The sequence below is a fragment of the Pseudoalteromonas sp. SCSIO 43210 genome, assembly GCF_054133285.1.
Window position 1 is genome coordinate 2,825,903 of record NZ_CP087225.1, and the last position, 230,686, is coordinate 3,056,588.

Sequence of the window (230,686 nt, forward strand, 5' to 3'; positions counted from 1 at the left end):
CTAAACACAAGTTCATCTGAGTTTGAAAGCTTTGCAATATCGAATGGGTCGACTTGTTCAGAAAGCCCTGTTTTTGCAAGCTTAGGCCCAGGAAGCTGCCAAAAGGCGGGCATTTTTGGTAAAAAAAGCAGTAAAAATATAGCTAAAGGAAGTGCTAAGAGTAGTAATTTACCACTTTGCTTAGAGGCGATTTTTAAATTATGTTTGGACTCGAGTAAGCCAAGTACTGCAAAGTTTAATATGTATAAACTACTTACAGTTAAAGTCGTTAAAATGCTTTGGTTAAATAAATACACCGATGAGAGTGAAAAAAACGTAAGCGTTGTAATTACGTGATAGTGTTTTTTGGTTTTAGCCTGCAGCAGCTTAAATAAACTAGCAAGTAGCAGCATGGCCACAAATAAAATAACCGTATCCGACATGCCTACTGTGTAGAGCATTAAACCTAATGACACACCTGCGAGTATATTTGCCAGCCAAGCATTTGGCTTTGGTTTATTACTCAGCGTTATGTAAAAATTCCAGGCACAAATAAGTGAAAGTACACCAACAAAAACAAGCGGTAAATGTGATACAAAAAATACAATCAAACATGCATATATAAAAGACAGCGAATAATTTATTACTTTTTCGTTTTTAAGTATGTCCATTACACATCACCATTAAATGAGCATAATAATTCTAAGCATTGCTGCTTATGCTGCTGTCCGGTATTTGTATTTATTGTTTTATTCGGTAGTTTTAACATAAAAGGGGTGTTTTTGTCGGTTGCTTCACACACTAAAAAGCATAACTGGCTTAAGCGCTGCTCTGTATCTCCATTCATTAACGTAAAATCGAAGAGCGCATTCGCTGTTTTAAAGTCTACAAATTCTTTAACTAACAACTGCTGTGTTTTTGCGTAATGCTTCCACGACACTCTTTGCAAGCCCATTTCTGGTAAGTGTGGGATAAGAGACTCAAACTCTTCGCTACCGGATTGTGTAGAAATACCTTTATCGGCTTGCTCATCAAGCATAGAAACATTCGCATCACTGTGTACTTGTTCAAGCGACGGATATACAAATACATCTTCTTGTAATTGAATGTAGCTCCAAACAGTTATTAAGCCAAAGGGATAGTTACTCGCTATTTTAATACGTTGCACTGAGTACTTACCGCGTGAGCTGTAGGGTAAGTTGAGTGTAAGTAACTGAGGTTTACTATCAACTTGGCCGGTATGTTTGTGAGTTTGCTCACTACCTTGATATGTTAAATTAATAGATTGGGTAACAGAAGGGCTTTGTAATTCAAATACAATACTCGGTTTTTGAGGAGCGTAGCTGTTAAATGCATCTTTAAATTTAACCGTTAAGCCTTTAGCGTTACTGTAGCCCATTAATACAGCAATAATCATCACCACAAACATAAGATAAGACATTATTAAAATTAAATTATTTTGATAGTTAATGCCCATCACAAAGTTTAAAATAGCCACAATTACAAAGTACCAACCTAGGGACGATGGCAGTACATAAATTGTTCTGTGTTCAAGTGTAATTGAGTTTTTTAAATGTTTATTTCTTAATAACTTATTAAATACACTTTGCTTAAATGACTTAAATAAAGAAGGGCGCTTAGCTGTTTTTTTTGGCATAAAAATTTATACCGGAACTAAAACGTTTTTTAAAATATCGTTTACTTGCGCTTCACCTGACTCATTATGCAAACCTAATCGATGCTGACACACACTTGCAAATACGGCTTGAACATCTTCTGGCATTACAAAATCACGACCATCAATAAAGGCCCACGACCTAGCCGCTTTAGCCAGAGCCATACTGGCTCGAGGTGATAACGATGCAGCAAAAGCGTTGCTTGTGCGTGTGTAATTAACAAGCTCTATAATGTAGTCAATAACCGGGCTACTTAAAGTGATTTGGTTTATTTGGCTTTGAATTGCCGCTAACTCTTGTTGGTTAATACGCTTAGGTAATTGGCTGTAATCTCGTTTTTGCATATTCAAAATTAAGCGTTTTTCGGCTTCTTTAGGTGGAAAACCTAAGCTAATGCGCATTAAAAATCGGTCTAATTGCGACTCAGGTAACGGGTAGGTACCTGATTGATAAAGCGGGTTTTGTGTTGCTATCACAAAAAATGGATTTGGCAGCGAGTATTTTTTACCATCGACTGTTACTTGTTGCTCTTCCATTGCTTCAAGCAACGCACTTTGTGTTTTAGGTCCCGCGCGGTTTATTTCATCAGCTAAAACAACTTGGCTAAAAATAGGGCCTTTATGAAACGTAAAACTGTGCTCGGTAGAGTTAAATACATTAGTACCCAGAATATCAGCAGGCAGAAGATCACTGGTAAATTGTATACGCTGATACGATAAACCTAACACAGCTGACAATGCATGAGAAAGAGTGGTTTTTCCCATGCCAGGCAAATCTTCAATGAGTAAATGCCCTTCGCTAAATAAGCATGTAAGTGCCAGTTTTATTTGTTGTTGTTTACCAAATATAACACTCGAAAGATCTTCTATAATCGCAGTAACAGTACTTTGCATGCTAACCTTATTATTATTCTATTAGTTCGAGGCGCTTCATTACGGTGTCTACTTTTTTTGCATTAAATGGTTTCGCAATAAACCCTTTAGCACCTAGCTCCCACGTGTTTTGCACATTTTCAAAACTGTTATGACCAGAGCACATTACAACGTGTGCGTGAGGGTAGGTAATATTAATAAACTCTAGGATATCTGTGCCATCAGAGTCAGGTAAATCTACATCTAAAAATATTACGTTAGGCGATTTTTCATCAATAACCGGTTTAGCTGAACTAAAGTCTACACTTTCTAAAATATCTTCATAACCTAGTTCGGTTAAAATCTGGTTTAGGTAATCACGTATTTCTTTAACATCGTCAATGATGAGGATGGGCTCTAGCGGGCGAACAAATTCCATATGTAGGTTACTTCTATTTTGAATACATCTAAGTGCTTTAATACTAAGCTAAGCCCTTCATAAGCTCAAGAACGTTACTTAAAAAACACTAATAAATAAACAGTTTATAGGTCTGACCAACAGCCTATTTTAAAAGGATCACCTGCTTTTATATCTTCTACTAACTTATGTTTACATGAATTGTATTGAGCAATAATGATGTATCTACAACAAATTCCTTAATCCAGAACCTTATTTCCTCAAAATTTGATGTAACAAATTTGCTACTTAACTTATTGATTCAAAAATATTTACATATAGATTCGATTTTTTGTAAACGTTTTGTAATAAAAAATCGTTGACCTTCTAAATTCATTCTGTGATTATGCTCACAAGATGGGCTTATGCTCACAAGTGCGATTTCATTAACTATTTAATGTTTTGCTCAATTGGCCTCATCTATACACACTGAATTAATACCAATTTCATTAAATGAATATGCAATTTAATAAAGTTGGCATCACACACCACACTCAATAAAGAGCTTATTATGTTGAATAATAAAAAGACTAAATTTGCAATTCCTCTCATAGCGGCAGCTATGGCTACATCGGCTCCAGCACAGGCTGATATTTCTGAATATTTAGATCGCGTTGACGTAGACTTTTTACTAATGCAAAACTTTCAGTCAATTCAGGCTAAAGACGGCGCATTTCGTCCAGAAGATGAAGAACAAGAATCAGGTTTTGGCCGTATTAGAGCAAATCTAATGCTTAAATTTCATATTAACGAGTTCATCACTGCCGATATAGATATTGCAGAAGAGCCTAATGACTTTGGTGGTGAAGATCGTGACTTTTCATTTCACAACGATTTTGCAGGTGTTGAATTTGACTTACTAGGCCTTTATGGCACACCAAAAGAAAACGCAAATTTAACACTGCGTTTAGGTAACATTGGTGGATCGCCTTTTCAATTTAAAGGTTTTCAAGACGGCGCAGATAACCAAAGTAATGCTCTTATTGGTAATGGTATTACCGATTACGCAACCGCAGAAAACGGTGCACAGCTAAGTTACAGCGAAACTTTCGATAGTGGTGTAGTACGTGCGTATAATGTTACAGGTCACATTACGACTTCAAGTTTCGGTGAAGCATTTCAAGAAGACAGAGGTTATAACTACCGACTTCAAGGTACTTTAGAATTTGAAGGTGGCTTTAAAGCAGGTTTAAACTTATTAAAAGCGAATCAAGGCGACCAGTTACGTTTTGAAAATGGCGTAGCAAGTCTTGATGGTGTAACCACAACAAACTATCGCTTTGGCGATGGTGAAAACTATAATTTCTCAGCGTCACCTTCGAATGAGCGTGACACTCACGTTGGTGCAATGCCAGGGCTTGAGCAATCAATCATCCAGCTTAACTTAGCTTATCAACCATCTGACGAAACTAGCTTAATTTTTATGGTTGGTAAATCATCTGATGACTACACATTTGCAGATGCCGCTGGTAATGCAGTTGCCGGTATTACCTACTTTGGTACAAACGGCATAGCTGATGAAAATGGCACTACTTTTGATTCAAACAGTGTAATAGAAGGCGACTCATCGGTTGAGTACTTCGTGTTTGAAGCACAACAATATCTAATCCCTAAAAAACTATATGTAGCGGCTCGTTATGCAGAAGCCGAAAACACTTCCGACTTAATTGAACAAACAGACAACACAGTAGAGCGTATTCAAGTAGCCGCAGGTTACTGGTTTAACGATAAAACGCTTTTAAAAGTTGAGTATGTTAACCAAGAAGAAGGTGTTAATTCGGGCGGCCAAATCGGTAAAGGATTTGACGGCTTCACTTCTGAAATATCTGTTAAATTTTAAATCATTATCCAAACTAGTCTAACTATTTAAACAAAGGACCTAAAAAGGCACTTTGCGGGCAGTTTTATGCGTTAAAACTGCCATAAATAGAATTGGTAATAGATTGCAATTTAATAGCATTTGTTAAAACATAACGTGTATGGGGAATACCCGATGAAAAATAAATTAATTATGCTCGCGTGTGGCTTTATAAGCATGGGCGCTGCGGCAAAAGAAACAATTACAATAGCGACTGTTAACAATGGTGACATGATCACCATGAAAGAATTAAGCAGTGACTTTACCAGCCAAAACCCTGATATAGATCTAAAATGGGTCACTCTAGAGGAAAACATTCTTCGCCAGCGTGTCACTACCGATGTTGCAACAAAGGGCGGCCAATACGATGTTATGACCATAGGTACTTATGAAGTACCAATTTGGGGCAAGCAAAATTGGCTAAAAGAGCTGGATAATTTAGGTGAAAACTACGATTTAGACGATTTAATTCCGGCAATTCGAAGCGGTTTAACGATTAATGACAAACTTTATGCTGCGCCATTTTATGGCGAAAGCTCAATGGTTATGTACCGCACTGACTTAATGGAAAAAGCAGGGCTGACAATGCCTAAAGCCCCAACATGGGACTTTATACGCAAAGCTGCTAAAGCGATGACAGATAAAAAAGAAGGTGTTTATGGCCTTTGTCTACGTGGTAAAGCAGGTTGGGGCGAAAACGTTGCGCTTATAACATCAATGGCTAATTCGTTTGGTGCGCGTTGGTTTGATGAAAATTGGAAGCCACAGTTTAATACCCCAGAGTGGGAAAATACCCTTCAGTATTATGTCGATGTGATGAAAGAATCTGGTCCTGCTGGTTCATCTGCAAACGGTTTTAATGAAAACCTTGCACTATTCCAAACCGGAAAATGTGGTATTTGGATTGATGCAACCGTTGCAGGCGCATTTGTTACTAACAAAAAAGACTCAGAAGTTGCCGATAAAGTAGGGTTTGCACTTGCACCAGATAACGGTCTAGGTAAACGCGGTAACTGGTTATGGTCTTGGACTTTAGCCGTACCGGCAAGCAGCAAAAAACCAGATGCCGCAATGAAATTTATTAGCTGGGCAACATCTAAAGAATACACTCAACTTGTAGCCGACAAGAAAGGTTGGGCAAAAGTACCGCCAGGTACACGTAAATCACTTTACAGTAATCAAAAGTACATGGACGCAGCACCGTTTGCGCAAATTACCTTAGATTCTATTCAATCTGCAGATCCTAAAAATCCAACCGTTAAACCGGTGCCTTATGTAGGTATTCAGTTTGTTGCTATTCCTGAGTTTCAAGGAATTGGTACAGCTGTTGGGCAACAATTCTCAGCAGCATTAACTGGCCAAATGACCGTTAAGCAAGCGCTTAGTACGTCTCAGCAACTTGTTGAGCGAACAATGCGTAGAGCTCGCTATCCTAAATAGCATGTAATGGGCGGGTAAGTACTCAAACTTACCCAATATTTTATGTCAATTCTATTTACTTGTTAGTTATAAACACTATCAAGGGTTTCTGATTTTCACTTGATAGTTAACAAGTAAATAGAATTGGCTTTTTTAAGGTCACCTTTATGGCAACAACTAACTCGCGCACGCTTGCTCGGTTTATGCTTCTTCCTAGTGTAATTTTATTACTTGCTTGGATGATAGTTCCGCTGTGTATGACACTGTATTTCTCATTTATTGATTACAACTTACTCGTTCCTGGGGATAAAGAGTTTGTAGGCTTTTTAAACTATGAATTTTTCCTAACTGATCCGGCTTTTTTTGAATCATTTTTTAACACGCTTTACCTAGTAACTGGGGTTTTACTTATCACTATATGTGGTGGTATTGGCTTAGCTATTTTACTAGACCAAGCAATATGGGGACGAAATTACGTTCGCATTATGGTACTAGCCCCATTTTTTGTAATGCCAACTGTGTCGGCATTGGTATGGAAAAACATGCTAATGAACCCAGTTAATGGCTTATTTGCACATTTCGCGATTTGGCTTGGCTTTGAACCTATCGACTTTTTTGCTCAAATGCCGTTATTTTCAATCATCATAATTGTGTCTTGGCAGTGGTTACCGTTTGCAGCATTGATACTACTAACAGCAATACAGTCATTAGATCGTGAACAATTAGAAGCGGCTGATTTAGACGGAGCTGGGCCATTTAGTAAGTTTTTTTACATCGTTTTGCCGCACTTATCGCGCGCTGTAACCGCTGTTATTTTAATCGAAACTATATTTTTACTGTCAATCTTTGCTGAAATATTAGTTACAACCAGCGGTGGTCCTGGTTATTCGTCGACCAATATAACGTACTTAATTTACACGCAATCACTACTTCAATTTGATGTAGGTGGCGGTTCGGCAGGGGGCATAGTTGCAGTTATTATTGCAAATATAGTCGCTATATTTTTAATGCGCTTAATTGGCAAAAACTTGGAGGGTTAATTATGACTATAAAAGATAGCCGTCGTTCCAAACTAATTTATACCATTGCTGCATGGACAATAAGCGGCATGATTTTCTTTCCAATTTTATGGACGTTAATCACCAGCTTTAAAACGGAAGCAGAAGCAATTTCAGCAAGCCCAAGCTTATATGCGTTTGATTGGACGCTCGAAAATTACCGCGATGTACTGTCACGTTCGCCATACTTTAACCATTTTTGGAACTCTGTGGTTATATCGTTAGGTTCAAGTTTGCTGGGTTTATTAATTGCTGTACCTGCTGCTTGGTCTATGGCTTTTGTACAAACTAAAAAAACAAAGCATTTATTAATGTGGATGCTTTCAACCAAAATGTTACCGCCAGTAGGGGTACTTATTCCGATTTATTTATTGTTTCGAGACTTTGCGCTACTCGATACAAAATTAGGTTTAGTGATTGTAATGACACTCATTAACTTACCAATAATGGTATGGATGCTGTACACCTACTTTAGAGAAATACCAAACGAAATACTTGAAGCTTCACGTATGGATGGCGCAACAATTGGTGAAGAAATATTCCATGTTTTATTACCAATAGCCTTACCGGGTATAGCCTCAACGCTATTGTTAAATGTAATTTTGTCGTGGAACGAAGCTTTTTGGACACTTATTTTAACCGCTGCAAATGCTGCACCTTTAACGGCATTTATTGCCAGTTACTCAAGCCCTGAGGGGTTATTTTACGCCAAGTTATCGGCAGCATCTGCCATGGCCATTGTGCCAATTTTAATACTTGGTTGGTTTAGTCAAAAACAATTAGTGCGTGGATTAAGTTTCGGCGCAGTAAAATAGGAGAATACACATGGGCAGCATCACACTAAAACAAGTCACTAAAAACTTTGATGAAGTTAACGTAATTAAACCACTCGATCTAGAAATAAAAGACGGTGAGTTCATCGTTTTTGTTGGTCCGTCGGGCTGTGGTAAATCGACATTACTTCGTATGATAGCAGGGCTTGAAGATACCACCAGTGGTAATATAGAAATTGACGGCATTGACGCTACAAAAACACCGCCTGCAAAAAGAGGCTTAGCAATGGTGTTTCAATCCTACGCGTTGTATCCGCATATGACAGTGCGTAACAATATTGCTTTTCCTTTAAAAAGAGCCAAAGTTAGCCCTGCAGAAATCGAAAGTAAAATTGCTAACGCCGCTAAAATTCTTAATTTGACCGATTATTTAGACCGAAAGCCTGGGCAATTATCGGGCGGTCAGCGCCAGCGTGTAGCGATAGGGCGCGCAATTGTTCGTCAGCCTTCGGCATTTTTATTTGATGAACCGCTTTCAAATCTTGATGCGTCACTACGTGTAAATATGCGTTTAGAAATATCTGAATTACATAAAAGTTTAGCTACAACAATGATTTATGTTACGCACGATCAGGTTGAAGCTATGACAATGGCAGATAGAATCGCGGTATTTAATGCCGGTATTATTGAACAGGTAGGCACACCTTTAGAGCTTTATAAAAAACCAGTAAACAAATTTGTAGCTGGTTTTATTGGCTCTCCAAAAATGAATTTTATAGATGCTCCACAAAATGAAGATACGAATGTTAGTTGTATTGGTATACGACCAGAGCATATAACACTCTCTACTGAGCAAGGAACGTGGGCTGGTACTGTCGGTGTAATTGAGCATTTAGGATCGGAGAGCTTTTTACATATAAATATTGAAGGCAAAGGGACCGTAACAGTAAAAGCAGATGGTGATTGTCCGTTAAAATATGGCGACAGTATTTACCTAAGCGCACCGGCTGATAAAGTATTAAAGTTTGATAATAACGGTTTAACAATTCGCTAGAGCCAATCTTTAATTACCTTAAATAGCACCTTTATAAGGGTGCTATTAACTAAATTCTAATTACATAATCCTATGAAACCTAGGTATTTTTTATTAAGGAATGGTATATTTACAACTATAAATAACAAAAACGTTATTAATAAATAGATACTCCAAAATTAATAAAATAATTTATATAGCAGCACATATAATTGAAATTATGTAATGAAAATAAGGACTTAGTTTTCCTTCTATTTTAAGAGGTTTACGTGGTAAAGCTATCAAATACAGAAATTAGAAAGCTAGATGATGCAGCCAGAGCAGGGTGGTTATATTATGTTGGCGGTAACACACAAGATGAAATTGCTAAAAAGCTAAATATATCTCGTCAATCTGCACAAAGAATGGTCGCATTATCTGTGAGCCAAGGATTAATTAAAGTTAGACTTGACCACCCGATTGCCAAATGTATGGATTTGGCCGAAAAATTAAAAAGCCGTTTTGGGTTAGATTCGTGTGAAGTTGTACCGAGTGATCCGTCTGAACCTTCATCTACACTAGGTTTGGCTCAAGCTGGCGCGGCTGAAATAGAACGTCATTTAAAATCAGAACAACCCAAAGTACTTGCTATGGGAACAGGTCGAGTTTTACGTTCATGTGTAGATGAGCTAAGAACTGTTGATTGTCCGCAACATAAAATTGTAGCAATGCTAGGTAATATGGCTTTGGATGGATCGGCTTCACCTTATGATGTTGTAGTAAGAATGGCCGAACACACCAATGCAAAACATTATCCAATGCCATTGCCAGTTTTACCAAGAAGCATTGAAGAAAAAGAACAATTACACGCACAACAAAATATTACCGGTAATTTAAAACTCGCTAAAGATGCCGATGTAACATTTGTGGGTATTGGTAGCTTAGGTGAAAAGTCGCCATTACATATAGATGGTTTTATTGATGCGCAAGAACTTAAAGAGCTACAAGATCTTGGTGCTGTTGGTGAAATGATTAGTTGGGTGTTTGATAAAAACGGTAAGCTTTTAGATTGCACAGTTAATCAGCGTGTAGCAAGTACGCCATTAAAAACAAATGCTAACAAACAGATTTATGCGATAGCTGCTGGTGAAGAAAAAGTGTTAGCCATTTTGGGCGCAGTAAGGTCAAACATGATCAGTGGATTAATCACTAACGAATATACAGCTGAGCGTTTATTAAGTATTGATTAAACAAATTGAGAAATAAAGTATCTGTATTAGTAATACCTGTTATTGTAATAAAACCACTTAATGTCCGATACCGTCTAGTATTGGACATAGCAAGGGCGCATTTAAGCGCTCTTTCTATGTATACATTAACTACCTATAATTTATATTATGTTAAATAAGGTAAATAAATACAAACCTAAATTACTCACCTTCATTAATTAACGTATAAACGCGATATTTTGACTGTTTAATAAGCATTAACCTACTTATCTTAATAGTTAGTGCCTTACCCATTTACGGTATTAGCTTCTTGAACATATAAAAATACCGCTTGGTTATTAATATTATCAAGCGGTATAAACAATGATTACCTAATAGCTACCTTACCTAATTAAATCTAAGTCATTGAAAATAATGGCTTTTAAATTATCCTACTAATTTACTAGAATGTTTTATCATTCATAAATTCACTAATAAGCTCAGACACTTTATCTGGATGTTCATCAATAACCCAGTGTGCGGCTTTATCTATCCAAACCAATGACGAATTTGGAATTGCTTCTTCTAACATTGGTGCATACTTTGGCTTTTGAAACTTGTCTTCTTTACCCCATATTATGAGTGTTTCATGAGGTAAGCTTTTAAGATCGCCTGTAATAGCTTCGGTATATTCTTTATTGAGCCTACGCATGTTACTAAATAAAGCGGCTTTTCCTTTTTCATTACTCCATGGTGTTAAGTATATTTTCATCAACTCTTCAGTCATCACGCTTGAGTCATAAACGCCTTTGGGCATGAAATCTCTTAATGTATCCACAAATTCGGCTACCGTTGCTTTTTCTTCCACACCTGGTTCTAGCAAAGGTTCAAATTTTGGTATTGGCCAAGAATCAAAACATACACTATCAATTAAAACCAACCCGTTTACTTTTTCCGGATGATTTACAGCAATTAATTGAGCAACACCACCACCAATATCATGTGCAGCAATATTAACTTTAGAAATACCGAGTTCTTCCATAAACTTACACATTATTCTACATTGCGCATTTATAGAAACATCGGTGTTAATTGGCATATCAGATTCACCAAAGTTTAGTAAATCAGGCGCTATTACTCGATATTTTGATGCAAGTTTTGGCATCACATTTCGCCATAAAAATTTATTGGTTGGTATTCCGTGTATCAATAATAAAGGTGTTCCTTGTCCCATTTCTTGATAAGCAATTTGATGACCTTCTACTGTAACGTACTGTGTTTTGCTCATGCTTGTGCCTCGTTAATTTAAAAAATTATAATGTTTATTAAACTATAAAATTGGAATATAGCCTTATAAAGCAAATTCCATCCCAAGATGAGCATTTATTAGTTATTAAAAAATTATAATAATTTAAAGTCAAACCCTTGCGATACCTGGGCTTAAGGCTAAGTAAGTTTATTTGTTTTTATTATTATAGAGTTTGATAATTGTGATTGTTAAACCACTTTAAGAAGTGTGAAACGTTTGCTCTTATATTTGCAACAATTACAAAAGCGAAGTTGCTAATACTTTGAAGGAATAATTTGAAGTAATTATTGTTATTAAAGGATTTTTACAAGTTTAAATAAATTAAAGGTTTAATATACACAAAAGCGCTAAATAAATATTAGCGCTTTGAAAATTAAAATTTAAGTTTTTAGTAAGCTATAGATAAAAACAGTGAACCGCCCTACTGTTTTTTATAAATCAGTCCAATAAGGATTTAATATTTTCAATAAGCACATTTTTTTTAACTGGTTTTAATAATTGGCCATCAAAACCTAAATTAATATATTTATTTTCACTAAAAGTATGTGCAATAATTTTTGTTGTGGTTTTATCAATGTGCTTTCTTATTTTTAGCATCGCATCTGTGCCCGTAAATTCAGGCATAATTATATCCATTAAAATAATGTCATAATTATTTTGTGAAACCATAATAAGTGCTTCTGCCGCACTTGAAGCAAAATCAACGTTAAAACATTCATCTTCAAGCATTTTTTTTATAACAATCTCAATTAAAAGATCGTCATCTACCAACAATACATTGATAAGTTTATTTTGGCTTTGTGTTATGGAGGAAATGTTATTCGGCATCGCCTTATTAGCTGGCTTTGGTTTTACAAACTCTTTAACATTACTTTCTGATGACATTGATATTACTCTATTGGCTAATACTAGTGGTTCTTTACTTGATGATTTAAAATATTTAATGGCAGCGATAATTTACTCCTAGTATTTTTTGAGTTTGTAACTTATATAAAATTAATTACTTACTATGTAGGTATATATCGGCAGCTTGAAGAATTTACTTAATAATATATAACCACTGTTCTTTATATAAAGCAATTATTGGCCCAAGTAATTTATGTTTAAAATTAGTAACTTATTTACTGCTCAATAAGATTTTTAATTGTGATTAGCAAATTGCGATGCAAAATTAATTTTATTAAGCTGTTATCCGTGAGGTTCAGAAAGGCGGGTGTTTTTACTGTATAGGAAGTAAAACACAGACTTGATTATCTATGTTTTAAAGTTTAACTAAAATAGTTTTAATGCAGTGCTGCCGTGAACGGGATGCTTTCACAGATTTTTGCTTCAGCTATAAGCAATTCTTCTAAACGTATATCCACTTCCTCTTTTTCGAAGTACTCGTAAGCAAGTTCAACAAAAAGATTTTTATGCTTTTCTTCTGATTTAGCGATAGCAACATAAAAGTCTTTTTCTTTACCCTCAGGAAGTGCTTGTGCAACTAAAGAAAAACGCTCGTGCCCTCTTGCTTCAATTACACCGCCAACCAGTAATCGGTCCATTAAAAAACCATCACGACCATGTCTAAACAGTGCACGAATTTGTTTTATATACGGATCTTTTTTGTCATCGCCTAAGTTTACATCACGCTCTAAAAGTAATTTAAGTACTTGTTTAAAATGTATTAATTCTTCTAGCGCTAAGTCGGTCATAGCTTTTACTAATTTACGTTTGTCTGGGTAATGCGAAAGCATAGACATAGCCATACCCGATGCTTTTTTTTCTGCAGCGGCGTGATCTTGTAAAAAAGTATTAAAGTCATCAAGGACAACTTCGGTCCATTCAAATGGGGTGTGATATTTTAATTCAAACATGTTCTGTACAACTTAAATAATAATGCGGGGGATTTTAACGTATTTGATTTAAAAAATCTTGTAAGGCAGTAATTTATCTATGCGCCCTTTAGCCGTAGATTCAACTTTTAACTGGTGTTTAATATCGTTCCATGCGGTGACTTTACCGCCCATATTCATTTTTTCAAAATCAGTTTTATCACTTTTTAATGCTAAAAAGTTGCATAACTTTTTGTAGCTTTCTGGTTTTGCTATATCAATGGATAAAAAATCGTTGTCGCGGTTATTAAAGTACGTTTGAGCGTCATTAAAATGTGTTTTATAGCAGTGAGTTAAGTAACTATCGTCGCTAATATTATTAAGCGAAAGCTCACTAAATGTGTTTAAATAACAGCGTTTTATATGAATATTAAAGCCCCCGTCGCCGCGCGTTAAATTAGTGTGCATACGCGTTAAAAGCTGCTTTATTGATGCAAGCCACGCACTCAATTCGCGCTCTAAATAAATAAACTTAGAGTTTGGATAATGAATATCAAGCGCTTTAAAATCGTTAAATATGGGAGTGTCGGCAATTGCGCTGGCATTTTCAAAGCAAGCATTAGTATACGCGGTATGCGCCGTTGTAATACCAAGCTCTAAAAATGCGTGGCACACACTGGTTGTGCCGGTACGCGGTAAACCTATTATAAATATTTTGCTCATTAACTTTTCTTTAATTAGCCACGTGTCACTAGCAATACAAAGGCGCTAACAATAATCACTAAAAATGTTGCAATAGTACCAATTTGGCGATATTTCAGGCTTTTTTCTACTATGCCCAAATTTTGAAACACACGCCCTATTAATAACGCACCACCTAATATATGACAGTAATGGCTAGCAAGCCCTTGGTATTCTGCCAAAAAAAGTAAAATTAACGCAATTGGCACGTACTCCATAAAGTTAGCATGGGCACGCACAGCACGTTGCAGCGTTGCGTTACCGTTATCACCAAGTGATATCTGCTCCGCGCGGCGCACTTTTATTACGTTAAAGCTCAAATAAATGTAAAACAATGCAAGTAATGCAGCATAAGTTGAAATGATCATGGCGTTTTCCTGTTATTTTATCGCATAAGCATGCGCTTTATTATTGTGGGCGTGATAATAACATATAAATTTGAGCAGCATTATCAGAAGTTTAATAAATGCCTATGCTAAGCTAAGGGTATTAAGTAAGTAGAAAATTACATAAGGATTTTATGTTTGTACCTCGCAAAGTAGCCGACAGTTACCGTGAAATGATTAACAGTATTGGCTTTTACCCTTCTATGCTTTCAGTGGGCTTTTTAGTATTTGCCATTATAACTATGTCGGTTGAATATTTAGCCCCTATTGAGCAGCTAAAATCGTTTATATCGGTTGTACTTGTTGATAGCGCCGAAAACGCGCGTACTATTTTAAGCACTTTAGCAGGCAGTATTATTTCGCTTACCGTGTTTAGTTTTTCGATGGTAATGGTTGTTTTAAATTCGGCCAGTGCGAGTTTATCGCCTCGCGTAGTGCCAGGGCTTATTACGCGTAAATCACACCAAATGGTTTTGGGTTTTTATTTAGGCAGCATAATTTACTCAATTATTATGCTTATAAATATTAATAAGCTTGATGGTGGCAGTACGGCAATTCCTTCAATTGGTGTGTTGTTCGCACTTATTTTTGGCTTGATTTCATTAGGTTTATTTGTATTTTTTATACATTCAATCTCTCGTGCTATTCAGGTTGATAATGTGTTAAATGGCTTATTTAGCCAAACTAAAAACGAAATTAAAACAATAATACAAAGGCAATCAGATAACCCCGTTGAAGACTTTCCAGACTTTAGCAAGTGGCACTCTGTTGTCAGTAAAACAGAGGGATATTATAAAGGCGTACATACCGATAAGCTGTGTGCTATTTTGGCAGAGCAAGATATAAAGGTATATATCTCTGTTAACCAAGGTTATTTTACCGTTAAAGGTTACCCGTTTTTAAAATGTAATAAAGATATAGCAAACGATGAAGCGCTGATAAATAAAATTCTCAACTGCTTTATTTTTTATATAGAAGAATACATTAGCGATCATTATCGTTATGGGTTGACGCAAATATCAGAAATTGCGGTTAAAGCAATGAGCCCAGGCATAAACGATCCAGGTACTGCGGTTAAATCAATTGATATGCTGAGCATTTTACTTATTCAAAGGCTTTCAATTAACGATATTAACTACTCGTTTAAGCACAGTGACAATGCCCCATTGCTATACCTTCATGAAACAAGCTTTGACGAATTATTACACGACAACTTTACACCACTGCGTAATTACGCAAAAGGCGATGCATACGTAATGACAAACGTGCTTGAGGCGTTTAAAAACATTTTGTTTATTGCACACAAAGACACTGATGCACGAACCAGCTTGTTTAATTATTTAAATGCGATTGTTGATGACATCAATGAACATGTCACAAATGAATACGACAGGAGAGAAATAACTAATATGCTCAATGCAATTGCCCGCATTAGCGAAGAGCAAGGTGAGAAGTTGGTGGCACGTTTTGAGCACCACCAAAAATAAAGTTTAATCTATGTAGTAAACAGCGTAGCTTGAAGCTGTTACTTTAATCTCTCCAGCATGGTAGGCATCAGGTACATAATTACTTGGTGCGCTATCAGCCATCATTACTTTTTCTGCACGCATATAAGGCTGTGATTGCACATTGAGTGGACTTAGTGATGCGCTATACAAACCTTTTAAATCAACGCCATAATCTTCACTAAACTCTTTTGCTGCATCGCGTGCATCTTTTATTGCTAATTTTTGCGCTTTTTTATGTAGTTCGTTGTAGTTACTTGCTAAAAACTGCGTTTGGTTAATTTCGTTAATTCCGTTGTTAACTAAGCTTTGTAGTAACTCTGGGTATTTGTTTATATCGCTGAGTTTTACTGTTAATGTGCGAGAAACTTTGAAGCCTTTAAAGTCTTGATTACCGGTTGTGCGGTTATATTGACTATCACGGTTTATTGAAATTTGCCCAGCATTTATATCACCTTCTCTAACCCCTACTTCTTTTACGAGCTTAATTGCTTTAGCGATGGTTAAATCGGTTTTATTTTTAGCTGCAATTAAGTCCTTATCAACTTCGGTAATACCTACACTAAGCTGTACGTAATCCGGCATTGTGGTAAGAGTGGCTTCGCCCTTTACGTAAATATGAGGGGCATCTGGAGTAGCTGCAGCAAGTGCATCAAAGCTAAGTACATTTAAAGCCAGCGCGCTACCTAAAACAAGGGTAAGAGTTTTCATTAAGTCGATCCTTTAATTTTGTTAAACCCAGTAAACACCGTACGCGGTTAATTAAATATGAACAAGCACAAAAAAACAGGCATTTGCCTGTTTTTTGTTAAGCATTGTAACTGTGCCTACAACGTTATTTATTTTTAATTATGTATAAACCTAATTAAACACTACAACGCTTATAGTTACGGTATTTTGGTAACCAGTAATTTTTGTCTATTGCGGCCCATAAAGCATCATCAGTGATCTCAAGTGCAACACCTTCTTCAATCGCTTTTTTAGCAATAGCAAATGCAATACGTTTACTTAGCGTTTCAATTTCAGTAAGCGCAGGTAACAAACTACCTTTACCTGTATTGGCACGCGGCGACGACTCTGCAAGCATTTCACTAGACACACTTAACATTGCATCCGTAATACGCGTTGCTTTAGCGGCAATAACCCCTAAGCCAATACCTGGGAATATATAACTGTTGTTACATTGTGGAATTGGGAACGTTTCGCCATTGTACTCAACGGGTGCAAATGGGCTACCGGTTGCAACAAGCGCTTTACCATCAGTCCATTTAATTACATCTTCTGGGTATGCTTCTACCTGCTTAGATGGGTTACTCAATGGGAAAATAATAGGTTGCTCACAACCTGCGTGCATTGCACGAATTACCTGCTCGGTAAATAAACCTGGTTGGCCTGAAACACCAATTAAAATATCAGGTTCTGCACAGTGCATCACATCAAGAAGTGATGCGTATTCACCGCTGTAAGTCCAATCACTTAACGAGCCTTTAGGTTGTGCAAGTACTTGTTGGAAGTCGCGTAAGCCTTCCATACCTTCACTAAGCAAGCCAAAACGGTCAACCATAAATACTTGGCTACGCGCTTGTGCTTCTGTAATGCCTTCAAAAACCATTTGGCTAATAATTTGCTCAGCAATACCACAACCAGCAGAACCAGCACCAACAAATACCACTTTTTGCTGGCTCAGTGTTGAATTTTTAACGCGACACGCAGCAAGTAAAGAACCAACCGTTACAGCCGCCGTACCTTGAATATCATCATTAAAGCTACAAATTTCATTGCGGTAGCGCTTAAGTAATGGCATTGCATTTGGCTGTGCAAAATCCTCAAACTGCAGCAATACATTTGGCCAGCGACGTTTAACCGCTTTAATGAATAAATCTAAAAACTCATCGTATTCGTCTTGAGCAATACGCTTATGGCGTGCGCCCATATACATAGGATCGTTCAAAAGCTTTTCGTTATTAGTACCTACATCAAGCATTACAGGTAATGTGTATGCTGGGCTTATACCACCACACGCTGTGTAAAGTGACAATTTACCAATTGGGATACCCATGCCACCAATACCCTGATCGCCTAGGCCTAAAATACGTTCGCCATCGGTAACAACAATAACTTTTACTTTACCTTTGGTAGCGTTGCGTAAAATGTCATCAATTTGAAAACGGTCTTCGTACGAAATAAATAAGCCACGTGCACTGCGATAAATGTCTGAAAACTTTTCACAAGCGTCGCCAACTGTAGGCGTGTAAATAATAGGCATCATCTCTTCAAGATGGTCACGCACTAAACGGTAGTACAGTGTTTCGTTGTTATCTTGGATTGCACGCAGGTAAATGTGCTTATTCAAATTTTCGGTAAAGCTAGAATACTGCTGATAACAACGCTCCACTTGCTCTTCAATTGTTTCAAAGCGTGGAGGAAGTAAACCAGCAAGATTGAAATTTTCGCGTTCTTTTTTACTAAAGGCACTGCCTTTGTTTAATAGCGGCGTTTCAATTAGGCCAGGGCCAGAATGATGAATATATAAGTAGTTAGGATCAGTATTTGTTGTCATATTTCCAAGCTTTAACGGAGTCTTAAGTTATGATCTGTCATTATCATTGTTAGAAGTTTAATTGCAATGACAATTAAGTTGGTCAGACCATTGAGAAAAACACTTGCAAGCCGCACTGCCTGCAACTGTATTATACATAAATTAAAATTTGATAGTGACGTGATTATCAGTTAAATCAGATAATGCAACACCTTCACGGCGCGGATCGGCGCCGCCATACAATTTGTTATTTTTAATTTCAACGGCATGTAAGCCTGAGTTCAAATCGAGAACACGTACATTGTGTCCGCGTTTAGCAAGCAAAGGTGCAATAGCTTCAAGCGTTGTGCCTTTTTCAAGGCTGGTGTAATCGTTACGATTTGTTGTACGTGGTAAGTTTATAGCGTCTTGCGCTGATAAGTTCCAGTCAATAACGCCAACAACCACTTGCGCAACATAATCAATAATGCGACTACCACCAGGAGAACCCACAACTAAACGTAAGCTGCCATCTTTGTTAAATACCATTACTGGTGACATAGAGCTACGCGGGCGTTTACCAGCCTCTACACGGTTTGCTACAAGCTTGCCGTTTTTACGTGGCGAAAGCGAAAAGTCAGTTAGTTGGTTATTTAAAATAAAACCATTAACCATAACCGTAGAGCCAAACGCCATTTCAATTGAACTGGTCATCGAAACGGCATTGCCTTTACTATCTACAACAGATACGTGTGAGGTAGAAGGTAATTCGTATGAATCATCCATTGCATAACTTAAGTACCCTACAGGATTACCAGCTATGGCTTTTTGATCTGTTTCTGTAATTAATTTAGCGCGCGAGGCAATGTAATCTTTGTTTAGTAGCTCTTTTGTAGGTACTTGGGTGAAATCGGGATCGCCCATGTACATATCGCGATCGGCAAATGCTATGCGCGAAGCTTGGCTAAAGTAATGAATCGCCTTTTCGCCGTTTGGCTTAAGTGCGCTCATATCTTTATGTTCAAGTAAGCCTAGCATTTGCAGTACCGCAACACCGCCACTGCTTGGTGGCGCCATAGAACACACGTTATAGGCACGGTATTGTATACATACCGCATCGCGTTCTTTGCTTTTGTAATCTGCTAAGTCTTGTACGCTTAATTTGCCTGGGGCAATTTTAGAGCGCTGTACAGCATTAACCATTTGTTTAGCGTTTTCGCCTTTGTAAAATGCATCAATGCCTTGCTTTGCAATGTCTTTGTATAAATCTGCAAGCGGTTGATTCTTTTTAATTGTGCCCGCTTCAATCAGTTTACCATTTGGGTAAAAGTATTCGTTGATTATCGGCATGCTCATTACACCGGGGTTTAACTGGCGGGCTAATAAGCCATGTAAACGCGGCGAAACTACAAAGCCTTGCTCAGCAAGTTCAATAGCGGGTTTAAAAAGCGCTTCCCATGGCAATATACCGTATTGTTTATGCGCACTTGCAAAGGCATGCAAAATACCGGGTACACCAACAGAGCGTCCGCCTACAACGGCTTCAATCCATTTAACGGCTTTACCGTGTTTATCTAAAAACAGCGTTTCATCTGCATTTGCAGGTGCGGTTTCGCGGCCATCAAAACTAGTCAATTTATTGTTAGCTTTGTTGTAATACATCATAAATGTACCACCGCCAATACCAGAGGATTGCGGTTCAACTAAAGTAAGCACTAGTTGAGTTGCTATTGCAGCGTCAACGGCACTGCCGCCTTGGGCTAAAATTTGTTGACCGGCTCTTGAAGCATACGGATTTGCCGCTGCAACCATGTACTTGTCACCTACCACAACTTGCTTGTGACTAAGGCCCGTTGCTGCTTCTGGTTCGCGAGTTTCTATCGGTTGCTGTGCAAAAGAAGGCAATGTTATTGCGCACAGTCCAATAGCAAATAATGAGTTAAGTTTAAAATGCATAAAAAGTCTAAAAACACTTAATAACGATAAGGTAATTGGCATCTTAAAGTTAAACGGGCACAATATGCAAAAATTTATACTAAAAAATTACAATAAAATGCTTAATTTACCTATTCAACCTCGTTATATATTACCGCCTATTATTCTGCTGCTTTTTAGTACCATTTTTGCTGCATTTGATTTAAATAATTTACTTGAATTTAACCGAGAGCTAATTAATCAAGGCGAACTGTGGCGAATTTTTTCTAGCCAATTTGTTCATGCTAATTGGGCTCATATGGGATTAAATGCCAGTGGTGTTTTATTAATTTGGTTACTGCATGGCGAATACACATCACCTACTCGTTACGCCGTTAATATAAGTGCGCTGGCACTGTGGTGTGGACTTGGCGTGTATTGGTTTTGCCCAAGCATACATATTTATACCGGATTAAGTGCTCTGCTGCATGGCGTAATTATTTGGGGGGCAGTTAAAGATATAACTGTAGGGCTTAAGTCGGGGTATTTATTATTTATAGGCGTATGGATTAAAATAGCGTTTGAGCAATTTAGCGGCCCTAATGCTGATATAGGAAAGCTTATTAACTCAACTGTAGCTATTGATGCACATTTAATTGGTGTTATTGGCGGGACTCTGCTTGCCATACCACTGATTATAGAGCTCTTTAAAAAGAACTTTAAAAATAAAAAATAAAGTTAGATTTTGTTCAATCCAATAAAAACGCCGCATTAGTTTAGTCAACCAATGCGGCGTTTTTGTTTTTACAATTTAAGCGTAAAAATTAAAGCGTTTCTTTAAATAACTTATAAATACGGCGGTATTCGTCTAACCAACTTGAAGGCTGTACAAAACCATGTGGTTCAACAGGAAATATAGCTGTTTCAAAGTTTTGTTTTTCAAGCTCTATTAAGCGCTGTACTAAACGCACTGAGTCTTGAAAAAACACATTATCGTCAACCATGGGGGCATTAATGAGTAAACGCTTGTTTAAACCCTCAGCGTAATAAATTGGCGAGCTGCGCTCATACGCAATCGGGTCAACATCAGGATGGTTTAGTATATTAGCCGTGTAACCCGTGTTGTAATGTGCCCAATCGGTAACAGGGCGTAGTGCTGCACCTGATTGAAATAACTCAGGCGCAGTAAACAATGCCATAAAGGTCATAAAGCCGCCATAAGAGCCACCATAAGTACCGACTGCTTTGGTATCAACGTTGACATTTTGCGCCATCCATTTAACGCCATCGGCTAAATCTTGTGTTTCAGGTGTGCCCATTTGACGATAAATCGCAGTACGCCAATCACGCCCGTAGCCTTTAGATGCGCGGTAATCCATATCCATTACTATATAACCTTCATCAGCGAGCAATGAATGAAACATAAATTCACGAAAATAAACCGAAAACCCCATATGTGAGTTTTGCAAGTAACCCGCGCCGTGGTTAAAAATAACCGCTTTGCGATTTTTACCTACTTCACCTTCAACGTAATCAGCTGGGTAGTATACTTTTGCGTATATAGGTTGTTCAGTATGGCTCGATGGCACGGCAACAATTTTAGGTGCAGTTAGTTTTTTAGCTAAAAACTCATCCGACACTGTGTGCGTTAAGCGCGTTGCTTTTGCATTGGCTTGTGCGTCTGCTACATAAAGCTCATTAGGCATCGTAATAGTAGAGTGCTTAAGGAGTAACTTGGTTTCATCTGGGCTTAACGTGTAGTCAGTCATGCCGTTTAAATCAGTAACTTGCTCACTCTTACCTGTTTGTGGGTTAACACGGTAAATTTCGTACAGGCCTGGGTGTTCAACATTCGCTTTGTAATAAATTGCGCTGTCGTCGCTGGTAAGTGTTAAGTTAGAAACCTCAAATTGGCCTTGTGTAAGCGCAGTTGCACTACCATTGACTGGCTTTTTATAAAGCTGGCTGTAACCAGATTCTTCTGAAAGGTAATAAAGCGTGTTTGAGTTATGTAACCAACCAAAGTCGTTAAATGCGTAAGCAATCCATGCATCGTCATGTAGGCGGTGTTGCGACACAAGTTTGTTGTTTTCAAAATCAACGTTCGCAAGCCAGCGATCTTTGTTGTCCCACGCTTCAAGCATGACAGCCACTTGTGAGCCGTCGTCGTTCCATACTATTGGGCTTTGCTCAAAACCCCAGTCCATAATAAGGTTAATGCCACGAGGCGCCTTTTTAGACTTATATGTTTTACCATCACGTGCATAATTTTCTTTTTTAACTGCGGCTAAAACATCTTCATCAAAACCTGGTAAGGTATTAAAGCTAAGTGATGTTTGCTCTTTGTTAGTTAAATTGATGTAGACAAGCTGTGAGGTTTCTTCTTTAGCATCTGCAACACGGCGGCGTGCTTTTTTAGGCTCAATAGTTGCGTCATTAGTGATGTAATTTGGCATAATATCGCCATCTGCGCGCCAATCAGTTTTTTCTTTAACTACGACTAATAACGCATCACCATTTGGCGAAAGCTGTGCCTCTGCAACTTTATTACCGTTACCTAAGTAGTAAGCCGTGTTAGCAATTGAATCATTTTGTTCATTAATTTGCTCATTGCGTGCTTGCTTATCTTTTTTATTTTTTTGTTGAAGCGCCACAAATTTAATCAGTTTATGCTGCTCTTTAGCAATATACGTGCTTGGCTCTTCAATCCCTTTAGGCTTATCAGTAAGTTTTAAGTTAGCAAGTTCATTGGTTAAGCCTGTTTTTAAATCAACTTTAAAAAACACATTACCTTGGCGGTAAACTAAATCACCATTGTTTAAAAATTGTGGTTTAGACTCACTTGTTGATGTCGCTGTAATTTGTTTAAGTTCACCTGTTTTTAGGTTTTTAACAAATACATTGCCTTTAAACGTGTAGGCCGCCATTGTTTTATTTTTAGAATAAACAGCTTTATTTGAACCCACAGTATGAAGTTTATTAAGTGCTACCTGCTCTGCTGTTTGGCTGTTAACAGATTGGCTAAATAAATTGCGTAATGTATTACCTTGCTCTTTTTGAGCATAAATAATAGTAGCTGAATCGCTTGCCCAATAAGCGCTCTCTGGCTGATTACCCATCCAATCGGGATCGGCCATTGCTTGTTCTAGCGTTATTTTTTGTGAGCCGATATCGGCTGGTGTGTTTACAACCGCAGCAACCTTGGTTGCTGGTAAAGCACTTTGCTGTGTTGAAGAGGTGTTAGCGGTAGCGCTACAACCTGCAAGCATGATACTTGAGGCAACGGCTAAGGCCACTAATGTTTTAGATGAAGAAAAATTAAAAATCATAGTGCTTCTATACGGTTATTATAATTAGGCCGTATTTAAGCAGAAGCACTCAAGTTATTGCAATTATTTAAGATAAATAGCCATTAAACAGGGTAAAGCTCAGTTTACTAATTGTAATAGACGTTATTCAATTACTAAATCAAGCCACACCAGTCGATGATCGCTTGATGCGTTTCTGTCTTTAATTAAACGGTATTCATTACTGGTTTTAGTTGGCCAAAACACCCCACCGTCCTTAATTTTTAAACCATAGTTTGACGGTAAAACGTAATCAACACGGGCTTGCCAATTAGCACTGTAATTTTGTGCATAAGGCACATCATACTGCTCTTTAGCACCTTCACTTTTTGGAACAAAGTGAGCATTTATTAATGGGTTTTTAAGTAATTGGTCGGTGGTATTTGTACGGGCTTTATCGCCCTCTGGGGCTGCGTTTAAATCGCCTAAAATAACAAAACGAGAGCGAGCTTTTAAACCGCCTTTTTCGCCTTTATCGTCGTAAATATACTTAGCATTTGAAACGTAATCGGCTATTAACCTTACTTCATCGTGGTTACGTTTGCCGTTTCTGTCCTCTTCACCGTCAAATACAGGCGGTGTTGGGTGAGATGCAATAACATGAATGGTTTTATCGTTTACGCTAATAGGTAAATCCCAAAACGATTTAGAGCTGAGTCTTAACGCTTGCCATTCTTGTGCGTTATACCAGTTTTCGCCTGTTTTAGGCATTACAGGCATTTGAGCATTTGGCATGTCTTTATATTTAAAAGTTTGAAGGGTTCTTACTTTATCAAAATCGATTGGGTATTTTGACAAAATAGCCATACCATAATGCCCTTCAAAAAAGCCAAAGCCTTGTGCATCGCCCATCACGCCATTTTTTTTGCCATCATTATCTAAATCAAACTCGGTGGCTAGGCCTGTATTAACTGGGGCTATATAAGAGTAAGGATAGTTAATAGCGGCTTGTTTTTGCTGACCTACATTTAAATAATGTTTATTAAAGTATTCAATGCCCTGCTCTTTTGGGATGTAATCAAATTCGTTAAGTAAAATAATATCAGGGCGAACACGCTGAATAATTTCCGCTATGTTCTTAATTTGCTGGTGGTTTGCTTTAAGTGAGTTAACTAAGGCATCACTTTTAACTTGCTCGCCTTTAGGTGTGTGATTAGTTGCATCCATACTTACATTAAAAGTAGCAACACGAAGAGAGTCTGATGCAAATGTATTTAAGCTAAATAATGCAGTAATGGCTAGCACGCCAGATATTGTTTTTAGTTTCATTGTTTTACTTCACAAATTTAAAATTAGACTTTAACAGTATTACATATTCAAAGCCCATTTTTATGACAAAAAAATACCGGCTTAAGCCGGTATTTATATAAAGGTATGATAACTATTCACTGAGTACTAAATTGGCAGCTGCTTTTAAAATACCAGGGTACTCTTGTTCAGGTAGGTATTCTGAAAGTTCGCCAAGCTTATCGGCGAGTTCATTTATATTTGTAGCCGATACATTTATATGGCCCATTTTACGCCCTGGCTTTGCTGTTTTTCCGTACCAATGACTTGTAACATTCGCTATATGTAAAATTTCACTCGGTATACTTGATTGTCCTAATACATTAATCATTGCTGTAACGTGTTTAAGTTCTGTATTACCAAGCGGTAAACCTGCAACAGCACGCATGTGGTTTTCAAACTGGGAGCAATGGCAACCTTGTTGCGTCCAGTGGCCAGAGTTATGTACGCGCGGTGCAATTTCGTTAACGAGTAATGTGCCTTGAACATCAAAAAACTCTATAGCCAATACGCCAACGTAGTTAAGCTCGTTTGCTATTTTTGTAAATGCATTGTTTGCTTGAGCTTCAACATTTTGATTATTTTTACCGGCAATAGAGAGCGTCAATACACCATTGGTGTGCTCGTTTTCTGTTAGCGGATAAATAGCAACATTACCGTGTTTGTCGCGCGCACCAATAATAGATACTTCACGATCAAACGGGATCATTTTTTCAGCAATTATCGTATGTGGCGCAAGCTGCGTGCCTGATGCAATAAAATCAGCCATTTGTGACCAAATTTCGTCTATTTGATCATCCGATTTTAAACGCCATTGGCCTTTTCCATCGTAACCCGCTTGGCATGTTTTAATTACAAGTGGTTTACCTAGGGTTTTAACGGCAAGCTCTAAATGCGCTTTTTCAGTAATTAATTGGTACGGCGCACAAGTTACGTTTGTTTTATCAAGCAATGCTTTTTCAAGCGAGCGATCGCCACCGGTTTTAATTGCAGCTTTACCTGGGTAAAACTTATTGCTGTTACAGCAAAGTGTTAGTACGTCATCAGGAATATGCTCAAACTCGGCAGTAATGGCATCAGCGTTTGATATAGCTTGCTCAAGCGACGTGCTATAAACATCGCCTGTTAGTGGGTGCTTAATTTGCTTGCTGCCTACATCGTACGCCACAACGTTTAAATTAAGCGGCGCGCCGGCAAGGCTCATCATACGTGCAAGTTGCCCTGCACCTAATATTAAAATATTCATTATTACTCTGCAGGGTTTGGATTAGCTAATATAGTGTCGGTTTGCGCTTTACGAAACGCTTCAATTTTTGCAAAAATTTCTGGATTTTGACATCCTAAAATTTGTGCAGCTAATAACCCCGCGTTTGCTGCGCCCGGCTCACCAATTGCTAGCGTACCTACTGCAACGCCTTTAGGCATTTGGCAAATAGATAAAAGTGAATCAACACCATTTAATGCTTTTGATTTTACAGGCACGCCAAGTACAGGAAGCGACGTAAAAGCAGCTGCCATACCTGGTAAATGCGCTGCGCCGCCAGCGCCAGCAATAATAACTTTAATACCACGTTCTGCGGCTGAACTTGCGTAATCAGCAAGTAATTGAGGAGTGCGGTGTGCAGACACGACTTTGGTTTCGTACTTAATACCAAAATGCTCTAGCATAAGTGCTGCATGTTCCATGGTTGGCCAATCTGATTTAGAACCCATAATAATGCCAACAGTCATAAATACTCCTCAGTAATGTATTTTAAAAATAGCGGACTTATGTCCGGTTTTAGGCGGGTATTATACCCAAACCAAGTTTAATTGCGACTCACAAAAACAAAAAAAGCCATGTTTAAACATGGCTTTTTAGAGTTAACGGGTAAATAGCTAATTAAGCTTCTTTACTCGCTAGGTATTCTGCGTAGTTGCCTCTAAAGTCGATAACTTTACCGTCTTTAACTTCCCAAATTCGGGTCGCAACCGATGATACAAACTGACGGTCGTGCGAGACAAACATCAATGTACCTTCATAAGCTTCAAGGGCTAAGTTAAGCGCTTCAATAGATTCCATATCCATGTGGTTGGTTGGCTCATCCATTAGCAATATGTTTGGTTTATGCATCATAATTTTACCAAACAACATGCGGCCTTGCTCACCACCTGAAATTACTTTAACTGATTTTTTAATATCGTTTTGAGAGAATAACATACGGCCTAAGAAGCTACGAACCACTTGCTCGTCGTCGCCTTCTTGTTGCCATTGCTCCATCCACTGAAACAAGTTCATGTCGGTTGCAAACTCATCAGCGTGATCTTGCGCGTAGTAACCAATATTCGCGTTTTCAGAAAACTTAAACTCACCAGCTTTAGGTGCTAAGCGCCCTGCTAATGTATTAAGTAATGTTGTTTTACCAACACCATTTTCACCAATAATAGCAATACGTTCGCCAACTTCTACTAAACCTTCAAGTCCAGAAAACAACGTATTGTCGTCAAAACCTTGTGTTAAGTTTGTCATTTCAAGTGCGTTTCTGAATAACTGCTTTTCTTGATCAAAACGAATAAACGGCGTTTGGCGTGAAGATGCTTTAACTTCGTCTAATTGGATTTTGTCGATACGTTTAGCACGCGATGTTGCCTGCTTAGCTTTAGATGCGTTAGCAGAGAAGCGAGAAACAAACTGTTGAAGTTCAGCAATTTGGTTTTTCTTTTTCGCGTTTTCGCTAAGTAGCTGCTCACGTGCTTGCGTTGCTGCAAACATGTATTCGTCGTAGTTACCTGAGTAAATCCGTAGCTCACCGTAGTCAATATCGGCCATGTGAGTACACACAGAGTTTAAAAAGTGACGGTCATGCGAGATGATTATCATGGTACAGTCGCGTTGGTTTAACACGTCTTCTAACCACTTGATGGTGTAAATATCCAAGTTATTGGTAGGCTCATCAAGTAGCATTATATCTGGGTCTGAAAACAACACCTGTGCAAGTAGCACGCGAAGTTTAAAACCAGGTGCAATTTCTGACATAGGGCCAAAATGTTGGTCAGTGCCAATACCTACGCCTAACAGAAGCTCGCCTGCTTTAGATTCAGCAGAGTAACCATCCATTTCAGCAAACTCAGTTTCAAGATCGGCTACTTTCATACCGTCTTCTTCACTCATTTCTGGTAAAGAGTAAATACGGTCACGTTCTTGTTTTATTTTCCACAGCTCTTTGTGACCCATGATCACAGTATCAATTACTGAGTATTCTTCGTAGGCAAACTGGTCTTGGTTTAGTTTAGCAACACGTTCATTTGGATCAGTACTTACATTACCTGAAGACGCTTCGAGCTCACCACTTAGAATCTTCATAAATGTTGATTTACCACAACCATTTGCACCGATTAAACCGTAACGGTTACCATCGCCAAATTTTGCTGAGATATTTTCAAATAATGGTTTAGCACCAAATTGCATGGTGACATTAGCTGTACTAATAATAGCGCTACCCTCCAAAGGAGTAATGATGTATTTAAATTGCGCGCAGTTTAAACCAAAATGGCCTGTTTTTCTATGAAAGTTTAAAGGCAGACCACTACGTTTTAGCCATTTATTATGACTATGTAGTTGGTAGCTAAAATAACGGATTAGATTTAATGGTTTCGTTAATTTTTATGCAAATTAAAATCCAAAAATTATTTTTTATAAACAGGCATGAGGGGTTAGAAATAGTTATACAGATTAGAGTAAAAGCACTTTTAACGTGTTTGTGTGTTTACTTAACTCATTTTGCTGCAACCTATAAGAATAAAAAGTTATATTTATGAAAATAAAGCGATTTTAGAGCTTTTGCACTAGTTAATATTTTTTAACCAAGATGAAATTAATTCAAATTATAATTTTAACACACCACTTATTACCAATCCTTTTTCCCTACAAAACAACTAAAAAAACAAACCTCAGCAACACTTGAAAAACAAAATTAACCTTTAGTGAATATCTATTAAGTTTAACGCTTAATTTTAGTGAGTATTTTTCACTTTTGAGCTGTTTATTGCTTTGTTAACCTTTGAATCTGAATTTTTACCTACGTAAAAAACTGACCAATTTACACAGGGCAACACACAAGATGAGCAAAAAATTAGCAACACTTATTAGCGCAAGTATTGTATTCGCACCCGCTGTTTCGGCAGTAGAGTTATACAAAGATGATAAAAACACTGTTGAAGTGGGTGGATATCTTGATGTACGTGTAATTAATACACAAAACGAAACCGAAGTTGTTAACGGTACTTCGCGCATCAACTTTGGATTTACCCGAAAGCTTAAGAAAGACTGGACTGCCCTTGCACTCGTGGAATGGGGTGTAAACCCTGTTGGCAGCAGTGATATTATTTATAACAATCGTTTTGAGTCTATTCAGGACGAGTTTTTGTATAACCGTTTAGGTTACGCAGGCCTTTCGCACGAAAAGTACGGGCAACTAACTATTGGTAAACAATGGGGTGCATGGTATGACGTGGTTTACGGCACAAATAATAGCTTTGTATGGGATGGTAATGCGGCTGGTGTTTACACCTATAACAAAGACGATGGCGCTGTTAATGGCACTGGCCGTGGAGATAAATTAGTGCAGTACCGCAATCGCTATAACGATTTTAGTTTTGCAGTACAAGCGCAGCTTAAGAACAGCGAATTCTATACCTGTGACGTAACCGACATTTCAGAAGAAGAATGTGAAGCGCTATGGAACTCTGGCGATAGTGCAGCCCAAGAAGTTGAATTTAATTACACATTTGGTGCGTCTGTAACTTATACCCCAACTAACATGCTAACACTTACAGCAGGTGTTAACCGTGGTGAGTTTGATTTAACGTTTGGCGATGGTTCTACTCGTAATGTTGAAGATTTAATTTATGGTGCAGGTATTATGTGGGGCAACATTGATGAGCCCGGCCTATACGTTGCAGCCAACGTAAATAAAAACAAAAACCACGACACAGATAACATTGGTCGCTTAATTAAAGACGCAATCGGTGTAGAAACATTTGCATCATACCGCTTTGATAACGATTTTCGCCCTTTTATTGCCTACAACGTGTTTGATGCCGGTGATGATTACGTAATTCAGCCAAACTTTAACGCCGACCCAGACGATATATTTAAACGTCAGTTTGCTGTTATTGGCCTTCACTACTTAATTGACGAAGACACTATTGCCTACGTAGAAGCGCGTAAAGACTTTAGCGACTTTGAAAGCGATAACGACGATCAACAAGCACAAATGGAGCAGTCGGAAGATGACGGTATAGCATTTGGATTTAGATATAAGTTTTAAATATAAGTTTAAAAAAAGACTATAACTTCCCTAAGCACAACCCTTTTAGCCCTTTTAACTTTTTTAACTGGGCTTTTTTTATTCAGCCATACTTTTTTCAATACTGAATTTTGCATTTAAGGCTATTTCAACAAATACATTAACAGCCGCATTGCTATCAGATTTTTAATTTGTAATAGCACCATTCACGATGCCCCTATTTTTTACGTTTACCGTTTTGCTGCTCATTACAATGAGCGAAGAAAACTTTAATTAATCACTCATAGTCCACACTCGGCATTTATATTTTTAGTGGATGTAGTTACCGCAGGCTTTATTATTTTGACTACTTCTTTGATTACTTTTTATAATTTAACTTTATTGCTAAGTTTAGAGTTAAAATAATACTTAGTATGATGTGTTCTTTTACTATAAAGCCACCAGCCAACTTATATTAACTGCATTAAGAGTATAAAAAGATGCTGAAACTATATTGAACTTGCAAAGTACTTACACTGCTTATTGCTGATCACAAAGGCGAAAGGCTGATTAAAAGCAGTAACAAATAGATGTGTATATGCTCATAGGTACTGACTGCATTCTAACTCAACAGTCATGCACTGTATATAAACACAGTTCGCGTATTTCCTGACAAAAATAATTTAAATCAGCTTAATTTTGTAAGCCGTTGATAATATTAAACTAAGTAAAGTACTATAAAGCTAATTAAGCATTCTAAATACACAGAACAGCGTTAACTGTATATGCATACAGTTAACGTTTTAAATCAATCTAACCTACTTTTTAATAAACGTACTATACCAGCTAATGCCTTAGCTACACTAAGTGGTGGATTATCTGAGTGCTCAGCACCTTCATTTACAGCGCTTTGCCACACAAGGTTATTATTAGGGTTGGCTGTTAAAGCAGTCTCTAAATTACTAAACGCTTTTAACATTAACGGATGCTCTGCCCCACCCACCGAAAGATATAAATAAGTAGACGATTTAACTTTGTTATCTTGAGCACTTAAAAACGCTTCTAAATTATTAACTACGGTCATATCGTCATACCAAGCCGCTGGGCTAAAAGCAAAATAGCCATTAAACAATTCAGGCTTTGTATGCAGTGTATAAAGCACAAAGCTACCACCTGCCGAAAAACCACTTAATACACGGTTATTACTAAGCTTATATTTTGCTGATAAATAAGGGAGTAACTCAGTTTCAATAAACGCTAAAAACTTGTCGGCTTCACCATTTGGTTCAATAAGTGTTTCATGCTCTGGACGCGCTTGTGTATTTACATCTTGGCGAGCATAAGGGGGCACTAAATCGCGATTACGTGTATCTGTAAAAAACAAATTAGGAATAGACACCAATATAGCCTTATCCCCTTTTTCGCTCTTAGCTTGTTTTGTAAGTGCTTTATCCCATGTATCTAAATTAAAGTTACCATCGGTTTTAATAATTAACGGATACGCTTTTTTAGGATTGTAATTAGCGGGCAATCTTATAAACACTTTGCGCGACTCATTAAGCACGCTTGAGTTAATTGTTACATCTGTATAGGCCGATACATAATGGTTATAATAACGTATAGCTAAAATACCAATAGCAAAAATGACTACGGCTAAACTTAAATTAATAAAAGAGTGTTTTGTTATTTTTATTGCCATACGGCATTCCTTTCAATGTTTAGGAGTTATTTAATCGAGCTTAACCCATTGCTTTATTTCCAGCGCGGTCATAATAAGCTCAACCGAAAACGCGGCTAAAATCATCCCCATCACACGCGTTAAAATAGACGCGCCGCCAGTACCAATTAGCTTAATAATTTTACCCGAAAGCAGCAACAGTATTAAGGTAATACCCAACACACCAAGTGTAACAAGCGCTGTGCCTATTTGAGTAGTAATTGGGTGTATGTGGTTATCGGTAAGTAGTATTACCGCCAAAATAGCGCCAGGAGTCGCCGTTGCAGGTATAGCAAGCGGAAACACGGCTATATCGTGATCGGGGTCTTGTTTGGCTTTGTTAGAATCGTTTCCAAAAATCATTTGCAGGCCAAACAAAAACAATATAATTCCGCCCCCTAACTGAAACGACACCAACCTAATTCCCATCGCATTAAGTATTAGTTGCCCTATTAAAATAGAACCCAATAATACGCCCCCGGCATAAAGTACCGTTTTAAATGCAGTTTTACGGCGTTGTTGATCAGTTAAATGAGAAGTAAGCGCAGCAAACAGCGCCATAGTGCCTATTGGGTCAATGGTCGCCCAAATTACAAGCGCATCTTGAGAGAGTTTTTCTAGCATATAAAATCCTTGTTAAGCGTAAATGTTTAATAAAACACGGGTAACAAATTCATTTGCTTACGCTTAACTATAATAGAAAGCCGCTATTTTTTGTATTTTATTTACTGAGCTTTAAGGATTGAGGATTGAAAAAAGGTAAGCACTTATAATTGCCGTCTTGAGTTAAAGTGATTTATGCCAAATAGAATTTTCTCTTAAGCTAAAACCTAACTTAATAAGTAAATTATGGGAACGTGCATTGTGTGCACTCACCTCAGCCGACAAATGTTTAAGCGCAATATCCTTAACTAGGGTTTCAATAAAACCGCTCACTACTTCAAACATTATGCCTTTATCCCAAAAGTCGGGGTGCAGCTCAAACCCTATAAAGGCACTACTTTTACACGGCGTTAAATTATAAAGCCCACAAGTACCCATTAACTTCCCTGATGTATTATGTTCAATTGCGACTCTAATCACTTCGCTTTCGTAGTAGGCACTAATATCATCTTGTATTAATTGTTTGATTTGTGTTTTGCTAAGCGGTGTTTCGTAGTCGTTAAATTCTGACACATCCGGGTGGTTTAAAATATTAAATAAACACGCAGCGTGTTTGTGGGTAATTAAACGCAGCGTAACGCGTTCAAGCTTTGTGGTATTAAACATTTTATTTAAGTGGTTAGTTAAATTAGCTCTTTATGGGCACGCATTATTAACTTACCATACCCCATTAACAAGCATTATCTTTAAGCAAAAAGAGTGGATAACGTAATGAGTGACGATTTTAAAGTAATACAACCCACTACCACAGTATATTGCCCAAAGCGCGGCGAAGGCTGGACCTTAACAGGCATTACTAATATTAACGAGTTTACCTCAGTAATGTTTGACGGCACACGCTATACACTTCCAGCACGCGAAATAGTAGAAGAACTTCTCCCTAACCAATTAGCGCGTGAGCAAAATAGCTAACCATACACATACACAGTAAAAAGGCTGCAATTTTGCAGCCTACTATCTAATTAACGAGTTAAAATGCATCGTCTTCGCTGTAAACATTAACGTTTAGTTCGTCATCATTTTCAAATACCACAAACGAAATAGGCTTACAGCATACTTGGCAGTCTTCTATGTATTGCTCATCAATATCTGCTGCATCAAGTAATACTTCTATACTTTCTCCACAATAAGGGCAGCTTATTGAAGTTTCTGTTAACTGGTTCATTTATCACCTGCTAATTTATATCACGAATGTTGTCACTTTAATGAACACGTAAACATAATTCAACACCCCATTAAATAACGCATACTTGGCTAACCCAATTAAACCATGCTACTAACTTAAATAGTGATCTTGTTGCTAGCCTTATCCCTATAAAACTTGTCAAAGCACAATATTTTTCACCATAGATAAGTTGGCCAGCCCTCTACAATGAAATTGTATTAGCACTTAGCGGGTCTAACTTTATAAGTATTTATAAACTCACAGTACAGATGGATAATTTTATGAAAAAATCACTCGCATTAGCATTAACATCTGCCGTTATTTTGTTTAGTACATTTACTCATGCAGCTAAAACCGAAAAAGCCGTTCTAGCTGGAGGTTGTTTTTGGTGTATGGAAAGTGATTTTGAAAAGCTAGAAGGTGTAACCGATGTAATTTCGGGGTTTACTGGCGGTAAACTTAAAAACCCGACATACAATGGTAATCATAAAGGCCATTACGAGGCCGTAGAAATTACTTACGATCCGGCCATAGTAAGCTATCAAGGTATACTTGATCATTACTGGGTAAATATTGATCCTTTTGATGCAAGAGGCCAATTTTGCGATAAAGGCCCTAGTTACTTAAGCGCTATATTTGTACAAAACGACGAACAACGTAAATTAGCTGAAAAAACAAAAGCAGCTGTTGTAGCCGAGTTTCCTAATCAAACTGTGGTTACACCTATACTAAACGCAAGTACCTTTTACCCTATTAAAGGTAGGGAAAGCTTTCATCAAGATTATTACAAAAACAACCCAATCAGATACAACACTTATCGTTGGCGTTGTGGTCGCGACAGCCGCCTAGAAGAAATTTGGGGCGACAGAGCAACTCACTAGTATTTATTAAGCAACTTAAATTACACCAACAAAAGGCTGCATATTGTGCAGCCTTTTACTTATCTACAAAACTAGCTTTCTCTGTTTCAAATAAGTATACAAACCTTCATTATCAATAAATAGTATATTCTGTTTCCCAAAGCAGGCTGTTTATCTACTAAATCAAATGCAATAAATTGCACTCCTAGATTGATATAAACAAAATTAAACAACTGGAGTGACACAAAATGTTTGCCAACCAATTACAGCTAGCGCGTGCTCTAGAATTACCAACACGACAAGCCATGCTTTACCGTGAACAATCAGTACAACACTTTTGGAATAGCAACACCGACCTAATTACAAACGCGTGGATCGAATGGGAAACAACATCAATAGATAGCTCAACGTTTACGCTTGACGACACACTACTTGATAAAAACCTACGTGAAGCAGTAAAACAAGCATGGGACGATCCATCAAAAGAGCTGGCCGTAAAAGCGTTATTACACGAAGTTGCGCCTGATGTGTTTCAATTTCAATTTTTTGATCCTGAGCGCCTAGCAGTATTACGCGGATATTTAGAACAAGTATGGAATTCGCAAATTCCTATGCGCCCGCCATACGGCATAGTGTTAAATCGCCGTGGTGCCATGCTTGATAGCCGATCAGAAGGTTATTTAGCCGCGCCAAGCTTTCAGGCATTTTATAACGAAATACTAAACACTTATATGCGCCCTATTTCGCGCTTATTGTTTCCTGAAATAATTGGCTACGATACACAAACATTTGGTTTTTCTATTTATTATGAGCCAAGTACAGATGCGTCAATTCGCCCACATACCGACGCATCAGCTGTAACGCTTAACATTAACTTAAATTTACCAAGTGAAGAGTTTACAGGGTCAGAAGTTGACTTTTATCACCCGTACACAGGTGACATTAAATCACTTACGTTTAAGCCAGGTACTGCCATGTTACATCGTGGCAATATTGCACACACAGCTAAACCTATTACCAGTGGTGAGCGAACTAACTTTGTATTGTGGCTGTATGGAGAGCGCGGTCGATTACCAGCACAAGGGGCACCACGGATTCCTATTGATGCTAAACAGCGCTGGATTAACCCTAAAAAAACTAACGATGGGTATGCACCGTTTTAATCGAGTTTTTAACTAAGTAAAAGGCTGCTTAATTTAAGCAGCCTTTTTGTTAATATCGTTTTAGTTTACGTTTAAAATTTATACGTTGCAGATAGCCTTACACTTCTGGGGGTGCCCGGTTGAACCCACGCATCAGCAAATGAGTTAGTGTAATAGGTTTCATCAAACAGGTTATCTACCTCTGCACGCAAGCCAATTGCTTTGGTTACATCAACATCTATAAATGTACGTGCTGTTGAATAGCTTGGTAGCTCAAAATCGGTACCAAAAAAGCCGTTTCGAGAGTCTACATAAACTAAACCTGCGCCAAACTTAATTGCTTTGCCATATAACTCGGCTGATTTAACAAGCTGTAAACTAAGTTGATGCTTAGGAATATTTAATAAAGAACTACCCGCTTCAACGGTATAGCCAAAGTTAGCATCAAAAAATGAGTTTTCAATAGTTGCATCAACATACGCATACGATAGCCATAGGCTTACATCATCCGTTAGCTCACCGTTTATATCAATTTCTATGCCTTTGCTTTTTGCTTCGCCGATTGCGGCAAAAGTAAAGGCAGTAGGATCGTCAACCACCAGCATGTTGTCTTGTTCCACTTTAAACATCGCAATGGTGCCAAATAAAGCGCCATCGTTTAAAGTAAATTTAACCCCCAACTCTGTTGAAGTAGATTGATTTGGTTCAAACCCATCGCCATTTGTATCAGTGCCCGATAAAGGCCTAAAGTTTTCGCCATAAGCAGCATAAACAGATACAAACTCGCTCGCCTCATACACAACACCCAACTGGGGGCTAACACGTGACTCATTTTGTTTTGATTGCGTATCAGCTAAACGATTATTGAGTGTTTGTTCGTAATCATCAAAACGTACACCAACGCGAATATCAAGCTTATCGGTTAGGCTTATTTGGTCTTGTATAAATACACCTAACGACTCTTGAACTTCTAACTTATCGGTATTGGCCGTCGGCGTAGGTAACTCATACGCCCCATATACAGGATTAAAAACATTTATATACTGATCGCCACGAACACGAAGAACAAATTGATCATTTTCGAACTTATCAGAATCAACACCTACTATTAAGCGGTGTTCTAATCCTGCAACCTCTAAATTACCCGTCACTTCTGCTCTAAACACCTGATATTTTGCATCGTAATCACGGAAACGTCTAAAGCGATTTACCTCTGCATCAACTACACCCGCAAAACCGGTTTCGGTAGCAAACCCTTCAAGCGACGTATCACGGTAGTTAGCGCCCAGTAATACGCTCCAATTATCATTAAAGTCATGAATAAACTCCAATTGATGACCCAGTACGTCAGCCTCTATTGGACCATCACCTGGCTCACCTAAAAAGCGACTTTCAGGAATAAGCCCAAGCTCGCCATCTATTGCTAATACGCCTCTATCAAAAGGAACTTCTTGGTCGCTGTATTCAAGCTCATATATTAATTGGCTGTTGTCATTAATGTTCCATGTAATTGAAGGGCTAAAGCCCTTTTTTGTTGTTTCTATCGTATCTCGAAAACTTTTGGCATCTTCATAAAAACCAACCAGCCTAATTGCTACGTCGTCATTAAGGGGGGTTGTGTAATCTACATCAGCGCGGTAGGTATCAAAGCTTCCTACGCTTAGCTTTAGCTCGCCGCTCGTATCAAACGTTGGGCGTTTAGTTACTAAGTTTACCGTACCGCCAGGTTCACCACGGCCAAATAAAGCAGCACGTGGACCTTTTAACACCTCAACCGATTCAATACCCGACAAATCACGTGAGCCACCAAAGCCACGCCCGGCATTAAACCCATTAACAAGGTAGTTACTTGGTAAGTTTTCATCGCCGACAAAGCCACGTAGCGCAAAGCTATTCCAAAGTCCGCCAAAGTTATTTTGACGCGCTACCGACGCCGATAAATCAAGCGCTTGATTTAAATTTATCGCACCCGCGTTTTCAAGTGCTTCTAAATCTATTTTTAATTCTGACTGCGGCGTTTCTAAAGGGCTAAAATTTCCTTGATAAGCTTGGCGTGTTCCAGTAACAGCAAGCCTTTCAATAACACTCATATTTACACTATCAACTTGCTCACTTTTATCAGCTGCTATTACCTGACTGCTAAATAAACTCACTAAACATGTGCTTAAATAAGTAAGTTTCAGCCCTTTTTTATTAGTATTCATTATAAACCTTGTTAATTAGTTGACTCATAAATTTTATTTTAACTGAACGCCTATGACCTCAGGCTCATCCTTTTCATTCAGTATTGTTTTACTAAAACTAGGCATGTTGTTAAGCGCAGCTTTAGTGGGCTCACCTTTAATAAATAACCAAGGGTAGTAAAATTCCCTTAGGCATTTATGAAACCCTCGTATTTGATGCTCGTATCTAAATGCCGCTATTGCATCTGTTTTGGCTTTTCGCGTTAAGCTGCGTTGTAACAATAATGCAGGCGAAAACCACGATACCATTCCAGCTAACTGATACTTTTTGCGTGCTGCATCGCGGTACGCATGCGAAAGTTCAGCCGCTTTTTCATCCCCTACTTGTTGAAAGGCGTAATACCATTTCCACTCAAACTCGCTTTGCATATCAACATGATCTTTCCACTGTGGATTTGACGCTACAAAAGCATCCATTGTAATTTGTTTTGGTAAGTCCCATGCATCGTTAACCGCCTCTCGCTGGGTAAGTACAATTTCGCCACCTTTAGGTGAATGCACTATTTTGTTAATCGCTAAATCACCTAAAATAGGAATAATAAAAGCAACTAGCACCCATATACCTATTAAAGCGGAGGCAACACGCGGCGCACTACTTGCTTGCTTGCCCATCCAAATACAAAGTGCAGCCCAAAAAACTAGATAGGCAACACACATAGTTGTTATCAATAAAACATCATAAATTGAACTACCAGCTACATAAGCGCCACCATAGAATGGCAACATTAAACACACGAGTAATAAAATAAACCTCACCAATATGCGTGCGCCCCATAAAGCAAAGTAAGAGCTCGACGTTGTGACTAATAAATCGTAACGACCACTGGTACGTTCGTTGGCAAATAAATCATGGAACAGCAAAATCACTATCAGCGGTGCCAAAGCACTTAACACAAACGCAAAATCAATTTTACCTGCTTGGGCAAGCTCAGGGTTTTGCGCATCGCTTTCGTAAATTTGTCCCTCCAGAGCGAGTAAGTTTACGCGGTGTTTCCATGGGTAAATATCGCGTTCACCCAAAGCAGCAAACGCTAAATTTGAAGGCGCTGAATACGTTAAATGAAAAGTATAATAAGCCAACATACCTGCATCAGTTTGCTGCGTTTGCACATTTAATCGTTCGGTTAGATCAGCTGATTTTAAACGTTCAATAGTTTCGCGTTGCTGACTTACTTCACTCAACCCACTGATAACGGCAAAGGCAGACACAGCAAATGTACAAAGTAAAAGCACCACTAAATATTTTTGACGAAGTAAAAAGCCAAATTCTCGCTTGAGGTGTAAAAATAAATAGCTCATAACAAACGTTTCCCTACAAACTTAATACCGCCGGCCAACACTGCAATCCACAGTAATAGCTGTAAAAATGCAGATGTACTTCGCTGGGCTCGCACCAACGCACTATCGCTATGAAAGGTAAAGTTTTGCAGTATTTTCCAATTATCAGCGCTAACACGTGCTTTTTTAGTGGCTGCGGCATCAGCATTGCGGTTCATGTCGTCTTGGTAATCAAGTTCTTCAATATGAACTTTGTTAAGCCCTTGCACAAAATCAAAACGTAGCTGCTCGGTTTCGCGTAAAAAGCGATGATGCGTTTCTATACTTGTACCAACCACAATCATAGAGAGCGAGCGAATCGCTACCATTGGCGAAACCCAACCAAAATAACGCGATACCTGCGTTTGCTTAAGCTCAGCTTGCATACGTTGCTGGGCAAATTGATTAAGTACTTCAGTTTGCTTAGCCTCTGATTCGCTTGCCACTAACCCTCTAAAGTTTACCGGCAGCTCGTCAATGCTATTTACGTTGTACTTTTTAAGAAGTGACTGTTTAAATTGCTCAAAGGCAGGGTCGTTAGTGTTATGGCCATCGCCTAGCTTTCTAAGCTCGGCTTTTACAGCAAAATCTGTTTCTATTTTACCGGCAGATGGCACAACTATAGCTGCTGTCGTACTCGCTACGCGTGGCATAACAATACACAGTAAAATCCATACAAAGGCAAGTGCGGTAAAACTTCCACTGTTTTTACTAAACACACTAGAGGCCAGTAAAATAAGTAATACCCACACAGTTAAATATAAAGCGTAGCCAACAACAAAACTTACAACTGCCAGTAAGCTTTCATCTGTACCAAGTGTGAATAAAGCCGATACCGTAAGCGGAGTCAAAATTAAACCCACAACAGAAAGTAGCGCTAATCCTTTACCTGCAATTAGCGTTACACCCGATGTACCTTGCGATAACAAATACGAAAGCGTTTGCGATTCGCGCTCTCGGCTAATACCGCTGTAACCAATTAAAATCAGTAATAACGGCGCTAATGTTTGCACTATAAAGGCAGGCGTTAAACTGCCTAATTTAGTTAATGCAGTCCCTTGGCGACTATCTGCAAACATTGCGCTATTTTGTCTGTGCCCTTCTAAAAATATAGAGTTGCCTGTGTAAGCGTCAATACCGGGGTCGAGCGTACTAAGCGGCGCAGGCGTTCTAAACGCATAATGCCCGTAATGCACCATTCGGTGAGGATGTCGGTCGGGTTGATCAACAAAGCTTTTATCGCTTGTTGTTTGCAGTTCGTGCCTAGTATGGCTTAATTCCAGCATGGTAATGGCCGTTACAACTACCGAAGAAAGTGTGAGGATCAAACCAATAGCAAGCACAGTGACTGCCAATTTAGAGCGTAGCCAATAACGCCATTCATCCTTGGCTATTAGCACTACTTTTGAAACGTTGTTTATACTCATTAATTGCCTCGGCTCTTATAATCACCAAAGGCAGCATGAACTTGTTCGGTATTAATACGCCCATTCTCAGGGGCATTAAATTCTCCTACCAGCTCGCCATTTTTTAATAAACCAATGCGATTAGCAACTTGGCAAGCACCATAAACATCATGCGTTACCATTAAAATAGTCGCACCCGTTAATGCAAGTTCACGTACAAGTTGATTAAATTCATCAATAGCAACTGGATCAAGGCCTGAGGTTGGCTCATCAAGTAAAAAAATCGGTGCTTCACGCAGTATCGCAAGTGCAATCGCTGTTTTTTGTCTCATGCCTTTTGAATAAGTTTGCATGTTGCGATCCCACGCATCTTGTTGCAGTGCAACACGATTAAAAGCCGCGTTAATTTGCTCAAACGATTTTGTAATATCAGCGAGTGATAAAAAATATTCAACATTTTCACGAGCAGTTAAATGGGGATATAACGTAGCCGACTCTGGCAAATACGCGGTTTTACCTCGTACAAAATCAAGCGCTTTACTCACCTCTTTACCCACGACTTTTACAGAGCCTTTAGTGGGCTTATTAAAACCCAATAACGTTTTTAAGGTGCTAGATTTACCCGCACCATTTCCTCCTAGTAGCGCATAAACCTCACCTGACGCCACGCTGAAGCTTAAGTTTTTTAAAATGATGTTGTTTTTAATGCTAAAACTTAACGAGTCTACTTCAATAACTGCTTCGTTTTTAGTGGCTTGGGTCGTATTTGATGCTTTATTACGTGTTTGTTCCATACGTTGAGGTTCTATTGGTGATCTTTGATTAATTGCTGTTGATGTTGTCACATTCAAACTCTATTAAGGGGAAATTAGAATACCGTCAATGTTATACTATATCAAATACCAATTGCAACACTATAACATATTAATAGCTAACAATAGATACATCGTGCTGGGTTTAATTAACGAAAAGTTGTTCTATCCAAAATTACCATTTAGTGGAACAACTAAGCACGATAAAGAATAAGAATTGTAAAAAGCAGCAACTAATCAAAGTGATAAAACATATTTAAAGACCAATCTATAAAGAATAGTGAACAATAAACTTTTCAATTGTTAGAATGCCCACCTATTTTATTATCAAGAGATACAATGGCAAATTTCAATACTCATCTTAATACTGCCGTAATCATCACAGGCTTATGCTCTGCCACCTTATTATCTGCAGGCCATATTGATTTAAAGGGCGCACTCTGGTTATGGTTTTTAGGCTCAATTGGCGGCTTATTACCCGACATAGATTCAGATAACTCCACGTCACTCGATACTATTTTTAACTTATTTGCACTCAGCGCTGTATTACTGGTACTGCATTACATAACCACCAAGCTCATTATTGAAATTAGCTTTGTTGAGTTAATCGTAGTGCCCTTATTGGTTTACGGATTTATGAAATACATTATTAGACCCATTTTTGAATGGATCACAGTACACAGAGGTAGTTGCCACTCTTTACTATTTATACTGTTATGCGCGCTATTAACAACTCAAGTAACGTGGAAACTAAATGACCAATCAACTACACAAGCAGCCGTCTTTGCTTGGTTAACAGGTGGGTTTATTTTACTCGGCGGGTTAATTCATTTATTGCTGGATGAAATTTACAGTGTCGATTTAAGTAATGTCACCATTAAACGCTCTTTCGGCACTGCTTTAAAAATAGCTGACTTTGATAATAAATTAATTACGCTAGCTTCAATTATTGCCATTGCAGGTTTAATCTATGTTGCCCCTCCTACAAAGCAAACTATTACAGCGTTAAGTGACTGGTCTCATTTTACGTTTTTATCATAACGTTTTAAGTAATAAGCCGTTTAACCACATACTCAAGAGGCGCTGCGCTTTTAGACCACACATTGCTTGAATCAAAACGATTTTGCCAATTAAATTTTGATTCAAAAAGTCATAGCTTTAGGCTATTTTTTATTAATTAATACTTTTATAGGTTTACGTGAAATAATTAACTCGTTTTACCTGTCTTTTACCCAAGTATGAGAGCTATTACAGCTTTTAAAAGCATTAAATATAAAATTATAAGAGGTCCAAATGGAATTTACGAATAAACGCACCATCCTAATTACAGCATCTTTATTGTTGGTGTTAGCGATATCACAGGCTATTTTTTCTGCCCTTTACAGTGCTCAAATTAGCTTTTCAAGACAGTTTGCTTGGGGACTAGAAGCACTCGTTTTTACTTTACTTGTTGCCTTTGCGGGTTCTGCCATGGTCCAAGCAAAAAATTCTCAGCTGGGATGGTCGGCTATCGCGTTTAGTGCAGTACTTAACATAGTTCAGGTAAGCATTGGCCTAACTTTGTTTTCTACATTTGGAAAAGTTGCGGGTACCGTAGAAGGCGCACAACCTTTAATTGGTGGCGTGGTTTCTTTGTCTTTCATGATTTACTACGCAGCCAAAGTATTATTGGGATTAGCAGCACTTGTTTTTGGACTGTCTTTTATTGCTAAAGGTGGCAAAGCGATTGGAGGCCTTACAGCCTTAGCTGGCGGAGTTGCAATGTTAGCCAATGGTATTTTAATAACCTTTGGCCGTGATGGATTTCTCCCATCAGGTGTTGCTGGCGCTTCGGGCATGATTGCAACGTTACTTTTGGCGATATGCTTAATAAGCCTTTACCGTAAACAAGACTAAGGCTAATACCTTATTAGTAAGGTAGTTACTTAAATAAGTTATAAACATCGGCGTGTATTAGAGTGCTAATTCGCCGATGTTTTACGTTTAATGTGACAGCCATCTTATTTTTTAAGACTAATTCACAAAGTGGGTATGAGGCGCTGCGCTTTTAGAGGGGATAATAGATTGAATCAAAGTTTATATCGGTAGACGATTTCTTTAGATGTAAATGCTCAATCATTTTTTATAAATAACTTGGTAATATAATTTTTGCCGTTATCTTGGATATAATGTATTTCAACATAACCTCCATCAAAAATAACCTTATCGTTATATTTCCGGTTTGCAAAAAAATATGGCGCTGTTTGATAGTTATTATATTTAAAAAATACTCCTGACACTGAAAAAGTCTGTGTTCGACTTGCCCCTTCTTTTTCTACTAATTTTTCAATTTCGCCTGTTACAACTCTCTGCTCATGCGATTTTATTTTAGCTATATATTGCATTTTTGAATATAAAGAAGTTATAGAAACTAGATTGTAAAGAATAAAAATAAAAAATAAGACGAAGAAATTAAACTTAAAAAACCGTTTAATATATAAATCGTATAATTTTTTGAGCCTCCCAATAAAGATTAAACTTATAACTATAAAAAGCACATATGGCAAAAATTCAATGCTATTAAAGCTAATTGTTGTCTCGTAGTAGTTTTTCATCATATGCACTTAAAATGTCTCAACTTTTACACAAACTAACTAAACTAAACTAAACTAAACTAAACTAAACTAGACAGCCACTTTAATTGAACAAACAAAACAATGCCAAAAAATTCGCTCTTCAGGTTAAGAATTTATCTTTTATAACTGGGTCACTTTATTTCATCCGTTAAATAAGTCATTAGCCCTATTAAACCTAAATTACACGCATGAAAATAACTGCATAATGCAGTTGTGATTTATTACTGAATAGTTTTACTGAGTAGCTTAAGCTTTATGCAAGTAGCTTTTCGCAATTGCTAATATTTGATCGCCGTTTACGCTTTAAATTTTCACAGTAACTTGCTTGTGAGGCTGGCCTGCCTACTGCGCCATGAAATACGCGCGTAAATTGGGTTGTAAGCTTTAACCAGTTTTCTGGGGATATATTTAACCTTTCAAGCAAAGGAAGGTTCATATTATCAATATACCCGCGTTTATCCTCTCGTATTATTCGTCCTGTTAATTCAACAAGCTCAAGGTACGATTTAAGCTCAAACGGCAGCCCTTTTGGCATTGTTTGACGAGGCTTGCCTGCAAAGCGCAGTAGTGGTTTTGGTTGCTTACCTTCTTTTGCGTGTGTTATGCGTTGCTTGATGCTGGTATGGTTTGACTCTTCGGGCGTTTCTGCCATTTTTGCTCTAATGGGGTTTAAATCAACATAGGCCATACAGGCAGCAAGGGCTGCTTCATCTAATAATGCTTGAGACGTAAAGCGCCCCTCCCAAAAGCGGCCTGTGCAATTATCTTCTTTATTTGCTCTGCGGGCAATGTCTTCATTTAATAATCGCATAAACCAGCTGATACTGGATAGGCGCTCGCGGTAGTCATTTACTGTTTGATTGAAAAAGATGAGTTCGGCTTTACTTAGCTTTCCACCCTGTATGTATTTTTGCGTAAGTACAGTACCTTTACAGAGCTTATGCCAGCGAATGATAATCGCTTTATCGTTTAATCGATTCGCTTTTTTATCATCAACATACAGTACTAAGTGGGTGTGATTACTCATAACAGCGTAAGCACATACATCAATACAAAATACCTTCGCTAATTCAAGCAGCTTATCTTCAACCCACCCTCGTCGATGCTCGTAAGATTGACCAGTAAAACGGTCTTCGCCACATAAAAATGCACGGCGCACGCAACGCGAAATACAGTGATAGTATTTTGTATCAACCAAACTTACTTGACGCTTTCTTGCAATTGCCATAAGACACCCTGCTCGTTTTTTGCACTAACTAAAACGTAGTCCTAAATTTCGAAAAGAGCAAAATTTAGGATGGGTGTCATTGTTAATCGGTGTACGCGGCTGGGGACACTACTACCTAATAGCCAACGCTTATCAGCTAACGGTGGATTTAGATCACTGGATCCGCCGTAGGATAAGAATGTGCTACTGGCGGCAATGGCGTAAACCTCGCACCAAAGTACGCAGTTTAATGAAATTGGGTGTTAGCGAACGACTCGCCATAGCCTGTGGTATCACCAGTAAAGGCCCTTGTAGAAGCTCAAAAACAAAAGGAATTAACATTGCGCTAGGCAATGACTACTTAGCGTCACAAGGTTTAGTGTCATTGAGAGATATTTGGATCAATATTCATTACGGGAGATGAACCGCCCATTGCGGACCCGCATGATGGGTGGTGTAGGGGCTGGAGGTTAGAGACCTCCGGCTACCCGATTAGCACTACATACGCAAATGCCTGCTTATTTCATTTAACCAAGATAAAACTTCACCATCAAGGTCAATGTTACTTAAACGCTCAGGAGTCATATTATTTATAGCTCCTCGATTTAATCGTTTTTTAGCCTTACTTTCTTTTTGCCCTTGCTTTTTATCACTTACCTCATCCCAAGGAACGGTTGATTCTGAAGCTTCATGAACTGCTTGCGCAACTAAGGTTGGTACATCATCAAATGCTTGGAAATTTTCTGTCAAAGTAATTTCAAATTCCTCATTAATAGCCTCAAAATGAATATAGTTTTCCATTTCTCTTTTATTTGTAATAAATGAGCAACAATGATCTCCTCTTGCATTCACTCTGTCTGCTGCTGCTTGATACTTTGCTGCTTCAGGTGGTTCAATATCTCTATCTAAAACATGTACTTCTGGAACCTGTAGCCCCTCAAGTCTATTCGTCCATAGTTCCAATGTGGAACCACCCATTGGTATATAAACCAATTCACCATTCTGCTCCGCTAGTCTTAGATCGACAATATTGTCATCTGTAGCTGAAAGACAAGCTGATATATTACTCAGGTATTCAATGTCATTAGGTCCTTCTACGCCAACAAACACTTTTATGTTGTGGTTGGCAAACATACCGAGACTATCTTTGATCTTAAGAAATGTATTTTCATCATTATCTGCAAGTAGTCTTGTACCATCTTCAGCTTTATCAAGAAAACGTATAGAGTCTCGATCTATTCTCCCTGCTAAAATCGGGTTGTGTGTAGTAAAAATAACTTGATGATTATCTTCTAGTGAAAGCTCCTTCAAAGCATCAAGTAACAACAATTGGTTATTAGGGTGTTGAGATGTTTCTGGTTCTTCAATAGCAAAAATAACATCTTGAACATCTCTTTCACTTGCTAACTGTTCTGCTTTTGCTCTAAAGAAGTTAATTAAAAAAAGTCGTCTAACACCACTGCCACGTTTATTTAAAGGGATTTGATCTTCATTGGTTAGTGAAACAGAAAACACTTTACTCCAATTGAAGTTTGAAAAGTTTGGATTGAGTTGACTCGCTAATTCAGGGTCCATTTCCCTAATTTTGTCTATAGTTAAGTTAGTAACTTCTTCAACTTGCCTTTGTACAAACTCACCTATAGCATCTAAATCCACTGATTTTTCTTTAAGCGCTTCTTTAATTGCAAACTTTATAGGATCTTGAGCTTCTGCATCCTGATCTGAACTTGGTCTATCAGATTTAAATAATTGAAATAAAGGTAAGATGTTCTGTAGTGGTTTCCAGATTTTGGCTTTAATTTCAAGTTCTACCACTTCTTTTGATAGAGCATTCACAGGAACACTTGACCAGATAGCATGGCGTAAAGCTGACTTGATGGTTTGATTTACATCATCAAGTTCAATTTCTAACTGTCTTGCTCTACTACGCAACTGTGTTACTGATAGCGAAAATAAATCGTTAAAATTTTCTGCTGTTGGATGAACAGCATTCAGGTAGATTTCTTCACATTTTAATGCTGCGCCAGAATATACTCTTCTAATTTCAAGCTTGCTTTCTGAATTTAATAGATGTTCGTTTAATGGAGAAATTAAATTATCTGTATCTATTATCAAACTTTCAGGGATATCTCCAAACACACAAGTTATTTCAACATTATCGCTATTCCTTAACCCTGAAGAACGATCACCAGACTCAAGCCTGTCTGAGTTAAAAAAAGCATCAACGGCTTCAAGCACGCTAGACTTACCAACATCATTTTTTGCGATTAACGCTGTAAGTTCTGTGACAGGAATAGTTATTTCTTCTCTATAACAACGAAAATTTTTAATCTTAATTTTTTCAAGTTTCATCCAATGAATCCTATAAATATTTGGAGGTTAACAGCAGACTATGATTGGTAGTGCTAACAGTTTATTGAATCCCACTTTGGTGGGTTATAACACCCAAAAACGGCGTATATTACATTGTTCGATATTTACACTAAATAACTAGTAAGAACTAACTACAAGGGTTATTTAATGGCCTTCGTTATTTAACCCCATAACGACTTTTAATAATGTTATGGGGCAAATTGCGTACCACTGTATTTTTATACAGCGAACAGTAAAACCTATCTTAAACTTAACATTTAACTAATCGAGTTATAAAATTACCACTCATTTTCAAACCTTGTATCACTCTCGCAAGGTTTTCCATCGCCATCCCCATCCATTTTTGTATTAGGGCAATTATTAATAAAAAATACAGCCTCTTCGCGTGAGCGCATTTCAGTACAATATTGCCTGCCATCACACGTAAAATTTTGCGTGTTTTTAGGAATAACGACTTTTGGGTATTGCTCGTCAAAGGTGGCTAAGTCTGCGTTAGTAATAACGGGAGTGTGGTTATTAAATTGCTCGTTACTTTGATAATGGGTGTATTTATTTACTGCGACAAAGCCAAGCACGGCGATAATGCTAATTGAGGCAACTTTGCCTAAAAAGCTACTGGCAAAATTAGATTTGGCAATGCGATGCGGCTGGTTATTGTTTTTTTGGTTAGGTGCTTTTAGTAATTTAAGCTCTGCAACGCCTTCTATGCGGCAGTTAACTGCTTTGCTTTTACCGTCGGACTGTGTTGCAACGTCAAAGTAAATAGTGTCGCCAACTTTTGGCTTGCGGCTCATGTGTTTGAGCGCTGATATGTGTATAAATGTGTCGTGCTCTAGGATGTCTGATTTAATAAAACCAAAACCTTTGTCGGTTTTCCACGACTTTAACAATCCTTTGTTCATTTATCCACCTGTTCTGCTTAAGCTGCGATTTACGCAAATTCCATTTAGTTAACACTTGTTATTATACGTTCCAGAATTAAAACCATGCAACAAGTAATATTATTTACAGTTATTTTAAATCTTCAAATTATTGGTATTTGTCACCGATTAAATAGCTAAAAAACATCTTTTAACGCAGTTTTAGAGCCACTGTTATTGTGCGCTATTACACTAAAACTGCCGTCTGTTTCGAGCACGACTGCGGCTACATCTTCAATGGCTAATATGCCTGCACCACGAATAGCAGCGCGAATTTCTGATTTAGTTACCCGCTGCGATTTAAGTGCAGCAGCGCAGTATTCACCATCACTCATTAAAAACGTGGGCTCTGCTTTTATAAGTGCTGCAAATTTTGACGAGCGCACACTAAGCCACGTAATAATATATTGCAGCCCTATTAATACGACAAAGGCAAGTATGCCCTCAGCTAACGGAACACTTTTTGAAATAATAACAGACGCCAATATAGAGCCCAGCGCAATGGTGACTATAAAATCGAACACGTTCCACTTTGAAAGCGTACGTTTACCCGATATACGTAGCCAAAACACCAGTGCAATATAACCCAGTACACCTATTGTAAGTACACGTAATAAGCCCTGAATATCATCGTAAAACATAGTGGCTCCTTGTATTTAAAATTACTTATAGCGTTTAGTTAAACCGTACACGCATACAAATTAAAACTATATGAATAAAAGGGTAAGTAATGAGTTAAAGCAGTTTAAATTTAACTTATGGTTGATTATGATAGCTTAAGCATTATATCTCTATTTTCGCTTCTTAATTTATACAAAGGATTACCATGTCTAGCTATAACGAATCTCCAGAGCAAATTGAACAAGCCACTAAAGGCTATGTGATGCAGCAAACTATGTTGCGTATTAAAGATCCCAAACCGTCGCTCGAATTTTATCAAAATGTATTAGGTATGAAGCTGTTAGGTAAGTATGACTTTCCTGAAATGAAGTTTACATTGTACTTTTTAGGCTACGAGCCAGAGCAGCCAGAAGGTGATGATAAAACCAAAGCTAAATGGGTATTTGGTCGCCCTGCACTCATTGAGCTTACCCATAACTGGGGCACAGAAAACGACGACAGCTTTGAGGGCTACCACAGCGGTAACCAAGAACCTAAAGGCTTTGGTCACATTGGTATTAGTGTACCCGATGTATACGCAGCCAGTGAACGCTTTGCAAAGTACGATGTAGAATTTGTGAAAAAGCCAGACGATGGCTCAATGAAGGGCTTAGCATTTATAAAAGACCCTGACGGCTACTGGATAGAAATACTCTCACCAGAAGGCATTACCGATATTATTTTTGGTAAATAACCAGCTTACTACACACTAAAAAGCCAGCTATTACGCTGGCTTTTGTGTTTGTAAATAAGAGTTACCTTATTTACGTAGTGCGTCTATTCGCGCATCAAGCGGTGGGTGCGATGAAAACAGCTCAGCAACACCTTTGCCACTTGCAATACCAAAGGCCATCATTGAGCCTTCTAATTGCGAAGGATGGTTTTGCTTTAATCGCTCAAGGGCTGATCGCATTTTGTCAGCACCTACCAATTTAGCTGCGCCGCTGTCGGCTGCAAATTCACGCTTACGGCTGTAACTTGCCACCACTATGCTTGCAAGCACACCAAATAATACTTGGAATAACATATCGAATAAGAAGTATGTCCAGCTACTGCCGCCCTCTTCCTCATCGCCACTTAAAAAGTTGTCAACTATGCCTGCCAGTACTTTTGCGGCAAATATTACAAAGGTGTTTACCACGCCTTGTATTAGCGTAAGCGTTACCATGTCGCCGTTAGCCACGTGCGATACTTCGTGGGCAAGTACGGCTTCGGCCTGATCTTTGGTCATGTTGTGCATTAAGCCTGTGCTTACTGCCACTAATGAGTTGTTTTTACTTGGGCCCGTTGCAAACGCGTTCATTTCTGGGCTGTCGTAAATAGCCACTTCTGGCATTTTAATGCCTGCTTTTTGTGCTTGCGCAGATACCGTTTGTACAAGCCAATGTTCGGTTTCGTTTCGAGGCTGCGTAATTACATGCGCGCCTGTTGATTTTTTAGCGATCCATTTCGACATAAATAACGAAATAAACGATCCACCAAAACCAAATACGGTGGCTATAAGTAAAATTCCGCCTAGGCTACGATGGCTTAAGCCCAGCGCACTCATTATTATTGAAAGCACTACACCTAATACCAACATAACCGCTAGGTTAGTTAATAAAAACAAAAATATACGTTTCATATTGTCCTCACAAAAATAGGTTTGATCACCGAACATAAAATTAAATTAGGTTAAAGCAATCACTGCGCTATGACACACTATGTCATAACGTTAACGCTATTCTGTGACAAACTATGTCATAACACAAGTGTTATTTATGTGTTTATTGATAATTTTTTTAGAAAGCGTTTTACAGCAAATTTAAGTATGAGGTTTACTTATAGATCAGCTTTTTACAAGCTGTTATTTAGCTCTGCCATATCAATTGGAAAACCACGCTCGTGTGCCAACATGTGTGCAACTTCGTCAATTTTGTCACCGCTATTATGTTTAAGATACGACCATTGGTGTGTACTACGGTGATAATTTACAGCAGGATCGCTGCTTATTATTCCTAATTTTATAAACTCACCCACTATTTGATCTGCCGCTATTAACGTTGACGATGCTTTAACATTTTCGGCCCGTGCATAATTAATATGCGAATATAAACTTACATCGGCTACGCGCAAAGTGTCGTCATCCCCTGGGATTTGTTGCCCGCCAAACAAGGCATTATTTTGTGTGCTAGCAGTTTTAAATGCAGGGACAAACTCGGCTACATACTCAATTGCTGTTTGGGTGCGTGTTTGCAAAGCTCCTTCATCCCAGCCATTTTTAATACAGTGCAGGTATTTATTGGGAATTTTAGGCTGTGCGCTCATTGGCGTTGCATCAGCTAAGCCATCATTAAACAATGTAATGTTGTTAGTCATACCATGTATTTGAAAATACCCGTTAGGGTAAGGCGTTAGTTGCGCCATACCTTCTGGCGTACCACGGTTACCATAAATAATTATTTCGGGTATTTGCCCACCAGCACCTTGCCAATGAGTAATGTAAGAGGCTTTAAATTCGACCATGCGTTTTACATCTACACCAACCAGGTCGTCAATAATACCGGTTTGAAAACCACACGCATTAATTAGGTAATCTACCTCAATGGTTTGTGTATCAGATTGTTCATCAAGGCTTGGCTCTGATTGGTATTCAATGCACCACTTATGTGTTTGCTTATCTTTATTGGTATTTATAACTGGCGATACATTTTTAACACTGGTGCTTGTTAAAACATGAGCGTGTTTGTACTGTGCAAGGGCGAGTTGTGCACTGGCCGATAAACGAAATATATTCCAACCATATTCTTGTGCAACTATGAGCGGGAACTTTAACTTATCTAAATCTAAATGCTTAGCCACGGGTATCATCCACTCATCTAACGACGTGGGCTTGGCTACTTGTTTTTGTTTAGCAAGCTTTAGCATTTGCTCATAACTATATAACTGATAATAATGCTCTGGCTCGCCTAATACTTTATTAGCGCTGTCTTGCTCTACAAGCTCGCTGTAGGCTTGTGTTAATTTATTTAAACGCGGAAATAAATCCTCCGGGGCGTCGTCATCGCGCTTAGGCACTGCAAATACTGTGGGGCGAACATCGATGGTGTGAGGATAAAGGCGCGCAATATCTATACATTGCTTGAGTAAATCTATGCAGTCTTCGTCGGGTATTTCGCGATATAAGTTGCCACCTGCATGCAAATGGCACATTGGTGGGCCATCAATTAACGACTTTTTCTTTTCAAGTACATAAGTCTCTAACCCTAACGCAGCAAGCCTAATGGCTATTGTGGCGCCAGCTGTGCCCCCACCTATTATACCTACGCGTTTTTTAGGTAAGCCATAGTTTAGTGCTTTTGGCTCAGCGCTTACGTGCGCATCTGGGGCGTAGCTTTCAATAAATGGGTGCGTCATATAGTCGTTATGTCCTTAGTAACATTGTTTTTGAGCAAGCTATGTATTTATAAACGTTTATATGTGTACTAAGGCTGTCTATTTCAAGATTTACCTAAAAAAGTAACTTTTTTAAAACCACTTAAGTGTTAATAGATAACGCACTAAGCAAGCTTTTGTATATTTGTAACTTAGGAGTTTGCTCGCTGTATGGGCTTATAGCAAGTATTGGAAACGGTAAACGTGCTTTAAGTGAATCAAGGTTTGCTTGGTATTCGTCCATGTTTTTATCAACTTGGTTTGCAATCCAGCCAACGCAGTTTATACCCATACTTTGCATATGCGCAGCGGTTAGTAACGCATGATTTAAGCAACCTAGTTTCATACCAACAACGAGTATTACCGGCAGTTGCTCTGCTTTAACCCAGTCGTATAAATAATCGTTTTTATTAATTGGTAATGCCCAGCCACCAGCGCCTTCAGTAAGTATGTAATTAGCGCCCTGTTGTTTTACGTTTTTATAAGCATCACTTAGTTTATCAATAGTAATACTAACTCCAACTTGCTCAGCAGCTATGTGCGGCGCAATAGGGGGTGCAAACGCAAACGGATTTACTACGTCGTATTTAGCGCTCACTGTTGCGCTTTCCATTAGTATAAGGGCATCGGTGTTTACTAGTTGATCGAACGCCATTTCGCAGCCAGCAGCAAGGGGCTTAAAGCCAATAGCTTGTTTTTTATGTTGGGCAAGTAACTTTAATAGCAAACTGGTAACGTGGGTTTTTCCGGCATCGGTGTCGGTGCCTGTTATAAAAAATTCTTTCATGCGTTGCCTTTAATGCCTTTGGGCTTATTTAATGTTTTTGTAATGATAACAGCACCACATGATAAGACACACATGCTTTATTATTTATAAGCGGATACGCACTGCATACTTTTTGTAGCGCCGATTTAGTAAGTAGCCCTTGACGCGTATTGGTATGATTTTGTGTGGTAGCCCCAATAGCCTTAATAGAGGCAATAGCTTTTAAAGGTGTTGTGTATTCATCGGTGTAAATACGTTTTTTAGCGCTGTTAATAATAAACCCTGCATTTTGGACTGATTGGTTTATATGCAATTCACTATTAAAGGTATTTATGTGGCTGTTTGAATCAAGCGCGGCAAAGGCTGTTTTTATTTCGTTAAGTGAGCCCTCTACCACAGTGCTTATGTACGCCCGCCCGCCTGGTTTTAATATACTGTAAAGTGATTGCATTAAAGCCGAAAAATTAGCAGACCACTGCACTGCAAAGTTACTGTAAATAACATCAACACTGTTTGCTTGTAGCGGTAAGTTATCCATATCGGCGCATATTTTTGGTGCGGTTAAATTACTACTTTGCAGCATGTTTATGCTCAAATCCATGGCAATAACGCTTGTAAACATACTTTGTAAGGTATGCGTATTAACAAGCGGGCCTGCGCCTAAATCAACACAAAGCTTATTTTTATTAATGCCTGGTTTTATTAGCGCAAATAGATCGCTCGCAGCATGTTTTTGTACATTTGCATGGGTGTTATAACTCGCCGCCGCCTTTGAAAACTTACTTTGTGTAGACTTTTTAAGCTCCTTGCTTAGCTCCTTGCTTAAATCCTTGTTTAATTCTTTATTTGAATCGCTACTTACTAGGCACGGTTTTACAAGTTGTGTTTGCACTAGGTCTGTTTTTAATACTGGCTGAGCAGTCATGCTATTGCACCTACTAAATGTTTAACTAAGTGCGTTATGTCCTGCTCGGTATGTGCGGCGGTTAAAGTAATGCGCAAACGTGAGGTGTTATATGCAACCGTTGGCGGTCTAATTGCAGTGAGCCAAATATCCTGTTGTTTAAGTTTATCTGCCGCTTGCAACGTTTGCTCAGCGCAGCCTAATACTATGGGTTGTATGGCGGTGTTTGACTCCATTACAGCAATATTATGGCTTTTAGCGAGTTGCTTAAATAATGCAATATTAGCATTTAGCTTATCGCGTTTATCATCAGCTGTTTTTATGCTTTTAATACGCGCAAGTGTGTGGCTTGCCATAAGCGGTGACATAGCGGTTGAATAGGTGTAATCGCGATTAAATTGCAGCATATAATCAATAAACAGTTTACTGCCTAATACACACGCGCCACTACTGGCAACGGCTTTACCAAAGGTAATAACTAAAATATCTGGAAGTGTAATACCCTCTTCTAAAAGTACTTCGCAACTACCAAGCCCTGTTTTACCCAAAGCGCCGAAGCCGTGGGCATCATCAATCATTAACCAGGCATTATGTTGCTTTGCCAAGGTGAGTAATTCTTTTAATGGCGCGGTATCGCCATCCATCGAAAATACGCCTTCGCTAATAATTAGCTTGTTTTGTGCTTTTGATTTTTCGAGCCGTGAGCGTAAATGGTTTAAATCGTTATGATTAAAACGCACTAATGCGGCGTTAGAGTGCATAGCCCCGTCAATCAAGCTTGCATGATTTAACTTATCTTGAAAAACAGCGCTGTTTTGCACAGCCGCTTTATCTTGAAACAATGCTTTAATTACGCTGCTATTAGCGCTAAACCCTGAGTTAAATAGCATGCCTGCGCCATAACCAAATTGCTCACATAAATATTGTTCAAGCGCTTTTTGCTGCGCCTGATAACCTGTAACCAATGCTGAGCTGTGACTCCCTAATGCATGGGAGTCATTAAGATTTACAGCCACATCACCAAAACCTAAATAGTCGTTACTGGCAAAGTTAAGGTAGGTTTTATTATTAACCGTTATGGTGCGCGCTGTAGCGTGTTGTACTACGTGGCGTTTACGAAATAACGCATCTTGCTGGCGAGCCTGCAGATGCGTATTTATAAAATCAAAAGGCATAGATATAAAAGCCTACGCTTCGTAAAATAATTCAGAGGTTGCTTTGTCGGCTACTTGCGATGAAAGCGAGGCTTCAACTGCTTCGTCTGAATAGTCGTGACGTTTTTCTGGGTTCATACCTAATTTTTTAATTAGGTTCATATCGGCATCAGCGTCTGGGTTTTCGGTGGTAAGAAGTTTGTCGCCATAAAATATTGAGTTAGCGCCTGCAAAAAAGCACATTGACTGCATTTGCTCGTTCATGGCGTTACGCCCTGCCGATAAACGCACATAACTGTGTGGCATCATAATGCGCGCTGTTGCAATGGTACGTACAAATTCAAAGTGATCTAAATCGTCTGCGTTTTCAAGCGGTGTGCCTTTAACTTTAACGAGCATATTAATAGGCACGCTTTCTGGCTGTTGTGGCAAATTAGCTAGCTGCATCAGTAACCCATAACGGTCGCTTGCTTGCTCGCCCATACCGACTATTCCGCCCGAGCATACTTTCATACCGGCATCGCGTACGTGGTCAATGGTATTTAATCTATCTTCAAAAGTACGGGTTGAAATAATTTGCTCGTAATACTCAGGTGACGTGTCAAGGTTATGATTATAGTAATCAAGCCCAGCGTCTCTAAGTTCATGCGCTTTTTCGTTTGTGAGTTTACCCAGCGTCATACAGGTTTCTAGCCCTAGCTCTTTTACTTCTTTAACCATTTGCGAAATGTATGGCATGTCTCTGTCTTTTGGATCTGACCATGCAGCCCCCATACAAAAACGGGTAGCGCCTTTTTGTTTTGCAAGGCGTGCTTGCTCTACTACTTTTTCTACTTCTATTAAGCGTTCGCGTTCTAAATCTGTTCGGTAATGCCCCGACTGCGGACAGTACTTACAGTCTTCTGGGCAAGCGCCTGTTTTAATTGATAACAACGTAGAAATTTGCACTTCATTTGGGTTGAAGTTAGCACGGTGAACCGATGCGGCTTTAAAAAGTAAATCGTTAAATGGCATTTCAAATAATGCTTTAACTTCAGCGTGGGTCCAATCGTGACGAACAGGTGCAAGTTCCATAATACTCTCTTATTTTTTTTCATAACGGTGATATTGGCTTAGTCTACGAGTTGAAGTACCATTGTCAACGAAGTCCACCAAGTTAAAGTTTACATATGATTAAAAAGAATGCGATTGACCTTGATTTTGATCGTGAGCACATTTGGCATCCATATACGTCTATGACCAAGCCAATTCCGGTATACCCCGTTACACATGCTAATCACAATATTATTCACCTCGAAACTGGCGAGCAATTAATCGATGGCATGGCCTCGTGGTGGAGCGCAATACATGGCTATAATCACCCTGTTATAAATAACGCCATGATTGAGCAAATTAATAATATGAGCCACATTATGTTTGGCGGTATTACGCATAACAGCGCGGTAGAGCTGTGCAAAAAAATAGTAAATATAACGCCGCCTAGTTTAACTAAAGTGTTTTTAGCCGACAGCGGATCGGTAAGTGTTGAAGTAGCAATAAAAATGGCGCTGCAGTATTGGTTAAGCCAAGGCATTACAACAAAACAAAAACTAATGACGCCTTACAAGGGCTACCATGGCGACACCTTTGCAGCCATGAGCGTATGCGACCCAGTTAACTCAATGCATAATTTATATTCAGGCTTTTTACCTGAACACGTTTTTGTGCCTGCACCGGTTAGTCAATTTGGGGGCGAGTTTAACCAGGCAGAAGCCCAAGAGCTTGAAGAATACTTTAAAGCAAACCACAGCCAAGTAGCCGCCTTTATAATTGAGCCAATAGTACAAAACGCGGGGGGTATGAACTTTTATCACCCTGATTATTTAGCCTGCGTACGTAAATTATGCACCCAATATAACGTACTGTTAATTTGCGACGAAATTGCCACAGGCTTTGGCCGTACAGGTAAATTATTTGCTGTAGAGCACGCCAATATAGAGCCCGATATAATGTGTATTGGTAAAGCATTAACTGGCGGCTCAATGACGCTATCGGCCACTATCACTAGCGATAAAATAGCCATTGCCATAAGCGAAGGTGAAGCAGGCGTTTTAATGCACGGCCCAACTTTTATGGGCAACCCGCTTGCCTGTGCTGCGGCCTGCGCAAGTATTGATTTGTTACTTGATCAAAACTGGCAACAACGAATAAAGCAAATAAACACCCAACTACAACAACTTAATAAATGCAGTGAACTAGATGCGGTTGCCAATGTGCGTACCTTAGGAGCAATAGGCGTTGTTGAACTAAACGATACTGCAGGTAATGTTGATGTTGCTAAAATTCAGGCTTATTTTGTAGAGCAAGGTGTATGGATACGCCCATTCGGTAAACTAATTTACCTTATGCCACCGTATATAAGTGACGACACCAGTATAAAAACACTGTGTGATGCCATTTATAATGCCATTAAAGGCAAGCATTACGCTTAATAGTCGGTCTCAAAAACTAATCCTAATACTGGTTATAGCGCTATTTGCTGTAACCTACCGCTACATTTAGTGTTTTTATCTATTAAGCGAGTTTGTGGTTATTGATCTCACTAACCATAAGCTATATGATAATGGCTATCATTTACAATTACTCTTTTTGGACTTTTCTGCTATGAATTTATTATTTAAACCAGCCAAAACTTTAGGTGCAAGCCTTTTACTCGCCTCGGCGTTTATGGCTCAACCAGTATTAGCTAACGGCCCTATTGGCGAGCATGTTAATCATCTTCAAGCTAACCTTAAAAGTTACGCAGAAGAAGTAGAATGGATGGTAGGCAAAGTTGATACCATGGTAAGCGACTACGATACTAAAGGCGCAAAAGCTGTAAAAACTGATGATTTAATTGAATATTGGGAATCAGTTAAGTTTCACAGCGCAATAGAAACTAACTTTGTACCAGTATACGCTTCTATTTGGCAGGGTCTTTATGGCGTAAAAATGGCCATTGATAATAAACAGCCTGCTGAGGAAGTTCGTAAACAGCAAAAAGCGATGAACATAGCCTTGTGGCAAGGTCTTGGGGCTGTTAAGCTTGCTGCAAAATTCCAGCAAAAAGGCTTGTTAGACACTGTAAAAGCAACCGCTACAGCTCAAATGACACAAAGTGCCACAATTGATGAAATTAAGCACAAATTAGACCGTGTAGTAGCTAAATTTGCTGAGCGTTTACGAGACGAAGCAACTGAAATTGTTCACGATACTTATCTGCACCTGTTTGAAGGCGTTGAAGGTACTCTTATTGAACAAGATGCAAAACTAGTTGAAGTGCTGGAAAAAGACTTTAACGTAACACTGCCACAAGCCATTAAAAACAGCAAAAGCGTAGACGAAGTACGCGATGTGATCAGTGACATGCAAACAAAATTAGACCGCGCTAAGGTTTTAATAGAAAAAGCCGAAAAAGCTCGTAAGGATGTATTTTAAGTGAAGCGTAGGACCTTTATTCAAGGCCTAGCTGCGTTAGGGGTGGTTGGCTCATTGCCACTGCCTTTTTCTCGTGCGCTAGCCGCTGATATAGCAAACCCTGTTTCTGTTGACGATTTACCAAAGCTTAAAGGCGAGTTAACGCTTTATTTAGGCCGAGGCGAAGGTGGTTTGTATGAAAACGTATTACAAGCAATCCAGAAAAAAAATCCAGACTTTAAACTCGGTATACGCCGTGGTCCTACTGCTGCTTTAGCAAATACCATTGTTGCAGAAGCTAAAGCCGGCGTTCGCCGCGCTGATTTATTTTGGGCGGTTGATTCAGGCGCGATTGGTTTAGTAACCGATGCTGGCCTTGCACAACCTATCCCTGGTGATTTATCTGCTCAGTTACAACCACAGTTTAGATATAAAGAATGGGCACCAGTAACTGGCCGTATTCGTACATTGCCATATAACACGTCGCGTTTAACTAAAGATCAAATTCCAACAAGTATTATGGAAATTGCCGACAGCGATTTAAGTATTGGCTGGGCGCCCGCCTACGCTTCTTTTCAATCGTTTGTAACCGCAATGCGAATTTTAGAAGGCGATGACAAAACCGCTAAGTGGCTTAAAAAGATTCAAAAACGTGCTAAAACATACGCCGGCGAGCTAGGTGTTGTTATGGGCGTTGAGCGCGGTGAAGTTGATATTGGTTTTGCAAATCACTATTACACTTTGCGTTTAAAATCAGGTAAGCCTGATGCCAAGCTAGATTTAGCATTTACACAAAATGATGCGGGCTGTTTAGTTAATGCATCGGGTGTATTAGCGCTTAACGACGATCCGCTTGCTACTAACTTTATGCGTTACTTACTAAGTAAAGAAGTACAAGGTTACTTAGCCAGTGAAGCGTACGAAATTCCGTTAGTAAATGGTATTACCCAACCAGAGGGTTTACCGTCACTTGCTAATATTTCTCCACCTGAAGTAGATTTAACACAGCTAGCTGATTTACGCCCTACTATAGATTTGATGCGAAGCAGCGGCGTATTGTAATGAAAATACCTGCCTCTTATCCAATGGCGCTGCTTGCAGCGCTTGTTGCGCTAACACCTGTTTATGTATTAATTGTGCTTGCAAGCGATGCAAGCTCAGTGTTTGACACCCACAATCTGCAAATTTTAGGTAACACGTTATCGTTAATGGGTTTAACGGTACTCGGATCTATTTTAATTGGTGTGCCACTTGCGTTTATTAGCGCGTATGTGCATTTACCATTTAAAAAGCTCTGGCTGGTTGTATTTGCAGCCCCGCTGGCAATTCCCAGTTATATTGGCGCATTTACCCTCTATGCTGCTTTTGGCCCCGGTGGCGAAATAAACACCTTAACAGGAATAGAGACACCATCAATGTATGGCCTAACAGGTGCCGCCATTGTAATGACGCTTTATACCTTCCCGTTTGTAATGATGACAACTCGCTCATCTTTACTGAGCCTTGATGCAAGCATGGTTAATGCCGCGCGTACGCTGGGCATGTCGATGACGCAAAGTATATTTAGAGTTATATTACCGCGCGTAGTTAACGGTATTGCAGCAGGCTCATTGTTAGTCGCGCTTTATACGTTATCAGACTTTGGCACGCCGGCAATGATGCGCTTAGATACCTTTACCCGCGTAATTTATGTTGAATACAACGCCTTTGCGTTAGGGCGAGCTGCCATGCTTTCACTTCAACTGATGGTTATTGTTGGCTTTTTACTTTTAGTTGAATCACAAATAAAAACAGCGCCTGAGCGCCATGGTCGTCCGTTAATTTTATTTCCAAGTAAATTACAGTTAAGTGCGATGTTTGTTACGTTTGCACCTGTTTTACTACTCGCTATTGGCTTGCCTTTGGCTATATTTTCGCTTTGGTTAGCTCGCGATGGTTTTAGCTCATTTGATTTTAACATTGCATGGAACTCTACGTATGCATCGGGTATTGCGGCAATTGTAGCTGTTATCGTTGCGATCCCCGTTGCACATGCTGCACTGAGTGGAAAAGCGGGTCGTATAATGGAGCGTGTTACTTACTTTGGTTTTGGTATTCCGGGCATAGTAATGGGCACAGCGCTTGTTTACGGTGGTTTGCAGTTACCGTTTTTATATCAAACACTGGGATTGCTTATTATTGCTTATATGCTGCGATTTTTACCACTTGCTGTAGGCTCTGTTAGAACAAGCACTGAACACTTAGATCCAAGCTTAGTAAAGTCTGCGCGCGTATTAGGGGCAAGCCCACGAGAAGTATTTACTCGCATAACACTGCCTTTAACTATGCGCGGTATTATTGCCGGTGCAGCACTGGTGTTTTTAGAGTCAATGCGCGAACTCGAAGCCACGCTACTACTTGGCCCAACAGGGTTTGAAACACTCTCTACTTATTTATGGCGTGTATACGAAGCGGGCTATTTTGGTCGCGCCGCTATTCCTGGATTATTGTTAGTAGTGATATCTGCCTGCGGGTTAGCTATTATGATGTCTGGCGAAAAACGCAACCAGTTTGAACATTAAGGATTTAAAAAACAATGCTATCTGTAAGTCAGTTGTCTATAGATTATGGCAGTAACCGCGTAGTAAGCGATTTAAACTTATCGCTGGGTGAAAACGAAATCCTTATGCTTGTAGGGCCAACAGGTTGTGGTAAAAGTACAATTTTACAAGCCCTTGCTGGCCTTATACCTATTAGCGAAGGCGAAATAAACACGGGTAAATGGCGCGCTACTCCCAAATTAACACTACCTCCTGAAAAACGCAGTGTAGGTATGGTGTTTCAAGATTTTGCGTTATTTCCGCACTTAACCGTACAGCAAAACATTTGCTTTAGATTAAAAGATACAGCCCCTGCTGAGTATTGGATAAACCTACTTGGACTGAACGATTTTAGAGATAAAAAACCAGCAACGCTTTCTGGCGGACAAAAGCAACGTGTAGCACTTGCGCGCACCCTTGCCCACCAACCTGACTTTGTATTACTTGATGAGCCGCTTTCAAACTTAGATGCCGCCCTTAAAGACATGCTTCGTTGGGATATTAGAAACGCACTTAAAGCTGCTGGCGTACCGGCGATTTGGGTAACACACGACCAAGAAGAAGCACTCTCAGTTGGCGATCGTGTTGGTGTGCTTAAAGGCGGTAAAATTCAGCAAATCGATACACCCGAGCGCTGCTTTAGTACCCCAAACAATCGCTTTGTAGCACGTTTTTTAGGTGAAGCCAGCTTTATTAGCGGCCAATTTAGCCAAGGACAAGCCACTACCTCAATTGGTAATGCGCCAGCTCATGGCGTTGACTGTGAAAGTGGCGACGTTGATGTACTACTACGCCCTGACGATGTATTGCTTGTACAAAGCAGTGTTGGTAATAACGGCGAAGTGATTTGGGTACGCTTTGAAGGTGGCAGCCGCTTGTGCGCTGTAAAACTTGCGTGTTCTACGGTGGTAACTAGCAGAGTAAGCCATGAAGTTGTGGTAAACCTTGGCGATGAAGTGCATGTATCACTAAGCACATCGCACCCACTAGCCGTTTATAAATCTATAGATTAATATCTATACCTAACTCAAAATTAAGAGGAAACCTCATGAACGGACCAAACCCCAATAATCCTTCACCAATGGAAGGTTTTCCTCAAGTAGGTTTTTTAAAAAACTATATTACTTCTATCAATATTGAAGTAGGCGATTATACATATTATGACGATCCTGATGGCCCTGAGAATTTTGAAAAAAATGTGCTTTACCATTTCGATTTTATTGGGGATCGTCTGATCATAGGTAAATTTTGTGCGATAGCTAAAGACGTTACTTTTATAATGAATGGCGCTAACCATCAAACTTCTGGATTTTCTACTTATCCATTTTTTATATTTGGTAATGGCTGGGAAAAGTTTGTACCAAAATCAAATGATTTACCCTTTAAAGGCAATACAGAAATTGGTCATGATGTTTGGATTGGTTATAACGCTACAATTATGCCCGGGGTAAAAATTGGCAGCGGCGCTATTATTGCCAGTAAATCAGTTGTTACCTGCGATGTACCTGCTTATAGCGTTGTAGGTGGAAATCCCGCTAAAGTGATAAAAACCAGATTTGACGATAAAACAATAAATACGCTGCTAGATATAGCTTGGTGGGATTGGAGCAATGAAAAAATCACTGCTCATTTAGATGCCATTACACAATGCGATATAAAAGCCTTATCTAATCTCTAAGTGATTACCACTCAAACATGTACGCCATTTTGCTAATCGTTTTAAGTGGGATGTGATGGGAGTTGCGTTTAGCGTATAAATGCTGCATTGATTTGTCTTTCACTTCACCCACTATCACTTCTTTTACTTGATAACCTAAAGCGATAGCCGCTTGCGAATACGCTACAAATTCCCACTTTTTAATATTAGTGTTATCTACAATTACCAAAGGCGTGCCTTGGGAAAGTGCATTTATAAAACGCGCTAAATTTAAATTGTGAAATTGCGGCAACTTAAACTTGTCAAAATGATACTCGCCTTGCTCATTAATAAAGTAATCATCTGTTGAGCAAATTAGGTACTGGCTTTCGTCAGCGCCGCCTAATTCGTCGGCAAGGTTTTGCGCGTAATAAGACTTACCACTTCCAGGTAGCCCACGTAATATAAAAACTTGTTTCATAGCATCGATTTTTTAAGTGTGAATAAAAATAAATTTAATTAGTTTGTTAATAATGCCACAAAATCACTAAATTTGAGAGTAACAAATAACATTAGAAGTAATAAACCCTCTAAAACTGCTTAAAAATAAACCGCATGCATAAAAACTTTTAAAGAGTTGCCCACAATAGTTTTTTTATTTAACTTTACTAGGTAAGATACAGGGTTCAAGTGCAGCGCCGTTTATGTGCAATTAATGCCCGAGTGTTGCGCACAGTTAAAATAAAATAGTTAGGCAACTTATATCATTGGAGTGAAGATGAGCCATTTAGCGATTTCAGAGCTATTAAAAGGCAATGTTGCGGTAGACAGCCAAGTAACAATTAAGGGCTGGATCCGTACTCGCCGCGATTCAAAAGCAGGAATTTCATTTTTAGCCGTTCATGACGGTTCGTGTTTTGATCCTATTCAAGCGGTAGTTCCTAATTCACTGAATAATTATGATGAAGTTACTAGCTTAACAGCTGGTTGTTCTGTGTCGGTTACTGGTGTTTTAGTACAATCTGCTGGCCAAGGTCAATCTTACGAAATTCAAGCTAACTCAGTGACTGTGTTAGGTTGGGTAGAAAACCCAGATTCATACCCAATGTCGGCAAAACGCCACAGCATTGAGTACTTACGTGAGCACGCTCACCTTCGCCCTCGTACAAATATGATTGGCGCGGTAACTCGTGTACGTAACTGTTTAGCACAAGCTATTCACCGTTTTTACCACGAGCAAGGCTTTTACTGGATCAGCACGCCAATTATTACGGCAAGTGACTGTGAAGGCGCTGGCGAAATGTTCCGTGTATCAACGCTTGATATGCAAAACTTACCACTTACAGACAAAGGCGATGTTGATTACAGCGAAGATTTCTTCGGTAAAGAAGCATTCCTTACTGTATCTGGTCAGTTAAATGGCGAAACTTACGCGTCTGCAATGTCAAAAATTTATACATTTGGCCCTACATTCCGCGCAGAAAATTCAAATACATCTCGCCACCTTGCAGAATTTTGGATGGTAGAGCCTGAAGTAGCGTTTGCTGATTTAGAAGATATAGCAAAACTGGCTGAAAACATGCTTAAGTATGTGTTTAAAGCGGTACTTGAAGAGCGCCGTGATGACATGGAATTTTTTGCACAACGTGTAGAAAAAACCGCAATTACGCGTTTAGAAGAGTTTGTAGATAAAGACTTTGCACAAGTTGATTACACAGACGCTGTAGAAATCCTTAAAAACTGTGGCAAAAAGTTTGAGTACGCTGTTGAATGGGGTGTAGATTTACAGTCTGAGCACGAGCGTTACTTAGCTGAAGAGCACTTTAAAGCACCGGTAGTTATTAAAAACTACCCACGTGATATTAAAGCATTCTACATGCGCCAAAACGAAGACGGTAAAACCGTTGCCGCAATGGATGTTGTAGCACCTGGTATTGGTGAGATCATTGGCGGTTCACAACGTGAAGAACGTCTTGATGTACTTGATGCACGCTTAGAAGAAATGGGCTTAAACAAAGAAGATTACAGCTGGTACCGCGATTTACGTAAATACGGTAGCGTGCCACATTCAGGCTTTGGTTTAGGCTTTGAACGCTTAGTTGCTTATGTAACAGGTATGGGCAACGTACGTGACGTTATTGCCTTCCCTCGTACTAAAGGCAGCGCAACTTACTAATATTTAGTAAGATGTTTATAAATACTAAAAACCAGCCAATTGGCTGGTTTTTTTGTGTCTTGAATTAACCGAATAAAAAAGCCGCAGCACTCAAAGAGCACCACGGCTTTCAACCAGAATAAATTTTGCTCGATTAAGCGTTATAAAGCGCCTTCAAGCTGTGGCAGTACTTCAAATAAGTCAGCCACTAAACCGTAATCAGCGACTTGAAAAATAGGTGCATCGGGGTCTTTATTAATCGCGACGATTACTTTTGAGTCTTTCATGCCCGCTAAATGCTGAATAGCACCGCTAATCCCCACGGCAATGTATAAGTTAGGCGCTACAATTTTACCGGTCTGCCCTACTTGCATGTCGTTAGGTACAAAGCCTGCGTCAACTGCTGCGCGCGACGCACCAATAGCTGCCCCGAGTTTATCGGCAATACCGTTTAGTAATGCAAAGTTTTCGCCGTTTTGCATACCGCGACCACCCGATATGACCACACTAGCTGCTGTAAGCTCAGGGCGTTCTGATTCTGTTTGCTCTACACTTACAAAGCTACTTAATTGCGAATCTGATACTGTATCAATATTTGTTATAGCAACAGCTGATTGCTCACCTTGTAAATCAAAGCTACTGGCACGTACGGTAATTACTTTTTTACTGTCGAGTGATTTAACCGTGGCGATTGCATTACCTGCATAAATAGGTCGTTTGAATGTATCGGCGTCCACTACTGCGATAATTTCAGAAATTTGCGCAACATCTAATAGCGCGGCAACACGTGGCATAAAGTTTTTGCCCGTTGTAGTAGCACTTGCAACAATGTGGCTGTAGGTGTCGCTAAGTGATAACACTAAATCGCTCATGCTCTCAGCTAATTGATGTTCATAAACGCTATTATCAGCAACTAAAACATTAGCTACGCCATCAATGCTGGCAACTTGTGAGCTCATTGCGCTTAAGTTGTTACCTGCAATTAGTATATCAATAGGAAAACCCATTTTTACTGCGGCGTTAATAGTTTTTGAGGTTTCTGGTTTTAAGGCACCGTTGTCGTGCTCTGCAATTACGAGTGTTTTCATTTAAATCACCTTTGCCTCTGTTTTTAATTTTTCTACAAGCTGTGCAACGTCTTCAACAATAATTCCTGCGGTGCGTTTAGCTGGCTCTTCAACACTTATTAATTGAATACGCGGTGTTAAATCAACACCAAGCGAATCTACTGCTATTACTTCAAGCGGCTTACGTTTGGCTTTCATAATATTTGGCAGTGATGCGTAGCGAGGCTCGTTTAAGCGTAAGTCGGTTGTAACAACTGCCGGTAAATTCAGTGCCACCGTTTGCAGCCCGCCATCAACTTCGCGGGTTACGTTTACTTTGCCATCTTTAATAACCACTTTTGATGCAAATGTACCCTGCCCACGATTAGTAAGCGCAGCGAGCATTTGACCTGTTTGATTATTATCTGAGTCAATTGACTGTTTACCTAAAATGACAAGTTCAGGCGTTTCTTGCTCTACAATTTTAGCGAGTAGCTTTGCAATATGAAGTGACTCGAGCTTTTCATCGGTTTCGATGTGAATGGCTTTGTCAGCACCCAATGCTAATGCTGTGCGTAATTGTTCTTGTGATGCTTTAGGACCAATAGTTACGGCAACCACTTCACTGGCTGTGCCGGCTTCTTTGAGGCGAATTGCTTCTTCTATGGCAATCTCACAAAACGGGTTCATTGCCATTTTTACGTTGGTTAAATCAACGTCGCTGTTATCACTTTTAACGCGTGCTTTTACGTTGTAATCAATCACTCTTTTTATTGGTACGAGAACTTTCATAGGAACTCCATAATTATTTAAACCTACAAGGTAACGTGCACGTCAACCTATTTATTTTATGAAATTAGACTACTTCCTGTTGACGTAAACGTCAACCTAAAATAACCTTTAACTATTCACAGTCTGTAACGTTTAATTTGCAAGGTTAAAAATAGGCTGTACACCTTATTTAAATGCGTAGTAAACATTCAAATAAGTCCGTCATAGATAAAGAGGTTATTATGGTCGAACGTGAAACCATGGAATTTGATGTAGTAATTGTTGGTGCAGGCCCTGCTGGGCTTTCAAGTGCAATTAAACTCGCGCAATTAGCACAAGAAAAACAACAAGAGTGCATGATTTGCGTAGTCGAAAAAGGTTCGGAAGTAGGTGCACATGTACTCTCTGGGGCTATTTTTGAAACCAAAGCTTTGGATGAACTACTACCTAATTGGCAAGAGCTTGGCGCACCGGTTACAACCAAAGTAACTAACGATGAAATTTATTGGTTTAACAACGAGCAAAAAGCGACATCAATCCCCCACTTTGCTACACCAAAAACATTTCATAATGATGGTAACTACATTGTATCTATGGGTAACGTGTGTCGATGGCTTGCAGAGCAAGCTGAAAACTTAGGCGTCGAGATTTTTCCAGGATTTAGCGCACACTCTTTAATAATTGAAGATAAAGCAGTAAACGGGATTATTACTGGCGATATGGGTGTCGACAAAGACGGTAATGAAAAAGACGGTTACATGCCAGGCATGGAGCTTCGTGCAAAATACACTATTTTTGCAGAAGGTTGCCGTGGTCATTTAGGTAAACAATTAATTAATGAGTTTGCACTTGATGCAGGTTCATCGCCGCAGCATTACGGTTTAGGCTTTAAAGAAATTTGGCAAATTGATGAAAGTAAACATGAGCTTGGCAAAGTTGTTCATGGTACAGGTTGGCCACTTAGCGGCGATACTAATGGTGGTGCATTTATGTATCACAGTGAAAACAATCAAGTCGTTGTTGGTTTAATTGTTGATTTAAATTACGCAAACCCACATTTGAGTCCGTTTGATGAGTTTCAGCGAATGAAACACCATCCAGTTTTTAAAAACGTACTTGAAGGCGCTGAACGTATTGCTTACGGTGCGCGTGCTATTGCTAAAGGTGGCTTGCATTCATTACCAAAAATGCATTTTGCTGGTGGTTTACTTGTAGGGTGCGATGCAGGCACACTTAATTTTGCAAAAATTAAAGGTAATCACACAGCAATGAAATCGGGAATGATTGCCGCTGAGGTTATTTTCGAAGCGCTGCAAAATGAGTTAGCAAATACCGATTTAACTAAATACCAGACAGCGTTTGAACAATCGTGGGCATATAAAGAGCTATATCAATCTCGTAACTTTGGCCCTGCAATGCACAAACTTGGTAAGTTTATAGGTGGTGCGTATAACACGCTTGATCAAAATATTTTTAATGGCGGTTTACCGTTTACATTTAAAGATAATACGCCCGATCACTCTACCCTTGTTGATGCAAAAGCTGCTGACAAAATTGCGTATCCAAAACCAGATGGACAACTTAGCTTTGATAAACTCTCAAGTGTGTTTTTATCAAATACTAACCACGAAGAATCACAGCCGTGTCATTTAAAACTTAAAGATGCGTCAATTCCTATTAACGTAAACCTAGTTAAATTTGATGAACCCGCACAACGTTATTGTCCTGCTGGCGTTTACGAAGTACAAGAAATAGCAGGCAATAAAGAGTTTGTTATTAATGCCCAAAACTGTGTGCACTGTAAAACTTGCGATATTAAAGACCCCAGCCAAAACATTACGTGGGTAACACCTGAAGGCGCTGGTGGACCAAATTACCCTAATATGTAACTAAATTATGCGTCGTATAGTTATATAACTACGTTTTTTACATATAAATTATAAACATATCCTAAATTGCAGGGGCTTCGGCCCCTTTTTTGCGCTATGCTCATATGCAGTATTAATAAATGAGTAATATCTATGCCGTCGTCAAAAGTTGTTTTTCGTTTTTTAGCAGAGCCTACCGATGTAAATTTTGGTGGTAAAGTTCATGGTGGAGTCGTCATGAAGTGGATTGACCAAGCTGGTTATGCATGTGCAGCTGGCTGGAGTGGTCATTATTGTGTGACTGTGTCAGTTGCTGGGGTTAAATTTAGACGTCCAATATTAGTAGGGCAAATTGTCGAAGTAGAAGCTAAAATAGCGCATACCGGTAAAACAAGTATGCAGATATTTATTCAAGTACGTTGTGGCGATCCAAAAACACAAAATATGGTTGAAACAAATCACTGTGTTATAAGTTTTGTCGCAATGGATGAAACGGGTTATCCAGTAGAAGTGCCTGAATTTAAAGCTGTGACAGACGAAGATTTAAAATTAGAAAACTACGCTATTAAAATGAAAGAAATAGCAATTGAAACTGAAAACCTGTTACACAATGTATAACTTTTAGCTGTTCTGTAAATTCAAAATGTAGCTGTGTAAAAAACTCATGTTGTTTTGTAAAACGTACAAAACTGTTTAGAAAACAAATCACTACAAAAGCTCGCGTTGCTTAAAAACCAAACAACCCCTTGCGATAACCAGTACTAAAGTAGGTATTATGAGGGGTTTTTACTTGTTTTTAAAATTGGCATGTTCACTGCACTTATTAAATTGAAGTTTGATTGACTTAATCGAACATTAATTTTTAATTTGTAAAGGAGCTATTCACAATGATTAAAACACTTTCTCTTTCTGCACTTGCATTAGCAACACTGGGTTTTAACACAGCAGCACACGCTGATATTTCTGATTTTGATTCTCCACGTATTTATACTGGTATCGGTTACGGTCAATATTCTTTTGAGTTTGAAGACAGTGACAACGACACTGACTTTGACGACGATGCACAAATGCTCAAAGGGTATGTTGGTACTCAATTTAACGAGTACTTAAGCTTAGAGCTTGCTTACCAAAACTTTGATGAAGTTAGTGACATAGACAGTAAAGCTGAGATTGATGGCGTATCACTTGCCGCACGCCTAGGGCTTCCTCTATCTGAAAGCTTCACTGTATACGCAAAAGGTGGTTGGCTTGAATGGGACGCAGACTACACACAAGACCTACCAGTAGGAAGTATATCAACCTCTACAGATGGTGGAGATGCGTTTTACGGTGCAGGTATTGAATATGCGCTTACAACAAATGTTCAATTTCGTTTAGAGTATGAACGTTACAAACTTGACGATGATATTGATCCAGACATGGATGTAGCATCTGTATCAGTTCAATACATGTTTTAATGAGTCTTTAACATGTATTAAAAGGGTAAGCTTAAGAGCTTACCCTTTTTTGTTTTAAGACCTGCTAATTTTCATCATATAAACCAAGCAGTCTATAAATAATAAACTTATTCACATTAATGCCATAGCCGCTAAATAAAGGTAGAATAGCGCTCTATTTTATTTGTATCCGAGTACTATGAGCGATTATACCATTTCGGCTATTGGCCACATTGAATCCCCTTATAAACAAAAGTTTGCTATACCTAGGCAGCCTCGTTTAGTGCCACAAGCCAAGGCAAAACTTATTTTTGCACCTGATTTTAATCGCGAAGAGTTTGTACGTGGTTTAGATGAATTTACTCATATTTGGTTGTTATTTCGTTTTCATGAAACGGCCGATAAAGGTTATTCTGCCATGGTTCGCCCACCTCGTTTAGGTGGCAATGAGCGAAAAGGTGTATTTGCTACCCGCGCTACATTTAGACCAAACGCGATTGGTATGAGCGCAGTAAAGCTCGAAGGTATTGAGTATAAAAACGGACAACTTAGTTTATTACTCGCTGGCATTGATTTACTTGATGGCACACCCATTATCGATATTAAACCGTACTTACCTTATTCAGATGCTATGTTTGACGCCAGTGCTGGCTTTGCAGATACACGCCCAGAAACACAAATGACGGTTGAATTTAGCCCTCAGGCAATTGAGTTTGTTAATGCGCAAACACAGTACCCAGATTTACATGATTTTATAGCTAATGTTTTAAAACAAGATCCCCGCCCTGCCTATAAAAAACAAAAAGATGGCGAGCAAAGCTACGGTATGACTTTGTACAATTATAATATTCGCTGGCAAGTCAATGGCGAGCATAACCTAGTAACAAGCATAGAAAAAAACTAAATAACTCACTTAGCGCTTTAGTGTAAAAGCATCCGCTGTTAAACTTAAGCTCTATTAAAAGAACATAATTACTCTATTTCGGAAAAAACATGCGTACAAGCCAATATATACTCGCAACACTTAAAGAAACGCCATCAGATGCTGAAATCGTATCGCATCAGTTAATGCTTAGAGCCGGTATGATCCGTCGCGTCGCTTCGGGTTTATACACTTGGTTACCCTCTGGTTTACGTGTACTACGTAAAGTAGAAAACATTGTACGTGAAGAGATGGACAAAGCTGGCGCCATTGAAATGCTAATGCCAGTTATTCAACCGGCTGATTTGTGGGAAGAGTCTGGTCGTTGGAATGAGTTTGGTCCTGAGCTAATGCGCTTTACTGATCGTCATAACCGTACATTTGCACTTGGACCAACGCACGAGGAAGTGATTACTGATTTCGTACGTAAAGAAATTAATAGCTATAAACAGTTACCAGTTACTTTATACCAAGTACAAACTAAAGTACGCGACGAACGCCGTCCTCGCTTTGGTGTGATGCGTGCTCGTGAATTTACAATGAAAGATGCATACTCTTTTCACCTAAGTGAAGAATGTTTAGATGCAACATATCAAGCGATGCACAAGGCATATTGTAATATTTTTGAGCGCTTAGGTCTTGATTACCGTCCTGTTATCGCAGATACAGGCTCTATCGGCGGAAGCGTATCGCATGAGTTTCATGTACTTGCTGAATCAGGTGAAGATGCCATTGCATTTAGTGATGGCAGTGACTACGCCGCTAATATTGAAAAAGCAGAGGCGCTTGCACCAAACGATCCACGCCCTGAAGCATCAAAAGAGCTTAAAGCGTTTCCAACTCCTGACGCTAAAACGATTAGCGAGCTTAAAAAACACTACGGCGTTAAGCCACATCGCGGTGTTAAAACGTTAATTGTTTATGGTACGCCTGATGAAAACGAAGTACGTGGTCTTGTAGCCTTAGTACTGCGTGGCGATCACGAATTAAATGAACTAAAAGCTGAAAAGCACCCGTTAGTAGACTCTCCGCTAGAAATGGCAACAGAGACAGATATTGTTGCTGCTATTGGTGCAAGACCTGGTTCACTTGGCCCGGTTGGCCTGTCGATGCCAATTATTGTTGATAGAACGGCTAACGTACTTGCTGATTTTGTTGCCGGTGCTAATAAAGATGACGAGCATTACAGCGGCATTAACTGGGATCGTGATGTAACTAATTATGAAGTTGCTGATATCCGTAATATTGTTGAAGGCGATATGAGCCCATGTGGCCAAGGCGTTTTACAAATTAAACGTGGTATTGAAGTTGGGCATATTTTCCAGCTTGGCACTAAATACTCACAAGCAATGAAAGCGGGCGTATTAAACGAAGACGGTAAAAACCAAACAATGACCATGGGTTGTTACGGTATTGGTGTTTCACGTATTGTTGCTGCTGCTATAGAGCAAAACAACGATCAATACGGGATCATTTGGCCAAAATCAATCGCGCCATTCGATTTAGCAATTGTGCCAATGAACATGCACAAATCGCATCGTATTCCTGATATTGCAAATGACCTTTACCAAGGTTTAAAAGATGCAGGTCTTGATGTGTTATTTGATGACCGTAAAGAGCGCCCTGGTGTTATGTTTAACGATATGGAACTTATTGGTGTGCCATTTACGCTAGTAATTGGTGAGCGCAACCTTGACGAAAACAAAGTTGAGCTTAAAAACCGCCGCACCGGTGAAAAGCTAATGATTGATATCGACACAGCAATTGATGCAATTAAAGCGGCTGTTAAAGGTTAATAACACGCACGCTTAAAATAGACTAAAAGGCCGCATTTAAAATGCGGCCTTTTTGATGAGCGATAATAGCAATGCATAATAATAGCTGCTCAATGACTCACCTTTTCTAGCTTTGTAGAAATCTTTTAATTACGTGCCTTGGTATAAATTGTCATGGAGGCTTCGCTAAAGTGTCTCATAAGTGTCATTAGATTTATCTACAGTGTTTAATTATTACACTATGGATGACGGGCATGACAAACAATCAACTGCGTAAAAAACAACATTATCCAGCCATTTGGATATCTGATGTTCATTTAGGTTACAAAGATTGTAAAGCTGATTACTTACTTGATTTTTTAAACTCGGTAGAATCCGATACACTTTATTTAGTCGGTGATATTATCGATTTATGGTCAATGAAACGTCAGTTTTATTGGCACTCTTCACATTATCAAGTATTAAATTCTATACAACAAAAAGCAGCTAATGGGACACGCGTCATTTATATTCCCGGTAATCACGATGAGACGTTTCGTAACTACGTTGATCAAACTTTATTCGGTGTTGAGGTCCATCAACAGTTTATTCACACCACTAAAGCTAATAAGCGATTCTTGCTTGTTCATGGTGATGAATTTGATATCGCAACTCGCTATAACAAACTAATTAGCATAGCTGGTGATGCCGGATACGACTTTTTATTATTTTTAAATCGTTGGATAAATCGTATACGTAAAGTATTTGGTGGGAATTACTACTCACTTGCCGCGTGGATCAAAGCGCGAGTACACAAAGCCCGTGAAGCTATTGAAGCCTTTGAGGATGCCGCTATCCGCGAAGCTAAAAAACAAAAAGTAGATGGTATTATTTGTGGACATATTCATCACCCTAAAATAAAAGTGGATGATGGGATTATGTATTGCAACGATGGGGATTGGATTGAGAGCTGCACGGCACTTGTAGAGCAAAAAGATGGAAAAATTGAGTTATTACATTGGTCAGATACGCAAACCGTGCTCGACAGTGCTGATATTACAAAACTAGCTGCACCGATAGTCAGCTCAGTAGAAGCTAAACCAAAAAAATCAGCTGCATAGCAGCTGAACACTTACACAATGGATGTGATTCAGTTTAACCAAGTTAATAGCTTACTCTTTAGCGTTTGTGGCTTTATTGGCTTAGTAATATAATCGTTCATCCCTGCAGCTAAACAGCGCTCTCTGTCGCCTTCCATCGCACTTGCTGTCATAGCAATAATTGGCACATACGAATATTCACTTCCCGTTTTACCACTTCTTATTGCGCTAGTAGTATCGTAACCGTTGAGATTTGGCATTTGACAATCCATTAAAATAATATCGAAGGTTTTACCCTCATGTAGTTTTAATACCTCTAATGCTTCTAAGCCATCTGATGCGGTGGTTATTTTTACTTTCGTATGTTTTAAAATAGCTTTAGCAACTTCAACGTTGATCATATTATCATCAACTAATAATACATTATAATTCGATAAGTCTGGCTCTATAGGTTCTTCAATAAAATGGTTAGCTGCTGCAACCACAAGTTCATTATTTGCGCCGAATAAACTCGCTAACTTGTAGCTAAACTGATCTTGGGTAAGTGGTTTATTTAAAATATGGCTATATTCGGCCACTATCGTAGACTGCTTGTTTACTACCATATCACGTAAAATCAGCACATATTTCTTATCATATTGATTACAAAAACTAATGAGGGCATCAATTTGTGGATGCTCATCATCTATAATTAATAAGTCGGCATCAAATGCACTATGTCCACTAAAATAATCTAAGCGGACAATTTTATCCTTATCTATTTTACACGCGTGTACTAGTAAATTTGTGACGTTGTTAAATACGTTATCACGCGCAATTAATGTTGCCACGTTAATTGATGTCGCTAATTCAATGCTGGTATTTAACTTTTTCTGCTGTGCAACATGCAACTCTACCGTAGCAATAAAAACACTGCCAATCCCTTTTTTACTAGTAACCGTAATATTACCTCCCATCAACTGGGCTAACTTTTTGCAAATAGATAAACCTAAACCTGTTCCACCAAAGTGACGAGTCGTACTTGAATCCTCTTGTGTAAACACCTCGAATAATCTATCTAAATTTTCAGGAGCAATACCAATCCCGGTATCTTTGATCGTAAAACTCATTAACAGTTTAGAATTGGTGATGTACTTAGAGCCAATTGTTAAGCTAACCTCACCTTTGTGGGTAAACTTAAAGGCATTATTAACTAAGTTTATCAAAATTTGTTTTAAGCGGTGACTGTCACCAATCACCATCCGGTCGATAACGTCTTTTGTATCTAAAAAAACTTCAAGTCCTTTTCGTTGTCCTTGCAATGCTAAAGAAGTAATCATATCACTGCATACGGTGACAACATCAAAAGTATGATTATCAATATCGAGTTTTCCGGCTTCAATTTTAGAGAAGTCTAAGATGTCATTAATTAAGTTCATTAATGAATGTGCACTGCTGTTAGCTAATTTTAAATAATGATGCTGTTGCTCAGATAGCCCCTCCTCTTTTAACATTTCTAGCATGCCTAATACGCCGTTCATTGGGGTACGAATTTCATGAGAAATGTTAGCAACAAAGTCACTTTTTGCTTGGCTCGCTGCTAGGGCTTGATCTATAGCGCGTTCTAGTTCTATGGTTCTTTGGGATACTTTAAGCTCTAAAGTACTATTTAAACCTTCAAGTTCTGATTGTATGTTTTTCAGTGAAGTAATATTTCTTAAAATCGCAGCAACTTGATAGCGGTTGTTATACACATCAAAAATACTACTGAGTGTTATCGAATAAAATTGCTTGTTACCAAATGCATCAGTATAAATAGCTTCGAAGGGCATTTTTGCCCCATCAATTATAGTTTCTTCAATACAATTAATATCCGCTTTATTTAAGTTGAATAGTGAAATGAAATCGTTTTCTTTGTCCTCTAGAGCACTGCCAAATACATTTTTAGCCGTGTTATTAAAATGAACAATTTGTCCCGTTTCTTCAATTGTAAAAATAGCGTCCAAAGAATTTTCTATTACTTTGTTATTTTGCTCTTTCAATGAATGTATAAGTAATTTACGGTTTATGAATCTTTGATATATAGAGGTTATTATTAAAAATATGCTAAAAAACACTACGAGTAAAATAATGAAATTTTGTCGCCTTTCACTCACTTTCAATAATAAATCATGAGTATTTAAGCTAACAGCTAATTCAAGAGGGAGCATCGCGATATCTCCTTCAAAATAAATCCGTTTTTTTAAGTAGTATTGTTGAGGGTAACTATTTATTGGCAGTGTATTGCCAACAGACATTTCTTCGGCTTCATTAAATTCATCATCCCAAGTCCTACTTTGGTTAAACTCAAAGCCAAATCGTAAGTCAGTATCTGGATGGTATAAAAATTCACCTTCATTATTCATTAAGTAAATAGCAATGCCCTTTGGAGACTCTACAATTAAGCTTTTAAATAATTCGTCTGCAAAATAATTAGTGACTAGTACTGCAAACACTTGCTTATGTTCGTCGAAAACAGGTTTAGCAACTCGAAAAGTACTAATGTAAGGCTGCTGTATTTCGCCATTTTCTCGATTGTAATTTATAGGGGAAATGTAAACTGAATTTGCATCTAATATACTGGCTTTAATTACGTAGTCACGTTGTCCTTTTTGTTGTAATTGTTCTCCATCGAGCCTAACTAGGCTGCCGAGCTCAGTGCGATCGACCCTAACAACTTCTCGGCCACCGTCTGCTAGTGTAATATAACGTGCCTGTAATATGCTTTCGTCTGTGCGCATAAAACCCGAAAATATACTTGCTAGTCGTTCTTGCCAGACCGCAATTGGCGTACCCAATAGTGGATCTATCAATTTATGTTCTGAGGCACGAGAAATACCTTGGATTGGTGGTGTAGCATCTAGAAATCGGATAGCAGTAACGCTGTCTTTAAAGTGCTTTTTTAAAGACAGCGTTTTTGTTTCTAATTCTCTTTTTAATTCAATTTGAGCCGTATGATAAACGTCACTTCTTACTTTTTCCTCAAATAAATAAAGTGAGGGTAATGAAATAACTATAAATGTTATTACGACCAAAAGTATCAGCTTGTTATTTTTTGTGCTTCTTAAAAAAATATTCTTTTTTAACATTTACCTTCGCCACTAAATTGAGCTACTAAACAGTATAGAGTATTGAAAAATTAAATATCCTAGCAACCAGAACTTACAGGCCTATAAGGGCTAATTTTTCAATATTCAGCTTTTAGTTACTTAAAGATTGATAACCTGAGATGGCATCGTAAATCCATTTTATGTACTAATTTTGCAATTACTTTATTAGTAACGGGTAACTATTTACGTATAAGTTTTCAGCATTCAAGATTGAAACTTGTTCCGTCAAGGGGCTATATCGCGGCGCATGGTTTATAACCTTTGGGCTAGCTAGCTGCTCCTGCGTTACCTTACTGACTTACATTAACAATAAGTAAGATGTCTGCAGATTACTAACGCGCTTTACCTATCTCAATATAAGCGGCAAAGAGTCATAAGTCATAAGGGAGAATGCAATTGGCAGCGTATGTTTGGCATTTATGCTGCGCTATCGCCTATTTATAAATAATCTCTTATAAGTAACACCACATTATTTAGGCTGTATTTTGACTAAAAAACAGGTCTATTTTTGAAATTTCACCCACAAAAGTTCAACACGCCTAACCTAAATTAATAAACACCGAGGTAATTATAAGCATAGAGTACGTTAATACGTTCTGAACAGATCTGAACATTGGGAACTAATGACCATGAGAGCAACATTCGTAAACAGCTGTTTAAAAGGTTTTTTATACCAATCCGCAATAATACTTAATCAATTTCAGGGATTAAATCTGACTTTAACTGCGTTAAAATTCCTGTTATACGACTGCATGGATGCAGGAGGTAGAGCAATTAGTGATAACAATTAAATAAAGAAATTTTTGCTTTGTTATCAACATAATTTTCTTACTTCAAAATAGGTCACGTAATTAAGGGTATTGGTATTATTGATGATTTCCATAATTAAAATCAACATATAAAAATAGCAGCTAAACGCTGCTATAAAACTTAAATATACGATTACTGGCTTTGGTAATAAATTACCAAAGCCAGGATAACTTTATATCATCTAAAAAGTACATCTTCGCGATTAAACCACTTAACGCAAAAGGCCAGTAGCCCTGCAGCAATGATTGCAGTGGCTAAAAATATTAAGCCTATGAATGTGTAATCAACAGTCCCTTTTACTATTTCTTTAATCGCTAAAGCCACGTTTGTAACTGGAATAAATGCTGTTTTAGCAGTGAGTTCCATATTTGGCATTATTGAAATAATAATCGGGAAAAATACGCCCATACTAAGTGGTGCCATATAGTTTTGCGCTTCTTTAAACGTGCGAGCATAGATAGATATAGCCAGAGCTAAGGCCGAAAATATAGCTGCAACCGGTAATAATAGTAAAAATATCATCAGTAAGTCGGTAACTGCTAATGTACTAAATGCCGCTTTAATAAAATCAAGATCGGCAAATGCGAGCGCCAGTGCTATCCAGCAGCCCATACTTAAGACCGTTATGGTTGTGGAGGCAATGGATGTAGTTAACAAGGTTATAAATTTACCAAGCACCAGCTCTGTACGCGTAATAGGTGTAAGTAGGAGTGTTTCTAGCGTGCCACGTTCTTTTTCGCCAGCGCCTAAATCAATAGCGGGATAAGTTGCCCCCATCAATACTAATGGAATAAGTAAATAAGGTAAAAACCCGCCAATTTTTTCGCCAAGGTTTTCACGTTTATCGGCTGTATCCACTTTTATGACTTCAATCGGATTAAGAATAGATTTTTGAACAGACTCTTCAATACCAAAACTGATTAGCTTTTGAGTTTGGAGCACGTCACTGTATTCTTTTGCGAGTTCTTTAACGCGTTCGAATAAAAAGTTGATAGATTTTGAATCGTTAAAAACAACCTGCCACTGGCTTTGTTTTCCATCGTCCAATGTTTGCACAGCATGACTTGGTAAATAAATACCCATATCAATATCGCCAGCGATTACGCCTGCTTTAAGCTCATCAATATTGTTAAAGGTTTTATCCCCTTTATAAAGCTCAAAACTTTTGTGATAAAACACTTTGTCAGTAAATTCTTGTGCGTATTCACCGTTGATAATCGCGTAAGTATTTACTTTTTGCTCAGCGTCCATTGCAGCTTGCGAGCTTATAAATGCCATTACGGCAAACAATAACGGAAATATAGCAACAGGGAGCGCGACTACAAATAATAGCGTTTTTTTATCGCGTAATAACTCTCTTAATTCCTTTTTAAATACCTCAAACATCATGTTTCTCCGTTAATATATTCATAAACGCCTGGTTAAGCTCATCACTATTGCCTGCTTGTTTAAACTCTTCTACTGTCCCGTCAAAACAGCTAATACCTTCGTTAATTACAGCGACACGGTCACATAAAAGGGCTACTTCATCTAGATGATGGGTTGAGAAAATAACAGGTGTCCCCTGCGCCTTTAAACCTTTGATAAATTTAATAACTGTTTGTGTTGTCATTATATCAAGGCCCGTTGTTGGCTCATCAAGTACCACAACTGCTGGGCGATGAACAACTGCACGCGCTATATTTGCTTTTTGCTTCATACCTGTTGAAAGGTTTTCTGCCCGTTTATCTACAAATTTGTGCATATCAAGCAATGTAAATAGCTCATCACAACGCGTTGCTATATCGCTTTTGTTCATGCCATGAAGCTTTGCAAAATACTCTATATTTTCTTTTACAGTTAAGCGGCCATACAACCCTGTAGAGCCTGATAAAAAACCAATAGACTTACGTCCCAATAGCGGTTTTTTTACAATATCGTTTCCGGCAATCGTTATTGAGCCTTCATCGGGCTTTAACGCGGTTGAAATCATTCTAAGTGTCGTCGTTTTACCCGCACCATTTGGGCCGAGCAATCCAAGTACCTCACCTTTAGCGCAACTAAAATTAACGTCTCGTACTGAGTGAAAGTAGTCTTTATCTTCACGAGGATCGATGTCATCTATTTTATTTTTTTTGTGATCTTTAGTTAGCTTAAATTTCTTTTTAAGCCCAGCAACTTCTATCATGTTCGCATCCTTCGTTTCGCTCTAAAATAATCTGTATTGTTGTAAAAAGAGTCGTCTTTGTTTTCGTCATGCCAGCCAGGCACACCTAATAAAGGCAGTGGTGAAAGCTTTTTGTTATCGGCTAAGCAGTTATCTGTATTAATCATCTCATAAAGGGCTTGGTCAAGGTACTGGTATTGAGTTACTAAATCTTTACAAAATATTTCATTAGGTACACAAACAAATAACGCTTTACCCGTTAAACCTATATAAGGCTTTGTTAGCATTTCATAATTAGCATGACCAAACATAAAAGGTTTTATTGTTTTACCCCACTCATGTCTGTGTTCAACGAATGCAGTTTTCCATTGGTGATCGCAAAGCCACTGCTGCCATTTACTCTCACTTATAGCCAATACAACGCCACATTCATCAAAAAGCGTTAGTGCATTACGATGCTTGGTACGCTGTTGCAGTCCATGCTCAGCTATATCTTGCACATGTCGATGGTTTATTAACGCTTTTGTTTTTGGAAATAAACACCATACAAACCCACCAAATAAGTCATGCCAATTTTCACTGCGTGTAGGTACAACACCCGTTTCAAAAATTACTTGCTCGTAATAGCGATCGCCAAACTCTACCTTTGCATCATCTTCAAAAGTAATAGGAATATTATTCTCATTAATAGCAGTTAAAAATGGAGAAAACCACTGCGGCGCCGGCCAATCTGTTAGTTCGTTAACTTTAAATAGCTCACGTAAATGCGCAAATGCACCTGTTTCTAAACTACTGATTTGCCACTGCTCTGGGGGAGTAAAACGCTTCATTTAAACCTTTAACAATTTATGCCTATAATTTACGAGAAGTTTACCGCAAAAACTGGTTCTGCTTAATAGAAGTTAATATACTAATCACAACTTAAAACAAAAAAGAGCTGACATGAAACATTATTTCTCTCTCACACTCCTCGCTACTGCTGTTTTAGCAGGTTGCGCAACAACAAGTATTACCCCTACTGATGTAACAAATGGATATAACAGTATTCAAGCTGATGAACTGGCTAAACATGTAAAAGTACTCGCATCGGATGAGTTTGGTGGCCGTGCTCCTTCATCACCTGGCGAAAAGCTAACGCTTGATTATTTAACTGCGCAGTTTAAAGCTTTAGGTTTAAAACCAGGCAATGGCGACAGTTACTTACAAGAAGTGCCATTAGTTTCTTTAGAAGCTGATTCGAACATGGTGCTTAGTATTGGTGGTAAAGACTATCAATATAAAAAAGACATGGTTATGGGTAGCAGCCGCATTAGCGCACAAGAAGGCATAGAAAATTCTGAACTTGTATTTGTGGGCTACGGCGTTAATGCACCTGAATACAATTGGAATGACTACGAAGGGTTAGACGTTAAGGGCAAAACGGTTGTAATGCTGGTTAACGATCCGGGCTTTGCAACAAAAGACCCTGCTTTATTTACTGGCGATGCAATGACTTATTACGGTCGTTGGACATACAAATATGAAGAAGCAAGTCGACAAGGTGCAGCTGGCGCAATTATTATTCATGAAACAGCACCTGCATCTTACCCATGGTCAGTAGTTGAAAACTCTTGGAGTGGTGAGCAGTTTGGTTTTCAAAAAGAAAACAACAATATGGATCGTGTAGCTGTTGAAGGCTGGGTTACAACTGACGTAGCAAAAGAGCTTTTCACTAAAGCAGGTTTAGATTTTGATACCGTTAAAACAAATGCTGCTAAAGGTGCTTACCATGTTGATATGGGCGATTTAACTGCTTCTGTTAATGTTAAAAATACGATTAAAAAATCAGTGTCGTATAACTTTATTGCTACGTTACCAGGAAGCGAGCAAGTAGATGAGCATGTTATTTACTCAGCTCACTGGGATCACTTAGGTACGGATAAAACACGTAAAGGCGATCAAATTTATAACGGTGCTCATGACAACGCAACGGGTACAGCTGGGCTAATTGAAGTAGCTGAAGCCTTTACTAAGTTACCTAAGCATCCTAGCCGTTCAATGACATTTTTAGCGGTAACTGCTGAAGAGCAAGGTTTACTTGGCTCTAAATACTATGCAGCAAACCCAGTGATTGCTGCGAATAAAACAGTCGCTAACATAAACATGGATAGCTTAAATTTATTAGGCAAGGTAAAAGACATGAATGTGGTTGGTATTGGTAAATCACAAATGGATGAGTTTTTAGCAACTGCAGCTAAAGAGCAAGGCAGAACAATATCAGGCGATCCTAAACCGTCATCTGGTGGCTATTACCGCTCTGATCACTTTGCATTTGCTAACATGGGTATTCCAGCCATGTACGCCGGTGGCGGCACAGTAGCTGCTGATGAAGAAACGGCTAATTACCGTAAACGTATGAGCTTAGTACTTCGCGGTTGTTACCATCAACCATGTGATCGTTATAGAGATGAATGGGATTTATCGGGTGCTGTTCAAGACTTACAATTGTTTTATAAAGTAGGTTTTGATATTTCTGAGCAAGAGCAATGGCCAACGTGGAATACAAATTCAGAATTTCAACGTAAATAATATAAGTCGTGTTTACCATCAAAGGTTAAATTTACAGCGATGTGTTTTTTATTTTTAGGTTAGGTAGCCTATTGTGGTTATAACCCACAAGTAGGTGATATTGACACATAAATGGATACGCACATTGTTTTATTTTAATCGGAAATTCAAACAAGCATTCGACTTAATTAATGCAAATGATATTGATTATCGTTTAATTAAAATATACAGTGTGACTTAGATAATTTATTAGGTCGCATTGTATGATTCTACTCTCTCACTTTGGTTTAATAACTCCCGCGTCAAGACAGTTTATAGGCCAAAACAAACGTTTATTGCTACCTTTATTTATATTGGTTTGCTTAGCATTACCTACCTTACGTGAAATTACTGTGATTGCGTTAAGCGATGCTTTTTTTCAAGTGAGTGTGTTTGTTGCTGCTACCCTTTTGATTTATTACTACGCTATAGAGCATTTACCTCAACTAGAGCTGAGTTATTTAAGTGCTAAGTCGCCTATTTTAGAAATTAGTTTTGCTGCTGTTTTAGGTGCATTACCTGGCTGTGGTGGCGCTATTATAGTTGTTACGCAGTTTACTAAAGGTCAAGCGAGCTTTGGCTCTATTGTTGCGGTGCTAACAGCAACGATGGGCGATGCTGCTTTTTTGCTACTTGCCACACGCCCTACTGAAGGTTTAATTATTATGGGGATAGGATTAACTGTCGGTATAGTAAGTGGATTACTTGTTAATGCAATGCACAGTAAAGATTTTTTACGCCCAACAGCGCAAGAACAAAAACATCAAATTAAAATTTTACCCACTAATATTATTAAAATTAGTAAACCTGTGTGGATGATAACAATTGTACCTAGCTTAATCATTGCTTTCTTAATTGCATTTAATGTCGACTTCACAAAATTTGGCACAAATATAGATACTATGATCAGTTTTTTTGGTGCCGCAATGGCACTCTTTGTTGTCAGTATTTGGGCATTTTCGTCAAAGGGTGAAAGTTATAAAGAAGTGACCTCAGAAGATGATACGTGCAATCCTCCTTCTAAAATAATTAAAGTATTACAAGACACACACTTTGTAACTGCATGGGTAGTAGCCTCTTTTATGTTATTTGAAATTTTAGTCAATATTGCAGGACTGAACTTAAAAACGTGGTTTGTACATTACGCCTATTTAGCACCGCTTATTGCAGTTGTTATTGGGTTTTTACCTGGCTGTGGCCCGCAAATAATTGTCACTACATTGTATATTCAAGGCATTATTCCCTTTAGTGCTTTAGCAGGAAACGCGATTTCTAACGATGGTGATGCGTTATTTCCAGCAATAGCAATGGCTCCTAGAGCTGCAGTGATAGCTACGCTTTATACATCTATTCCCGCTTTACTTGTAGGCTATGGACTCTATTTTTTGGTTGATATCTAAAGATATACTGTAAATTATAAACACAAAAAAGCTCAGCAATTGCTGAGCTTTTTGCTAAAACATAGTAACTTACTCTGCTGCCACAAAACCTTCTTTAGGGTTTTGGCCAAAATCGTTTTCACCTTCGTGAGAATCTTGCGCTAAAAAGATAATTATAACTATCCAACCAATAATAGGTACTAACCAAAGTAGCTGCCACCAACCAGAGCGGCCAGTATCATGAAGGCGACGAGCACCGGCGCTTAATTGAGGAATTAATAGTGCAAGGCTATAAATAGTGCCAATAAGAGCTATACCAAGTACTTCATCAACTACTGATAATGCTAAAGCGATTAAAAAGTTAATCAAATAAAACATCCAAAAAGCTTTGCGGCGATTACGACCTGAAAAATCTGCGTAGCTACGCAACGCATCCATATAATATTCCATAATAATATTCCTTAATGTTATTTTTTATATTCCCTAATGGGCTTGATTTCAATTACTTTTTAGTAACAATTGTATCTTAATTAAAAACAGTTCATATTAAAACAAAAACCAGCTTAAAGCTGGTTTTTTATTACACATTAACAATTGAGTTATTAACTCATTGCCATCATCATTGCCGAAGGATTTTCTAAGTACGATTTCCATAGGTTATTAAAACGAGCAATAGTCCCGCCATCAATAACGCGATGATCGCCAGACCAACTCACTTGCATAATAGCTTTACTCACAACTTGCCCACTTTCGTCAAAACGTGGTAGATGCTGTAGTTTACCAAGCGCAACAATAGCCACTTCTGGTTTATTAATTATAGGGGTTGCGATAGTGCCGCCAATTGCACCAATATTAGAGATGCTAATCGTCCCACCTTTTAAATCATCCGGTGCAACACGCCCTTCTCGCGCTGAATGAGTTAAGCGAGTTAAATCATTGGCTACATCTACAATGCTTTTACTCTGGCACGATTTAATATTAGGCACTAACAAGCCAATTTTTGAATCAACCGCTATACCAATATTATGATCGCTATAATAGGTAAGCTCTGAGCAATCATCATTCACTTTTGAATTCAGTACAGGGTACTCTTTCATTGCTAGCGAGAGTGCTTTTACAAAAAATGGCATCATGGTGAGCTTTACGCCTTGTGCTTTGTACTGCTCTTTTAAGGAGCTGCGCAAAGCTATAAGCTGTGTTAAGTCTATTTCATCACTAAACGTAAAGTGCGGAATAGTTGAAACCGATGCCACCATTTGCTTGGCCATGGCCGCTTTAATGCCTTTAATTTGCTCTACTCGTACACCACCGCTTTGATTCTGTGTTTGGTTTTGTACTGCACTTTGAGAAGCATCGCTATTAAGCGGTGAAGTATCAATAGTATTTGGCACTTCGCCTTTTACAAACTCTTCAATATCTTGCTTGTAAATTCGACCATTTTTACCACTACCTGGAACGCACGTTAAATCAACATCTAGCTCACGTGCTTTACGACGAACCGCGGGGGATGCAACCGCTTTTTGATTGATAACTTTTACAGCTTGCTCTGTTTTAACAGTGGCAACTTTTTCAGCGACGGCATTAGTTTGAGCCTTTACGACCGCTTGGTTTATATCAACACTTGGCTTTACTGCACTGCCTGCAATTGTCATTTGAAACAACGGGCTATGTACTTTTGCTATTTCACCTTTTTGGTAATATAACTTTTGCACTGTGCCTGTATATTTTGCCGGAATTTGTACTAATGCTTTGTCGGTCATTACGTCACAAACCGCTTGGTCTTCTTCTATTTCATCGCCTTCTGCGACTAGCCAATCAACAATCTCACATTCGACAATACCTTCACCTATATCTGGTAGTATAAAGTCCTCAACTACATCAGATGCATTGTTATAAGTTTGATTTTCAGCTTGTACTAGCTCTTCTACTACTTCATTACTCGTACTATCACCAGTTACATCCATAGCAAATAAAGGGGCATGTACTTTAGCAATTTCACCTTTTTGATAATATAGCTTTGTAATAACACCATCATGCACTGCCGGAATTTGTACTAATGCTTTGTCTGTCATCACATCACAAATTGGCTGATCCTCAGATACGGTATCGCCTTCTTGAACTAGCCACTCAACAACTTCGCATTCAACAATGCCTTCACCAATATCGGGTAATATAAAATCTTTAGCCATGGTAACCCCTAAAAATCCATTGATTGTTTAATTGCAGCCAACACTTTTAGTGCGTCCGGTACATATTCTTTTTCAAGTGCCAACGGGTATGGTGTATCTAAGCCACATACACGTAAAATTGGCGACTCTAAATGCAAGAAACACGCTTGTTGTATTGTTGCTGCTATCTCGGCACCAAAGCCATTAGTTATGGGCGCTTCATGGCTCACGATTAAACTGCCGGTTTTAATAACCGATTTAGCAATCGTTTCAACATCCCATGGTAAAATACTACGAAGATCTATTACTTCACAGCTTATACCTTGCTCGCTTGCTTGCTGTGCTGCCTCTTCAATAATCTCCATTTGAGCACCCCACGCTAAAAGCGTAATATCGGTACCCTCTTGTACTACTTCAGCCGTGCCTAATTCAATACTATAATCTTCTTCAGGCACTTCGCCTGTTGATGCACGGTATAAACGCTTAGGCTCAAAAAATATGACCGGGTTATCATCTTTAATTGCAGCACGTAATAAACCTTTAGCCTGATAAGGGTTACGCGGTACAACCACTTTTAAGCCCGGTGTATGCGCAAAATAAGCTTCGGGTGATTGCGAGTGATATAAACCGCCTGCAATACCACCGCCATAAGGCGTACGAATAGTTAAGTTACCCACATTAAATTCATTACCACTACGGTAACGAAATTTAGCAGCTTCATTTACTATTTGATCGAACGCTGGAAAAATATAATCAGCAAATTGAATTTCTGCCAATGCAGGTGCACCAAATGCCGCTAAACCATTAGCAAAGCCTAAAATACCTTGCTCGGTTAGAGGCGTATTAAAAACACGATGCTTACCGTACTTTTCTTGCAAGCCTGATGTTGCTCTAAATACACCACCGAAGTAACCAACATCTTCGCCAAAAATACAGGCTTGAGGGTGTTCGTTCATCGTAATATCCAGGGCAGAGTTAATTGCGTGAAGCATGTTCATTTTAGCCATTACTTAATTCTCCCTGCGGTTACTGGGTAAGCATCTGGATGCTGCTTTATATGTTCTTTTAATTGTTCGTACTGGCGTTGCAATAAGGGAATAGGTGTATCGTAAACGTCTGAGACCAATTCTTCTAAAGCAGGCTTGGCAACAACTTCAGCACGCTTTAGCGCTGCTAAAATTTCTTCACGAATCGACTCTTTTGCTTTTATGTCGTCTTCTTCGTTTAACCAGTCTTGCTTGACCAGCCATTTTCTAAATTTATCAATAGGACACGTTTGATGATTCGCTTCTTCATCTTTAGAGCGATAACCACTTGGATCGTCTGATGTAGAGTGCGCGCCTAATCGATAAGCAATTGATTCAATAAGTACAGGTTCACCTTGTGTTGAGGCTATTTCCCGTGCTTTTTTGGTCGCTGCATACACTGCAAGTGCATCTGTGCCATCAACACGAATTGTTTTAATACCATAACCAACACCACGCGAGGCGATACCATCGCCTTTAAACTGCTCATCAGCAGGGGTTGATATTGCATAGCCGTTATTACGTGCAAAAAATATAACCGGCGCTCTGTGAACAGCGGCCATATTTAAACCGGCATGAAAGTCACCTTCTGATGCAGCACCTTCGCCAAAGTAACAAATAGTCACATTATCAATTGTGCTGGCAAGCTCGCCTGTTTTAGCGTCGATGTGCTTTATTTTTTGGCCATATGCATAACCCGTTGCTTGTGGTATTTGCGTACCCAATGGCGATGAAATCGTCATGTAGTTTAGCGCTTTAGAGCCATAATGGATTGGCATTTGGCGACCTTTGCCTAAATCCAATTCATTTGAAAACATTTGGTTCATAAATTGATCAAGTGTAAAACCACGGTAATGCAATGCAGCTTGTTCACGATATTGCGCCATGATCATATCGTCTTGATCAAGTGCAGCAGCAGAGGCTGTAACTGCGGCTTCTTCGCCTAGGCATTGCATATAAAAACTAACACGGCCTTGGCGCTGCGCGCCTTGCATACGTTCATCTAACAAACGTATAAAACGCATTGTTTCATATAACTTAATAGCGGTATGTTTTGAAATGTCAGGTGCGGTTGCACTAGGATGGATGTCGCCGTCCTCAGTTAAAATACTAAGGGTTGGAATATTAAGTGCTTGGCCATCAATAAATTCAAGCGCGTGGTTAATATTCAGCGATACGTTATTTGGATTACTCATAACCTACCTTCTTTTGTTGTCGGTAAAACAGTGCCCCTTTAAATTATTATTGTGGGTGATTGTTGCTGGTTAAACTTTGCAACATCTGCACTATCTTTAATTAAAGCTGCCAACACTTTACGTTAACGTAAAGTGTTATTCAACAAATCTGGGACAAAACAAAAGCAAATACTGGCTAAATAAGTGGCAAGTTAACGATACGGCTACTTTAATTAATAGTAATCATATAGTTAACTTTAAGTTACTAGTGGTCTGATGAGTCAAATTAGATGAAATTACTATCAATATCCATTGGAATAACAGTAAGGAGTGCTCTTTGCCCTAATGCTACGCTCGCATTTGGAAAAATAATAGCCTCTCCTTCAACGTCAGCGTAAATCGCTGTATCACCGTCGGTTGCAAGTAGTTCACCTTTCGCAAAGCCAATAAAGTTCTCGGCATCGTCAGAAAAAGGAAAACTAAAATTGTCCTGTGTCCTGTTAATTGTTCTATGCACTGAAAACAACTCAAAATCTTCTGCATTAAATTTAAGGTATTCAACGTCAGTTTGGCTAATTAATGCAGTCAGTGTTTGCTTTGTTTTTTCAAAACGTGTCATATCGTTTTGCCCAAATGGCTTAACTTGTCCAAGCTCTACTGTAAACGAGTCTGCACCATGTACAAATGACGAATAATAGCTAAATGTTGTTGCAGGAGATTTCATCATAAGCACGGTATTTACACCACAGCTCAATAAAAATTGTAACTGCGACTTTTTCCATGGCTTACCATGTAAAAATGGATACACGGCAAACTTTTCATTCTTTGATCCACGAATAGCAGTATGTAGATCGTAATGACATCGGCTGCTGCCTTGCTCGCCACGGGCATAAAAATCGCTTACGTACTGCTCAAGCTTTGCAGCGCGGTTTCGCTCATTATTCATTGGTACACCTTCAACTGTATGGTGACCATTAAATAATCTATTTAAGTTTTCTTCTACAAAACGCAGGCCAATATTAATTGATTGTGGATTACCGTAAATAAACAAAACACGCTGCTTAAGTATCAGCTCGCCTTTTATAATTTGTTTAATGAGCGTATCACAAATTTCAATTGGCGCAGTTTCGTTACCGTGTACAGCGCTTGAATAAATTACATCTTTGCTTGTTTTAACAGCAGGTTGAAACTCAATTACACCGGTATCGTGTATATTTACACGAGTCCCATTATCTAAAACAAACTCACCTGCATCTAAATGCCATTCGTTGTCACGACTAAGCGTTAAAAAATCGCCAGTTTGTTTTAATTCATTTAAGTAAGATGGATTGGCTGACATATAATAAGCCCTTTAAAAATAATGTGAGAGTAGACTCTTATGCATATATTTTTATAAATACACAAGGTATAGAAACGAAAACGGCTGAATAAATCAGCCGTTTTAAAATTATTAGATTAAGTTAGCTTATAACTGAATCTACAAGCTTTTTAGCTTCTTTTTCAAGTAACGCTAAATGCGCTTCACCTTTAAATGATTCAAGGTATATTTTATAAATATCTTCAGTACCCGATGGACGCGCTGCAAACCAGCCATTTTCAGTGACCACTTTTAAACCACCAATTGCCGCATCGTTACCTGGTGCATGAGTCAATTTTTGCAAAACAGGCTCGCCAGCAAGTGTATCTGCTTTAACATCAGAAGCACTCAATGCTTTTAAACGTGATTTTTGACCGCTTGTAGCAGGTGCATCTAGGCGTTTATAAATTGGAGAACCAAACTCTTGTTCTAATTCTTTATAAAGCGCTGATGGCGTTTTACCTGTCACAGCAAGTATTTCTGCAGCGAGTAGCCCCATTATGAAGCCGTCTTTATCTGTACACCATACAGAGCCATCAAAACGTAAGAATGCCGCACCGGCGCTTTCTTCGCCACCAAACGCAAGTTTGCCTTTACTTAAGCCTTCAACAAACCATTTAAAGCCTACGGGTACTTCTTTAACTTTACGGCTGTTACGAGCAGCTACTTTGTCAATCATAGAGCTAGAAACCAATGTTTTACCAATTTCTACGGTTTCATTCCAATCACGGTGTTTAAGTAAGTAATCGATTGCCACTGCTAAAAAGTGGTTTGGATTCATTAAACCATCTGGCGTTACAATACCGTGGCGATCGTAGTCAGGGTCGTTACCAATAGACACATCAAAATCATCTTTTAATGCAATAAGATTCGCCATTGAATAAGGTGATGAACAATCCATACGAATTTTGCCATCTTTATCAAGTGGCATAAAAGCAAAACGTGGGTCAACAACATCATTAACAACGGTTAAATCTAAATTATATTTTTTAGCAATAACAGGCCAAAAATTAATACCCGAACCACCAAGTGGATCGATACCAATTTTGATACCTGCATCGCTAATTGCTTTTAAATTAACGATATTTGCTAAATCATCAATATAAGGAGTCATTAAATCTTCGTAGCGGATAAAACCTGAACGTGAAGCTTTGGCGAATGGGAATAACTCAACTTCAACTAAATCTTCTAATAAAAGTTGATTTGCTCTGTCTTCAATCCATTTAGTGACGTCGGTATCAGCAGGCCCGCCATTAGGTGGGTTGTATTTAAAGCCACCATCTTCAGGAGGGTTATGCGACGGGGTAACTACAATACCGTCTGCAAGCTCATTTGGGTGTAGCTTGTTATGACTAACGATGGCATGACTGATTACAGGTGTTGGTGTAAAGTCACCGTTTTCTTGCGTTATCACTTGCACTTCGTTAGCAACTAAAACTTCAATAGCTGAATTAAATGCAGCCTCACTCAGTGCGTGTGTGTCTTTACCTAAAAATAACGGACCAAAAATATCATTTTGTTTTCTGTAATCACAAATAGCTTGAGTAATCGCCAAAATGTGTGATTCGTTAAATTTAACATCGTAAGAACACCCACGGTGGCCTGATGTACCAAAAGCAACGCAATGCTCAGGATTCTGCTCAAGATCTGGTTCATTTAAATAATAGGCAGATACTAATTTTGGAACATTAACCAGTGCCGATTGTGGAGCAGTTTTACCTGCGCCTGAGTGAATAGCCATTATATTTCCTTACAGGTAATCGCGAATTTTTTCAGCTTGCTCTGCACTGTAACCAAGGCAAAGAGCCACTTCATGAAGCATCATTTTTTTACGCGTTGTATTAGAATTCGTCATAACCCAATATTCACTATCAGTTATGTTTTTAGGATTCATGCTACTGCCGCTATTAACTAAGTCTTCTTTGCTGGTAGCAAAGTAAACACGGTCGCGGCCTTTTATATCTAATACAGCCGAAAAGTCAGTTTTATGTGTACGGTAAAATGCACTTAAAATAAACAAAAAACGTCCAACAACGCCCTTTTGCATTGCCAGCTCTTCTTTATTTAGTACATTAAAAATATTATCACTTTTTTGCTGCACAGGTGCGTGAGCTACAGGTGTTTGTTTTTTTGTAGTCTCAGCAGCCGTTGGGTCTGAGCTTTTTAATGTAGCAGTGGACGTAGTCGCAGTTTGATTGTTTTGAGTTAGTTCTACGTTTGCGGTTAGAATTTTTTCGCCGCTCAGATTTAATAAACGACGTAAAATAGTGGATGCACTTTCACCAATACTTTGCGTATTGCTTGCAATATATTGATATAATTCGTCGTCTATGTCGATTTGTTTCATGTTATTCCTGTCATTACGGGTCACATTTCTTTCTCCCGTGTGATTATACCCAAACCAATCAGAAATGCGAGTTACAACAAGCACTCCCGTAAACATATTAATATTTACTTGATTGTTGTTGATTTAACAAACAAAAGCCCAATTGAATAAATAGTCGCTGTATTTTTTGCTTTTTAGAGCAATGCTCGGCAAACTATGGCCAAATTTTCAGGAGGCTAGTATGCAGTTAAATTACAAGCAACAAGGGCAAGGTCCTAACGTTATTTTGATCCACGGGCTTTTTGGATCATTAGAAAACTTAAATGTTATTGCAAAGCCATTAAGTGAACACTTTAATGTTATAAACGTTGATTTGCGTAACCATGGTCTGTCACCTCATAGCGATGAAATGAATTACCCAGCAATGGCACAAGATATTGTTGAGTTATTAGCCCGTTTAAACATAGATAAGGCCCATTTAGTTGGCCACTCTATGGGTGGTAAAGTGGCAATGGAATTAGCACTTACCCATCCTGAGCTGGTAAATAAATTGGTTGTACTTGATATTGCACCTGTTAGTTACCCCGCTCGCCACACAAAAATACTGCAAGCATTAAAAGCAGTTTCAGCACAATCAATCGACGATCGAAAACAAGCTGATGCAATTATGCAGCCTTTTATCGAAGAGCTTGGAGTTCGACAATTTTTACTTAAAAGCCTCGCTAAAAATGAAGAAGGTCGTTTTGCGTGGCGATTTAACTTAAATGTGCTCAATGAAAAATATTCGACAATCACATCCAATGTTAATGAAAATAATTCTTGTTTATGCGATACTCTTTTCATTAAAGGCAACGATTCTGACTATATTTTGCCCGAACATCGTACTGCAATTACAACACGCTTTAAAAACACCAAGGCTAAAATTATTCATGGAGCAGGTCATTGGCTTCATGCTCAAAAGCCCCTTGCTGTTAATAAAGCGATAAATGACTTTTTAACTGCGATTTAAAGTAATTTTAATCGCGTGTTTTTGATTCTGCGCACTAAATATATCAATATTTATATGCTATAGTACGCGCCGTTTAATTTAAAGGTTATACGTTGATGGTCAGTCAGTTAATTAACGAATTTGATACCCTAGGGTTGTATTTTGGCTTAGCCGGTATTTTCATATTCATCGGCATGGCAATTAAAGACGTACTAAAAAGTGGTAATGTACCAAAGTTCGGACAATACATTGTCTGGGGCGTGCTCTTTTTAGGTTGTTCAGGCTTTATTGCTAAAGGGCTTATTCAAGTATTTTGGCAAGGCGCAGGTGTAGGTTAAGCATGGCGAAGTCAGAAACAGATAGAACTACACTCGATTTATTTGAATACGAAAAACGCCCAGGCAGGCCTAAAACCAATCCCCTTTCACGGGATATGCAGTTAAAGGTAAATAAACGTAATCAAATAAAAAGAGATAAAGCACGTGGTTTAAAACGTGTTGAATTTAAAGTTTCATCACAGTTATATCAAGCATTAAGTGATATGGCAGATGCACAAAATATTAGCCGCAGTGCGCTGATTGAAACGATTTTACAAGAAAGATTGGCTATTGATACATAAAAGGTTTTAAATCCATGGCAAGTGTAGGCATTTTTTTCGGAAGTGACACAGGTAACACAGAACACGTAGCAAAAATGATCCAAAAAGAATTGGGTAAAAAGCTAGTGGCTGTTCATGATATTGCAAAAAGCTCTAAAGAAGAGATAGCTGAATTTGATTTAATCTTATTCGGTATTCCGACTTGGTACTACGGCGAAGCGCAATGTGACTGGGACGACTTTTTCCCTGAGCTTGAGGAAGTGGACTTCGAAGGTAAGCTTGTGGCTATTTTTGGTTGTGGAGACCAAGAAGATTACGCAGAGTACTTTTTAGATGCAATGGGCATGATCAACGATATAGTTACTGAGCGTGGCGCTATTGTTGTGGGCCATTGGCCAAGCGAAAGCTATGACTTTGAAGCGTCTAAAGGCATGGCTGATGAGAAGCACTTTGTAGGCTTGGGTATCGATGAAGACCGTCAACCAGAGCTAACTGAGCAACGTGTTAAAGCATGGTCGGCTCAAGTGTATGAAGAAATGTGTTTAAGTGAATTAGCTGACTAATTTTCTACATATATCGCGAGCTGTTTAAATAACTATCAAACAGTTAGCGATTTAAGCTTTAATAGCAATATAAATCAATTGTTCTTTGCACTTAACGCTTAGGCACGTTATCCTGTTTATTGCTAATGTGTCGTGTACATCTTTGCAAGATGTCTAGTATAACCAAATAAAATTGAGACAGATTTAATGACTGATCATAACTTGGAACTTAAAAAAGCCGGTTTAAAAGTAACTTTACCGCGTATTAAAATATTAGAGATTTTACAATCTCCAGATAACCAACACATCAGTGCTGAAGATGTTTACAAAATTCTTTTGGATCTAGGTGAAGAAATTGGTCTTGCGACTGTATACCGCGTACTTAACCAATTTGATGATGCAGGTATTGTAAGCCGTCATCACTTTGAAGGTGGAAAATCAGTATTTGAACTTTCAGGAAGCACGCACCACGATCATTTAGTATGTCTGAAATGTGGTAAAGTTGTAGAGTTTGAAGATGATATGATTGAACGTCGTCAACTTGAGATTGCTGAAGAAAATGGGATTACCCTTACAAATCATTCTTTGTATTTATACGGTGAGTGTAATGATAAAGCAGCGTGTAAAGAGTTTAGCGACGCAAACAGCTAATAGCGCTTTTTAAAGCAATAAAAAACCTGCTAATTGCAGGTTTTTTTGTGTCTAAATTACGATAGTATATAGTGAGCCGGTATAAATACAGGCTCATTATTAAACGTAGCTACTGTGTTTTAGACCATGAATCACGAAGACCCACTGTTTGGTTAAATACAACGTTCTCTGATTTAGAATCACGAGAGAAATAACCCGTACGCTCAAACTGAAAGCCCTGCTCTGCTTGAGAATCAGCAAGCGATGGCTCTAATTTAGCGTTTGGCAAAACAACCAATGACTCTGGGTTTAGTGTTGTTTCGAACTCATCAGCAGCTGCTGGGTTTGGTACGCTAAACAAACGGTCGTATAAACGCACTTCTGCAGTGATAGACTCTGGTGCTGAAACCCAGTGAATAACGCCTTTTACTTTACGTCCATCACTTGGGTTTTTACCAAGTGTTTCGCTGTCGTAAGTACAGAAGATAGTTGTGATTTCGCCATTTTCGTCTTTTTCAACACGCTGCGCTTTAATAACATAAGCACCACGTAAGCGTACTTCTTTATCAAGTACTAAACGTTTGAATTTGTTATTTGCTTCTTCTTTGAAGTCTTCACGTTCGATATAAATTTCACGCGTAAACGGTACATCACGACGACCCATTTCTTCTTTATTTGGGTGATTAGCCACAGATAAAATTTCAACCTTGTCTGCATCGTAGTTTTCAATAACTATTTTAACAGGATTGAGTACAGCCATTGCACGTGGTGCATTTTCGTTTAAGTCTTCACGGATACACGCTTCAAGCATGCCCATTTCGACCATATTCTCTTGTTTTGTTACACCAATACGCAAACAAAATTCACGAATTGAACCTGGTGTATAGCCACGACGACGTAAACCTGCAATTGTAGGCATACGTGGGTCGTCCCACCCTTCTACATGGTTATTAACCACTAAATCACTAAGCTTACGCTTAGACATAATTGTATATTCAAGATTTAAACGTGAGAACTCAATTTGCTGCGGGTGACATTCTAAACTGATGTTATCAAGTACCCAGTCGTATAAACGGCGGTTATCTTGAAACTCTAATGTACATAACGAATGTGTAATACCTTCAAGCGCATCAGAAATACAGTGCGTGAAGTCATACATAGGGTAAATGCACCACTTATCAGCTGTTTGATGATGGTGAGCAAAACGCACACGGTAAATAATTGGATCGCGAAGCACCATAAATGAGCTTGCCATATCAATTTTAGCACGCAGAACACATTCACCCTCTTTGAATTCACCAGCACGCATTTTTTCAAATAACGCTAGGTTTTCTTCAACTGACGTGTCTCTATATGGACTGTTTTTACCTGGCTCTTTTAATGTACCACGGTACTGTCGCGCTTCGTCTGCAGTTAAAAAACAAACGTACGCTAAGCCTTTATTTATTAGCTCAACTGCGTAACCATATAAAGTATCAAAATAGTTAGAAGAATACTTTATATCGCCATCCCAATTAAAACCTAACCACTGTACATCCTCTTTAATAGAATTTACGTAGTTAATGTCTTCTTTTTCAGGGTTTGTATCGTCAAAACGTAGGTTACATAAACCGTTGTAGTCTTTTGCGATACCAAAATTTAAGCAAATTGATTTTGCATGACCAATATGTAAAAAACCATTTGGTTCAGGTGGAAAACGTGTATGCGTTGTAGCATGTTTCCCGCTTGCTAAGTCTTCATCAATTCGGGTTCTAATAAAGTTACTTGGGCGATTCTCAATTTCCGCCATAGGAGTGTGATCCTCTAATATTACGTAATAACAAAACTAATGCATTATTACAAAAACATACACTAACATACAGCAATAGATTAAGGTTTATTTTAGATATTGATTAACTTTAATCCACAGGTTCCATTGTTTATGAATAAAATTTGTTTTAACGCAATATTTAAGTCATCAAAACCGATTATAGTAATCGAATAACCTACTTTATAAGGATCCGAAGATGGCTACACTTAATCAACACCGCGTATATATTCCAACAAACGCACGCGCTAATCACTATTTATTGGCTGAAATAACACCTAGTGAAGCGTTTTACAGTAGTTTTACCACTATAGATTGTTGCTATGAACGCATTGCGCGTCAACTATTTGCATGTTGTGATGAATATGAGCTTCATAATGTACATTTACTTGCCAACGATAAGCTACCGGTTGTACGATTTCATGATGAGTCATACCAGTTAGAAACGGATAAGCAGATGCTGTTTTTTTATAATCCTCGCTATCACGAAGCGCATAAACTTTATTACACACCAAACACGAAAAGTAAAAAAATACGTTTACTTTTTTTAGCCACCGGTGAGGACTTACGTGCGAATTCAGCTTTGTTTCACAATAAAGTACAAAAAGTATTGACCCTTTTACAAGAGCAATTATTTCTAAATCAACCTCAATTTAAACTTCGCGATCACCAGCATCTTACTTACGATTTGTTTGCTAAAGACAAAGGCAATAAAGAAAGTTATGGTTATAAGCTAAGAAGCCTCTACCCTCGTTATCAGTCGAGGCAATGCAATATACCGGGTGACCATGCTGAAATGACTTACACGACTTTTACTATTCCAATTTCTCGTGCAATCAAAACACAGTTTCAAACAATGGTAAACGATCAGGATTTTAAAAAGTTTTATGACTACTTTGCTGATAGCTTTAAACGCGCATGTGAAATTAATAAACTAACGCATGGCGCAATGGTTGCCAATGGTGCAATACCAATTATCCGTAACAGTAAAATAGATAAAAATGAAGGCAATGTAGAATTGCAGAAATTAAGTTTTGATGTTGAATCAAATGAAAGTCAGATTAAATATTTTTATGATGAAACTAAACTAGTAGAAACCATCCATTTCGTTGTCGTTGCGACAAACCAAGATAAGCATGAGATTGGGTATGGGCGCTTCATGAACCAAGTAGAAAAAACGGTTCACGCTTTATGTGAAGAGCTTGCTATAAATAAACAACGACAAGATTTGTCTGTGCGCTTCTTTCAGCACATTAGTTATCCATTCTAAATTTAACCCAATAACAAAAAGGCCCGCATAAGCGGGCCTTTTCAGAGGGAACAAGCAATTACCAGCCTGTTTTCTCTTTAAGTGCTTTACCGATTTCAGCAAGTGAACGTACAGTTTTTACGCCCGCAGCTTCTAATGCAGCAAATTTCTCATCAGCAGTACCTTTACCGCCTGCGATGATTGCGCCAGCGTGACCCATACGCTTACCTTCTGGTGCAGTAACACCAGCAATGTAAGATACTACAGGTTTAGTTACGTTAGCTTTGATGTACTCTGCAGCTTCTTCTTCTGCAGTACCACCAATTTCACCAATCATTACGATTGCTTCAGTTTGTGGATCTTTTTCGAACATTTCTAAAACGTCGATAAAGTTAGTACCTGGAATTGGATCACCACCAATACCAACACACGTAGACTGACCAAAACCAGCATCAGTAGTTTGCTTAACCGCTTCGTACGTTAAAGTACCAGAGCGAGAAACAATACCTACTTTACCAGGTTTGTGGATGTGACCAGGCATGATACCAATCTTAGTTTCACCAGGAGTAATAACACCTGGACAGTTAGGACCGATCATGCGAGTACCTGTTTGATCTAGTTTAACTTTAACGTCAACCATATCAAGTGTAGGGATACCTTCAGTGATACAAACAATCAGCTCGATGCCAGCATCGATAGCTTCTAAAATTGCATCTTTACAAAAAGGAGCTGGTACATAGATAACTGAAGCAGTTGCGCCAGTTTCTTGAACAGCATCACGAACTGTGTTGAATACAGGAAGACCAAGGTGCGTTTGACCGCCTTTACCAGGGCTTACACCACCAACCATTTGTGTACCGTACTCAAGCGCTTGCTCAGAGTGGAAAGTACCTTGGCCACCAGTGAAACCTTGACAGATAACTTTTGTATCTTTATTGATTAATACAGACATTATTTGCCCTCCGCAGCAGCAACAACTTTCTCAGCAGCGTCTGTTAGTGATTCAGCAGCGATGATGTTAAGGTCAGACTTAGCTAGAACTTCACGACCTAGTTCAGCATTAGTACCTTCTAAACGTACAACTACAGGTACGTTTACGCCAACTTCTTTAACTGCGCCAATGATGCCTTCAGCAATCATGTCACAACGAACGATACCGCCAAAGATGTTAACTAAAACAGCTTTAACATTGTCGTCAGAAAGAATGATTTTGAATGCTTCAGAAACACGTTCTTTAGTCGCGCCGCCGCCAACATCTAGGAAGTTAGCCGGTTTGCCGCCGTGTAGGTTTACGATGTCCATAGTACCCATTGCTAGGCCTGCACCGTTAACCATACAACCAACATTGCCATCTAGAGCAACGTAGTTAAGCTCGAAGCTTGCTGCGTGTGCTTCACGTGCATCTTCTTGAGATGGATCGTGGAACTCACGGATTTTAGGTTGACGGTAAAGTGCATTACCATCAATACCGATTTTTCCGTCAAGACAGTGAAGGTTACCTTCGTCTGTAATTACTAACGGGTTGATTTCAAGTAGTGCGAAATCAAAATCAGTAAACATTTTACCAAGACCCATGAAGATCTTAACAAACTGCTTCATTTGTACTGGGTTAAGACCCAATTTGAAGCCTAGTTCACGTGCTTGGTAAGCTTGAGGACCTACTAACGGGTCGATTTCAGCTTTGTGGATAAGCTCTGGTGTTTCTTCTGCAACAGTTTCAATTTCAACGCCGCCTTCAGTAGACGCCATGAAAACTACTTTGCGAGATGCACGGTCAACTACTGCACCTAGGTACAATTCGTTAGCAATGTCAGTACAGCTTTCAACTAAAATTTTAGCTACTGGCTGGCCTTTCTCGTCTGTTTGGTAAGTAACTAGGTTTTTACCCAGCCAGTTAGCTGCAAACGCTTTTACTTCGTCGATAGTTTTTACTAGCTTTACACCGCCAGCTTTACCACGTCCACCTGCGTGAACCTGAGTTTTAACAACCCACATATCACCGCCGATTTTTTCAGCAGCTGCTGCAGCTTCTTCAGGTGTATCGCAAGCGAAACCTTGAGAAACTGGTAAACCATATTCGGCAAAAAGTTGTTTTGCCTGATACTCATGCAAATTCATGATGCTTTATCCAATTTTTTATACTAAAAGAGCTGAATATTTTTGAAAATAAACAACTATCCCAAATTGCGCACCTAGTATAGATCCCAAGGCTTAACATGAAAACCCCAGTACGACCAAAGGCGCAAAAAAAAAGCTGTGAATGTTCATTCACAGCTTACATTTCATACAACTAGATTAAACATCTAGCAATAAGCGTGTTGGATCTTCAAGTAACTCTTTAATAGTTACTAAGAAACCAACAGATTCTTTACCATCAATGATGCGATGATCATAAGAAAGTGCTAAATACATCATAGGTAGTATTTCAACTTTACCATTTACAGCCATTGGACGGTCTTGAATTTTATGCATACCCAAGATTGAAGACTGTGGCAAGTTAATGATAGGTGTAGATAGTAATGAACCAAATACGCCACCATTAGTGATAGTGAAATTACCGCCAGTCATATCTGCAAGCGTTAGCTTACCATCACGACCTTTAAGTGCTAATTCACGAATACCCTTTTCGATTTCAGCAACAGATAGTTTGTCACAATCTTTAAGTACCGGAGTAACTAGCCCACGTGGAGTAGATACTGCAATGCTGATATCAAAATAGTTATGGTAAACAATATCGTCACCATCAATTGATGCATTAACATCAGGGAAGCGTTTAAGTGCTTCAGTTACCGCTTTCACGTAGAAAGACATGAAACCTAAACGAATACCATGGCGCTTTTCAAATACTTCTTGGTACTGCTTACGAAGGCTCATGATTGGTTCCATGTTCACTTCGTTGAATGTTGTTAACATTGCAGTTGAATTTTTAGCTTCAAGAAGGCGTGTAGCAATCGTTTTACGTAAACGAGTCATAGGAACACGTTTTTGAGTGCGGTCGCCCATCGGTGCTGCAGGAGCTGAAGCTTCTGCTTTTTTAGCCACTGGTGCTGGTGCTTTTAAGAATGTATCAACGTCTTCTTTAGTTACACGGCCATTTTTACCCGTGCCGTTAATTTTAGAAGCGTCTAGGCCTTTCTCAGCAATTAAACGACGAACTGATGGTGTTAACACATCAGAGCTTTCGCTTGAATCTGCTGCTGGCGCTGCGTCTGCTTTTGCAGCTGGAGCCGCTGGTGCACCGCCTGCTTTAACCGAACCAATTACTTGCTCGCCTAGTACAGTATCGCCTTCGTTGTGAATGATATCACCCATGATGCCATCTTCTTGAGCTACTACTTCAAGAACAACTTTATCTGTTTCAATATCTACCAAGTTTTGGTCGCGTGTTACTGCGTCACCTGGTTGTACATGCCATGTAGCAATTGTTGCGTCTGCAACTGATTCTGGAAGTACAGGTACTTTAATGTCCACTTCTTTACCTTCTGGTGCTGGTGCTGATTGCGCCGCTGGCGCGTCTTCTGATTTAGCGGGTGCTGATTCTTCTTTAGATGAACCTTCACTTGCTGGCGCTGCATCAGCATCACCAAGTAAACCCATAACTTGATCGCCAAGTACGGTTGCACCTTCTTCTTGTGATATTTCTGTAATTACACCGTCATGCTGTGCAACAACTTCTAAAACCACTTTATCTGTTTCAATGTCTACTAAGTTTTGATCGCGAGTTACTTTGTCGCCAACACTTACATGCCATGTAGCAACGGTAGCATCTGCAACCGACTCAGGAAGAACAGGAACTTTAATTTCTGTGCTCATTGCTTATCCTTTATTTTCTATAGTAAGCGCGTCGGCAACGAGCGCTTGTTGTTCTTTAGTATGTACTGACATGTAACCACACGCTGGTGATGCAGACGCTTTACGCCCTGCATATTTTAATTTAGCACCTTGTGGGATTGCATCAATAAAGTGATGTTGTGAACAGTACCATGCACCTTGGTTTTGTGGCTCTTCTTGACACCATACAAAATCAGTTACGTGTTGGTAACGCTCCATAATTGTTTGCATTTCGTCGTGTGGGAACGGATATAACTGCTCAACACGAACAATAGCAACATTATCTTGTTCAAGTTTGCGACGCTCTTGTAATAGCTCGTAGTAAACTTTACCACTACAAAATACAACACGTTCTACTTTCTCAGGGTTAATATCATCAACTTCGTCGATCATATTATGGAAAACACCGTGCGAAAGCTCTTCAAGCGATGAAGTAGCAAGAGGGTGACGCAGTAACGACTTAGGCGTCATAACAATCAGTGGACGACGAAGTGGTCGAACTGATTGACGACGAAGCATAGCGTAAACTTGTGCCGGAGTAGACGGAACACAGACTTGCATGTTGTGATCAGCACATAGTTGTAGAAAACGCTCTAAGCGTGCTGAACTATGCTCTGGACCTTGACCTTCGTAGCCATGTGGTAACAAAATTGTCAGACCACATAAACGGCCCCACTTTTGCTCACCAGAACTTAAAAATTGGTCAAATACAACTTGTGCACCGTTGGCAAAGTCACCAAATTGCGCTTCCCAAAGTACTAATGACGTAGGCTCAGCTGTTGCATAACCATATTCAAAAGCAACGACAGCTTCTTCAGATAAAACAGAGTCGAATACTTGGAAAGTACCTTGATCTTCACTTAAGTGCTGTAGAGGTGTATAAGTAGCACCATCTGATTGACTGTGAACAACAGCATGACGATGAAAGAATGTTCCACGACCTGAATCTTGACCCGTCAAACGGATGTCAGTACCTTCAGTTGCAATTGTTGCATAAGCAAGTGTTTCTGCCATACCCCAATCAAGAGGCTTCTCACCAGAAGCCATTAACTTACGATCATCGTAAATCTTTTTAACGCGTGACTGTGCTTTATATTGCTCAGGGTAAGAAGCAATTTTCTCACCAAGTGCCTTAAGCTCTTCAACAGGTACGCTGGCATCGTAATCAACATCCCATTCATGGCCAACATACTTTGCCCAATCTGAAGAATGTGATGTCTCTGGCTGAATTTCTGAAACAACACAATTTCCTTCATCTAATGCGTTACGATACTCATCGGCTAAGGCTTTTATTTCTTGTTCAGAAAAAGAACCTTCAGCAATAAGTTGATCGGCATAGATTAAACGTGGAACTGGATGCTTTTTAATTTTTTGGTACATTAAAGGCTGCGTAGCATTAGGCTCATCAGCTTCGTTGTGACCATGGCGACGGTAACACACTAAATCGATTACTACGTCACGCTTAAACTGGTTTCTGAAATCAAGTGCAAGTTGAGTAACAAATGCAACTGCTTCAGGGTCATCAGAATTAACGTGGAAGATAGGTGACTGAACCATTTTAGCAATATCAGTACAGTAATCAGTAGAGCGTACGTCGTCTTGTTTTGATGTAGTAAAACCAACTTGGTTATTTACAACAATACGAATACTACCACCACAACTAAACGCGTTAGTTTGTGATAAATTAAATGTTTCTTGTACAACACCTTGACCTGTAACCGCAGAATCACCATGAATTGTGATTGGTAGCGCTTTAATACCAGAGCTATCACCTAAGCGATCTAAACGAGCACGAACTGAGCCCATAACTACTGGATTTACAATTTCAAGATGAGACGGGTTAAACGCAAGCGCCATATGAACATTGCCACCTTTAGTAGCAAAGTCAGATGAATAACCCATGTGGTATTTAACATCACCAGAACTTAATGTTTCTTTGTGTTTACCAGCAAACTCATCAAACAACTCTGATGGATTTTTACCTAGTACGTTCACAAGCACATTTAAACGACCACGGTGAGCCATACCAATGACAGCTTCTTGTTGGCCGCTTTCACCAGCGCGGTGAATAAGCTCTTTTAACATTGGAACTAATGCATCGCCACCTTCAAGTGAGAAACGCTTAGCACCTGGGAACTTAGCCCCTAAATATTTTTCAAGACCATCAGCTGCCGTTAATCCTTTTAGGATACGCAGCTTTTCTTCTTTTTCGAATTTAGGCCTAGACTGAACAGATTCTAAACGCTGTTGTAACCAACGTTTTTCTTCTGTCGATGTGATGTGCATATACTCGGCGCCAATCGAACCACAATATGTAGTTTTTAGTGCTTGGTATAGTTCACCTAAAGGCATAGTATCGCGGCCAACGGCAAACGATCCTACATTAAATTCGCGGTCAAAATCAGCTGCTGATAAGTCGTGGTAATCTAGCTCTAAATCTCGTACACGTTCTCGTTCCCAAATACCTAATGGATCTAGGTTTGCATTTTGGTGTCCACGAAAACGGAAAGCATTAATAAGTTGTAGAACTTTAACCTGTTTAAGGTCACCGCCACTACCCTCTGCTACCACTACTTCTCTATGCTTGTTTTTGGCAAGCTGTGCAAACTGCGCTCGAACTTCTGAATGTTTTACTTCAACATCCACACCATCAACTTTAGGTAATTGTTCGAACACTTCTCGCCATTCTTCTGGCACAGAAGTCGCATCGTCTAAATACGCTTCATAAAGCTCTTCTACATAAGCAACGTTACCGCCGTTTAAATGTGAAGATTCTAGCCATGCCTTCATCACACCTTCGTGCATTTATAAGCCCTTTTCTTTAGCGCAGAAATTAATAGTTATCATAACAAGATGGCTAATAATCTGTATTAGCCATCTTACGTTTACTAAGTAATCAAACCGCTCGGTTTAATAACATAGATTTGATTTGCCCAATTGCTTTAGTCGGGTTAAGACCCTTAGGACAAACGCTAACACAGTTCATGATACTGTGGCAACGGAACACACTGAACGCATCGTCTAAATCCGCTAAACGTTCTTCAGTTGCTGTATCTCGGCTATCAGCCAAGAAACGGTAAGCGTGAAGAAGCCCTGCTGGACCAATGAACTTGTCTGGATTCCACCAGAACGAAGGACACGATGTCGAACAACATGCACACAAAATACACTCATAAAGCCCATCTAATTTATCACGCTCTTCGATGGTTTGAAGACGTTCGCCTGCAGCAGGCTGATCATTAATTAAATAAGGTTTTACTTTTTCGTATTGAGTGTAGAACTGACTCATGTCAATAACAAGGTCACGAACCACAGGTAAACCTGGTAATGGGCGTACTACGATTTTACCTTTGCCATTTTTTTGTAGCGTAGATAAAGGAGTAATACATGCTAAACCATTTTTACCATTCATGTTAACACCATCAGATCCACACACACCTTCACGGCATGAACGACGGAAAGATAATGTAGGATCTTGTTCTTTTAAAAGAATAAGTGCATCCAACACCATCATGTCGTGACCTTCCTCAGTTTGCAAGGTGTATTCTTGCATACGAGGAGCGTTGTCAACATCTGGATTATAACGATAAACTGAAAATTGTACTTGTGCCATCGTCTATCTCCTAGTAAACACGTGCTTTAGGTGGGAAAGCTTCACGCGTTTTAGGCGCATAGTTTACATCACGCTTGCTCATTTCATCCGTTACAGGATTAAATACTGAGTGACATAACCAGTTTTCGTCATCACGATCTGGGTAGTCAAAGCGAGAATGTGCGCCACGGCTTTCTGTACGGAAGTTTGCAGCTACTGCAGTTGAGTAAGCTGTTTCCATTAAGTTATCTAGTTCAAGACATTCGATACGCTGCGTATTGAAGTCTGATGATTTATCATCAAGACGAGCATGTTGCAGGCGTTCACGAATTTCTTTAAGTTCTTGAAGACCTGCAGCCATTGAGTCACCTTCACGGAATACCGAGAAGTTAAGCTGCATACATTGTTGTAGGTCTTTTTTGATTTGAACTGGATCTTCACCTTGGCCAGCCGTTGAATTTTCCCAACGATTGTAACGTGCAAGAGACGCTTCTAAGTCTGATTCTGAAGCAGCTTTAGATATTTCAACGTCATTTAGGTACTTACCTAAGAAGTTACCCGCAGCACGACCAAACACAACTAAATCAAGTAATGAGTTACCACCTAAGCGGTTTGCACCGTGTACAGATACACATGCAATCTCACCTACTGCAAATAAACCTTGAACTACTGTTTCGTTGCCTTGAGCATCGATTTGTAGCGCTTGTCCATTTACATTAGTAGGAACACCACCCATCATATAATGACACGTTGGAATTACTGGAATTGGCTCTTTTGCAGGGTCAACGTGAGCAAATGTTTTAGCAAGGTCACATACGCCAGGAAGACGTAAGTTAAGTGTTTCTTCACCTAAGTGGTCAAGTTTTAACTTAAGATGTGGACCCCAAGGACCATCACAACCACGACCTTCACGGATTTCAGTCATCATTGAACGTGCAACAACGTCGCGAGACGCTAAGTCTTTTGCGTTTGGTGCGTAACGTTCCATGAAGCGTTCGCCATCTTTATTTAAAAGATAACCGCCTTCACCACGACAACCTTCAGTTACTAGCGTACCAGCACCTGCGATACCCGTTGGGTGGAACTGCCACATTTCCATGTCTTGCATAGAAATACCAGCACGTGTTGCCATACCAACACCGTCACCAGTGTTAATGTGAGCATTAGTGGTTGATGCGAATATACGACCTGCACCACCAGTAGCTAATACAACAGCTTTAGATTTGAAGAAGGTAACTTCACCTGTCTCAATCTCAATTGCAGTACACCCTACCACATCACCATTATCGTTTTTAACTAAATCAAGTGCATACCATTCAGAGAATACATTTGTTTTGTTTTTAACGTTTTGTTGATATAGAAGGTGTAATAGCGCGTGACCAGTACGGTCAGCAGCTGCTGCAGTACGTGCGGCTTGTTCACCACCAAAGTTTTTCGATTGACCACCGAAAGGACGTTGGTAAACACGGCCATTTTCAAAACGAGAAAATGGTAAACCCATGTTTTCTAATTCGGTAATCGCTTCTGGGCCAGTTTGACACATGTATTCAATAGCGTCTTGGTCACCGATAAAATCGGAACCTTTAACGGTATCGTACATATGCCATTCCCAGTTGTCTTCGTGTGAATTACCAAGCGCTACTGTAATACCACCTTGTGCAGATACAGTGTGTGAGCGAGTTGGAAATACTTTAGAAATTAATGCACACGTTTTGCCAGATTCAGTAATTGCTAAAGCAGCGCGCATACCTGCACCACCTGCACCAATTACTACGGCGTCAAATTCACGAACAGAATATTTCACTTAAACACCCCATAATACAATTAGACCAATAGCTACGTACGCAACGGCCATTAGGTTTAATATAAAACCTAAAACAGCACGTAACTTCGCACACTTAACATAGTCTGTAAGAACTTGCCAAAGGCCAATGCGGGTATGAACCATAACGCACACAAGGGTAATTAATGTAAACCCTTTCATTGCTAGGTTAGAGAAGAGGCCTGTCCAGGCTTCGAAAGTGACTTCTGGCGTCGCTAAAAAATAGCCGATAATAAAAATCGCATACGCGCTGATTATTAATGCCGTGGTACGTAAAGATACGAAATCTTGTACACCATCACGTTTAAGAGTTGCTTGATTTAAAACCATATCCACACCCCTGCCAATACGGCAAACACAACACCAAGAGCCATTGAAACTTTAGCGCTGAGGTTACCTGATTCAAGTTCTTCCCAATGTCCCATATCCATAATCATATGACGGATACCACCAATAAGGTGATAACCTAATACAGAAACAGTGCCCCAAGCTATAAATTTGGCAATGAATCCGTTAAACAGACCCTTGACGAATTCAAAACTTTCAGCTGAAGAGAGAGACTCAGACCAAGCCCAAATGACAAACGTTAAAGCAAAAAACAATGCAACACCGGTGACGCGGTGGAATATTGACGCTTTAGCCGTTGCCGGCATAGATATAGTTGTTAGATCTAGATTTACAGGTCTTTGCTTTTTCACAGTTACTTGCCCATCTTGCTCGCAGTGGAGCTCATCTACTTGCTTTTCTAAAAACCCACCAAATATTACTGGTGGAACTATCAAAGTAAACGTATTAAAACAGTTAAAGTTCACATTTAAGCAAAAGTTAAGCTGTAAAAAAATGTTTACCCAAATACAATGCGGTTTAAAACCACTGTTAGTATATATACCCACAGGGCTTTTTACAATTCTTGTTTATTTATAGATGTTTGCGAATTAGCCAATGGTATTATATTTAATTAATACAGAATATTTATTATACATATATGCATAATGTTTATAAAAATTGACTTTACACCCCTCTTTCACGTTAAAATGCGAAGATGTGCTTAAAACAGATTTCAGAACTTTAAAAATCTAAAAATCAGAATAGATATCTTAATAGGAGATACATAACGATGGCAGATAAAAAAGCCACAGTCCAAATTGATGGGCTAGATCCAATCGAACTTCCAATTTATCAAGGCACTGCTGGCCAAGATGTAATCGACGTACGTACGTTAGGTTCACATGGTCACTTTACTTATGACCCAGGTTTCATGTCGACTGGTTCTTGTGAATCTGCAATCACCTACATTGATGGTGGTAAAGGCATTTTACTTCACCGCGGTTACCCAATCGAACAATTAGCTGACGACTCAAACTACATTGAGTTATGTTATTTACTGTTAAATGGTGAATTACCTTCTAAAGAGCAATACGAAGTTTTTAAGAATGAAATCACTACAAGCACTATGCTTGACGAGAAGATTGCTAACTTTTTCCAAGGTTTCCGCTTTGACGCTCACCCAATGGCAATGCTTTGTGGTGTAGTGGGTGCGTTATCATCTTTTTATCATGAAGACCTTGATATTACTGATGCAGAACAACGTAAAACAAGCGCAGTTAAGCTAGTTGCTAAGTTACCAACTATTGCTGCAATGGCTTATAAAACAAACATCGGCCAACCGTTTGTATACCCACGTAATGATTTAAGTTATGCAGAAAATTTCTTACATATGATGTTCTCTGTACCTGCTGAAGAATACAAAGTTAACCCTATAACAGCTAAAGCAATGGATAAAATATTCATGCTTCATGCTGACCATGAACAAAATGCATCAACGTCTACAGTACGTCTTGCAGGTTCGTCTGGTGCTAACCCATACGCTTGTATTGCTGCTGGTATTGCTTCTCTTTGGGGCCCTGCTCACGGCGGCGCTAATGAAGCATGTTTAAACATGTTAGAAGAAATCGGTTCTGTTGACCGTATCGATGAATATGTAGCAAAAGCTAAAGATAAAGCTGACCCGTTCCGCCTTATGGGCTTTGGCCACCGTGTTTACAAAAACTTTGACCCACGCGCTACAGTAATGCGTCAAACGTGTCATGAAGTTTTAGCTGAGCTTAATATCCAAGATCCATTGCTTGATATTGCAATGAAACTTGAGAAAATCGCGCTAGAAGACCCGTACTTCGTAGAGAAGAAATTGTACCCTAACGTTGATTTCTACTCAGGTATTATCTTAAAAGCGATTGGTATTCCAACAAGCATGTTCACTGTTATTTTTGCAATGGCACGTACTGTTGGTTGGATCACTCACTGGGACGAGATGTTATCTCAACCTGGTCATAAGATAAGCCGCCCTCGTCAGCTTTATACTGGTTACACAGCACGTGACTACGTATCAACTGATAAGCGCTAATCCGCTTTAGTATTGTTTGAATATTTTAAAAGGTCGCTTTGCGGCCTTTTTTATTATTTGTTACTTGAGAATAATAAAAAAGTGTCTACAATTCTCGCCTTAAAATGACTACATTGATGAAGCTAATGACTGTTTTAGAGTTCGACATAAATAAAATTCGAAGTGACTTCCCTACCTTAAATCAAACTATAAACGGCTGCCCGCTTGTTTATTTAGACTCAGCTGCAACCTCGCAAAAGCCTCAATCAGTTATTAATGCAATTACTGAGTTTTATACTTCTCAAAACGCAAATGTACACCGTGGCCGTCACTCGCTCAGCGAACAAGCTACTAATTTATACGAGCAAGCACGAGATAAAATGGCTCAGTATTTTAATGTGTTCAGCAACGAGATTGTTTGGACAAAAGGCGCTACAGAGGCAATAAACTTGGTCGCTAACGGCTTAAAAAAGCGTTTAGATAAAAGTCATACCATAATGATATCTCCACTTGAGCATCACGCAAACATAGTGCCTTGGCAAATAGTGAGTCAACAAACAGGAGCTAAGTTAGTATCGCTGCCGCTTAATAAAAATGGCACATTAAACACGCTAGAATGCTGTGAATTTATAAAACAAATAAGGCCTACCCTATTAGCTATTACACAAGTATCTAACACACTTGGTAATATCACTGACTTATCGCCATTGATTAGAGTAGCAAAAGAGGTAAATTCACTTGTTTTAGTCGATGGTGCGCAAGGTGCACTGCATTTAAAGCCTGATTTACGGAAATTAAACTGTGATTTTTATGTCTGCTCAAGCCATAAAATGCTTGGTCCAACAGGCTTAGGTGTACTTTATGGTCGATATGAGGAATTAAACGCCTTAGATATATATCAATCAGGCGGTGAAATGATCGATAAAGTATATTTAACCCACAGTACATATCGCCCAGCACCTGCAAAATTTGAAACCGGCACACCGAATATTTCCGGCGTTTTAGGCTTTAGTGCTGCATTAGACTATTTAAATGAATTAGACCACGGTAAAATTCAGCGCTACGAGCAAAAATTATTTAATTATGCAGCAAAAAAATTGGTAATGATTGAGGGTATTACAATATATAGCAACCTATCTGACAATATTGGTACGCTCTGTTTTAACTTTAATAATGAACATCCTTACGATTTGGCAACTTTACTTGACGGATATGGGGTTGCAGTAAGGAGCGGACATCATTGTACACAACCTTTAATGGCACATTTAGGCGTTAATGGAACAGTTAGAGCTAGTTTAACCTTTTACAATACCTTTGAAGATGTAGATATATTTATCCATTCGCTTAAAAAATGTATCGCTTTATTGGATTAAACGTCACTTTAATAGAATTAATTAGGATAACTCATGACAAATACGTTTAAAAAAGTCACTGAATCTATAAAAAATGCACCCGCTTGGCAGCAAAAATATCGTGAAATAATGCTGTTGGGTAAAACATTACCTATATTACCAGAATCGCTGAAAATTGATGATGCCCTTGTACCAGGCTGCGAAAGTAAAGTGTGGATGTTTGTAGAGTTTGATTTAACAGAGAGCTCTTTAGTCGTTATAGGTGACTCAGATACACGTATTGTAAAAGGCTTACTAGCCTTAATATTAGCGCTGTATAACGGTTTAACACCAGAGCAGGTAATTAAAATTGATGCGTATGAAGAGTTTGAAAAATTAGGCTTAATTAGTCACTTAAGCCCTTCTCGTGGCAATGGAATTAAAGCCATGATTGAAAAAATAAAAACCATGGCACAACAAAAAGTGCTCTAAGCTCTATCACAATCAAGCGTTGTAAGTAGACGCTGCTTTTTATCCAAATATTTTCGAACAGCTTTTGCCGCAACAAAAAAGCCGAAGCTTCCTGTGATCATAGTCACAGATCCAAAACCGTTATTACAGTCCATATTCATCGAGCCATCAGCACTTTGCTTAGCATGGCATACACTGCCATCGCTTCCTGGGTAAACCAATTGCTCTGTTGAGTAAACACAATCAATATTGAACTTACGCTTAGGGTTATTACTAAAATTATACTGCTTGCGCAAAATATAGCGCACTTTTGCAAGTAATGGGTCTTGCGTAGTTTTAGCTACATCACCAAACGTTATTTGGCTAGGATCAGTTTGCCCGCCAGCACCACCGGTTGTAATTATAGGGAGTTTATTACGTTTACAATGCGCTATTAATGCCGCCTTTTCTTTAACCGCATCAATACAATCAATCACATAATCAAAACCTTGAATATGTTCTTGAATATTATCAAGTGTAATAAAATCATCTATTACATTAATTTGGCATTCTGGGTTAATAAGCTCGCAGCGCGCTTTCATTGCATCGACTTTAGCTTGACCAATAGTGCCCGTTAACGCATGAATTTGCCTATTTACGTTAGTGGCGCAAATATCATCTAAATCAATCAATGTTATTTTACCAACACCAGTACGCGCGAGCGCTTCAGCCGCCCAGCTTCCTACACCACCAATACCTACTACACAAAAGTGTGCTTCTTGAAGCCAATCAAACTGTTGATGACCATATAAACGTTTAATACCACCAAAACGTATATCTGTAACTTTTTCGCTCATTTACCAATCCAGTTGCCATGGCGATTGCCATGCTTGAAAATCTTGATGTTTAATTAACGCCAAATACTCATCACCACTATCGGGTAATAAAGTTAGCTGTATTTGTTCACCTTGCCATAAAAAGCTTAACGCATATGCATGTAAATAGGTACGATTAGAAGGCGTGCCTGAATACATTGCATCGCCAAAAATAGCTGCGCCCACACTTTTTAGTGCCACTCTTAATTGATGCGTCTTTCCTGAATAAGGCTTTAAAATATACCCTCTAAATCCTGGCTTATAACTCAGAGAATAGAATCGGGTGATTGCAGGGTTAAGTGTACTCGTTAGTAACTTAAATGAGCCACGGCGAGATTTAGCCATATCGCCTTTTATCCACCCTTGCTTCTTTTTAGGTTTAGCATCACTAATCGCTAAATAAAATTTATTAATCGCATGCTCAGTAAACATAACAGTAAAGGCGGCTGCAGAGGCTTTGTTTCTTGCTAAAATAATAAGCCCTGATGTCACTTTATCTAAACGATGAACGCCATAAAGCTTTTGCGATAATTGTTGTTCGGCTAACACAACAAAACCAGGCCCCTCCTCTGAATGAAAATTAAGACCTGCTGGCTTTTCTAAAATATAAAAATCGTTATGTGTATAAACAACGTTTAATATCTTACTTACTTGCTCACTCACACGTTTTTACTTTTAATATGCGCTATCACTTTAGCTAAGTCATCGGGCGTATCGACACCTGCATGGGGAGCTATTTGAGCTTGTTCTATTTTGATTTTATAACCATGATACAAAACACGTAACTGCTCAAGCGATTCAAGCAATTCAAGTGGTGATACACTCAGTTCTATATATTGTTTAATAAAACCCGCTCTGTACGCATAAATACCTGCATGGCGTTGGAACGGTGATAAATTAAGAGCCGTGCTATCATCCATCATTGTATTTCTATCAAACGGTATACTTGCACGAGAGAAATACAGGGCATTTTTATTTATATCACTCACCACTTTAACGGCATTAGGATTAAATACTTCATCACGCTCTTCAATAGCAACACTTAACGTTGCCATTGGTGCTGTTGAATCACTTAATAGCGCAGCAACTTGAGATACGTTTTCTGGTGCAAGTAATGGCTCATCGCCTTGTACGTTAACCACAATTGTATCGTTATCAAGTTTAAGTAAATCAACTACTTCTGCTAACCGTTCAGTACCAGACTGGTGATCTTCGCGAGTCATTACTACGTCGCTAGTAAATAAACTTACTGCATCAAATACTTTTTGATGATCGGTTGCTACAATAACTTTGCTAGCACCTGATAAACATGCTTTTTCGTAAACATGTTGAACCATTGGCTTACCGCATATATCGGCAAGTGGTTTTCCTGGTAGTCGGGTTGATGCAAAACGCGCAGGTATAACAACTACGAATTCCACTTTTCAACCTCTTCTAAAGATAACTCACGCGCTTCATTTTCAAGCAATACTGGAATATCATCTTTTACAGGATAAGCAAGTTTAGCTGCCGTGCTAATTAGTTCGTTATTTTCTCTATCAAAACGTAATTTACCCTTGCCTACTGGGCAAGCAATTATCTCGAGTAGTTTTGTATCAAAGGCCATTGAGTATTCCTTTTTCTTTTAATAATGAATTTAGTTTATTTATAACGCTATCGGTAGGTTGTGCATCTACTGGTAAATAATACCAATTAAGTTTGGCAAAGGGCTGACATTTAACGGCGTCTTTTTCGGTCATTATAATGTAATCATCGCCAAACTGGGCAAAATCATCGGCTGTATAAGCATAGTGATCTTTAAAATGATGAGTCGATAATAACGTAATGCCTTGTGCTTCAAGTGAGTTTTCAAACCGTTTAGGATTACCAATTGCACTTATTGCATGTGCATGAGTCACTGTGTGTTTTACATCATCACTTGAATTAACTAATCGTAAGTTACTTACTTTTAGCGTGTAGCTATTATTAGCCTCACCACCATTTTCAATTACTATATCCACATTTTGTAAGCGTTTAGTTGTTTCGCGAAGTGGCCCTGCTGGCATAACAAAGCCATTACCAAAACGGCGTTCACTATCAACAATACAACACTCAATGCTACGTGGCATTTTATAATGCTGCATTCCGTCATCAGAAATAATGACATCTAGCGTATAGTTATTTTCTAATAAATCGATATTGTGTTGTCTATTAGGACCAACCGCTATTGGGCATTTTAAACGGTGGTATAAAAGTACAGGCTCATCTCCAGCCTGTTGGGCGTTAACAACTGAAGTGACTAACAGCGGGTAATTATCTGATTGCCCACCGTAGCCTCTACTAATAATACCCACTGATAGACCTTGCTCGGTCAAATACTCATACAACCACAAAACAAAAGGTGTTTTACCATTGCCGCCTACACTTATATTGCCGACTACAATAACAGGCGTTTTACACTCAAACGCTTTAATTATTTTAGCGCTGTACAAGCATTTTCGAAATGTCGATACAATCCAAAACAGAGCACTCAATGGTAATAACAATAAAGTAATTAGACCAAATGGTTTATACCAACTTTGTTCTATTTTGCTCACGCCTGATCACCAAACTGCATTTTGCAAAGGGCTGAATACGTACCGTCATTTGCTAATAAACTATTGTGATCGCCACTTTCTATTACACGACCGTTATCAATAACATAAATTCGGTCACTGTTTTCAATAGTAGATAAGCGATGCGCAATAACAATTGAGGTTTTGTCTTTCATTAGCGTTTCTAACGCTTGCTGAATAAGCTTTTCAGACTCTGTATCAAGTGCTGATGTTGCTTCATCTAAAATCAAAATAGGTGCATCTTTTAATATTGCACGCGCTATCGCTATACGCTGGCGTTGACCACCAGAAAGCATTACGCCATTTTCACCTACCATGGTGTTTAATTGTTCTGGAAGATCTTTAACAAACTCCCAAACATGCGCTTGTTTTGCTACTTGTACTAATTCGTCATTAGTTACATCATGCTTTATGCCATAACAAATATTGTTAGCAATCGTATCGTTAAATAACACGACTTGCTGAGAAACCAAAGCAAATTGGCGACGCAAATCTGTTAATTTATAATCCTGCAGGGCTATGCCATCAAGTAATATTTCACTCGGCAGATCTAAATCATAGTAACGTGGTAATAAATTAGAAATAGTTGATTTACCCGAGCCTGAGCGCCCTACTAAGGCAATACTTTCACCCGCTTTAATCGTTAGCGACAAATCGTTTAATACGGCTTCATCTTTAGTTGGGTACTTAAAGGTTACATTTTTAACTTCAATTAACCCTTTAACTTTATCAACAGCGACTGTGCCAGTATCTTTCTCTACATTTTCATCAAGTATTAAAAATATACTTTGAGATGCAGAAATGCCACGTTGCATATCGCTATTAACATTAGCCAATTGTTTAAGTGGGCGCAGCAACATCATCATTGATGATATCAAAACAACAAAATCCCCAGAGCTTATAGTATCAATCATAGAAGGCATCGATACCACCCATAAAATAACAGCCATAGCACTTGCGGCGAGTATTTGAATAATGGATACACTTAAGGCTTTTGTCGCATCCATTTTAATGCGCTGCTGACGGTTATGATTATTAATTTTAGAAAATTTATTTATTTCTTGCTCTTGTCCACCAAACCCGTGAATTACTTTATGTCCGCTAAGCATTTGTTCAGAGCTACGTGTAACCTGCCCCATAGCTGATTGGATACTTTTAGAAATATGGCGAAAACGTTTCGATACAACCGCTACAATAATAGCGACAAGAGGGATGATGACTAGAAATATAAGTGAGAGCTTCCAACTGGTATAAAACATTACACCAAGTAAAAAGACGACAAAGGCCCCTTCACGTACAACAATAAGTAGCGCTTTAGTTATTGCTTGTTGAACTTGCTCTGTGTCAAAAGTGATTTTTGAAATTAAATCGCCCGTAGAGTTTTTGTCATGAAAAGAAACGGGTAAATGCAATATGTGCTCAAATAACTCTTGGCGTAAAGATCGTACAACTTGTGAACCTACATAGCTTAAACAATACGATGACATAAAATTAAAAATACCACGCCCAATCACCAGTGCAATAACAACAAATGGAGCATACTTTAATACATCGCTGTTTCGTTGGTTCAAACCTTCATCAATAAATGGTTTCATTAATTGAATAAATAGCGCATCCATTCCTGAATAGCCAATCATTCCTATAATAGCGACGAAGGCTACACTCTTATATGCACCGACGTAAGAAATTAACCGTTTATAAATTTGTGTAGTACTTTGATCCATAACACTCTCTTCATACAATTACAGACTCTATTGTATCCTTAGGGACACTAAAACAAAACGTCAATTTTTGATAAACCAGTAACTTTCATCCTCTCGAGCCGCTTTTACTCGAACATTATCATTGTAAAATTCAATACTTATTTGTCCTTGTTGACCTGTCACATATTGAGTTGCATTTATTTTTTCGTAACGATCAACAACCTCCTCCTTCGGGAAGTGCCATTGTCCTTTGTAAGCACTAGAATGAATAACAATTTTAGGATTTACAGCACTTATAAACTCATTACTAGACGATGTATCGCTACCATGATGTGGGCTTAGCATAACGGTACTTTTTAAAAAATAGTTCTCTTGCAATAATTGCAACTCTCGTTGTTTAGATATATCACCCGTTAATAAAACACTGTGGGTTTTATCAGCAACACGAATAACGCATGAATCATCATTCTCATTTTTGAAGTTTAACGTTTTAAAGCTTTCAATTTGAAGGCCAAAAATATCTATTTTGGTTACTTTGCAAGTGTCTTGTAAGTTATGGGGATGAAATGTGGTAAAACGAGTTTCGTAGCCTGCTTTTATAAAATGCTCTACCCCCCCGCATGATCGTTATCTTCATGACTTAAAATAGCTGTTGATACAGTAAGATTGTTTGACTCAATAAAGGGCAGTAAAATACTACGGGTACGACTAAAACGATTGAAATAACTAGGCCCAAAATCATAAATTAGTGCATGTTTATCTTTTTCTATTAGCACCATTAATCCATGTCCTACATCAAAAACATGTAATTGCCATTTTGGCTTATCCACTATTAAGTAGTTAAACAATATGACACTTAATGGAACACCTGCTAGCCATTTATATGGGACTAAATAAAAAATCGAAATAGTAATGTATGAAAAAACAACAACAATAGCGTCAATATTACCTATATTTAACCAACGAATATAACTAGGTATTTTCAATAGCCATTCGAATAAATAACTTAAGCCTTCATCAAAAACACTAATAATCATGCCTATATCAAGTAAGCTGCTAATAAATGTGATAATAATTAGACAAGGCATAACGACTAAAGAAAGTAATGGGATAGCAATTAAGTTCAGTACTAAACCAACTAAGCTCACGCCATTAAAGAAGTATAATGAAACTGGTAATAAACCAATAAATAAAGCAATTTGAACGACAGTTAATGCAACGACCTTATTTAGAAATGATGTATTAAAAATCGGTATTTGCTTAACAACTAGAAATATAATAACCACAGCAATAAACGAGAAATACAGCCCAGCGTTTAATACATTAAAAGGATTAATTATAAGCAGAATAACAAGTGCATATAAAATACTTCGCCAACGTAATGGTTGTTTTGCCAAAAAGTAGAGTGCTAAATAACACCCAAGCATGATTAAGGCGCGTGTAGCTGAAACTAAAAAGTCACTCAAATATACATAGAAAAACGATCCAATAAAGCCAACTAGACTATAAACAACAGACAGGTTTTTAGTCTGCTCACCAGCGTATTTTATTTGTTTAAATAAAAATCGCGTAATTACATAGCAAAAACCAAATATTAACCCGATGTGTAATCCGGATATTGCCAGTAAATGGCTCAACCCCAATGATTGCATTAATTGCTTATCTGTAAAGCTCATTAACGACTTATCACCCGTTAATAGTGCATAATATAGCCATCTAAGTTTTGTATTACTGTAAGTCCTTTTTATATATTCCCTATAATTTATAAGGTGGTTGTGTTTTTTATTACGCGCAACAATAAGTTCTTTATTGAGTATTTTTCCTTTAAAAAATATCCGTTGTGTAAAAGCATATCTCTCGTTATCAAATACATTAAAATTTTTAGTACTTCGAAAGTTTTTTATAGCTATTGTTGCTTTAAAAGTATCACCAACAAAAAGTATTTGTTCAGAATTCACACTTAGCATTGCACTCGGTGCCCTAAAATATGCGTATTGAGCAGTATCAAATTCTATTATTTTTACTCTTATGTATTGAGGTTGCTTATTTGAAATTATATCTTCGACAATTAGCTCAGTTGCATATGCATACTTTTCATCCTGTTTTGGGCTTTCAAAATTATAAAAAGTATAATAATGCAGTGATACACAACAAATAGCGCAAATAAAGCCTAACAATACATTTAAAAACGGCTTAAAATACAAACTCACAATAAGGACTGATATTGTGAATATTATAAATTCGAGAGTTTGATAATAAAATACGGTTGCGATACAGCCAATTACAAACCCAAGACTTATCCACACTGATGTAAATGGTTGCTTTAAATGGCTAAAAAAACGATCCAAAGATTTTTACCTGATCCAAATAAAATTAGACATCATAAATATCTAAGAATTTTTGGGCACCTTTTGCAAGATGCAAATCTTTGGCACTTAAATAGACGGTCCGCTCGAGGAGCATTTGCTGTTGGGCTATTTTTTGCTTTCATCCCTGTTCCCTTTCAAATGGTCTTAGCCGCAGCTGGAGCTATAGTATTTAGAGTTAACTTACCTATTTCGGTTGCTTTAGTTTGGCTTACAAATCCATTAACTATGCCCCCTATATTCTACGGTTCGTATTTAGTTGGTACATTAATTTTAAACCAGCCAGAGCAACACTTTGCCTTTGAACCTAGCTGGGCTTGGTTTCTAGAAAGTATAGAAACTATTGGACCCGCTTTTTTAATTGGCTCATTGGTATGCGCCTCTATCGCGAGCATAATTGCTTACTTTAGTATAGATATTATTTGGCGACGTTCGGTAGTCAAAGCGTGGGCAACACGCAACAAATAACCAAATATTTATAAGCTCTAATTACTATAGACGAAAAAAATCCCAACTTAATGAAGTTGGGATTTTTTTATGCGAATCACTTTAGTTAATTAAAAACGGAATATACGTCTTATGCCAACTAAGGGGAGTAATAATAATGTGAACCAAGGAAAGCTCGCAGAGTTACGTTCATAAACTTCTGCTTCAGGAGGTGCACAGTTTTCAACTTCACCATTAGCAATAGGAGTTAACTTTACTGCAACTGCGACACTTTCAAATTCAATATTGCCTTCAATATCAGTAACAATTCCACCTAACGAATCACGTTTTTCAACTGTTTTGGTTGCTACACCAAAAATCTCATTATTTTCGTTAATTACTTTAGCTTCAGCCATTGTATAAGCATAATTTGTCTCACCATCAGTTTCATAGCATGGTAATAAGTCATTTAGGTTGGTTATTTTATCTTCGCCAATCTTATATACAAATGCCTCTTTACGACGTGAGCTATCTGAAACACCTACCTCACCTTCCCCAACAATATAACCTTGGCTATTTATATCATTACCATAAGAACTTGAACTAGAAAAATAGTCAGTAGGAAATACCGTATTGCCTGTTGCTATATCATGATAAAAAAACTTATTTCGAAGTGTTCCTTCAATTCGTTTAATAGCATAACCCGTAATAACATCATTATTACTTATTGCTAATGCTTTACCGCCTTGCCAATCATCTTCTTGATTTATAAAATCAACTACCGCACCATCTTTATAATAAACGGGCATGGTTAATATAATGTCATCATCTTTGTAGTATCGCGTATGCGATGAACCTACAGCAACACCATTACTATTAACCGCAAGTGCAGTACTTATAAATGCATCATCTTCAGTTTCACCTTCATCAGGTGTCAGTGCTAAACCAAGCTCTTCGACAGAAGTAATATTTAACGATTCATCAAGTTCCCATTTTACAGCACGCTTATTAAATAAGCCTCGTGATATATTAGAATTTAATAAATTAACACATACTGATATAGGTTCATCTTCATTATCACAACTATCTTCAATATTTTCTAACCTATCCGCTGGAATATCTATTGATATATTTCCAACAACCGTGTATCCGCTGTTTGTCTTTATAATATCGTTAGCACGACTTGTACCGCCATGTTCATTAAACTCAGGGATTAACGGAACTTGTAAACCATCTGCGCCAATTACGATGCCTCGTTCAATAAATTCATGAGTGAACCATGTTTCAGCTTCGTCATCTCCATCAGGAGTGAATAAAACTTTATCGTAGGGTGCACTGCCCCAACCAACTGAAACACCATCTTCGCTAACAGCATTATACAAATTCGTAGTAGAGCGCGTTAATCCATCGTAATCAACTGAAGCTATATCAAATAAAGGCTGCTCTGTTAAAGTAGAATCATTAAAATTAACGCCTATTAATGAACTTATTTTCTGATACTCAAAATTTGTAGAAATCGATGATAAAAAGCTAATCATAAAACTATGAGCGTCAGAGTTAGTCGCAACAGCATCATTGTTTTCGATATCATCAAGCGTAAAGGTAATTACTTTATCGCTTAACTCAAATGCATCTTCTGTATTACTGTAACTATTCTTGATAATACTTTCTGAAAAATCTATATAGCTTGTATCAATTGGTAAATTATATAAACCATTAGCGACACCAATAATATGGCCGCTTTCACTAACATCGGTAACGTAAGAGTGTTTAGCGTTTTCAGAAGACCCTAACTCAGTTAATTGATATGTCGCACTTATTGCTGAAGTGCTTAATGTCGCTAAAATACTGGCAGCGAGTAATTTATATTTCATTTTAGTCCTTACTACTGATTCTGTAATTCTTCAAGTTCTTCCCAGCGCTCAAGGGCAGCTTCAAGGTCAGACTCAAGTTGTGCTAAATGGTTCAATGCTTTAGTTGTTACATCACTCTCTTGTTTAAAAAAGTCTGCGTCACTCACTACAGCTTGTTGAGCTTCAATTTCAGCTTCTAGTTTTTCCATTTTATTCGGTAGTTGCTCTAATTCAAGTTTTAATTTGTAAGAGAGTTTATTTGTCTTAGCTGCAGGTTTGGCAGCTGGAGTTACTACTTTTTCAACTTTTTTTACTGGTTGTTGCTGAATTTTTTTTTCTTGTTCAGCTAAGTAACTAACATAGGCTTCATAGTCGCTATAACCACCAACGATATCTGTTACTTTACCATTGCCTTCAAATGCCCATACACTAGAACATGTATTATCAATAAATTCTCGGTCATGGCTTACAATCAGCACTGTACCTTGGTATTGATTAATAATGTCCTCGAGTAACTCTAATGTTTCTATATCCAAGTCATTCGTTGGCTCATCGAGAACAAGTATATTAGATGGTTTTAAAAACAGTTTAGCTAATAGCAGTCTATTTTTTTCACCACCAGAGAGTGCTTTAACCGGTGTACGAGCGCGTGCTGGCGGGAATAAAAAGTCTTGCAAATAACCTAAAACATGACGTGAACGACCGCCCATCATCACTTCTTGTTTACCTTCGGCAACGTTATCTTGAACTGTTGCTTCTTCGTCAAGTTTTTCACGGTACTGATCAAAGTAAGCAAATTCTAAATTAACACCTTGCTTAGTTATGCCGCTATCTGGTTCTAAATCACCAAACATTAGTTTTAATAGTGTTGTTTTACCAATACCATTCGGACCTACTAAGCCGATTCTGTCACCACGCATAACAAGTGTCGAAAAATCATCAGCAATAACTTTGTCTTTAAATGCATGGCAAAGGTGCTGAGCTTCAAATACTAATTTACCAGAGCGGTCTGCTGTTTCAATATTAAAGTCAGTTTTACCAACTTGATCAACACGTTGTTTACGCTCATTACGTAGCTGCTTTAACTCTCTAACACGCCCTTCGTTACGTGTTCTACGCGCTTTAACACCTTGGCGGATCCACGTTTCTTCTTCTGCTAAACGCTTATCAAATAATGCATTTTGCGCTTCTTCTACTTTTAAATCATGCGCTTTTTGCTCTAGATAAGTCGCGTAATCACCTGGGTACGAAATAAGTTTACCGCGATCTAAATCTAAAATACGCGTAGCAACAGCACGAATAAACGCACGGTCATGTGATATAAATACAATGCCGCCTTTAAATTCTTTTAAAAACTGTTCAAGCCACATGACACTTGCCATGTCTAAATGGTTTGTCGGCTCATCTAGTAGCAATAAATCAGGCTCACTTACAAGTGCACGCGCAAGTGCCACTTTGCGTAACCAACCACCAGAAAGGGACTCAAGTTTAGCCTCTGGCGTTAGTTCTAATTGTGTTAAGACTAATTGAATTCGGCTATCAAAGCGCCAGCCATCAGCGGCTTCAAGTTGGTTTGATAAACGTTCAAGCTTGTTTAATAACTTATCAGTACACTGTGTTTGCAATTCGTTACTAACATGATGAAAGTCAATGAGTAAGTTAGCAATTTCTGGCATACCTTGCGCAACGTAATCAAATACAGTGCCACTTGCACCTTTTGGTGGATCTTGCTCTAAGCGAGAAATTCGAATGCCACCGAGTTGATTTATTTCGCCATCATCTAAAACAACTTGTCCATCAAGTACTTTTAGCAGCGTTGACTTGCCCGCGCCATTTCGACCAACAACACACACTCTTTCGCCACTTTCTATAACCGCATCTGCTTTGTTAAGCAAAGCATGTGTACCAAAAGCAAGTTGTGCTTTTAAAATTCTAATTAAATCCATAGTTCTTATTTGCTCTTATTCTGCTTGTGCTAAAAATTCGCGCACAGAGTGTAAGGTAAAAGGCCAATATAATTTCTCGCCTTTTTCACTTTTTAATACAGGAATAGTAATTTGATACTCAGCAATAAGCTGCTCATCAGTCATAATATCAATGAGTAATAACTCACTAGCATCACGAAGTACTTCAGTGATAAGTTGCTCAGCTTGCTCGCACAAGTGGCAACCATCAGTATGATATAAAACCCATTTAGCCATGCGTAATTAGCCAGCTATTATGGATTTTTTTATTACGTTTGAAGTCTGGTGATAGTGTTTTATCTGAGATATTAACGGCTTTTAAGCCTAAACCAATCAGGCCAACTTCATCCATTACAAAACCACGTTTGTTATTAGAGAAAATCAAAGTACCTGATGGACTTAAGATCTTTTTAACCCACGTTAATAATTTAATGTGATCGCTTTGCACATCAAACGCGTCTTTCATACGTTTTGAGTTTGAGAACGTTGGAGGGTCTAAAAATATCAAATCATATTGTGCTGTTGCATGCTCTAACCACTTTAAACAATCTGCTTGTTCAAAACGGTAACGTGTATTACTGATATTGTTTAAATCGAAGTTATCTTGGCCCCATTTCAAATAGGTTTTAGATAAATCAACTGTTGTAATTGCTTTAGCGCCACCAAGTGCAGCATGCACAGAGGCAGTACCTGTGTATGCAAACAAGTTTAAAAAGCGTTTATCTTTTGCATTTTCTTGAATATAACGACGCATTAAACGGTGATCTAAAAATAAACCTGTGTCTAAGTAGTCGAATAAATTAACTTTAAACTTAGCACCAAACTCTTCAACTATCATAGTTCGGTTTTGTTTAGACATAGCGGTATACTGGTCTTCACCCTTTTGCTTTTTACGCACTTTTACAGCAATATTTTCAGGTGAGATATCAAGTTGTTGCGAAGTCAATGTTATTACGTCTTGCAGGCGTTTTTCTGATGTTTTTTCATCAATTTCTTTAGGCGCTGCATATTCAAAAATAACCGCTGAATCACCGTAAATATCTACAGCAACATTGTACTCAGGGATATCCGCTTCATAAACACGATAAGCGTCTACTTTATTTTGTTTAAGCCAGTTTTTTAAGCCTTGCTTATTCTTTTTCAATCTATTTGCGAATGACGTAGAGCCTTCAAAATTAAGCGCTTTTTTATCATCGGTGGTCAAACTTACTTGCTTATCATCTAATTGATATAAGTTAAGTTCAACATCAAGTGGGCCATTTTTAAACTTATAACGCTTAAGACGCACAAGTTTTAAAAGTTTAAATAAGCTCTCGTCCATACCCAGTAAGGCAAGTTTCCAATGATTAAAGTGCTTTTTAAAGCCAACACCTAAATTACGGTGTAAATCAACAAGCTCAGCCATAGAACCAATACGCTCACCATAAGGTAAGTTTGAAATTACCACACCAGGTAACTTAGCAACGGCTGTAAGCTTAGTGGCATCACTTTGCTTAAACTTAATAACATCATCAAGCTCAGCCCGTTTGGCATTATCAATCGCTTTACTTAAAACTTGTTCATCGTAATCGTGGCCAATTAACCACAATTTAGGGTCGGTAATGTTAGCAAGTAACTCTTCTTTAAGTTCTTTAAACTTAGCGGCTCTAAAACTGGGTAAACGTTCAAAAGCAAAGCCTTCACGGAATAATCCCGGCGCTTCGTTTCGTGCCATGCCGGCCGCTTCGATTAAAATAGTACCCGCACCACAACATGGATCGAATAAAGGCTGTTTTACATTATCAAGCCAACCACTTCGCTTAATTAGTGCAGCAGCTAGGTGCTCTTTAATTGGAGCTTTACCTTGGCCTTGACGGTAACCACGTTCAGACAAACGAGGGCCAGAATAGTCAATATACATAGAAACGCCGTAACGATTTAGTCGTGCAACAACACGTACGTTAGCGTCTTGCTTATCAACGTTGGGACGCTGCTCGTATAAATCATTAAAATAATCAACAATCGCATCTTTTATTACAAGACCAGAAAATTGTGTGTTTTTTAATGAGTCATTGGTACCGTTGAAGTCGACAGCGAATGTTTGGGTAGGTCCAAACCACTCTTGCCAAGGTTGCGATCGCGCAAAATTATACAGGCTACTTTTGTCATCTACGCCTTCTTTTTCTTCAATAAGCATAAGCACACGCGTTGCAAAACGACTTGATAAACAAACCTTTTGCGCCAGTAATGAGTCAGCCTCAAAACGAACAGAACCAACAGTTTGCTTAGACACAGTTGCGCCAAGTTCTGTTAATTCATCAACCAATAAATTTTCGATTCCGATAGAAGTAAGTGCGATAAATTGCAAAGTAATAACCCTTAATAGCTAATTGCGCAGGATTATAACATAGGTTGAGTGACATACACGCCATAAAGACACGCTTAAAAACTTAAATTTGATGAGGGTCTGTTGAACTTTCAAGGTTAAATTTGCAGCAGTCTGTTTGGTATTTAGGCAAGGCAGAGCCTATGCAGTGTGGTCATTCCCCATAAATGGGCGATAACGTAGCATTAATGCCAAACAGGCGCTGCCCAAACGGTTCTTCCTAGGGGCTATTTACTCTTTGTTGCCTAAGTGGATGTAGGTAAGGGGCGTGAGCAGGACGCGGAAGCTTTGCTCGGTTTTACTTATTCTTACATGGATGTAAGCCAGTATGGTAACGAAGGAGCAGTTACCGAGCCCACTAGGTTACAAATCTCGCGCCGCGATTAAATAGCCCCTAGTTTGAACAAATTTCAATCCGCAAAGATCAGCAGACCTTAGGCGGTTTGACTTTGGTATTGCTGATTTAGGATGGGGTGGACTCGATTATTCAAAATACGGATTACTTCAAATTGTGCTAAAGATAAGTTTTCGTCCAATTTAAAGGTTTCACTTAGATTCAAACAAATAGATGCATCAGAGCAGTGCTCTACAATTAAGAAATCACCCGATTGCGCTTTAGATGTTAATTTTACTATTGCCTCTACGCTTGGCTCTGTCCCGGTGTATTCTTCAAAAAACCAACTTTTTGCTAAAACGGGCTTTAAGTGATACTTAACAGCGGTCGCATTTAGCGATATTTGACAAACTTGAGCCGCAGACCACAATTCAAACCCATCAAGGTAATTATAAACTTGCTCGTAAAATGCCGCATCTTCGAGGCTAAAGCGTGGATTCTTAAAAACAGAATCCGTTAACTGTCTTAACTTATAAGGCGTACATAATTGCATATCGTCATTTAAATCAAGTAATAAACGGTTTTTATCAGGACAAGCAATCCACTGCCATTGCTTTGATGCTTGTAACATTTACTCCTCCTTGGGTTTATTAAATAATTAGACGATGCTTAGAGTATAACGGCTTCTGACCATTTTTTAAATATTTTTTTAGAACATTTATCGAACGATCAAAAGCTTAGATAACTGATCCTTATAAGCCGTTAACGATCGTCTTTACCAATTGTGGACCTTTGTAGATGAACCCAGTATAAACTTGAACTAAATTTGCGCCTGCATCTAACTTTTCTTTTGCAGATGTAGCATCGTCAATACCGCCTACTCCGATGATTGGCAACTTACCTTGTGTTAAACGCTTTAATTCGCTTACGACCTCTGTAGAGCGCATTCTAACAGGGTGACCTGACAAACCGCCGGCCTCTTCTGCATATTGCTGCCCCATAACTGCAGCTCGTTCAAGTGTAGTGTTAGTTGCAATCACACCATCAATTTTATTATTTAAAAGTGACTCACTTACTTGCTCTATTTGTATTTGATCCAGATCCGGCGCAATTTTTATCAGCATCGGAACTTGCTTATTGTGTTTAGCTGCTAGATCAAGTTGCTCGCTTTTAAGGCTTTGCAGTAAATCATCAAGCGCTGCACCATATTGTAAATCACGAAGTCCAGGGGTATTTGGTGATGAAATATTTACCGTAATGTATGAGGCATGCTCAAATACTTTACGCATACAATAAATGTAGTCATCTTTACCTTGCTCATTAGGTGTATCTTTATTTTTACCAATATTGATACCGAGTATCCCACTGTACTTTGCCGCTTTTACGTTAGCGATTAAGTTATCAACGCCTTTATTATTAAACCCCATGCGATTAATAATTGCATTTGACTCTGGCAACCTAAAAATACGAGGTTTATCATTACCCACTTGAGGGCGCGGTGTAACCGTACCGACTTCGATAAAACCAAAGCCCATTTGGCTAAATGCATCTATACATTCAGCATTTTTATCAAGCCCTGCAGCAAGCCCAACTGGGTTTTTGAATTCAAGGCCTAAAAAATTAACTGGTTTGTCTGCAATACTTTGCGACCAAGCGGCACTTAACGGTGTGTTAGCGAAGCGACGTAGGTTACTTAGAGCAAACTCATGCGCCCACTCCGCATCACGGGTAAACATAAAACGGCGAGCTAAATCGTAAAACATGAATATAATCCTCTATTAAAATACAGACAAAAAAATACCTCAGACAAGGCTGAGGTATTGTATAACAAAATAATCAATTCATTTATTTTTTGTGGAATAAAAACAAATGAAAGGCTAAATTATTTTCCTGAAGTATTACAATTATGGCTCAATAACATTAATTCACGAAGTGCTACAGAGAACTTAGCAAAATCATGACTTTGTGAAGTTTTAAATTCAGCCAACATCTGTTTCCAACGAAGTAATAATAACTCTTGGTTATCCATCCATTCATCTATTTGACTATCAACATCTTTTTCATCAGCTTCAAAGCTATTTAATACTACTTCAGCTAACGTACGTTGTTGCCAATCTAGCTCTTCACGGTAAGAAGAACGAGCAAGCGCTTGCCAATGGTTTGCAACCGGTTGATGGGTAATTTGATCTAAGAACCAATGCAGACCCATTCGCGCACCAAGTTTAAAGTACGTATTAGATACCATTGAGATACCTCGGCCCGAACTATTCGCAATTTCCGCTAAGTCCATTACCGAGAACAAACTTGATAATGCCACAATTCGCTTAGCAATAGCTTCCGGTACACCACTTTCAATTAGCTTATTAGCTTCTTGTACTATGCGATCATTTTCTTTCTCAACGATATAAGTATTTAAGTTTTCACTTAAATCTTTGAATGTTGGTGCAAAATACTCAATTCCTTGCTCAATCGTTTGCGCCTTATTACGATGACGTAAGAACCAACGTGTAGTTCGACGCACAGTACGACGAAGTTGGTAAAGCATCTCAGTTTGTACAGCTGCTGGAATCTTATTATCTAATGCGCTTATAGAAGACCATGTATCGCGCATTTCAAAAATTTCACTGGCAATTGAATAACACATAGCTATTTCAGCTTCGCTTGCGCCAGTTTCTTCATGCATACGTACCATGAAGTTTAAACCCATATCATTAACGATATTGTTAGCAAGTTTAGTTGCAATAATTTCTTTACGTAGTGGATGGTTGTTCATCGCATCGTTAAACTTCTCACGTAATGGCCGTGGAAACGATTTAACAAGCAGCTGACGGTAATATGGGTTTTCAGTAATTTCATCACTTACTAAAGACTCTTTTAATACCATTTTAGCGTAAGACACGAGCACTGAAAGCTCAGGGCGAGTTAAGTCTTTACCTGCGGCTGCACGTTCTGCCAATTCTTCATCACTAGGAATGAACTCGATAGCACGGTTTAGCTTGCCGTCTTTTTCAAGCGCATGAATAAAACGTATTTTTTCTTTAAGAGTAGACGTGCCCTTCGATTGCGTAATTGAAATCGTATGCGTTTGGCGATAACAATCTTTAAGCACTAATTCAGAGACTTCATCAGTCATTGAATAAAGTAGCTCATCACGTTGTTTACGGGTTAAATCACCTTCCGCAACTAAGCCATTAAGTAAAATTTTAATGTTAACTTCGTTATCAGAACACGCAACACCCCCTACGTTATCGATAAAGTCAGTGTTGACACGCCCGCCTTTTGCTGCAAACTCTATACGGCCAAGTTGAGTTGCGCCTAAGTTACCGCCCTCACCTATAATTTTTGCACCCAACTCATTACCATTAATGCGAAGTGCATCGTTTGCACGATCTCCAACATCTGCATCAGTTTCTTTAGAGTTTTTAATGTACGTTCCGATACCGCCATTCCACAGTAAATCGAAGTTCATCATTAATGATGCTTTCATTAATTCGTTTGGTGTCATACTTGCTTTTTTAGTGCCAAGCATTTTTTTCATTTCAGGGCTTAATGTTATTGATTTAGCCGCGCGAGAAAAAATACCTCCACCTGCAGAAATAAGGTCTTTGTTATAATCTTCCCAAGATGAGCGTGGCATATTAAATAGACGTTCGCGCTCTGGGTAAGATGTCGCTGCATCTGGGTTAGGATCAATAAAAATGTGCATATGATTAAATGCAACTTGTAAACGAATATGTTTAGACAACAACATACCATTACCAAACACATCCCCTGCCATATCGCCTATGGCGACCACTGTAAAGTCGGTAGTTTGACAATCGATATCCATTTCACGGAAATGACGCTTAACTGATTCCCATGCACCTTTAGCAGTGATACCCATTTTCTTGTGGTCATAACCAACTGAACCACCTGAAGCAAACGCATCACCTAGCCAGAAGTTATATTCATTCGCAATACCATTTGCAATGTCTGAGAAGGTGGCTGTCCCTTTATCAGCCGCAACTACTAAGTAAGCATCATCTTCGTCATGACGAACAACATCTCGAGCTGGCACTATTTCACCACGTTCAATGTTATCTGTAATATCTAATAAGCCGCGAATAAATATTTTATAACATTCTTGGCCTTCTTTTATAAACGCTTCGCGTTCAGTCGGTAGCTGTTTACATACAAAACCACCTTTAGAGCCAACAGGTACAATTACTGTATTTTTAACTTGTTGCGCTTTTACCAGACCAAGGACTTCTGTACGGAAATCTTCACGACGATCAGACCAACGAAGTCCACCACGAGCCACCTTACCATAACGTAAATGCACGCCTTCAACACGTGGGGAGTAAACAAAAATCTCAAATGCAGGAAGTGGCAATGGTACATCAGGAATTAGACTAGGTTGAATCTTAAATGAGACATAAGATTTAAACTGACCTTGTGCATCTTTTTGATAATAATTAGTACGAAGCGTTGCAACAATCATATCAACGTATAAACGTATAATTCGGTCATCATCAAGGTTGGCAACATTTTCAAGTTCTAGGTAAATTTGTGCTATTAATTTCTCAAGTGTTTTAGCACTAGCCGGGGCTTTAATTGAGAACTTTTTAGCGAACAAATTAACTATTTGCGCAGCAATATTTGGGTAATTAGCAAAAGTACTTTCAATATACGTTTGCGAGAACGTAACACCAATTTGACGCATATATTTAGCATAAGCACGTAAAATAGAAGCTTCACGACCTGCTAGGCCACCCATTAAAACTAAACGGTTAAAACCATCGTTTTCTAGACGGTTGCCCCAAACATTTGTTAATGCAGCGCGAAAACGTGCTGAAATTTTATCAAAGTCAGCCATTCCTTTGCTGTCTATTAGCATAGAAAAATCCATGATCCAATTAATACGACCATCACTGGTTTTAACTGAATATGGCGTTTCGCCAACAACACGTAGACCAAAGTTTTCAAGCATTGGCATAACATCAGATAAATGAATTGGCTCATCTTTATGGAATAAGCTTAATCGTACAATATTGCTATTAGCTTCTTCTTGTGGACGATAAAACAACATTTCTAGTTTATTTTCGTCGGTCAATAATTCTAGTTTTTCAATATCTACAACTGCGGCACTGGGAAGCACTTCATCCTTATATGAACGTGCAAACGCATTACAGTATTTACGGTTTAAATCGTTACCGCGTGCTTCACCAGCTGATTCTAAAAGCGCAGACTGCAACTTGTCTTCCCAAGTACGCGCAGCTTCTATTAAATTATTTTCGATGTCTTTCACGTTATATTCAATATTGTTATCGGTCACACGAACAGTGTAATGGGTACGCGCCAGTGTTGACTCAGAAAAGTAAGTAGTAAATTCGACTTTGTTGTCAGAATTAAATGCGTTGCCTAAAATATCTTGCGTTTCACGACGAAGCGCTGTGTTGTAACGTTCTCGAGGAACATAAACCATACATGAGAAAAATCGGCCGTAAGCATCTTTACGAACGAATAAGCGACACATGTCACGCTCTTGTACTTGTAAAACCCCCATGGCAACTTCAAGTAGTTCGTTTTCACGCGCTTGAACTAGCTCGTCGCGGGGATAGGTTTCTAAAATATTTAAAACCGCTTTGTAAGCATGCGTGCCTTTAGCAAAGTCACATATCTCCATGATGCGGTTAATCTTACTCTTTAATACAGGGACATCCGCGGCGCTATTATTATAAAAACTTGAAGAAAACAACCCAATAAAACGGTCTTCGCCAATTACATTCCCTTCATCGTCAAAACGCTTTATACCAACATAGTCAATATAAGCGGGGCGATGTACACGAGAAAGTGAATTGGTTTTTGTTAAAATTAATAAATTACTGCTACGCGCTTCTTGGCGTGCTACTTCTGGTAATTCTGATAATAATCGTGTGTGTTCTTCAGTTGAATTTTTCATCAAGCCAAGGCTAGTGTCCATTTTGCCTTTTAATTGGTAGTCACCTTGCACAGGGCTCAATTCATATTCGCGATAACCCATTAGTGTGAAATTATCTTTAACTAACCAATCTAAAAACTCTACCGTTTCGGCAACTTCGTTTTCATTTTTATTGTGGCGACGCTTAGGTAGCCCTTTGGTGACCGCAATTAATTTTTTACGAATAGGCTGCCAATCTTCAACTGCAACGGATACATCAACGAGTACTGATTCTAATTCTTTTTTGAAAGACTCAATTACAGAAGAATCTGTTTGACGATCAATTTCAATAAAGAAAACCGTTTTAGTCGACGTCGATTCTTGCTCTGCTTTTAAATTAGATAAACCCGATATTTTCGTGTTTTTGTCACGTTGAATTTTAAGTGGGCTATGAAGTAATAAGTGAGAGGCGATATTTTCACGAGTCATGGCCATACGCACTGAATCTACTAAAAAAGGCATATCTTTAGCAATAATTTCAACAATTGTATGCGATGACTGCCAGCCATCTTTAGCCACTTCGGGATTGAAAACGCGGATAACAGCATTATCAGTTGTATTCTTTTCTAGCGAATTCCAAAGGCTTAGTGCAGCGCCATATAAGTCACTATCGTTACGATTAGCCAAATCCTCTTTAGACATGTTGCTGTACAAGGCTTTGGCGAATTTTTCAACGAGTAACACATTATCAGCGTGAACTTTTTTTTGGATCAGCTTACAAACATTATCTAGGATAACCGAGGCTTGGCCTTCATTTCGTGTCATTGTATGTTCCTTAATCTATTACTGCCTAGTGGCAGAATATTTGTACAGCCATTTATTAGCGTGGAGTCAGTTAAATTCTAACCCTTTTACAGCTAATAAACAGCCTTTTCGATGAAAACATTTTAAGCTTTTCAGCTATTTGGTCATCTATTCACAAATTATAGATATAAATGGCCATTACTGGCCATTAAGGAGCAAAATTATTCACTTTATTTCTTCTGGTCAGTCCAGAGTAAGCTTCCAATCGCAGGTAATAACAGTACTGCACCTAACATATTTACTAAAAACATGAAGGTAAGTAGTATTCCCATGTCTACTTGAAATTTCAAATCAGAGAAAATCCATGTGCTAACACCAATTGCAAGCGTAATACCCGTAAATAACACGGCACTACCACGTTCAACCAATGCATTGCGATAAGCAACACTCAGTGGCACGTTTTGTTTAAGCTGCCCCATCATTGATGACAGGATATAAATGCCATAATCAACACCAATACCGACTCCTAAAGCAATCACCGGCAATGTAGAAACCGTTAAGCCTATTTCTAGTTGAACCATAAGTGCTTGTGCAAGTGTTGATACAATATAAAGTGGTAATACCACGGCTATTGTTGCTTTTAGGCTTCTGAAACTTAGTAAACATAAAATAATTACTGCACCATAAACGTATATCATCATTGGTATTTGTGCTTCAGATACTGACTCATTTGTTGCAGCCATTACCCCAACTGGCCCAGATGCTAATTTAAAGGCTAATTTATCAGTGCCTTCTTCTATTGAAAATTGTTTAACGTTTTCAATTACGCGGTCAATCGTTTGTGCTTTGTGGTCATCTAAAAAGATAATAACAGGCATAACAGAGCAATCACCATTGAGTAAACCCGTACTCGTTTCTACTCTTGAAGTGGATTGCACTAAACTAGCAGAATTTCGTGGAAGACTTTGCCACTTAAGATTACCTTCGTTATAGCCTGCATTCACTGACTGCGCAACGGAACTCAAACTAACAACTGATTGCACGCCGGCTACATTTTCAACTTTATATTGAAAGCGACTAATACGCTCCATAACATCATGTTCAGTACACGCTGCAGGATAGGCCTCAACAATGACCTTTAAAATGTCAGATGAAATTGTATATTTATCTGATATTAAGAAAGTATCTTGATTATAGCGAGCATCTTGATGAAGGGAAGGCGCTCCGGCATGTAAATCACCTATGCGCATTTTATCTGCTTGCCAATAGCCCAAAGCAAATAACACCAAAGTAAAGCCTATAATAATTTTAGCAATTTTAGGATCGGTTGCTTTAACGAGTATGTCACGAATCGCATCAAGCAGATTTGGTTTATCCGCATCACCTGATTGAATATGCACACTGCCTTCAAATTTCATGTAAGAAGCCCAAACAGGCAATAAAATTAAATTAGTAAATATAATAACCGCAACACCTAAACTGGCTGTTATTGCCAGCTCACGGATAATACCAATATCAATGGTCAATAATGTTAAAAAGCCAACAGTGTCTGATAAAAGTGCAATACCACCTGGAATAAGTAACGTTCTAAAACTTGATTGACAGCAAATCCTAGTACTTTTCCCTTCACCTACTTTTTTGCCTATTGCATTGATCATCTGCACACCATGACTTACGCCAATAGCGAAGACTAAAAATGGCACCAAAATAGACATAGGATCAAGGCCAAACCCTAAACTTGAAAGCAGGCCTAGCTGCCAAATAACAGCAATGATGGAACACGCAATAGGCAAAATAGTTAGCTTTAAACTACCACAAAACAGCCAAACCATAATAAAAGTAAAGGCGATAGCAATGGCAAAAAATACAACCACCCCCTTTGCGCCTTCAGCTATATCCCCGGCCATTTTTGCAAAGCCAATAATATGAATACTTACTTTGTCTGTACTTAAAGGCTCTCTTAAATCACTTTCTAGCTTTTGTGCAAAAGCTAATGTGTCTAATTTTTGTTGTGTTTGAGGATCTGTTTCTAAAAGTTGAGCCGTTACCATCGCGCACGAATAATCGCTGGCAATCATACGCCCTACAACTTTTGCTTTTTCAATGTTTTCCTTTACTACACCTAAACCACGCGTATCTGCTTTAAAGTTTGCAGGAATAATTGGACCACCTGCAAAGCCATCCTCTACTACTTCAACAAAACGAGCGCTGGGGGAGAATATAGAATTTACTAATGGACGGTTTACTCCAGGTATAAAATAAAGCTGATCATGAACCGCTTTTAGCTGAGTAAAAAATTCTGGATTAAATATATTACCACTGTCGTCACAGACTGAAATAAGAATACTGTTTGCACCACCAAACTGCTTTTCATGCTTGGTATACACTTTCATATAATCGTGGTTTAACGGGATATTTTTATTAAACGATGCATCAAGTTGAATTTGCGTTGCTTTAAATACAAGTAAGCACGTTATGAGTGCAAAGCTTATAAGCATGATTAAGCGATGTCTAAAAATCGCTTTTTCTATTAAATCTAAAATCTTATGCATTAAGGGGTCAACTCCTTCACTTTAATGCCATCTTCTGTAGCCATGATTAGGTTATTATTTATAATCACACCATCAAGTATTGCTTTACCATCAGCGAGTTGCTCGTGAGTAAGTAACCCATCTTGTAAATGAAAAATAACTCCACTGTTGGCCAGCATTAACCATTGTTCATTGTTATAATTAATGATGCTGTTAACGGTTGCAGCTTTTACATTTTCTAAATGCTGCCACTCTTGCTCCCCTCGTTGTTTCGTAAATACGTTACCGCGTAGACCTGCAACAACCTCTTGTTGTTCATCTGAATTAAACGCAAAAAAGGAACCAGGGTAAATTTCTTCTAAACGTTCCCAAGTAACACCATTGTCAGAACTTCTGGCCATTAACCCCATTTCACCAACGATTATTAATCCGTTAGTCGTTTTTTCTATACGATTAAAATGCGGTAAAATTGAAGCTGTTTCAGCCTCATAACCTTCAGGATCATTTTCTTTTAAATCATTTAAATAATCGCGATCATCACTAAATAACAAAGAGTCTAAAAAACGCTTTTGCCAATGCTTTCCACCATCTGTGGTGTGGTAAAACATACCATATGCGCCAACGGCAAAGCCTTGTAAATCGTTTTCAAATAAAATATCTAAACACGGTTTATCTAATTCAGGTTTTACTTGTTGTAATTGCCAATTAAGACCACCGTCAGTAGTATTTATGATTGTTGCATCGTGGCCACACGCCCATCCATTATTTTCGTTACTAAAATCAACGGCAGTTAAGAGCACTTGAGTTGGAACTAGCTCAGCTTGTTGCCATGAATCACCCGATGTACTTTTAATAACAGTACCGTGTTTACCAACAGCAATTAAGCCATTACCCGTGTTAGTTATATCGGTGAGTAAGGTTTTAGCTGCATTTGTTGCACTGATTGCATAGTTAGGGGCTTCTTGTGCAACACTCGCACCGCTTATTATCAGGCTGGCATATACCAAATACTTCATAAATTTTAATCGCCTTGTACGAGAGAGTTGTTTGTCTTTTTACTAGGGAGTGCGTTGCGCGCTGTAAGACAAACGCGATGAGAAAGGAAAAGGCACTTAACATATTGTTAAGTGCCGAGTTTAATACTATCTACCTGCGCGACGTAAAGCACTTGAAGTAAATTCGTTATCGTTAAATGACTGTGAAAAATCGTACATTTTTTCTTGGTTATCTAAACCAATTGCTAAATAACGACGAGAGTTCAAATCATGGTAAACCTCAAGCGTACTCCACTGTGTAGGTACTTCGTAATAGTTAAGGCCATAAGCCATTGCTACACGATAAAGTTGGTCGCGGTTATCATAAATATCAGTGACCTGTACCTGCCAGCTATCTTCATCAATGTAAAATACACGTTTTTTATAAATATGGCGTGTATCATCTTTCAAGTTAGCTTCAACAACCCAAACACGGTGCTTTTCGTAACGTGTATGTTCTGGGTTAATATGGCCAGGCATTAAAATATCATCGTACTCAAGTTTGTCACTATGTAGCTTATAGCTGTTATACGGTACGTATAATTCTTGCTTACCTTTTAACGTCCAATTGTAACGATTAGGCGAGCCATTAAACATATCAAAGTCATCGGTAGTACGTAAGCTATCCGCTGCAGTACCTGGTGCATCATATGCCACGTTAGGTGCGCGACGAACACGTCGTTGACCTGAGTTATACGTCCAAGCTTGGCGTGGTGTTAATATTTGGTCCATCGTTTCATGAACTAATAACGCTGTACCCGCTAAACGAGCAGGCTCTGTTACTTTTTGTTTAAACTTAAACAAAATGTTTGAGTCTTGTAGCTCAGCTGGTGTTGCGCTTGGGTCTGAATATTTAACTAATAATTGCTCATCAAAGCCAACATAATTGTAAGAACCTGATGCGGTTGGTGCAGCTTGTCCACCAAAACGCTCAATAGATTGGCCACGATAGCGCAATAAGTGATTCCAAATTGCCTCTAAACCAGTTTTAGGGATAGGGAAAGGGATACCAATTGCAGTATTTTTAATCCCGTTACCACCTTCAACTAGCTCTGCCGTTGCTGCAAATTTTTTCGTTGCATCATAAACAAATTGAGGATACGAAGCAGAACGACGTGTTTCGTATACTGGCATTTTGAACGTGTCTGGATACGCTTCAAATAAAGCAATTTGCCCAGGGCTTAAATTTGCTTTGTATTTTTCAATATTACTTTTATCAATAGTGAAAAGCACTTTATCTGTTGAAAACGGGTCAAGATGATGCATACCAGGTTCATAACCTGCTGGCGCAGATGTAATCCCGTTATTCCATGCAGGAATAGAACCATCAGCATTGGCTGATTTTTCTGCACCCATTGGCGTTAAATCTTGGCCTAAGTGAGCAACTTCATCAGCACTTAATTTGGCTAATGCCGCGCTGCTTGCAAACAAGCTACAAAAAGCAGTAGCAATGAGGGTAGGTTTTTTAATCATGGTAATGTTACCCCTAAATAGAATATTTTAAATTGAAAGAAACGTAATCGCGGTCTGAGAATGTATTAACACCACCGCCGCCCCAAAATGAGTTATAGCTCACATCAAGTGACCATGCATTTTGGTAATTAAAGTTCATGGTAGCACCTAAAGATTTACGGTCTTCAATAAACAAGAACATAGGATCTGGTGTATTACCATTTACGTCATGAGAGAAAACAAAACGTGGTGAAAAGTTAATACCATTGTAGAGATTAAAATAATCACCTTTAGCAATTAAGCGGTAACCCCAAGAAGAAGCGGTTGCAAAAGACTTTTCTTCAGCACCATTTGATAAACCAAGCTGTAGCGTTGAATAATCGGTAGTACCTGGACCCGTAATTGTTCCACTTCGGCCAGTGCCAGATACATTTAAGCGCATTTCATCGTATTCAGGCATATTGTGAATTTTTACAGCGCCCACTTCACCAACAACAGCCCAGCTATCAGCACCTAACGAAGGGCCAAATAAATGGGTCGCAGTGAACTGAATCTGTGATGTATCACGTTCAATATAACCTTGGGCAACTTCACCTGGGCCAACTGAGCTTATAGCATCACCAAAACTCATTTGCGAAATACCCGCAAAATCAGGACGAATACCCGCAACAGCTAACTGTTCAGGCATTGCTGTGTAGAGTAATTCAACGTCATCAATTTGCAGTGGTTCATCTTGACGAAAAGCAAATTCACCGGCAAAGGCTGTTTCGCCTATCGTGGTATTAAAACTTAAACCGTATAATTTGATATCTTCAGGGTAATCGTTTTCCGCTTTAGAGAAAGCAGTTAAATCAGCAACATTATCAGACGTAATTTCTGTTGCCATAATCATTGCTAAATCTTGTGCAATAGCTGCTTGAGTAAAGTTTGATACACGACCAGATATAAGCGGACGACGACTATGATAATTCACATGATACAGTGCAATTTCAGTATCATTAAATTCAGGCAAAAATACACCTAAACGTAAACCGTATTGGCCGCCATCTTCAGGTTCTGTTTTACCGTTACCGCCTTTACCTTTAAGTGCAACTTTAGTGGGGTAAGCAAGGTACATTTGAGCAAGTAAAGCACTGCCTTCAGCACTAGATGGATCAATCCCCTGTGCAGCTGCCGCTAAAGCAAAGTCAGATGTTAGGTTGTTTAGACTATCAGTTAAAAATGCAACATCAATATCAGGGTTAGATGTAAAACCTAACTGAACATTTTGCTGATAACCATTTTCTGCCGCAAAGTCATTAGTAGAAAAGTAAGTACCTGCTGCAGGCAAACGCGTTTCTTGCCATTGATACTGATAAAAACCTTCAAGCGTAATATTGTCTGTTATACCCAATGAAGCCCATAACATGCCCACCGGAATGAATGCCTCTTTAAGCTCAGCACCAGGTGCTTTTAAACGATCTATATCTACAGGGTTTACATTAATACCATGAGATATAAGCGTACTTTCACCCCAGTTAACAACTTGCTGACCTAAACGTACTGATAATGGGTTGTTACCGTCATTTAAATCAAAATCAGCCCAAACAAACGCATCTAATAAACGAATGTCGGCGCAACTTTGTGCTTTAGTATCTTTATCGTCACATGGGTCAACACCTTGACCTGATGTAGGATTAGCATATGCATGATTGCCATCCATTAAGGCAAAATCATAAAAATACATAAAACGTGTAAACAAACCGTAGTTGTCTTTATTTATTGAAAGGTCGTGTGTACCTTTTAATAATTTAGAAAATGAATCACCACTATCGAAATTCAAATTACCCGCGTCACCATTATTTGAGTAAGAGCCTGGTTGAGCCCACACATCTTGAGATGAATAAACGGTATTACTTAACGCAGGATTGTAACCTGCCCAGTTAAACGCCGGGTTATTACTTTTACCAATTAAGCTAAAGTCTCGGTCTTCTACACGGACACTTTGCCCATATGAAAAGGTTGAATCGAAGGTAATATCAAACCCTCCGGCTTCAAATGTTGCAGCTTGTACATTAGCTGTTGATAAACCAAGGCTAGCGACTGCTAAACCTATAGCGATTTTATTTTTAACAAAAAGCGATCTTCTTATCATTTTTGGTTCCCCCCTGTCGCGGGTCATTTTGTGTGATCAAGTTATTGTTTTTAGTGTAATCGTAACGATAGAAGCGAAATGGATAAATTACAAATAGTCGCATTCAATCTGTTATATATTTTCATTCTGGTTGACGTTTACGTATTGGTAAGACGTCGTACCAGATAATTTATACACGTAATTTAACAATAGAACAAATTGAAATTAACAAAAAGACAATATTTTATGATTTTATAACATAAAAACAGCGTACTAAGCCACTCGTTCAATACGAATAAATTTATTTTCAAGGGTTAGTAACATTCTGAAACGCCCTCTTATACCTAAGCTAGTAATAAATGGCCTTAAGTGATTAGCAGAAAAACGCACTGTTTTCCCGCCATCTTCGACAACCTGCAATGAGCTAAAACGACCATGGTAGTAATCCATGCATTCGCTGTAGCTCAATCTTAAATTAAAATAATATTCGATCATTTACTTAAGTGCTTTTTCAACCTTTTCAAATAAATCGGCGCTTAACCCATCTAAATTAGCTAAACGTTCTAGTTGCAGTCTCATTGCTGTTGAACGTGTATTATCGTATCGCTTCCACGACATAAACGGCGTTAGCATACGAGATGCATTTTGAGGGTTTATAGCATTTAATTTAATGAGTAAATCACCTAAGAGCGCGTAACCTTTACCATCAAGGCGATGAAACTGAGACGTATTGAAATGGCTAAAGCTACCTACAAGTGCTCGTACACGATTGGGGTTTGAAAAATCAAAACACGGATGTTCGTAAAGCGCCTTAATATTATCAATTGCATTGTCACCAGTTTGCATCGCTTGCAAAGCAAACCATTTATCCATTACTAATACATCGTGACGCCATTGACTATCAAAGTAGTTTAACAATTCTTCACATAGCTCATGTGACGCTTTAACAGCGGCACTTAGTGCACCTAAAACATTCGTCATATTTTTTGAGCTTGCAGCATGTTTAATAAAATCAGCAGCGTGCGGGTCATTAGTTTTAGCAAGGTAATGAAGGCATAGCTGCTTTAAAGACCGAATTGCAACGGCGCTTGCATTTACACTGCCATCATCGATTAACGATTCAAAACACGTTATAAACTCGTTAATTAACTCATCCGCTATTTGCCTTTCAAATTGCTCAGCAATATTGACTATTACATCTACTGGAATTACTTCAAATTCAGCAGCCAACGTATCAAAACTTGGTAATTTTAATAGCTCTGCAATAAGCGCTAGATCGCCCTGTTTTTCATTAACTAATCCACGAAGCGCATTAATTATCTCATCACTAAGCCCAACACTTTCAACACTGTTTAGATTCGCTTTCATTGCTTTAATAAATAGCTGCTGCTGTGCATCCCAACGAGAAAAGTCACTGCGTGCGAAACGCATAATATGAAGTAGCTCATGTTCATCTGTCTCTTGGTTTAAAATACATGGAGCAGAAAAGTCTTCAAGTAATACTGCAACAGGTTTAGCAGTCATATTATCAAAGTGAAATGTCTGTGATGGTTGAGTTACATTTAGAACGTGGTTAACTTTTTCGCCTTGGTACTCAAGCTCAATACTTTGTCCATTTACATCTAACAGTTCAATTGCAAATGGAATGTGCAAAGGTGCATTACTTTGCTGGTTCAGCGGTGCAAATTGTTCAATTGTTAAACTGTATGTATTTGAATCCAGATCAAAGTTTTGAATAGCATTTAAACGAGATGTACCTGCTTGACTATACCAACGTTTAAACTGATCTAAGTTAACGCCTGATGCGTCGCTCATTGCACTTACAAAATCATCACAAGTAACAGCTTGTCCGTCATGGCGCTCAAAATAGAGTGCCATACCTTTTTGAAAGTTTGGCTCGCCTAATAATGTATGCATCATTCGGATTACTTCGGCGCCTTTATCGTACACAGTAACCGTGTAAAAGTTATTCATTTCAATAACTTTTTCTGGACGAATAGGATGAGCCATAGGGCCAGCATCTTCGCTAAACTGGTGTGTGCGCATTACTTTTACAGCGTCAATTCGATTAAGCGCACGAGAGCCTAAGTCACTACTAAACTCTTGATCCCTAAATACAGTTAAACCTTCTTTAAGCGATAACTGAAACCAATCTCTGCACGTTACTCGATTACCTGTCCAGTTATGGAAATACTCATGCCCTACTATAGATTCAATCGTATGATAGTCTTTATCTGTCGCTGTTTCTTGGTTGGCTAAAACACATTTACTATTAAATATGTTTAAACCTTTATTTTCCATTGCACCCATGTTGAAAAAATCAACGGCTACAATCATATAAATATCTAGGTCATATTCTAAATTAAAACGCGCTTCATCCCACTGCATTGCTTTTTTAAGTGAGGCAATAGCATGTGGTGTTTTAGATAAATTACCTTTATCTACAAATAGAGCAAGTTCAACATTTTTACCGCTTTGAGTAATATAGTTGTCTTTTAATACATCAAAATCACCAGCAACCAAAGCAAACAAATAACTTGGCTTTTTAAACGGGTCTTGCCATTTAGCAAAATGACGCCCATCTTGAGTTTCACCACTGTCTACTTGATTACCATTAGATAGGAGCTGAGAAAATTTTGTATCTGCAATTACGGTCACATCAAATGTAGATAAAACATCGGGGCGATCCATGTAATAGGTTATTTTTCTAAACCCCTGAGCCTCACATTGCGTGCAATACGCACCACCTGATAAATATAAACCTTCTAGTGAAGTATTAGTCTCAGGTGATATCTCGGTGACAATACTTAATTGGCAACTATCCGGTAGATTATTAATTATTAGTTGCTCGCCAATAATTTCATAATCCGTTATATCAACAGTATCAATTGATAAAGAGAGCAGGCGTAAATCAATACCATCAAGCACTAAGGGTGCTTTGTTATCACCTACTCGTGTAAGTGTTAATAAGGAACTTACCTTCGTTGTTAATGGCTGTAAGTCAAATGTTAGCTCAGTGTGGTCAATTAAAAAGTCTGGGGCTTTGTAGTCTTTAAGATATTGTGCTTGAGGTTTACTTGATTCAGTCATAGATGCTCCAAAACAGCTCCTTTAAATTTAAAAGAGCTGTTTAAAATTAGGCCGATTGTTTTGGTTTGATACGTAAAATTTTAATACCTAAATAGGCATAAACAACCGCTAATACAGGGTTAATTAAATTAAAGAAAGCGTACAGTGCATAGTCAAACGGATTTATGAGTAAAACGCTTTGCATGTAAGCGCCACAAGTGTTCCACGGAATTAATGGGCTGGTAATTGTACCGCCATCTTCCAATGTACGAGATAAGTTAACAGGCTTCAAACCACGTTTTTTATATTCATCTTTAAACATACGACCGGGTACAACAATAGCAATATATTGATCAGCAGCTATCACGTTAGTACCAATACACGTTGCTATTGTTGCCGCAATTAACGATCCCGTACTTTTAGCTATTTTAAGAATACTTTTAACAAAAATATCAAGAAGACCTGTTTTTTCCATGATAGCGCCAAACATAAGTGCGGTCATAATAAGCCAGGTCGTTGTAAGCATTCCAGCCATACCACCACCACTAAGTAGCGAGTCCATTTTATCATCGCCGGTGTTTATGCTAAAACCGTCAAAAAAAGTGGTCCAAACAAGCTTAAAGTAGCCTACTAACTGTCCTTGAGAGACATCAATTTGGCTAGCAATTAAATCAGATTGAAACAACATGGCCCAAACAGCGCCCACAACAGCACCAATAGAGATAGCAGGAAAGGCTGGCATTTTTTTAATTGCTAAAACTAACAATACAATTAGTGGTATTAGCATTTCAAAACCAATATTAAAATTTTGTTGTAAAATAGCTGTAATTTCGTCAATACGCCCTGCTTCACTTGAAGCCGTTGCATTAAAACCCATAACTATAAATATAATCAGTGCAATAACAAAGCTAGGTACTGTCGTCCATAACATATGTTGGATATGCTCAAATAAATCAGCCCCAACAACTGCAGGTGCAAGATTTGTAGTTTCTGACAGTGGGCTTAACTTATCACCAAAGTACGCGCCCGATATAACCGCGCCGGCTGTTACTGTTTGTTCAAGCCCAAGACCGGTTGCTACGCCAAGTAAAGCAACACCTATTGTTGCAGCCGTAGTCCACGAACTACCAATACTCATTGCAACAATGCCACAAATTAAGCAGCTAGCTGCATAAAACCAGCTCGGATTGATAACCTGTAAGCCATAATAAATTAAGGTCGGTACAGTTCCTGATAGTAACCAAGTACCAATTAATGCACCTACCATGAGTAAAATTAGAATAGCACCAAGTGAAAGCGTTATGCCTTCAATCATTGCTTGCTCTAACTTTTTCCAAGTATAACCATTTTTAAGACCAATTAAAGCAGCTGCAAAAGTTGCGAACAAAAGTGCAATCTGGTTAGGACCTGATGAAGAATTATCACCAAATAAGTATACGGCAGCGCCGAGTAGGCAAATTAATACAGAGATAGGAACTAATGCATCAAAAAACGAGGCAGGCTTGATTGGTTTATCTTCCAATGGCTTCAAAGTAGAGACTCCTACACACTCAATGTGTGTTTAATTATTATTTTTAGCACGTAAAGCGCATTAATTGAACTTTAATAATCTAGCTCAACTTTATGTAATGGGAGATTATAACAATTTAGTAAATTATAGGTAGCAAAAAAGGCGCAAAAGCGCCTTTTTTATAGAGGTAAAACCAGCGGTTACTTCTTAGCTATGCGACCATAGTTAATATAATCTTGGGTAATTAAAGCGGCTTCTTCTAAAAATGGATCAAGCTCTTCAATAACCTCAGGTAAATCATCTAAGTTTTCTACCGGATCTTTACCTAAACGCTTAAGACGTTCATTAGTACGTACAAGTGCACGTGCCTCACCTTCGTCTTTTTCTTTAATGCGGTCTGCTTCAACTAAAGAGATCGTTTTACGATCTTTCTCTTCGTTGTATAAGGCAATATCATTAAATACATAACCAAACTCAGGTTCTGATTTAATTCGTACCTCATGTTGCTTCTCAAGATAGGTAATAACTGGCGTTAAATTACCAAGTTTTTTATATTTCGCTTTAACAATGCTATCCCAAGGCAGTGCATTGTCTTGTTTACTTTCGCCCCATTCTGCAGGATCGATTGCTGATGGAAACGAGATGTCTGGAATCACACCTTTGTGTTGCGTACTACCACCATTGATGCGGTAAAATTTAGCAATTGTATATTGCACGCTACCCAATGCATTATCATACAAGTCATAAGCACGGCCTAAGCCTTTGTGCTGTTGAACCGTGCCTTTACCAAAGGTTTGCTCACCAATAATAACTGCGCGGCCATAATCTTGCATTGCCGCTGCAAATATTTCTGATGCTGACGCACTGTATCTATCAACTAATACCGTAAGTGGACCATCATAATAGGTAATGCCATCGCGGTCTCTTTGTTCTTCAATACGGTTATTTAAAGTGTGTATTTGAACTACAGGTCCTTGGTCAAAAAACAATCCCGAAAGCTGGGTAGCTTCATATAATGAACCACCACCGTTTTGGCGTAGGTCAATAATAATCCCATCAACCTTTTGCTCTTTAAGCTTAGCAAGTTCAACTTTTACATCTTTCGAAAGATTATTGTAAAAGCCAGGGATTTCAATCACACCCACTTTGCTTGTTAAATCTGAATATTTAGCTTCAAAAACTTCTGATTTAGCGGCTCTGTCTTCCAATCTGATTTTATCACGGGTAATTTCAACAACTTTTGGTGTGCCGTGAGCATCAGCGCCTTTTAAATACTGAAGACGTACTTTAGTACCTTTAGGGCCTTTAATTAAATCAACAACGTCATCTAAGCGCCAGCCAATAACATCAACAAATTCTTCACCATCTTGAGCAACACCTATGATTCTGTCATCGGCTTTAATTTGCTCTGTTTTATCCGCAGGACCACCAGGTACTAAACTGCGAATAACTGTGTAATCTTCGTCTGGACTCAATACTGCACCTATGCCCTCGAGCTCTAGGTCCATATCCATTTTAAATTGTTCAGCACGACGCGGCGATAAATAAGACGTATGCGCCTCAATACTGCGTGCTAAAGAATTTAATACTAATTGAAATGCATCTTCTGGATTTGATTGCACTAAACGCTTTTCTGCATTTTTATAGCGTTTGGTCAGCACTTCTTTAATGCCTTCCCAATCTTTACCTGTCATTTTTAAACGCAGTGCATCGTACTTAACACGTTCGCGCCAAATTTCATCAAGCTCGGCTTGAGATACAGGCCACGCAGCATCTTCACGATCAAAAAAGTATTCATCTTCTTTATCAAAGGTCATTTCTTTTTCAAGTAATGCTAGGGAATACTCGTAACGTTCAAAACGGCGTTTAAGGCTTAAATTAAAGATATCAAATGTGAAACCCAATTTGCCGGTAGTTATAGCGTTATCAAAGTCATCGCGGTATTGGTCAAAAGAAGCAATATCGCTTGCTAAAAATACGCTTTTATTAAAATCAAGGGATTCGATATAACGATCGTACACTTTACTAGAAAGCTCATCGTTAAATCGAACCGGGATATAGTGTGAACGAGTAAATAAGCTAGCCACGCGTTTGCTGGCAGTACCATGTTGACTTTCTTGCTTGAGCAGTGGTAAATCGTCAATAGTGACGGCTTCTACAGCAGCAAATAATGAACCTGAAAACAGGGCAGCAACTAACGGAATGAGCGTAAACTTTTTACTCATACAAACTCCTTAATTTATTTACAGTTTAAACGATGTATAAACTGTCAGCTTTGGTTTTAACTTGCATGCCTGTCACTAATTCAACATGAACGTCATCTTTGTTCACTTCAGTGATTACTGCATTTACAAGTGCTTGGCCAAGTTTAACCTTAACCTTATTATTAACCTTGACCTCAGTAGCTGGTAAAGGTTCAATTTTTCCTGAACGTTTAACTGGCGCTGCTTTGGCAGGTTTATTAGCTGCAGAAGCGTTTTTATCACCTGTTTTACTAGCATGCGCTGGTTTTTTCTTAAAAGATTTAGAATCTGAGTCTTGGCGTGGACGTTGTTGTTTTTTACGTTTTGCCATTTTAGCGCGGCTTTCTTCCAATGCTTTTTGTGCATGGTCGATATGCTCTTGCTCAACTTTTTCACCTTGATTACCATCAAGATCAATACGAAACTCTGACTTAGTTACCGCTTCTAAATAACGCCAGTTAGACGTGTATTTTCTGAGCGCTTGACGAACTTGAGTCTTGCTTACTTTGTCAGAGCCTTCAATACGCTCAGCGATATCTTTGAAAATACCTACTTTAAGCGGCTTGATGCCATCTTTTTGTTTAAAACATTGTGGGAATTCTTGATACAAAAATTCCAATACTTCGTTAATATCTTTTAGCTTGTTTGTGGTTTCCATTTTAGAACCTATTTTTCACATCTTTTCATCAAGGGACGAATCGACGTAGTGTGTTACCCAGTCGACCAGCTCTTCAAAGTCGGCTTCTATTACAGCCATATCGCCTCGAAGGTGTTCCCAAATACCATTAATCGTTTCATCAATAAATTCACATTCAGAATCGTCCGGAAGACGATCCCAGGCAATATGAATCAAATCATTGAGCGTTTCCGCTACATGTTCTTCTTCGCCTTCCCAGTCGCCAACATCTTGCACAGCAAACAGGTAGTCTTGAACATTTAGCAAATCTTTCATTACAGGCTCGCCTCTAAGCATTTCACTAGCGCTTCAAGTCCGGCTTTATCGTCAGTATCAAATCGACCAACACTTGGACTATCGATATCAAGAACAGCAAATACTTTACCATTTTTCAAGATAGGTACAACAATCTCAGAATTTGACGCCGCATCACAGGCAATATGACCGTCAAAAGCGTGAACATCTTCAACTAATTGTGTTTCTGCGGTTGCCGCAGCAGTTCCACATACTCCTTTTCCTACTGGAATACGAATGCATGCAGGATTACCTTGAAACGGGCCTAGTACTAATTCAGTAGGAGAATCCATAAAGTAAAAACCCGCCCAATTCACATCTTCTAAAGAGGTAAATAATAACGCGCTTATATTTGCCAAATTGGCAATTACATTAGATTCACCAGCTATTAGTGATTCAGTTTGCTTAACTAATGACTGGTAAAAATCGTACTTTTGCATACCAAACTACTTCTTATTAAACAGACAGTAGCTAAAGGTACTCTTTGTCGTTAAAAATTGGAACCTTTAAAGGGTAAAAAAAAGGAAATTGCGCTGTTTATCAGCGCGCTTGGTCAATAATTCTGCGATTATTTTTTTGCACAATTACGAAGGCCAAATAAAAATAGTCCTGCGGCGAATCCAGACATCACACTATTAATTAAAAATATCTCGCCTGTTGAAGCACTTAATAGATAACTAAAAATAGCCCCACCTAATAACCCAAGTGTTAAAACACCTGAATAATTAACTTTTGAATACTTAAACATGAGTAAATAACCCGGCACAACAAAAGCCGCCATTGTTAAACCTACAATATGTGCATTTGATATGGCTGTCATCAATAGCTGAAAGAACACTGATAGAAAATCACCCTGCAACGCTAGTGCATAATACAAACCTAATAAACTGCCAACAATCACCGGGGACAATAATGAAAGCGCGACGCTTTTTGCAAGTTGATGTTTCATCTAATAATCCTTAATACAGCGTATAAAATTTAATGTATTAAGCATGCACCAAGATCTAAAGCTTAGAAATAGAGACTATGGTCGTAACTTATGATGATAAAACATACAACATATAAGCTAGGTAATTTAATAAAGTAATAAAAGCCCAGTTTTTAAAAGAAATAACAAATAGCTCAGTAGTTACAACTGAGCTATTTTTTGTGATAAATCGATATTTTTATTTATCGCCAACTCTTCAAGCACTATGACTCTTTCAACTAAAACGTCTAACTTTCTTTGCAGCATAACAATCGTATTTTTCTGATTTTTATCTTGTAATAAAAGTGACTTTTCTTTAGTAGTCGTTTTATAGGTAAAGTAATTTTTAATTAGCACTAAAAGTAAAAAAGGCGACAAAAAAATCATTATAATTAAAAATAATTCAAACATTATTATCTCCTTCAAGTGTTTTGTGTTGCTAATTTATAATGCTGAGACGAAAAACCTGGACGTTTTTTAAATAGTGTAGAGAGTGTTATTTGGCGCGGTTTACCACGACGGATAAGTAAGTTTACGTAGAGTATGCTTAAAATTATTGCAGTTGCCTTGAACAAATTGCCTTTTAAATCCCCTGCTGCACCACCTGACATGCTAAATATGCCATAAGCCGCATTCATAAATATATGCATCCATAATGGAAACCAAATACGGTATCCACATTCGCAAAATAACCACGCAAACCAAGTTCCTGCGATTGTTGTAATTGCAACAGCCATCACAGCTGAAATAGCATCATGTCCTTGATAAATATGACCCAAACCAAATATCGTTGAGCTAATTAATGCGGCGGGAATAAACCCCCAACGACAAAAACGAAATAACACGCCGAACAAAGCAGCTCTAAAAATTATTTCTTCAAAAACTCCCGCGTATATTGAACCTGTAATTATCCCCGTAATTGAAAGGTTTAGCGCGTTACTCAAATAAGCGTAACCTATCACCATAGGTGTGCAACAGACTACCGCTGCGAGTAAATAACGTTGAAAACCTTCAATGTCGACACCTAAAACGTTGTACCAACTCTCATGTTTAAATAATAATGTTGCCACAACTAACAATGGCCCATAAATAAACAAGTATTTAGCAGGAAATAACAAAAGGGCTGATTGTTGATCAAGGTCAGATAGGACACTTACCCAGTTATCCCCCCAGAACTCTTTCATCATGTAATGACAAACTATAAATGTGGTGATTAGTAGCAGTGCTTTAATTGTATGTTTCATACGTACCTTCTTAAGTTACAATTTTAAATTCAACTTAATCATGGCAATCACTAATTATGAAATCGATCAATTAGGGCTAAATTTCATTTTTAGGTGCTAACTACATGTTTTTGGGGTCATCAACAAACATCAGGGGTTAACAACAAGGCTTGTTTAATGACATCAACATAAGTTCGCGAAACTGGAATTGTGAAATCAAATGAGTTCATCGATAACTGTAATCCTCCGGCATTCCCTTTACTTACTGCGACTAATTGTAAATTAACTGCATAAGACCGATGACAGCGATATAAAAATGTATTTTGGGGTAATTGTTTTAATAAACCAGTTAACGTTATACGCAGCAATTTATGAGAAACAACATCGTTTTCTATCGTTGCGAGCTCACAGTAATTATCGGCTGACTTAATAAACAATATATCTGATAGCGCAATTGTTAGCTTGTCACCTTTATTATCGCCAATAAGTGTTATTAGACGGTGTGGGGGGACATTATTTTTTTCTACCTCTTCACAAGCACGCTGTTTAGTCTTAACAACCGGTATTTTTTCAGTTGTTAAGACCATATGCTTTGCATGACGATTGACAACAAATATGAAACTAATCGGGAATAACCCAACTGCTAATGTATATACAATGAAGAGTATTTGGTTTTGCCAATGCCAAGCCCCTAACATAGCAACAACAAAATATCCGTGGTTAAACAAAGCAGTAATTAAAATATAAAGGCTGGGGGTCACTATTATTCGAAATTTATTGCTAAGATTTAACCGAATTAAAAAGATCTCAATAAAACCCGAAAGCAATAAAGCGCAAAACGTGACTAAGCCGTAACCTGAAAGGCGGAGTAATTTATAAGGTTCAGTATCGTTGGTTGTACCAAAAGGTTGGAATACGAATAGAATAAATAGAGTTACTATCGAAAATAAAATTGCCCTGTATACAACCAACTTTCTTGACGCTAAATCATCTTTAAGCCACAACGTCATATTTTACATACCTTTAAAAACTCGCTTGCTAATAAAATACCACAAATTCATCGCTAATTACTGGTTTCATTTTCTCAGTAAATATAAAATGATAAGTAATACCAATTAGCTTATATACGAAGTCTATTTAACGATAAAGAAATTGCGCTATAACTAGGCGAATTTTTATACCTAGTCGGCTTGGTAACTGCTCCTGCGTTATCCTACAGGCTTACATTCATGTAAAAATAAGTAAAAATTGAGTAAAACATCCGCGTCCTGCTCACGCCCCTTACCTACATCCTATATGTAGGCAAACCCAAGAGCAGCGCACGCTTGGCATTTGAGCTGCGTTATCGCCTATTTATGGGGAAATAACCACATAACATAGGCTCTGCCTTGAACAAAAACCAAACAGTCTACTGTAAATTCAAGCTCGAAAGATAAAAAGGCCCTAATCTGCCCATATAGACTCTATTTAACAATAATGAATTTTATACCAACCTGCATAAATCTTTGATCAATTTAACGAATTAAATTGCACTATAACGTCGTTAAAAATTTTTTATTTAGAACAACTAGATATAAAAATTTTTGCCTAGTTCTAGCGTAATTTTCTTAACGTTAAATAGACCCCATATATAAGCAGATTGGTATTAGTTTTCTATAGATACAAAAAAGCCCGCTAAATTAGCGGGCTATTTTGTTATATGGTGGAGAGATAGGGATTTGAACCCTAGATGGGCTATAAACCCATGCCGGTTTTCAAGACCGGTGCATTCGACCACTCTGCCATCTCTCCGATACTGCTAAGTTAAAAGTAAGAGTGTACTAATAACTATTTAAATGAATGATACTTTAATTACCACACACTTATTAAATAAGTGGTGGAGAGATAGGGATTTGAACCCTAGATGGGCTATAAACCCATGCCGGTTTTCAAGACCGGTGCATTCGACCACTCTGCCATCTCTCCGCACGGCCTGCATAATAGGGAAACCCATCCCTTTTGTGAAGCTTTTTTTTAAATTAATTGTTTAAGTGCTTAAAAAACAATTAATTTGTTTAAAGTTAAGACAAAGTGTTTTTAATTTAATCGCTAATGAACTTTTATTTAAATATTTGACTCTATTGATCTACAAAGGTTTGCCCAAACATATAAGAGTTGGTAATCTAATTTTAGTTAAATTATCGAAACACACACGTTTCACTTAAAGGAGCTCTACAATGGCGTTTAATCAATCGTACAATACCGCGAAACCGGTAATGTCTACCATTGAAACAAACAAGGTACTTAAAAACACCTACTTTTTACTAGCTATGACACTTGCATTTAGCGCAGTTACAGCCGGTATTTCAATGGCACTACAATTACCTTACTTTATGGGAATTGTGTTTACACTCGTTTCGTTCGGTTTATTATTTGTTGTAAATAAAAAAGCAGATACAGCATCTGGTGTATTTTGGGTGTTTGCTTTCACAGGTTTAATGGGGGCTGGCTTAGGTCCATTGCTTAACCATTATGCCGCATTACCTAATGGCCCAATGCTTATTATGCAAGCCTTAGGTTCTACAGCGCTTATCTTTTTTGGTTTGTCTGCTTATGCACTAAATACTAAAAAAGATTTCTCATTTATGGGTGGCTTTTTAACTGTTGGCTTAATCGTTGTAATTGTAGCAAGCATCGTTAATATTTTTATTGGCAGTTCATTGATGTTTATGGTAATTAATGCAGCAGTTGTACTGATTATGTCTGGTTTGATTTTATTTGATACAAGCCGAATCATAAACGGTGGCGAAACTAACTACATTCGTGCAACAGTATCTTTATACCTAAGCGTATATAACTTATTTACCTCTTTGCTTGCTCTACTTGGCGCAAGTGATGACTAATTAAATAGTTCTGTTAAAATAGCCCCTTTATTGGGGCTTTTTTATTGGAATTGTTTTGGCACGCTTTGTTCTTTCATTACATACACCACCATCCGATCACGATACCACGCAACGCATAGTTAAATTTGCGAATGCATGTTTAGCCCAAGGGCATACCATTGATGCTATTTTTTTATACCAGCAAGGTATTTATCATGCATCTACACACTTTGATTTATCCTCAGACGAACTTCGAATTTCAGCACTTTGGCAGCAAATCGCTGATCAAAAACTAAATTTAATGCTGTGTGTTACCGCCGCGCAAAAGCGCGGGTTGGATATTAAAAACACAGGTGTATTTAAAGTCGCAGGGTTAGCTGAATTTGCAATGCTTGCAAGCGACGCAGATAAATGGGTGCAATTTAAATGATAAACGTATTAGTAATGAGTCAGTGCAGCCCATTTGACGATTTAAATATTCGTGATGCACTTGATATGACATTGATATTTGCTGCTGTTGACCAAAATGTAAGTTGGTTGTTTAGCGGCCCCGCCGTTTTAGCTTTAAAAAAGCATCAGCAACCAAATGATATTGGCTTAAAAGACTTTTTTAAAAATATTAAAACACTCGAAATTTACGATGTTGAAAACATTTACGTGTGTGAAAAATCATTGCTTGATTATGGTCTAAATAAACATGATTTACTCATAGAGGCAAAAGCACTCAACTTTAGCCAACAACAAACATTAATTAAAGCCCAGCAGCATGTGGTGAATCTATGAGCACGTTACATATTTTTTCAAAGCCGCTTAACTACTACTGTGCAAATCAATTAGAAAATTTAATTTTACCAACCGATAGCATTTTGCTGGTTGGTGATGCCTGCTTTGCAAAAAAACAATTTAGGCAGTTTGCAGATACACTGTTAATACTTGAACAAGACGCGCAAGTACGTGCAATAAAATTAGCAGATAACGATAAAGCAATTAGCTATGAAGACTTTGTGGCACTCACTTTATCAACTAACCAATCAATTACGTGGTAACTCATGCTTGAATTTAACAACCAACAGATTGAAACCGACAAACAAGGCTACTTGCTCGACCATACTTTATGGTCAAAGGAGCTGGCGCCTGTAATTGCTACTCAAGAAAACATCACACTTAGTGAGCAACACTGGGAAGTCATCAATTTTGTTCGTGATTTTTACATTGAATATAACACCAGCCCAGCAATTAGAATGCTTGTAAAAGCAATGGCTAAAGCACTCGGTGAGGACAAAGGTAATAGCCTTTATTTATATAAATTATTTCCTAAAGGCCCAGCTAAACAAGCAACAAAAATTGCTGGATTACCAAAACCAGCTAGGTGCATATAATGAGAGCTAAATCAGGCAATAATCAAACAACACAAGCCAAGCCTAAAAGAAGTACTGGGCGTACTTATTCTCGCAGTGCACTTAATAAAACGCCATCTGGTAAAAGAGAAATAAAGCCGCAAATAGCATCTAAAGACAGAAAAATTGTGTTATTCAATAAACCATTTGATGTGCTATGCCAATTTACAGATGACGCAGACAGAAAAACGCTTGCAGAATTTATCCCGATTAAAGAAGTATACGCCGCAGGAAGGTTAGACAGAGATAGTGAAGGTTTATTGCTTTTAACAAACTGTGGGAAATTACAAAACACCTTAACTGCTCCTGATAAAAAAACGAATAAAACCTACTGGGCACAAGTTGAGGGTGAACCAACGAGTGAATCAATTAATGATTTATGTAATGGCGTAGAACTTAAAGACGGGCTTACACTCCCCGCTAACGTTAAAATAATTGATGAACCTACGATTTGGGCGCGTAATCCGCCTGTACGTGAACGAAAAGCAATCCCCACTACTTGGCTAAGCATTACCATTAACGAAGGTAAAAACAGACAAGTCCGCCGCATGACGGCGCATATTGGCCACCCTACTCTTCGCCTCATTCGCTATAGCATTGGTAACTATACGTTGGATGATATTAATTGTGGTGAATACAAAGTAATTAAGGGCGTAGTTGATGCATAAACCGCATGTTACGGTTGCAGCAATAGTAAAAAAGCAAAATGAGTTTTTACTTGTAAAAGAGCGCGATAAATTTACAAAGCAAATTTGTTACAACCAACCTGCGGGTCATTTAGAGAAAAATGAGACACTTGCACAAGCTGCAAGCAGAGAGTTACTTGAAGAAACAGGCTTAGCGCTTGAGCCTATTGGCTTTTTAGGTGTGTATAATTTGCATGCCGATAACGCAGTGCACTATTTACGGTTCTGCTTCTTATTTGAAGCACCTCAGAATATACCAGTCCCAAAACCGCTAGATAGCAACATTATTAGCGCGAATTGGCACACCTATGAGCAAATAAAATCACTACCGCTCAGAAGTCCCTTAGTTTTAAAGTGTATTGATGATAGTCTAAATCGGCCAATATTAAGTCTCGAAACTATATACAATTAGGCTTAAACTATTTTAAGCCTAAGGCCTGTTTATCTCTCGAGGTTAAGTTTGCAGCCGTATGTTTAGTTTTTAGGTATCTCTGCGCCTGTAGTGCGTGGTTATCCCCGATAAATAGGCGCTAATGCAGCATAAATACCAAACAAAATAATATGCAGGTTATTTAATTAGCACTTAAAGCAATACAATTGCGGCCTTGTCTCTTTGCATAATAAAGTGCGCTGTCGGCTGCTTTTATAAAATTTAGCTCATCACTAGCTGTGCATTTATCTATTGTATTTATACCCATACTTACAGATAAAAAACCGGTAAAACTACCTTCATGCGCAATGGCTAAATTTTCTATCGCTTTTTGTATCTGCTCAGCTATAAACAAAGCACCTTGCTTGTCCGTTTGTGGTAATAAAACTATAAACTCTTCCCCACCATAGCGAGCAACAAAATCCTCAGGGCGACTCACTGTTGATGCTATTTTTTGAGCCACATCATATAAACAACTATCACCCGCTACGTGTCCGTATAAATCATTAAATTCTTTAAAGTGATCTATATCAAGGATGATTAATGACAATGAACCTTCGTACGCCTTCGCACGCTCAAACTCATGTGTTAACTTTTCGTCAAATCGACGTCTATTCGCTATTTTCGTCAGCGCATCCAAAAAAGCCATATCTCTGAGTATATCTTCTGCTTGTAAACGCTCAGTAGCATCTTTAAAAACAGCCAAAAATTCTTCCCCAATATCAATTCCTGATACCTCCATCATTACTTGAGAACCATTTTTACATGACACTCGGTAGTTATTAGCTGGAATGTCGTTGTTATTTTTCAGGGCTAGTTGCAAAGAATTGTCCCAAAGTGTTTTAACGAACTCCCTATACTTGATATCTGGGTAAGCTTTTTGCCACCAAACATTTAGGTTGGGGACATCTTTGACCGTATAACCAAAAACGTCTACAAAGCGTTGATTTACTCTTAAAATATCGCCAGTTCTTGCACATACATTACACACTGGCATAGGTAATGCTGCGAATAATTTAGCGTAGTGGCTAAGTTCATGTTTACGCATTGGATGCTGTGTACTTTGCGATAAATAACTCATTGCCGTATTATTTTTTTCAGTATTTATCTTTTCATCCATTTCTAACGCGAAATACCATTCAAGCCACCAATATTCAACGTGAGCCAATGCTTTTTTTTCAATACGATCTTGAAAAGATGATTGCTTAATGAGGCCGAATAACTCAGTTATATGATTTGGTTCTTGATAAATACGAAGGCTTTTTAGTTTTATAAGTTCATAGAAAAGATGATAAGCGGCTTTCTTAAATTCAGTATTTGTATTTGCTGATAAATCATTTGGTGAAAAACTAGACTTTAGAGTGTAATGCTCTACGAGTGATTTTATCTCATTTATTTGATAAGCATAATTCATATATTCATTCCGTTGACTATATAGGTAACGTCCCTAAAACTGATACTATTTAAACAATATCAACTATTTACTATTTCCTAAGTGTATATTTACCCAAGTAGTTTTAAAAGAAAATACTATTAATAAAATTCAATATTTGCATGAAAAAAACTAATAATCTTAGTGTCTGCTGACCTTTAGGATTAAAATTTGTTCTATATAAGTGAAATTAAATAGCGCGCGAAGTATTAGCCTAGTAGGCGTTATCTACTCCATCGTTACCGTACATACTACATCCGTCGTTAACAATGAGTAGATTGCCCACGGACAAACCAAAGGGCGCGAATGTTTAGTATTTATGCAACGTTATGGCTTATTTATAAGAAATAGCCACACACCATAAGCGTTACCTTGCCTAAAAATCAATTTACTGTTTCAAATTCAACCGCGAAAGGTAAACAGGCACTAATTAATGCGTGAAGTTATGTCCGCTCAAACGGCTCTTAAGGCTAGTTTGCTATTTGTTATACAAATAAAATAGTGACAAATTATGTCTTTGCTGCCCTACGCTCTTTAAGCACAAACAAAATACATGCTATAATCGCGGCCTTTCCAAGTTAACAGCAATCTGTATAAGCGAAATTATTCATGAGCGAAAATAGTCACATTAAAGTCATTGTTGGCATGTCCGGCGGTGTTGATTCTTCTGTATCTGCATATTTATTACAACAACAGGGCTACCAAGTTGAAGGCCTGTTTATGAAGAACTGGGAAGAAGACGACAATGATGAATATTGTGCCGCCGCTGATGATTTAAAAGATGCGCAAGCTGTGTGTGATAAATTAGGTATTGAGCTTCACACTGTTAACTTTGCAGCAGAGTATTGGGACAACGTATTTGAGTACTTTTTAGCAGAGTACAAAGCAGGTCGTACACCGAATCCAGACATAATGTGTAATAAAGAAATTAAATTTAAAGCCTTTTTAGAATTTGCGGCTCAAGCACTCGGTGCTGACTTTATTGCAACGGGTCACTATGTTCGCCGTGAGCTTCGCGATGACAAATACGTTATGTGTCGCGGACTTGATAACAATAAAGATCAAAGCTACTTCTTATATACCCTAAGCCATGAACATATTGGCCAAACGTTATTCCCGGTAGGCGATATCGAAAAACCAGAAGTACGCCGCATAGCAGAAGAGCAAGACCTAATCACGCACGATAAAAAAGACAGCACAGGTATCTGCTTTATTGGTGAGCGTAAATTTAAAGACTTTTTACAAAAGTTCTTACCAGCACAACCTGGCGTTATTGAAGACACTGACGGTAATAACGTAGGCGAGCACGAAGGCTTAATGTACCACACACTTGGACAACGCAAAGGCTTGTTAATTGGTGGTATGAAAGAAGGTTCTGGCGAACCATGGTACGTAGTTGATAAAGACTTAGAACGTAACGTACTTATTGTGGGCCAAGGTAAAGATCACCCTCGCCTATACAGTAATGGTCTTAATGCAAACCAATTGCATTGGGTTGATCGCATTGGTCCTAAAGGTACCACTCGCTGCACAGTAAAAACACGTTACCGCCAAGAAGACTTAAGCTGTACCCTACTTGTAGGTGAAGACGGCATGGCCCGCGTATTGTTCGACGAGCCACAAAAAGCAGTGACACCTGGTCAATCTGCCGTATTTTACGCAGAAGATGTGTGTTTAGGCGGTGGTATTATTGATTCGGTGATCAAGTAATGAATGAACACCAAGTCATGGCGCTTGCCGCCATGTGTCAAGTAGCTAAGCAAGTTCAAAAAATTGCCCAGTACGGCAGTAATAATGAGCACGACTTAGAAGTATTACTTTCAAGCATTATTCAAACATCACCGGCTTCGCCAGAAGATGTTTACCAAGGTACTGACAACTTACGTGATGGCTATAAAACATTAATGGCGCAGCTAACCGCAGGCGCTCAAAAAGATGTTGAAATAGTAAAATACGTAGGTGGTTTAATGCAGCTTGAGCGTGCGCTAAGTGCAAACGATAAAAGCTTAAACGAATTAGGTAAACGAATTGATGATATTCATCGTCGTTTAGATCACTTTGCTATTACCGACGAGAGCGTTGTTGCCGGTTTAGCAGATATATACTCGTCGGTGCTGAGCCCCCTTGGGCACCGAATACAGGTTTATGGTAAACCCGAGTTATTAAAACAGCAGCTCACTCAAAATAAAATCCGTGCGTTATTATTAGCCGGCATTAGAAGTGCAGTATTATGGCGACAAATGGGCGGTAAACGCCGTCACTTTTTCTTTGCAAAAAGAAAAATACTCGCCATTGCTAAAACAAAAATTTAACTATCGTTCAAACTAAAATTTAGGAGTTATTATGGAGCTTTCAGCGTTAACGGCTATCTCTCCAGTGGATGGTCGCTACGGCAGCAAAACCACTGAACTGCGCAGTATTTTCAGCGAATTTGGCTTAATCAAATACCGCGTAATTGTTGAAGTGCGTTGGTTGCAAGCGTTAGCTGCAGCAAGCGATATTAAAGAAGTGCCTGCATTTAGCGAAGAAGCTAATGCACTTCTAAACGCCATTGTAGATAACTTCAGTGAAGCTGATGCACAGCGCGTTAAAGACATTGAACGTACGACAAATCACGATGTTAAAGCGGTTGAATACCTACTAAAAGAAAAAGTCGCCGATAACAGTGAGCTTCACGCAATTAACGAATTTATTCACTTTGCTTGTACTTCAGAAGATATTAATAATCTATCTCATGGTTTAATGCTAAGCGAAGCGCGTAAAAACGTTTTACTTCCTTATTGCGATGAACTTTTAAGCGCAATTAAAGAAAAAGCGATTGAGTACAAAGCAATCCCAATGATGACTCGTACGCACGGACAACCAGCAACACCATCAACTATGGGTAAAGAGTTTGCTAACGTATACATGCGTTTAAAGCGTCAACGCGGGCAAATTGCACAAGTAGAAATGTTAGGTAAAGTTAATGGTGCTGTTGGTAACTACAACGCTCACCTTAGCGCATACCCAGATTACGACTGGCATACACACGCAGATAAGTTTGTATCAAGCTTAGGTTTAACACTAAATCCATTTACGACACAAATTGAACCGCATGACTATATTGCAGAGTTGTTTGACGCAATTGCACGCTTTAACACTATTTTGCTCGATTTTGACCGTGACATGTGGGGTTACATCGCACTTAATCACTTTAAGCAAAAAACAATTGCCGGCGAAATTGGCTCATCTACAATGCCGCACAAAGTTAACCCAATTGATTTTGAAAACTCAGAAGGTAACTTAGGTTTAGCAAACGCTATTTTTGCTCATCTTGCACAAAAATTACCAGTATCGCGCTGGCAGCGTGACCTTACCGATTCAACGGTATTACGTAACTTAGGTGTAGGTATGGGTTATGCGATCATTGCATACCAATCAACACTTAAAGGTGTAAGCAAGCTTGAAGTAAACGAGCAACGTTTAGCTGACGAGCTTGATCAAAACTGGGAATTACTCGCAGAACCAATTCAAACAGTGATGCGTAAATATGGTATTGAAAAGCCATACGAAAAACTTAAAGATTTAACACGCGGTAAACGTGTAAATCAAGAAATAATGGCTGACTTTATCGATGGTCTTGACCTTCCAGAGCACGCTAAAGTAGAAATGAAAAAACTAACACCTGCTAATTACATTGGCCGTGCTGTTGAGTTTATTGATGACTTAGTTTAAAAACTAAATTACTCTTTTAAAAAGCGAAAGGCTCATCCTTTCGCTTTTTTTGTTTTAACCCCATTGCACTAACTAGTAGGCATGATGTATGTATCAATTAAAAATAAATAATTTGTCTGAGCAAGAGTTTTTAAGCCATTTTTGGCAAAAAAAGCCGCTTTTAATCAAACAAGGTTTTGCAGATTTTCAAGACCCACTTGATGCTAATGAACTTGCCGGCCTCGCAATGGAAGAAAGCATAGAGTCACGTATTATTACCAATCATAAAAACGATTGGCAAACGTACCAAGGTCCATTTGAAGACTTTGAGCAGTTAACAGACGATCATTCTACATTGCTAGTACAAGCAGTTGATCACTGGCATAGCGAAGCTGCACAACTACTAGAGCCATTTAGGTTTATTCCAAACTGGCGCATAGATGATTTAATGATCAGCTATTCAACGCCTAATGGTGGTGTTGGCCCACACTTAGATCAGTACGATGTATTTATTATTCAAGGCGAAGGCAAACGTCATTGGCGTGTAGGTCTGCCTGATCCGACACTTAAGCAGTTTGCTCAAAACAAAAAATTACTGCAAGTAGAAGCATTTGAAGCCGTAATAGATTGCATATTAGAGCCCGGCGATATTTTATATATTCCACCTGGGTGTCCTCACGAAGGTTACGCTGTAGAAAATGCACTCAATTACTCAGTTGGTTTTAGAGCCCCTAATCAACAAGATTTATTGTCGAGCTTCGCCGATCATATTATTGATACCGAAAGCGGTCAAAAACGCTACACCGATGGTAATCTCACACTCAGAGAATCTAAAGGTGAGCTTAATAATATTGAAGTCACTAAAGTTAAAACATTAATGCAAGGACTGCTTGAAAACGACACGTTATTCAAACAATGGCTAGGAACAACCTTAAGCCAACCTAAACATGAAATGGACTTAGCGCCTGCTGAAGAGCCATTTTCAGCTGAGCAAATAACGAATGCATTAACTAATAACACCATTGTGTTTGAACGCTTAGGTGGCACACGCGCTATTTATCAATTGCTTGAAGAAAACATTTTGTTAAGTGTAAACGGCGAAAATTACACAGTGTTATTAACTGACTTAGCTGCGGTGAAACTACTAACTGACGATATCGAGTTTGAAGCCTCGCAGTTAAAATTTTTAAAACCTAGTCTAGTATTTATTCAAACCTTTACTACACTCGTTAATGAGGGAATTTGGTTTAACTAGGAGTTTGCCATGGGCTATCAAGTTGATAAAGTAGAATGGGCTATACGTAAGGATATGCTTCAACTAATTCGTGAGCGTGTTTTTGTTTATGAATTACACATACCTAAACGTATAGAATTTGATAGCCTAGATAAATTTGCGTTGCATGTACTTGTTACAGACGACACTCACTGCCCCGTTGCTACAGGCCGATTATGTACTGATGGCTTAATTGGTCGAATAGCTGTACTACCCGCACACCGAAACCGCAATGTATATAAATCGCTTCTCAATTTCATTATTGATTTAGCATCAAATCAGGGGATAGAAGCTGTCAGTATTAATTGTATTCTAGATGAAGTAGAACGTTTTAAGCGAAATGGCTTTATTCAGCAAGGAAATGTGTTTATGGAGGCGGGAATTCCTAGGCAACGTATGCAATGCTCTGTTTCGGCGTTTAATACAACGCCTTTCACACTTGTCCATTAGATTAAGAAAAGGGCAATAAATAAACCATCACCCTCTACTTTTTTACTTAACCCAAGCTGTAGTTACTTTGCCTCATTTGCCCACAGAGGTTCATTTTCATACATTTCGTACAAGCCATGTGCTCTATTTATAAGTAAGTTAGCAAAATCTACCTGCGTTTTGTCACGGGCGCCTGTACTCATAATTTGATCCGCTTTTAATTGCCACTGCAAAGAAAAGTAACGCATTGCATCGCGGGCATCTGTAGCCGCACTAACCTCAGCATGATCTGTAGGTAACCGCCCTGTTACCACCCAATATGTTTTACCATTTTGTGCTTTAAATTTCCACATTGCGCAAAGTGGCGCTAAAAATCGGCTATCTTTATCAACTACTGACTTTGGCATAATGCCCTTTTCAGCTAAGTGCTTTTGCGCTGCCTGAAAACATTCACGCTGCCATGCAACACGTTGTTGCTCAGCTAAAGCTTGCTCTTGTGCTGTTAACGGTTTTTTTTCTTGTTGCTGCATTTTTAATAACCTTTTACTTCTTTTTTTACACTCTAAGGGCTTAGTAAATAAGGTGCAAGTATAAAATGGCCGTTTACACCTTCAAGCGCTCTGTTTGCTGAATTTTCAGCCAAACTACTATTTTATATTGTGATCAAACGAACCTACATCACCCGGAAAAACTACTGGAGACTCAACACCGTCTTTACTAACAGAGGCTACACCAAAGTAATAATTATCAATCACTACATTTTTAAGTGTGAACTCTGAAACCCTGCCAACGTATTTACTAAACTGCCATTGCGGCTCGCTCGTGTAACGCCAATAAATTTTGTAACCCGCAATATTTTCATCACTGCTTTTTTGCCATGAAAACGACGTATCGGCTGTAACTGCTCCTGTTATTTTAACTTCTTTTGGCGGTGCAGGTGCCCACGCCATTGATGCCATCGTTACCGCATTAAGTGAAGTTAACTTGGCCGTATAGTCAAAATCAACGCCTTCAATAGTATCACCATACTCAACCCCATTTTCGGTGCGTAAATCTTGATGCTGGCGATCGTAATGCTCGTTAGTTTCCATAATACGCACTGCGGCAAAACCTGCATCGTTAAATGGACGATGATGCCCACCACGGCCAAACCTATCTAATCGATATACAAGCATTGTATCTAAATTAGGAATGTATCTATCCGCAATAGTATCTATGTAGCGCGCTAAATTACGACTCGCAGAATCAACTTCACCACCTCTAAAGCGGCGAGTATTAGCTTGCTCTTTTGTTTCTACAACACGGGTACCTTCTGAAAATATACGTGCAGTTGTATTATCGGTTACCCCATTAATACCGGTAATATTGCCAATCATATCGTTGTTTAAAACGCCATGAACTTGCCAGTCATGCTTTTGCGCGTAAGCCGTTAATATTTTCCCACCAAACAAACCTTGCTCTTCGCCCGAAAGCGCCGCGTAAACTACCGATCCATTAAATTTGTATTTACTTAAAACACGAGCAGCTTCTATTACACCTGCCACGCCTGATGCGTTATCATTTGCTCCAGGTGAATCACTCGTAAAGTCCATAACATCACTTACACGAGAATCTATGTCACCCGACATCATCACCATGCGATTCGGCTCGCTCGACCCACGTTGAATAGCCACTATATTAACCACTTCAATAGGATTAGGAATGCGTTTTTCGCCCGATATAGTGTCCTTTACTTCAATAATTTCTAGGCAACCGCCACACTGTGCGGATATTTTTTCAAATTCTTTTTTTATCCAGCGCCTAGCCGCACCAATGCCTCGAGTATCCGATTTAGTTTCTGAAAGCGTATGGCGAGTACCGAAATCCACCAGCGTTTGAATATCACTACCAATACGTTCGGCTGATACTTTAGCTGCTATATCATGTAGTTTTTGCTGTTCGGTATATTGAAGTTGTGTTTTCCCATGTGCTGATAGTGCAAGTGTGCAGGCGCCTGCAATTGCAGTAAATTTAAGTAACGTTGTTGTGATTTTCAAAGATGTTTTAAGCATTTAGTAGCTCCTAATTATTATAGTGTAACCATTACTTAACTAAGATTTTATGGCAATACATTTGAGGTAGATGTAGAAAGGAGCACGCTAAAGCGCATTTACAAGAGGTTACGCGGATAGTAAAAGCTATTTAATTCCAATAGATACTGGGCCAAAACTGATTATGTATACTTTAATGAGTGGTTTTAATACCAAATTCTTTTAAAAACGCCTTATGTCCTCCTAAGCTTGCAAGCACACCAACAGAAAACATAAATATTAATACAAATGCTAAACAGCTCAAAAAATCAGAATTATTTGCAGGATTAATATAGTAGTTAAGTAAAAAACCACTTAATACACCTATAAAAGCAATTTTGTTAAATAAAAAGTAACTTGGGATCTCAAATGCCCAAACAGAGGTATTGTTTACAAACTGCCTATATCCATACGTAATAAAAGCCAGCATACCAATAATACTAATTAAAAAAGTAGATACTGTCGTTAATACACTCATATTTTTATAAATAAGCGCATATCCTAATTGTAAAGAATAAATAAATACTGCAAACCATACTAAAACAGCTGGCCCTAGAATTAATCCCATTTTCAATCCTTGAATAATACTTAAGCAGTTAATTGCCAATACACTATTATAGTAATAAGTAAAATTACATGTGTTCTGCAAAATAATCTATTTAAAAATTTATTTTTCGTGGCACACTATGAACGTGTTTATAAAAAAGTTTAAGTTATGCGTCAGCTAAAAAACGATACCATTGAAGCAAACCAAATCAAATCAGAACAAACTGATTTTGGCCCTATAACTGTATTTCAAAATCAACAGTATCGTTGGCTAACACTTGCACAAAAAAAAGATGAAGATATTACTATTCAAGGTGTTATGTGCCTTGTGCATCCAGAACAAGTAATCGTCCCTGTAAATCAATGCATGTTGCTCTTTTTACTTAAACCTGTAAATACACTAAACATATTAAATTTAGGCTTAGGAACCGCAGGGTTTGAGCGAATCATGTATCACCTGCAAAACCATACGCCTTACATAAATATCATTAATACATTTAGTACAATCGAAATAAATCCAAATATAGCCTCTATTGCAACGCAATTATTTAACCTACCAAGTAACCACAATATCCACTTACAATGCGCTGAGCAGTATATTTCAAAATGCACAGCTAACTTTAACGTAATTACTATTGATATTTTTAGTGGTGAACATCATCAGCCTTTTTTAACCAATGACAGCTTTTGGCAAAACATAAATCGCTGTAGTGAGCCAAATACTCAAGTAATCGTTAATTTAAACCCGCAAACAGGTCAAGAATTACAAGCCCTTTTGGTACTGATAAGGCAACATTTTAAATGCTTGGCGCTAATAGAGTTTAATGAATATAAAAATATAGTATTGATATTGTGCCAACATACGTTGATGCATATTAACGTTGATGAAATACAAAACTCACCTTTGTTTATAAATTTTGCGCCAGACCTTTATAAAAGTATTAACAGCATTTACCACATTGAATAAAACGTCCTACCGCCCAGGTTCATGTTTTTCATAGCACGGTAAGCTTGTTTCTAACAGCTCCCAGTTAGCCTTAGATGTAACAAAGTTATGCGACAATACTTGTTCAGTAATATCGCTATCAAATATACCTAGACGAATTCGTATTCTGCTTTTGTCATCTGCATTACTACTATAAACAGGAGAGCCACAACATTTACAAAAATAGCGCGTACGCCCTGCTTTAAAACTATATTCACTGAGTCGTTCTTGCCCTTTCGTTATTGTGAAGTCATCTGTATTTACAAAGCCATTAGTTGCAAATGCAGTCCCGCTATTTTTTCTACATAGTGAACAATGGCAATGAATAATGCTGGTTATACTACCCAATACTTCAACACTTACTTCACCGCACAAACACGAACCCGTATACATAAAACGTCCTAATAATTTAATTAATTTCAACTCAGCTAAAATTTGCTGAGCTGATTGAATACAATGACAATATTACATTTTTCAAGCTCAATCAAACCATAACTAATGTTTTAGTGATTGACATAAAAAAGTTAAATTGGTTATATGACTTTTAATAAAAACCATAGCCGAAATTAAAATTGGTTAACCAAATATCATTAATATTACGAGAGCCAATTATGTCTTCTAAACACATTTTATTTCTTTGCTTATTCAGCACCCTATCAGCATGTTCAACCATTCAAAAAAACACATCGAGCGATTGGCTGCTTATTGATAACTTTGAACATTCACTTAGCAAGTGGCAAAGTGTTGATACTCAAAATGAAACCAAACCACAAGTTAAAAATCCACAAATAACAATTATACAACCAGAACAAGCAATCGCATCTGTTAATCATTATTTACTAAAAAAGCCTGCGGCTGAAGGCATTTTAGGAAATCGTAAAGCGCTTTCTTATACAAAACTTCCACTAGCGGTTGAAGTTGGTCAAACCTACACATTTTATATACGTATAAACGTCGCTGCGTTTCCCAATAATCACGCTTTTGGGCTGAGTAATCTTACTCCGGAGTTAATTAATAAACATGCGTACGATGCATTTGAGCCAACACTTCGCGTAACCGATAAAACAGAATCAAACGGGCTTGTAAACGATGGCGCATTAATGGTTAAAACCGACAGCGGGTATAGCAATATTCAAAACTACACTAGTAAGCAATCAGCCAAGCCTCTGCAAACAAATACCTGGTACGACGTATGGTACGTTGTTAATAACGCAGCAGTCTCAGAGCAAGGGCAACAATACGATGTTTATGTAAAAGGCGGTGAATTTAGCAAGCAAACTCTAGCATATAAAAATGCACAATTTAGAATGAAGCGCGAACAACCGCTTATATATTTTTTAGCAAACTGTAATACAGGCCCAATTAAAAAGCCTTACGGTAATGGTGGGCTCAAATACGATGATTTATACATGAGCGAAGGAATAAATCTAAGTAACCCAACGCAATAGATAAGAATAATACTCATAATTAATGACCTACAAACCTGCATTTAAAAATACTTAAATGGTATGATACTCGCCATTATTTGCCATTTAAGTTTTTAAAATGTATCGATTATTTGAAAAAATGACAAAAGCATTTCCTGAGGACCAACCCACTCAGCCGCCTTCTACTTTATTTGCTTTTTGTCGCCACTACACCAAAGGAATGGAGCTGTCGCTACTACTTATGTCAATCAGCGCCGCCATGCTTGCTATTTTAGAGGTTTCTCTATTTAGCTACATGGGCCAACTTGTCGATTGGTTAACGGCTTACACTCCCGAAACCTTGTTTATAGAGCAAAAGTCTGAACTTATTAAAATGGCTGTTATGCTGTTATTAGTATTGCCCATCGTCGTATTTTTTCATTCTGCTATTTTACACCAAGCATTACTGGGCAATTACCCTATGTCTATCCGCTGGTTAGCGCATCGTTATTTACTGCGCCAAAGTGTTAGCTTTTATCAAAATGAATTTGCAGGAAGAATAGCCACTAAAGTACTGCAAACTTCTTTAGCCGTTCGTGAAACAGTGACTAAACTACTCGATGTATTAATGTATATCGTGGTTTATTTTGGCTCTATGGTATTTTTAGTTGCCGAAGCCGATTGGCGCTTAATGATCCCGTTACTGGTTTGGTTAGCTTTATACATCTGCGTGCAGCTTTATTTTGTACCGCGCCTTAAAAAAATTGCCAGCTCACAAGCCGATGCGCGCTCAGAAATGACTGGTCGTATTGTTGATAGCTACACTAATATTTCTACCATTAAATTGTTTTCGTATACCCAACGCGAAGAGCAATACGCAAAACAAAGCATGGATGTATTTTTACAGCCCGTGTACAAGCAAATGCGCTTAGTAACCAGCTTAAACTTTGTTATTCAAAGCTTAAATTATCTATTAGTATTTTCGGTTGCCGCTGTATCACTTTATTTATGGTCGCTTAGCGCAATTAGCGCCGGAGCCATTGCAGTTGCTGTTAGCTTAGCGCTTAGATTAAACGGTATGGCGCAGTGGATCATGTGGGAAATAAGTAGCTTATTTGAAAACATTGGCACCGTAGCCGATGGTATGAAAACACTGTCAAACCCTATCGAAGTTGCCGATAAACCAAACGCCGATACACTTAACGTAAGCCAAGGCGCCATTGAGTTTAACAACGTACACTTTAACTACGGTAAAGCGTCAAACGAAACTAATCGAAGCCCAGTAATGAACGGTTTAAACTTAAATATTAAACCTGGCGAAAAAATTGGTTTAGTCGGTCGCTCTGGCGCGGGTAAATCAACACTTGTTAACTTATTACTGCGCTTTTACGATACAGACTCAGGAACAATAAAAATTGATGGGCAAAACATCACAGACGTAAGCCAAGAAAGCCTACGCCGATATATAGCCATGGTAACGCAAGATACCTCCTTGCTTCATCGCTCAGTAAAAGACAACATTTTGTACGGTCGCCCCGATGCAACCCACGATGAAATGCTCAACGCCACCAAACAAGCTAAAGCACTTGAGTTTATAAATGACTTAGTCGACAGCAAAGGCAATAAAGGCTTTGATGCACAGGTGGGCGAACGCGGTGTTACGCTTTCGGGCGGTCAACGCCAACGTATTGCTATTGCACGTGTGCTACTTAAAAATGCCCCCATACTTATACTCGACGAAGCCACCAGCGCACTCGACTCTGAAGTAGAAGCTGCAATTCAGGCAAGTCTTGATGATTTAATGACAGGCAAAACAGTTATTGCCATAGCGCATAGGCTCTCAACCATTGCGCAAATGGATAGATTAATTGTACTCGATGATGGGGGCGTGGTTGAACAAGGCACTCACGAGGAACTAATCGCTAAAGCCGGAATTTACGCTGCACTTTGGACTCACCAAACTGGCGGATTTATAGGAGTAGATTGATCATATAAGACCCTAGATATTAGCCTTTATTTTGATGCAACTAAAAACATAAAAGCGAAGCTGCTTACAAGGCTCTTCGCTTTAAATGTAAATTTTTTGTTTCATGAAACATTTGTCTAAATATTAGTGTCGTTCACTGCTTTGTAAAACGTTCATTCACTTCATATTTCTAATTGTTAAAATATTAATAACTCAACGTCCCTAGCATAGCTCTTTACTATAGATTTAAATAAAAATTGTAAAAATAAATTATTTTTCAATTTATACATCAAGTTATAAAAACAATCCAACCTTGCTTCATTAAAAATATTTCTCTAGTTCCAATATTAGGTATTTATTAGCAGTAGTAATATCTCTATTTTGATAAAAGTTAAACTGATTGATACAGAAAAAAACATCTCGCCTAAGCAAAAAAACAATGTTAACAGGTGTAATTTAATTATTAACAAAATAAATATTTAACTATCTATTGTTAACAATGTGTAATTGTGTAAATATTAAACAGTTGCTTTGGTGTTACTTTAAAATCAGTACAACAAAGTTACATTACACACTATTTCACTTTTATTAAAACGTATCCATGTCGGTGTGCTTATGCTGGTATTTTCATAAGCTTGAGTTTGAATATGGATACAAATAATAGAAGGTACACACAAAAGAGATTGTTTCATCTAGGGCCTGTTTATCTTTCGATGATTAAATTCACAAAAGTCACTCGCACTAGTTAAAGAAGCATATCTACATTAATTTGCATGGAGATTTTATATGAATATATTAAAACTACTATCCTGTTCTACTTGCGCAATACTCTGCACAGCAACACATGCTGCAGATTGGGACGCATATAGTATTCCGGCTTCTGCTGGATCAGGTAAAACATGGCAATTACAAACTGTTTCCGACCAATTTAACTACCAAGCCGGTACTTCAAATAAACCGGCAGCATTTACCAATCGTTGGAATGCTTCGTATATTAATGCTTGGCTTGGGCCTGGTGATACTGAATTCAGTTCAGGTCATTCCTACACTACTGGTGGTGCGTTAGGCCTTCAGGCAACTGAAAAAGCAGGAACAAATAAAGTGCTTGCAGGAATTGTTTCTTCAAAAGCAACTTTTACATACCCACTTTATCTTGAGGCAATGGTAAAACCGAGTAATAACACTATGGCTAATGCCGTATGGATGCTGAGCTCTGATTCAACTCAAGAAATTGATGCAATGGAGTCCTACGGCAGTGATCGTGTAGGGCAAGAGTGGTTTGACCAACGTATGCACGTAAGTCACCATGTTTTTATACGTGAGCCATTTCAAGATTACCAACCAAAAGACGCAGGCGCATGGGTATACAATAGCGGTGAAACATACCGAAATAAATTTCGTCGCTACGGTGTACATTGGAAGGACGCATGGAACCTAGATTACTATATTGATGGTGTATTAGTTCGCAGCGTTTCGGGTCCGAATATAATTGATCCTGAAGGCTATACAGGCGGCACAGGGCTAAATAAACCAATGCACATCATTTTAGATATGGAACATCAGCCTTGGCGTGATGTAAAACCAAATTCAACCGAGCTAGCTGATTCAAACAAAAGTATATTTTGGATTGATTGGGTACGTGTTTACAAAGCAAACTAAGTCATTCTAAAATATTTGTAATACTAGGTTTTATTACTTCTCGTTATACGACACGGAGCAATAAAATTTAAGCTCCCCAAAACTACTTAATGCGGCTATTACAGCCGCATTAAGTATAATTAATCTGAACTCTGGATAGTAAATCTATCTCGAGCAGCTATTGACGCGTGAATTCGCCTTATTTTCACTGAAAACCTCAGGCTAGAGAAAATAAATTTAAATATCTTTACAATTCAATGTGTTAGCAAGAATCTTGACCAAAGTTCAGATTAATTAATCTCAAAAAATAAATACATCACCACCCCTCTATTTAATTAAAAATAAAAATCGGCATCTACTATTATCTTCATAAAAATAAATTTGTTCATAAATACTTTGTCGGCTTAATCATTAAGCTAACAGCTTTATGGCGCTAGCAGCGCTTGCTGATCTTTGAGGATTAAATTTGTTCAACTCAGGGGTAATTTAATTGCAGCGCGAGATTTGTAATCTAGTAGGCTCGGTAACTGCTGCTGCGTCCTACTCACTTCTTACCTACAACAGGCAACGATGAAAGAAACCGTGGGCAGCGCGTGTGTTCTTTATGTATAGTTGTCACCTATTGGGGAATAGCCACACTACATAGGCTCTGCCTTGCCTAAATACCAAACGCACTGCTGTAAATTTAACCTCAAAAGATAAGCAGGCGCTAGTGTGTATCAGCGTTATAAAATTTTATTTTCGCTTGATCTATTTCACTCGATGACAATCTTAATGTTTCGTATAATAATTCAAAATCAAAATCATTTTGTCCGTAAACAAATTTTAATATTGATTCTATTAATAACATTCGCTCATCTTGATCCGATATATCATTAGCAAGCTCTGTAGCAAAAGGTAAATCACGTTCAATAGATTTTTCGCCAACAATACGTTTTGCGTAACTAGCTTCATTACTCGGCATTAATGACTTCAGCCAATCACGTGCCATATCAGGATCATTTTCAATTAAACGAGAGCCAATATTGCTCATTACCCATTTTTTAGCAGAAACTGGCAGTGTGGGCGCTAAATCAATCAACATACCTAATTTATTATAAGGTATATCAATACTAAGGTTATTTAATAGCTTATCACGGAAAAAAGGATCTTCTTGCGCTAATGCCACGTCAAACGAACGACCTATATATTCCTCGTTAGTCGCCATATATTTCAGTAGTTGCACTATTCCTACATGCCTACTTGCTTCATCTTCAATACTATTAACCCAGTTCAAAGACTGTTCTAAATTTTCTGAAGCGAGTTTTTTTGTGTAAAATTTAATGGTCTCAAATTTTAATTGAGAGTTAGGCAATTCTGAAATTATATTTTCAGCATCATTTGGTTGCTGCTGTATTAATTGCATCAAAACAAAACCCATTAAATGCGCATACATATCTGGGCGTGGCTGTTGGCTAAACCACTCCATCACTGCGCCAGCATTTTTTCTACTCCATTGATTTAACAGTTTATCAATCACACCAGATTTAACGGCAGGGCTCAAAGAAAATCTTACGTCTTCAATGGCTGTAATGGGGCTCTCATCCATAAGCGAAGAGTATGCAACAGTGATTAAATCAACTTGAGTGCTATTATCAAATCCTTTATTTTGAATCCACTCAGACAAATTTTGTAGATCATATTGACCAATGACAGGAACAACACTATTTAGTAAGCGATTACGCATTATGGTATCCAGCCCAAGCATATGCTCTAAGGCTGATGGCCAATTTACCTTAATCCATGCCAAATAAAGAGGTTGCGTTGTTGCAAGTTTAATCTCTACCGTTTCATCACGTAATTCAATAAGAAGTAGTTCAATACAAATAGAAAACTCATCATTGACTTTCATATCGCTTAATTTCGTATCACAGCTATCAAACACAACTCCCAAGTGCTGTTCCGCCTTAGTTGAAACAAAGCGTGTTGTCTCTAAAGTAACTTCACTTTCGGGTGAGTCATCAGTATCAGAGGCATCTGGACTTAGCAAAAAAAACTCGGCACGTAGATAAAAAACAAATAGTGCGGCAATCGACAAAGCTAAAACTATTTTAATTTTAATAAGTGCCTCCTTATACCAATTTTAATACCGTAAATAATACGTTTTATGCAGGCCCTGTTCAGCTCTTTGGATTAAATTTGCTCTATCTGAGACGATTTAACCACGGCGTAAGATTTGTAACCTCGCGGGCTAAGTAAAAACCAAACAGCAAAGAGTAAATTGCCTGGATAATACTTAAAGGTAGTGTAAATAATTTACTAGATAGTTAGATATTGCCTGCCTATTTATCACGCGTCAATTAATATAATAAATACATTAAATTAACACCAAAGACACATAAACAGAGGTAAATAAAATTTAATCAAAATGCTCATGGTTAAAAATAGCCCTATCATTTTAATGAGACCCACTCCCTTTACAAAAAAAGCGAAGTAATTATAAAATCACTTCGCTTTGGTTATAGATATTGTGATGAACAATATTTATTACTTTAATAGATAAGCTATACAATTAACCTCAAACCAATCATCACTAGCATAACCACATTTGCAATCACACCAATTAAGAAGAAGTAACTACGCGGGCTTGGGTTTTTCTCTGTTGCTATAGCGTAGTACAGTACCATGTGAATTAAACGCGCAATTAAGTACACCCAAATACACATTGCAAATATTGGGCTTTGGTAATTAATTACAAATGCAAATAACACAGTACCTATAAATAATGCGCTGTTTTCAAGCGTATTATGAAATGTACGATGCGCCCTGAATATAAAGCTGTCGTGCGATAAATCTTCATCAATTTTACCTGGCACCGCATTAGGCTCTTTTGCTTTACTAAACGTAGCCACTGCCCATTGTACAACCAACATAATTAAATACAGGTAAAACGCTAAGTAAGCCGAAAGTGTAACTTCAGTCATTATTAAATCCCTTATTGTGTTTTTAATTGGTATTATCCAGCAAGTTTTAGGTCGCACTTAGTTTGTTGATAAATATAAGTTTAATTTAGTAAAACTATTTATGAATGTAAGTAATTCCACCTTTTTTATAAAAATTACCGACTAGATAAACCTTATTATCCAAACGCGACTGATTTACGAAACCGCGATAATGCAAATATAAAAAATACACTGCCGATTACGAATAAAGCCAAAAAGTAAGGCCAAACTACATCCCACCCCGCTCCTCTATATAAGATGGCTTGAGCAAACTTTACAAAATGAGTCGTAGGTGCAAATAACATAATATTTTGTACTATATCAGGCATGCTTTCGCGAGGGGTAACCCCGCCCGACAACATTTGCAATGGCAATAATATAAGGATCATCAGTAAGCCTAATTGCGGCATGGTACGCGCCTGCGTTCCTAATAATATTCCCAATGATGTTGTCGCAAATAAATGAATGGCGGCGCCCAATAAAAACAACGCTGCTGAGCCATGAATAGGCACTTGTAAAAAGCCTTCAATTACAATAAAAAGTGAAAAAGTGGTCAGTAATAAAATAACTAAACCATTGGCCCAAATTTTAGCAATTACAATTTCAAATGGCGTTAATGGCATTACTAATAAATGCTCCAGCGTACCGTGTTCACGCTCACGTATCACCGCAGCTCCGGTTAAAATAATCGAAATCATGGTAATAACGTTCATTAATTCCATCACACTGCCAAACCACACACTGGTCATATTGGGATTAAACATTATGTGCGCCGATTGCTTAATAGGCAGTGTGTATACCGTTCGATAGCCTTGAACAAATTCATTAATTTCAGCACTAATAATTGTTTGAATATAATTATCACCAATAAATGCTTGCGACATACGTGTGGCGTCTATATTCACTTGTAATGTAGGTTGCTTACCTGCAAGAACGTCACGCTCAAAGTGTGGCGGAATATTTAGCACAAAGGTATAACTTCCGTTATCAAGCGAAGGATCCACTGCACTTAACGCAATAACGTCAGGCGTTTTAAAGTAAGGGTCGTAAAATGCATTAATTATACGCTTAGATAGTTGTGATTGATCGCCGTCAACAACTGCAATAGGTGCATTATTTAACTCAATGGAAGTTGCCGAAGACACAACATAAATTAATCCTGTAAAAGCAAAAAACACAAATAATAACAGCACTTTATCGCGCCATAAGCTACGCAGTTCTTTGATACCTAAATTAAGAATATTACTAAGGCATTGCATGGCTATTTATCCTGCTTTGGAAGTAAAAATACACTGGCTAACGTCAGCACTGGTATAAAAGTAAGCAAAGGTAAAAACTGCGCCGATAAATCAGAAAAATTAAGTGCTTTATTAAACACACCACGGCATGCTTCTAAAAAGTATGTAGTTGGAAATAGTTTTCCGATTATTGCAGGAAAGCCTTCTAAGGATGAAACGGGGTCAATCAACCCGCAAAAATTAACAGCAATCATCAATACAACCACAGTTGATGCCGCTAATGCCGATATTTGTGTCTTAGTAAAAGCCGAAATTAACAGCCCTACACCAGTTGTTGCTGTTATATACAATAAAGCAGCCAAGCTCAACGCCCATAAACTTCCTTTTAGCGGAACACCAAATACAGTGACAGCTAGGGCAACTAAGCCAAAAAAACTTACCATACTAACTAAAATGTAAGGCAGTTGTTTACCAATAATAAATTCGAGTCGCGTAACCGGTGTAACATATAAATTAGTGATTGAACCTAATTCTTTTTCACGTACAACACCCAACGCCATTAATATTGCAGGAATAAACACTAACAAAAGTGGAATAACAGCAGGCACCATGGCCTCAATACTTTTAAAGTCTTGATTATAACGATAGCGTGATTCAATATTCGCCGGTACTAAATTGGGTATGACTCCATAAGTACGCAATGATAAGTCAGTTAGATAACTGTAATACGAACTCGTCATATAACCCGATATAGTTTCTGCCCTAAAAGGCATAGAACCATCAATCCAAACTACAATTTCTGGCGTGCGCTCGCGTTTCAATTGCTGGCCAAAATTAGGTGGGATCTCAACGGCCACACTTAACTCGCCGCTGCGCATTCGTTTATCTAGCTCTGAAGGGCTTTTAATATCAGCTTTTTGTATGAAGTAGCGCGATCCGGCAATATTTTGAACGTAATCGCGACTCTCGGGGGTTTGATCTTGGTCCATCACCGCAAAGCTCAAATCTTCAACATCAAAGGTAATCCCATAACCTAAAATAAACATTAAAATAATTGAGCCTAGCAACGCAAAGGTTAAACGAATAGGATCGCGCCATAGCTCCAGCGTTTCGCGATGAGCATAGCCAAACAAGCGTAAAAAACTAAAAGCGGTATTCGCTTTCTTTTTACCAATTGGCGGTATTTTAGGTTCAATCTCAGGTAATGGTTCAGGCTCATCGACCGTCGTTGTAGACAAAGCAGAACTCGCTTGAGACTCAAGCACCGCCTCTTCTAAATAAGCAATAAAGGCATCTTCGAGCGTATCTGCACTGCGCGCTTTGCAAAGTGCAGCGGGTGTATCACTGGCAAGTATTTTTCCTGCATGCATCAACGAAATTCTATCGCAGCGTGCGGCTTCATCCATAAAGTGAGTCGAAATAAAAATAGTAACGCCCTGCTCACGCGATAACTCAATAAGTAATTCCCAAAAGTCATCACGTGCAACAGGATCTACGCCCGAGGTAGGTTCATCAAGTATAAGCATTTCAGGGCTATGCACTACCGCAACCGCAAGCGATAAACGCTGGCGAATACCTAACGGTAAATCGACAGGAAAATCATCACGGTATTTTTTAAGGTTAAACCGTATAATTAATTCATTAACGCGCGGCGCAATTTGCTCTGTTGGTAAATGAAATAAGCGCGCATGCAACACCATATTTTGCTCAACGGTTAATTCATTATAAAGTGAAAATGCTTGCGACATAAAACCAACGCGCTTACGAGTTTCTATATTGTTAGCATCAACAACTTGACCAAATAACTTAGCTTCGCCACTGCTTGCCGGTTGAAGGCCTGTCAGCATTTTCATAGTTGTGGTTTTACCACAACCATTTGATCCCAAAAAGCCAAAAATCTCGCCTTGTTCAATACGTAAACTAACATTGTTAACCGCTGTAAAATCGCCATATATTTTACTAAGCGCTGTAGCCTGAATAGCGGCTTCATCAGTTTTTAGATTATTCTGACGAGGAGGAACCACAAGTACGTGATGATCATGACGCTTTTCTTCAGGTAGCAATGATATAAATGCTTCATCAAGGGATTTTTTCCCTGTTTGAGCCTTAATCTCCTCTGGGCTACCAGTACCTATAACTTTGCCATCGTCCATGGCGATTAGCCAATCAAAATCATCTGCCTCTTCCATGTAAGCGGTAGCAACGAGTACACTCATACCATTATGCTGAGCGCGAATATGGTTAATCAATTGCCAAAATTGGCGACGAGAAAGCGGATCGACCCCCGTTGTTGGTTCATCCAAAATTAATAACTCAGGGTCATGAATTAACGCACAGCATAAACCGAGTTTTTGTTTCATACCGCCTGAGAGTTTTTCTGCAGGACGATCGGCAAACTCAGTGAGTCCAGTGCTTTTTAATAAGTTTTTGATTCGGTGCTGACGCTCTTTTTTTTCTTGCCCAAAAAGCCGACCAAAAAAATCAATATTTTCAAAAACAGAGAGTGTCGGGTATAAGTTTTTGCCTAATCCTTGTGGCATATAAGCAATACGTGGCGAAGTTGAAGTACGAAAGCGGCTACTACGCATATTGCCCCCTAACACTTCAACGTCACCATTTTGAACGGCACGTGCTCCTGCAATAAGTGCAAGCAAACTCGACTTACCTACGCCATCAGGGCCTATAAAACCCACCATACTGCCCGCAGGTAACTCCAGATTAATATTATCCAACGCTAAATTATTGCCATAGCGATGCGTAACTTGAGTAAGCTTAACCACACTAAAAGGCTTTTTAGCTTTGTTGCTCTGCTTTTTGCCATTGTTTTCATCAGCCATTATTCAGGCACTCTAACCTGCAACTGCATAGGCCAATTTTGCTCTGGTGCTAATAAAACATAAGCAAGTCCAGGCACGCCTGTTTTAACTTGTTCAATATGATCGCTTAATAATTTTGAATCTAGCTTCACTTTTACTCTAAACATCAGTTTGTCACGCTCGTTACGTGTTTCTACCGATTTAGGCGTAAATTGTGCTTGCGCTGATACAAAAGTAACTTTAGCGGGTAACGTGTATTGCGCAATTGCATCTATTACAATGCGTGCCTCAGAGCCTATTGTTACTTTGCCAGCTTGCGCTGTTGGCAAATAAATACTCATGTACACATCGGTTAAATCAAGCAAAGAAAAAACCTTCCCACCACTGCCAAGCACTTCACCTGGCTCTGCTAATCTATATAATATTCGGCCACTAATAGGCGCTTTAAGGGTGCTATCGGCAATATTACTTTGTAATCGCTCAATACGCGCTTGTGCTGCGTCTATTTCTGCATCCGACTGCACCACTTTTACATTTGCCGCTTTTAAAGCCGCTTGCGCTGTTGCAGCGCTTGTTCGTTGCTGATCAACTACTTCTTTTGAAATATGCCCTTGTTTGAGCAGTGCTACAGAGCGACGTAACTCGGTTTCTGCAAAAGTAAGTTCACTTTTATGTTGTTCTACAATTGCCAAAGCATATTTACGTGACTCAGTAGCAACACGTAACCCAGCATTAGCCTCACGTAATTGTGCATTTAAATCGTCAGTATCAATAACCGCCAATGTTTGACCGGCTTCGACCATGTCACCTTCTTGTGCTAAAACCTCAATCAAGCGCCCCGGCAATTTTGTTGCAATATCGTACTCGGTCGCTTCAATGCGGCCATTTCCATAGGCTACGCTCTCTGGCAATTGTTCAGATAGCAGTGCGGGTTGCTGAGTTTGCCAAACATACCAACCACCCCCACCCAATATGATCACAGCAGCGATTGTACTGAGAGATTTGAGTGTCGATTTAATCGTCATGCGGTAAAACTCCATGTATATAAAAGTAGGTAAATGTAGCCAGTCTTGGCCTATTTCATAAGATTAGGCTAATACTGCACTATTTTTGGTATTAACTATCACTGGTGTGACTCTACTTTGTTACTTCACGATAGTAGATGATTTTAATGAATTTTAAATGTCAGTATCCCTATTAATAATCTATCATTACCGCCGCTTATAAGCTTGATGCAGATCAAAAAACATTCAACTCAATAATAAAGATTTCAAATAAGCTAACAACCAATCAAAACGGTTAATATTTTTAAACGACAAAAAATATAATTAAACAGCCCGATTATTTACGTATATTTTTTACCATTAATATCTATTTTCGAACGTATACATTCCTTTATAAACTTCAACATTTGGTGGCTTTTTATAATTGTTAAAGTAATCGTAACCTTCTTTAAGGTTAAGCCAAAAAGGGTACCATTGGTTTGCTTTATGCTTTGATAAAACTTCATCCTCAAGCATAAACGGAAATGAATGAACCCTAAAAAAAGATTGCCCCGATTTTAACGCTGCAGCACCCAACGCGTAAATCTCATTTATATATTCATCAGTCATCGCATAACAGCCAATAGAAACACAGTTGCCATGCACCATCAGTGCACTGCCAGTTCGGTTGTGTGTCCGGTCATATTTATTTGGAAAGCCCAAATTAAATGATAAGTGATAATTGCTCCAAGGATTAAGCCCACTAGCATCAACATAATAAAAGCCTTCAGGGCTTTGGTTGTCGCCTTCTTTTAATTTAGGGCCAAGATCACCTGAAAAAGTACAAATTTCATAATTTTTGAAGTGTATAAATGTGCCATCATCCGACTCCAGCCAGACTTCTAGAATACCTGGGTCTTTGAATATTCGAATAAATATAGGTGCACCATATTCAAGCCCTTTATCAGATAGTTGCTTTTTTAAAGTGGGTGCAACCATTGATATCGCTTTTTCAGAACGTGCACTGGTAGGAAATTCTGCAGCAAAAGAATTAAACATAAAAAAAACCAAGAATGTAATTAATTTCTTCATAATAAAAACACCCTTTAAGACCTTAATTTTAGTGTGATCAACACAACACCGTGGTCGGTGCTTAGATCGTCTCGATCATACTCGGGATTTATTAAGTGCCTGTCGTAAGTGTTATAACCACTGACTTCAAAAAAGCTGTCATCGTAACTAGCATCAAACTCACACGACAATAAAATGTAATCAAGCACAGAGCTGCTCACGCCATAATAATGTGTTGCCGGTCTTAACGGTGCTGCTTTTGTTATGTTTATATTTTTTACTTGGCTGTTACTGCTATCACAATCGCTTTGTACATCGTTTGTTATTGCTTCATCGCTAATCACTTCATCATTACTTAGCTGCGACTTAACAAACAAATCCCATGAATCATTTAAACAATATTTAGCAAGGTAGGTTTTAGCGTCAAACGCAGGTGCAAAGCGTAGCGTACTCGTCAGTAAATGGCTTAATACACCATCCGCAAGTTCATTATTAAAGTCCCCCATTAATAGCATGGGTTGCTGCGTAGCTTCACGGCGGGCAATCATTTTTATCATTAGTAATGTAGCTTCACTGCCACGCTGAATCGTTGAGCCCCACCCACCCGCTACGTTCGCTTTTAAAATTTCAATTATGTTTTGCTCGGGTGTAAGCTCTTTATTATGCTCATCAACATTAATCATTGGGCGCTTAGATTTAAAATGCACCACGTAACAATCAGTATTGCCTATATGCGGCAAAGTAACGGTCGCTCTCAATACCTTACGACTAAAAGTAAACTCACTATTAAGGCCAAGCGTACTTGCAAGCTCGCTGTCATGCTCAACCGCTGCTACTTCAACTATGGGATATTTAGAGGCAATCGCTACTACTGGCCGTTTATAAATAAAGTCATCAATCACCTCTGGCGTATCAACTACTGCAAAGTAATTATAACCTTGCTCAGCAACTAGCTCTTTTAACGAATCAATACTAAACACTTCCTGAAAACCAATCACATCCGGCGCGTGCGCTGTTAAGTAATCAACAATCCAACGCTGTTTTTTAGCCCACTGCTGCGCGGTATAAATTTTCTCAAATTCATAGTATGCATTGGGCGGCTCAAGGTAGTTAAACAGGTTAAATGTGGCTATTTTTAGTTGGGTGTTCATGATTTCTGACTCAATGGCAGGAATAGAGTTTGCACTTTCTTGCGTACATAACGGGGGAAGATTACTGATAAAATTAGCCTGTATAAAATTAATAAAAATAAGAAGTAACCCACTGCGAAATTGATAAACACATAAAAAATTAACAGCTTCTTACAATTCATGACAATACCCGACAAGCCCTGAGAATTACATGTCTACTGATATGTTAGCCTTTGAGCTATAAATTTACGACTTAAATACCTCATTTCTAGAATCAGTTACTAAATGCAATAAAACTAAAAATTATGGAGATTATTATGAACACCAGTAATAAAGGACTACGTATTTCATTGTTGTTTGGCTTTGCAACTATTTTAAGTGGCTGTGGTGAAAGCTCAGATGAGCTAGATAATAAATTAACTCATGAGGCAAGAGTATCTTTTGTAAATTCACTAGACTACATGGCCGATCTTCATCTTAAAAAAAGGAACATTAGCACAGGTTATAGCGGCCTATTTGATATCGATACTATTATTTCAGCCGATGTAGCAAGTAACACAGTAAGCACAACTTATCGTTACAGCTATAAAGCAATTAACAATATGATCAATTTAGGTGTTAAAAACAGCATTACCACAAACCAAGAAGAGCGTATAACCAAAACTTTAAGCAATAACGATAACCTATGGGTTATTGCCTTGAAAGCATCGGGCGAACAAACTGTTTCGGTGATTAGTAAAAAGCAAAACAATAATGCAGACGTATTTAATGTACGTTTATTTGCTAACGGTAATTACACTGTTTTAATCGATAACACTAAAACAATAACCACTGAAAAAGGCAAAATCACCGACTACTTAAGCGTTAACAGCTGCGCTAATGGTTTAAAAATTGATGATAAATTTATTGATTTATGCACTGGTGATTTTGGCGCTTCTTATTTACTTATTATTGATAAAAACGGTAAACGAGTAATGGCTGAGGAATAACATTTATAGCGCCTTAAATGCAGTAGCTTTAATATGCTACTGCTACAAACACTATTATTTACCATGCACTTACAACAAACAAATACCCTTTTGAGCGTACCGTTTTAATTTTTAAAGAATTACGCGCATCATCGCCCAATTTTTTGCGTAACTGACTAATATGGTTATCTATACCACGTTCAATACCGTCATAATAATAACCTTTTAACTGTCCAACAATACTATTACGAGACAAAACCGTGCCAGCATTTTTAGCCAGCAGTATTAAAAGGTCGTATTCACCATCGGTAAGTTGCACTGGCAAACCACCTAACGTAACCGTTCTATTGTGGGATGCAATAACGAGTTCTCCAAAGCTTATAAAACCTTTAGCTTGTGTGTTTATCCCAGCAGCTTGCATAGGTTGCTCACGCCTTAAAAACGCTTTAATTTTAGCAAGTAATAAACGAGGTTTTACCGGTTTGAGTAAGTAGTCATCTGCGCCAATTTCAAGCCCAACAATTTGATCAATTTCTTCTTCTCGTGCGGTAAACATAACAATATAACCATTGTACAAAGGCCTAACCTCACGACACACCGTTAAGCCATCTTTTTTGGGCAACATAACATCCAAAATAACTAATGCAGGTTGCCACTGTAAAATAGTTGTAACCGCATCCTCCCCATTAGCCGCTATTTTAACTTCATACCCTTCAAGCGTTAAATACTCATCAATAGACTCTGCCAACGGCAAATCGTCTTCTACAACTAAAATTTTTGGTTTCATAACGTATTCCATGTCATACCTATCGGCTTATATACAGGCTCTGTTTAACGATTATAAGATTGATCTCTTACTAAGCAGAGTTATGTGTCTAATCATTTTAATTAATTGCAAACCTATCCGTGACTTACATGTTAGTAGGCCAGTGAAAAATAAAACGTGCGCCACCCAAAGAAGACTCATCAACACTCGCCTCACCGCCATGCCAATCTAATATTTGCTTCACAATAGCAAGGCCTAAACCGGTTCCGCCTGTTTGTAAATTACGACTTTCATCTTCTCTGTAAAATGCCTCAAATATCTTTCTTCGAGCTGATTTAGCAACGCCATCGCCGTCATCCTCTACATATATTAACCAACCTTTCCCCACTTTTTGATAACTGATCTGAATAACATCTCGCCCATAAGCAATCGCATTTCGAATCAAATTACTTAAAGCTCGGCTCATATAAAACTTATCAAACAGTGCTTCACACTCAGCATTTTCAAGTAACGTAATTGTTTTTTTTGGGTTTGCTTCTTGCCAAACAATTAGCTCTTGTTTTATCCATTGATTAAGCTCAACGGTTTCTAATGCTAATGTTGGGGCTTCTCTATCAAAGCGAGCGTGGGTAAGCATTTCAGACACAAGTAAATTCAATTCATTTAGCGAAATTTCAATACGATCTAACTGCCCTACCTGATAGTCGTTTGTTGTACTGCCACGAAGTAATTCTAAGTTAAATTCGATACGCGCAATAGGTGTGCGTAACTCATGCGACACCGCATTAACCAAATTTTTATGTGAAGAAATTAAACGCTGTATTTTTTCGGCCATTATATTAAATGTTTTAGATAAGTTATTTAAATGACTAAAACGAATAAGCTTAGCCCGCGTTTCAAACTTACCTTGCCCAAGCAGCGCAGCAACCTTGTTAAGAGATCGCATAGAACGCCACCCAGGAATTAACCAAATAATAATAGGGATCAGTAAAAAAAAGCCGAATATAAAATAAAACACACTCAACATATACACAACTTTACTTTTTAGCTCAGGGCTAAATGGGCCTAGCACAATAACCTGATCGCTATTGCCAATACGTTGCATCTGTAGTGGTACAGTGATTTTGGCCACCCATTAAGAAAGAAATGTTATGCTAATAAGCATACAAATTTGGGTGAAAAAATGACGAAATTAAAACGCGCAACATATTCAGCGGCAATTAAATTAGAAACGGCTCAGCTTGTAGTAGACCAAGGTTATACGCAAGAAGACGCAGCAAAAGCTATGGGGGTGGGTAAATCAACCGTAAGTAAGTGGGTTACTCAATTAAAGCTAGAACGCAATGGTCAGTCACCATCAGCGTCACCAATGACGCCCGAACAAATTGAAATCCGCGAACTTAAAAAACAAATCCAACGCATTGAATTAGAAAAGGATATATTAAAAAAGGCTACCGCTCTCTTGATGTCCGACTCCCTGAACAATTCTCGTTAATCGAGAAGTTAAATCAACGAGAGCGTTATCCAATTAGTCTGCTGTGTAGCGTATTCAATGTGCATCGCAGCAGCTATAAGTACTGGGCCATACGGGATACAGCGCCGACACCTGAGCAAGCAAGATTAGAGGCTGAAGTAAAAGCAATACATGCGATGAGTGGTGGTTCAGCAGGGGCACGGACAATCGCAGCGATAGCAACGAACAATGATTTTGAATTGAGCCGTTATCGTGCAGCTAAGCTAATGGTTAAATTAAAGCTCGAAAGCTGCCAAGTACCTCAACATTCATATAAACGTGGTGGTAATGAACACCTTGAAATCCCAAACCTGCTTGATAGACAGTTTGATGTTGTTGAGCCGGATACCGTGTGGTGCGGTGATGTGACGTATATTTGGACAGGCAATCGCTGGGCTTATTTAGCCGTGGTTATTGATTTATTTGCACGCAAAGTGGTTGGCTGGGCAATGTCGTTGTCACCAGATACTAATTTAACGCTAAAAGCGCTTGAACTCGCATATGAAAGCAGAGGGAAACCGACAGGACTCATGTTCCATTCAGACCAAGGTAGCCATTATACAAGTTTAAAATATCGCCAACGTTTATGGCGCTATAAAATCACACAAAGTATGAGTAGACGTGGAAATTGTTGGGATAATGCGCCAATGGAGCGGTTTTTTAGAAGCTTTAAGACGGAATGGATGCCAAAGATTGGATATGGAAACTTTATAGACGCTAAATATAGCGTAAGTGATTACATAAATGGATATTACAACAATGTTAGGCCGCATCATTATAATGCCGGTTTAGCGCCAAATGAATCTGAGGTTAGATATCAAGATTCTAAAACTGTGGCCAAAATTAGTTGACCACTACAATCACTATATCGGCGGGATACCCTATAAAATCAGAATCGTTTGATGATATAGAAACCATCACGCCCTGTTCTATTTCAGCCATTTGCTGCGATGTGTAATTTAATTCGCTCAAGGTTTTCATTATCACAGGATATGCAAATTCATGGCTTAGCGAATCAATAACCTGCGGCCACTCTTTTTTAGGGTACTGTATTAACCTATTATTAAGTAAATAAAAAGTGCCCATCATCCAACGCTGTGCTTCATTTACTAAATGCTTGGGCACAGAGTTTGGCTTAACAATAACTAAGAGCTGGCTGTCATCAATTTTTCGATAAACTAAATCAGCAAATGGGTCGCCTAAAATTTTATTTTCTGTAAGTAAGGTGTTTTGCTCGCTCGAAAAATCACGTTGATTATATGCTTGCAAAGAAAGCGCAAAGCCAAAATTAGCCTGTATATTGTTTAAATAAGCTAATCTATCGTTTTTAGGTATACCTTTAAGTTGCTCGGCAAGTAAATCGGTAGAACCCGATGTTAAAAACTCTAACGCCCATTTTTCAGTGGGATGCCTCACCTTGTTTTCAAATTGCGGAATAATAAATAACTGAATACTCACCACTGAAGAGATAATAATAATTAGTAAAAAAAGTAGCGATTTTTTCATGTGTTATATGAGGTCAATAAGTAAACATAAACCTTATCATACATTTATATAAATACTATTGTTGATCACGTGAACAAATGATTAAATTTATGTCTATGCGATTTAGAGTTTGTAATCCAAGTACAGGCGTAAATTACCTGTATGAATATAAGTAAAGAGGTCATAAATTTGCACGCTCACTCTTTTAGAAAGCTCATCACTAGCCCTCTTAAAAGTTAATAATAAGTTGGGTCTAAGCAAAATAAATTCAAGGCTACAACTTTCTAACAAACGGTTACAGCTATTATTCTTTTTATAGTTCGAAGGTTCAATTTCTCAATAACATTTTGTTTAAATTAATCTATTAGACGTTGTTCAATCGGTAGTTTTCAGTACGTATAAAGTGCTCAATTTCCGTTAAAAGTATATCAGTAGCTTCCGTTACTGAGACTATATAACTCTCAATGCCTTCGGACTCAGGGATAATTGAATTCTCACCATGTGCAATTCTATTTCTGAATGTTACGATCCTATCGATATCTGATGTTACACCTTTAAAAGAAATATAATTGAAGCCAAACACAGAACATAACTCATTAAGAACTTTACTGTTTAAATTTGATTTCGTATCAATATCTTTTTTAAATTTGAGTGCTTTTTGGAATAGTTCTTTAAACTTCTCTGTAAATTCAATTTTTTGCTCAAAAGATTGCTTTCCACTTAAAGAGTTATATCTATTACCTAAACCTAAAACTACAAACTTTGTAGAAACCTCAGTAGGTAGAAGCTCCAAATCATTCAAGTAACCAATCAATAATTTAAGTGAATTAACTACATAGCCCTCCCAATGTGCGTATATCATGGGCAAACACATTCTATTCCAAAGTTTAGTATCTACATTTAAAGGATTTTGCTTAAAAATAGCTAACTCACCATCACGCCATTTATTTTCTTCCTGGATCTCTTCAACTAAGTCATGCATTAGCGGCAAAAATCTCCATAGCACGATCCATACGAGCTCTGATTCTCATATTAGAAAAAGTACTTGTACCAATTGAATTATATTGATTGTCATCTAATAATGTTCTTATTGCTACTTCAATTTTTTCCTCATTTCCAGCAATTGAACTATAAGTTTTAGGAACGGCAAAAGCTAAAGAGTCAAAAATATGGTTAGCGAAATTACCCTTTGGTCTGAAAATTTCTTTACCGAACTTGTTAAGTAAAAAATTAATAAATAATATAAATTCGTCTTTTTCTTTATTTATATCGAATTCTTTTTCACCTTTTGAGACGGATCTCATAAATTCAGTTAGAAACTGTGCAACAGTAGTTCTAAAATCACCTTCAAGATGCTTAAAAGCAAAAAAGCGAAGTACTAATTCCTCCAAAAACATTTCTTCTTTTTTCTTCTCTGAAGGACTAATTAATTCTATATATTCAGGAATTAAAGCCACATCACGTAAAATTTGATTAAGATCAACAGAGTAAGAACGAAAGATACAATTTCGAATTTCTTGTTCGGAAAGAGGGCTTGATCCTGTGTTCAATCGATTGAACAACTCATATCTTACATCTTCTTTACTATCCCATCTTACTATCTCAACACGACAGACAGAGCGCTTGATCGTGGTTTTTAGCTTTAGTGAGAAGTCTTTTATACTTTTACCTTCTAGACCTTTGACCATTTCCCCTTCAGAAAGAACTGAGTTATTTTTATCTGGTACAGTTTCTAGCACACCAAAAAAAGCAAAAATTGTTGAGATTCTTTGCAACCCATCAACAACCTCCCATTTACCATCATCATCTTCTGCGACGAATATAGGTGGGATTGGTATACCTAATAAAACAGACTCAATAAATCTAGTTTGCTGAAAAAGAGACCATCTAAATACCCTTTGATATTCAGGAGTTATAAACAAATCACCTTCTTCAAATAAACTCATTAATTCACCAAATGACATATCTAATCTATCAGTTTTTAATGAATTTCTCTTTGTACTAATAATTTCGTCTAAAGTAGCCATCTGCATCCTTATAGCTATTTAATCTTATATACAGTTTCATTGTGATATGTGCTTAATTATACAATTCATCTATAAGATAGCTGTTTTAAATTATATAACTATTATAAAGTCAACCATATCTGACTTTTCATTCTGATTCAACGGTTTACTAGACGTTGCACGAATTATAATAAGGTACTATACTTTAATGTTACTAATATTTATTTACTAATAATATATCTAGTTCGAATTTCATTTAAGTTAGTATGTTAAGCTTTCTTGCTTAAATATCACTCCTGAATTTAACCTTTTTCCAAACCATAAATCATTATATCTCTCAATAAATAGCATTAACGTGCTTAACCAGATAAAATTCGCGGCAATTAAATATGAGCGAAGTGAAGTTGTCATGAGTAGAAAGATTGAACTATTAGCCCCAGGCGGTGATGTAAACGCGGTAAAAGCCGCCATTGTAGCCGGTGCTAATGCGGTTTATTGTGGGTTAGATACCTTTAATGCACGTAACCGAGCGTCTAATCTTTCGTTTGATGAGCTTAACGGCGCACTTCGCCTAGCCCATGAATACGGCTGTGAAATATTTTTAACGCTAAACGTAGTTATATTAGAGCACGAAATGGGCGCGCTATTTAAGCTACTTAACCAACTCGTAAATACCACGCTCGATGGCATTATTGTACAAGATTTAGGGTTGTTCAATATAGTTAAAAAGCACTTTCCTACTTTGCATATTCACGCATCAACTCAGTTAACTACGCATAACGAATCACAGGTTGAGTTTTTAGCGCGCATTGGCGCTACACGTGTAAATTTATCGCGCGAACTTAACCTAACTGAAATTAAAATACTGACCGACGTAGCGCATAAATGCGATGTATTAACTGAAGTATTTGTGCACGGGGCGTTATGTATTGCGTTTTCGGGGCAATGTTATTCAAGCTCAGTAAGCGTGGGTAACTCAGGTAACCGTGGTCGTTGTTCACAAGCATGTCGTGATGAATACGAGCCAACGGCTATGGGTAACAAACATCCGTTAAACTTAAAAGATAATTCAGCCTATTTTGATTTACCTGAGTTGGTAGCCGCAGGTGTTGACTCGTTAAAAGTAGAAGGCCGCATTAAAGGTGCTAACTACGTTCATACCGTTATTGATAGCTGGCGCAAACAAATAGATACCTTTGTACAAACAGGTAATTTAATTGAAGACGATTCAAGCTTATATAAAGTATTTAACCGTAATTTTACTAATAAGTTTTTGCAAGGTGACATGACCAAAAACATGTTTACCGATAACCCGCGTGACCATAGTTTTGATCACGCAAATGAAAAAAACAACGCAATTTCGGTCGTGCAAATTTACGATGCACAGCAAGAGCTTTCTACCCAAAAAAGTGAAATTGATTCGTTAGTTAAAAAGAAAATTGAATTTTTAGATATTTCAAAACGCGAGCTTACATTAGAATTTACAGGGCGATTAAATCAGCCATTCACTGTAAACATAATTATTGAAGATAAAAACGATATTACGCTTTCGAGTAAAAACGAAAAAGAGCCTCTACGCTTTGAAGTTCAATCGCAAATGCCTATGCAAACCGCCGATAAATCGGTTGTTGATATTGCTGCTATTGATAAACGCTTTAAAAGCTTTAGTAATGCCAATTTTGAAATTAAAAATATGGATTACTCAAACTTAGGCAACAACTTAAGCATTCCGTTTAAAGAGCTAGCGCGCATTAAAAAGCAAGTCGCGTTTTTATTAAACGAAGGCAAAGACGTACTCGCGCCTGTTGAATTACCAAAACTAGTAAACCACGAAAAAGCAGAGAATAAAACAACACTGTCTATTTTAATATCGGACATAAAAGACGTTCACCTTTGTGATTTAACAGATGGCGATGTTTACTTTAAATTACCTGAGAGCTTTAGAACCGATAACGATAAATACATTAATGTATTTTTAGAGCACCCACAGTTAATTCCGTGGTTTCCGGCGGTGTTAATTGGTAAAGATTTTGAAGAAGCGGTACGTTTACTCGAGGTTGTAAAACCTAAGCTTATTATTAGTAACAACACAGGCGTAGCATTTAAAGCAGTGCAAATGGGCATTGACTGGATTGCAGGCCCATTATTAAACACCACAAACTCTTACGCGTTACTAACCCTACAAGAAGATTTAAACGCAAAAGGCGCGTTTATTTCAAACGAAATAAACAAACAGCAAATGCGTAGTATTAAACGCCCTAACAACTTTAAAGTGATGTACAGCATTTATCACCCAATACTAATGATGACCAGCCGACAGTGTTTTTTCCAGCAAACCGTTGGCTGTAAAAAACCACGCATTGACGCAAGCTGTATGTTGAGCTGTAAAAAAGAAACCACCGTTACCAATGTTAAAGGCATTAGCTTTGCTATTGATAAACAAAAAGGTGGCTACCCGAGCATTTATAACCATGAGCAATTTTTAAACATGGATATCGTAACCGATTACGCCGACAAGTTTGACGAGTTTATGATTGATTTAACCGACATTGGCTCAGGCGATAAAGAAAAGCTAGACAAAGCCGTGTTGCTTGCCCATTTTCAAGATTTAATTAGCGGGCAAACACACGCTGCTGATCAGTTAAATCACATGGTAAAAGTAAAAACGCGTCAGCAATATGTTGAAGGCTTAAACAGCTAAGGTAAGTATTAAAATGACACTGCCATTATTATATTCATTACAACACTGCCCATACGCAATGCGTGCACGAATGGGTATTTTAATGGCAGAGCAACCCGTTTTACTACGCGCTATTAAAACTAAAAACAAGCCACCGCATCTTTTGCAAATATCGCCAAAAGGCACGGTGCCTGTTTTATTACTGCCGAATAATCAAGTTATAGATGAAAGCCTAGACATTATGCTCTGGGCTTTAAAGCAAAACGATCCGCATAATTTACTGCATACTCAAGACCCATTAGCACTTGAGCACATGCTTGAGTTAATTAAGCTAAACGACACGCAATTTAAACCCGTGCTCGAAAAGTACAAATTTTATGCTCGCACAAAAGACATGGCACACCTTTATTACCAAAAAGCCTGCGAAGAGTTTATTAAGCAATTTGAAGCAAAACTAACCACGCATAAATACTTAATAGGCGATGAAAAAAGTCTAGCCGACTACGCATTACTGCCATTTATTAGGCAGTTTGCCCGTGTAGATAAACACTGGTACTTACAAAGTGAATACACGCATGTACGCGCATGGTTAAACGAGTTTTTACACGCCCCCATGTTTACAAAAGTTATGACCAAATTTGATTTGTATATGGACTGCGGCGAAGAGTTTCTATACGGCGTTAAAAAACCTTAACTTAGCCTTTGTTTTATAGAAATTACATTGTCATAGCCAACTACAAAGCTAAGCATTGAATTATTCTCATCATCGGATTTAAGCCCTATATTTACGCTATACTGCCCTCCCCATTATTAACAAACGCTATGCATTATGAACTACTCAAACTTTGGCACTAAATTTACACAACCCAACGGCATTACTCAGTTAATGGAAGATTTAGGCGGTGCTAAAAACAGCAACAATCCTAATATTGTTATGCTGGGTGGCGGTAATCCCGCATTAGTACCACAAGTAAATGAGGTTTTTTTAAGTGAATTACAAAAACTAGTTGCCAGCAATAAAGTATCGCAAGTATTTGGGCTTTACGATGGCCCAACCGGTAACGACGAGTTTAGAGCTGTATTAGCAGGCCAGCTAAGTAAAGAGCACGCATGGGATATTAGCGCCGATAACGTAGCACTTGGCAATGGCAGCCAAGCTAACTTTTTTGTGTTGTTTAATATGTTGGCAGGCGAAATGCCGGATGGCAGCCACAAAAAGATTTTATTCCCCCTCGCGCCAGAGTATATAGGTTATGCCGACCAAGGTTTATCGCCTGATATGTTTGTTGCCATAAAGCCTGATATCGAAATTTTAAATACAGGTAGCACATCAAAACAGTTTAAATACGTCATTGATTTTAAAGCGGTTGAAAACACATTAGCAAACGACAGCAGCATAAGCGCGCTGTGCGTATCACGCCCTACCAACCCAACAGGTAATGTAATTACTGACGATGAAGTAAAACACCTTGATTTGCTTGCTAAGCAATATGGTATTCCACTCATTATTGATAACGCATATGGCGATCCGTTCCCAGGTTGTATTTACACCGATGCAAACCTAACGTGGAACTCAAACATTATTTTATGTATGTCACTTTCAAAACTGGGCCTACCGGGTTTACGCAGCGGTATTGTGGTTGCCAATAATGAGATTATTAAAGCAATTGGCCGCGTAAACGGCAGCATGGTTTTATCGCCAAATAGTATTGGCCCAAGCTTAGTGACACGCTTAATTAACGACAACGAACTACTCCCACTGTGCCGCAACGTTGTACTGCCTTTTTATCGCAATAAAGCACACATAGCGATTGAGTTGTTTGATGAAGTATTTGCCGAACTACCTGTTTATTTACACAAAGTTGAAGGCGCATTTTTTATGTGGCTGTGGTTTAAAGATGCAAAAATAACAAGCGAGGTACTGTATCAACAACTTAAAGAGCAAGACGTGTATGTGATCCCAGGTCACAACTTTTTTATTGGTATTGACGATGATTGGGCGCACAAGCACGAGTGTATTCGTATCAACTATGCTACCGATGCAGATACCCTAAAAAAAGGCTTAGAAGCGATTAAAGCAGTTATGGCGTGAATTTATAAAGCTGTGGTGAGAGTCTACTATCGTAGGCTTTAATCACATTTTATAAGCCCCACTTACTATAAGGCCACTTAGCTTTATTAACTAGAAGGTTGAGGCTCTTTTATTGCCTTAGTTTTTAGGGCCTTAGTAAGCATCGCAAAAACAAAGCCCCCTACTGCGCCTGCAAGCAGTTGAGCATAAAAACCCCAGCCCCTTGCGCCCGCTATAATATGAATATTCATAATTGATTCAATGGAAATTAACACAATAGTAAATGCCACAATGCCAGCGATAATAAATAACTGAGTACTGTATTTTTGAACCTTTTTGTTAAGCTTTACGGTAACAAAAAAAGCGATGGCAAGTGCTACGGCAATAATAGCGCCGTAGGTAGGTAATAAGCCTAACCAATCATCAAGGGTTAAACTAGCACGATCACTAAAGCCCACCACCACACCTACATTAACTAATTGATTGACAACGTATTGGCTATGAAACAAGCTAGCAAGTGTGAATGTAAGTAACCAAGAAACTAAAAATGAAGGCAATATACGTGTTAAAAACGACATGGTTATCTCAACTTAAAATAAAGCTTTTTTCTTATACTGGCCATGCTAGCAAAGGCTTGCCCCGTAAACAATGTATCTCTTTTTTTACTTTGCTTTCGCTTTTTTCGTTTTCTGTTAATGCCGATGTTGCGTTACCAAAGGAGCAATACAGTACAAAAACACTGGCTACGCAATTACAGTCTCCGTGGAGTATGGTTAAACTACCAAACGGCACGTGGTTAATTACAGAGCGTGATGGTCACGTCGTTATAGTTAAAAACAATGCGCAATCAAGAGTAAAATTAAACCTAACAGGTTTATACGTTGCAGGCCAAGGTGGTTTACTCGACATTGTCTTATCACCAAATTATAACGACTCAAAAGAAGTTATTTTTACTTATGCCCAAGGTGATGCAAGCGCAAACAGGCTTGTTGTTGCCAAAGCCACGTTTAATGGTACTGACTTTTCAAAGCCTAACGTTATTTATAAAGTAGCGACTGATAAAAACACACCGCAACATTACGCAGGACGCGCCCTTGTCCTACCCGACAATACGCTATTAGTTTCAACGGGCGATGGGTTTGACTTTAGAGAGCAAGCACAAGTTATAACCAGCCAACTTGGTAAAATATTACGTATAAACCTAGATGGGACCATTCCAACAGATAACCCATTTATTAATCACAAAAACCTAAGTGCACATGCTGTTTACTCACTCGGTCATCGTAACCCTCAAGGCTTAGTTTATGATTACGATACGCAGCAAATTGTTAGCAACGAACACGGCCCTGCAGGCGGTGACGAGCTAAACTACTTAACCGCTGGGACTAATTACGGCTGGCCGGTAATCACCTATGGCAAAGATTACTCGCAAGCGCGTATTTCACCCTTTACCGAATATAAAGGCATGCAAAAACCAAGTGTTAATTGGACGCCATCAATAGCGCCATCAGGCATGGCGTATTACGGCTCTAAACATGCAGCTTTTCCTTCATTGCAACAACATGTGCTTATCACTACCCTTGTTGATAAAAAGCTCTACAGCGTTAATCTGGCAAGTGATGAATTTACGCAGTCTCATATATTTCCAGAAGCCGCAGGCAGGTTAAGAGATGTGTTTATAACTGATAAAGGTAACGTCGCGGTATTAACAGACGGTAAAGAGGCAAAGCTAATGTTGATAACATCAAATTAATTCACAAAGGAGATAAGAGCCGCTAGGCTTTTAGAGTAAGGTAGCGGCTTTATTACGTACTTAATAACGTTTTTAAGTTTTCAACTGCGTACCATATACTTACTGTGCTTGTTATTTACCCGATTCTAATTGCTGTTTCAATAACTCAATAAGTTGAGTGCTAAGCCCTGTAATTTCGGCCTCCAGCACCTTCACTTTAACTTGTGACTTTTCATCATCTTTACTGCGTAATAATGCAGTTTCCTGTAGTAATTTTTCAATTTTTTCTCGTATTTCAGCAATCTGTTCATCAAGAGGATCTCCTTCAGATTGCGATGCTTGATTTACATCTTCATTGCCTGATAACTTACGTAACGCCTCTCGATTTTGATCTTCCAGACTTTTTTCTTTTCCTTCTTCGGATATATCCACTTGGTCACTTTGAACAGCTACTTTGTGCACAGTCGCTTTTTCGGTTACTTCATCAGCTACCACCTTTAAAGTTTGTTTTTGCGGGTAAATTTCTAAAGGTCTAGAGTTTATGTGAACTGACATTTTATCCATTTTAATATTCCTTGTTCAGTCAATTATTGGTGAGAAGTAGTTAACTATAAATATAATGCTTTACCAAAAGCCAATTGTAATAGCCCTTGTTTGATTCTTTATTAGATTACACTCTACTCACAAGCTTGCCCATTGTTGTTTTAAACCAACAAGGTGAACAATACCAAAAGATAAACAAATAATAGAACTCCAAACCCAAAACTCAGGCGAACGCCCCATAGGGTTATTTATTAAAAAGAACCCTGCAACACCGCGGGCTAAATAAATAAAAGTTATTAATACAAGAGCTAGGCGGATGAATGGAAGTTTAAAAATAACACCTGCGGCTGAAAATGCATACAATGACCAAGTTGATAGAATCAGAACAATTACACTAGTAATAAGAGTTGGTTTAATACTTCCTTGCTCAGAAAGTAATGCCATTTGCTCTCCTGCACCGAAGAACCGATACCAAGAACCTCCAAAATAGATACAACCCAAATGCAAAGTTGCTACAACAGCACTTAATGTACCTGCAATTATTAGAAAAACATTCATAGAGCGATAAAACCTTCGTGAGACTTAGCGAACCTGTAAATTAGCTTGTTTATTTATCTCGATAAACAAACCATAGCCGGATTTCTATCTGGGTACAATCGATTGTTGAATGTTTACGCGTGATATCAAAGCTCGCATTAAACTACATTAAACTAGACAGCCACTCTAATTATATAAACTAAACAGTCCCTAGATTCTAATTGGAAGTGCAAAATTTAGGATGGGTGTCACTATTATTTTGCTTCATCTAATAATGCTTGAGACGTAAAGCGCCCCTCCCAAAAGCGGCCTGTGCAGTTATCTTCTTTATTTGCTCTGCGCGCAATGTCTTCATTTAATAACCGCATAAACCAACTGATACTTGATAAGCGCTCTCGGTATTGTTTAACTGTTTGGTTAAAAAAGATAAGTTCTATTTTGCTTAGCTTTTCGCCCTGGATGTATTTTTGTGTAAGAGCGGTGCCTTTACAGAGTTTATGCCAGCGAATAATAATCGCTTTATCATTCAACCGATTCGCTTTTTTGTCATCAACATACAACACTAAGTGCGTATGATTACTCATTACGGCATAAGCACAGACGTCAATACAAAATACCTTAGCTAGCTCAAGCAGTTTATCTTCAACCCAGCCTCGTCGATGCTCGTAGGATTGACCAGTAAAACGGTCTTCCCCACATAAAAATGCACGGCGTACGCAACGTGAAATACAGTGGTAGTATTTTGTATCAACCAAACTTATTTGACGCTTTCTTGCAATTGCCATAAGACACCCTGCTTGCTTTTTACACTGATAAAAGCCTAGTACTTAGTTCACTAAACTGCAAAAAAATAGGATGGGTGTCACTATTATTAGTATTAGTGTTATACGAATTATGCAACTTGCTTGTTTTTAAGTATTGATACGAACTCGTTCATACTAACAACCTTAACGTTACTATCATTATTTGAAAAACCTTTAGACGGAGTTGGTTTTTTAGTAACTAAATATACGCTGTCTATTGCCTCTTCTTTAGCCATAGATTCCAACCTGTAAATTGTGCGCTTAATACTGTTTAATGGAACCACATCCCCCCAAGCTTTTGCATCGATAGCAATATTTTTGCCTCCAGCTTCAATAATGAAGTCTGGTCTATGATTTCCTACACGTGGTTCAGACTTATAGTGATAACCTGATTTTTCAATTGCTTTAGCCACTTCAATTTCAAAAGCTACGGCAGAAATTGCAGATGTATTACGACTTACCGTTATTACCTCCTCTTTTTCTCGCCTGATAATTGATAAAAAGGTAAGCGTTACAAAACTAGCTATGAATACACCAACTCCTGATAATAACCATTCAGAGTTGGACGCAATTAAAGAACCAGGATCTTTGAAATAGCTATACATTACAGAAGTTGTTGCACCAACCATTGAAACACTAGCAGTAAGCAAAGCTAATGAACTTCTCTTTCTTTTATTCTCTTCCCTCATTTGCTTAAATTCTTGCACGGAAGGAGCTGAAGGTTTGCTCTCTATTTTATTAAAGAGCTTATCTAGCCTTGACTCAATTTCTACCCTTTGAGGTGGTGAGATAAGATCACTATCGAATACCTCAGTATATATACTATTTAATAGTTGCTCTTCGGACAGCATATCATTTGAAGATGTATTAAATTCTCTAGCTTTCCCTTCAATAATACGAGATATATCTTTATATTGAGGGCTGTAGTCTTCTAATACCATCCGTCTCATTACAGCTCGATGTAATGATTTATTAGCATTTTTAGTTCGTTCTTTTTTAGCTCCGATTGTTTGTCGGTAGCTAAGCCAAAACAATAGTATCGAAACCGCGATACCTATTCCTGTTTGGAGATAACCATCCATAATTAAACTCTACCCTCGAGATTCGTATAACGCCCCAATAAGGGGCTAAAAATTGTTTGCTAAAATGTTGAAGAACGAAAACAGCAAACTGTTTTTAGTCCTGCTTAATTGGCTTGTTATGTTTTATGTTCGAAAATACTTTGATTAAACTTTTTACACCTTCAGAAGGATCTTCTCTAAAATCTGCATACATCAAATGCTTAATCTCATCGGGTAATGGAGTATCATCGAGCACCACTGGTAATATTTTTTTATCGAGCGACAATGCGTTTCTTAATTCTTTTTTTGCCCAATCAGAATCTAAACTATTATGCGAGTTTACGTAAATAATGTAATCACTAGCTTCAACAAGTGAGTTCAATTTTTTGTTTATATCATCACCAACGGTAAGCTCATGTTTATCTAGTAAGATTTCAACTTGGATATGATCCAGTTGAGAGCAGATTAAGCCTACTAATTCTGAATCTTGAAATGAATAGGATATATAAACTTTAGGTGCATTAAATGCAGACCTGATTCTCGCATACAAATAAACAGCTAAAGCACCAACGCCCGCTCCAGCGATGCTAATAGCGTATTTTAAGTATTCAATATTTCCTAATTGTGAAAGTAAAACTATCACTGATAATAATGTTGCTGCCAGTGGAATAATCACACCTGACAACCTGAAACTTTCTTTTAATAAAGAGTTTTTCATGGCAATTATATCCAATTAACTACAAATAGAAGAACAGATAAACCGAATGCATCAGGAACTATTATTCCCCAAAATACTTTTAACTTATCGTCACTTTCCCAGCCGAGTTTTCTTACTAAGGTAGACACGCCCCAAATCCCTACGATAAATGCCATTAGTATCCATGGGACAGCTGCAAGTTTTTCAACAATATCAGCAGGAGGGTTGCTCGGAGGTAAATCACCAGCAAGCTTTGCACTCCCCGTAATAAATATAAGTAACGCCGTAACAGCCAGATCTAAGCCAACAGCTGTATCTTCTTTTTTAAAGCCTGAGTGTCGATCATTCCTTGTGACATATTTAATAAAAATGGACAACCCAACAGTTATAAGTGGGACTCCAAACTGGAGAAAATATGGGGTTCCTAATAAATTCACATATAAATCCTTAATTTATAACTCAACATGATGAAAACATAACAACTTTGTATCCGACATTTGTCGCTTTATAAACCGACAAATGTCCAAATATTACAAAGGTTCTAATTTAACCAGCTAATAAGGACTTGTAAACAATTAGTTAGCCGATATTTAAGTTTCCTTGATGTAGAAATACCCCAAAATGGTAGAGATCAGTAATATCGGACAAAAAAGTAATGAGCCATGAAAATAGGTGTAAGCGATATTATTAATAATGATAACTTGAATTTTTTCTTTAAGTTTTTGCCTTTAATCTAAAACAAAAAAGCCGCTGTTTATTACAAACAGCGGCTTTCGTCTTAAGATTTACAAGCTTAAAGCTTGCTTAACTTAAACTTGATTTTTATTGTTTACCAATTACTTCAAGTCCACCCATGTATGGGCGTAATACTTCTGGTACAACTACTGAACCATCGGCTTGTTGGTAGTTTTCTAGTATAGCTACTAGTGTACGGCCAACGGCTAAGCCTGAACCATTTAGTGTATGTAGTAACTCTGGCTTTTTAACACCTTCACGGCGAAAACGTGCTTGCATTCTACGCGCCTGAAAGTCAGCCATGTTTGAACATGATGAAATTTCGCGGTATGTATCTTGCGCAGGTAACCATACTTCTAAATCGTATGTTTTAGCTGAGCCAAAGCCCATGTCGCCCATACATAAAATTACTTTACGGTACGGAAGTTCAAGCGCTTGTAGTATTTGCTCTGCGTGACCTGTTAACTCTTCAAGCGTTGCCATTGAGTCTTCTGGTTTTACAAGTTGTACTAATTCAACTTTATCAAACTGGTGCTGACGAATTAGGCCACGTGTATCGCGACCATAACTGCCTGCTTCACTTCTAAAACACGGAGTGTGAGCAACTAAGCGAATTGGTAAATCGCTTTCGTCGTAAATTTCGTCGCGGGCGCTGTTTGTAAGCGGTACTTCAGCTGTAGGAATTAAGCTAAAGCCGGCTTGTTGTTCGCCATCGTCGTTTACAAGGCCTAATGTGTGGAACAAATCGCCCGCAAATTTAGGTAATTGGCTTGTGCCGTAAAGGCTTGCGCTATTTACTAGGTACGGTACATACATTTCTGTGTAGCCGTTTTTATCTGCGTGTGTATCTAGCATAAATTGCGTTAGTGCACGGTGCATACGCGCAACTTGGCCGCGCATTACGGTAAAGCGTGCACCACTAATTTTAACGCCCATTTCAAAGTCTAAGCCGTTTAAGTCTTGGCCTACATCTACGTGGTCTTTAACTTCAAAATCAAACTTTTTAGGTGTGCCCCACGTTAAAATTTCAACGTTTTCGTCTTCGTCTTTACCTGCAGGTACTGACTCGTCTGGCAAGTTTGGAATTGCTAACGCAATGTCGTTAATCGCGGCTAATACTTCATCTTGCTCTGTTTTAGCGGCGTCTAGCTCACTGCCTAAGTTAGCCACTGCATCAAGTAATGGCTGTGCGTCTTCGCCTTTTGCTTTGGCTTGACCAATTGCTTTTGCGCTTGCATTACGTTGACTTTGAAGTTCTTGCGTTTTTACTTGTAATGTTTTGCGTTTTTCTTCAAGTGCCGTTACCGTCGCTACATCGAGTTCGTAACCGCGCGCCGCTAAACGTGCTGCAGTTTGTTCGATGTCTTGACGTAAAAATTTAGAATCTAACATGTTAGTTTTTTAACCTTTTTGCATTACTAGCTGAAGGCCCAGCCAAGCCATAAAAATACACACCATCACGTTTAAGATGATATTGAGGGCCATTTTAATAAAGTGACCTTGTTGTAATAACAACAAGGAGTCCATTGAGAATGTTGAAAAGGTGGTTAATGCACCTAAAAAGCCAATACCGATAAGGGTTTTGGCGGGGCTTGCGGTGATAATTTCTTTATCTATCAAACCGTACAAAATGCCCATTAACAATGAACCCAGAATATTAACCGTCAACGTGCCAAAAGGGAATCCCCTACCGAGGAGTTTTAGCATGCTTTCGCTAATAAAAAACCGTAAACACGCACCTGAGGCTCCGCCAAGGGCGATCATCATATAAAGTTTAATCATTTTCATATCGTTTAAGTGGGCTTTGCGCATCGCGCTCTTTTAGGTAATCGAGTTTTTGTTTAATTTTTTGCTCAAGTCCGCGCTCGCTCGGTAAGTAATATTCTTTGCCGTCCATTTCTGGCGGTAAATATTTTTCACCTGCGGCAAATGCGCCTTCTTCGTTATGCGCATAACGGTACTCAGCGCCATACCCTAAGTCTTTCATTAAGTTAGTTGGCGCATTGCGTAAATGCTCTGGTACTGGGTAACTTGGCTCGTTTTGAGCGTCTGCTTTGGCTTGATTAAACGCCATATACACCGCATTACTTTTAGGTGCACTGGCTAAATACAATGTGGCTTGTGCAATTGCACGCTCGCCCTCGCTTGGGCCAACACGTTGAAATATATCCCACGCATTTAAGGCCACTTCCATTGCGCGCGGATCGGCGTTGCCAATGTCTTCTGTTGCAATGGCAAGTAATCGCCTTGCTACATATAAAGGGTCGCCGCCACCGGCTAAAATTCGGCAATACCAATACAGTGCGCCGTCGGGGGAGCTACCTCGTACTGATTTGTGAAAGGCCGATATTAAATCGTAAAACTCATCGCCGCCTTTATCGTATTTAGCTAAATGCGTTGGTAACACTTGGCTAAGTACGTGCTCGTCTACGTTGTATTGACCATTTTGCTCGGTTGTTAAATCAACTGCTTGTTCAAGTAAATTAAGTACTTTACGCGCATCACCGCCACTTGCTTGGCACAGTGCCTTTTTAGCGTTGTCAGCAATAGTGATGTGCTTTTGGCTTAGCTGCTCGTCTTGTTTAAGTGCGCGTTCTATTACGGTATATAAGTCGGTATCGGCAAGCGATTTTAAAACATACACGCGTGCTCGCGACAATATAGCGTTGTTAAGGGCAAACGATGGGTTTTCTGTGGTTGCACCTACAAATATAAAGGTGCCGTCTTCTATGTGCGGTAAAAAGGCATCTTGTTGGGATTTATTAAAGCGGTGAACTTCGTCAACAAACATAAGGGTTCGTTGGCCACGGCTTTCTAGGTTGTCCCGCGCTTGCGTTACGCTATCGCGTATATCTTTTACGCCTGCGGTTACCGCTGACATTTGAATAAGTGAGGCATCAGCATGGTTGGCAATTATTTGCGCAAGCGTTGTTTTACCAACACCGGGCGGGCCCCATAAAATTAAACTATGGCATCGCCCTGCGACAATGGCTTGATGCAGTGGTTTATCAGCGCTTAATAAATGCTGCTGACCAATATATTCATCAAGCGTTGTAGGGCGCATACGCGCGGCAAGTGGGCGTACATCAGGCCCAAAGTTAAAACCTAAATTACTCACCGTTACTCTGATCGTCTATTTCAACACCTTCGGGAGGCGTAAATTCAAACGTGCTTTTATCAAGCGGCGCATTAACTTGTGCATCATTAAACGTAAATGACGATAGCTGCCCTGAGTTATCGGTAACGACTAGTTTAGCAAGGCCTTGCTCATTACCTGCAAAGGTTATATCAAGTTGCTCAACTTGGCTTTCTACGCCTTTATTTGGTGTTACGCTAAAACCTGTATTTGTTGCAAGTACGCTGTACTTTTCCCATTGTGCTGGATCTTTTGAGGTAAGTAACACAAACGGTGTTGAATCGATTAAACCGCTGGTTTTCATAATCGTTACTTGCTCAGCAAAGCTGTCGAAGTAATAAGTTTTATCACCGTTTGATACAAATAACGTATCGTCTGGGTTTGTTTGCTGCCAGCGAATCATCATAGGCTGTTGAAGCGCTATTGTGCCCTCGCCTTGCATAACAGCCTGGCCTTCTTTGTCTGTTACTTTTTGTGCAAACTGCGCTTTGAAACTTTTTAAAGTGGCAAGTCTGTCTTGTAATGCTTGGCTGTCGTCAGCAAAGCTTGGTGCGGCAAGTACGCTGCCTAATACTAATAATAAGGCGTTAACTTTTTTCATGAATTTGCTCCATTAGGCACTAATACATCGCGAGCACCGTTATGACCTGGTGAACTCACGATACCCGATGTTTCCATTTGTTCTACTAAACGTGCTGCGCGGTTATAGCCAACACGTAATTTACGTTGCACTGACGATACCGATACTTTGCCGGTTTCAATTACAAACGACACAGCTTCGTCGTATAACGGGTCTGATTCTTCATCTGCGTTTTCGCTAGCTTCACCTGGTAATAAAATATCTTCACTGGCATCACCATTGAGTATTTCATCAATATAATTTGGTTTAGCACGCGCTTTCCAATCGTTTACTACGGCGTGTACTTCGTGGTCGTCTACAAATGCGCCGTGCACACGCTCTGGTACGCTAGTGCCTGGCGGTAAATAAAGCATGTCACCCATACCTAGTAAGTTTTCGGCGCCTTGTTGGTCAAGTATTGTCCGTGAATCTATTTTGCTCGATACCTGAAACGCCATACGTGTTGGGATATTAGCTTTAATTAAGCCAGTAATTACATCTACCGACGGACGCTGCGTAGCAAGCACTAAGTGAATGCCTGCCGCACGTGCCTTTTGGGCTATACGTGCAATAAGTTCTTCTACTTTTTTACCTACAATCATCATCATGTCGGCAAATTCGTCTATTACTACAACAATACTTGGTAATTTACCTAGCTCGTCGGGGCCTTCTTTCATGCCATCAGTGTCTTTAAATAATGGATCAAGAATTGGGTAACCCGCTTCATTGGCTTCAAGCACTTTTTGGTTGTAACCTTTTAAGTTACGCACACCCAATGCTGACATTAATTTATAACGACGTTCCATTTCGCCAACACACCAACGCAGTGCGTTAGCGGCTTCTTTCATGTCGGTCACTACTTCACACAATAAATGCGGAATGCCTTCATATACTGAAAGCTCAAGCATTTTAGGGTCAATCATGATCATACGTACATCGTCAGGACCCGATTTGTACAGCAAGCTTACTATCATGACATTAACGCCCACTGATTTACCTGAACCAGTAGTACCGGCCACCAATAAGTGTGGCATTTTACCTAAATCAGCACATACCGGCTGACCGGCAATGTCTTTACCAAGCACCATGGTAAGTGGCGACGGATTTTGCTCAAATTTAGGGGCGTTTATAACTTCTGATAAACGAACTATTTCACGGTGTTTATTTGGAAGTTCAATACCAACATAGGTTTTACCCGGAATAACTTCTACAACACGTACACTAATTGCCGAAAGCGAACGGGCTAAATCTTTAGCCAAGCCCGTAATTTTAGACACTTTTATACCTGGCGCTAAATCAAGTTCAAAACGTGTAACAACGGGGCCTGGGTATACCGCTACAACAGTTGCTTGTACGTTAAAGTCGAGCAGCTTTGTCTCTACTAGGCGCGATACTGTATCGAGTTCTTCTTGCGAAATTGGGTTTTTAGCTTTGTCCGGTCTATCGAGTAAATCAAGTGACGGTAATGGCCCCGGTGGTGGCTCTTGCGTTAATAATTGCTCAAATTTTTCTTTTGCTGTTGGTGGTGGCTGATAGGCTGCTTTTGGCTTAGGCATTGGCCTTGCTGGCGATACAACCGTTGTAACTGGCTTTTCAGGTTCTACAACTTGGCTTTGATCAAGTGCATTTAATGCAGCAGCCGTGTCCATTGGCTCGTCGTCTATGGCGCTAAAGCCAATTTCTTGATCGAGTATATCGTCGAGTTCATCAAACGGCATAAAGTCGTCACTAATTTGTGGCTCGCTAAATGGCGTTTGCGGTTTGTTAATTGCTTTTTGTTTATCTGCTTTTTTAGCCGATGCAGGCAGCTCTATTTGCTCTTTTATATCGTCTTCAAAATGGGCGTCTACTTCATCGTTATTATTTACTGTACCTGCAGCGTGTTCTCGGTGCATCCAGCCTTTTGCATACGACACGATAAAACGATAAAACCTAACCATTAAATCGCCAAGATAATCAACAAAATCAACCCACGATACACCCGTTAATAGAGTTAGTCCGGCAAAAAAGAAACACAGCAATAATATAGATGTACCGGTAAAGTTAAATGCAGGCATCATGGCTGATGCAATAACATCGCCCACTACCCCACCAGAAGAGAAGTTATAAATATCGTCAAAGTTGATACTGCTAATAGCGGTAGCTGAGGTAATAAATAAAGCAAAACCAATAACTCGCAGCGCTAAAGTAGTGTAATCAAGCTGTAAAATGCGGTGAGGTTGTTTAAATAACAAGTAGCCAAATAATTGAATGGCAGCAGGTACTAAATAAGCCAACCAACCAAAAGTAAGTAATAAAATGTCAGCTATCCATGCACCAGCTGTGCCCGTAATATTTTTTACGTTTCTAAATTCACCAGTTTGCGACCACGAAGGATCAACTGGATCAAAGCTGATTAAGGCACATAAAATAAATATTGCTGTAAAGGTACTGATAATCAGCCCTGTTTCTAATAGTCTTTGCACACCGTTTAGGCGCATAGTTCCCTATTCCTCTTTATTATTCTATTTTATTCACACTTACTTAGCAGTGAAATACCTTAGCAGGAAATGCAATTTGTTGCACTTTATCTTAACCTTGATGGCCTGATTATGAACACGTTTTTATAATTTAGGCAGATAAAAGCAAATGTCAGCCTATTATAAATACTGTTAAGCAATATACGGGCGAATAATTACACCTTCTTCACCTTTTACTTCTTCCATTACTACATAAGTACGGCTTTCACTTACATTTGGAAGTTTCAATAGTATGTCGCCTAATACGCCACGGTATTCTGACATATCATTTACGCGTGTTTTAAGTAAAAAGTCGAAATTACCCGACACCAAATGGCATTCTATAATTTCTTCATGCTTTTTTACAGCAGCACTAAACTCATCAAATACATCGGGTGATGTTTTGGTAATTGTTACCTCTACATACACTGATAAACCTTGCCCAAGCTTAGCAGGGTCGACCACTGCTTTGTAACCTAATATGTAACCTTCTCGTTCTAGTTTTTTTACCCGCTCGAGACAGGGCGTGGCGCTTAGGCCAACTCGTCTGGCCAGTTCAACATTGGAAAGGCGTCCATCATGTTGTAATTCCATCAAAATTTTCCGGTCAATTCTATCTAATAACTGATGCATAGTACCAACTAGTTTTTTATGCTGTTTATTTTTATTATTTAGATAATAACACTAGAATCCACTTTAAAAAAGGTGAGACACACTGGCTTATGATGAATATAATAGTGAAAAATGTTAATCCGTTCTTAATAAGGCAAATGTTATGATTATTGGTGTACCTAAAGAAATTAAAAACCATGAATACCGTGTAGGTATGGTTCCTGCGAGTGTTCGTGAATTAGTAAACCACGGTCACCAAGTGATTGTAGAAACTGATGCAGGCATGGGGATTGGTTTTACTAACGAAGACTACACACAAGCAGGTGCTGAAATTTTAGCAACTGCTGCTGATGTTTTCGCTAAAGCCGACATGATTGTAAAAGTAAAAGAGCCACAAGCTGTTGAACGTGCAATGCTACGTGAAGACCAAATCCTTTTCACTTACTTACACCTTGCACCTGATCTTCCACAAACTGAAGACCTTGTAAAAAGCAAAGCTATTTGTATTGCATACGAAACTGTAACTGACTCACGCGGTGGTTTACCGCTTCTTGCGCCTATGAGCGAAGTGGCTGGTCGTATGTCTATTCAAGCTGGTGCACAAGCGCTAGAAAAGTCTAACCACGGTCGTGGCATGCTACTAGGTGGCGTACCAGGCGTTGAAGCTGCTAAAGTTGTTGTAATTGGCGGCGGCATGGTTGGTCGTAGCGCAGCTCAAATGGCTGTTGGCCTTGGTGCTGAAGTTGTGGTTCTTGATCGTAACATCGACGTATTACGTGCACTAGACGCGCAATTTGGTAATAAAGTAAAAGCTATTTACTCAACTGCTGATGCACTAGAAAAACACGTACTAGAAGCTGATTTAGTAATTGGTGGCGTACTAATCCCAGGTGCAGCTGCACCTAAACTAGTCACTGCAGAGCACATTAAAGCAATGAAACCTGGCTCTGCAATTGTTGACGTTGCAATCGACCAAGGTGGCTGTATTGCTACCTCTAAAGCAACGACGCATGCTGATCCTACTTTCATCGTTGATGAAGTTGTTCACTACTGTGTTGCTAACATGCCAGGTGCTGTTCCACGCACATCTACGTTTGCACTTAACAATGCAACATTGCCTTTCATCATTAACCTTGCAAATAAAGGTTATAAAAAGGCGCTACTAGATGACGCTCACTTCTTAAAAGGCTTAAACGTAATTAAAGGCCAAGTAACTTACAAAGAAGTAGCACAAGCGTTCAACATGGAATATGTTGACCCACGCACAGCGGTAGAAAACGCATAATTTAGCGTTTTCTAGTTAGGTTGGTATTAAATAACATAGTAACTTAACTACAACTCATAAAAAAAGCAGCTAATTAGCTGCTTTTTTTGTGTCTGATTTAAAATGAATTTATATAAAACGCTTGATTATAAAATCTACTTTTACACGCTTAGCTTGGCCAAGTAGTTTTTTAACTGGCTGCGGGTAATCATCCATCGTTTCTAAATCATCTGGGCCTGTTAAACGGCGACAGTGTTGTAAAATTTCATGCTTTTCGTTATCAATGGCATCCATAATTGTTTGCTCTGGATCTTCTATTAAAATACCATTTTCGATATCAAGGCCCCATGCACGCGGATTTAAGTTATGCCCGCTCAGTAAATGTTTTGTTCTATCTGAACAAATACCTTTTAAATGAAACGAATTACTTCCATCTTTCCACAAATACACATTTAAATTGCCGTTATCGATATGGCGTTTTTGCGTTTTTACAAACTTATGCAAAATAGTTTCGTATAAATAAGGTAGTGCCCCTATTTTACTAAACGGCTCACTTGGCGGTAAATAAAAGTCATTTGCTGTTTTATCGCCTACCACAATAGTCACTTGTTTGCCTTGCTTTAATAAACGGCGCAGTGATCGCATAAGCGGCGCCGGAAAATTAAAGTATGGCGTATACAACACAAGCTCTTGCTCTGTGGTATCAAATAACGCTTTTATTAAACGATTTAATTCGTTATTACGACGGCCAAGCCCCAAAAATAAACGAATACCTAATGCTTGCGTATTTAGTTGCTCTGCTGCGTTATAACTGGCGGCCTTTAAATCACGCATTAATTGCTTTTGGTCAAGTTTGAAGTCGTGTAAACGTTTAAGCGGTCGTGTGTCTATGCGTGGCACAGCAACGGAGCTAATTAGCTTTGTCTCAATAAAATCAACCACTGATTCACACAGTTCCCTCTGCGTTATTAAAAAGTAACGATCGAGTCTGTAGCGTTCGTTATACTGCAAATACACGTTGTTTAAGCTTGCGCCGCTGTAAAGTAAGGTATCGTCAATGACAAACCCCTTTAAATGCAATACGCCAAATAATTCTTTAGCTTTTACAGGTACGCCATAAACTTGTACGTTCGATTTAAACTTTTCTAAATCGTCACAGTATAAACTTGCATTGCCGTCAGACTTCTCTGCACCAATAAGACCACGTTGCGCACGATGAAAATCCACCAGCACTTTTATTTCAAGTGCTGGGTTTGTTAATGACACACGGTGCAAAGCTTCTAAAATTTCGCGACCTGCTTCGTCATCTTGTAAATAAAGCGCTGTGATATAAATTCGTTTTTTTGCGCTACTGATCAAACGTAGCAATTGCGTTCGGTAATCTTGCGCATTGGTTAAGACGTTAACGTCTTTTGAAGTCAACCCGAATGCGGGTTTTTCCTGCCAAAATAACATAGTTGCCTATTCACTTGGGTCACATGATTTATCAGTGACAAATAAAATTAGGTAAAACATAACAAAAAAAATCAAAGTGGTCATGAATTAACGTTGTTTTGTTGCCTGTTAGTCTATTTATTGAGCTACTTTACTTTATTAAACGTAAAAGCCACAATCTCTAGTACACAATACTGCACAGCTTTTCGATTTGCTAAAAAAAATAATCTCGGATTTTGTTTACTTCTGCCTTGTTTTTCTTAGAATCGAGCGCATTAAAGACCGTATTAAACGTTTAGGAAAAAATAATGACTGAAGCAAAACATTGTAAGCTACTAATTTTAGGCTCTGGCCCAGCTGGTTATACTGCCGCAGTATATGCAGCACGTGCAAATTTAAACCCTGTTTTAATTACAGGCATTCAACAAGGTGGCCAATTAACAACCACGACTGAAGTTGAAAACTGGCCTGGTGATGCACACGGCTTAACAGGTCCTGCATTAATGGATCGTATGAAAGAGCACGCTGAACGCTTTGAAACTGAAATTGTGTTTGATCACATTAATAAAGTAGATGTATCTAAGCGCCCTTTCACACTAACTGGCGACCAAGGTACTTACACATGTGATGCGTTAATCATTGCAACGGGTGCGTCTGCTAAATACTTAGGCTTAGAGTCTGAAACTAATTTCCAAGGCCGTGGTGTTTCGGCATGTGCTACATGTGACGGCTTTTTCTATAAAGGTCAGAAAGTAGCGGTTGTTGGTGGTGGTAATACGGCGGTTGAAGAAGCGCTTTACTTATCTAACATTGCTGACGAAGTACATGTTATTCATCGTCGTGATAGTTTCCGCAGTGAAAAAATACTTGCAGACCGCCTTGCTGAAAAAGCAGCAAACGGTAACGTTGTAATGCATTACAACCGCACGCTTGACGAAGTATTAGGCGACCAAATGGGTGTAACAGGCGTTCGTATTAAAGATGCACACTCTGATGCAACTGAAGAACTAGATTTAGCCGGTGTATTTATTGCTATTGGCCATAAGCCAAATACAGATATGTTTGTTGGCCAACTAGAAATGAAAGATGGCTACTTAGTTGTAGAGTCTGGATTGAACGGTAACGCGACTCAAACAAGTGTAGAAGGCGTTTTTGCTGCTGGTGATGTATCTGACCACATTTACCGTCAAGCAATCACATCAGCGGGTACAGGCTGTATGGCTGCCCTTGATGCAGAACGTTTCTTAGATAATTTATAAGCAATTAAATAAATTATTATAGGGCTGATTATTCAGCCCTTTTTTTATGCCTAAAATATAGTTACACTTTTACGATCAATTATAAGATAAGTACTGTATGAGAAATCAGCTATACCAATTAAGCGAAAACGATATAGCATTCCCCAATCCGGAATACGCATTAGAATCCCCTGATGGCTTACTCGCAATTGGCGGAGATTTAAGTTTACCTCGCCTAAGTAATGCCTACAAAAGCGGAATATTCCCTTGGTTTAGTGAAGATGAGCCTATTATGTGGTGGTCGCCGAGCGAACGCGGGATTTTTGAACTGGATGATTTTCATATAAGTAAGAGTCTGCGTAAGCATTTAAAAAAGCACCCTGTGAGAGTAACCATTAATAATGCCTTTGAAGAGGTGATAGAAGCATGTCGCGATCAACGCCTTGACACCGATGGTACCTGGATCACTTCTGACATGCTCAACGCTTACGTTAATGCACACAATGCGGGCATTGCTCATAGTTTAGAGGTGTGGAGTAACGGAGAGCTTGCAGGAGGCTTATACGGCATTATGCAAAATGGTGTATTTTGTGGCGAGTCGATGTTTCATCATCAAACCAATTGCTCTAAGCTTGCGATGTGGGCACTGGTAAATTGGCTTAAACGTCACAATGCGCATTTTATTGATTGCCAGTTAGAAAACCCTTATTTAATGACCCTCGGTGCACAAGTAATTCCTCGCTCAACATTTTTGACTAAACTAAAAGCTGCACATAGCTATATCGTTAACCCTATTATGTGGGAGCCACAAGAACTTGACGCAATCTATGAATGAACAACTTCCTGCACGTGTTGGTTTAACCCAAGAGTTTGACTGTAGTTATTTGCCCAACAGACAAGAACAACTTTTAGTTATTCTAGATCCTAGTTGCTACAGTACCGACAAATTTGAGTCATTATTAGGTTTAGGGTTTCGTCGCAGTGGTAACCAAATATACCGCCCGCATTGCCCAATATGCAGTGCATGTAATTCTGTACGTGTATTAGCACAAGACTTTATCCCCTCAAAATCGCAAAAACGTAAACTAAACAAAGCAAAAAGCCAGTTTGAAGTGAAATATTCGACGCAAGAGCGACCTGAGTACTATCCGCTTTATAGTAAGTACATAACAATGCGTCACCAGGATGGAAGTATGTATCCTCCTGAAAAAGAACAGTTTCAAAGCTTTTTACTTTGCAGTTGGCTCAAAATCACATTTATTGAACTATGGCACCAAGATACTTTAGTCGCAGTTGCCGTAACTGATTGTATGAATAGCGCTATTTCTGCAATCTATACCTTTTTCGACCCCGATTTTGAACACTATAGTTTAGGCTCTGTGATGATATTAGAGCAGCTTAGATTTGCAAAAGAGCAAAATAAGCAATACGTGTACTTGGGCTATCAAATTGATGAATGCAACAAAATGAAGTACAAAACTCAGTTTTTACCAGCTCAAAAACAGCTTAATGATGAGTGGGTGGCTATTTAATTTGCAAATATAGCCCCTGCGCCTTTACTTATTGGTGTATTTTGGGCAAAATCTGCAGCGTTTAACTATTAAAGAGGTGTTACGCTAAACATGGCGAAAGAAGACGTAATCGAAATGCAAGGGACAGTCCTTGATACTTTACCAAATACAATGTTCCGAGTTGAGCTAGAAAATGGTCACGTAGTTGTGGCTCATATTTCAGGCAAAATGCGCAAAAACTATATCCGTATTTTAACCGGCGATAAAGTAACGGTAGAAATGACTCCTTACGATTTATCGAAAGGTCGTATCGTATTCCGTGCTCGCTAAGTAAGTGCGTAAACGAGATTTAGTTTTTGGCTAGTGTTTTACTAGCTTTAAGCGTTTATTAAATGTAATTGATAGACATTGACTAGCAATTACATTTAATAAACAAAAAGCCCAGTTTTTACTGGGTTTTTTGTTGCCTATAAAAAGGGCAAAAAAATGGCCCGCTATTATGTAGCGAGCCATTTTATTTAACTAAACTTTTTAATTAACGTTTTACGCTGGTGTTAAGCTACTCTCGTAATCAAACCGAATCTTCTTGTCTTTAACCGATACTTTAACCGTACCGCCATCAACAAGTTCACCAAACAGTATTTCGTTAGCTAATTGCTTTTTAAGCTCTTCTTGAATAACACGTGCCATTGGTCGTGCACCCATTGCTTTATCGTAGCCTTTATCTGCCAACCACTCACGTGCTTTAGACGTAAGCTCAAGGTTAACCGATTTTTTATCAAGCTGGGATTGCAGTTCCACAATAAATTTATCAACCACCATTAAAATAACTTCACGTTCAAGGTGATTAAACCAAATGATGTTATCTAAACGGTTTCTAAATTCTGGCGAGAATACTTTATTAATTTCGCCCATTGCATCATGCGTGTGATCTTGCTCTGTAAAACCAATCGACTTGCGTGTGGTTTCTTGCACACCAGCGTTAGTTGTCATTACCACAACTACATTTCTAAAATCGGCTTTACGACCGTTATTATCGGTTAACGTACCGTGATCCATTACCTGTAGTAGGATGTTATAAATGTCTGGATGCGCTTTTTCAATCTCATCTAAAAGTACAACTGCATGTGGGTTTTTAATAACAGCTTCTGTTAATAAACCACCTTGCTCAAAGCCAACATATCCTGGTGGAGCACCAATTAATCGACTTATAGCATGGCGCTCTACATATTCAGACATATCAAAACGAATAAACTCAACACCCATGCATTTAGCAAGCTGTTTAGTGACTTCTGTTTTACCCACACCGGTAGGTCCTGCAAATAAGAACGAGCCAACTGGTTTTTCTTCGCTTGATAAACCAGAGCGAGATAAACGAATAGCTGATGTAAGCGCGTCAATAGATTGATCTTGCCCAAACACAAGCATTTTAAGATTACGGTCTAGGTTTTTAAGCGTTTCTTTATCTGTTGACGATACGCTTTGCGCTGGGATACGTGCCATTTTAGATATAATTAGTTCTATATCTGCCACGCCAATGGTTTTTTTACGTTTAGAGCTAGGTTGCAGGCGCTGACTTGCACCGGCTTCATCAATTACATCAATTGCTTTATCTGGCAAGTGGCGTTCATTAATGTATTTAGCACTTAGCTCTGCTGCTGCTTTTAATGCTTTTTGAGTATAACGAATACCATGGTGCTCTTCGTAACGCTCTTTTAAGCCATTTAATATTTTGGTGGTATCGGCAACACTTGGTTCAAGCACATCTATTTTTTGAAAACGACGTACTAGTGCACGATCTTTCTCAAAAATATTTTTATACTCATTGTAAGTTGTTGAACCCATACAACGTAACTTTCCACTTGAAAGCAGTGGTTTAAGCAAGTTTGATGCATCCATAACGCCACCAGACGCTGCGCCGGCACCAATTATGGTATGTATTTCATCAATAAATAAAATAGACCCAGGCTGTGCTTGTAGCTCTTTTAATAAGCTTTTAAAGCGCTTTTCAAAATCGCCACGGTATTTAGTACCCGCAAGCAATGCCCCCATATCTAGCGAGTACACAACTGCATCAGCAATGACTTCTGGTACTTGCTCGTTAACAATACGATACGCTAAGCCTTCGGCAATTGCTGTCTTACCAACACCTGCTTCACCAACTAGTAATGGGTTGTTCTTTTTGCGACGACACAATACTTGTACCGTGCGCTCTACTTCGCTGTCACGTCCAATCAAAGGGTCTATATTGCCTTCACGTGCTTGAACGTTTAAGTTGGTTGTAAAGCTGTCTAGCTTGCTTGCTTCTTCATTTTGTACTTCTTGCACTTCTTCATGAATATCATCGGTGTCATCCCCTAACTCATCATCGGCTTTAGAAATACCGTGTGAAATAAAGTTAACAATATCTAAACGCGATACATCTTGCTTTTTAAGTAAATAAACAGCTTGGCTCTCTTGCTCAGAAAAAATAGCAACTAGCACGTTTACGCCAGTAACTTCATTTTTACCTGACGATTGCACATGAAACACCGCACGCTGTAATACACGCTGAAAACCAAGCGTTGGCTGAGTTTCACGTTCTTCTTCTAGATCTGGGATGACGGGTGTTGTTTCGTCAATAAATTCTAATAATTCGGTTTTTAAGCCAGAAAGATTAACACCGCACGCATTTAGGGCTTCTCCTGCTGAAGGATTATCTAACAGCGCAAGTAAAAGGTGCTCTACGGTCATAAACTCATGACGGCGAGTGCGCGCTTCACGAAACGCGGCATTTAATGTGAGTTCTAAGTCTTTGTTTAGCATTGGCAACCCCTTACTGAGATAATAATTTATACCACAACAATCGGATGTTTGATCACCCTAATTGGTATTTATTCCTGCTCACAACTACAAAGCAGTGGATGCTCGTTATCACGCGCGTAGCGGTTAACTTGTTCAACCTTAGTATGGGCTACATCGGCGCTGTAAACACCGCAAATACCCTTACCTTTTTCATGAACCTGAAGCATCACGTCGGTTGCTCTATCGCTATCCATATTAAAAAACGTCGTTAAAACTTCTATTACAAAGTCCATCGGCGTGTAGTCGTCGTTATTTAAAACAACTTTATATTTTCGCGGTGGTTGTAGCTTTTGCTTTTCACTGTCGCGAACTGTGTCAATTACACCTGAATCTTTCATACCACTCATAATTAAATATAGTCTTGTCTTTGTAACTCAAGCAAACTTGAATAAAAAATAAATAAAATGTTAAAAAAATAACTCAAAACACTTGACTGGTTGGCTAAATAAACTACAGTCAAACATAGATTGATTAAACCTTAATCAGTCTAGCAAATTATACGGTTTAGAATAACTAAATTAGTCAACTTATTGAAGGATGTAGAAGTATGGCTTGCGGTAAAGTTAAATGGTTCAACAACGCCAAAGGTTTTGGTTTCATCGTAGAAGACGGCTGCGAGAATGATATTTTCGCTCATTACTCAACTATTGTAATGGACGGATATAAAACACTTAAAGCTGGTCAAGATGTAACTTTCGAATTAGAACAAGGGCCTAAGGGCCTCCACGCTAAAAATATTGCCCCTGATGGCGACATTATAGAGTGAACAATGTTCTGTTCGACTAAAGCGAGTGACCTTTTTAGATCCTCGCTTAATTCCTTAAGCATACTTTTTATCTCTTCACCCTTATTTATTGCCCCTTTTTGCCCAAATTCAACCCTTTTCCTTGAATTTATTTTATATACCCCAATGTTCTAAGAGTTAATTGTTTAACTGAGTATTGAGCTCGTTCATACTCTGGCCCTTTTTATTTAAGCTTGTTACACTCTTAATGCTAGAACAGCGCATTAACACAACAGTTATCATACTTTTGCCAGTTTTAAATGTACTAGGCTAAAGGCTGATTTATTTTTGTTGATTTTTTAGCTATAAATACAATTCTAGTTCGTCAGGTGTGACTATTCTGCTTTTATAAAAAAGCAACGCTGAGTACCAACACCTAACAAACTATTCATTACGAGCGTACGTGTTTATTAACTTGTTTAATAATATTTACTCATTAGTAATGATTTTCTTTGCATTGTTGAATAAGACCTTATCGGTCGACTATCTAGGAATGATGATGACATCAAAAATTATCTATACAAAAACGGACGAAGCTCCGGCACTAGCAACTTACTCGTTGCTACCTATCATCCAAGCATATACAAATGCGGCCGGTGTTGAAGTTGAAACTCGCGACATTTCATTAGCAGGTCGTGTAATTGCTAGCTTCCCTGATTATTTAACACAAGAACAACGCATTGGCGATGCACTTGCTGAACTTGGCGAGCTTGCTAAAACACCAGAAGCGAACATCATCAAATTACCAAACATCAGTGCATCTGTTCCACAGCTGCGTGCTGTAATTAAAGAGCTTCAAGCAAAAGGTTACGCGCTTCCAGAATACCCTGTTGAACCTAAAAATGATGAAGAAAAAGCAATTCAAGCCGCTTACGACAAAATTAAAGGCAGTGCAGTAAACCCAGTACTACGTGAAGGTAACTCTGATCGTCGCGCACCAGGTTCTGTAAAAGAATATGCACGTAACAACCCACATTCAATGGGTGCGTGGAGCAAAGATTCTCAGTCTTACGTTGCAAGCATGAGCGAAGGTGATTTCTTTGGGTCTGAGCAATCAGTCACTGTAGATACAGCCACTGATGTGCGTATTGAACATGTTGCAACTAACGGTGACGTTACTGTTCTTAAACAAAGCACACCTCTTTTAGCTGGCGAAGTAATTGATGCATCAAGCATTAGCGCTTCTAAGCTTCAAGCTTTCTTGGCTGCTGAAATTGATGCTGCTAAAGAAAAAGGTGTTTTATTCTCGCTTCACATGAAAGCGACAATGATGAAAGTATCTGATCCAATCATCTTCGGTCATGCTGTAAAAGTATTCTACAAAGATGTGTTTGCTAAACACGGTGAGCTTTTTGAAGAGCTAGGTGTTGATGTAAATAATGGTTTAGGCGACGTATATTCTAAAATTCAAACATTAGACGATGCTAAGCGCGAAGAAATCGAAGCAGACATTCAAGCTGTTTACGCTAACCGCCCTGCTATTGCTATGGTTGATTCTGACCGTGGTATTACAAACTTACACGTACCAAGTGACGTGATCATCGATGCATCTATGCCTGCAGCAATCCGTTCAAGCGGTCAAATGTGGAATAACGATGGTAAATTACAAGACACTAGCTTTGTAATTCCTGATCGTTGTTACTCGAGTGTTTACCAAGCAACTATCGATTTTTGTAAAGAAAATGGCGCGTTTGATCCAACAACAATGGGTAGCGTTCCAAACGTAGGCCTTATGGCTCAAAAAGCTGAAGAATACGGTTCACACGACAAAACATTTGAAGCAAAAGCGGACGGTTCTATCCGTGTTGTTGATGCAAATGGTAATACATTACTTGAGCACAGTGTTGAGCAAGGCGATATCTGGCGTATGTGTCAGGTTAAAGACGCACCAATTCAAGATTGGGTTAAGCTTGCAGTAAATCGTGCACGCGCAACAGGCGTTCCAGCTATTTTTTGGTTAGACGAAAACCGTGCACATGATGCGCAGCTAATCAAAAAAGTAAACAAATACCTACCAGATCACGATACCGCTGGTCTAGATATTCAAATTTTAGCACCGCTTGAAGCAACATTGTTCTCATTAGCGCGTATTAAAGAAGGTAAAGACACGATTTCTGTAACAGGTAATGTATTACGTGATTACCTTACAGACTTATTCCCAATTTTAGAGTTGGGTACGAGTGCTAAAATGCTTTCAATTGTTCCACTTATGAACGGTGGTGGCTTATTTGAAACTGGCGCGGGTGGTTCTGCACCTAAGCATGTTCAACAATTTGAAAAAGAAAATCACTTACGTTGGGATTCTTTAGGTGAATTTTTAGCACTTGCTGCATCACTTGAGCACCTTAGCGTAACTACGGGTAACAACAAGGCACAAGTACTTGCTGATACACTAGACAAAGCGACAGGCACATTCCTTGCTGAAAACAAGTCTCCTTCACGTAAAGTGAAAGAAATTGATAACCGTGGTTCTCATTTCTTCCTATCTTTATTCTGGGCACAAGAACTTGCTAAGCAAAGTGATGACAGTGAACTTAAAGCACAGTTTACTCAAATTGCTAGCGACCTTGAGTCTAATAAAGAGCAAATCGTAAGTGAGCTTAACGATGCGCAAGGCCCTGCAGTTGATTTAGGCGGTTACTTCCAGCCTAACGATGATGCAGCGTTTAAAGCGATGCGTCCAAGCACTACATTTAACGATATTCTTGCTAAATTAGTATAAATATTGGTTTAAATTTAAAAGCCGCTTACTTGTAAAAGTAAGCGGCTTTTTTATGTCTGATACCAATTCGCTTAATTAAGTGATCTATTTTTAGGATGGAAAAACGTGTTGATAGCTAGGCAAAAAATTTGCTATTTAGTCGTTCTCGGCAATTGCTCCTGCATTGCTCTACCTTCTGCATCCATGCAGTCGTAAATGAGAATTTTTTAACACAGGTAGCGACACGTTTAGCCCCGCAAAATGATTAAGTATTATTGCGGATTGGTATAAACTTTAAAAAAAGGCCGCTATTTATAAAATAGCGGCCTTTGAATAATTAAATTTATTTATTTAATTAATTAATTATTTAGTATCATACCAATTCGCTTAATTAAGTGATCAACTTTGAGGCAAGAAAATCTTGTCGATAACAAGGCAAAAATTTCGTTATTTAGTTGCTCTATATCAGAAATTTTTAACGCAGTTACCGTCAGATTTAATCCCTCAAATTGATTAAGTATTATTGCGGGTTGGTATAAGCACGTGGCATTTTTGAATCTGTCGTATAGCGGTCACGCAGTTTATCTTGACGAGATTGTGTAGATACCTCAACCCCATTGATAAACATTTTGCTCACATGACTGCTTAGTTCAAACGGGTCATTACTCCACATTACTACATCAGCGGCTTTACCAACTTCAAGGCTACCTGCATTAATACCAAATACATCAGCAACGTTTGATGTAACCGCTTTTAACGCACCTTCTTGGCTCATACCGTACGACACAGCATTACCAGCATCAAAACGTAGCTGATAAATGTTGTGGCTTGCATCGCCGCCTACTGTTAGTAATACTTTAACGCCCGCTTTTTCAAGCACACTAGCATTATCTAAACTCGCATGAAGCGAATCAAAGCTTCCTGGTAAGCTATCCATTGCACTAATGATCACTGGGATATTTGCTTTAGCAACGCGCTCTTTAACTACAACAGCATCTTGCGCACCGTTAAGCACTAAATTAATGCCAAATTGCTCTTTTACTTTAATGAGCTCAATAATATCAGCCGCACGTGATACGCCAACCACTAATGGCATTTCGCCAGTGAGTACTTTTGCCATGACTTTATCTTCAGTACTTGGTTTGTCATCATCTTTTTTGGCTTTTTTACCAGCTTTAGTTTTGTGCTCATCAAGCTTATTAATCAGTGTTTGCAAAGTAAAAGCACGAGAGCCTTTGCTGCGCTCACCTAAGTAAACAATTAAAGCGGCCTGTTTTTGTATGTCGCTGTCAAAACTACCACTTAAATCAACAACACTCGCAAGGCCTGAAAAAATGCTATCGCCGCCATGTGGAGTAATTACATCGCGTGTTACGCCGCCTTTACGAGCATAAGGCACTAAGCTTGAATGAGCGTTGTAAGCCAAGCTTACGTCAAAATCGATACCGGCTTTATCCTCGCCTGCATCGCGTGAGCCCGCAACTGCACTTACTTCAACTAAACCAAGTTGATTAATACTTGCAATAAAGCCAGGGGTTACAATTTGACCTTTTGCATCAATAACCTTATCGGCTTTCACTTCAGTTGGGTTAATCGCGGTGATTTTACCATCTGTCATTACAATGCTTGCCGCTTCTAATACACCTTGATCAGATGACGTATGTAATGTTGCATTAATAATTGCTAGCGATTGTGCGCTTACAGCACCAGATGCTAATAATCCTGCAGCAACCAGAGAAAGCGAAAACGAACGTGATAAATTTTTCATTCTGGGTGCTCCTTATTGTTGACCTAACATAAAATCACTTACTGCTTGATACGCGCTGTCGTTTCTATCGTAAACTTTTGCACCATCAACAAACACTTGTTCAGCTTTAGCATAAACACTAAATGGGCTTTGATTCCAAATAACAACATCGCCCTGCTTACCGGCTTCTAGTGAACCTGTTTTGTCATCAATACCTAACGATTTAGCAGCGTTAGACGTGATCCATTTAATAGCGTGTTGCTCAGAAATATCAAAACCATTTTCGTTAGCGCGGTACATAACCTTGCCCGCTTCTTGGTTTAAACGCTGAATAGTAGTATCTGAATCTGAGTGAACAACTGCACACGAGTTTTTAACCGCATCAACAATAGCCACGTTTTCTTGTACCATATCGTAGGCTTCCATTTTAAAGCCCCACCAGTCTGGCCAAAGTGCAGCACACGAACCATTTTGGGCAAGTAAGTCAGCAATTTTATATGCTTCTACACCGTGATGAAAAGTACCCGCGTGGTAACCAAATTCTTTTGACAGGTCAATCATCATTGCCATTTCTTCAGCTTTATAACAATGATTATGAATCATCACTTCGCCTTCAAGCACACCGCGTAGCGTATCGTGTTTAATATCACGTACTGGTGCTTTTGGGTTTAAACCTGCCGCGTAATCGGCATCGTACTTATCCCATGCACGTTTGTATTGAGCAGCTTCAGCCCATGCCATACGGTAACCAGCCATATTACCCATACGAGTTGAAGGCAGCACGCCTTTGCGACCATAAACACGTTTAGGGTTTTCACCACATGCCATTTTTAAACCATACGGCGCGCCAGGAAATTTCATGCTTTGCATAGTGTGTGCAGGTACATTTTTAAGCGTAACACCGCGACCACCAAATAAGTTAGCTGAGCCTGGTAAAATTTGCAGAGAAGTAATGCCGCCTTCGCGGGCGCGGTTAAAGCCTGGATCTTGTGGCCAGACAGAATGCTCAACCCACACTTCTGCAGTGTTAGGGCTGGTCATTTCGTTACCATCTTGATGCGATTCAACCGACGGGCTTGGGTATGCGCCTAAATGTGAATGTACGTCAATAATACCCGGTGTTACCCATTTGCCTTGTGCATCAATTGTAATATCAGCAGTGGCTGTTAAGTCTTTACCGACTTGTTGTACTTTGCCGTCAACAAGTAATACATCTGTTTCATCTAAACGCTCACCAGTACCTGTTAAAACGGTGGCATTGGTAATTAATGTGCTAGATGTAGAAACTGGCTGATAAGTACTTGGGTAAGGGTTTTTGTTAATTGTTATTTTATCGTCTTGCGGGCCGTTTTCTTGGCAACCTACAAGTGCAGCAGCTAAGCCCACTGCTAATAAAGAAGGTGCAAATTTTTGCATGTTGTTTGGATCTCCTGTTTTTTTGCTACTTTAGCGAAAGCTAAGGAATAAAGCCAAAAAAACAGGTGAAAACGCAGTTAATTAAGATGAATATCTGTAATTATTTCTTTATATAATTGTTATACAACTTTTCAAGCGCACCTTCGGTGGTAAGCGAGGGGTCTTTGCTTATAAAGTGCTTTACCGTACGCGTCACAAAATCAGAGTTTTGCTTATGTAGCTTTGAAAAATCTTTAATAAGTGTATTACCGTCTTTAGCTGCAGTTACTTTGTCATGACGGTGACGATACTGGCTCAATGCTTTATTAAAATCACCTTGGTAGTCTTCAACCAAAATTTTATAAAAGTCACTTTTTTGTACGTTTAAATCATTAATGCAGTAATTTAGCGCTTCTTTAAAGTCGGTAAATATCATGCCCTCTACATCAAACTCTTTCGTTTTTTCACGCACAGCTACTTTGGCATCTTCTGTGGCATAGCTAAAACCCGTAAAGGCTAAACGCTCAGCGGCTTCTTTTCCTAATTTCATACCCGCTTGAATACTATGGGCAAACTCGTCGCTAATGTCGCCAAGTTCGCTTTCTTCCCACATGTTATAAACGCGCAGTGGTTTAGCATATTTATTTGAGAGCTTTTTTTTAAGCTTGGTAAAACGCTCATCAATCGTCATCAGTCTTTCGTTATGTAAAAGTGCATGACACTCATAACACGCAGGGATAGAGATAAAGTCAGCCTCTTCACCTAAATCAACAATGCTTTGTAGCATATGCAATGGTGGACAATGGTCGCGCTCTGTTGCTTCACAACCACAATAAAAACACTGGTTAAAATGCTGCTGATCGCAAGCGTATGCTTGCTGATAATAACTGGCTAACGTTTTGCTCACCGTTGCTCCTAAAAAAACACGACTAAATTATGGGGGCGATAATAACAGCCTGAAAAAATAAATCAGCTGTAATAAAAAAATTTATATAAGTGTGTCAAAAAACATACTTAAATTGCTATTAATTCATACATCTAATTATAAGTGTGTATTAATCACATACTTGCTTACAGCTTGTTGCATTTGGTTAACAGCTTTTTTATTCAATTCGTTTAATACTTACCCTGCACCCGCAAATAATGAGGAATAAATTATGAACATATTAAAAGCAACTTTATATACTGGCTTAGTATTAAGCGCGGCACTTATTACAACGCCAACTTTAGCAGCAAAATTTGTTGCTGCTGATACAAGCCCAGGTACACAGGCTTGTATGGCTGTTGCGTCTAATAAAGCCTATAAATTGCGTGCAACACTGCGTGATTTACGTACCAGTAAAGCCGCCATCAACAAACTGCAATGTAATAACTTACCAATAACAGAATTTGTATCACTTTATAATTTAGATAAAAGCGCTAATTATCTAAATATTGAAGCGACAACACGCACATCAATTAAAGATTTAGCCAAAGTAAACATGCCTACAGTAACTATTATTACAAGCCCTAAATAAATGGCAGCTAAAAAGCAATTAAGCAGGCTGTTAAACCGCTTGCTTAATTCATTTTAAGTTAGATAATCACCGCTATTAAGCCAAATAAACCACCAAATACACCGCCCCACACAACAAGCCAGCCTAGGTGCTCGCGGATCATAGTTTGAATAATCTCTTTCACCATCTTAGGGGTAAGCTCATCTAAGCGCTCATCAACTAGTTTAAGCACTGTTTTATATAAACTCTCTGCGCTGTTACCTTGTGAAAGTGTTTGGGTTACTAATGCTTTAAAATCGTCAGTTTGAGAGATCTCACCAAGCGACAGTTGCATTTTTTCAATAAACTTTTCACGCATTGGCTCTATTGCCGCTGTACCGCCAAACATTCCTAGCATACTGCCAAACTGAGATTGCTCTATTACTTCTAACAAATTGTCAAAAGCAGGGTTTAAATCAACATTGCTAATTATTGGCTCAAAGTCGATATTTGGCTGTGCTTTATTTAATAAATTATTAATTTTTTGCTCTGAAAAAAACTCCGTTAATATTAAGTTTCTTATGGCCACTTTAAAACTTTCAAATTTAAGTGCTATAACGCCTGAGCCATATAAAAACGGAACCTTTTCGAATAACATATGAATAGCCAATAAATTAGTTACCGCACCAGAAAGTGCAAATAAACCAACAGATAGCACAATTTCTTGATTAAACACAAAACCTACAACAACACATAAACCTGCTAGCGAATTGGTTATTAAACTTTTGTTCATTCTTACTCCATTACAGTAAATGTAGTTTTATGCAATATAGCCGTTAATTTTACAACGTTTAGATTGTTAAATTAATTCCTTTTTGCCATAGTTTAACTATCTGTTTAAAAGGTGAGCAATTGTTATGTGGAAAACAGTAAACGAGCACATCAGCCAAGCTATTCATTATGATTTTAAACACACCCACAAACGCCAACTACAAAGTTCCAGCTCCGATAAACTATTTCATTTAAGTAACGGTACACAAAACTACTTAGTAAAAGTAGCATTAAAAAATGAACTCGAACGTTTTGAAAGTGAAGCTATCGGTTTAGAACTTTTAGCACAAAATAGTGTATTTATGGTGCCCGATTGCATTGTAACAGGTGCAAACATAGAATTTTCGTTTATCGTTTTAGAATGGCTAGTACTTGATAAACAACCTCATGATACGTGGTCTTCTATGGGTAAAAACTTGGCTAAAATGCACACCATACATGAACAGGCTATGTTTGGTTTTGATGTAGACAATTATTTAGCTACAACCATACAACCTAACCGCTGGCATAAAAAATGGGGCGTATTTTATGCCGAAGAACGTATCGGCTGGCAATTACAGTTACTCGCTGAAAAAGGCATTAACTTTGTTGAACCCGAACGCTTAATAAATACGATAAAAGAACAACTCCATAGCCATCAAGTAAAGCCATCATTACTGCACGGTGATTTTTGGCGCGGAAACATGGGGTTTATCAATATGCTTCCAACCGTATTTAATCCAGCTTGTTATTATGGTGATCGGGAAGTTGATATTGCGATGAGCGAGTTGTTTGCCCCGCTCCCTGAAAATTTTTATACTGCCTACAATCAGCAATATCCGCTTTCGCAAAACTATCAAAAACGAAAATTGATTTATCAATTATACCCAATTTTAAATCACGCTAACATTTTTGCTGGACACTATCTCACTGAAGCAAAACAACATATAGAAATGCTCACAGCAACCAATGTAAAATAAGTGTCACAATCCTCCAGACCGACTATATTTAGTAAAGTAAGGAGTTCAGCTTTGATCCATTAAGTTTTTGCTAGAGTTATTTGCAACCACTTAATTATTTATAACTGGAGTGATTATGAAAGACTTTTTGTCACAACGAATCGCCTGCCCACATTGCGGACACCACATTCATTTAGACTTAGATGCAAGTATGGGCGATCAAGATTATATAGAAGACTGTGCAGCCTGCTGTAACCCAATTCATTTAAACATGCATATAGACTATGCTAACAATAAATTAGAGCTACACGTAGACAGCGACGACGAACAAATATTTTAATTTAAACCTGATGGCGTAAGTAATTTTCTACCGTGTTTACAATAGTATAAGTTTGCTGATCTACTTCAATATTTAGCTTATCACCTACTTGTGCTGCACCAATGTTTGTAATAGCGAGCGTTTCGGGAATAAGGTGTAACCAAAATCCTTGCTCGTCAATTTCACCCACGGTTAAGCTTGCGCCATTTATAGCAACAAAGCCTTTATATAACACATACTTTTTCCACTCTTTTGGTAAGCTTAATTGAATTTTACAGTTATTCTCAAGCTTCACAATTTGAGAGATTTGTGACGTACAATGAATATGCCCAGACACTATATGCCCACCCAATTCAGTACCAAACGTAACTGAGCGCTCGTAATTAACTAAGCTGCCTAGCTCAAGCAACCCTAAATTAGTTAGCTTTAGGGTTTCGTCAATCACATCAAAATGTACTTGCGCCACCACATCATGGTTACTTAGTTCAACTTGCACAACAGTTAAGCAACACCCGTTAATAGCTATACTTGCGCCTAAATCTAGGTGTTTTACATATTCATCACTTACCGATATAACTAAACGTAGAACGCCGGCTGTTTTAGTTTTAGAAACCACTGTTGCTTGCGTTTGCACTATTCCTGTAAACATAAAATCACTTAAAATTATTACAAAGTGATAGTTTAACGTATCAACTAATAAAATCATTCACAACTGAGATTTTTATTTGAAACACAATAGACTACAATTGCGTTCTGTTTTATTAAATAGCTGTTTTTATGACCTTTTGTAATTGGGAAGCTAAACGCTTACTCTCTCTTGCTCTTCCTGTTTTTTTAGCTCAAGTTACCCTTGTTTTAATGTCGGTGGTCGACACTATTATGGCCGGTCAAGTAAGTCCTACAGATTTAGCGGCACTGTCTATTGCCACAGGTATTTGGAATCCTTTGTTACTTGCATTACAAGGCATTTTATTAGCGCTCACCGGTATCATTGCTCAGTGTGCAGGTGCGAATGACAAAAAAGGTATTAGCCATTATTTTCAACAAGCCCTTTATTTAACCGTACTATTGAGTGCTATAGGGTTCGGTATCACTTATCTAGCCGACATAATTATATTAAGGCTCGATACCAGCCCAGCAATTGCAAGCCTCGCTTTTGACTACATTCATTTTGTTAAATGGGGTGTATTCGGCTTTTTAATTTTTACCACTTATAGAAACATGACCGAAGGCATGGGCATGACTAAACCCGCTTTTTACATAAGCTTGCTGGGTTTAGCTGTGAATATTCCGGTAAATTATATTTTTATAAATGGTTTATTTGGTTTACCTGCCTACGGCGGCGCGGGTTGTGGTATTGCAACAGCAATTGTTTTAACTGTTATGGCAATTGCACAAGTGACTTACTGCCAACTAAGTAAAAAAGTAGACGCCAAAGGCCTACTTACTCCATTTGAAAAACCTAACCTAGCCACCATTGCAACGATTACAAAATTAGGTATTCCAATTTCATTAGCCACCTTTTTTGAAGTAACCTTATTTGCCTGTATTCCTCTATTTATAGCGCATTTAGGCGCTGTGGCTGTATCAGGCCATCAAATAGCAGCCAGTGTAACTACATTATTGTTTATGATGCCGCTAAGCCTTTCTATCGCTATTAGTATCCGTATTGGTAATCTATATGGTCAAAATCATTTAAAGCAATTAAGGGTCGCCGTGTCGACCAGTTATATTTTAGCGATTGTTATCGCATTGTTTTTAGCACTTATTACATTTACAGGTCGTGATTTAATTAGCCAGTTGTACACAGATAGTCCCGAAGTAATTGCCCTTGCTACCTCAATTATGATTTTAGCCTGTGTTTATCAACTACCTGATGCTCTGCAAGTAGCCGCAAACGGTGTATTACGGGGTTTAAAATACACAGCACCTATTTCCTATATCACCTTTATATCGTATTGGTTAATCGGCTTTAGCTTAGGTTACGTATTGGCAAGAACAGACATAATAGTGCCAGCAATGGGGCCACACGGTTTTTGGGTCGGAATAATAGTCGGGCTAACCGTTGCCGCCGTATTGTTGATGCTCACAGTAAATAAGCGCTTTAAACGTGAACCATTCATTACCGAGTAAATTAATAATAAAGCGCTCACTACCAGTCGTTATATTGCTGCTAGTGAGCGTTTTTACGCTAACTAGTTGCAGTAAAGCACCTAGCTCAATAAATAATACCTACATAACGCGTTTAAGTGACACACTTAACACCTCACCCATTACACCGGTAGTGCTTGAGCAATTAAAACTAACAAAACCGTCAGTGCTCAGCGAAAGCAAAATTACCCTAAGCATAGTTGAACTTGCTGGACTTACCCGCTGTAGGCTTAATGTACTTATAAGCGAGCACAATAATCAACTTGGCAAAACAGCAACTGCGGCGAGCCAACTAAAGTACCAAATAAATTTCATTCAAAACGCTGATAATTGCTTAAATACACTTGATGACAATACCGCTATTTATAGCAAAATAAGTGACGCAAAAAATCAAAAGCAAGCACACTTAATGCACTACTTTAATACCATGCTATTTAAAGAGCCTGAGCTCAACCGTACTTGGTTACTCACATCAAACGAGCTTTCAATGCAACCTGCAGGGTATAGCGATACTGTAGAGGCGCTTACGCAACTTGTTACTATAAAAAAACAGATAAAATCTCAGCAATTTAGTCAAGTTAATACTGACAGCCTGTTTAATGCATTAGAGCAACTCAACAAATACAGATTTAACCAAGCGCTTATTCAATCCGCTAGGCAACAAATAGCACTCAACAACAGCGCAACTCAGTTTGTAAAAACAATAAGCTTCGGCGATCTTTGCCCTACGGGTAAAAATAAAAAAGAAGCTAAAATAATAAGTAATGTATTTCAAAAATATTATTTAAAACAAATTCAGCCATACCAAGCACAACTGACCGGATACCTTGAAGTATTACAACCACTTTACAACCGACTTTGGTTTGAAGAAAATATAACGGTTAAGCAAATTAATTATTTAATAGACGAAAACTCACCCAACAATTTACTAAATCAATTAAAAGGCTCAGCAGTAGATCATGTAGTTTGGTGGCAAAAATTTTATAAAACGTGTGAAATAAGCCCAATATGAATAAAAAAACGGCAAATAAACTCAAAAATAACAAACTTGCTTGATTCACCACCCGCCACGCTATATATTAGCCGCCGTTGTTAAGTAATTAACAACTTACTTAAACAGTAATACGACTGTAGCTCAGTTGGTTAGAGCACTACCTTGACATGGTAGGGGTCGGTGGTTCGAATCCACTCAGTCGTACCAACATTGATGAAACGTATAATTGAAGGAAAGAGCACTACCTACTCTTGACCACCCGGTCCAAGGGTCAGTAACTCGAATCCACTCAGTCGTACCAACATTTAAGTAAAATAAATAAAAGTACATCTGAAGGAAAAAGCACTACCTACTCTTGATCACCCGGTCCAAAGGTCAGTAGTTCGAATCCATTCAGTCGTACCAACGTTTAAGTAAAATAAATAAAAGTACATCTGAAGGAAAGAGCACTACCTACTCTTGACCACCCGGTCCAAGGGTCAGTAACTCGAATCCACTCAGTCGTACCAACATTTATTCTTAACTTAAAGAGTAAATCTATTTAAGTTAAACCTCAAAAATTGTACGACTGTAGCTCAGTTGGTTAGAGCACTACCTTGACATGGTAGGGGTCGGTGGTTCGAATCCACTCAGTCGTACCAATTAATAGTAATAAACACACTTAAAAGAAAAAGCACTACCCACTCTTGATCACCCGCTCCAAAGGTCGGTGGTTCGAATCCACTCAGTCGTACCACTTCAAAGTAATAAAAAACCAAAAAAACACTACCCACTCTTGATCACCCGCTCCAAAGGTCGATGGTTCCAATCCACTCAGTCGTACCAATTCAAAGTAATAAAAAACCAAAAAAAGCACTACCCATAGGTTCTGCTTTAGGATTTGCTCTAATTATTAGAAACAAATTCGACTTTAAACTCGCCTAAACCTTCATATTTAATTGACGTTACCTCATTTATATCTAACTCCATCACACCGTTATAAGAACCGGTAATGAAAATTTGATCTGTTTTTAATTCAAAGCCATTAGCCGCTAAGAAATTTATAGCCCAATAAAGTGGCTCCTGTGGCAAGTGAGCTGGGTGTTTACCAATATGATTTGACTCCCTATCGCCTTGCTTAACAGTAATATGTATGTTGCTGCTCTCATATACTTTTTTAATGTCTACTTTAGGGCCTAAATAAACACCTTGATTAGACAAACCATCCGCTAATTTTTCGAAATGTGTAGCCGAATAATCGTCTGTGAATCTATTTTGAATAAGCTCTAAAGCAAGGTGGGCACTACCAATTGCATTATCTACCTCTTCATTTTTATATTCTTTAAAGATATCTAAATTTTTATTCAACACAAAGGCAATTTCAGGCTCCATTAATGCTTTATCGTTCTTTGTAATAAGCTCGCAATGTTCGATCGATTTAATTGGCATGTGAAGAAGAGGAGCTAAAATGTATGCACCATTGTCTAATGGCAACATACATTTCCAGCCATAAACCGTGTTATTATTTAGCTTAATCATTAATTTTTGTACATTAATTACGTCATTCATTGAGCTAATAGTCAGGTTTTCAGGGAAATCTGAAACTTCATTATTGTGCCCTCTTTTATTCAATAAATACTTTGCAATACTGGTAAACTTTGATGAGTTAGTCATTTTATTCCTATTAAATCAATTTATAACAAGGCTTAATCACGGCGTGAAGTTTGTAACCTAGTGAGCTCGATAACTGCTCCTGCGTTACTCTACTGGCTTACATTCATGTAAGACCGAGTAAAGCTTCCGTGTCCTGCTCACGCCCCTTATCTGCATCAATATAAGCAACAAAGAGTTAATCATCCCTAGAAAGAACCCAAGGGCGCGAATGTTTGGTATTTATGCTGCGTTATCAACTATTTATTGGGAATAACCACACTACACAGGCTCTGCGCCGCCTAAAAACCAAACAAATTGCTGTAAATTCAACCTCCCAAGTTCAACACGACCTAAGCATTTTCTATTCAAAGTACGGCTTTTAGATTAAGTATTTCCTGATAATCATGCAGCAACATACACACCAAAACATACTACATTTACATACATTAAGTGTATTGTTTAGCTTTGCTTATTATAGGTTTATTACAATTTATCAAACAAACGGGCACGCAATGTTGGGTTGTGAATTTGCTCTATTAGCGGAGTAAGGCCAACTATGGATGAGCCTGTATAGTCAATATAGCTCTGTATCGCGTAAAATTTTGCTTCCTCACCCTCTAACATATGTATCCATTCTAGTGCCTTATTAAGTTCACCTTCTGGCCATTGACTAATAATAGAGTACGCTAAATCTGGCTGTAATAATGATGGGTAAGTATAAAATTCATCTTGTAGCTTTTGTGGGTTTTGACTCGTTAATTGTAGCGCTAGTTCATGTTGAATTAGTTTACGATCATTCGCTTTTATTTGTGTATTTATTTCAAGGTATTCTAGTAACTGAATAGGATCGTGTTTTGCCCACACTTTTAACAAGCTGAGTTCAGCCTCTTTTTTGATATTGGAATTATCTAATGCATTTAGCCAATCAATTGCATAATAAGGATTTACTTTCGCCTGTGCATTTAAGTATTCGTTAACAATATTCAAATTTGAATAAAACTCTTGTGTACTTAAGATGATGTCACTTGCTATTGATAAATTTTCTGAGATTAATATACGCATTACTTTACTGATATATAACGTACGTTCCTTAGTAGCACGTTGCTGATTAAGCCAACTCAAACAAGAATAAGGCGCTTTTTTTATCCACATTTTTAAAATGTCGCTTATTTTTTCTATACGTTGTTGTTGAGCGCCTATTAATAACGCTTTATTCAACATAATTATATATTGCGGCTTTTTAACTATAGACTTAGAGGCACTGTTGCTATTAAGTATTTTTTTTGTAAAACGTGGGGGAACGTCTACTTTATAAAATTTAATACTACCATCTTCTATTGGCTTATCATTAGGGCTATTTGCCAAATGTATACATACACAAGCTATTATTAAGCACATAAAAGTAAGACCCAAGCGGCGTAAATTTGTATTCGTCATATTATTAAGTCCCTAAAATCATTGCTCTGCGACTTGAAAATAGCATGCCTCAAATCCTTTTGAGGCTAATTAGTTTTAATTTATATTACACTCACGACTAAAGTATCTATTTTGCCTTTATTTTTAGTTTTAACCGTAATTGTCGCGCTGCCTTTATTTTTGGCTTTAACAACTCCGGCATTATTCACGGTAGCTACATTTTTATTGCTAGTAGAATAAATAACATTTTTGTTCGTTGCGCAGGCAGGTAACACCGTCGATTCAATCGTTGCTGACTGGCCTTTTCTCAACGCTTGTGTTGGTGAACTTATACTCACACTGTTAACACCAACCCACGTATCAGGGCATGAATTCCCGCCCTGAGAATCCCCTCCATCTGGATTTGTATTATTCCCAACTTTTACCCATGATCTAACATAATCAACTTCCATAGACGTTGGAAAACCTTGCTCTGAGTTATTA

201 protein-coding genes, 4 tRNA genes and 3 pseudogenes (2 of these 208 cut by a window edge) are annotated in these 230,686 nt (G+C 38.5%); 77 read left to right on the plus strand and 131 right to left on the minus strand.

Annotation, left to right across the window (positions count from 1 at the left end; genetic code table 11):
• The 4 genes in view from LOS73_RS12100 to LOS73_RS12115 are tightly spaced (at most 13 nt apart) and all read right to left on the minus strand, a layout consistent with a single transcriptional unit that may run on beyond the window.
• A protein-coding gene (locus LOS73_RS12100) for a transglutaminase family protein (RefSeq protein WP_457933729.1) crosses the window boundary here: on the minus strand, positions 1 to 650 show its beginning. It extends 1,321 nt beyond the left edge of the window; only the first 650 of its 1,971 coding nucleotides appear in the window; its start codon is at positions 648 to 650; its stop codon lies beyond the left edge, outside the window.
• On the minus strand, positions 650 to 1,636 hold the full coding sequence (locus tag LOS73_RS12105) for a DUF58 domain-containing protein (RefSeq protein ID WP_457933730.1): 987 nt from the start codon (positions 1,634 to 1,636) through the stop codon (positions 650 to 652). Before LOS73_RS12105 ends, LOS73_RS12100 begins: the two co-directional genes overlap by 1 nt.
• Before the next feature lie 6 nt (positions 1,637 to 1,642).
• Complete coding sequence (locus tag LOS73_RS12110) at positions 1,643 to 2,548, minus strand: AAA family ATPase (protein WP_457933731.1); 906 nt, start codon at positions 2,546 to 2,548, stop codon at positions 1,643 to 1,645.
• A 13-nt stretch (positions 2,549 to 2,561) separates the two neighbouring features.
• The gene (locus LOS73_RS12115; RefSeq protein WP_007377149.1) at positions 2,562 to 2,945 is read right to left on the minus strand and encodes a response regulator; all 384 of its coding nucleotides are present in this window, start codon (positions 2,943 to 2,945) and stop codon (positions 2,562 to 2,564) included.
• A 529-nt stretch (positions 2,946 to 3,474) separates the two neighbouring features.
• On the opposite strand from LOS73_RS12115, the gene LOS73_RS12120 reads away from it, so the two are divergent.
• The 6 genes from LOS73_RS12120 to LOS73_RS12145 all read left to right on the plus strand — a co-directional run bounded on the left by LOS73_RS12120 (position 3,475) and on the right by LOS73_RS12145 (position 10,333).
• A complete protein-coding gene (locus tag LOS73_RS12120; RefSeq protein ID WP_457933732.1) occupies positions 3,475 to 4,803 on the plus strand; it encodes a hypothetical protein in 1,329 nt (442 codons plus the stop codon).
• Positions 4,804 to 4,956: 153 nt separating this feature from the next.
• Positions 4,957 to 6,261 carry an ABC transporter substrate-binding protein gene (locus LOS73_RS12125; protein WP_457933733.1) on the plus strand — a complete coding sequence of 435 codons (1,305 nt, stop codon included), beginning with the start codon at positions 4,957 to 4,959 and terminating at the stop codon, positions 6,259 to 6,261.
• 146 nt (positions 6,262 to 6,407) lie between these two features.
• On the plus strand, positions 6,408 to 7,280 hold the full coding sequence (locus tag LOS73_RS12130) for a carbohydrate ABC transporter permease (protein ID WP_002960879.1): 873 nt from the start codon (positions 6,408 to 6,410) through the stop codon (positions 7,278 to 7,280).
• 2 nt (positions 7,281 to 7,282) lie between these two features.
• A complete protein-coding gene (locus LOS73_RS12135) occupies positions 7,283 to 8,113 on the plus strand; it encodes a carbohydrate ABC transporter permease (RefSeq protein ID WP_002960878.1) in 831 nt (276 codons plus the stop codon).
• Positions 8,114 to 8,123: 10 nt separating this feature from the next.
• On the plus strand, positions 8,124 to 9,125 hold the full coding sequence (locus LOS73_RS12140) for an ABC transporter ATP-binding protein (protein ID WP_457933734.1): 1,002 nt from the start codon (positions 8,124 to 8,126) through the stop codon (positions 9,123 to 9,125).
• A 248-nt stretch (positions 9,126 to 9,373) separates the two neighbouring features.
• A complete protein-coding gene (locus tag LOS73_RS12145; RefSeq protein WP_002960874.1) occupies positions 9,374 to 10,333 on the plus strand; it encodes a sugar-binding transcriptional regulator in 960 nt (319 codons plus the stop codon).
• Positions 10,334 to 10,754: 421 nt separating this feature from the next.
• Here the strand turns inward: LOS73_RS12145 and LOS73_RS12150 are convergent, their stop codons facing one another.
• The 5 genes from LOS73_RS12150 to LOS73_RS12170 all read right to left on the minus strand — a co-directional run bounded on the left by LOS73_RS12150 (position 10,755) and on the right by LOS73_RS12170 (position 14,523).
• A complete protein-coding gene (locus tag LOS73_RS12150; RefSeq protein WP_457933735.1) occupies positions 10,755 to 11,579 on the minus strand; it encodes an alpha/beta fold hydrolase in 825 nt (274 codons plus the stop codon).
• A gap of 459 nt (positions 11,580 to 12,038) precedes the next feature.
• Positions 12,039 to 12,485 carry a response regulator gene (locus tag LOS73_RS12155; RefSeq protein ID WP_007377156.1) on the minus strand — a complete coding sequence of 149 codons (447 nt, stop codon included), beginning with the start codon at positions 12,483 to 12,485 and terminating at the stop codon, positions 12,039 to 12,041.
• Between the two features lie 398 nt (positions 12,486 to 12,883).
• On the minus strand, positions 12,884 to 13,456 hold the full coding sequence (gene miaE / locus LOS73_RS12160) for a tRNA isopentenyl-2-thiomethyl-A-37 hydroxylase MiaE (protein WP_457933736.1): 573 nt from the start codon (positions 13,454 to 13,456) through the stop codon (positions 12,884 to 12,886).
• A 48-nt stretch (positions 13,457 to 13,504) separates the two neighbouring features.
• Positions 13,505 to 14,137 (minus strand): sulfotransferase, encoded by a 633-nt coding sequence (locus tag LOS73_RS12165; protein ID WP_457933737.1) that lies wholly within the window; start codon positions 14,135 to 14,137, stop codon positions 13,505 to 13,507.
• 14 nt (positions 14,138 to 14,151) lie between these two features.
• Positions 14,152 to 14,523: an MAPEG family protein gene (locus LOS73_RS12170; RefSeq protein WP_457933738.1), complete on the minus strand. Its 372-nt coding sequence runs from the start codon at positions 14,521 to 14,523 to the stop codon at positions 14,152 to 14,154.
• A gap of 152 nt (positions 14,524 to 14,675) precedes the next feature.
• On the opposite strand from LOS73_RS12170, the gene LOS73_RS12175 reads away from it, so the two are divergent.
• Positions 14,676 to 16,028, plus strand: a complete 1,353-nt coding sequence (locus tag LOS73_RS12175) for a DUF2254 domain-containing protein (RefSeq protein WP_457933739.1) — start codon at positions 14,676 to 14,678, stop codon at positions 16,026 to 16,028.
• Between the two features lie 3 nt (positions 16,029 to 16,031).
• On the opposite strand, the gene LOS73_RS12180 is transcribed toward LOS73_RS12175, so the two are convergent.
• From LOS73_RS12180 to ggt, 3 genes are all read right to left on the minus strand, one after another.
• The gene (locus LOS73_RS12180; RefSeq protein WP_007377161.1) at positions 16,032 to 16,757 is read right to left on the minus strand and encodes an SIMPL domain-containing protein; all 726 of its coding nucleotides are present in this window, start codon (positions 16,755 to 16,757) and stop codon (positions 16,032 to 16,034) included.
• A 154-nt stretch (positions 16,758 to 16,911) separates the two neighbouring features.
• Positions 16,912 to 18,606, minus strand: coding sequence for an NAD-dependent malic enzyme (locus tag LOS73_RS12185; protein WP_342865989.1), 1,695 nt, complete (start codon positions 18,604 to 18,606; stop codon positions 16,912 to 16,914).
• Positions 18,607 to 18,747: 141 nt separating this feature from the next.
• Positions 18,748 to 20,520, minus strand: coding sequence for a gamma-glutamyltransferase (gene ggt, locus LOS73_RS12190; protein WP_342865990.1), 1,773 nt, complete (start codon positions 20,518 to 20,520; stop codon positions 18,748 to 18,750).
• Positions 20,521 to 20,584: 64 nt separating this feature from the next.
• Between ggt and rrtA the strand changes: the two genes are divergently transcribed.
• Positions 20,585 to 21,214 (plus strand): rhombosortase, encoded by a 630-nt coding sequence (gene rrtA / locus LOS73_RS12195; RefSeq protein ID WP_149605291.1) that lies wholly within the window; start codon positions 20,585 to 20,587, stop codon positions 21,212 to 21,214.
• A gap of 88 nt (positions 21,215 to 21,302) precedes the next feature.
• Here rrtA and LOS73_RS12200 read toward each other — a convergent pair whose 3' ends face one another.
• The 5 genes from LOS73_RS12200 to LOS73_RS12220 form a co-directional block, all read right to left on the minus strand.
• On the minus strand, positions 21,303 to 23,807 hold the full coding sequence (locus LOS73_RS12200; RefSeq protein WP_457933741.1) for a S9 family peptidase: 2,505 nt from the start codon (positions 23,805 to 23,807) through the stop codon (positions 21,303 to 21,305).
• 123 nt (positions 23,808 to 23,930) lie between these two features.
• The gene (locus tag LOS73_RS12205) at positions 23,931 to 25,094 is read right to left on the minus strand and encodes an endonuclease/exonuclease/phosphatase family protein (protein ID WP_342865992.1); all 1,164 of its coding nucleotides are present in this window, start codon (positions 25,092 to 25,094) and stop codon (positions 23,931 to 23,933) included.
• 112 nt (positions 25,095 to 25,206) lie between these two features.
• Positions 25,207 to 26,358 (minus strand): 5-(carboxyamino)imidazole ribonucleotide synthase, encoded by a 1,152-nt coding sequence (locus LOS73_RS12210; RefSeq protein ID WP_149605294.1) that lies wholly within the window; start codon positions 26,356 to 26,358, stop codon positions 25,207 to 25,209.
• Positions 26,359 to 26,360: 2 nt separating this feature from the next.
• Positions 26,361 to 26,843 carry a 5-(carboxyamino)imidazole ribonucleotide mutase gene (gene purE / locus LOS73_RS12215; RefSeq protein WP_002962540.1) on the minus strand — a complete coding sequence of 161 codons (483 nt, stop codon included), beginning with the start codon at positions 26,841 to 26,843 and terminating at the stop codon, positions 26,361 to 26,363.
• Between the two features lie 151 nt (positions 26,844 to 26,994).
• Complete coding sequence (locus tag LOS73_RS12220; protein ID WP_096794111.1) at positions 26,995 to 28,584, minus strand: ABC-F family ATPase; 1,590 nt, start codon at positions 28,582 to 28,584, stop codon at positions 26,995 to 26,997.
• Between the two features lie 628 nt (positions 28,585 to 29,212).
• Here LOS73_RS12220 and LOS73_RS12225 point away from each other — a divergent pair.
• Positions 29,213 to 30,421, plus strand: coding sequence for a porin (locus tag LOS73_RS12225; protein ID WP_457933742.1), 1,209 nt, complete (start codon positions 29,213 to 29,215; stop codon positions 30,419 to 30,421).
• A 766-nt stretch (positions 30,422 to 31,187) separates the two neighbouring features.
• Here the strand turns inward: LOS73_RS12225 and LOS73_RS12230 are convergent.
• From LOS73_RS12230 to LOS73_RS12240, 3 genes are all read right to left on the minus strand, one after another.
• The gene (locus LOS73_RS12230; RefSeq protein WP_457933743.1) at positions 31,188 to 32,078 is read right to left on the minus strand and encodes an alpha/beta hydrolase; all 891 of its coding nucleotides are present in this window, start codon (positions 32,076 to 32,078) and stop codon (positions 31,188 to 31,190) included.
• 30 nt (positions 32,079 to 32,108) lie between these two features.
• Positions 32,109 to 32,720 (minus strand): MarC family protein, encoded by a 612-nt coding sequence (locus LOS73_RS12235; RefSeq protein ID WP_033029579.1) that lies wholly within the window; start codon positions 32,718 to 32,720, stop codon positions 32,109 to 32,111.
• 162 nt (positions 32,721 to 32,882) lie between these two features.
• Entirely contained in the window at positions 32,883 to 33,365 is a 483-nt protein-coding gene (locus LOS73_RS12240) for a GNAT family N-acetyltransferase (RefSeq protein ID WP_457933745.1), read from the minus strand.
• Between the two features lie 105 nt (positions 33,366 to 33,470).
• Here LOS73_RS12240 and LOS73_RS12245 point away from each other — a divergent pair, with 105 nt between their 5' ends.
• Positions 33,471 to 33,671, plus strand: coding sequence for a hypothetical protein (locus tag LOS73_RS12245; RefSeq protein WP_002962626.1), 201 nt, complete (start codon positions 33,471 to 33,473; stop codon positions 33,669 to 33,671).
• A 58-nt stretch (positions 33,672 to 33,729) separates the two neighbouring features.
• On the opposite strand, the gene LOS73_RS12250 is transcribed toward LOS73_RS12245, so the two are convergent.
• The gene (locus LOS73_RS12250; RefSeq protein ID WP_002962627.1) at positions 33,730 to 33,924 is read right to left on the minus strand and encodes a CPXCG motif-containing cysteine-rich protein; all 195 of its coding nucleotides are present in this window, start codon (positions 33,922 to 33,924) and stop codon (positions 33,730 to 33,732) included.
• Positions 33,925 to 34,205: 281 nt separating this feature from the next.
• On the opposite strand from LOS73_RS12250, the gene msrA reads away from it, so the two are divergent.
• Together msrA and LOS73_RS12260 are read left to right on the plus strand one after the other, a co-directional pair.
• Complete coding sequence (gene msrA, locus LOS73_RS12255; RefSeq protein ID WP_007377177.1) at positions 34,206 to 34,805, plus strand: peptide-methionine (S)-S-oxide reductase MsrA; 600 nt, start codon at positions 34,206 to 34,208, stop codon at positions 34,803 to 34,805.
• 227 nt (positions 34,806 to 35,032) lie between these two features.
• Positions 35,033 to 35,947 carry a 2OG-Fe(II) oxygenase gene (locus tag LOS73_RS12260; protein ID WP_457933746.1) on the plus strand — a complete coding sequence of 305 codons (915 nt, stop codon included), beginning with the start codon at positions 35,033 to 35,035 and terminating at the stop codon, positions 35,945 to 35,947.
• A gap of 71 nt (positions 35,948 to 36,018) precedes the next feature.
• Here the strand turns inward: LOS73_RS12260 and LOS73_RS12265 are convergent, their stop codons facing one another.
• From LOS73_RS12265 to LOS73_RS12280, 4 genes are read right to left on the minus strand one after another with little or no spacing between them, the layout of a single operon-like run.
• Complete coding sequence (locus LOS73_RS12265) at positions 36,019 to 38,130, minus strand: TonB-dependent siderophore receptor (RefSeq protein WP_457933747.1); 2,112 nt, start codon at positions 38,128 to 38,130, stop codon at positions 36,019 to 36,021.
• A 33-nt stretch (positions 38,131 to 38,163) separates the two neighbouring features.
• Positions 38,164 to 39,468 carry a DUF3526 domain-containing protein gene (locus LOS73_RS12270; RefSeq protein WP_007377180.1) on the minus strand — a complete coding sequence of 435 codons (1,305 nt, stop codon included), beginning with the start codon at positions 39,466 to 39,468 and terminating at the stop codon, positions 38,164 to 38,166.
• Complete coding sequence (locus tag LOS73_RS12275; RefSeq protein WP_457933748.1) at positions 39,465 to 40,913, minus strand: ABC transporter permease; 1,449 nt, start codon at positions 40,911 to 40,913, stop codon at positions 39,465 to 39,467. Before LOS73_RS12275 ends, LOS73_RS12270 begins: the two co-directional genes overlap by 4 nt.
• Positions 40,913 to 41,686 (minus strand): ABC transporter ATP-binding protein, encoded by a 774-nt coding sequence (locus LOS73_RS12280; protein WP_457934964.1) that lies wholly within the window; start codon positions 41,684 to 41,686, stop codon positions 40,913 to 40,915. The genes LOS73_RS12275 and LOS73_RS12280 overlap by 1 nt, the downstream gene beginning before the upstream one ends.
• 357 nt (positions 41,687 to 42,043) lie before the next feature.
• Between LOS73_RS12280 and LOS73_RS12285 the strand changes: the two genes are divergently transcribed.
• Complete coding sequence (locus tag LOS73_RS12285; RefSeq protein WP_033039098.1) at positions 42,044 to 42,745, plus strand: metal-dependent hydrolase; 702 nt, start codon at positions 42,044 to 42,046, stop codon at positions 42,743 to 42,745.
• A 252-nt stretch (positions 42,746 to 42,997) separates the two neighbouring features.
• Complete coding sequence (locus LOS73_RS12290; RefSeq protein WP_007377184.1) at positions 42,998 to 43,600, plus strand: hypothetical protein; 603 nt, start codon at positions 42,998 to 43,000, stop codon at positions 43,598 to 43,600.
• Positions 43,601 to 43,815: 215 nt separating this feature from the next.
• On the opposite strand, the gene LOS73_RS12295 is transcribed toward LOS73_RS12290, so the two are convergent.
• Entirely contained in the window at positions 43,816 to 44,088 is a 273-nt protein-coding gene (locus LOS73_RS12295; RefSeq protein ID WP_457933749.1) for a hypothetical protein, read from the minus strand.
• 484 nt (positions 44,089 to 44,572) lie between these two features.
• The gene (locus LOS73_RS12300; protein ID WP_033039090.1) at positions 44,573 to 45,547 is read right to left on the minus strand and encodes a transposase; all 975 of its coding nucleotides are present in this window, start codon (positions 45,545 to 45,547) and stop codon (positions 44,573 to 44,575) included.
• Positions 45,548 to 45,638: 91 nt separating this feature from the next.
• On the opposite strand from LOS73_RS12300, the pseudogene LOS73_RS12305 reads away from it, so the two are divergent.
• Positions 45,639 to 45,950 (plus strand): annotated as a pseudogene (locus tag LOS73_RS12305) (group II intron maturase-specific domain-containing protein); the annotation flags it as partial.
• A 74-nt stretch (positions 45,951 to 46,024) separates the two neighbouring features.
• On the opposite strand, the gene LOS73_RS12310 reads toward LOS73_RS12305, so the two are convergent.
• The 3 genes from LOS73_RS12310 to LOS73_RS12320 all read right to left on the minus strand — a co-directional run bounded on the left by LOS73_RS12310 (position 46,025) and on the right by LOS73_RS12320 (position 49,460).
• A complete protein-coding gene (locus tag LOS73_RS12310) occupies positions 46,025 to 47,878 on the minus strand; it encodes an ATP-binding protein (protein ID WP_033039086.1) in 1,854 nt (617 codons plus the stop codon).
• A gap of 299 nt (positions 47,879 to 48,177) precedes the next feature.
• On the minus strand, positions 48,178 to 48,801 hold the full coding sequence (locus tag LOS73_RS12315; RefSeq protein ID WP_457933751.1) for a cold shock domain-containing protein: 624 nt from the start codon (positions 48,799 to 48,801) through the stop codon (positions 48,178 to 48,180).
• A 155-nt stretch (positions 48,802 to 48,956) separates the two neighbouring features.
• Entirely contained in the window at positions 48,957 to 49,460 is a 504-nt protein-coding gene (locus LOS73_RS12320) for a DUF421 domain-containing protein (protein ID WP_149604887.1), read from the minus strand.
• Between the two features lie 185 nt (positions 49,461 to 49,645).
• On the opposite strand from LOS73_RS12320, the gene gloA reads away from it, so the two are divergent.
• Positions 49,646 to 50,173: a lactoylglutathione lyase gene (gene gloA, locus LOS73_RS12325; protein ID WP_008133768.1), complete on the plus strand. Its 528-nt coding sequence runs from the start codon at positions 49,646 to 49,648 to the stop codon at positions 50,171 to 50,173.
• Positions 50,174 to 50,239: 66 nt separating this feature from the next.
• On the opposite strand, the gene htpX is transcribed toward gloA, so the two are convergent.
• The 6 genes from htpX to bioB form a co-directional block, all read right to left on the minus strand.
• Positions 50,240 to 51,103 carry a protease HtpX gene (gene htpX / locus LOS73_RS12330; RefSeq protein ID WP_149614198.1) on the minus strand — a complete coding sequence of 288 codons (864 nt, stop codon included), beginning with the start codon at positions 51,101 to 51,103 and terminating at the stop codon, positions 50,240 to 50,242.
• A 212-nt stretch (positions 51,104 to 51,315) separates the two neighbouring features.
• Positions 51,316 to 52,875: an FAD-dependent oxidoreductase gene (locus tag LOS73_RS12335; RefSeq protein ID WP_457933752.1), complete on the minus strand. Its 1,560-nt coding sequence runs from the start codon at positions 52,873 to 52,875 to the stop codon at positions 51,316 to 51,318.
• Between the two features lie 121 nt (positions 52,876 to 52,996).
• Positions 52,997 to 53,680, minus strand: coding sequence for a dethiobiotin synthase (bioD, locus tag LOS73_RS12340; protein ID WP_342865827.1), 684 nt, complete (start codon positions 53,678 to 53,680; stop codon positions 52,997 to 52,999).
• 28 nt (positions 53,681 to 53,708) lie between these two features.
• Positions 53,709 to 54,584 (minus strand): methyltransferase domain-containing protein, encoded by an 876-nt coding sequence (locus tag LOS73_RS12345; RefSeq protein WP_457933754.1) that lies wholly within the window; start codon positions 54,582 to 54,584, stop codon positions 53,709 to 53,711.
• Complete coding sequence (locus LOS73_RS12350; RefSeq protein WP_457933755.1) at positions 54,581 to 55,738, minus strand: aminotransferase class I/II-fold pyridoxal phosphate-dependent enzyme; 1,158 nt, start codon at positions 55,736 to 55,738, stop codon at positions 54,581 to 54,583. Before LOS73_RS12350 ends, LOS73_RS12345 begins: the two co-directional genes overlap by 4 nt.
• A gap of 12 nt (positions 55,739 to 55,750) precedes the next feature.
• Positions 55,751 to 56,791 carry a biotin synthase BioB gene (gene bioB / locus LOS73_RS12355; RefSeq protein ID WP_457933756.1) on the minus strand — a complete coding sequence of 347 codons (1,041 nt, stop codon included), beginning with the start codon at positions 56,789 to 56,791 and terminating at the stop codon, positions 55,751 to 55,753.
• Between the two features lie 95 nt (positions 56,792 to 56,886).
• On the opposite strand from bioB, the gene bioA reads away from it, so the two are divergent.
• From bioA to LOS73_RS12385, 6 genes are all read left to right on the plus strand, one after another.
• The gene (bioA, locus tag LOS73_RS12360; RefSeq protein ID WP_457933758.1) at positions 56,887 to 58,188 is read left to right on the plus strand and encodes an adenosylmethionine--8-amino-7-oxononanoate transaminase; all 1,302 of its coding nucleotides are present in this window, start codon (positions 56,887 to 56,889) and stop codon (positions 58,186 to 58,188) included.
• A gap of 172 nt (positions 58,189 to 58,360) precedes the next feature.
• The gene (locus LOS73_RS12365) at positions 58,361 to 59,173 is read left to right on the plus strand and encodes a hypothetical protein (RefSeq protein ID WP_149614204.1); all 813 of its coding nucleotides are present in this window, start codon (positions 58,361 to 58,363) and stop codon (positions 59,171 to 59,173) included.
• Complete coding sequence (locus tag LOS73_RS12370; RefSeq protein WP_033039065.1) at positions 59,174 to 60,214, plus strand: extracellular solute-binding protein; 1,041 nt, start codon at positions 59,174 to 59,176, stop codon at positions 60,212 to 60,214. It begins immediately after the preceding gene.
• Positions 60,214 to 61,713: an ABC transporter permease gene (locus LOS73_RS12375; protein WP_457933759.1), complete on the plus strand. Its 1,500-nt coding sequence runs from the start codon at positions 60,214 to 60,216 to the stop codon at positions 61,711 to 61,713. Before LOS73_RS12370 ends, LOS73_RS12375 begins: the two co-directional genes overlap by 1 nt.
• A gap of 14 nt (positions 61,714 to 61,727) precedes the next feature.
• Positions 61,728 to 62,744 carry an ABC transporter ATP-binding protein gene (locus LOS73_RS12380; RefSeq protein WP_457933761.1) on the plus strand — a complete coding sequence of 339 codons (1,017 nt, stop codon included), beginning with the start codon at positions 61,728 to 61,730 and terminating at the stop codon, positions 62,742 to 62,744.
• Positions 62,745 to 62,779: 35 nt separating this feature from the next.
• A complete protein-coding gene (locus LOS73_RS12385) occupies positions 62,780 to 63,409 on the plus strand; it encodes a Vat family streptogramin A O-acetyltransferase (RefSeq protein ID WP_024604311.1) in 630 nt (209 codons plus the stop codon).
• Positions 63,410 to 63,413: 4 nt separating this feature from the next.
• Here the strand turns inward: LOS73_RS12385 and LOS73_RS12390 are convergent, their stop codons facing one another.
• Positions 63,414 to 63,848: an AAA family ATPase gene (locus LOS73_RS12390; protein WP_008133749.1), complete on the minus strand. Its 435-nt coding sequence runs from the start codon at positions 63,846 to 63,848 to the stop codon at positions 63,414 to 63,416.
• A gap of 297 nt (positions 63,849 to 64,145) precedes the next feature.
• Here LOS73_RS12390 and asnS point away from each other — a divergent pair, with 297 nt between their 5' ends.
• Complete coding sequence (gene asnS, locus LOS73_RS12395; RefSeq protein WP_002961230.1) at positions 64,146 to 65,543, plus strand: asparagine--tRNA ligase; 1,398 nt, start codon at positions 64,146 to 64,148, stop codon at positions 65,541 to 65,543.
• Between the two features lie 140 nt (positions 65,544 to 65,683).
• On the opposite strand, the gene LOS73_RS12400 is transcribed toward asnS, so the two are convergent.
• Together LOS73_RS12400 and LOS73_RS12405 are read right to left on the minus strand one after the other, a co-directional pair.
• Complete coding sequence (locus LOS73_RS12400; RefSeq protein ID WP_457933763.1) at positions 65,684 to 66,610, minus strand: electron transfer flavoprotein subunit alpha/FixB family protein; 927 nt, start codon at positions 66,608 to 66,610, stop codon at positions 65,684 to 65,686.
• Positions 66,611 to 67,360, minus strand: a complete 750-nt coding sequence (locus LOS73_RS12405; RefSeq protein ID WP_457933764.1) for an electron transfer flavoprotein subunit beta/FixA family protein — start codon at positions 67,358 to 67,360, stop codon at positions 66,611 to 66,613. It lies immediately after the preceding gene.
• Positions 67,361 to 67,581: 221 nt separating this feature from the next.
• Here LOS73_RS12405 and LOS73_RS12410 point away from each other — a divergent pair, with 221 nt between their 5' ends.
• The 6 genes from LOS73_RS12410 to LOS73_RS12435 all read left to right on the plus strand — a co-directional run bounded on the left by LOS73_RS12410 (position 67,582) and on the right by LOS73_RS12435 (position 74,440).
• Positions 67,582 to 69,228, plus strand: coding sequence for an electron transfer flavoprotein-ubiquinone oxidoreductase (locus LOS73_RS12410; protein WP_033039053.1), 1,647 nt, complete (start codon positions 67,582 to 67,584; stop codon positions 69,226 to 69,228).
• Positions 69,229 to 69,360: 132 nt separating this feature from the next.
• Positions 69,361 to 69,825 carry an acyl-CoA thioesterase gene (locus tag LOS73_RS12415; RefSeq protein ID WP_007375777.1) on the plus strand — a complete coding sequence of 155 codons (465 nt, stop codon included), beginning with the start codon at positions 69,361 to 69,363 and terminating at the stop codon, positions 69,823 to 69,825.
• Between the two features lie 269 nt (positions 69,826 to 70,094).
• Positions 70,095 to 70,664 (plus strand): outer membrane beta-barrel protein, encoded by a 570-nt coding sequence (locus LOS73_RS12420; RefSeq protein WP_008133741.1) that lies wholly within the window; start codon positions 70,095 to 70,097, stop codon positions 70,662 to 70,664.
• A gap of 178 nt (positions 70,665 to 70,842) precedes the next feature.
• Positions 70,843 to 71,547, plus strand: coding sequence for a tRNA (N6-threonylcarbamoyladenosine(37)-N6)-methyltransferase TrmO (gene tsaA / locus LOS73_RS12425; protein ID WP_033031846.1), 705 nt, complete (start codon positions 70,843 to 70,845; stop codon positions 71,545 to 71,547).
• An 89-nt stretch (positions 71,548 to 71,636) separates the two neighbouring features.
• The gene (locus tag LOS73_RS12430) at positions 71,637 to 73,361 is read left to right on the plus strand and encodes a proline--tRNA ligase (RefSeq protein WP_457933765.1); all 1,725 of its coding nucleotides are present in this window, start codon (positions 71,637 to 71,639) and stop codon (positions 73,359 to 73,361) included.
• Positions 73,362 to 73,594: 233 nt separating this feature from the next.
• On the plus strand, positions 73,595 to 74,440 hold the full coding sequence (locus tag LOS73_RS12435) for a UDP-2,3-diacylglucosamine diphosphatase (protein ID WP_033031844.1): 846 nt from the start codon (positions 73,595 to 73,597) through the stop codon (positions 74,438 to 74,440).
• Between the two features lie 29 nt (positions 74,441 to 74,469).
• Here LOS73_RS12435 and LOS73_RS12440 read toward each other — a convergent pair whose 3' ends face one another.
• The 4 genes from LOS73_RS12440 to LOS73_RS12455 form a co-directional block, all read right to left on the minus strand.
• A complete protein-coding gene (locus tag LOS73_RS12440) occupies positions 74,470 to 77,472 on the minus strand; it encodes an ATP-binding protein (RefSeq protein WP_457933766.1) in 3,003 nt (1,000 codons plus the stop codon).
• A 1,062-nt stretch (positions 77,473 to 78,534) separates the two neighbouring features.
• Positions 78,535 to 79,743, minus strand: a complete 1,209-nt coding sequence (locus LOS73_RS12445; protein WP_007375771.1) for an ABC transporter permease — start codon at positions 79,741 to 79,743, stop codon at positions 78,535 to 78,537.
• Complete coding sequence (locus tag LOS73_RS12450; protein WP_033028363.1) at positions 79,736 to 80,524, minus strand: ABC transporter ATP-binding protein; 789 nt, start codon at positions 80,522 to 80,524, stop codon at positions 79,736 to 79,738. Before LOS73_RS12450 ends, LOS73_RS12445 begins: the two co-directional genes overlap by 8 nt.
• The gene (locus LOS73_RS12455) at positions 80,521 to 81,333 is read right to left on the minus strand and encodes a DUF3025 domain-containing protein (RefSeq protein ID WP_457933767.1); all 813 of its coding nucleotides are present in this window, start codon (positions 81,331 to 81,333) and stop codon (positions 80,521 to 80,523) included. Before LOS73_RS12455 ends, LOS73_RS12450 begins: the two co-directional genes overlap by 4 nt.
• Positions 81,334 to 81,445: 112 nt before the next feature.
• Between LOS73_RS12455 and LOS73_RS12460 the strand changes: the two genes are divergently transcribed.
• Complete coding sequence (locus LOS73_RS12460; RefSeq protein ID WP_008133732.1) at positions 81,446 to 83,071, plus strand: M28 family metallopeptidase; 1,626 nt, start codon at positions 81,446 to 81,448, stop codon at positions 83,069 to 83,071.
• Between the two features lie 242 nt (positions 83,072 to 83,313).
• Complete coding sequence (locus tag LOS73_RS12465) at positions 83,314 to 84,489, plus strand: putative manganese transporter (RefSeq protein WP_033039039.1); 1,176 nt, start codon at positions 83,314 to 83,316, stop codon at positions 84,487 to 84,489.
• 69 nt (positions 84,490 to 84,558) lie between these two features.
• On the opposite strand, the gene LOS73_RS12470 is transcribed toward LOS73_RS12465, so the two are convergent.
• The 7 genes from LOS73_RS12470 to seqA form a co-directional block, all read right to left on the minus strand.
• Positions 84,559 to 84,918 (minus strand): DUF805 domain-containing protein, encoded by a 360-nt coding sequence (locus LOS73_RS12470; RefSeq protein WP_033014910.1) that lies wholly within the window; start codon positions 84,916 to 84,918, stop codon positions 84,559 to 84,561.
• A 152-nt stretch (positions 84,919 to 85,070) separates the two neighbouring features.
• Positions 85,071 to 86,657: a dihydrolipoyllysine-residue acetyltransferase gene (locus LOS73_RS12475; protein ID WP_457933768.1), complete on the minus strand. Its 1,587-nt coding sequence runs from the start codon at positions 86,655 to 86,657 to the stop codon at positions 85,071 to 85,073.
• Between the two features lie 8 nt (positions 86,658 to 86,665).
• Complete coding sequence (locus LOS73_RS12480) at positions 86,666 to 87,643, minus strand: alpha-ketoacid dehydrogenase subunit beta (RefSeq protein ID WP_457933769.1); 978 nt, start codon at positions 87,641 to 87,643, stop codon at positions 86,666 to 86,668.
• Entirely contained in the window at positions 87,643 to 88,857 is a 1,215-nt protein-coding gene (locus tag LOS73_RS12485) for a thiamine pyrophosphate-dependent dehydrogenase E1 component subunit alpha (RefSeq protein WP_096793177.1), read from the minus strand. Before LOS73_RS12485 ends, LOS73_RS12480 begins: the two co-directional genes overlap by 1 nt.
• A gap of 265 nt (positions 88,858 to 89,122) precedes the next feature.
• Positions 89,123 to 90,175: a succinylglutamate desuccinylase gene (gene astE / locus LOS73_RS12490; RefSeq protein WP_457933770.1), complete on the minus strand. Its 1,053-nt coding sequence runs from the start codon at positions 90,173 to 90,175 to the stop codon at positions 89,123 to 89,125.
• Positions 90,176 to 90,296: 121 nt separating this feature from the next.
• Complete coding sequence (gene pgm, locus LOS73_RS12495; protein ID WP_457933771.1) at positions 90,297 to 91,934, minus strand: phosphoglucomutase (alpha-D-glucose-1,6-bisphosphate-dependent); 1,638 nt, start codon at positions 91,932 to 91,934, stop codon at positions 90,297 to 90,299.
• Positions 91,935 to 91,943: 9 nt separating this feature from the next.
• Positions 91,944 to 92,540: a replication initiation negative regulator SeqA gene (gene seqA, locus LOS73_RS12500; protein WP_007375759.1), complete on the minus strand. Its 597-nt coding sequence runs from the start codon at positions 92,538 to 92,540 to the stop codon at positions 91,944 to 91,946.
• Positions 92,541 to 92,760: 220 nt separating this feature from the next.
• Between seqA and LOS73_RS12505 the strand changes: the two genes are divergently transcribed.
• The 5 genes from LOS73_RS12505 (at position 92,761) to fur (ending at position 95,298) form a co-directional block, all read left to right on the plus strand.
• Complete coding sequence (locus LOS73_RS12505; RefSeq protein ID WP_008133719.1) at positions 92,761 to 93,528, plus strand: alpha/beta fold hydrolase; 768 nt, start codon at positions 92,761 to 92,763, stop codon at positions 93,526 to 93,528.
• 95 nt (positions 93,529 to 93,623) lie between these two features.
• Positions 93,624 to 93,845 (plus strand): DUF2788 domain-containing protein, encoded by a 222-nt coding sequence (locus LOS73_RS12510; RefSeq protein ID WP_002962930.1) that lies wholly within the window; start codon positions 93,624 to 93,626, stop codon positions 93,843 to 93,845.
• Between the two features lie 2 nt (positions 93,846 to 93,847).
• Positions 93,848 to 94,126 carry a LexA regulated protein gene (ybfE, locus tag LOS73_RS12515; RefSeq protein WP_002962928.1) on the plus strand — a complete coding sequence of 93 codons (279 nt, stop codon included), beginning with the start codon at positions 93,848 to 93,850 and terminating at the stop codon, positions 94,124 to 94,126.
• A gap of 14 nt (positions 94,127 to 94,140) precedes the next feature.
• A complete protein-coding gene (gene fldA, locus LOS73_RS12520) occupies positions 94,141 to 94,668 on the plus strand; it encodes a flavodoxin FldA (protein WP_007375757.1) in 528 nt (175 codons plus the stop codon).
• Positions 94,669 to 94,854: 186 nt separating this feature from the next.
• On the plus strand, positions 94,855 to 95,298 hold the full coding sequence (gene fur, locus LOS73_RS12525) for a ferric iron uptake transcriptional regulator (RefSeq protein ID WP_002962922.1): 444 nt from the start codon (positions 94,855 to 94,857) through the stop codon (positions 95,296 to 95,298).
• Positions 95,299 to 95,407: 109 nt separating this feature from the next.
• Here fur and glnS read toward each other — a convergent pair whose 3' ends face one another.
• Positions 95,408 to 97,066, minus strand: coding sequence for a glutamine--tRNA ligase (gene glnS, locus LOS73_RS12530; RefSeq protein WP_033039030.1), 1,659 nt, complete (start codon positions 97,064 to 97,066; stop codon positions 95,408 to 95,410).
• Positions 97,067 to 97,283: 217 nt separating this feature from the next.
• On the opposite strand from glnS, the gene LOS73_RS12535 reads away from it, so the two are divergent.
• On the plus strand, positions 97,284 to 98,354 hold the full coding sequence (locus LOS73_RS12535; protein ID WP_457933772.1) for a DUF3083 family protein: 1,071 nt from the start codon (positions 97,284 to 97,286) through the stop codon (positions 98,352 to 98,354).
• A 58-nt stretch (positions 98,355 to 98,412) separates the two neighbouring features.
• Here the strand turns inward: LOS73_RS12535 and sucD are convergent, their stop codons facing one another.
• From sucD to sdhC, 8 genes are all read right to left on the minus strand, one after another.
• Positions 98,413 to 99,285 carry a succinate--CoA ligase subunit alpha gene (gene sucD / locus LOS73_RS12540; RefSeq protein ID WP_002961811.1) on the minus strand — a complete coding sequence of 291 codons (873 nt, stop codon included), beginning with the start codon at positions 99,283 to 99,285 and terminating at the stop codon, positions 98,413 to 98,415.
• Positions 99,285 to 100,451 carry an ADP-forming succinate--CoA ligase subunit beta gene (gene sucC, locus LOS73_RS12545; protein WP_007375754.1) on the minus strand — a complete coding sequence of 389 codons (1,167 nt, stop codon included), beginning with the start codon at positions 100,449 to 100,451 and terminating at the stop codon, positions 99,285 to 99,287. Before sucC ends, sucD begins: the two co-directional genes overlap by 1 nt.
• A gap of 177 nt (positions 100,452 to 100,628) precedes the next feature.
• On the minus strand, positions 100,629 to 102,146 hold the full coding sequence (odhB, locus tag LOS73_RS12550) for a 2-oxoglutarate dehydrogenase complex dihydrolipoyllysine-residue succinyltransferase (RefSeq protein WP_457933773.1): 1,518 nt from the start codon (positions 102,144 to 102,146) through the stop codon (positions 100,629 to 100,631).
• Between the two features lie 3 nt (positions 102,147 to 102,149).
• The gene (sucA, locus tag LOS73_RS12555) at positions 102,150 to 104,969 is read right to left on the minus strand and encodes a 2-oxoglutarate dehydrogenase E1 component (protein ID WP_033028374.1); all 2,820 of its coding nucleotides are present in this window, start codon (positions 104,967 to 104,969) and stop codon (positions 102,150 to 102,152) included.
• A 91-nt stretch (positions 104,970 to 105,060) separates the two neighbouring features.
• A complete protein-coding gene (locus tag LOS73_RS12560) occupies positions 105,061 to 105,777 on the minus strand; it encodes a succinate dehydrogenase iron-sulfur subunit (protein WP_007375751.1) in 717 nt (238 codons plus the stop codon).
• Positions 105,778 to 105,787: 10 nt separating this feature from the next.
• Entirely contained in the window at positions 105,788 to 107,560 is a 1,773-nt protein-coding gene (gene sdhA / locus LOS73_RS12565) for a succinate dehydrogenase flavoprotein subunit (protein ID WP_007375750.1), read from the minus strand.
• On the minus strand, positions 107,561 to 107,908 hold the full coding sequence (gene sdhD / locus LOS73_RS12570; RefSeq protein ID WP_007375749.1) for a succinate dehydrogenase, hydrophobic membrane anchor protein: 348 nt from the start codon (positions 107,906 to 107,908) through the stop codon (positions 107,561 to 107,563).
• On the minus strand, positions 107,899 to 108,276 hold the full coding sequence (gene sdhC / locus LOS73_RS12575) for a succinate dehydrogenase, cytochrome b556 subunit (protein WP_076914908.1): 378 nt from the start codon (positions 108,274 to 108,276) through the stop codon (positions 107,899 to 107,901). The genes sdhD and sdhC overlap by 10 nt, the downstream gene beginning before the upstream one ends.
• Positions 108,277 to 108,695: 419 nt before the next feature.
• Here sdhC and LOS73_RS12580 point away from each other — a divergent pair, with 419 nt between their 5' ends.
• The 3 genes from LOS73_RS12580 to LOS73_RS12590 all read left to right on the plus strand — a co-directional run bounded on the left by LOS73_RS12580 (position 108,696) and on the right by LOS73_RS12590 (position 111,784).
• Positions 108,696 to 109,982, plus strand: a complete 1,287-nt coding sequence (locus LOS73_RS12580) for a citrate synthase (RefSeq protein WP_007375747.1) — start codon at positions 108,696 to 108,698, stop codon at positions 109,980 to 109,982.
• 125 nt (positions 109,983 to 110,107) lie between these two features.
• Positions 110,108 to 111,334 carry an aminotransferase class V-fold PLP-dependent enzyme gene (locus LOS73_RS12585; RefSeq protein ID WP_457933774.1) on the plus strand — a complete coding sequence of 409 codons (1,227 nt, stop codon included), beginning with the start codon at positions 110,108 to 110,110 and terminating at the stop codon, positions 111,332 to 111,334.
• A 33-nt stretch (positions 111,335 to 111,367) separates the two neighbouring features.
• Positions 111,368 to 111,784, plus strand: coding sequence for a SufE family protein (locus LOS73_RS12590; protein ID WP_007375745.1), 417 nt, complete (start codon positions 111,368 to 111,370; stop codon positions 111,782 to 111,784).
• On the opposite strand, the gene tcdA is transcribed toward LOS73_RS12590, so the two are convergent.
• The 7 genes and pseudogenes from tcdA to LOS73_RS12625 all read right to left on the minus strand — a co-directional run bounded on the left by tcdA (position 111,781) and on the right by LOS73_RS12625 (position 119,262).
• Positions 111,781 to 112,599, minus strand: a complete 819-nt coding sequence (gene tcdA, locus LOS73_RS12595) for a tRNA cyclic N6-threonylcarbamoyladenosine(37) synthase TcdA (protein WP_007375744.1) — start codon at positions 112,597 to 112,599, stop codon at positions 111,781 to 111,783. The genes LOS73_RS12590 and tcdA overlap by 4 nt on opposite strands.
• Complete coding sequence (locus tag LOS73_RS12600; protein WP_007375743.1) at positions 112,600 to 113,280, minus strand: TIGR01621 family pseudouridine synthase; 681 nt, start codon at positions 113,278 to 113,280, stop codon at positions 112,600 to 112,602. It abuts the gene before it with no gap.
• Positions 113,277 to 114,038, minus strand: coding sequence for a 3-deoxy-manno-octulosonate cytidylyltransferase (gene kdsB, locus LOS73_RS12605; protein ID WP_457933775.1), 762 nt, complete (start codon positions 114,036 to 114,038; stop codon positions 113,277 to 113,279). The genes LOS73_RS12600 and kdsB overlap by 4 nt, the downstream gene beginning before the upstream one ends.
• Positions 114,026 to 114,223, minus strand: a complete 198-nt coding sequence (locus tag LOS73_RS12610) for a Trm112 family protein (protein ID WP_007375741.1) — start codon at positions 114,221 to 114,223, stop codon at positions 114,026 to 114,028. Before LOS73_RS12610 ends, kdsB begins: the two co-directional genes overlap by 13 nt.
• Positions 114,213 to 115,193 (minus strand): tetraacyldisaccharide 4'-kinase, encoded by a 981-nt coding sequence (lpxK, locus tag LOS73_RS12615; protein ID WP_007375740.1) that lies wholly within the window; start codon positions 115,191 to 115,193, stop codon positions 114,213 to 114,215. The genes LOS73_RS12610 and lpxK overlap by 11 nt, the downstream gene beginning before the upstream one ends.
• Entirely contained in the window at positions 115,190 to 116,935 is a 1,746-nt protein-coding gene (gene msbA / locus LOS73_RS12620; RefSeq protein ID WP_033014902.1) for a lipid A export permease/ATP-binding protein MsbA, read from the minus strand. The genes lpxK and msbA overlap by 4 nt, the downstream gene beginning before the upstream one ends.
• 60 nt (positions 116,936 to 116,995) lie before the next feature.
• Positions 116,996 to 119,262 (minus strand): annotated as a pseudogene (locus tag LOS73_RS12625) (DNA internalization-related competence protein ComEC/Rec2).
• On the opposite strand from LOS73_RS12625, the gene LOS73_RS12630 reads away from it, so the two are divergent.
• A complete protein-coding gene (locus tag LOS73_RS12630) occupies positions 119,242 to 119,748 on the plus strand; it encodes a DUF2062 domain-containing protein (protein ID WP_033014898.1) in 507 nt (168 codons plus the stop codon). The pseudogene LOS73_RS12625 and the gene LOS73_RS12630 sit on opposite strands and share 21 nt — an antisense overlap.
• Before the next feature lie 89 nt (positions 119,749 to 119,837).
• Here the strand turns inward: LOS73_RS12630 and LOS73_RS12635 are convergent, their stop codons facing one another.
• From LOS73_RS12635 to LOS73_RS12750, 24 genes are all read right to left on the minus strand, one after another.
• The gene (locus tag LOS73_RS12635; protein ID WP_033039024.1) at positions 119,838 to 121,580 is read right to left on the minus strand and encodes a DUF3466 family protein; all 1,743 of its coding nucleotides are present in this window, start codon (positions 121,578 to 121,580) and stop codon (positions 119,838 to 119,840) included.
• A gap of 11 nt (positions 121,581 to 121,591) precedes the next feature.
• Complete coding sequence (gene uup / locus LOS73_RS12640) at positions 121,592 to 123,505, minus strand: ATP-binding cassette ATPase Uup (protein WP_033028381.1); 1,914 nt, start codon at positions 123,503 to 123,505, stop codon at positions 121,592 to 121,594.
• Positions 123,506 to 123,520: 15 nt separating this feature from the next.
• A complete protein-coding gene (locus tag LOS73_RS12645) occupies positions 123,521 to 123,760 on the minus strand; it encodes a glutaredoxin family protein (RefSeq protein ID WP_033039020.1) in 240 nt (79 codons plus the stop codon).
• Complete coding sequence (gene rlmKL, locus LOS73_RS12650; protein WP_033039018.1) at positions 123,753 to 125,870, minus strand: bifunctional 23S rRNA (guanine(2069)-N(7))-methyltransferase RlmK/23S rRNA (guanine(2445)-N(2))-methyltransferase RlmL; 2,118 nt, start codon at positions 125,868 to 125,870, stop codon at positions 123,753 to 123,755. The genes LOS73_RS12645 and rlmKL overlap by 8 nt, the downstream gene beginning before the upstream one ends.
• A 452-nt stretch (positions 125,871 to 126,322) precedes the next feature.
• Entirely contained in the window at positions 126,323 to 126,853 is a 531-nt protein-coding gene (locus LOS73_RS12655) for a cell division protein ZapC (RefSeq protein ID WP_033039017.1), read from the minus strand.
• A gap of 121 nt (positions 126,854 to 126,974) precedes the next feature.
• Positions 126,975 to 127,985, minus strand: a complete 1,011-nt coding sequence (gene pyrD / locus LOS73_RS12660; RefSeq protein WP_033039014.1) for a quinone-dependent dihydroorotate dehydrogenase — start codon at positions 127,983 to 127,985, stop codon at positions 126,975 to 126,977.
• A 119-nt stretch (positions 127,986 to 128,104) separates the two neighbouring features.
• Positions 128,105 to 132,946, minus strand: a complete 4,842-nt coding sequence (locus tag LOS73_RS12665; RefSeq protein ID WP_007375731.1) for an NAD-glutamate dehydrogenase — start codon at positions 132,944 to 132,946, stop codon at positions 128,105 to 128,107.
• A gap of 209 nt (positions 132,947 to 133,155) precedes the next feature.
• On the minus strand, positions 133,156 to 135,477 hold the full coding sequence (locus LOS73_RS12670; RefSeq protein ID WP_033039011.1) for an efflux RND transporter permease subunit: 2,322 nt from the start codon (positions 135,475 to 135,477) through the stop codon (positions 133,156 to 133,158).
• Positions 135,477 to 136,472 (minus strand): WD40/YVTN/BNR-like repeat-containing protein, encoded by a 996-nt coding sequence (locus tag LOS73_RS12675; protein WP_342864013.1) that lies wholly within the window; start codon positions 136,470 to 136,472, stop codon positions 135,477 to 135,479. Before LOS73_RS12675 ends, LOS73_RS12670 begins: the two co-directional genes overlap by 1 nt.
• A 126-nt stretch (positions 136,473 to 136,598) precedes the next feature.
• Entirely contained in the window at positions 136,599 to 137,963 is a 1,365-nt protein-coding gene (locus LOS73_RS12680) for a DUF1329 domain-containing protein (protein ID WP_033028385.1), read from the minus strand.
• 13 nt (positions 137,964 to 137,976) lie between these two features.
• A complete protein-coding gene (locus tag LOS73_RS12685; protein ID WP_033039006.1) occupies positions 137,977 to 140,076 on the minus strand; it encodes a DUF1302 domain-containing protein in 2,100 nt (699 codons plus the stop codon).
• Positions 140,077 to 140,328: 252 nt separating this feature from the next.
• Positions 140,329 to 140,550 (minus strand): DUF2835 family protein, encoded by a 222-nt coding sequence (locus LOS73_RS12690; protein ID WP_033014893.1) that lies wholly within the window; start codon positions 140,548 to 140,550, stop codon positions 140,329 to 140,331.
• Complete coding sequence (gene pepN, locus LOS73_RS12695) at positions 140,551 to 143,145, minus strand: aminopeptidase N (protein ID WP_033039003.1); 2,595 nt, start codon at positions 143,143 to 143,145, stop codon at positions 140,551 to 140,553.
• 46 nt (positions 143,146 to 143,191) lie between these two features.
• The gene (nhaC, locus tag LOS73_RS12700) at positions 143,192 to 144,655 is read right to left on the minus strand and encodes a Na+/H+ antiporter NhaC (protein ID WP_007375724.1); all 1,464 of its coding nucleotides are present in this window, start codon (positions 144,653 to 144,655) and stop codon (positions 143,192 to 143,194) included.
• Positions 144,656 to 144,834: 179 nt separating this feature from the next.
• Positions 144,835 to 146,859, minus strand: coding sequence for a carboxy terminal-processing peptidase (prc, locus tag LOS73_RS12705; RefSeq protein WP_007375723.1), 2,025 nt, complete (start codon positions 146,857 to 146,859; stop codon positions 144,835 to 144,837).
• Between the two features lie 25 nt (positions 146,860 to 146,884).
• Positions 146,885 to 147,535 carry an RNA chaperone ProQ gene (gene proQ, locus LOS73_RS12710; protein WP_457933776.1) on the minus strand — a complete coding sequence of 217 codons (651 nt, stop codon included), beginning with the start codon at positions 147,533 to 147,535 and terminating at the stop codon, positions 146,885 to 146,887.
• A 15-nt stretch (positions 147,536 to 147,550) separates the two neighbouring features.
• On the minus strand, positions 147,551 to 147,829 hold the full coding sequence (locus tag LOS73_RS12715; protein WP_002961910.1) for a hypothetical protein: 279 nt from the start codon (positions 147,827 to 147,829) through the stop codon (positions 147,551 to 147,553).
• Positions 147,829 to 148,287, minus strand: a complete 459-nt coding sequence (locus LOS73_RS12720) for a GAF domain-containing protein (protein ID WP_007375721.1) — start codon at positions 148,285 to 148,287, stop codon at positions 147,829 to 147,831. The genes LOS73_RS12715 and LOS73_RS12720 overlap by 1 nt, the downstream gene beginning before the upstream one ends.
• A 128-nt stretch (positions 148,288 to 148,415) precedes the next feature.
• Positions 148,416 to 148,796 carry a hypothetical protein gene (locus LOS73_RS12725; RefSeq protein ID WP_007375720.1) on the minus strand — a complete coding sequence of 127 codons (381 nt, stop codon included), beginning with the start codon at positions 148,794 to 148,796 and terminating at the stop codon, positions 148,416 to 148,418.
• A 180-nt stretch (positions 148,797 to 148,976) separates the two neighbouring features.
• The gene (locus LOS73_RS12730; RefSeq protein WP_096793202.1) at positions 148,977 to 149,225 is read right to left on the minus strand and encodes a hypothetical protein; all 249 of its coding nucleotides are present in this window, start codon (positions 149,223 to 149,225) and stop codon (positions 148,977 to 148,979) included.
• A gap of 11 nt (positions 149,226 to 149,236) precedes the next feature.
• On the minus strand, positions 149,237 to 150,058 hold the full coding sequence (locus tag LOS73_RS12735; protein ID WP_457933777.1) for a CPBP family intramembrane glutamic endopeptidase: 822 nt from the start codon (positions 150,056 to 150,058) through the stop codon (positions 149,237 to 149,239).
• A 119-nt stretch (positions 150,059 to 150,177) separates the two neighbouring features.
• Positions 150,178 to 151,047, minus strand: coding sequence for a LytTR family DNA-binding domain-containing protein (locus tag LOS73_RS12740; RefSeq protein ID WP_007375717.1), 870 nt, complete (start codon positions 151,045 to 151,047; stop codon positions 150,178 to 150,180).
• A gap of 690 nt (positions 151,048 to 151,737) precedes the next feature.
• Positions 151,738 to 151,828 (minus strand) — tRNA-Ser (locus LOS73_RS12745).
• Between the two features lie 83 nt (positions 151,829 to 151,911).
• Positions 151,912 to 152,002 (minus strand) — tRNA-Ser (locus LOS73_RS12750).
• A 251-nt stretch (positions 152,003 to 152,253) separates the two neighbouring features.
• Between LOS73_RS12750 and LOS73_RS12755 the strand changes: the two genes are divergently transcribed.
• The 7 genes from LOS73_RS12755 to LOS73_RS12785 are packed head-to-tail and all read left to right on the plus strand — an operon-like array spanning position 152,254 to position 155,393.
• Positions 152,254 to 152,919, plus strand: coding sequence for a Bax inhibitor-1/YccA family protein (locus LOS73_RS12755; protein ID WP_007375716.1), 666 nt, complete (start codon positions 152,254 to 152,256; stop codon positions 152,917 to 152,919).
• 55 nt (positions 152,920 to 152,974) lie between these two features.
• Entirely contained in the window at positions 152,975 to 153,328 is a 354-nt protein-coding gene (gene tusD / locus LOS73_RS12760) for a sulfurtransferase complex subunit TusD (RefSeq protein ID WP_457933778.1), read from the plus strand.
• Entirely contained in the window at positions 153,325 to 153,681 is a 357-nt protein-coding gene (gene tusC, locus LOS73_RS12765; protein ID WP_024600506.1) for a sulfurtransferase complex subunit TusC, read from the plus strand. The genes tusD and tusC overlap by 4 nt, the downstream gene beginning before the upstream one ends.
• Positions 153,678 to 153,944 (plus strand): DsrH/TusB family sulfur metabolism protein, encoded by a 267-nt coding sequence (locus LOS73_RS12770; protein WP_007375713.1) that lies wholly within the window; start codon positions 153,678 to 153,680, stop codon positions 153,942 to 153,944. The genes tusC and LOS73_RS12770 overlap by 4 nt, the downstream gene beginning before the upstream one ends.
• A gap of 3 nt (positions 153,945 to 153,947) precedes the next feature.
• Entirely contained in the window at positions 153,948 to 154,277 is a 330-nt protein-coding gene (locus LOS73_RS12775) for a TusE/DsrC/DsvC family sulfur relay protein (protein WP_007375712.1), read from the plus strand.
• A complete protein-coding gene (locus tag LOS73_RS12780) occupies positions 154,277 to 154,963 on the plus strand; it encodes a pseudouridine synthase (protein ID WP_008133661.1) in 687 nt (228 codons plus the stop codon). Before LOS73_RS12775 ends, LOS73_RS12780 begins: the two co-directional genes overlap by 1 nt.
• Complete coding sequence (locus LOS73_RS12785; protein ID WP_033039907.1) at positions 154,956 to 155,393, plus strand: NUDIX hydrolase; 438 nt, start codon at positions 154,956 to 154,958, stop codon at positions 155,391 to 155,393. The genes LOS73_RS12780 and LOS73_RS12785 overlap by 8 nt, the downstream gene beginning before the upstream one ends.
• Before the next feature lie 160 nt (positions 155,394 to 155,553).
• Here LOS73_RS12785 and LOS73_RS12790 read toward each other — a convergent pair whose 3' ends face one another.
• A complete protein-coding gene (locus LOS73_RS12790; protein ID WP_457933779.1) occupies positions 155,554 to 156,825 on the minus strand; it encodes a diguanylate cyclase in 1,272 nt (423 codons plus the stop codon).
• Positions 156,826 to 157,452: 627 nt separating this feature from the next.
• Between LOS73_RS12790 and mnmA the strand changes: the two genes are divergently transcribed.
• From mnmA to LOS73_RS12815, 5 genes are all read left to right on the plus strand, one after another.
• The gene (gene mnmA / locus LOS73_RS12795) at positions 157,453 to 158,553 is read left to right on the plus strand and encodes a tRNA 2-thiouridine(34) synthase MnmA (protein WP_007375708.1); all 1,101 of its coding nucleotides are present in this window, start codon (positions 157,453 to 157,455) and stop codon (positions 158,551 to 158,553) included.
• Positions 158,553 to 159,155, plus strand: coding sequence for a high frequency lysogenization protein HflD (gene hflD / locus LOS73_RS12800; RefSeq protein WP_007375707.1), 603 nt, complete (start codon positions 158,553 to 158,555; stop codon positions 159,153 to 159,155). Before mnmA ends, hflD begins: the two co-directional genes overlap by 1 nt.
• 31 nt (positions 159,156 to 159,186) lie before the next feature.
• Entirely contained in the window at positions 159,187 to 160,557 is a 1,371-nt protein-coding gene (gene purB, locus LOS73_RS12805; RefSeq protein ID WP_033039868.1) for an adenylosuccinate lyase, read from the plus strand.
• 88 nt (positions 160,558 to 160,645) lie between these two features.
• Positions 160,646 to 161,791 carry a ribosomal protein uL16 3-hydroxylase gene (locus tag LOS73_RS12810; protein ID WP_457933780.1) on the plus strand — a complete coding sequence of 382 codons (1,146 nt, stop codon included), beginning with the start codon at positions 160,646 to 160,648 and terminating at the stop codon, positions 161,789 to 161,791.
• 9 nt (positions 161,792 to 161,800) lie between these two features.
• A complete protein-coding gene (locus tag LOS73_RS12815; protein ID WP_007375704.1) occupies positions 161,801 to 162,259 on the plus strand; it encodes a GNAT family N-acetyltransferase in 459 nt (152 codons plus the stop codon).
• 62 nt (positions 162,260 to 162,321) lie between these two features.
• Here LOS73_RS12815 and LOS73_RS12820 read toward each other — a convergent pair whose 3' ends face one another.
• The 3 genes from LOS73_RS12820 to LOS73_RS12830 form a co-directional block, all read right to left on the minus strand.
• Positions 162,322 to 162,768, minus strand: coding sequence for a DUF4826 family protein (locus LOS73_RS12820; protein ID WP_008133649.1), 447 nt, complete (start codon positions 162,766 to 162,768; stop codon positions 162,322 to 162,324).
• 117 nt (positions 162,769 to 162,885) lie between these two features.
• Positions 162,886 to 164,289 (minus strand): M28 family peptidase, encoded by a 1,404-nt coding sequence (locus LOS73_RS12825; RefSeq protein ID WP_457933781.1) that lies wholly within the window; start codon positions 164,287 to 164,289, stop codon positions 162,886 to 162,888.
• Positions 164,290 to 164,461: 172 nt separating this feature from the next.
• Positions 164,462 to 164,875 carry a hypothetical protein gene (locus LOS73_RS12830; RefSeq protein WP_007375701.1) on the minus strand — a complete coding sequence of 138 codons (414 nt, stop codon included), beginning with the start codon at positions 164,873 to 164,875 and terminating at the stop codon, positions 164,462 to 164,464.
• A 147-nt stretch (positions 164,876 to 165,022) separates the two neighbouring features.
• On the opposite strand from LOS73_RS12830, the gene LOS73_RS12835 reads away from it, so the two are divergent.
• Entirely contained in the window at positions 165,023 to 165,820 is a 798-nt protein-coding gene (locus tag LOS73_RS12835) for a class I SAM-dependent methyltransferase (RefSeq protein WP_007375700.1), read from the plus strand.
• A 6-nt stretch (positions 165,821 to 165,826) separates the two neighbouring features.
• Here the strand turns inward: LOS73_RS12835 and LOS73_RS12840 are convergent, their stop codons facing one another.
• The gene (locus tag LOS73_RS12840) at positions 165,827 to 166,231 is read right to left on the minus strand and encodes a GFA family protein (protein WP_007375699.1); all 405 of its coding nucleotides are present in this window, start codon (positions 166,229 to 166,231) and stop codon (positions 165,827 to 165,829) included.
• A 218-nt stretch (positions 166,232 to 166,449) separates the two neighbouring features.
• Between LOS73_RS12840 and LOS73_RS12845 the strand changes: the two genes are divergently transcribed.
• The 3 genes from LOS73_RS12845 to LOS73_RS12855 all read left to right on the plus strand — a co-directional run bounded on the left by LOS73_RS12845 (position 166,450) and on the right by LOS73_RS12855 (position 170,869).
• Positions 166,450 to 167,286: a hypothetical protein gene (locus LOS73_RS12845; protein WP_457933782.1), complete on the plus strand. Its 837-nt coding sequence runs from the start codon at positions 166,450 to 166,452 to the stop codon at positions 167,284 to 167,286.
• Between the two features lie 97 nt (positions 167,287 to 167,383).
• Complete coding sequence (locus LOS73_RS12850; protein ID WP_033030379.1) at positions 167,384 to 169,231, plus strand: ABC transporter ATP-binding protein; 1,848 nt, start codon at positions 167,384 to 167,386, stop codon at positions 169,229 to 169,231.
• Positions 169,232 to 169,996: 765 nt separating this feature from the next.
• Positions 169,997 to 170,869 (plus strand): LamG domain-containing protein, encoded by an 873-nt coding sequence (locus LOS73_RS12855; RefSeq protein WP_045984435.1) that lies wholly within the window; start codon positions 169,997 to 169,999, stop codon positions 170,867 to 170,869.
• A gap of 688 nt (positions 170,870 to 171,557) precedes the next feature.
• Here the strand turns inward: LOS73_RS12855 and LOS73_RS12860 are convergent.
• The 7 genes from LOS73_RS12860 to LOS73_RS12890 all read right to left on the minus strand — a co-directional run bounded on the left by LOS73_RS12860 (position 171,558) and on the right by LOS73_RS12890 (position 181,088).
• Entirely contained in the window at positions 171,558 to 172,925 is a 1,368-nt protein-coding gene (locus LOS73_RS12860; protein ID WP_457933783.1) for a hypothetical protein, read from the minus strand.
• A 466-nt stretch (positions 172,926 to 173,391) separates the two neighbouring features.
• The gene (locus tag LOS73_RS12865) at positions 173,392 to 173,811 is read right to left on the minus strand and encodes an MAPEG family protein (RefSeq protein ID WP_007375694.1); all 420 of its coding nucleotides are present in this window, start codon (positions 173,809 to 173,811) and stop codon (positions 173,392 to 173,394) included.
• A 155-nt stretch (positions 173,812 to 173,966) separates the two neighbouring features.
• Positions 173,967 to 175,088, minus strand: coding sequence for an ABC transporter permease (locus LOS73_RS12870; RefSeq protein WP_007375693.1), 1,122 nt, complete (start codon positions 175,086 to 175,088; stop codon positions 173,967 to 173,969).
• Positions 175,089 to 175,090: 2 nt separating this feature from the next.
• Positions 175,091 to 177,904 carry a ribosome-associated ATPase/putative transporter RbbA gene (gene rbbA, locus LOS73_RS12875; protein ID WP_457933784.1) on the minus strand — a complete coding sequence of 938 codons (2,814 nt, stop codon included), beginning with the start codon at positions 177,902 to 177,904 and terminating at the stop codon, positions 175,091 to 175,093.
• Positions 177,904 to 178,908 (minus strand): HlyD family secretion protein, encoded by a 1,005-nt coding sequence (locus LOS73_RS12880; RefSeq protein ID WP_033030382.1) that lies wholly within the window; start codon positions 178,906 to 178,908, stop codon positions 177,904 to 177,906. Before LOS73_RS12880 ends, rbbA begins: the two co-directional genes overlap by 1 nt.
• Before the next feature lie 339 nt (positions 178,909 to 179,247).
• Positions 179,248 to 179,925, minus strand: a complete 678-nt coding sequence (locus LOS73_RS12885) for a L,D-transpeptidase family protein (RefSeq protein WP_007375690.1) — start codon at positions 179,923 to 179,925, stop codon at positions 179,248 to 179,250.
• A 47-nt stretch (positions 179,926 to 179,972) separates the two neighbouring features.
• Positions 179,973 to 181,088, minus strand: coding sequence for an endonuclease/exonuclease/phosphatase family protein (locus tag LOS73_RS12890; RefSeq protein WP_457933785.1), 1,116 nt, complete (start codon positions 181,086 to 181,088; stop codon positions 179,973 to 179,975).
• A 296-nt stretch (positions 181,089 to 181,384) separates the two neighbouring features.
• On the opposite strand from LOS73_RS12890, the gene LOS73_RS12895 reads away from it, so the two are divergent.
• The gene (locus tag LOS73_RS12895) at positions 181,385 to 182,056 is read left to right on the plus strand and encodes a hypothetical protein (protein WP_457933786.1); all 672 of its coding nucleotides are present in this window, start codon (positions 181,385 to 181,387) and stop codon (positions 182,054 to 182,056) included.
• Between the two features lie 58 nt (positions 182,057 to 182,114).
• Here LOS73_RS12895 and LOS73_RS12900 read toward each other — a convergent pair whose 3' ends face one another.
• Together LOS73_RS12900 and LOS73_RS12905 are read right to left on the minus strand one after the other, a co-directional pair.
• Positions 182,115 to 182,822: a response regulator transcription factor gene (locus LOS73_RS12900; protein ID WP_033023171.1), complete on the minus strand. Its 708-nt coding sequence runs from the start codon at positions 182,820 to 182,822 to the stop codon at positions 182,115 to 182,117.
• A 124-nt stretch (positions 182,823 to 182,946) separates the two neighbouring features.
• A complete protein-coding gene (locus LOS73_RS12905; RefSeq protein WP_457933787.1) occupies positions 182,947 to 183,906 on the minus strand; it encodes an ATP-binding protein in 960 nt (319 codons plus the stop codon).
• A 78-nt stretch (positions 183,907 to 183,984) separates the two neighbouring features.
• Here LOS73_RS12905 and LOS73_RS12910 point away from each other — a divergent pair.
• A protein-coding gene (locus LOS73_RS12910; RefSeq protein ID WP_096794087.1) for an IS3 family transposase occupies positions 183,985 to 185,165 on the plus strand; the annotation gives its coding sequence in 2 pieces (ribosomal slippage) (positions 183,985 to 184,243 and positions 184,243 to 185,165; 1,182 coding nt in all).
• On the opposite strand, the gene LOS73_RS12915 is transcribed toward LOS73_RS12910, so the two are convergent.
• The 3 genes from LOS73_RS12915 to LOS73_RS12925 form a co-directional block, all read right to left on the minus strand.
• Positions 185,158 to 185,820, minus strand: a complete 663-nt coding sequence (locus tag LOS73_RS12915; RefSeq protein ID WP_457933788.1) for a hypothetical protein — start codon at positions 185,818 to 185,820, stop codon at positions 185,158 to 185,160. The two genes, LOS73_RS12910 and LOS73_RS12915, sit on opposite strands and share 8 nt — an antisense overlap.
• A gap of 343 nt (positions 185,821 to 186,163) precedes the next feature.
• Positions 186,164 to 186,781 carry an MAE_28990/MAE_18760 family HEPN-like nuclease gene (locus LOS73_RS12920; protein WP_457933789.1) on the minus strand — a complete coding sequence of 206 codons (618 nt, stop codon included), beginning with the start codon at positions 186,779 to 186,781 and terminating at the stop codon, positions 186,164 to 186,166.
• On the minus strand, positions 186,774 to 187,826 hold the full coding sequence (locus LOS73_RS12925; protein ID WP_457933790.1) for a DUF262 domain-containing protein: 1,053 nt from the start codon (positions 187,824 to 187,826) through the stop codon (positions 186,774 to 186,776). Before LOS73_RS12925 ends, LOS73_RS12920 begins: the two co-directional genes overlap by 8 nt.
• 388 nt (positions 187,827 to 188,214) lie before the next feature.
• Here LOS73_RS12925 and LOS73_RS12930 point away from each other — a divergent pair, with 388 nt between their 5' ends.
• From LOS73_RS12930 to LOS73_RS12940, 3 genes are all read left to right on the plus strand, one after another.
• The gene (locus LOS73_RS12930; RefSeq protein ID WP_457933791.1) at positions 188,215 to 190,506 is read left to right on the plus strand and encodes a peptidase U32 family protein; all 2,292 of its coding nucleotides are present in this window, start codon (positions 188,215 to 188,217) and stop codon (positions 190,504 to 190,506) included.
• A gap of 13 nt (positions 190,507 to 190,519) precedes the next feature.
• The gene (locus LOS73_RS12935; RefSeq protein ID WP_457933792.1) at positions 190,520 to 191,179 is read left to right on the plus strand and encodes a glutathione S-transferase; all 660 of its coding nucleotides are present in this window, start codon (positions 190,520 to 190,522) and stop codon (positions 191,177 to 191,179) included.
• Positions 191,180 to 191,314: 135 nt separating this feature from the next.
• Positions 191,315 to 192,577 (plus strand): valine--pyruvate transaminase, encoded by a 1,263-nt coding sequence (locus tag LOS73_RS12940; protein WP_457933793.1) that lies wholly within the window; start codon positions 191,315 to 191,317, stop codon positions 192,575 to 192,577.
• 86 nt (positions 192,578 to 192,663) lie between these two features.
• Here the strand turns inward: LOS73_RS12940 and LOS73_RS12945 are convergent, their stop codons facing one another.
• Positions 192,664 to 193,134 (minus strand): hypothetical protein, encoded by a 471-nt coding sequence (locus LOS73_RS12945; protein ID WP_457933794.1) that lies wholly within the window; start codon positions 193,132 to 193,134, stop codon positions 192,664 to 192,666.
• Here LOS73_RS12945 and LOS73_RS12950 point away from each other — a divergent pair.
• On the plus strand, positions 193,119 to 194,309 hold the full coding sequence (locus LOS73_RS12950; protein ID WP_457933795.1) for a PQQ-dependent sugar dehydrogenase: 1,191 nt from the start codon (positions 193,119 to 193,121) through the stop codon (positions 194,307 to 194,309). The genes LOS73_RS12945 and LOS73_RS12950 overlap by 16 nt on opposite strands.
• A gap of 111 nt (positions 194,310 to 194,420) precedes the next feature.
• Here the strand turns inward: LOS73_RS12950 and LOS73_RS12955 are convergent, their stop codons facing one another.
• The 12 genes and pseudogenes from LOS73_RS12955 to lrp all read right to left on the minus strand — a co-directional run bounded on the left by LOS73_RS12955 (position 194,421) and on the right by lrp (position 205,550).
• Positions 194,421 to 194,843: a hypothetical protein gene (locus tag LOS73_RS12955; protein ID WP_342866036.1), complete on the minus strand. Its 423-nt coding sequence runs from the start codon at positions 194,841 to 194,843 to the stop codon at positions 194,421 to 194,423.
• Positions 194,844 to 194,969: 126 nt separating this feature from the next.
• Positions 194,970 to 195,389: a hypothetical protein gene (locus tag LOS73_RS12960; protein ID WP_007375679.1), complete on the minus strand. Its 420-nt coding sequence runs from the start codon at positions 195,387 to 195,389 to the stop codon at positions 194,970 to 194,972.
• 239 nt (positions 195,390 to 195,628) lie between these two features.
• Positions 195,629 to 196,153: pseudogene (locus LOS73_RS12965) on the minus strand (transposase); the annotation flags it as partial.
• Between the two features lie 107 nt (positions 196,154 to 196,260).
• Positions 196,261 to 197,253: a restriction endonuclease gene (locus LOS73_RS12970; protein WP_457933796.1), complete on the minus strand. Its 993-nt coding sequence runs from the start codon at positions 197,251 to 197,253 to the stop codon at positions 196,261 to 196,263.
• A gap of 94 nt (positions 197,254 to 197,347) precedes the next feature.
• A complete protein-coding gene (locus tag LOS73_RS12975) occupies positions 197,348 to 197,950 on the minus strand; it encodes a toll/interleukin-1 receptor domain-containing protein (protein ID WP_457933797.1) in 603 nt (200 codons plus the stop codon).
• A gap of 5 nt (positions 197,951 to 197,955) precedes the next feature.
• Positions 197,956 to 198,366, minus strand: coding sequence for a hypothetical protein (locus LOS73_RS12980; protein ID WP_182692206.1), 411 nt, complete (start codon positions 198,364 to 198,366; stop codon positions 197,956 to 197,958).
• A 385-nt stretch (positions 198,367 to 198,751) separates the two neighbouring features.
• A complete protein-coding gene (gene serS / locus LOS73_RS12985) occupies positions 198,752 to 200,056 on the minus strand; it encodes a serine--tRNA ligase (protein WP_457933798.1) in 1,305 nt (434 codons plus the stop codon).
• A 9-nt stretch (positions 200,057 to 200,065) separates the two neighbouring features.
• Complete coding sequence (crcB, locus tag LOS73_RS12990) at positions 200,066 to 200,446, minus strand: fluoride efflux transporter CrcB (RefSeq protein ID WP_021032117.1); 381 nt, start codon at positions 200,444 to 200,446, stop codon at positions 200,066 to 200,068.
• A complete protein-coding gene (locus LOS73_RS12995) occupies positions 200,439 to 201,782 on the minus strand; it encodes a replication-associated recombination protein A (RefSeq protein WP_457933799.1) in 1,344 nt (447 codons plus the stop codon). The genes crcB and LOS73_RS12995 overlap by 8 nt, the downstream gene beginning before the upstream one ends.
• Positions 201,775 to 202,401: an outer membrane lipoprotein chaperone LolA gene (gene lolA / locus LOS73_RS13000; RefSeq protein WP_342864018.1), complete on the minus strand. Its 627-nt coding sequence runs from the start codon at positions 202,399 to 202,401 to the stop codon at positions 201,775 to 201,777. Before lolA ends, LOS73_RS12995 begins: the two co-directional genes overlap by 8 nt.
• Positions 202,398 to 204,899, minus strand: a complete 2,502-nt coding sequence (locus LOS73_RS13005; protein ID WP_033030408.1) for a DNA translocase FtsK — start codon at positions 204,897 to 204,899, stop codon at positions 202,398 to 202,400. The genes lolA and LOS73_RS13005 overlap by 4 nt, the downstream gene beginning before the upstream one ends.
• 171 nt (positions 204,900 to 205,070) lie before the next feature.
• On the minus strand, positions 205,071 to 205,550 hold the full coding sequence (gene lrp / locus LOS73_RS13010; RefSeq protein ID WP_033014887.1) for a leucine-responsive transcriptional regulator Lrp: 480 nt from the start codon (positions 205,548 to 205,550) through the stop codon (positions 205,071 to 205,073).
• Between the two features lie 142 nt (positions 205,551 to 205,692).
• On the opposite strand from lrp, the gene ald reads away from it, so the two are divergent.
• Positions 205,693 to 206,814: an alanine dehydrogenase gene (gene ald / locus LOS73_RS13015; RefSeq protein WP_007375670.1), complete on the plus strand. Its 1,122-nt coding sequence runs from the start codon at positions 205,693 to 205,695 to the stop codon at positions 206,812 to 206,814.
• Between the two features lie 108 nt (positions 206,815 to 206,922).
• On the opposite strand, the gene pssA is transcribed toward ald, so the two are convergent.
• Positions 206,923 to 208,248 (minus strand): CDP-diacylglycerol--serine O-phosphatidyltransferase, encoded by a 1,326-nt coding sequence (pssA, locus tag LOS73_RS13020; protein WP_457933800.1) that lies wholly within the window; start codon positions 208,246 to 208,248, stop codon positions 206,923 to 206,925.
• 287 nt (positions 208,249 to 208,535) lie between these two features.
• Between pssA and trxB the strand changes: the two genes are divergently transcribed.
• From trxB to infA, 4 genes are all read left to right on the plus strand, one after another.
• Positions 208,536 to 209,486: a thioredoxin-disulfide reductase gene (gene trxB, locus LOS73_RS13025; protein WP_007375668.1), complete on the plus strand. Its 951-nt coding sequence runs from the start codon at positions 208,536 to 208,538 to the stop codon at positions 209,484 to 209,486.
• Positions 209,487 to 209,583: 97 nt separating this feature from the next.
• Positions 209,584 to 210,300, plus strand: a complete 717-nt coding sequence (gene aat, locus LOS73_RS13030; RefSeq protein WP_096793234.1) for a leucyl/phenylalanyl-tRNA--protein transferase — start codon at positions 209,584 to 209,586, stop codon at positions 210,298 to 210,300.
• Positions 210,293 to 210,997 (plus strand): arginyltransferase, encoded by a 705-nt coding sequence (locus LOS73_RS13035; RefSeq protein ID WP_033015719.1) that lies wholly within the window; start codon positions 210,293 to 210,295, stop codon positions 210,995 to 210,997. The genes aat and LOS73_RS13035 overlap by 8 nt, the downstream gene beginning before the upstream one ends.
• 90 nt (positions 210,998 to 211,087) lie before the next feature.
• A complete protein-coding gene (infA, locus tag LOS73_RS13040) occupies positions 211,088 to 211,306 on the plus strand; it encodes a translation initiation factor IF-1 (RefSeq protein WP_002962494.1) in 219 nt (72 codons plus the stop codon).
• A 213-nt stretch (positions 211,307 to 211,519) separates the two neighbouring features.
• Here the strand turns inward: infA and clpA are convergent, their stop codons facing one another.
• Complete coding sequence (clpA, locus tag LOS73_RS13045; RefSeq protein WP_033030412.1) at positions 211,520 to 213,781, minus strand: ATP-dependent Clp protease ATP-binding subunit ClpA; 2,262 nt, start codon at positions 213,779 to 213,781, stop codon at positions 211,520 to 211,522.
• Positions 213,782 to 213,849: 68 nt separating this feature from the next.
• On the minus strand, positions 213,850 to 214,158 hold the full coding sequence (gene clpS / locus LOS73_RS13050) for an ATP-dependent Clp protease adapter ClpS (protein ID WP_007375663.1): 309 nt from the start codon (positions 214,156 to 214,158) through the stop codon (positions 213,850 to 213,852).
• A gap of 209 nt (positions 214,159 to 214,367) precedes the next feature.
• On the opposite strand from clpS, the gene cspD reads away from it, so the two are divergent.
• On the plus strand, positions 214,368 to 214,586 hold the full coding sequence (cspD, locus tag LOS73_RS13055; protein WP_002962500.1) for a cold shock domain-containing protein CspD: 219 nt from the start codon (positions 214,368 to 214,370) through the stop codon (positions 214,584 to 214,586).
• 517 nt (positions 214,587 to 215,103) lie between these two features.
• Positions 215,104 to 217,326 (plus strand): NADP-dependent isocitrate dehydrogenase, encoded by a 2,223-nt coding sequence (locus LOS73_RS13060; RefSeq protein WP_457934966.1) that lies wholly within the window; start codon positions 215,104 to 215,106, stop codon positions 217,324 to 217,326.
• A gap of 499 nt (positions 217,327 to 217,825) precedes the next feature.
• On the opposite strand, the gene LOS73_RS13065 is transcribed toward LOS73_RS13060, so the two are convergent.
• From LOS73_RS13065 to LOS73_RS13075, 3 genes are all read right to left on the minus strand, one after another.
• On the minus strand, positions 217,826 to 219,073 hold the full coding sequence (locus tag LOS73_RS13065) for an amidohydrolase family protein (RefSeq protein ID WP_007375661.1): 1,248 nt from the start codon (positions 219,071 to 219,073) through the stop codon (positions 217,826 to 217,828).
• A gap of 12 nt (positions 219,074 to 219,085) precedes the next feature.
• Complete coding sequence (locus LOS73_RS13070) at positions 219,086 to 220,468, minus strand: amidohydrolase (RefSeq protein WP_457933801.1); 1,383 nt, start codon at positions 220,466 to 220,468, stop codon at positions 219,086 to 219,088.
• Positions 220,469 to 220,568: 100 nt separating this feature from the next.
• Positions 220,569 to 221,354 (minus strand): hypothetical protein, encoded by a 786-nt coding sequence (locus tag LOS73_RS13075; RefSeq protein WP_007375659.1) that lies wholly within the window; start codon positions 221,352 to 221,354, stop codon positions 220,569 to 220,571.
• A gap of 250 nt (positions 221,355 to 221,604) precedes the next feature.
• Here LOS73_RS13075 and LOS73_RS13080 point away from each other — a divergent pair, with 250 nt between their 5' ends.
• Positions 221,605 to 221,964, plus strand: a complete 360-nt coding sequence (locus tag LOS73_RS13080; protein WP_007375658.1) for a DUF3718 domain-containing protein — start codon at positions 221,605 to 221,607, stop codon at positions 221,962 to 221,964.
• 58 nt (positions 221,965 to 222,022) lie between these two features.
• On the opposite strand, the gene LOS73_RS13085 is transcribed toward LOS73_RS13080, so the two are convergent.
• Complete coding sequence (locus LOS73_RS13085) at positions 222,023 to 222,715, minus strand: DUF445 domain-containing protein (RefSeq protein ID WP_457933802.1); 693 nt, start codon at positions 222,713 to 222,715, stop codon at positions 222,023 to 222,025.
• 124 nt (positions 222,716 to 222,839) lie between these two features.
• Here LOS73_RS13085 and LOS73_RS13090 point away from each other — a divergent pair, with 124 nt between their 5' ends.
• Positions 222,840 to 223,712, plus strand: a complete 873-nt coding sequence (locus tag LOS73_RS13090) for a fructosamine kinase family protein (protein WP_457933803.1) — start codon at positions 222,840 to 222,842, stop codon at positions 223,710 to 223,712.
• 115 nt (positions 223,713 to 223,827) lie between these two features.
• Positions 223,828 to 224,031: a CPXCG motif-containing cysteine-rich protein gene (locus tag LOS73_RS13095; protein ID WP_007375655.1), complete on the plus strand. Its 204-nt coding sequence runs from the start codon at positions 223,828 to 223,830 to the stop codon at positions 224,029 to 224,031.
• 1 nt (position 224,032) lies between these two features.
• Here the strand turns inward: LOS73_RS13095 and LOS73_RS13100 are convergent, their stop codons facing one another.
• Positions 224,033 to 224,659, minus strand: a complete 627-nt coding sequence (locus tag LOS73_RS13100; protein ID WP_149614497.1) for a riboflavin synthase subunit alpha — start codon at positions 224,657 to 224,659, stop codon at positions 224,033 to 224,035.
• 128 nt (positions 224,660 to 224,787) lie between these two features.
• Here LOS73_RS13100 and LOS73_RS13105 point away from each other — a divergent pair, with 128 nt between their 5' ends.
• The 4 genes from LOS73_RS13105 to LOS73_RS13120 all read left to right on the plus strand — a co-directional run bounded on the left by LOS73_RS13105 (position 224,788) and on the right by LOS73_RS13120 (position 227,796).
• Complete coding sequence (locus LOS73_RS13105; RefSeq protein ID WP_457933804.1) at positions 224,788 to 226,143, plus strand: MATE family efflux transporter; 1,356 nt, start codon at positions 224,788 to 224,790, stop codon at positions 226,141 to 226,143.
• Entirely contained in the window at positions 226,121 to 227,173 is a 1,053-nt protein-coding gene (locus LOS73_RS13110) for a DUF3080 family protein (protein ID WP_457933805.1), read from the plus strand. The genes LOS73_RS13105 and LOS73_RS13110 overlap by 23 nt, the downstream gene beginning before the upstream one ends.
• 112 nt (positions 227,174 to 227,285) lie before the next feature.
• Positions 227,286 to 227,362: transfer RNA gene (locus LOS73_RS13115), tRNA-Val, on the plus strand.
• Positions 227,363 to 227,719: 357 nt separating this feature from the next.
• A tRNA-Val gene (locus LOS73_RS13120) sits at positions 227,720 to 227,796 on the plus strand.
• A 244-nt stretch (positions 227,797 to 228,040) separates the two neighbouring features.
• On the opposite strand, the gene LOS73_RS13125 is transcribed toward LOS73_RS13120, so the two are convergent.
• The 3 genes from LOS73_RS13125 to LOS73_RS13135 all read right to left on the minus strand — a co-directional run.
• On the minus strand, positions 228,041 to 228,808 hold the full coding sequence (locus tag LOS73_RS13125) for a hypothetical protein (protein WP_007378513.1): 768 nt from the start codon (positions 228,806 to 228,808) through the stop codon (positions 228,041 to 228,043).
• Positions 228,809 to 229,270: 462 nt separating this feature from the next.
• Positions 229,271 to 230,224 (minus strand): hypothetical protein, encoded by a 954-nt coding sequence (locus LOS73_RS13130; protein ID WP_457933806.1) that lies wholly within the window; start codon positions 230,222 to 230,224, stop codon positions 229,271 to 229,273.
• An 80-nt stretch (positions 230,225 to 230,304) separates the two neighbouring features.
• Positions 230,305 to 230,686, minus strand: partial view of a family 16 glycosylhydrolase gene (locus LOS73_RS13135; protein ID WP_342866103.1) — the 3' end only. 821 nt of this gene lie beyond the right edge of the window; 382 of the gene's 1,203 nt are visible here — the last part of the coding sequence; the start codon falls outside the window, past its right edge — the gene reads right to left on this strand; it ends in the stop codon at positions 230,305 to 230,307.

Excerpts from the sequence above, each read along its gene's own strand:
- LOS73_RS12105 (WP_457933730.1), bottom strand. The coding sequence starts at position 1,636 with ATGCCAAAAAAAACAGCTAAGCGCCCTTCTTTATTTAAGTCATTTAAG.
- LOS73_RS12110 (WP_457933731.1), bottom strand. The coding sequence starts at position 2,548 with ATGCAAAGTACTGTTACTGCGATTATAGAAGATCTTTCGAGTGTTATA.
- LOS73_RS12115 (WP_007377149.1), bottom strand. The coding sequence starts at position 2,945 with ATGGAATTTGTTCGCCCGCTAGAGCCCATCCTCATCATTGACGATGTT.
- LOS73_RS12120 (WP_457933732.1), top strand. The coding sequence starts at position 3,475 with ATGTTGAATAATAAAAAGACTAAATTTGCAATTCCTCTCATAGCGGCA.
- LOS73_RS12125 (WP_457933733.1), top strand. The coding sequence starts at position 4,957 with ATGAAAAATAAATTAATTATGCTCGCGTGTGGCTTTATAAGCATGGGC.
- LOS73_RS12130 (WP_002960879.1), top strand. The coding sequence starts at position 6,408 with ATGGCAACAACTAACTCGCGCACGCTTGCTCGGTTTATGCTTCTTCCT.
- LOS73_RS12135 (WP_002960878.1), top strand. The coding sequence starts at position 7,283 with ATGACTATAAAAGATAGCCGTCGTTCCAAACTAATTTATACCATTGCT.
- LOS73_RS12140 (WP_457933734.1), top strand. The coding sequence starts at position 8,124 with ATGGGCAGCATCACACTAAAACAAGTCACTAAAAACTTTGATGAAGTT.
- LOS73_RS12150 (WP_457933735.1), bottom strand. The coding sequence starts at position 11,579 with ATGAGCAAAACACAGTACGTTACAGTAGAAGGTCATCAAATTGCTTAT.
- LOS73_RS12155 (WP_007377156.1), bottom strand. The coding sequence starts at position 12,485 with ATGTCATCAGAAAGTAATGTTAAAGAGTTTGTAAAACCAAAGCCAGCT.
- miaE (WP_457933736.1), bottom strand. The coding sequence starts at position 13,456 with ATGTTTGAATTAAAATATCACACCCCATTTGAATGGACCGAAGTTGTC.
- LOS73_RS12165 (WP_457933737.1), bottom strand. The coding sequence starts at position 14,137 with ATGAGCAAAATATTTATAATAGGTTTACCGCGTACCGGCACAACCAGT.
- LOS73_RS12170 (WP_457933738.1), bottom strand. The coding sequence starts at position 14,523 with ATGATCATTTCAACTTATGCTGCATTACTTGCATTGTTTTACATTTAT.
- LOS73_RS12175 (WP_457933739.1), top strand. The coding sequence starts at position 14,676 with ATGTTTGTACCTCGCAAAGTAGCCGACAGTTACCGTGAAATGATTAAC.
- LOS73_RS12180 (WP_007377161.1), bottom strand. The coding sequence starts at position 16,757 with ATGAAAACTCTTACCCTTGTTTTAGGTAGCGCGCTGGCTTTAAATGTA.
- LOS73_RS12185 (WP_342865989.1), bottom strand. The coding sequence starts at position 18,606 with ATGACAACAAATACTGATCCTAACTACTTATATATTCATCATTCTGGC.
- ggt (WP_342865990.1), bottom strand. The coding sequence starts at position 20,520 with ATGCATTTTAAACTTAACTCATTATTTGCTATTGGACTGTGCGCAATA.
- rrtA (WP_149605291.1), top strand. The coding sequence starts at position 20,585 with ATGCAAAAATTTATACTAAAAAATTACAATAAAATGCTTAATTTACCT.
- LOS73_RS12200 (WP_457933741.1), bottom strand. The coding sequence starts at position 23,807 with ATGATTTTTAATTTTTCTTCATCTAAAACATTAGTGGCCTTAGCCGTT.
- LOS73_RS12205 (WP_342865992.1), bottom strand. The coding sequence starts at position 25,094 with ATGAAACTAAAAACAATATCTGGCGTGCTAGCCATTACTGCATTATTT.
- LOS73_RS12210 (WP_149605294.1), bottom strand. The coding sequence starts at position 26,358 with ATGAATATTTTAATATTAGGTGCAGGGCAACTTGCACGTATGATGAGC.
- purE (WP_002962540.1), bottom strand. The coding sequence starts at position 26,843 with ATGACTGTTGGCATTATTATGGGTTCTAAATCAGATTGGCCAACCATG.
- LOS73_RS12225 (WP_457933742.1), top strand. The coding sequence starts at position 29,213 with ATGAGCAAAAAATTAGCAACACTTATTAGCGCAAGTATTGTATTCGCA.
- LOS73_RS12230 (WP_457933743.1), bottom strand. The coding sequence starts at position 32,078 with ATGGCAATAAAAATAACAAAACACTCTTTTATTAATTTAAGTTTAGCC.
- LOS73_RS12235 (WP_033029579.1), bottom strand. The coding sequence starts at position 32,720 with ATGCTAGAAAAACTCTCTCAAGATGCGCTTGTAATTTGGGCGACCATT.
- LOS73_RS12240 (WP_457933745.1), bottom strand. The coding sequence starts at position 33,365 with ATGTTTAATACCACAAAGCTTGAACGCGTTACGCTGCGTTTAATTACC.
- LOS73_RS12245 (WP_002962626.1), top strand. The coding sequence starts at position 33,471 with ATGAGTGACGATTTTAAAGTAATACAACCCACTACCACAGTATATTGC.
- LOS73_RS12250 (WP_002962627.1), bottom strand. The coding sequence starts at position 33,924 with ATGAACCAGTTAACAGAAACTTCAATAAGCTGCCCTTATTGTGGAGAA.
- msrA (WP_007377177.1), top strand. The coding sequence starts at position 34,206 with ATGAAAAAATCACTCGCATTAGCATTAACATCTGCCGTTATTTTGTTT.
- LOS73_RS12260 (WP_457933746.1), top strand. The coding sequence starts at position 35,033 with ATGTTTGCCAACCAATTACAGCTAGCGCGTGCTCTAGAATTACCAACA.
- LOS73_RS12265 (WP_457933747.1), bottom strand. The coding sequence starts at position 38,130 with ATGAATACTAATAAAAAAGGGCTGAAACTTACTTATTTAAGCACATGT.
- LOS73_RS12270 (WP_007377180.1), bottom strand. The coding sequence starts at position 39,468 with ATGAGCTATTTATTTTTACACCTCAAGCGAGAATTTGGCTTTTTACTT.
- LOS73_RS12275 (WP_457933748.1), bottom strand. The coding sequence starts at position 40,913 with ATGAGTATAAACAACGTTTCAAAAGTAGTGCTAATAGCCAAGGATGAA.
- LOS73_RS12280 (WP_457934964.1), bottom strand. The coding sequence starts at position 41,686 with ATGGAACAAACACGTAATAAAGCATCAAATACGACCCAAGCCACTAAA.
- LOS73_RS12285 (WP_033039098.1), top strand. The coding sequence starts at position 42,044 with ATGGCAAATTTCAATACTCATCTTAATACTGCCGTAATCATCACAGGC.
- LOS73_RS12290 (WP_007377184.1), top strand. The coding sequence starts at position 42,998 with ATGGAATTTACGAATAAACGCACCATCCTAATTACAGCATCTTTATTG.
- LOS73_RS12295 (WP_457933749.1), bottom strand. The coding sequence starts at position 44,088 with ATGCAATATATAGCTAAAATAAAATCGCATGAGCAGAGAGTTGTAACA.
- LOS73_RS12300 (WP_033039090.1), bottom strand. The coding sequence starts at position 45,547 with ATGGCAATTGCAAGAAAGCGTCAAGTAAGTTTGGTTGATACAAAATAC.
- LOS73_RS12310 (WP_033039086.1), bottom strand. The coding sequence starts at position 47,878 with ATGAAACTTGAAAAAATTAAGATTAAAAATTTTCGTTGTTATAGAGAA.
- LOS73_RS12315 (WP_457933751.1), bottom strand. The coding sequence starts at position 48,801 with ATGAACAAAGGATTGTTAAAGTCGTGGAAAACCGACAAAGGTTTTGGT.
- LOS73_RS12320 (WP_149604887.1), bottom strand. The coding sequence starts at position 49,460 with ATGTTTTACGATGATATTCAGGGCTTATTACGTGTACTTACAATAGGT.
- gloA (WP_008133768.1), top strand. The coding sequence starts at position 49,646 with ATGTCTAGCTATAACGAATCTCCAGAGCAAATTGAACAAGCCACTAAA.
- htpX (WP_149614198.1), bottom strand. The coding sequence starts at position 51,103 with ATGAAACGTATATTTTTGTTTTTATTAACTAACCTAGCGGTTATGTTG.
- LOS73_RS12335 (WP_457933752.1), bottom strand. The coding sequence starts at position 52,875 with ATGACGCACCCATTTATTGAAAGCTACGCCCCAGATGCGCACGTAAGC.
- bioD (WP_342865827.1), bottom strand. The coding sequence starts at position 53,680 with ATGAAAGAATTTTTTATAACAGGCACCGACACCGATGCCGGAAAAACC.
- LOS73_RS12345 (WP_457933754.1), bottom strand. The coding sequence starts at position 54,584 with ATGACTGCTCAGCCAGTATTAAAAACAGACCTAGTGCAAACACAACTT.
- LOS73_RS12350 (WP_457933755.1), bottom strand. The coding sequence starts at position 55,738 with ATGCCTTTTGATTTTATAAATACGCATCTGCAGGCTCGCCAGCAAGAT.
- bioB (WP_457933756.1), bottom strand. The coding sequence starts at position 56,791 with ATGGAACTTGCACCTGTTCGTCACGATTGGACCCACGCTGAAGTTAAA.
- bioA (WP_457933758.1), top strand. The coding sequence starts at position 56,887 with ATGATTAAAAAGAATGCGATTGACCTTGATTTTGATCGTGAGCACATT.
- LOS73_RS12365 (WP_149614204.1), top strand. The coding sequence starts at position 58,361 with ATGAATTTATTATTTAAACCAGCCAAAACTTTAGGTGCAAGCCTTTTA.
- LOS73_RS12375 (WP_457933759.1), top strand. The coding sequence starts at position 60,214 with ATGAAAATACCTGCCTCTTATCCAATGGCGCTGCTTGCAGCGCTTGTT.
- LOS73_RS12380 (WP_457933761.1), top strand. The coding sequence starts at position 61,728 with ATGCTATCTGTAAGTCAGTTGTCTATAGATTATGGCAGTAACCGCGTA.
- LOS73_RS12385 (WP_024604311.1), top strand. The coding sequence starts at position 62,780 with ATGAACGGACCAAACCCCAATAATCCTTCACCAATGGAAGGTTTTCCT.
- LOS73_RS12390 (WP_008133749.1), bottom strand. The coding sequence starts at position 63,848 with ATGAAACAAGTTTTTATATTACGTGGGCTACCTGGAAGTGGTAAGTCT.
- asnS (WP_002961230.1), top strand. The coding sequence starts at position 64,146 with ATGAGCCATTTAGCGATTTCAGAGCTATTAAAAGGCAATGTTGCGGTA.
- LOS73_RS12400 (WP_457933763.1), bottom strand. The coding sequence starts at position 66,610 with ATGAAAACACTCGTAATTGCAGAGCACGACAACGGTGCCTTAAAACCA.
- LOS73_RS12405 (WP_457933764.1), bottom strand. The coding sequence starts at position 67,360 with ATGAAAGTTCTCGTACCAATAAAAAGAGTGATTGATTACAACGTAAAA.
- LOS73_RS12410 (WP_033039053.1), top strand. The coding sequence starts at position 67,582 with ATGGTCGAACGTGAAACCATGGAATTTGATGTAGTAATTGTTGGTGCA.
- LOS73_RS12415 (WP_007375777.1), top strand. The coding sequence starts at position 69,361 with ATGCCGTCGTCAAAAGTTGTTTTTCGTTTTTTAGCAGAGCCTACCGAT.
- LOS73_RS12420 (WP_008133741.1), top strand. The coding sequence starts at position 70,095 with ATGATTAAAACACTTTCTCTTTCTGCACTTGCATTAGCAACACTGGGT.
- tsaA (WP_033031846.1), top strand. The coding sequence starts at position 70,843 with ATGAGCGATTATACCATTTCGGCTATTGGCCACATTGAATCCCCTTAT.
- LOS73_RS12430 (WP_457933765.1), top strand. The coding sequence starts at position 71,637 with ATGCGTACAAGCCAATATATACTCGCAACACTTAAAGAAACGCCATCA.
- LOS73_RS12435 (WP_033031844.1), top strand. The coding sequence starts at position 73,595 with ATGACAAACAATCAACTGCGTAAAAAACAACATTATCCAGCCATTTGG.
- LOS73_RS12445 (WP_007375771.1), bottom strand. The coding sequence starts at position 79,743 with ATGTTTGAGGTATTTAAAAAGGAATTAAGAGAGTTATTACGCGATAAA.
- LOS73_RS12450 (WP_033028363.1), bottom strand. The coding sequence starts at position 80,524 with ATGATAGAAGTTGCTGGGCTTAAAAAGAAATTTAAGCTAACTAAAGAT.
- LOS73_RS12455 (WP_457933767.1), bottom strand. The coding sequence starts at position 81,333 with ATGAAGCGTTTTACTCCCCCAGAGCAGTGGCAAATCAGTAGTTTAGAA.
- LOS73_RS12460 (WP_008133732.1), top strand. The coding sequence starts at position 81,446 with ATGAAACATTATTTCTCTCTCACACTCCTCGCTACTGCTGTTTTAGCA.
- LOS73_RS12465 (WP_033039039.1), top strand. The coding sequence starts at position 83,314 with ATGATTCTACTCTCTCACTTTGGTTTAATAACTCCCGCGTCAAGACAG.
- LOS73_RS12470 (WP_033014910.1), bottom strand. The coding sequence starts at position 84,918 with ATGGAATATTATATGGATGCGTTGCGTAGCTACGCAGATTTTTCAGGT.
- LOS73_RS12475 (WP_457933768.1), bottom strand. The coding sequence starts at position 86,657 with ATGGCTAAAGATTTTATATTACCCGATATTGGTGAAGGCATTGTTGAA.
- LOS73_RS12480 (WP_457933769.1), bottom strand. The coding sequence starts at position 87,643 with ATGGCTAAAATGAACATGCTTCACGCAATTAACTCTGCCCTGGATATT.
- LOS73_RS12485 (WP_096793177.1), bottom strand. The coding sequence starts at position 88,857 with ATGAGTAATCCAAATAACGTATCGCTGAATATTAACCACGCGCTTGAA.
- astE (WP_457933770.1), bottom strand. The coding sequence starts at position 90,175 with ATGTCAGCCAATCCATCTTACTTAAATGAATTAAAACAAACTGGCGAT.
- pgm (WP_457933771.1), bottom strand. The coding sequence starts at position 91,934 with ATGGCTATTCACTCAGGCGCAGGTAAAACTGCTCCACAATCGGCACTG.
- seqA (WP_007375759.1), bottom strand. The coding sequence starts at position 92,540 with ATGAAACAAATCGACATAGACGACGAATTATATCAATATATTGCAAGC.
- LOS73_RS12505 (WP_008133719.1), top strand. The coding sequence starts at position 92,761 with ATGCAGTTAAATTACAAGCAACAAGGGCAAGGTCCTAACGTTATTTTG.
- LOS73_RS12510 (WP_002962930.1), top strand. The coding sequence starts at position 93,624 with ATGGTCAGTCAGTTAATTAACGAATTTGATACCCTAGGGTTGTATTTT.
- ybfE (WP_002962928.1), top strand. The coding sequence starts at position 93,848 with ATGGCGAAGTCAGAAACAGATAGAACTACACTCGATTTATTTGAATAC.
- fldA (WP_007375757.1), top strand. The coding sequence starts at position 94,141 with ATGGCAAGTGTAGGCATTTTTTTCGGAAGTGACACAGGTAACACAGAA.
- fur (WP_002962922.1), top strand. The coding sequence starts at position 94,855 with ATGACTGATCATAACTTGGAACTTAAAAAAGCCGGTTTAAAAGTAACT.
- glnS (WP_033039030.1), bottom strand. The coding sequence starts at position 97,066 with ATGGCGGAAATTGAGAATCGCCCAAGTAACTTTATTAGAACCCGAATT.
- LOS73_RS12535 (WP_457933772.1), top strand. The coding sequence starts at position 97,284 with ATGGCTACACTTAATCAACACCGCGTATATATTCCAACAAACGCACGC.
- sucD (WP_002961811.1), bottom strand. The coding sequence starts at position 99,285 with ATGTCTGTATTAATCAATAAAGATACAAAAGTTATCTGTCAAGGTTTC.
- sucC (WP_007375754.1), bottom strand. The coding sequence starts at position 100,451 with ATGAATTTGCATGAGTATCAGGCAAAACAACTTTTTGCCGAATATGGT.
- odhB (WP_457933773.1), bottom strand. The coding sequence starts at position 102,146 with ATGAGCACAGAAATTAAAGTTCCTGTTCTTCCTGAGTCGGTTGCAGAT.
- sucA (WP_033028374.1), bottom strand. The coding sequence starts at position 104,969 with ATGCACGAAGGTGTGATGAAGGCATGGCTAGAATCTTCACATTTAAAC.
- LOS73_RS12560 (WP_007375751.1), bottom strand. The coding sequence starts at position 105,777 with ATGGCACAAGTACAATTTTCAGTTTATCGTTATAATCCAGATGTTGAC.
- sdhD (WP_007375749.1), bottom strand. The coding sequence starts at position 107,908 with ATGGTTTTAAATCAAGCAACTCTTAAACGTGATGGTGTACAAGATTTC.
- LOS73_RS12580 (WP_007375747.1), top strand. The coding sequence starts at position 108,696 with ATGGCAGATAAAAAAGCCACAGTCCAAATTGATGGGCTAGATCCAATC.
- LOS73_RS12585 (WP_457933774.1), top strand. The coding sequence starts at position 110,108 with ATGACTGTTTTAGAGTTCGACATAAATAAAATTCGAAGTGACTTCCCT.
- LOS73_RS12590 (WP_007375745.1), top strand. The coding sequence starts at position 111,368 with ATGACAAATACGTTTAAAAAAGTCACTGAATCTATAAAAAATGCACCC.
- tcdA (WP_007375744.1), bottom strand. The coding sequence starts at position 112,599 with ATGAGCGAAAAAGTTACAGATATACGTTTTGGTGGTATTAAACGTTTA.
- LOS73_RS12610 (WP_007375741.1), bottom strand. The coding sequence starts at position 114,223 with ATGGCCTTTGATACAAAACTACTCGAGATAATTGCTTGCCCAGTAGGC.
- msbA (WP_033014902.1), bottom strand. The coding sequence starts at position 116,935 with ATGGATCAAAGTACTACACAAATTTATAAACGGTTAATTTCTTACGTC.
- LOS73_RS12630 (WP_033014898.1), top strand. The coding sequence starts at position 119,242 with ATGGCTAAAAAAACGATCCAAAGATTTTTACCTGATCCAAATAAAATT.
- LOS73_RS12635 (WP_033039024.1), bottom strand. The coding sequence starts at position 121,580 with ATGAAATATAAATTACTCGCTGCCAGTATTTTAGCGACATTAAGCACT.
- uup (WP_033028381.1), bottom strand. The coding sequence starts at position 123,505 with ATGGATTTAATTAGAATTTTAAAAGCACAACTTGCTTTTGGTACACAT.
- LOS73_RS12645 (WP_033039020.1), bottom strand. The coding sequence starts at position 123,760 with ATGGCTAAATGGGTTTTATATCATACTGATGGTTGCCACTTGTGCGAG.
- LOS73_RS12655 (WP_033039017.1), bottom strand. The coding sequence starts at position 126,853 with ATGTTACAAGCATCAAAGCAATGGCAGTGGATTGCTTGTCCTGATAAA.
- pyrD (WP_033039014.1), bottom strand. The coding sequence starts at position 127,985 with ATGTTTTACGATTTAGCTCGCCGTTTTATGTTTACCCGTGATGCGGAG.
- LOS73_RS12665 (WP_007375731.1), bottom strand. The coding sequence starts at position 132,946 with ATGACACGAAATGAAGGCCAAGCCTCGGTTATCCTAGATAATGTTTGT.
- LOS73_RS12670 (WP_033039011.1), bottom strand. The coding sequence starts at position 135,477 with ATGCATAAGATTTTAGATTTAATAGAAAAAGCGATTTTTAGACATCGC.
- LOS73_RS12675 (WP_342864013.1), bottom strand. The coding sequence starts at position 136,472 with ATGAAGTATTTGGTATATGCCAGCCTGATAATAAGCGGTGCGAGTGTT.
- LOS73_RS12680 (WP_033028385.1), bottom strand. The coding sequence starts at position 137,963 with ATGATTAAAAAACCTACCCTCATTGCTACTGCTTTTTGTAGCTTGTTT.
- LOS73_RS12685 (WP_033039006.1), bottom strand. The coding sequence starts at position 140,076 with ATGATAAGAAGATCGCTTTTTGTTAAAAATAAAATCGCTATAGGTTTA.
- LOS73_RS12690 (WP_033014893.1), bottom strand. The coding sequence starts at position 140,550 with ATGATCGAATATTATTTTAATTTAAGATTGAGCTACAGCGAATGCATG.
- pepN (WP_033039003.1), bottom strand. The coding sequence starts at position 143,145 with ATGACTGAATCAAGTAAACCTCAAGCACAATATCTTAAAGACTACAAA.
- prc (WP_007375723.1), bottom strand. The coding sequence starts at position 146,859 with ATGAGTAAAAAGTTTACGCTCATTCCGTTAGTTGCTGCCCTGTTTTCA.
- proQ (WP_457933776.1), bottom strand. The coding sequence starts at position 147,535 with ATGGAAACCACAAACAAGCTAAAAGATATTAACGAAGTATTGGAATTT.
- LOS73_RS12715 (WP_002961910.1), bottom strand. The coding sequence starts at position 147,829 with ATGAAAGATTTGCTAAATGTTCAAGACTACCTGTTTGCTGTGCAAGAT.
- LOS73_RS12720 (WP_007375721.1), bottom strand. The coding sequence starts at position 148,287 with ATGCAAAAGTACGATTTTTACCAGTCATTAGTTAAGCAAACTGAATCA.
- LOS73_RS12725 (WP_007375720.1), bottom strand. The coding sequence starts at position 148,796 with ATGAAACATCAACTTGCAAAAAGCGTCGCGCTTTCATTATTGTCCCCG.
- LOS73_RS12730 (WP_096793202.1), bottom strand. The coding sequence starts at position 149,225 with ATGTTTGAATTATTTTTAATTATAATGATTTTTTTGTCGCCTTTTTTA.
- LOS73_RS12735 (WP_457933777.1), bottom strand. The coding sequence starts at position 150,058 with ATGAAACATACAATTAAAGCACTGCTACTAATCACCACATTTATAGTT.
- LOS73_RS12740 (WP_007375717.1), bottom strand. The coding sequence starts at position 151,047 with ATGACGTTGTGGCTTAAAGATGATTTAGCGTCAAGAAAGTTGGTTGTA.
- LOS73_RS12755 (WP_007375716.1), top strand. The coding sequence starts at position 152,254 with ATGGCGTTTAATCAATCGTACAATACCGCGAAACCGGTAATGTCTACC.
- tusC (WP_024600506.1), top strand. The coding sequence starts at position 153,325 with ATGATAAACGTATTAGTAATGAGTCAGTGCAGCCCATTTGACGATTTA.
- LOS73_RS12770 (WP_007375713.1), top strand. The coding sequence starts at position 153,678 with ATGAGCACGTTACATATTTTTTCAAAGCCGCTTAACTACTACTGTGCA.
- LOS73_RS12775 (WP_007375712.1), top strand. The coding sequence starts at position 153,948 with ATGCTTGAATTTAACAACCAACAGATTGAAACCGACAAACAAGGCTAC.
- LOS73_RS12780 (WP_008133661.1), top strand. The coding sequence starts at position 154,277 with ATGAGAGCTAAATCAGGCAATAATCAAACAACACAAGCCAAGCCTAAA.
- LOS73_RS12785 (WP_033039907.1), top strand. The coding sequence starts at position 154,956 with ATGCATAAACCGCATGTTACGGTTGCAGCAATAGTAAAAAAGCAAAAT.
- LOS73_RS12790 (WP_457933779.1), bottom strand. The coding sequence starts at position 156,825 with ATGAATTATGCTTATCAAATAAATGAGATAAAATCACTCGTAGAGCAT.
- mnmA (WP_007375708.1), top strand. The coding sequence starts at position 157,453 with ATGAGCGAAAATAGTCACATTAAAGTCATTGTTGGCATGTCCGGCGGT.
- hflD (WP_007375707.1), top strand. The coding sequence starts at position 158,553 with ATGAATGAACACCAAGTCATGGCGCTTGCCGCCATGTGTCAAGTAGCT.
- purB (WP_033039868.1), top strand. The coding sequence starts at position 159,187 with ATGGAGCTTTCAGCGTTAACGGCTATCTCTCCAGTGGATGGTCGCTAC.
- LOS73_RS12810 (WP_457933780.1), top strand. The coding sequence starts at position 160,646 with ATGTATCAATTAAAAATAAATAATTTGTCTGAGCAAGAGTTTTTAAGC.
- LOS73_RS12815 (WP_007375704.1), top strand. The coding sequence starts at position 161,801 with ATGGGCTATCAAGTTGATAAAGTAGAATGGGCTATACGTAAGGATATG.
- LOS73_RS12820 (WP_008133649.1), bottom strand. The coding sequence starts at position 162,768 with ATGCAGCAACAAGAAAAAAAACCGTTAACAGCACAAGAGCAAGCTTTA.
- LOS73_RS12825 (WP_457933781.1), bottom strand. The coding sequence starts at position 164,289 with ATGCTTAAAACATCTTTGAAAATCACAACAACGTTACTTAAATTTACT.
- LOS73_RS12830 (WP_007375701.1), bottom strand. The coding sequence starts at position 164,875 with ATGGGATTAATTCTAGGGCCAGCTGTTTTAGTATGGTTTGCAGTATTT.
- LOS73_RS12835 (WP_007375700.1), top strand. The coding sequence starts at position 165,023 with ATGCGTCAGCTAAAAAACGATACCATTGAAGCAAACCAAATCAAATCA.
- LOS73_RS12840 (WP_007375699.1), bottom strand. The coding sequence starts at position 166,231 with ATGTATACGGGTTCGTGTTTGTGCGGTGAAGTAAGTGTTGAAGTATTG.
- LOS73_RS12845 (WP_457933782.1), top strand. The coding sequence starts at position 166,450 with ATGTCTTCTAAACACATTTTATTTCTTTGCTTATTCAGCACCCTATCA.
- LOS73_RS12850 (WP_033030379.1), top strand. The coding sequence starts at position 167,384 with ATGTATCGATTATTTGAAAAAATGACAAAAGCATTTCCTGAGGACCAA.
- LOS73_RS12855 (WP_045984435.1), top strand. The coding sequence starts at position 169,997 with ATGAATATATTAAAACTACTATCCTGTTCTACTTGCGCAATACTCTGC.
- LOS73_RS12865 (WP_007375694.1), bottom strand. The coding sequence starts at position 173,811 with ATGACTGAAGTTACACTTTCGGCTTACTTAGCGTTTTACCTGTATTTA.
- LOS73_RS12870 (WP_007375693.1), bottom strand. The coding sequence starts at position 175,088 with ATGCAATGCCTTAGTAATATTCTTAATTTAGGTATCAAAGAACTGCGT.
- rbbA (WP_457933784.1), bottom strand. The coding sequence starts at position 177,904 with ATGGCTGATGAAAACAATGGCAAAAAGCAGAGCAACAAAGCTAAAAAG.
- LOS73_RS12880 (WP_033030382.1), bottom strand. The coding sequence starts at position 178,908 with ATGACGATTAAATCGACACTCAAATCTCTCAGTACAATCGCTGCTGTG.
- LOS73_RS12885 (WP_007375690.1), bottom strand. The coding sequence starts at position 179,925 with ATGTTTAATTCTTTTGCTGCAGAATTTCCTACCAGTGCACGTTCTGAA.
- LOS73_RS12890 (WP_457933785.1), bottom strand. The coding sequence starts at position 181,088 with ATGAACACCCAACTAAAAATAGCCACATTTAACCTGTTTAACTACCTT.
- LOS73_RS12895 (WP_457933786.1), top strand. The coding sequence starts at position 181,385 with ATGAACACCAGTAATAAAGGACTACGTATTTCATTGTTGTTTGGCTTT.
- LOS73_RS12900 (WP_033023171.1), bottom strand. The coding sequence starts at position 182,822 with ATGAAACCAAAAATTTTAGTTGTAGAAGACGATTTGCCGTTGGCAGAG.
- LOS73_RS12905 (WP_457933787.1), bottom strand. The coding sequence starts at position 183,906 with ATGCAACGTATTGGCAATAGCGATCAGGTTATTGTGCTAGGCCCATTT.
- LOS73_RS12915 (WP_457933788.1), bottom strand. The coding sequence starts at position 185,820 with ATGAAAAAATCGCTACTTTTTTTACTAATTATTATTATCTCTTCAGTG.
- LOS73_RS12920 (WP_457933789.1), bottom strand. The coding sequence starts at position 186,781 with ATGCATGACTTAGTTGAAGAGATCCAGGAAGAAAATAAATGGCGTGAT.
- LOS73_RS12925 (WP_457933790.1), bottom strand. The coding sequence starts at position 187,826 with ATGGCTACTTTAGACGAAATTATTAGTACAAAGAGAAATTCATTAAAA.
- LOS73_RS12930 (WP_457933791.1), top strand. The coding sequence starts at position 188,215 with ATGAGTAGAAAGATTGAACTATTAGCCCCAGGCGGTGATGTAAACGCG.
- LOS73_RS12935 (WP_457933792.1), top strand. The coding sequence starts at position 190,520 with ATGACACTGCCATTATTATATTCATTACAACACTGCCCATACGCAATG.
- LOS73_RS12940 (WP_457933793.1), top strand. The coding sequence starts at position 191,315 with ATGAACTACTCAAACTTTGGCACTAAATTTACACAACCCAACGGCATT.
- LOS73_RS12945 (WP_457933794.1), bottom strand. The coding sequence starts at position 193,134 with ATGTCGTTTTTAACACGTATATTGCCTTCATTTTTAGTTTCTTGGTTA.
- LOS73_RS12955 (WP_342866036.1), bottom strand. The coding sequence starts at position 194,843 with ATGTCAGTTCACATAAACTCTAGACCTTTAGAAATTTACCCGCAAAAA.
- LOS73_RS12960 (WP_007375679.1), bottom strand. The coding sequence starts at position 195,389 with ATGAATGTTTTTCTAATAATTGCAGGTACATTAAGTGCTGTTGTAGCA.
- LOS73_RS12970 (WP_457933796.1), bottom strand. The coding sequence starts at position 197,253 with ATGGATGGTTATCTCCAAACAGGAATAGGTATCGCGGTTTCGATACTA.
- LOS73_RS12975 (WP_457933797.1), bottom strand. The coding sequence starts at position 197,950 with ATGAAAAACTCTTTATTAAAAGAAAGTTTCAGGTTGTCAGGTGTGATT.
- serS (WP_457933798.1), bottom strand. The coding sequence starts at position 200,056 with ATGTTAGATTCTAAATTTTTACGTCAAGACATCGAACAAACTGCAGCA.
- crcB (WP_021032117.1), bottom strand. The coding sequence starts at position 200,446 with ATGATTAAACTTTATATGATGATCGCCCTTGGCGGAGCCTCAGGTGCG.
- lolA (WP_342864018.1), bottom strand. The coding sequence starts at position 202,401 with ATGAAAAAAGTTAACGCCTTATTATTAGTATTAGGCAGCGTACTTGCC.
- LOS73_RS13005 (WP_033030408.1), bottom strand. The coding sequence starts at position 204,899 with ATGCGCCTAAACGGTGTGCAAAGACTATTAGAAACAGGGCTGATTATC.
- lrp (WP_033014887.1), bottom strand. The coding sequence starts at position 205,550 with ATGCATCAGTTATTAGATAGAATTGACCGGAAAATTTTGATGGAATTA.
- ald (WP_007375670.1), top strand. The coding sequence starts at position 205,693 with ATGATTATTGGTGTACCTAAAGAAATTAAAAACCATGAATACCGTGTA.
- pssA (WP_457933800.1), bottom strand. The coding sequence starts at position 208,248 with ATGTTATTTTGGCAGGAAAAACCCGCATTCGGGTTGACTTCAAAAGAC.
- trxB (WP_007375668.1), top strand. The coding sequence starts at position 208,536 with ATGACTGAAGCAAAACATTGTAAGCTACTAATTTTAGGCTCTGGCCCA.
- aat (WP_096793234.1), top strand. The coding sequence starts at position 209,584 with ATGAGAAATCAGCTATACCAATTAAGCGAAAACGATATAGCATTCCCC.
- LOS73_RS13035 (WP_033015719.1), top strand. The coding sequence starts at position 210,293 with ATGAATGAACAACTTCCTGCACGTGTTGGTTTAACCCAAGAGTTTGAC.
- infA (WP_002962494.1), top strand. The coding sequence starts at position 211,088 with ATGGCGAAAGAAGACGTAATCGAAATGCAAGGGACAGTCCTTGATACT.
- clpA (WP_033030412.1), bottom strand. The coding sequence starts at position 213,781 with ATGCTAAACAAAGACTTAGAACTCACATTAAATGCCGCGTTTCGTGAA.
- clpS (WP_007375663.1), bottom strand. The coding sequence starts at position 214,158 with ATGAAAGATTCAGGTGTAATTGACACAGTTCGCGACAGTGAAAAGCAA.
- cspD (WP_002962500.1), top strand. The coding sequence starts at position 214,368 with ATGGCTTGCGGTAAAGTTAAATGGTTCAACAACGCCAAAGGTTTTGGT.
- LOS73_RS13060 (WP_457934966.1), top strand. The coding sequence starts at position 215,104 with ATGACATCAAAAATTATCTATACAAAAACGGACGAAGCTCCGGCACTA.
- LOS73_RS13065 (WP_007375661.1), bottom strand. The coding sequence starts at position 219,073 with ATGAAAAATTTATCACGTTCGTTTTCGCTTTCTCTGGTTGCTGCAGGA.
- LOS73_RS13070 (WP_457933801.1), bottom strand. The coding sequence starts at position 220,468 with ATGCAAAAATTTGCACCTTCTTTATTAGCAGTGGGCTTAGCTGCTGCA.
- LOS73_RS13080 (WP_007375658.1), top strand. The coding sequence starts at position 221,605 with ATGAACATATTAAAAGCAACTTTATATACTGGCTTAGTATTAAGCGCG.
- LOS73_RS13085 (WP_457933802.1), bottom strand. The coding sequence starts at position 222,715 with ATGAACAAAAGTTTAATAACCAATTCGCTAGCAGGTTTATGTGTTGTT.
- LOS73_RS13090 (WP_457933803.1), top strand. The coding sequence starts at position 222,840 with ATGTGGAAAACAGTAAACGAGCACATCAGCCAAGCTATTCATTATGAT.
- LOS73_RS13095 (WP_007375655.1), top strand. The coding sequence starts at position 223,828 with ATGAAAGACTTTTTGTCACAACGAATCGCCTGCCCACATTGCGGACAC.
- LOS73_RS13100 (WP_149614497.1), bottom strand. The coding sequence starts at position 224,659 with ATGTTTACAGGAATAGTGCAAACGCAAGCAACAGTGGTTTCTAAAACT.
- LOS73_RS13105 (WP_457933804.1), top strand. The coding sequence starts at position 224,788 with ATGACCTTTTGTAATTGGGAAGCTAAACGCTTACTCTCTCTTGCTCTT.
- LOS73_RS13125 (WP_007378513.1), bottom strand. The coding sequence starts at position 228,808 with ATGACTAACTCATCAAAGTTTACCAGTATTGCAAAGTATTTATTGAAT.
- LOS73_RS13130 (WP_457933806.1), bottom strand. The coding sequence starts at position 230,224 with ATGACGAATACAAATTTACGCCGCTTGGGTCTTACTTTTATGTGCTTA.